The organism is Flavobacterium sp. SH_e (assembly GCF_025717045.1).
In the GTDB taxonomy this organism is placed as follows: Bacteria; Bacteroidota; Bacteroidia; order Flavobacteriales; family Flavobacteriaceae; genus Flavobacterium.
This window is the reverse complement of the sequence record NZ_JAOVZN010000006.1, coordinates 57,672-288,357: the sequence shown is the minus strand read 5'-3', so window position 1 is coordinate 288,357 and position 230,686 is coordinate 57,672. Positions and strand designations below refer to the sequence as shown.

The 230,686-nt window shown below is 33.3% G+C and carries 196 protein-coding genes, 1 tRNA gene and 1 pseudogene; 90 read left to right on the top strand and 108 right to left on the bottom strand.

Annotated elements, in window-relative coordinates; translation table 11 throughout:
- Window positions 1-106 precede the first annotated feature (106 nt).
- A complete protein-coding gene (locus OD917_RS12135) occupies window positions 107-526 on the top strand; it encodes a CBS domain-containing protein (protein WP_263523773.1) in 420 nt (139 codons plus the stop codon).
- Between the two features lie 44 nt (window positions 527-570).
- Here OD917_RS12135 and OD917_RS12130 read toward each other — a convergent pair whose 3' ends face one another.
- The 19 genes from OD917_RS12130 to OD917_RS12040 all read right to left on the bottom strand — a co-directional run bounded on the left by OD917_RS12130 (window position 571) and on the right by OD917_RS12040 (window position 19,387).
- Window positions 571-1,824: a murein hydrolase activator EnvC family protein gene (locus OD917_RS12130; RefSeq protein ID WP_263523772.1), complete on the bottom strand. Its 1,254-nt coding sequence runs from the start codon at window positions 1,822-1,824 to the stop codon at window positions 571-573.
- 24 nt (window positions 1,825-1,848) lie between these two features.
- A complete protein-coding gene (locus tag OD917_RS12125; RefSeq protein WP_263523771.1) occupies window positions 1,849-2,628 on the bottom strand; it encodes a DUF4292 domain-containing protein in 780 nt (259 codons plus the stop codon).
- 12 nt (window positions 2,629-2,640) lie between these two features.
- Window positions 2,641-3,993 carry a tetratricopeptide repeat protein gene (locus OD917_RS12120; RefSeq protein ID WP_263523770.1) on the bottom strand — a complete coding sequence of 451 codons (1,353 nt, stop codon included), beginning with the start codon at window positions 3,991-3,993 and terminating at the stop codon, window positions 2,641-2,643.
- Between the two features lie 48 nt (window positions 3,994-4,041).
- On the bottom strand, window positions 4,042-5,058 hold the full coding sequence (locus OD917_RS12115; RefSeq protein ID WP_263523769.1) for a sugar phosphate nucleotidyltransferase: 1,017 nt from the start codon (window positions 5,056-5,058) through the stop codon (window positions 4,042-4,044).
- A gap of 84 nt (window positions 5,059-5,142) precedes the next feature.
- Window positions 5,143-5,577, bottom strand: a complete 435-nt coding sequence (dut, locus tag OD917_RS12110; RefSeq protein WP_263523768.1) for a dUTP diphosphatase — start codon at window positions 5,575-5,577, stop codon at window positions 5,143-5,145.
- A 28-nt stretch (window positions 5,578-5,605) separates the two neighbouring features.
- Window positions 5,606-7,066: a lipopolysaccharide biosynthesis protein gene (locus OD917_RS12105; protein WP_263523767.1), complete on the bottom strand. Its 1,461-nt coding sequence runs from the start codon at window positions 7,064-7,066 to the stop codon at window positions 5,606-5,608.
- Between the two features lie 95 nt (window positions 7,067-7,161).
- Window positions 7,162-7,608 (bottom strand): GNAT family N-acetyltransferase, encoded by a 447-nt coding sequence (locus tag OD917_RS12100; protein ID WP_263523766.1) that lies wholly within the window; start codon window positions 7,606-7,608, stop codon window positions 7,162-7,164.
- Between the two features lie 576 nt (window positions 7,609-8,184).
- Window positions 8,185-9,045, bottom strand: coding sequence for an ATP synthase F1 subunit gamma (gene atpG / locus OD917_RS12095; protein WP_263523765.1), 861 nt, complete (start codon window positions 9,043-9,045; stop codon window positions 8,185-8,187).
- 89 nt (window positions 9,046-9,134) lie between these two features.
- On the bottom strand, window positions 9,135-10,712 hold the full coding sequence (gene atpA / locus OD917_RS12090; RefSeq protein WP_111284374.1) for a F0F1 ATP synthase subunit alpha: 1,578 nt from the start codon (window positions 10,710-10,712) through the stop codon (window positions 9,135-9,137).
- A gap of 37 nt (window positions 10,713-10,749) precedes the next feature.
- Window positions 10,750-11,283 carry an ATP synthase F1 subunit delta gene (atpH, locus tag OD917_RS12085; protein WP_263523764.1) on the bottom strand — a complete coding sequence of 178 codons (534 nt, stop codon included), beginning with the start codon at window positions 11,281-11,283 and terminating at the stop codon, window positions 10,750-10,752.
- Between the two features lie 4 nt (window positions 11,284-11,287).
- Window positions 11,288-11,788, bottom strand: a complete 501-nt coding sequence (locus tag OD917_RS12080) for a F0F1 ATP synthase subunit B (protein WP_111284369.1) — start codon at window positions 11,786-11,788, stop codon at window positions 11,288-11,290.
- A gap of 88 nt (window positions 11,789-11,876) precedes the next feature.
- Window positions 11,877-12,077, bottom strand: a complete 201-nt coding sequence (gene atpE / locus OD917_RS12075) for an ATP synthase F0 subunit C (protein WP_026727281.1) — start codon at window positions 12,075-12,077, stop codon at window positions 11,877-11,879.
- 35 nt (window positions 12,078-12,112) lie between these two features.
- Window positions 12,113-13,288 (bottom strand): F0F1 ATP synthase subunit A, encoded by a 1,176-nt coding sequence (gene atpB, locus OD917_RS12070; RefSeq protein ID WP_263523763.1) that lies wholly within the window; start codon window positions 13,286-13,288, stop codon window positions 12,113-12,115.
- A gap of 118 nt (window positions 13,289-13,406) precedes the next feature.
- Entirely contained in the window at window positions 13,407-13,799 is a 393-nt protein-coding gene (locus OD917_RS12065) for a hypothetical protein (RefSeq protein ID WP_263523762.1), read from the bottom strand.
- A gap of 58 nt (window positions 13,800-13,857) precedes the next feature.
- The gene (locus tag OD917_RS12060; protein WP_263523761.1) at window positions 13,858-14,085 is read right to left on the bottom strand and encodes an AtpZ/AtpI family protein; all 228 of its coding nucleotides are present in this window, start codon (window positions 14,083-14,085) and stop codon (window positions 13,858-13,860) included.
- Window positions 14,066-14,464, bottom strand: a complete 399-nt coding sequence (locus tag OD917_RS12055) for a polymer-forming cytoskeletal protein (protein WP_263523760.1) — start codon at window positions 14,462-14,464, stop codon at window positions 14,066-14,068. The genes OD917_RS12060 and OD917_RS12055 overlap by 20 nt, the downstream gene beginning before the upstream one ends.
- Before the next feature lie 5 nt (window positions 14,465-14,469).
- Complete coding sequence (locus tag OD917_RS12050) at window positions 14,470-17,082, bottom strand: tetratricopeptide repeat protein (protein ID WP_263523759.1); 2,613 nt, start codon at window positions 17,080-17,082, stop codon at window positions 14,470-14,472.
- A gap of 87 nt (window positions 17,083-17,169) precedes the next feature.
- The gene (locus OD917_RS12045; protein WP_111284347.1) at window positions 17,170-17,865 is read right to left on the bottom strand and encodes an ABC transporter ATP-binding protein; all 696 of its coding nucleotides are present in this window, start codon (window positions 17,863-17,865) and stop codon (window positions 17,170-17,172) included.
- Window positions 17,866-17,926: 61 nt separating this feature from the next.
- Window positions 17,927-19,387 carry a DUF5687 family protein gene (locus tag OD917_RS12040; protein WP_263523758.1) on the bottom strand — a complete coding sequence of 487 codons (1,461 nt, stop codon included), beginning with the start codon at window positions 19,385-19,387 and terminating at the stop codon, window positions 17,927-17,929.
- A 128-nt stretch (window positions 19,388-19,515) separates the two neighbouring features.
- On the opposite strand from OD917_RS12040, the gene OD917_RS12035 reads away from it, so the two are divergent.
- Together OD917_RS12035 and OD917_RS12030 are read left to right on the top strand one after the other, a co-directional pair.
- On the top strand, window positions 19,516-20,568 hold the full coding sequence (locus OD917_RS12035; RefSeq protein WP_263523757.1) for a 2Fe-2S iron-sulfur cluster-binding protein: 1,053 nt from the start codon (window positions 19,516-19,518) through the stop codon (window positions 20,566-20,568).
- Between the two features lie 262 nt (window positions 20,569-20,830).
- Entirely contained in the window at window positions 20,831-21,265 is a 435-nt protein-coding gene (locus OD917_RS12030; RefSeq protein WP_263523756.1) for a hypothetical protein, read from the top strand.
- Between the two features lie 38 nt (window positions 21,266-21,303).
- On the opposite strand, the gene OD917_RS12025 is transcribed toward OD917_RS12030, so the two are convergent.
- Together OD917_RS12025 and OD917_RS12020 are read right to left on the bottom strand one after the other, a co-directional pair.
- On the bottom strand, window positions 21,304-22,314 hold the full coding sequence (locus tag OD917_RS12025; protein WP_263523755.1) for a glycosyltransferase family 9 protein: 1,011 nt from the start codon (window positions 22,312-22,314) through the stop codon (window positions 21,304-21,306).
- 44 nt (window positions 22,315-22,358) lie between these two features.
- Window positions 22,359-22,964 (bottom strand): DUF4254 domain-containing protein, encoded by a 606-nt coding sequence (locus OD917_RS12020; protein WP_263523754.1) that lies wholly within the window; start codon window positions 22,962-22,964, stop codon window positions 22,359-22,361.
- A gap of 111 nt (window positions 22,965-23,075) precedes the next feature.
- On the opposite strand from OD917_RS12020, the gene upp reads away from it, so the two are divergent.
- Entirely contained in the window at window positions 23,076-23,729 is a 654-nt protein-coding gene (upp, locus tag OD917_RS12015) for a uracil phosphoribosyltransferase (protein WP_111284335.1), read from the top strand.
- On the opposite strand, the gene OD917_RS12010 is transcribed toward upp, so the two are convergent.
- Window positions 23,724-24,653 carry a DUF6427 family protein gene (locus tag OD917_RS12010; RefSeq protein ID WP_263523753.1) on the bottom strand — a complete coding sequence of 310 codons (930 nt, stop codon included), beginning with the start codon at window positions 24,651-24,653 and terminating at the stop codon, window positions 23,724-23,726. The two genes, upp and OD917_RS12010, sit on opposite strands and share 6 nt — an antisense overlap.
- 141 nt (window positions 24,654-24,794) lie before the next feature.
- Between OD917_RS12010 and OD917_RS12005 the strand changes: the two genes are divergently transcribed.
- Window positions 24,795-25,025: a DUF6341 family protein gene (locus OD917_RS12005; RefSeq protein WP_029271378.1), complete on the top strand. Its 231-nt coding sequence runs from the start codon at window positions 24,795-24,797 to the stop codon at window positions 25,023-25,025.
- A 41-nt stretch (window positions 25,026-25,066) separates the two neighbouring features.
- Here the strand turns inward: OD917_RS12005 and purD are convergent, their stop codons facing one another.
- Window positions 25,067-26,341 carry a phosphoribosylamine--glycine ligase gene (gene purD, locus OD917_RS12000; protein WP_263523752.1) on the bottom strand — a complete coding sequence of 425 codons (1,275 nt, stop codon included), beginning with the start codon at window positions 26,339-26,341 and terminating at the stop codon, window positions 25,067-25,069.
- 133 nt (window positions 26,342-26,474) lie between these two features.
- On the opposite strand from purD, the gene OD917_RS11995 reads away from it, so the two are divergent.
- Both OD917_RS11995 and OD917_RS11990 read left to right on the top strand, forming a co-directional pair.
- Window positions 26,475-27,785 carry a phenylacetate--CoA ligase family protein gene (locus OD917_RS11995; protein WP_263523751.1) on the top strand — a complete coding sequence of 437 codons (1,311 nt, stop codon included), beginning with the start codon at window positions 26,475-26,477 and terminating at the stop codon, window positions 27,783-27,785.
- A 43-nt stretch (window positions 27,786-27,828) separates the two neighbouring features.
- Entirely contained in the window at window positions 27,829-28,359 is a 531-nt protein-coding gene (locus OD917_RS11990) for an ORF6N domain-containing protein (RefSeq protein WP_263523750.1), read from the top strand.
- Between the two features lie 160 nt (window positions 28,360-28,519).
- Here the strand turns inward: OD917_RS11990 and OD917_RS11985 are convergent, their stop codons facing one another.
- The 13 genes from OD917_RS11985 to OD917_RS11925 form a co-directional block, all read right to left on the bottom strand.
- Window positions 28,520-29,287 carry a glycosyltransferase family 2 protein gene (locus tag OD917_RS11985; RefSeq protein ID WP_263523749.1) on the bottom strand — a complete coding sequence of 256 codons (768 nt, stop codon included), beginning with the start codon at window positions 29,285-29,287 and terminating at the stop codon, window positions 28,520-28,522.
- Between the two features lie 30 nt (window positions 29,288-29,317).
- Window positions 29,318-30,301, bottom strand: a complete 984-nt coding sequence (locus OD917_RS11980; protein ID WP_263523748.1) for a UDP-glucuronic acid decarboxylase family protein — start codon at window positions 30,299-30,301, stop codon at window positions 29,318-29,320.
- A gap of 1 nt (window position 30,302) precedes the next feature.
- The gene (locus OD917_RS11975) at window positions 30,303-31,427 is read right to left on the bottom strand and encodes a glycosyltransferase (protein ID WP_263523747.1); all 1,125 of its coding nucleotides are present in this window, start codon (window positions 31,425-31,427) and stop codon (window positions 30,303-30,305) included.
- Window positions 31,414-32,610 carry an O-antigen ligase family protein gene (locus OD917_RS11970; protein ID WP_263523746.1) on the bottom strand — a complete coding sequence of 399 codons (1,197 nt, stop codon included), beginning with the start codon at window positions 32,608-32,610 and terminating at the stop codon, window positions 31,414-31,416. The genes OD917_RS11975 and OD917_RS11970 overlap by 14 nt, the downstream gene beginning before the upstream one ends.
- Window positions 32,603-33,400 carry a glycosyltransferase gene (locus OD917_RS11965; protein ID WP_263523745.1) on the bottom strand — a complete coding sequence of 266 codons (798 nt, stop codon included), beginning with the start codon at window positions 33,398-33,400 and terminating at the stop codon, window positions 32,603-32,605. The genes OD917_RS11970 and OD917_RS11965 overlap by 8 nt, the downstream gene beginning before the upstream one ends.
- Complete coding sequence (locus OD917_RS11960) at window positions 33,393-34,784, bottom strand: O-antigen ligase family protein (RefSeq protein WP_263523744.1); 1,392 nt, start codon at window positions 34,782-34,784, stop codon at window positions 33,393-33,395. Before OD917_RS11960 ends, OD917_RS11965 begins: the two co-directional genes overlap by 8 nt.
- Window positions 34,785-35,951: a hypothetical protein gene (locus OD917_RS11955; RefSeq protein WP_263523743.1), complete on the bottom strand. Its 1,167-nt coding sequence runs from the start codon at window positions 35,949-35,951 to the stop codon at window positions 34,785-34,787.
- 136 nt (window positions 35,952-36,087) lie between these two features.
- On the bottom strand, window positions 36,088-36,624 hold the full coding sequence (locus OD917_RS11950) for a hypothetical protein (RefSeq protein ID WP_263523742.1): 537 nt from the start codon (window positions 36,622-36,624) through the stop codon (window positions 36,088-36,090).
- A gap of 54 nt (window positions 36,625-36,678) precedes the next feature.
- Window positions 36,679-37,662 (bottom strand): hypothetical protein, encoded by a 984-nt coding sequence (locus OD917_RS11945; protein ID WP_263523741.1) that lies wholly within the window; start codon window positions 37,660-37,662, stop codon window positions 36,679-36,681.
- A gap of 8 nt (window positions 37,663-37,670) precedes the next feature.
- Window positions 37,671-39,350, bottom strand: coding sequence for a DUF6909 family protein (locus OD917_RS11940; RefSeq protein WP_263523740.1), 1,680 nt, complete (start codon window positions 39,348-39,350; stop codon window positions 37,671-37,673).
- 44 nt (window positions 39,351-39,394) lie between these two features.
- Window positions 39,395-39,976 (bottom strand): transposase, encoded by a 582-nt coding sequence (locus OD917_RS11935; RefSeq protein ID WP_263523739.1) that lies wholly within the window; start codon window positions 39,974-39,976, stop codon window positions 39,395-39,397.
- Between the two features lie 69 nt (window positions 39,977-40,045).
- On the bottom strand, window positions 40,046-41,533 hold the full coding sequence (locus tag OD917_RS11930; protein WP_263523738.1) for a GH3 auxin-responsive promoter family protein: 1,488 nt from the start codon (window positions 41,531-41,533) through the stop codon (window positions 40,046-40,048).
- 11 nt (window positions 41,534-41,544) lie between these two features.
- Window positions 41,545-42,051, bottom strand: coding sequence for a peptidase (locus OD917_RS11925; RefSeq protein WP_263523737.1), 507 nt, complete (start codon window positions 42,049-42,051; stop codon window positions 41,545-41,547).
- Between the two features lie 213 nt (window positions 42,052-42,264).
- On the opposite strand from OD917_RS11925, the gene OD917_RS11920 reads away from it, so the two are divergent.
- Window positions 42,265-42,444, top strand: coding sequence for a twin-arginine translocase TatA/TatE family subunit (locus OD917_RS11920; protein ID WP_111284299.1), 180 nt, complete (start codon window positions 42,265-42,267; stop codon window positions 42,442-42,444).
- A gap of 210 nt (window positions 42,445-42,654) precedes the next feature.
- On the opposite strand, the gene OD917_RS11915 is transcribed toward OD917_RS11920, so the two are convergent.
- Window positions 42,655-44,778, bottom strand: a complete 2,124-nt coding sequence (locus OD917_RS11915; protein ID WP_263523736.1) for a Tex family protein — start codon at window positions 44,776-44,778, stop codon at window positions 42,655-42,657.
- Window positions 44,779-44,894: 116 nt separating this feature from the next.
- Between OD917_RS11915 and OD917_RS11910 the strand changes: the two genes are divergently transcribed.
- The gene (locus OD917_RS11910) at window positions 44,895-45,164 is read left to right on the top strand and encodes a DUF1294 domain-containing protein (RefSeq protein WP_263523735.1); all 270 of its coding nucleotides are present in this window, start codon (window positions 44,895-44,897) and stop codon (window positions 45,162-45,164) included.
- 139 nt (window positions 45,165-45,303) lie between these two features.
- Here OD917_RS11910 and rpiB read toward each other — a convergent pair whose 3' ends face one another.
- The gene (rpiB, locus tag OD917_RS11905) at window positions 45,304-45,735 is read right to left on the bottom strand and encodes a ribose 5-phosphate isomerase B (protein ID WP_008465784.1); all 432 of its coding nucleotides are present in this window, start codon (window positions 45,733-45,735) and stop codon (window positions 45,304-45,306) included.
- Between the two features lie 802 nt (window positions 45,736-46,537).
- Window positions 46,538-46,771: a DUF2007 domain-containing protein gene (locus OD917_RS11900; protein WP_263523734.1), complete on the bottom strand. Its 234-nt coding sequence runs from the start codon at window positions 46,769-46,771 to the stop codon at window positions 46,538-46,540.
- Window positions 46,772-46,881: 110 nt separating this feature from the next.
- On the opposite strand from OD917_RS11900, the gene rnr reads away from it, so the two are divergent.
- The 3 genes from rnr to OD917_RS11885 are packed head-to-tail and all read left to right on the top strand — an operon-like array spanning window position 46,882 to window position 50,450.
- Window positions 46,882-49,065: a ribonuclease R gene (rnr, locus tag OD917_RS11895; RefSeq protein ID WP_263523733.1), complete on the top strand. Its 2,184-nt coding sequence runs from the start codon at window positions 46,882-46,884 to the stop codon at window positions 49,063-49,065.
- 22 nt (window positions 49,066-49,087) lie between these two features.
- Window positions 49,088-49,756: a head GIN domain-containing protein gene (locus OD917_RS11890; RefSeq protein ID WP_263523732.1), complete on the top strand. Its 669-nt coding sequence runs from the start codon at window positions 49,088-49,090 to the stop codon at window positions 49,754-49,756.
- Between the two features lie 13 nt (window positions 49,757-49,769).
- A complete protein-coding gene (locus OD917_RS11885) occupies window positions 49,770-50,450 on the top strand; it encodes a LysE family translocator (RefSeq protein WP_111378732.1) in 681 nt (226 codons plus the stop codon).
- 442 nt (window positions 50,451-50,892) lie between these two features.
- On the opposite strand, the gene OD917_RS11880 is transcribed toward OD917_RS11885, so the two are convergent.
- Both OD917_RS11880 and folB read right to left on the bottom strand, forming a co-directional pair.
- Window positions 50,893-50,963 (bottom strand) — tRNA-Cys (locus OD917_RS11880).
- 94 nt (window positions 50,964-51,057) lie between these two features.
- On the bottom strand, window positions 51,058-51,417 hold the full coding sequence (folB, locus tag OD917_RS11875; protein WP_057115457.1) for a dihydroneopterin aldolase: 360 nt from the start codon (window positions 51,415-51,417) through the stop codon (window positions 51,058-51,060).
- A gap of 118 nt (window positions 51,418-51,535) precedes the next feature.
- Here folB and OD917_RS11870 point away from each other — a divergent pair, with 118 nt between their 5' ends.
- From OD917_RS11870 to OD917_RS11850, 5 genes are all read left to right on the top strand, one after another.
- On the top strand, window positions 51,536-53,653 hold the full coding sequence (locus OD917_RS11870) for a glutamine--tRNA ligase/YqeY domain fusion protein (protein WP_263523731.1): 2,118 nt from the start codon (window positions 51,536-51,538) through the stop codon (window positions 53,651-53,653).
- A 1,213-nt stretch (window positions 53,654-54,866) separates the two neighbouring features.
- Complete coding sequence (locus tag OD917_RS11865; protein WP_263523730.1) at window positions 54,867-55,343, top strand: hypothetical protein; 477 nt, start codon at window positions 54,867-54,869, stop codon at window positions 55,341-55,343.
- 93 nt (window positions 55,344-55,436) lie between these two features.
- Window positions 55,437-55,763, top strand: a complete 327-nt coding sequence (locus OD917_RS11860; protein ID WP_111284281.1) for a YtxH domain-containing protein — start codon at window positions 55,437-55,439, stop codon at window positions 55,761-55,763.
- 77 nt (window positions 55,764-55,840) lie between these two features.
- Window positions 55,841-56,191, top strand: coding sequence for a competence protein (locus tag OD917_RS11855; RefSeq protein WP_184158833.1), 351 nt, complete (start codon window positions 55,841-55,843; stop codon window positions 56,189-56,191).
- Between the two features lie 5 nt (window positions 56,192-56,196).
- Window positions 56,197-56,451 (top strand): DUF6327 family protein, encoded by a 255-nt coding sequence (locus tag OD917_RS11850; protein ID WP_263523729.1) that lies wholly within the window; start codon window positions 56,197-56,199, stop codon window positions 56,449-56,451.
- Between the two features lie 30 nt (window positions 56,452-56,481).
- On the opposite strand, the gene OD917_RS11845 is transcribed toward OD917_RS11850, so the two are convergent.
- Complete coding sequence (locus OD917_RS11845; protein WP_263523728.1) at window positions 56,482-57,465, bottom strand: SPFH domain-containing protein; 984 nt, start codon at window positions 57,463-57,465, stop codon at window positions 56,482-56,484.
- Window positions 57,466-57,597: 132 nt separating this feature from the next.
- On the bottom strand, window positions 57,598-59,103 hold the full coding sequence (gene gltX / locus OD917_RS11840; protein WP_263523727.1) for a glutamate--tRNA ligase: 1,506 nt from the start codon (window positions 59,101-59,103) through the stop codon (window positions 57,598-57,600).
- Between the two features lie 164 nt (window positions 59,104-59,267).
- Between gltX and OD917_RS11835 the strand changes: the two genes are divergently transcribed.
- The 7 genes from OD917_RS11835 to OD917_RS11805 all read left to right on the top strand — a co-directional run bounded on the left by OD917_RS11835 (window position 59,268) and on the right by OD917_RS11805 (window position 70,953).
- Window positions 59,268-62,669, top strand: a complete 3,402-nt coding sequence (locus OD917_RS11835; protein WP_263523726.1) for a DUF4175 family protein — start codon at window positions 59,268-59,270, stop codon at window positions 62,667-62,669.
- On the top strand, window positions 62,666-63,085 hold the full coding sequence (ybeY, locus tag OD917_RS11830; protein WP_263523725.1) for an rRNA maturation RNase YbeY: 420 nt from the start codon (window positions 62,666-62,668) through the stop codon (window positions 63,083-63,085). Before OD917_RS11835 ends, ybeY begins: the two co-directional genes overlap by 4 nt.
- A gap of 717 nt (window positions 63,086-63,802) precedes the next feature.
- On the top strand, window positions 63,803-65,674 hold the full coding sequence (gene mnmG / locus OD917_RS11825) for a tRNA uridine-5-carboxymethylaminomethyl(34) synthesis enzyme MnmG (RefSeq protein WP_263523724.1): 1,872 nt from the start codon (window positions 63,803-63,805) through the stop codon (window positions 65,672-65,674).
- A gap of 385 nt (window positions 65,675-66,059) precedes the next feature.
- Window positions 66,060-66,908, top strand: coding sequence for a class I SAM-dependent methyltransferase (locus tag OD917_RS11820; RefSeq protein WP_263523723.1), 849 nt, complete (start codon window positions 66,060-66,062; stop codon window positions 66,906-66,908).
- A gap of 237 nt (window positions 66,909-67,145) precedes the next feature.
- Entirely contained in the window at window positions 67,146-67,730 is a 585-nt protein-coding gene (locus OD917_RS11815; RefSeq protein WP_066033199.1) for an OmpH family outer membrane protein, read from the top strand.
- A 102-nt stretch (window positions 67,731-67,832) separates the two neighbouring features.
- Window positions 67,833-70,112 carry a helix-turn-helix domain-containing protein gene (locus OD917_RS11810; RefSeq protein ID WP_263523722.1) on the top strand — a complete coding sequence of 760 codons (2,280 nt, stop codon included), beginning with the start codon at window positions 67,833-67,835 and terminating at the stop codon, window positions 70,110-70,112.
- Between the two features lie 79 nt (window positions 70,113-70,191).
- Window positions 70,192-70,953, top strand: coding sequence for a hypothetical protein (locus tag OD917_RS11805; RefSeq protein WP_263523721.1), 762 nt, complete (start codon window positions 70,192-70,194; stop codon window positions 70,951-70,953).
- 44 nt (window positions 70,954-70,997) lie between these two features.
- Here the strand turns inward: OD917_RS11805 and OD917_RS11800 are convergent, their stop codons facing one another.
- The 3 genes from OD917_RS11800 to OD917_RS11790 all read right to left on the bottom strand — a co-directional run bounded on the left by OD917_RS11800 (window position 70,998) and on the right by OD917_RS11790 (window position 73,443).
- Window positions 70,998-71,318 carry a hypothetical protein gene (locus OD917_RS11800; RefSeq protein ID WP_263523720.1) on the bottom strand — a complete coding sequence of 107 codons (321 nt, stop codon included), beginning with the start codon at window positions 71,316-71,318 and terminating at the stop codon, window positions 70,998-71,000.
- 275 nt (window positions 71,319-71,593) lie between these two features.
- On the bottom strand, window positions 71,594-72,352 hold the full coding sequence (locus tag OD917_RS11795; protein ID WP_263523719.1) for a DUF2185 domain-containing protein: 759 nt from the start codon (window positions 72,350-72,352) through the stop codon (window positions 71,594-71,596).
- A gap of 119 nt (window positions 72,353-72,471) precedes the next feature.
- Window positions 72,472-73,443, bottom strand: coding sequence for an SPOR domain-containing protein (locus OD917_RS11790; protein ID WP_263523718.1), 972 nt, complete (start codon window positions 73,441-73,443; stop codon window positions 72,472-72,474).
- Window positions 73,444-73,680: 237 nt separating this feature from the next.
- On the opposite strand from OD917_RS11790, the gene dprA reads away from it, so the two are divergent.
- Window positions 73,681-74,781, top strand: coding sequence for a DNA-processing protein DprA (gene dprA, locus OD917_RS11785; RefSeq protein ID WP_263523717.1), 1,101 nt, complete (start codon window positions 73,681-73,683; stop codon window positions 74,779-74,781).
- A 249-nt stretch (window positions 74,782-75,030) separates the two neighbouring features.
- On the opposite strand, the gene trpS is transcribed toward dprA, so the two are convergent.
- A complete protein-coding gene (trpS, locus tag OD917_RS11780; protein ID WP_263523716.1) occupies window positions 75,031-76,005 on the bottom strand; it encodes a tryptophan--tRNA ligase in 975 nt (324 codons plus the stop codon).
- Between the two features lie 174 nt (window positions 76,006-76,179).
- On the opposite strand from trpS, the gene OD917_RS11775 reads away from it, so the two are divergent.
- The gene (locus tag OD917_RS11775; protein WP_263523715.1) at window positions 76,180-76,920 is read left to right on the top strand and encodes a lysophospholipid acyltransferase family protein; all 741 of its coding nucleotides are present in this window, start codon (window positions 76,180-76,182) and stop codon (window positions 76,918-76,920) included.
- Window positions 76,921-77,487: 567 nt separating this feature from the next.
- On the opposite strand, the gene recA is transcribed toward OD917_RS11775, so the two are convergent.
- The 4 genes from recA to OD917_RS11755 form a co-directional block, all read right to left on the bottom strand.
- On the bottom strand, window positions 77,488-78,495 hold the full coding sequence (recA, locus tag OD917_RS11770) for a recombinase RecA (RefSeq protein ID WP_111284245.1): 1,008 nt from the start codon (window positions 78,493-78,495) through the stop codon (window positions 77,488-77,490).
- Window positions 78,496-78,639: 144 nt separating this feature from the next.
- The gene (locus OD917_RS11765) at window positions 78,640-79,149 is read right to left on the bottom strand and encodes an acyl-CoA thioesterase (RefSeq protein WP_095930181.1); all 510 of its coding nucleotides are present in this window, start codon (window positions 79,147-79,149) and stop codon (window positions 78,640-78,642) included.
- Between the two features lie 33 nt (window positions 79,150-79,182).
- The gene (locus tag OD917_RS11760; RefSeq protein ID WP_184158858.1) at window positions 79,183-79,566 is read right to left on the bottom strand and encodes a DoxX family protein; all 384 of its coding nucleotides are present in this window, start codon (window positions 79,564-79,566) and stop codon (window positions 79,183-79,185) included.
- 7 nt (window positions 79,567-79,573) lie between these two features.
- Window positions 79,574-80,722: an ATP-binding protein gene (locus tag OD917_RS11755; protein WP_263523714.1), complete on the bottom strand. Its 1,149-nt coding sequence runs from the start codon at window positions 80,720-80,722 to the stop codon at window positions 79,574-79,576.
- 435 nt (window positions 80,723-81,157) lie between these two features.
- Between OD917_RS11755 and OD917_RS11750 the strand changes: the two genes are divergently transcribed.
- The 12 genes from OD917_RS11750 to OD917_RS11695 all read left to right on the top strand — a co-directional run bounded on the left by OD917_RS11750 (window position 81,158) and on the right by OD917_RS11695 (window position 117,698).
- Window positions 81,158-81,610 carry a hypothetical protein gene (locus OD917_RS11750; RefSeq protein WP_263523713.1) on the top strand — a complete coding sequence of 151 codons (453 nt, stop codon included), beginning with the start codon at window positions 81,158-81,160 and terminating at the stop codon, window positions 81,608-81,610.
- A 187-nt stretch (window positions 81,611-81,797) separates the two neighbouring features.
- Window positions 81,798-83,090, top strand: a complete 1,293-nt coding sequence (locus tag OD917_RS11745; RefSeq protein ID WP_263523712.1) for a hypothetical protein — start codon at window positions 81,798-81,800, stop codon at window positions 83,088-83,090.
- A 104-nt stretch (window positions 83,091-83,194) separates the two neighbouring features.
- The gene (locus OD917_RS11740; protein WP_263523711.1) at window positions 83,195-83,602 is read left to right on the top strand and encodes a hypothetical protein; all 408 of its coding nucleotides are present in this window, start codon (window positions 83,195-83,197) and stop codon (window positions 83,600-83,602) included.
- Window positions 83,599-85,032, top strand: a complete 1,434-nt coding sequence (sprC, locus tag OD917_RS11735; protein WP_263523710.1) for a gliding motility protein SprC — start codon at window positions 83,599-83,601, stop codon at window positions 85,030-85,032. The genes OD917_RS11740 and sprC overlap by 4 nt, the downstream gene beginning before the upstream one ends.
- Window position 85,033: 1 nt before the next feature.
- Entirely contained in the window at window positions 85,034-89,944 is a 4,911-nt protein-coding gene (locus tag OD917_RS11730; protein ID WP_263523709.1) for a type IX secretion system membrane protein PorP/SprF, read from the top strand.
- Between the two features lie 137 nt (window positions 89,945-90,081).
- Complete coding sequence (locus tag OD917_RS11725; protein WP_263523708.1) at window positions 90,082-111,075, top strand: T9SS type B sorting domain-containing protein; 20,994 nt, start codon at window positions 90,082-90,084, stop codon at window positions 111,073-111,075.
- Between the two features lie 43 nt (window positions 111,076-111,118).
- Entirely contained in the window at window positions 111,119-112,075 is a 957-nt protein-coding gene (locus tag OD917_RS11720) for a type IX secretion system membrane protein PorP/SprF (protein WP_263523707.1), read from the top strand.
- A gap of 157 nt (window positions 112,076-112,232) precedes the next feature.
- On the top strand, window positions 112,233-113,420 hold the full coding sequence (locus tag OD917_RS11715; protein WP_263523706.1) for a phosphoglycerate kinase: 1,188 nt from the start codon (window positions 112,233-112,235) through the stop codon (window positions 113,418-113,420).
- Between the two features lie 110 nt (window positions 113,421-113,530).
- Window positions 113,531-115,345: a LysM peptidoglycan-binding domain-containing protein gene (locus tag OD917_RS11710; RefSeq protein ID WP_263523705.1), complete on the top strand. Its 1,815-nt coding sequence runs from the start codon at window positions 113,531-113,533 to the stop codon at window positions 115,343-115,345.
- A gap of 46 nt (window positions 115,346-115,391) precedes the next feature.
- Window positions 115,392-116,360 carry a DUF4837 family protein gene (locus tag OD917_RS11705; protein WP_263523704.1) on the top strand — a complete coding sequence of 323 codons (969 nt, stop codon included), beginning with the start codon at window positions 115,392-115,394 and terminating at the stop codon, window positions 116,358-116,360.
- Window positions 116,361-116,456: 96 nt separating this feature from the next.
- Window positions 116,457-117,098: a DUF1579 domain-containing protein gene (locus OD917_RS11700; protein ID WP_263523703.1), complete on the top strand. Its 642-nt coding sequence runs from the start codon at window positions 116,457-116,459 to the stop codon at window positions 117,096-117,098.
- Window positions 117,099-117,251: 153 nt separating this feature from the next.
- Complete coding sequence (locus OD917_RS11695) at window positions 117,252-117,698, top strand: GNAT family N-acetyltransferase (RefSeq protein WP_263523702.1); 447 nt, start codon at window positions 117,252-117,254, stop codon at window positions 117,696-117,698.
- Here OD917_RS11695 and OD917_RS11690 read toward each other — a convergent pair whose 3' ends face one another.
- Complete coding sequence (locus tag OD917_RS11690) at window positions 117,699-117,998, bottom strand: helix-turn-helix domain-containing protein (protein WP_263524575.1); 300 nt, start codon at window positions 117,996-117,998, stop codon at window positions 117,699-117,701. It lies immediately after the preceding gene.
- Between the two features lie 122 nt (window positions 117,999-118,120).
- Here OD917_RS11690 and OD917_RS11685 point away from each other — a divergent pair, with 122 nt between their 5' ends.
- The 4 genes from OD917_RS11685 to OD917_RS11670 are packed head-to-tail and all read left to right on the top strand — an operon-like array spanning window position 118,121 to window position 120,623.
- Window positions 118,121-118,375, top strand: a complete 255-nt coding sequence (locus tag OD917_RS11685; RefSeq protein WP_263523701.1) for a hypothetical protein — start codon at window positions 118,121-118,123, stop codon at window positions 118,373-118,375.
- A gap of 53 nt (window positions 118,376-118,428) precedes the next feature.
- On the top strand, window positions 118,429-119,613 hold the full coding sequence (locus OD917_RS11680; protein ID WP_263523700.1) for a radical SAM protein: 1,185 nt from the start codon (window positions 118,429-118,431) through the stop codon (window positions 119,611-119,613).
- Window positions 119,579-120,181, top strand: a complete 603-nt coding sequence (locus tag OD917_RS11675; RefSeq protein WP_263523699.1) for a hypothetical protein — start codon at window positions 119,579-119,581, stop codon at window positions 120,179-120,181. The genes OD917_RS11680 and OD917_RS11675 overlap by 35 nt, the downstream gene beginning before the upstream one ends.
- Window positions 120,162-120,623 (top strand): hypothetical protein, encoded by a 462-nt coding sequence (locus OD917_RS11670; protein ID WP_263523698.1) that lies wholly within the window; start codon window positions 120,162-120,164, stop codon window positions 120,621-120,623. Before OD917_RS11675 ends, OD917_RS11670 begins: the two co-directional genes overlap by 20 nt.
- A gap of 5 nt (window positions 120,624-120,628) precedes the next feature.
- Here the strand turns inward: OD917_RS11670 and OD917_RS11665 are convergent, their stop codons facing one another.
- From OD917_RS11665 to rnpA, 4 genes are all read right to left on the bottom strand, one after another.
- Window positions 120,629-121,432 (bottom strand): OmpA family protein, encoded by an 804-nt coding sequence (locus OD917_RS11665; protein ID WP_263523697.1) that lies wholly within the window; start codon window positions 121,430-121,432, stop codon window positions 120,629-120,631.
- A gap of 3 nt (window positions 121,433-121,435) precedes the next feature.
- The gene (locus OD917_RS11660; RefSeq protein WP_263523696.1) at window positions 121,436-123,073 is read right to left on the bottom strand and encodes a S41 family peptidase; all 1,638 of its coding nucleotides are present in this window, start codon (window positions 123,071-123,073) and stop codon (window positions 121,436-121,438) included.
- Between the two features lie 2 nt (window positions 123,074-123,075).
- A complete protein-coding gene (locus tag OD917_RS11655; protein ID WP_129747776.1) occupies window positions 123,076-123,924 on the bottom strand; it encodes a DUF4349 domain-containing protein in 849 nt (282 codons plus the stop codon).
- 70 nt (window positions 123,925-123,994) lie between these two features.
- A complete protein-coding gene (gene rnpA, locus OD917_RS11650) occupies window positions 123,995-124,399 on the bottom strand; it encodes a ribonuclease P protein component (protein WP_263523695.1) in 405 nt (134 codons plus the stop codon).
- A gap of 125 nt (window positions 124,400-124,524) precedes the next feature.
- Here rnpA and OD917_RS11645 point away from each other — a divergent pair, with 125 nt between their 5' ends.
- The 3 genes from OD917_RS11645 (at window position 124,525) to OD917_RS11635 (ending at window position 127,166) form a co-directional block, all read left to right on the top strand.
- The gene (locus OD917_RS11645; protein WP_263523694.1) at window positions 124,525-125,271 is read left to right on the top strand and encodes a lysophospholipid acyltransferase family protein; all 747 of its coding nucleotides are present in this window, start codon (window positions 124,525-124,527) and stop codon (window positions 125,269-125,271) included.
- Between the two features lie 45 nt (window positions 125,272-125,316).
- The gene (locus OD917_RS11640; protein WP_263523693.1) at window positions 125,317-126,312 is read left to right on the top strand and encodes an acyl-ACP desaturase; all 996 of its coding nucleotides are present in this window, start codon (window positions 125,317-125,319) and stop codon (window positions 126,310-126,312) included.
- A gap of 200 nt (window positions 126,313-126,512) precedes the next feature.
- A complete protein-coding gene (locus OD917_RS11635; protein WP_263523692.1) occupies window positions 126,513-127,166 on the top strand; it encodes an HD domain-containing protein in 654 nt (217 codons plus the stop codon).
- A gap of 558 nt (window positions 127,167-127,724) precedes the next feature.
- Here OD917_RS11635 and feoB read toward each other — a convergent pair.
- The 3 genes from feoB to OD917_RS11615 all read right to left on the bottom strand — a co-directional run bounded on the left by feoB (window position 127,725) and on the right by OD917_RS11615 (window position 130,832).
- Window positions 127,725-129,824: a ferrous iron transport protein B gene (gene feoB / locus OD917_RS11625; RefSeq protein ID WP_263523690.1), complete on the bottom strand. Its 2,100-nt coding sequence runs from the start codon at window positions 129,822-129,824 to the stop codon at window positions 127,725-127,727.
- Window positions 129,824-130,063, bottom strand: a complete 240-nt coding sequence (locus OD917_RS11620) for a ferrous iron transport protein A (RefSeq protein ID WP_263523689.1) — start codon at window positions 130,061-130,063, stop codon at window positions 129,824-129,826. The genes feoB and OD917_RS11620 overlap by 1 nt, the downstream gene beginning before the upstream one ends.
- A gap of 103 nt (window positions 130,064-130,166) precedes the next feature.
- Window positions 130,167-130,832 (bottom strand): SCO family protein, encoded by a 666-nt coding sequence (locus OD917_RS11615; RefSeq protein WP_263523688.1) that lies wholly within the window; start codon window positions 130,830-130,832, stop codon window positions 130,167-130,169.
- 226 nt (window positions 130,833-131,058) lie between these two features.
- Between OD917_RS11615 and OD917_RS11610 the strand changes: the two genes are divergently transcribed.
- Window positions 131,059-133,116, top strand: coding sequence for a M13 family metallopeptidase (locus OD917_RS11610; RefSeq protein ID WP_263523687.1), 2,058 nt, complete (start codon window positions 131,059-131,061; stop codon window positions 133,114-133,116).
- A 57-nt stretch (window positions 133,117-133,173) separates the two neighbouring features.
- On the opposite strand, the gene OD917_RS11605 is transcribed toward OD917_RS11610, so the two are convergent.
- From OD917_RS11605 to hemB, 3 genes are all read right to left on the bottom strand, one after another.
- Window positions 133,174-133,620, bottom strand: a complete 447-nt coding sequence (locus tag OD917_RS11605) for a GyrI-like domain-containing protein (protein ID WP_263523686.1) — start codon at window positions 133,618-133,620, stop codon at window positions 133,174-133,176.
- A gap of 132 nt (window positions 133,621-133,752) precedes the next feature.
- Entirely contained in the window at window positions 133,753-134,151 is a 399-nt protein-coding gene (locus tag OD917_RS11600) for a c-type cytochrome (RefSeq protein ID WP_263523685.1), read from the bottom strand.
- Between the two features lies 1 nt (window position 134,152).
- Window positions 134,153-135,148, bottom strand: a complete 996-nt coding sequence (gene hemB, locus OD917_RS11595) for a porphobilinogen synthase (RefSeq protein ID WP_263523684.1) — start codon at window positions 135,146-135,148, stop codon at window positions 134,153-134,155.
- A gap of 364 nt (window positions 135,149-135,512) precedes the next feature.
- Here hemB and OD917_RS11590 point away from each other — a divergent pair.
- From OD917_RS11590 to OD917_RS11570, 5 genes and pseudogenes are all read left to right on the top strand, one after another.
- A pseudogene (locus OD917_RS11590) lies at window positions 135,513-135,911 on the top strand (Imm26 family immunity protein); the annotation flags it as partial.
- On the top strand, window positions 135,904-136,677 hold the full coding sequence (locus tag OD917_RS11585; protein ID WP_263523683.1) for a hypothetical protein: 774 nt from the start codon (window positions 135,904-135,906) through the stop codon (window positions 136,675-136,677). The pseudogene OD917_RS11590 and the gene OD917_RS11585, both read left to right, overlap by 8 nt.
- A gap of 341 nt (window positions 136,678-137,018) precedes the next feature.
- Window positions 137,019-137,405, top strand: a complete 387-nt coding sequence (locus OD917_RS11580) for a hypothetical protein (protein WP_263523682.1) — start codon at window positions 137,019-137,021, stop codon at window positions 137,403-137,405.
- Between the two features lie 70 nt (window positions 137,406-137,475).
- A complete protein-coding gene (locus tag OD917_RS11575; protein WP_263523681.1) occupies window positions 137,476-138,108 on the top strand; it encodes a hypothetical protein in 633 nt (210 codons plus the stop codon).
- A 4-nt stretch (window positions 138,109-138,112) separates the two neighbouring features.
- On the top strand, window positions 138,113-139,978 hold the full coding sequence (locus tag OD917_RS11570; protein WP_263523680.1) for a hypothetical protein: 1,866 nt from the start codon (window positions 138,113-138,115) through the stop codon (window positions 139,976-139,978).
- Window positions 139,979-140,022: 44 nt separating this feature from the next.
- Here OD917_RS11570 and OD917_RS11565 read toward each other — a convergent pair whose 3' ends face one another.
- The 10 genes from OD917_RS11565 to hemA form a co-directional block, all read right to left on the bottom strand.
- Window positions 140,023-140,919, bottom strand: a complete 897-nt coding sequence (locus OD917_RS11565; RefSeq protein WP_263523679.1) for a fructose bisphosphate aldolase — start codon at window positions 140,917-140,919, stop codon at window positions 140,023-140,025.
- Between the two features lie 80 nt (window positions 140,920-140,999).
- On the bottom strand, window positions 141,000-141,938 hold the full coding sequence (locus tag OD917_RS11560) for a DUF4421 domain-containing protein (RefSeq protein ID WP_263523678.1): 939 nt from the start codon (window positions 141,936-141,938) through the stop codon (window positions 141,000-141,002).
- A 143-nt stretch (window positions 141,939-142,081) separates the two neighbouring features.
- Window positions 142,082-142,987 (bottom strand): oxygen-dependent coproporphyrinogen oxidase, encoded by a 906-nt coding sequence (gene hemF / locus OD917_RS11555; RefSeq protein ID WP_263523677.1) that lies wholly within the window; start codon window positions 142,985-142,987, stop codon window positions 142,082-142,084.
- A 19-nt stretch (window positions 142,988-143,006) separates the two neighbouring features.
- Complete coding sequence (locus OD917_RS11550; RefSeq protein ID WP_263523675.1) at window positions 143,007-144,872, bottom strand: hypothetical protein; 1,866 nt, start codon at window positions 144,870-144,872, stop codon at window positions 143,007-143,009.
- Window positions 144,873-144,900: 28 nt separating this feature from the next.
- On the bottom strand, window positions 144,901-145,446 hold the full coding sequence (locus OD917_RS11545; protein WP_263523674.1) for a GNAT family N-acetyltransferase: 546 nt from the start codon (window positions 145,444-145,446) through the stop codon (window positions 144,901-144,903).
- A gap of 1 nt (window position 145,447) precedes the next feature.
- Window positions 145,448-145,825, bottom strand: a complete 378-nt coding sequence (locus OD917_RS11540; protein ID WP_263523673.1) for a hypothetical protein — start codon at window positions 145,823-145,825, stop codon at window positions 145,448-145,450.
- A gap of 71 nt (window positions 145,826-145,896) precedes the next feature.
- Complete coding sequence (gene hemE / locus OD917_RS11535; protein ID WP_263523671.1) at window positions 145,897-146,922, bottom strand: uroporphyrinogen decarboxylase; 1,026 nt, start codon at window positions 146,920-146,922, stop codon at window positions 145,897-145,899.
- Window positions 146,923-146,972: 50 nt separating this feature from the next.
- Window positions 146,973-147,650 carry a uroporphyrinogen-III synthase gene (locus OD917_RS11530; RefSeq protein WP_263523669.1) on the bottom strand — a complete coding sequence of 226 codons (678 nt, stop codon included), beginning with the start codon at window positions 147,648-147,650 and terminating at the stop codon, window positions 146,973-146,975.
- A complete protein-coding gene (gene hemC, locus OD917_RS11525; protein WP_263523668.1) occupies window positions 147,650-148,573 on the bottom strand; it encodes a hydroxymethylbilane synthase in 924 nt (307 codons plus the stop codon). Before hemC ends, OD917_RS11530 begins: the two co-directional genes overlap by 1 nt.
- A 100-nt stretch (window positions 148,574-148,673) precedes the next feature.
- Complete coding sequence (gene hemA, locus OD917_RS11520) at window positions 148,674-149,924, bottom strand: glutamyl-tRNA reductase (protein ID WP_111284859.1); 1,251 nt, start codon at window positions 149,922-149,924, stop codon at window positions 148,674-148,676.
- A 227-nt stretch (window positions 149,925-150,151) separates the two neighbouring features.
- Here hemA and OD917_RS11515 point away from each other — a divergent pair, with 227 nt between their 5' ends.
- The 9 genes from OD917_RS11515 (at window position 150,152) to OD917_RS11475 (ending at window position 157,043) form a co-directional block, all read left to right on the top strand.
- Entirely contained in the window at window positions 150,152-151,027 is an 876-nt protein-coding gene (locus tag OD917_RS11515; protein ID WP_111368228.1) for an AraC family transcriptional regulator, read from the top strand.
- 3 nt (window positions 151,028-151,030) lie between these two features.
- Window positions 151,031-151,393 carry a hypothetical protein gene (locus tag OD917_RS11510; RefSeq protein WP_263523667.1) on the top strand — a complete coding sequence of 121 codons (363 nt, stop codon included), beginning with the start codon at window positions 151,031-151,033 and terminating at the stop codon, window positions 151,391-151,393.
- Between the two features lie 137 nt (window positions 151,394-151,530).
- The gene (gene hemH / locus OD917_RS11505) at window positions 151,531-152,550 is read left to right on the top strand and encodes a ferrochelatase (RefSeq protein WP_263523666.1); all 1,020 of its coding nucleotides are present in this window, start codon (window positions 151,531-151,533) and stop codon (window positions 152,548-152,550) included.
- Window positions 152,551-152,557: 7 nt separating this feature from the next.
- Window positions 152,558-153,130, top strand: a complete 573-nt coding sequence (locus OD917_RS11500; RefSeq protein WP_263523665.1) for a hypothetical protein — start codon at window positions 152,558-152,560, stop codon at window positions 153,128-153,130.
- Window positions 153,130-153,678 carry a CopD family protein gene (locus OD917_RS11495; RefSeq protein WP_263523664.1) on the top strand — a complete coding sequence of 183 codons (549 nt, stop codon included), beginning with the start codon at window positions 153,130-153,132 and terminating at the stop codon, window positions 153,676-153,678. The genes OD917_RS11500 and OD917_RS11495 overlap by 1 nt, the downstream gene beginning before the upstream one ends.
- Window positions 153,679-153,822: 144 nt before the next feature.
- Complete coding sequence (locus tag OD917_RS11490; protein ID WP_263524573.1) at window positions 153,823-155,238, top strand: sensor histidine kinase; 1,416 nt, start codon at window positions 153,823-153,825, stop codon at window positions 155,236-155,238.
- 10 nt (window positions 155,239-155,248) lie between these two features.
- Window positions 155,249-156,031 (top strand): enoyl-CoA hydratase/isomerase family protein, encoded by a 783-nt coding sequence (locus tag OD917_RS11485; protein WP_263523663.1) that lies wholly within the window; start codon window positions 155,249-155,251, stop codon window positions 156,029-156,031.
- Between the two features lie 106 nt (window positions 156,032-156,137).
- Complete coding sequence (locus tag OD917_RS11480; protein ID WP_263523662.1) at window positions 156,138-156,536, top strand: hypothetical protein; 399 nt, start codon at window positions 156,138-156,140, stop codon at window positions 156,534-156,536.
- Between the two features lie 21 nt (window positions 156,537-156,557).
- Window positions 156,558-157,043, top strand: coding sequence for a DinB family protein (locus OD917_RS11475; protein WP_263523661.1), 486 nt, complete (start codon window positions 156,558-156,560; stop codon window positions 157,041-157,043).
- 8 nt (window positions 157,044-157,051) lie between these two features.
- Here OD917_RS11475 and OD917_RS11470 read toward each other — a convergent pair whose 3' ends face one another.
- The 3 genes from OD917_RS11470 to OD917_RS11460 form a co-directional block, all read right to left on the bottom strand.
- Window positions 157,052-157,705, bottom strand: a complete 654-nt coding sequence (locus tag OD917_RS11470; protein WP_263523660.1) for a metal-dependent transcriptional regulator — start codon at window positions 157,703-157,705, stop codon at window positions 157,052-157,054.
- A gap of 83 nt (window positions 157,706-157,788) precedes the next feature.
- Window positions 157,789-159,657, bottom strand: a complete 1,869-nt coding sequence (locus OD917_RS11465) for an Nramp family divalent metal transporter (RefSeq protein ID WP_263523659.1) — start codon at window positions 159,655-159,657, stop codon at window positions 157,789-157,791.
- Between the two features lie 74 nt (window positions 159,658-159,731).
- Window positions 159,732-160,124, bottom strand: coding sequence for a Fur family transcriptional regulator (locus OD917_RS11460; RefSeq protein WP_263523658.1), 393 nt, complete (start codon window positions 160,122-160,124; stop codon window positions 159,732-159,734).
- A 93-nt stretch (window positions 160,125-160,217) separates the two neighbouring features.
- Here OD917_RS11460 and OD917_RS11455 point away from each other — a divergent pair, with 93 nt between their 5' ends.
- From OD917_RS11455 to OD917_RS11430, 6 genes are all read left to right on the top strand, one after another.
- On the top strand, window positions 160,218-160,571 hold the full coding sequence (locus OD917_RS11455) for a MerC domain-containing protein (protein WP_263523657.1): 354 nt from the start codon (window positions 160,218-160,220) through the stop codon (window positions 160,569-160,571).
- Window positions 160,572-160,580: 9 nt separating this feature from the next.
- Window positions 160,581-161,486 carry an NAD(P)/FAD-dependent oxidoreductase gene (locus OD917_RS11450; RefSeq protein WP_263523656.1) on the top strand — a complete coding sequence of 302 codons (906 nt, stop codon included), beginning with the start codon at window positions 160,581-160,583 and terminating at the stop codon, window positions 161,484-161,486.
- A gap of 197 nt (window positions 161,487-161,683) precedes the next feature.
- Window positions 161,684-163,936, top strand: coding sequence for a TonB-dependent receptor (locus OD917_RS11445; protein ID WP_263523654.1), 2,253 nt, complete (start codon window positions 161,684-161,686; stop codon window positions 163,934-163,936).
- 154 nt (window positions 163,937-164,090) lie between these two features.
- Window positions 164,091-164,555 carry a thioredoxin family protein gene (locus OD917_RS11440; protein WP_263523653.1) on the top strand — a complete coding sequence of 155 codons (465 nt, stop codon included), beginning with the start codon at window positions 164,091-164,093 and terminating at the stop codon, window positions 164,553-164,555.
- Between the two features lie 18 nt (window positions 164,556-164,573).
- Window positions 164,574-165,737 (top strand): lycopene cyclase family protein, encoded by a 1,164-nt coding sequence (locus OD917_RS11435; protein ID WP_263523652.1) that lies wholly within the window; start codon window positions 164,574-164,576, stop codon window positions 165,735-165,737.
- A 152-nt stretch (window positions 165,738-165,889) separates the two neighbouring features.
- On the top strand, window positions 165,890-166,300 hold the full coding sequence (locus OD917_RS11430) for a BrxA/BrxB family bacilliredoxin (protein WP_111284876.1): 411 nt from the start codon (window positions 165,890-165,892) through the stop codon (window positions 166,298-166,300).
- Between the two features lie 142 nt (window positions 166,301-166,442).
- On the opposite strand, the gene OD917_RS11425 is transcribed toward OD917_RS11430, so the two are convergent.
- The 3 genes from OD917_RS11425 to OD917_RS11415 are packed head-to-tail and all read right to left on the bottom strand — an operon-like array spanning window position 166,443 to window position 172,137.
- Window positions 166,443-167,807 carry an efflux transporter outer membrane subunit gene (locus OD917_RS11425; RefSeq protein ID WP_263523651.1) on the bottom strand — a complete coding sequence of 455 codons (1,365 nt, stop codon included), beginning with the start codon at window positions 167,805-167,807 and terminating at the stop codon, window positions 166,443-166,445.
- Window positions 167,800-170,973 (bottom strand): efflux RND transporter permease subunit, encoded by a 3,174-nt coding sequence (locus tag OD917_RS11420; RefSeq protein ID WP_263523650.1) that lies wholly within the window; start codon window positions 170,971-170,973, stop codon window positions 167,800-167,802. Before OD917_RS11420 ends, OD917_RS11425 begins: the two co-directional genes overlap by 8 nt.
- Window positions 170,974-170,991: 18 nt before the next feature.
- On the bottom strand, window positions 170,992-172,137 hold the full coding sequence (locus OD917_RS11415) for an efflux RND transporter periplasmic adaptor subunit (RefSeq protein ID WP_263523649.1): 1,146 nt from the start codon (window positions 172,135-172,137) through the stop codon (window positions 170,992-170,994).
- A gap of 259 nt (window positions 172,138-172,396) precedes the next feature.
- Between OD917_RS11415 and OD917_RS11410 the strand changes: the two genes are divergently transcribed.
- From OD917_RS11410 to OD917_RS11390, 5 genes are all read left to right on the top strand, one after another.
- Window positions 172,397-173,359 carry a polyphosphate kinase 2 family protein gene (locus tag OD917_RS11410; protein ID WP_263523648.1) on the top strand — a complete coding sequence of 321 codons (963 nt, stop codon included), beginning with the start codon at window positions 172,397-172,399 and terminating at the stop codon, window positions 173,357-173,359.
- Between the two features lie 32 nt (window positions 173,360-173,391).
- The gene (locus OD917_RS11405) at window positions 173,392-175,077 is read left to right on the top strand and encodes a SulP family inorganic anion transporter (RefSeq protein ID WP_263523647.1); all 1,686 of its coding nucleotides are present in this window, start codon (window positions 173,392-173,394) and stop codon (window positions 175,075-175,077) included.
- 195 nt (window positions 175,078-175,272) lie between these two features.
- A complete protein-coding gene (locus tag OD917_RS11400) occupies window positions 175,273-176,631 on the top strand; it encodes a rhodanese-related sulfurtransferase (RefSeq protein ID WP_263523646.1) in 1,359 nt (452 codons plus the stop codon).
- A gap of 142 nt (window positions 176,632-176,773) precedes the next feature.
- On the top strand, window positions 176,774-178,015 hold the full coding sequence (locus tag OD917_RS11395) for a peptidase U32 family protein (protein ID WP_263523645.1): 1,242 nt from the start codon (window positions 176,774-176,776) through the stop codon (window positions 178,013-178,015).
- On the top strand, window positions 178,015-178,245 hold the full coding sequence (locus tag OD917_RS11390) for a ferredoxin (protein WP_111377683.1): 231 nt from the start codon (window positions 178,015-178,017) through the stop codon (window positions 178,243-178,245). Before OD917_RS11395 ends, OD917_RS11390 begins: the two co-directional genes overlap by 1 nt.
- Window positions 178,246-178,320: 75 nt before the next feature.
- Here the strand turns inward: OD917_RS11390 and OD917_RS11385 are convergent, their stop codons facing one another.
- The 5 genes from OD917_RS11385 to OD917_RS11365 all read right to left on the bottom strand — a co-directional run bounded on the left by OD917_RS11385 (window position 178,321) and on the right by OD917_RS11365 (window position 183,474).
- Window positions 178,321-178,863, bottom strand: a complete 543-nt coding sequence (locus OD917_RS11385) for a hypothetical protein (protein ID WP_263523644.1) — start codon at window positions 178,861-178,863, stop codon at window positions 178,321-178,323.
- A gap of 17 nt (window positions 178,864-178,880) precedes the next feature.
- Window positions 178,881-180,227, bottom strand: coding sequence for an ankyrin repeat domain-containing protein (locus OD917_RS11380; RefSeq protein WP_263523643.1), 1,347 nt, complete (start codon window positions 180,225-180,227; stop codon window positions 178,881-178,883).
- Between the two features lie 35 nt (window positions 180,228-180,262).
- Complete coding sequence (locus tag OD917_RS11375) at window positions 180,263-181,444, bottom strand: ankyrin repeat domain-containing protein (RefSeq protein WP_263523642.1); 1,182 nt, start codon at window positions 181,442-181,444, stop codon at window positions 180,263-180,265.
- A 194-nt stretch (window positions 181,445-181,638) separates the two neighbouring features.
- On the bottom strand, window positions 181,639-182,418 hold the full coding sequence (locus OD917_RS11370) for a DKNYY domain-containing protein (RefSeq protein ID WP_263523641.1): 780 nt from the start codon (window positions 182,416-182,418) through the stop codon (window positions 181,639-181,641).
- Between the two features lie 219 nt (window positions 182,419-182,637).
- Complete coding sequence (locus OD917_RS11365; RefSeq protein WP_263523640.1) at window positions 182,638-183,474, bottom strand: hypothetical protein; 837 nt, start codon at window positions 183,472-183,474, stop codon at window positions 182,638-182,640.
- Window positions 183,475-183,846: 372 nt separating this feature from the next.
- On the opposite strand from OD917_RS11365, the gene OD917_RS11360 reads away from it, so the two are divergent.
- The 6 genes from OD917_RS11360 to OD917_RS11335 all read left to right on the top strand — a co-directional run bounded on the left by OD917_RS11360 (window position 183,847) and on the right by OD917_RS11335 (window position 190,241).
- On the top strand, window positions 183,847-185,241 hold the full coding sequence (locus OD917_RS11360) for a stage 0 sporulation family protein (RefSeq protein ID WP_263523639.1): 1,395 nt from the start codon (window positions 183,847-183,849) through the stop codon (window positions 185,239-185,241).
- A complete protein-coding gene (locus tag OD917_RS11355) occupies window positions 185,225-185,704 on the top strand; it encodes a gliding motility lipoprotein GldH (RefSeq protein WP_263523638.1) in 480 nt (159 codons plus the stop codon). The genes OD917_RS11360 and OD917_RS11355 overlap by 17 nt, the downstream gene beginning before the upstream one ends.
- Window positions 185,705-185,713: 9 nt before the next feature.
- On the top strand, window positions 185,714-188,020 hold the full coding sequence (locus OD917_RS11350) for a penicillin-binding protein 1A (RefSeq protein ID WP_263523636.1): 2,307 nt from the start codon (window positions 185,714-185,716) through the stop codon (window positions 188,018-188,020).
- 166 nt (window positions 188,021-188,186) lie between these two features.
- Window positions 188,187-188,888, top strand: a complete 702-nt coding sequence (locus OD917_RS11345; RefSeq protein WP_263523635.1) for a CoA transferase subunit A — start codon at window positions 188,187-188,189, stop codon at window positions 188,886-188,888.
- 86 nt (window positions 188,889-188,974) lie between these two features.
- On the top strand, window positions 188,975-189,631 hold the full coding sequence (locus tag OD917_RS11340) for a 3-oxoacid CoA-transferase subunit B (RefSeq protein WP_263523633.1): 657 nt from the start codon (window positions 188,975-188,977) through the stop codon (window positions 189,629-189,631).
- Between the two features lie 169 nt (window positions 189,632-189,800).
- Window positions 189,801-190,241: a hypothetical protein gene (locus OD917_RS11335; protein ID WP_263523632.1), complete on the top strand. Its 441-nt coding sequence runs from the start codon at window positions 189,801-189,803 to the stop codon at window positions 190,239-190,241.
- Between the two features lie 132 nt (window positions 190,242-190,373).
- On the opposite strand, the gene OD917_RS11330 is transcribed toward OD917_RS11335, so the two are convergent.
- Window positions 190,374-190,892, bottom strand: coding sequence for a DUF6646 family protein (locus OD917_RS11330; RefSeq protein WP_263523631.1), 519 nt, complete (start codon window positions 190,890-190,892; stop codon window positions 190,374-190,376).
- Window positions 190,893-190,942: 50 nt separating this feature from the next.
- Window positions 190,943-191,677 carry a metallophosphoesterase family protein gene (locus tag OD917_RS11325; RefSeq protein WP_263523630.1) on the bottom strand — a complete coding sequence of 245 codons (735 nt, stop codon included), beginning with the start codon at window positions 191,675-191,677 and terminating at the stop codon, window positions 190,943-190,945.
- Between the two features lie 139 nt (window positions 191,678-191,816).
- Between OD917_RS11325 and dinB the strand changes: the two genes are divergently transcribed.
- Together dinB and OD917_RS11315 are read left to right on the top strand one after the other, a co-directional pair.
- Window positions 191,817-192,899, top strand: coding sequence for a DNA polymerase IV (gene dinB, locus OD917_RS11320; RefSeq protein WP_263523629.1), 1,083 nt, complete (start codon window positions 191,817-191,819; stop codon window positions 192,897-192,899).
- A 103-nt stretch (window positions 192,900-193,002) separates the two neighbouring features.
- Window positions 193,003-193,503 (top strand): PAS domain-containing protein, encoded by a 501-nt coding sequence (locus OD917_RS11315; protein ID WP_263523628.1) that lies wholly within the window; start codon window positions 193,003-193,005, stop codon window positions 193,501-193,503.
- Window positions 193,504-193,649: 146 nt separating this feature from the next.
- Here OD917_RS11315 and OD917_RS11310 read toward each other — a convergent pair whose 3' ends face one another.
- From OD917_RS11310 to OD917_RS11260, 11 genes are all read right to left on the bottom strand, one after another.
- On the bottom strand, window positions 193,650-195,254 hold the full coding sequence (locus OD917_RS11310) for a fumarate hydratase (RefSeq protein WP_263523626.1): 1,605 nt from the start codon (window positions 195,252-195,254) through the stop codon (window positions 193,650-193,652).
- Between the two features lie 80 nt (window positions 195,255-195,334).
- Window positions 195,335-196,078 carry a hypothetical protein gene (locus tag OD917_RS11305; protein ID WP_263523625.1) on the bottom strand — a complete coding sequence of 248 codons (744 nt, stop codon included), beginning with the start codon at window positions 196,076-196,078 and terminating at the stop codon, window positions 195,335-195,337.
- 21 nt (window positions 196,079-196,099) lie between these two features.
- Window positions 196,100-196,780 carry a hypothetical protein gene (locus OD917_RS11300; protein WP_263523624.1) on the bottom strand — a complete coding sequence of 227 codons (681 nt, stop codon included), beginning with the start codon at window positions 196,778-196,780 and terminating at the stop codon, window positions 196,100-196,102.
- 19 nt (window positions 196,781-196,799) lie between these two features.
- Entirely contained in the window at window positions 196,800-198,239 is a 1,440-nt protein-coding gene (locus OD917_RS11295) for a nucleoside recognition domain-containing protein (RefSeq protein ID WP_263523623.1), read from the bottom strand.
- A 110-nt stretch (window positions 198,240-198,349) separates the two neighbouring features.
- Window positions 198,350-199,423 (bottom strand): winged helix DNA-binding domain-containing protein, encoded by a 1,074-nt coding sequence (locus OD917_RS11290; RefSeq protein ID WP_263523622.1) that lies wholly within the window; start codon window positions 199,421-199,423, stop codon window positions 198,350-198,352.
- Between the two features lie 170 nt (window positions 199,424-199,593).
- Window positions 199,594-200,307 (bottom strand): 3'-5' exonuclease, encoded by a 714-nt coding sequence (locus OD917_RS11285; RefSeq protein ID WP_263523621.1) that lies wholly within the window; start codon window positions 200,305-200,307, stop codon window positions 199,594-199,596.
- Window positions 200,308-200,508: 201 nt separating this feature from the next.
- Window positions 200,509-200,985: a methylated-DNA--[protein]-cysteine S-methyltransferase gene (locus tag OD917_RS11280; protein WP_263524572.1), complete on the bottom strand. Its 477-nt coding sequence runs from the start codon at window positions 200,983-200,985 to the stop codon at window positions 200,509-200,511.
- Window positions 200,986-201,047: 62 nt separating this feature from the next.
- Window positions 201,048-201,863 carry an NAD-dependent epimerase/dehydratase family protein gene (locus OD917_RS11275; RefSeq protein ID WP_263523620.1) on the bottom strand — a complete coding sequence of 272 codons (816 nt, stop codon included), beginning with the start codon at window positions 201,861-201,863 and terminating at the stop codon, window positions 201,048-201,050.
- Window positions 201,864-201,957: 94 nt separating this feature from the next.
- Window positions 201,958-204,351, bottom strand: a complete 2,394-nt coding sequence (locus tag OD917_RS11270) for a M28 family peptidase (protein WP_263523619.1) — start codon at window positions 204,349-204,351, stop codon at window positions 201,958-201,960.
- A gap of 16 nt (window positions 204,352-204,367) precedes the next feature.
- Window positions 204,368-204,715, bottom strand: a complete 348-nt coding sequence (locus OD917_RS11265; protein ID WP_111284909.1) for a hypothetical protein — start codon at window positions 204,713-204,715, stop codon at window positions 204,368-204,370.
- Window positions 204,712-206,241 (bottom strand): bifunctional GNAT family N-acetyltransferase/carbon-nitrogen hydrolase family protein, encoded by a 1,530-nt coding sequence (locus OD917_RS11260; RefSeq protein WP_263523618.1) that lies wholly within the window; start codon window positions 206,239-206,241, stop codon window positions 204,712-204,714. Before OD917_RS11260 ends, OD917_RS11265 begins: the two co-directional genes overlap by 4 nt.
- A gap of 177 nt (window positions 206,242-206,418) precedes the next feature.
- On the opposite strand from OD917_RS11260, the gene OD917_RS11255 reads away from it, so the two are divergent.
- A complete protein-coding gene (locus OD917_RS11255) occupies window positions 206,419-206,751 on the top strand; it encodes a single-stranded DNA-binding protein (protein ID WP_177211631.1) in 333 nt (110 codons plus the stop codon).
- 66 nt (window positions 206,752-206,817) lie between these two features.
- On the opposite strand, the gene OD917_RS11250 is transcribed toward OD917_RS11255, so the two are convergent.
- The 9 genes from OD917_RS11250 to metG all read right to left on the bottom strand — a co-directional run bounded on the left by OD917_RS11250 (window position 206,818) and on the right by metG (window position 215,976).
- Complete coding sequence (locus tag OD917_RS11250) at window positions 206,818-207,510, bottom strand: DUF2461 domain-containing protein (protein ID WP_263523617.1); 693 nt, start codon at window positions 207,508-207,510, stop codon at window positions 206,818-206,820.
- Window positions 207,511-207,591: 81 nt separating this feature from the next.
- Window positions 207,592-207,777, bottom strand: coding sequence for a hypothetical protein (locus OD917_RS11245; RefSeq protein WP_263523616.1), 186 nt, complete (start codon window positions 207,775-207,777; stop codon window positions 207,592-207,594).
- Window positions 207,778-207,858: 81 nt separating this feature from the next.
- Window positions 207,859-208,377 carry a ferritin gene (locus OD917_RS11240; protein ID WP_263523615.1) on the bottom strand — a complete coding sequence of 173 codons (519 nt, stop codon included), beginning with the start codon at window positions 208,375-208,377 and terminating at the stop codon, window positions 207,859-207,861.
- A 190-nt stretch (window positions 208,378-208,567) separates the two neighbouring features.
- Window positions 208,568-209,704, bottom strand: coding sequence for an OmpA family protein (locus tag OD917_RS11235; RefSeq protein WP_263523614.1), 1,137 nt, complete (start codon window positions 209,702-209,704; stop codon window positions 208,568-208,570).
- 179 nt (window positions 209,705-209,883) lie between these two features.
- Window positions 209,884-211,278 (bottom strand): hypothetical protein, encoded by a 1,395-nt coding sequence (locus OD917_RS11230; protein ID WP_263523613.1) that lies wholly within the window; start codon window positions 211,276-211,278, stop codon window positions 209,884-209,886.
- Window positions 211,279-211,311: 33 nt separating this feature from the next.
- Window positions 211,312-211,941, bottom strand: coding sequence for a chloramphenicol acetyltransferase (locus OD917_RS11225; protein ID WP_263523612.1), 630 nt, complete (start codon window positions 211,939-211,941; stop codon window positions 211,312-211,314).
- Entirely contained in the window at window positions 211,941-212,648 is a 708-nt protein-coding gene (locus tag OD917_RS11220; protein WP_263523611.1) for an HAD family hydrolase, read from the bottom strand. Before OD917_RS11220 ends, OD917_RS11225 begins: the two co-directional genes overlap by 1 nt.
- A gap of 201 nt (window positions 212,649-212,849) precedes the next feature.
- Entirely contained in the window at window positions 212,850-213,734 is an 885-nt protein-coding gene (locus OD917_RS11215) for a DMT family transporter (protein ID WP_263523610.1), read from the bottom strand.
- Window positions 213,735-213,840: 106 nt separating this feature from the next.
- Window positions 213,841-215,976: a methionine--tRNA ligase gene (metG, locus tag OD917_RS11210; RefSeq protein WP_263523609.1), complete on the bottom strand. Its 2,136-nt coding sequence runs from the start codon at window positions 215,974-215,976 to the stop codon at window positions 213,841-213,843.
- 518 nt (window positions 215,977-216,494) lie between these two features.
- Between metG and OD917_RS11205 the strand changes: the two genes are divergently transcribed.
- From OD917_RS11205 to OD917_RS11195, 3 genes are all read left to right on the top strand, one after another.
- Window positions 216,495-217,997 carry a family 43 glycosylhydrolase gene (locus tag OD917_RS11205; RefSeq protein WP_263523608.1) on the top strand — a complete coding sequence of 501 codons (1,503 nt, stop codon included), beginning with the start codon at window positions 216,495-216,497 and terminating at the stop codon, window positions 217,995-217,997.
- 245 nt (window positions 217,998-218,242) lie between these two features.
- A complete protein-coding gene (locus OD917_RS11200) occupies window positions 218,243-218,470 on the top strand; it encodes a CDGSH iron-sulfur domain-containing protein (RefSeq protein ID WP_263523607.1) in 228 nt (75 codons plus the stop codon).
- A gap of 133 nt (window positions 218,471-218,603) precedes the next feature.
- On the top strand, window positions 218,604-219,734 hold the full coding sequence (locus tag OD917_RS11195; RefSeq protein ID WP_263523606.1) for a DinB family protein: 1,131 nt from the start codon (window positions 218,604-218,606) through the stop codon (window positions 219,732-219,734).
- Between the two features lie 48 nt (window positions 219,735-219,782).
- On the opposite strand, the gene OD917_RS11190 is transcribed toward OD917_RS11195, so the two are convergent.
- Together OD917_RS11190 and OD917_RS11185 are read right to left on the bottom strand one after the other, a co-directional pair.
- Window positions 219,783-220,415 carry a DUF4304 domain-containing protein gene (locus tag OD917_RS11190; RefSeq protein WP_263523605.1) on the bottom strand — a complete coding sequence of 211 codons (633 nt, stop codon included), beginning with the start codon at window positions 220,413-220,415 and terminating at the stop codon, window positions 219,783-219,785.
- A gap of 64 nt (window positions 220,416-220,479) precedes the next feature.
- Complete coding sequence (locus OD917_RS11185; protein WP_263523604.1) at window positions 220,480-221,382, bottom strand: PhzF family phenazine biosynthesis protein; 903 nt, start codon at window positions 221,380-221,382, stop codon at window positions 220,480-220,482.
- Between the two features lie 228 nt (window positions 221,383-221,610).
- Between OD917_RS11185 and OD917_RS11180 the strand changes: the two genes are divergently transcribed.
- Entirely contained in the window at window positions 221,611-223,164 is a 1,554-nt protein-coding gene (locus tag OD917_RS11180; RefSeq protein WP_263523603.1) for a patatin-like phospholipase family protein, read from the top strand.
- On the opposite strand, the gene OD917_RS11175 is transcribed toward OD917_RS11180, so the two are convergent.
- Complete coding sequence (locus OD917_RS11175; protein ID WP_111284930.1) at window positions 223,165-223,614, bottom strand: protease complex subunit PrcB family protein; 450 nt, start codon at window positions 223,612-223,614, stop codon at window positions 223,165-223,167. It abuts the gene before it with no gap.
- A 791-nt stretch (window positions 223,615-224,405) separates the two neighbouring features.
- Between OD917_RS11175 and OD917_RS11170 the strand changes: the two genes are divergently transcribed.
- The 6 genes from OD917_RS11170 to OD917_RS11145 all read left to right on the top strand — a co-directional run bounded on the left by OD917_RS11170 (window position 224,406) and on the right by OD917_RS11145 (window position 230,564).
- Window positions 224,406-224,945 carry a hypothetical protein gene (locus tag OD917_RS11170; RefSeq protein ID WP_263523602.1) on the top strand — a complete coding sequence of 180 codons (540 nt, stop codon included), beginning with the start codon at window positions 224,406-224,408 and terminating at the stop codon, window positions 224,943-224,945.
- A gap of 78 nt (window positions 224,946-225,023) precedes the next feature.
- Entirely contained in the window at window positions 225,024-225,941 is a 918-nt protein-coding gene (locus OD917_RS11165) for a hypothetical protein (RefSeq protein WP_263523601.1), read from the top strand.
- Between the two features lie 158 nt (window positions 225,942-226,099).
- Entirely contained in the window at window positions 226,100-227,371 is a 1,272-nt protein-coding gene (gene serS / locus OD917_RS11160) for a serine--tRNA ligase (RefSeq protein ID WP_263523600.1), read from the top strand.
- A gap of 79 nt (window positions 227,372-227,450) precedes the next feature.
- A complete protein-coding gene (lgt, locus tag OD917_RS11155; protein ID WP_263523599.1) occupies window positions 227,451-228,296 on the top strand; it encodes a prolipoprotein diacylglyceryl transferase in 846 nt (281 codons plus the stop codon).
- A gap of 47 nt (window positions 228,297-228,343) precedes the next feature.
- Window positions 228,344-230,125: a tetratricopeptide repeat protein gene (locus OD917_RS11150; RefSeq protein WP_263523598.1), complete on the top strand. Its 1,782-nt coding sequence runs from the start codon at window positions 228,344-228,346 to the stop codon at window positions 230,123-230,125.
- Window positions 230,126-230,252: 127 nt separating this feature from the next.
- The gene (locus tag OD917_RS11145; RefSeq protein WP_223706256.1) at window positions 230,253-230,564 is read left to right on the top strand and encodes a DUF4286 family protein; all 312 of its coding nucleotides are present in this window, start codon (window positions 230,253-230,255) and stop codon (window positions 230,562-230,564) included.
- The last annotated feature ends 122 nt before the right edge of the window (window positions 230,565-230,686 follow it).

Sequence of the window (230,686 nt, the reverse complement as noted above, 5' to 3'; positions counted from 1 at the left end):
TTCGTCCTTTTTAATTCTCTCTATTTCAATATTTAAAGATGATAAAAATCATATTTATTGTCTGAAATATTTTACACCTTTAATATAAAATAAAAGCCAAAATATTATGAAAAAAAGAGAACCAATCAGTCACATTATGACAAAAACTGTAGTGACAGCAAACGAAAAAGATGATCTTAAAACAGTAGTCGAAAAATTAAAAGCAAATACAATCCGTCACATTCCAATTGTAAAAGGTAAGGAAGTAATTGGAATAATCAGCCGAACAGATATTAACCGATTGACTTTTGGAGCTTTGTTTGAAGGTCAACAAAATGCCGATGAAGCGATACTAGAAATGCTAACCATCTCTCAAGTTATGACTTCGAAACCGAAAACAGTATCATCAGATACTATCATTCGAGATTTAGCAGAAATTTTTGTGAAAGAAGATTTTCATGCTCTTCCAGTTGTTGATAAGGGCGAACTAAAAGGAATTGTAACAACTACTGATGTTGTAAGATATTTTCTAGAACAATATGATTAAATTATAATTGAATAAAAAAGGGAGCTAAAATGCTCCCTTAAATTTTATCTGCTTTGAAGCCATCCTTCCGGATTATTGTTTGATGTATTTTGAAGAATCAGGAATTTGATAATTGTTTTTCCTGTATCTCCACTTGTTCTAACTCGTCCGATATTTTGCTTAGTTGTCACCTTATCTCCCTGACTTACCGAAACTGAGCTTAAGTTTTGATATACTGTAAAGTAATCTCCATGCTGAATCACAACTGCTTTATTCACTGGTGATAAAACGATTACTTTAGAAACTTCTCCTGCAAATACTGCTCTAGCGCTTGCTCCATCTTCTGTTGTAATTTCTACTCCCGAATTGTGTACTGTAATTGAAGGATGCAGCGGATGCGGCTGATCTCCGTAACCAAGCGAAATAAATCCTTTTTCTACTGGCCAAGGCAATCTTCCACGGTTTGCTTTAAAGTCAGCAGCAAGAATTTTATCTTCTGGTGTCAATGCGATTTTTGAAGAAGAAACTGGTGCTTTTGCTTCACTAGAACCTGGATTTGCTTTTGCTCTTTCTGCAGCTGCTTTTCTATTTGCTTCGGCAATGGCTTCACGAATTAAACGGTCAATTTGTTTGTCAATACGTTTTGATTCGTTTTGTTTTGATCGAATATCTGCGGCAATTTTATTTTTATCCTTTTTAAGAGCATTAACCAATTTTTGCTGTTCTTTTTTCTCTGCTTCTAGAGTAACTTTTTCTTTTTGGTTTTCAGCAATGATTTTCTTTTTTACTTGTCTTTGTCCATCCAGCTTTGTATTAAAATCAACTAACTGAGCTGTTTTTGATTGAATTTCAAGACCTTGATTTTTTCTGAATGCAGTATATTGCTTTAAATATTGTGCTCTTTTATAAGCTTGTAAAAAACTTTCAGACGATAAAATGAACATCGCACGGCTTTGCTCAGAACGACTTTTATATGATTTTAAAATCATCTCAGCATAATCTTCTTTTAAAACTTTTAGTTCCTTTTTAAGTTTATTTACCTGAACTTGATTAATATACATATCGTTACTAATCAGCCTTTCTTGCTTTGCCGTAGTATTAATTAATTTCTCTTTTAGTTTAATTTTGTTTGCCTGAATTAAATATTCATTCACAGCAGATTTCTCTTTTTTTCGAACAGACTGGAGCATCTTTTCGTTATCTCTGATTTCCTGCTGAATTTGAGCTTTACGTTGCTCCAGTTTTTCTTGCTGAGAATCCTGCGCCCATACAAACGTAGTGGCACAAATTAAAACTAGACTTAGGAGAAATTTTGGCATGTTTCTGTTTTTATTTTTGCAAATTTACTTAATTGTAACTTTTTTATAACCGCTTGGAACGCTATACGGAAAAGAAAGTTCTTCATTAAATGAAATATTGTTATAATTCAAATTTATATTTGTTTTTCCTTTTGGCTGTACTGCATTAATTTCGATACTTGTTGGAAGTGTTCCCTGATCAAAATTTTTACTGTCAGAATATGCAATTTGTAATGTTCTGTTTTCTGATGGCTGTGAAATTTCTTCTTTTTGAACTAAATATTTTTCACCATCTAAGAAGAAGGTTTTCTTCAAATTAGCATCTTTTTCTTCATCTAGTCTAAAAAGATTATCTACAATTGTTTGTGTATATTTTCCTTTTCTTAAATCATCAAAAGCTTCTCCAACCAAAAGATTCTGTACTTTACTATAATCTAAATCAGTTCCTAACCATTTACTCAAACTTGTAAAATCTCCTTCGTAGTAAGTACCGTTTATTTTTTCATAATAACTTACTGCAGAAGGTGTTATTAAGGCTTTAGCCATTGTAATTCCTAAGAAACGAACGCTAATTAGAATCTGTTTGTCTTTTTCAATTCTGATTTCAGCAGTAACGTTTTGACTTTGTTTTTCATCAACATATTTTGCACTCGCTTTTATGTATAAAGTAGAAAAATCTAACTTGTTGTCATAATATTTTTCGATTACTTTTTTGTCTTCTTTTGGTGCAACTGTCTGGCTTGTACTTCCTTGTACCGCTACTGCTTTCGACTTACATGAAATCACAGCAATAGACAATACTAGTATTGATATATATTTTTTCATCTGCATTTTTCTTTATTTTTTCTTTTTTAATACTTCATTTGCCTTCAAAAAGTATTCCTCTTTTTTCTTTGCGTCTCCTAATCCATTGTAAGCCTCTCCTAATTGAATATTAAAATTTGATTCTAATTTTACGTCATCCACCACATAATCAAGACCCATTTCTAAGACGGTTTTTGCATTTTTAAATTGCTTTTGCTGATTACTTCCTAAACCTGCAAAATAATAAAACTGAGCCTGACTCGGATAAACTTCAATCAGCATCATGGCTCTTTTTGTCATGGGCTCATATTGTTTTGCCTTCGCATACGCTTCTAGCAATAACATATTGGTTTCAAGATCAGTATCTGAATTTGCTTTTAAATCCGTTTCATAATATTTAATTGCATTTTCAAACTGACCTTTGCTGTGATAAAACTTTCCAATTTCTTTAGCAACATCAACATCTTTATCATTGTCAAAATAAGAAATAGCTTTTTCTAAATCGGCAGAATACTGTGGATTTTTATTTACATAAATCAAAAATTCATTCAAAGTTCTGTGTTTGATTTTTGAATCGATTTTTGAACTTGCCAAAATCACATTCATCGATTTTATAGCTTTATCTGCCTGATTGGCATCCAAATATCCTTTGAACAGACTCACTTGTGCCCATTCTGAATTTGGGATTTCTTTTGCCAACTGTTTTGCTACTTCAAGCGATTTCTCATTTTCATTGTTTTTTGAATACAATAAAATAAGATTCAAATAATTGGATTCTTCTTTCGGATCTTTTTTAATCTGCTGAATTAGATTGTCAATTTCAGCATTCTGATATTTCCCTTGCGATAAAATCTGAGCTTTATAAATTTCTCGGTCAGAAGATTTTCCGAACTTATCGTTCATTTCGTTAATCGCGATCAATGCCTTATCGTACTGATTGGTAATCATGTACAGCGAAATCAAGTCGTCTTTATATTCTTCGTCAAAAACAATTATTTTCTGAATAATTTCAATTGCCAAAGGATAATTTTTTGTCTCGTAACTTACATCATAAATTCCAAGCCAAAACCATTTGTTTTTAGGATTAAGCTGTGTTGCTTTTTCAAAAGCATCTTGTGCATTTTGATATTGTTTAAGTAACAGATAATTTTTCCCTAATTCGAAATAAGCAACTGCGTCATTGGGTTTTAGCTTAATACATTTCTCCAATGACACAATAGCTTTATCATAATTTTCAATTCCTTTTTGTTTTAATGATTCATAAAATGAGTCTTGATATTCGTCTGTTGCCATAGCAATATCCTCGGGTTCTGTCTGAGCAAAAACCGAAAATGATGAGCTAAATAAAGCAAAAACCAATAATGTGAAAACTCTTTTTTTAATCATTTCTAAAAATTACATTTTAAACAAAACGAAACTTTTCTAATTTTTATTTTATTCTAAAACAGCGTAATCTCCAATGCTGATACTTGTAAACTTACCATCGTAACTTACATGATTTCCGATCATTGCATTATCTAAAGCAGCATTTTTAATCTGAGAATAAGTCTGAATCAAACTGTTTTTGATTGTACTGTCTGTTACATGACAACCATTTCCAAGAGAAACATTTGGTCCAATTGTCGTATTTTTCAAGATTACATTTTGTCCAATATAGCACGGAGGAATAATCGTAGAATTTTCTAACGTAACTCCGTAATCAACTAAATGTTCTCCGTCATTGTGAAGAAAACCTAACATTCTTGTATTGGTTTCAACAGTCACATCTTTGTTACCGCAATCCATCCATTCGTCAACGCTTCCTGTTTTGAAAACTTTTCCGTTTGCCATCATTGCTTTAATACCATCATTAATCTGGTATTCGCCGCCATTCTGAATATTATTATCCAAAACATTTTGAAGTTCATTTCTTAGAATTCCAACTTCTTTAAAATAATAAATTCCGATTACAGCTAAGTCGCTCACGAATTCTTTTGGTTTTTCAACCAATTCTATAATTTCATTATTCTGGTTCAGTTTTACCACACCAAAAGCTTCTGGTTGCTCTACTTGTTTTACCCAAATCACAGCATCAGCTTCTGGATCTAACTCAAAATCAGCTCTAATTAAAGTATCTGCATAAGCAATTACAGCTGGTCCAGAAAGAGAATCTTTTGCACACATAATTGCATGCCCAGTTCCCAAAGGCTGATCCTGACGGTATATAGAAGCTTTTGCCCCTAATCCTTTTGCTAAATCTTCTAAACTTGCTACAACATCATCTCCAAAGAAAGCTTCATCTCCTAAGATAAACGCAACTTCTTCAATTGGTTCTTTTAATATTTTGGCAATATCTTCAACTAAACGATGTACAATCGATTTTCCTGCAACTGGAATTAATGGTTTTGGAACCGTTAATGTATGGGGCCTCAATCTCGATCCACGGCCTGCCATTGGCACAATTATCTTCATTTCTTTATTTGATTTTATGGGAAGATTTTAAAAATCTTCATTGGGTTTGGTCTTTTCTTTTTTAATTATTTCTTTTACAGAAATTTATTTTACTCCAGTACTTCCAAAGCCTCCTTCACCTCTTGATGTTTCAGAAAGTGTTTCAACTTCAATCCATTCTGCTCTTTCATGTTTTGCAATAATCAGCTGTGCGATTCTTTCTCCATTTTCAATTACAAAATCATCATTAGATAAATTTACTAAAATTACTCCTATTTCTCCTCTATAATCTGCATCAACAGTTCCTGGCGCATTCAAAACAGTTACGCCTTTTTTTGCAGCTAGACCGCTTCTTGGCCTTACTTGCGCTTCGTAACCAATTGGCAATTCGATAAAAAGTCCTGTTTTTACAATAGTTCTTTCTAAAGGTTTTAACGTAATTGGTTCCGTAATATTGGCACGCAAATCCATTCCTGCAGATGCAATAGTTTCGTAATTTGGTAAATCGTGTTGTGATTTATTGATTATTTGAATTTTCATTTTTGAATTATAATTTTTTTAAAACGTCTTATTTTCTTTTCATTATTCCTTTAATAGTATCTTTTTCAAAATGGTAAACCATATACATAAAGATTAAAAGAAGCGGAATTCCAACATAATATTTTTCTCTAAATCCGTAAAATGAGATAATTGAAAATACTATTGAAACGCCTAAATAAGCACCAATTTTGTTCATGTCATAAGGAATTGGATAATATTTATTTCCTAAAATATACGAAATAAGCATCATACTTCCGTAAGCCGAAATAGTTGCAATAGCAGAACCATAGTAACTGTATTTCGGAATTAAAAGATAATTTAAAATTAAAGTAACAATTGCACCTACAATAGAAATGTAAGCTCCAATTTTAGTTTTGTCTGTAAGTTTATACCAAACAGACAAATTGTTGTAAATTCCTAAAAAGAAATTTGCCAAAATAATTAATGGCACGACTTTCATGGCTTCCCAATACGATTTGTTATCTAATAATAAGTATTTTAGAATGTCTGCAAAAACAATAACACCTAATAAAATAAGTGATCCAAGAATCACAAAGTATTTAGTGATAACGGCGTAAGTCTGTGGTGCATTTTCATTTTTTGCATGGCTAAAAAAGAAAGGCTCGATTCCTAATCTGAAAGCTGTTGCAAAAAGAACCATAAACAATCCTAATTTGTAACAAGCAGAATATGCTCCAACTTCAGATTTTGCTAAATTTTCAGGGAGTAAATATCCTAAAAGAATTTTATCGAAATGCTCATTTACAGCAAAAGCTAAACCGGCAACCAAAATAGGAAGTCCGTATTTCATCATTTTTTTCCAAAGAATTGGATCGAATTTTCGTCCAAGCGAAAGATAATTTGGTGAAAGCACAATGAATGTAGCCAAACTTGCCAAAAGATTTGCAATGAAAATATAAGCGATTTGGAAATTCTCTACATATAAATTATCCCAAACAGAATTCGGGTTTGATGCTGCCACTTTTGGAAGATACATCAAGAAAAATATATTCAGTAATAAGTTTATAACAACGTTTCCAATTTTAATCGCCGCATAAACCATAGGTCTTTGATTAGCTCTAAGTTTAGAAAATGGTATTAAAACCAATGCATCTAAAACTAAAATCCATACCGAATAAGTAATATATTGTACATCGACTTCTGCTAAATTTGCCAATGTATTTCTAAAAATTAAACCTGCAAAAAGAAATAGAATTGAAGTCCAAAATATTGAAATTGTAGAGGTTGCAATTACATTTTTCTTATCTTCTTCTGCACTGTAAAATCTAAAAAATGCGGTTTCCATTCCGTACGAAAGAACTACGTTAAAGAAAACCATCCAAGACAATACAATTGAAACTTCACCATACTCGGCAGTAGGTAAAATTCCTGTATATAATCTCACTAATAAAAAACTCAGCATTCTTGGTAAAACTGTCGCCAGTCCGTAAATTGCCGTTTGCTTGAATAGATTTTTATATAATCCCAAAATATAATTCTAATAATGTTTGTAAGACAAAAATAACCATTTCTTTTGTTTAATGGTGCTTTTGTTGATGCAATAAAGAAAACTTATGTTTGTTTTTAAACAGTCATTTTCTTTTCATCTAAAATTTTGACAAAATGAAATCCTCTTGGCGCATATCCTTGGTTGTAATAAAATCGGTGAGCGGCAAAATTTCCTGTAAAAGCATCGAGAACAATACTGCTACAGTTTAATTCATTAGCTTTTTTCTCCACATAATCGGTAAGAATTTTTCCAATGCCTCGTGATCGATAATCAGGATTTACAACAAAATTATCAATCTCAAGATATTTTCCAGTCCACAATTTTGTAGCCGACCAACACCCTGTTAATCCTACACAACAATTATTTTCAAAAACTGCAATTTGAGTGTAATTATGCGGTATCATTTCTAAAAGATAAGATTCATATTTTTCTAAACTCAAATTAGGATAAAGAAATTTTATAGTCTCGATTTCAGCCAACATTTCAGAAATTGTAGATAGTTCTTTTATATATAGATTCATAAATTTTGCTATTTATTATAATCAAAATTACTTAACAATTTAGTTAACAGTTACATAATTAACACACAACAACATGTGAAATATATAAAATATGACAGAAAATTATGTAACATTTTTTTAAGAGTTCTGCATAAATTTGTTTCACAGGGATTGAGAAAGCTAGATACAACCCTTATAAAAAAGGAAGCACTGGGACTAATAAAGCTTGTTTGTTCCCACAAAAGACAAAGCATAAGGGATTGATTCAGCTGTATGTAACCCTAATAAAAACAGAGCACTGGGACTAATAAAGCTTGTTTGTTCCCATAAAAGACAAAGCAAAAGGGATTGATTCTGCTGAAATGTAACCCTCAAAAAAACAGAGCATTGGGATTAATAAAGCTAGTTTGTTCCCATGAAAGACAAAGCACACAGAGTTATCTGTCAATTTTTTATAAAATGGTAGTGATTCTCAACTTAACGATAATTTGAGAATCACCATTTTATAAAAAATTATTTTTAAAAAAGAATAAAACTTCCAATAAAAGAAAAAGCCAGCAAATGCTGGCTTTTTCTTTTATTATATTACGGAATAAATTATCCGTTTAAAGCTTCTGCTCCACCAACAATTTCCAAAATTTCACTTGTAATAGCAGCTTGACGTGCTTTATTGTAAGTTAATTTTAATTGGTTTCTTAATGTAGTTGCGTTATCTGTTGCTTTGTGCATTGCAGTCATACGTGCTCCATGCTCTGACGCAAATGAATCACGAATACTCTTATACAATTGCGTTTTTAAAGACTTAGGAATTAACGTCAAAACGATTTCTTCTTTTGATGGTTCAAAAATATAATCTCCAGTAGAAGTCGCTGCATCAGTATTGATAGGTGCTAACGGTAAAAATTGTTCTGTTTGAACAATTTGAGTTGCAGCATTTTTAAACTGATTGTAAACTAACTCAATTCTGTCGTATTCTCCAGATAAAAATTTCTCAGTCAAATTATTTGCAATTCCAGCAACATTTTCAAAAGTTAAGTTATCGAAAATTGCATTATGGTGACCGTGAACGTTATGAGTTTTGCTTAAAGAATCGTTTCCTTTTTTACCAATTGCAAAAACATCAACTTGTTTTCCAGCATAAAAATCAGTACGATTTTTAATCTCTTTAATAATATTTGAATTGAAAGCACCACATAAACCTCTATTAGAAGTTATCGCAACTAGCAATACTTTTTTTACTTCACGTTGTGTAGTGTAATCTCCTCCTACTTCACCTTCAAGTGTAGCAGAAAGATCTTGCAATAACTCCGTTAATTTCTCGGCATAAGGACGCATTGCAGTGATTGCATCTTGTGCTTTCTTCAGCTTTGCAGCAGAAACCATTTTCATAGCCGATGTAATCTGCATCGTCGATGAAACGGAAGTAATTCTATTACGGATTTCCTTTAAATTTGCCATCTATTATTTAGAAAATGTGACAATTTGAAAATTAGATAATTAGAAGAATGTTAACCATTTTCCAATTATCTAATTAACGAATTATCTAATTAGTTATATTTTGCTGAAACTTCTTTTGCTGCTTTTTCGATAACATCAGTGATGCTATCATCAAATTTACCAGCTTTTAAAGCATTAAGCGTATCTTTATGTTTACTGTTTAAGTAAGCTAAGAAATCAGCTTCAAATTCTTTTACTTTATTTACAGGAACGTTTCTTAATAAGTTTTTAGAACCAGCGTAGATAATAGCTACTTGGTTTTCAACTGTATAAGGATCATTCAAACCTTGTTTCAAGATCTCAACGTTTCTTTTACCTTTTTCAATTACGTTTAAAGTAACAGAATCTAAGTCAGAACCAAATTTAGCGAAAGCTTCTAATTCACGGAATTGAGCTTGGTCTAATTTTAAAGTTCCAGAAACTTTTTTCATTGATTTAATTTGAGCATTACCTCCTACACGAGATACAGAGATACCTACGTTAATTGCAGGACGAACCCCAGAGTTGAACAAATCTCCATCAAGGAAAATCTGACCATCTGTAATAGAGATTACGTTTGTTGGAATATATGCAGAAACGTCACCAGCTTGAGTTTCGATAATTGGCAATGCAGTTAATGAACCACCACCTTTTACGATAGATTTGATAGAATCTGGTAAATCGTTCATGTTTTTAGCGATACCGTCATCAGCGATTACTTTACAAGCACGCTCTAATAAACGAGAGTGTAAGTAGAAAACGTCTCCAGGATACGCCTCACGTCCCGGTGGTCTTCTTAATAAAAGAGAAACCTCACGGTAAGCAACAGCTTGTTTAGATAAATCATCATAAACAATAAGAGCTGGACGACCAGAATCTCTGAAGTATTCTCCAATTGCAGCACCAGCGAATGGAGCGTAAACTTGCATTGGAGCTGGATCAGAAGCATTTGCAGCAACGATAACTGTATAAGCCATTGCTCCTTTTTCTTCTAACATTTTTGCGATTCCTGCTACAGTTGAAGCTTTTTGTCCAATTGCAACATATATACAGAATACAGGTTTTCCTGCATCGTAAAATTCTTTTTGATTTAAGATTGTATCGATACAAACAGTTGATTTACCTGTTTGACGGTCACCAATAACAAGCTCACGTTGTCCACGACCAACTGGGATCATAGCATCAACTGCTTTTACACCTGTTTGTAATGGCTCAGTTACTGGTTGACGGAAGATAACGCCAGGTGCTTTTCTTTCCAAAGGCATTTCGTATAAATCTCCACCAATTGGTCCTTTTCCATCAATTGGAAAACCAAGAGTATTAACAACACGTCCTACCATTTGCTCACCAACTTTAAGAGAAGCAATACGTTGAGTTCTTTTTGCTGTAGATCCTTCTTTAATACCTGTTGAAGGTCCTAATAATACAACACCCACATTATCCTCGTCAAGATTCAATACGATACCTTCCATACCGTTATCAAATTCTACTAACTCTCCATATTGTACATTAGATAGCCCGTAAACACGAGCAATACCGTCTCCAACTTGAAGTACTGATCCTACTTCCTCTAGCGTAGCGCCAGATTCAAAACCTTCTACTTGCTTTCTTAATATCGCTGAAATTTCAGCAGGTTTGATTTCCGCCATCTTAATTTATAATTTAGACACTTTTTGTGTTATAAAACTAATTACTTAACTCTCTTTTTAATACTTGTAATCTGTTAGCAACTGAAGCGTTGTACTGATTATCTCCTATTCTCAAAATAAATCCACCAATAATTGAAGGATCTACTATATTTTCAATTGTAATTTTTTTATCTGATAAAGTTGCAACTTTTGCTAAAACCTTAGCTTCTAAAGCAGCATCCATCGGAATTGCTGTAGTAACTTTTGCTACTTCAACACCTTGATTTTCATCAAATAATTTATTGTATCCTAATGCAATTGCATCAAGAATTTCAAATCTTTTGTTTTCGAATAATAAACGGAATAATCCTTTTGTCACTCCATTTGCATTTGAAAAAACTTCTAAAAGAGCACCTTCCTTAACTTCAGCTTTTGTAGTTGGGTTTAGGATAAATGTTCTTAATTCTTCATTTGTCTCAATTGCAGAAACAATTGATTTCATATCGTTATTGACAGCTTCGGCAACACCTTTAGAGTTTGCTAAGTCTAGAATTGCTTTTGCATAACGAATTGCTGCTCTTGTACTTGCCATAATCTTAGTTTAACTTTACGTCACCTAACATTTTCTCAACTAATTTAGTTTGAGATTCTTTGTTAGATAATTCTTCTTTCAATAATTTTTCAGCAATACTCAATGAAAGAGTTGAAACTTGAGATTTCAATTCCGCCATTGCAGCATTTTTTTCGCTTTCGATAGCAGCTTTAGCTTGCTCGATCATTTTTTGACCAGCTTCTTGCGCTTCGATTTTAGAATCAGCAATCATTTTCTCTTTCATTTCGCGAGCTTCTTTCAACATCGCGTCACGTTCAGCACGAGCTTCATTCAAAATTCTTTGATTGTCAGCTTGTAAGTTTTCCATTTCTCTCTTAGCATTTTCAGCAGAAAGCAATGCGTTTTTAATACCTTCTTCTCTTGCAGTAATAGATTCCATAATTGGTTTCCAAGCAAATTTTACTAAAAGCAAAATTAGTATTACCAAGATTAAAGCTTGCCAGAAGAATAATCCGAATGAAAAATCGTTAATTAACTTATCCATTTTATAACTATATTAAATATTTAATTTCTTTTTTAAAAGTAACAACATCTTTAACCAACCGTTAAAGATGCTGTTATTTCTCTCTTTATTAGTTTTTTCCTAAGATCAAAGCAGCGAATGCTAAACCTTCTAATAAAGCCGCGATAATAATCATCGCAGTTTGAATTTTACCTGCAGCTTCTGGCTGACGAGCAATAGCGTCCATAGCAGATCCACCGATTTTACCTAAACCTAAACCTGCACCGATTACTACTAAACCAGCACCTACTAAAGTTGGAATTGTTCCCATAACTATTTATATATATAAAATTAAACTTCTAAAAATTAAATAATCGCTGTTTCGTCTTCGTGGTGGTGAGCGTGATCATGATCTTGAACAGCCATACCAATAAACAATGATGATAACATTGTGAAGATAAACGCTTGTAAAAATGCAACTAAGATTTCAATAACAGAGATAAATAATGTTAATCCTAATGAGATTGGTAAATCTGCTGCTAAATTTTTTCCAACAAAGATCATTGCAATCAAACTCATAATTACTACGTGACCTGCAGTAATGTTTGCGTACAAACGGATTAATAATGCGAATGGTTTTGTTAATGTTCCTAAAACCTCAATTGGAGCTAAGATGATTTTCATTGGAACTGGTACTCCTGGCATCCAGAAGATGTGTCCCCAATAATCTTTGTTTGCACTAAATTGAGTAATGATAAATGTAAAGGCTGCCAAACAAACTGTAATAGCAATGTTTCCTGTTACGTTGATTCCTAGCGGAGTCATTCCTAATAAGTTTAAGATCCAAACAAAGAAAAATACAGTTAATAGGTAACCCATATATTTACGGTATTTTTTCTCTCCAATATTTGGAACTGCAATTTCATCTCTGATGAAAATTACTAATGGCTCTAAAACTCTACCAAATCCTGTTGGGATTGGTCCTTTTTTATATGATCTTGCTAATCCAGTAAACATTAACAATAATAATACTGATACGAAAAGCATTGAAACAACATTTTTTGTAATTGAAAAATCTAATGGCTTTTCATTTTCTGGATGACCGTGCTCATTAAAAGTAATTGTTCCGGCTGCATCTGTTTTGTAAATTTTACCGTGAACTAATTTGTAAAAACTTCCGTCAACTTCTGCAACTGTTTCTCCAAAGTGGAATTTTGAAGAAGAGAAAACTTTTAATCCTCCATCAATAAGAATAACTGGTAATGGAAAACCGTAGTGTTTGTTTTCTTTTTCATCTTGAAAGAAAACAAAGTCATGAGAATCTTGTAAGTGGTGATCAATAAAAGCATCTACTTTAGCCTTAGGATCTAGAGCAACATGCTCTCCTTCTTCGTGAGCAGTATGTGAAACTACTTTCTCTTCGTGAGTCGTTTCAGTTTGAACATGCGTCGAATCATTCTCTTGATTTGCAAAACCCATAATAGGTAGAGAAGCTACAAAAGCTGCAAGAATAAAGCTGAGTGGTTTGTTTGAAATCACCATATCGTGGAAAATCTTATTTTTTTACGTTTCTAAAATTTGGTGCAAAGGTACATTTTTTATTAATATTCAAAAGGATATGAAAAATTATTTTTAAACCTTGTTTTAAAGAATTGTTATTTTATGGCTTTTCATTTAATAATCGGACAGTTAAAAGCGTCTGAAATAACAAAAACAGCACAAATGTTAAAAAAAAACTCATTTTTTCAACATCGCTCTCTCCTGTTTTGATTTTTAAAATTGGCTGCAAAACTAAATAGGCTAATAACATTTGTGTAAAAGTTCCAAATAAAAATGTCATTCCGACAATTTCAAAATTCTTCTTTTTTACTACTAATAATATAAGGTATAATAAAGACGAAATCGCGAAGAAAGAAAAATACAGTAATTCTAAACTGTAATGAAAATTTTCTGTACTAATTTCACTAAAGAAAAAAATTGCTTTATGAATAATATAAGTTCCTAAAGCAAGGCCGAACAAATAAAAAAACGGTTTGTAATTTTTTGAAAGCATTTGAAATAATTTTGATGCAAAGATGCAACTTTTATCTCAAGCGGTTTTTATTTACAAACTACTTTGTTTTATTGATATCATTAACCTGTCGGATTACATTATATAATGCAATACCGACACCGATTAATACAAAAATGGTATTATAATATACTTTAGGGCTTGGATGGTTTTCGTCTAGCCAAGTTCCAAAATAAGAGAATAAAAAAATAATAACCCCCATTTGAAAAGGGATATTAATAAATGCAAGCCATTTGTTTCTCCTATTATTATTCGGCTCCTTTTCCATCTTCTAGCATTATTACCTGATTTGAATGTGCAAGCATCGTGCAAGTAGCTGTGAAGTCGGCGCCTGGTTCTATAGAAAGTTTCCCTACAGCTACTTCTCCGTGAATTTGAGCAGTCGATTTAATATTTAGGGTTTCGAGAACTTTTATTTTTCCGTGAAATTCTCCTTCTATATCAGCATTATTACAAATAATTTCTCCTTTAACAACTCCTTTGGCCCCAATAACAATTTTGCCTTGCGAAGTAAAATTTCCAATTAATTCGCCGTCTAATCTAAAATCGGCTTTAGAGACTATGTCTCCTACTATTGATGTTCCTTCTACAATTCTATTCGTTTTTCCTAATTGTTCAGTTCCGTTTTTTTTTACTTTTTCAAACATGGCGGTTAAGGGGTTTTTGGGGTCAAGTATGCGTCTAAATTCTTTTTAATCTGCACAATTTTGTAATTATCAGCTGATATAATTATTGCCTGATCAGGAATTTTATATTTTTTATCATCTCTGAAGACTCCAGCAATATCATTCGCGTAAGCTTCAGATTTTAAACCATGAATAACTACAAAACTTTCCGTTTTATTGTATTTATCCAAAGATGTTGTCAATCTTTCGTAATTTTCAACTAACAAAAATACTCTGATTGCTTCTTCAATTCTTTTAACCGTTTTAGCATCGTTATTAGCAACACGGTATAATATTTTCCAATTTTTGTTATCGACAGTTGTAAAATTAAGTCTCTCTAAAACCGGAACTTGTTTTTCGAGAATTTCTCTAGCGTTTTTGCCTTCTTCACTATTCGGGTAATTGTCTGCTACATTTTCAAGACCTTTTTTATAAGCCTCCAAACCATTTACTTTTCCTAAAGTATTGGCTTTTAATAATTCATATTTAGAAACAATATCTTCACCAGAATATTGGTTAATTAAATTATCAATATTGGCTAAGACTTCATCAAAGTGTTCTTCTTCAAAGAGTTTAAACCACTTTTTATATTCTACATCGGGATTAGAATTTGGATCGTCTGATTTATTATTTAAAATCTGAGCATATCGCGAAGTTGGATATTTTGTCGAAATTTCGTTTTTTATTGCTTCCGCTTTTTCTGGATTTGTAATTTGATAAATTTTATACAAATTATACATTGATGGCAATACCAGTTTTTCTTCAGGGTTATTGTGTAGCAATTGTTCTAGCTTATCACTTGCTAAATTATATTCTTTAAACTTCTCCTTATATATAAGTCCTAACTGATAATATGCAAAGTTGCGTTCTTTACCAATACTATCCATCGCAACTTCTGAAGTTGGAAGCTGTTTAACATAATATGCTACAGTATATTTTTCTGGTACAATGGTATCTTTCAATACATTAGCAACTTCTTTTGTGTTTATGCTATCATTGATTGCATCACTGGCAGATTTTGTTCCTCCTAATCTCCAATTTCCACCAAGAGATCTACTACCCCACATTTTTTTAAACTGCAGTTTTCCGTAGGCAACCGTTGTTGGATTGTAGAAATAAAAAGTACTTGCATTGTCATTATTACTTCCTGGAGGCATTCCGATTCCATCAGATTCTGCTGGTTTACCCAAAGATTGTGGATTGACAGCTCCATTTACAGGTCCTTGTGCTTGCGAATTTCGATCGATGTTTGCTAATCGTTCTTTTTCTTTTTCCTCAAACAGTCTTTTTTCTTCGTCTTTCTTTTTAAGCTCCGCAATATAATTTTCGAAGAAAGATTTCTTTTCAGTCGGCGGCATATTGTAAACCGTAATAATACTATCATTACGTTTTGCAACTGCTTCGTACTTAATTACGTTATCTAGATTTTTTCTATTTTTTTCTATAAAAGCATACTCTCTAGTTTTTGGGTCTAATTTCGTCAAAGTACTATCATAATACTTCGCAGCCATTGTATAGTCAGTATTTTTAAAATACATGTTTCCAATGTTGCGGTATGCCGATGCCATTAAATAAGGATCTTTGGATTTTCTTCCTAAAGATTTATTGTAAAATACTAAAGCATTTTCTTGATCTTTCTTTTTATCATAGTAAACTCCCATTTCATAAAAAAGAAAATCATAATAAGGACGGTTTTCACGATCTGTAACCAGCTTATTGAATGTTTTTAAAAAGATGGTATCGTTATCTTTTCCATAATCAAACATTTGCGCTTTTTTCGCGTAAGCGTGCATCATGTATTTACGATCTGCTTTTCTGTTTAAATCAATTACAGCATCATAAAAATAAATTGCGCTATCTCGTTTTTCTTCAGCCTGATACATTTGTCCAAGAATAAAACGGTATCTTGCTCGCTCTTCGTTTTTTCTAGTAAACTGCTCTGCAATTCTAAGTCTAGAAACAGCACTGTCTTTTTGTTCCAAATTCAGAAAAGCTTCTGCAAGAAGAGCATTTGCATCGGCGTAAGTTTGTTTGTCTAAATCTGTATTTCTAAGTAAAAGTTTGATGTTTTTTAATGCGATGGCATCATTACCTAAGCGCATATTGGTTTTTTCGCGCCAGATTTTTGCAATATAAATATTATTGCTTTCAGGATATTTGTATAAAATATAATTGAACGCCTCAATTGCTGGAATAAAACGCTGATCATAATATCTCGCTTTTCCCAACATTAAGTAAGCTTCATCTATCTGTGTATTTTTCTCTCTACCCCCAATATTCATTGAGTGCTTCTGAATCGCTTTGGTAGCTTTCGTTTCTGCTCTTTCAAAATCAGGGTTTTTAGCCTTCTCTCCTTCAGAAAAATTTTCGTCAAACTGCATTTTTTCTATTGGCAGTAATTTCCAAAAATTATCTTCATTATTAGCCTGAATAGAAAGCAAACCTTTATCTAAACTAATCCCTCCATTGTACAAAATATTATATTTAGTACCAACAGAGTGAGAAGTTCTAGACAAAAAAGTATTTTTTTTGGTAGAACAAGCTATCAAAAAGAATAAAAAAATGAGAATAAAACTATATTTAAGAGTATTCTTTTTCAATAGAAAGAGTTTAAATCAGATAACTACTAAAAATTGTATTTAGTATATTGACTTGTAAAAATACGCTTCTTTTTTAAATATTGAAATTTATACTGCAAAAAACAATTCTAGTTCTTGTAAGGTTTCTTTTGAAGTTTGAATATCTTTTACAACCTCACCTTTATTAAGAGCAACTATTCGGTCACAAACCTCTACTGTATGTTGCAAATCGTGACTTGAAACTAAAACCGTTACATTTGGATCATCTGCCAATTCTTTAATGATTTTTTTCAATCTGCTAACCGTCGTTGGATCTAGATTTGCAAAAGGTTCGTCTAAAATTACAACTTCAGGATTTCCAATAAGTGTTGCTATGATTCCCACTTTTTTCTGGTTTCCTTTTGATAGATCGCGAAGGTATTTTTTGTTCTTTAAAATTTCTCCGTTAAAAAACTCCTCATATTTTGCCAATAACGCATCGATATCTGCTTTATTCTGATTACGCAAATCACCAATAAAATAAAAATATTCTTCAGGAGTTAAATATCCGATAAGGAAGTTTTCATCTAAAAAAGATCCCGTAAAAGATTTCCAGTTTTCACTTGTATTTACCTGAATATCATGACTTTTTATATATCCTGTTGAAGGTTGAATAAGGTCTAAAAGCAAACTGAAAAAAGTTGTTTTTCCTGCTCCGTTATTTCCAACTAATCCGAAACTTTGCCCTTTTGGAATTTCAAGATTACTGATATTTAAAACTGTTGTTCCGTTATATGTTTTTGAAAGTTGACTTACTTGTATCATGGTAATTGTAAATTTTAGATTGTTGATTTTAGATTAATTATCTAATTGACTCGTTTTCTAATTAATTCTTTTGTTTGTATGCGCTAATCGTACTGTATTTCTCAATTTTGTATCTTTTTTCGATAAGAGAAAATACTTTTTCTTTGAAGATAAAACCTAAAATTCCAGCTCCAGCTACTAAGCTTAACGCCACGGTTTTATCTGCAAAATGTAATCCAAGCCAATACAATAATAAAGGCAGAAATATTTTTGGTAAAGACAAAAGCATTGAATTAACGTTAAAAGCTTTTTTATCTCCAAAAGCTCCGCCGGCGTTACTCAAATCAATTGGCGTTTTGGTAAAAGCTCCACCTAAAAGTACTAAATGAGAATTGACTCCAATATTATAAATCGCTCCAACTACAATAGTTAAATAAACTTCCCATCCATAAAAAAGATAAAATGATGCCAAAATGGTAGAAATGAAAGTAACAATAACGATAAGCCACCATTTCGCAGTAATATAACCTCGATACGGAATATTCTGTGTCATCATTAATTGATAATACGAACTATCCCAGCTTGGTACAAATTGTCCAAAAACAAAAAGAAATCCGCCCGATACAAATATTCCAGCAAAAATGTGCATTGCCGGAGGTTGATGCGGATTAGCGAAAAAAATCAATCCATAAAATAAGAAGATCACACTCATTACAATAGTTGTTTTTGACCTTTTATTTCTTTTGATGAGTTTGATATCGTTTTTAAGGAATGTTCCCAAAGTTCCAAATTGGTTCAGCCAAGTTAGATTTTCTGTTGATGCAACATCGTGTTTTACCGAAAGACCTGCGTCTAAGTATAAATTCTTTTCAAAGTACTTAAAAGTAAAAACATAAAGTCCAATTAATACTAAAATCGGAATTAAAAATACTCCATCAATATCGTAGAAGTTCTGAAAAAATGGAGTTGTAAACGTCGTGATATCAAATAACTTATAATATTGCGCGCCTCCAAAAACTACAATCAATACCACAAATACAGCAAACAATTTGTCAATATTACTCAAGATAATATTCAGGAAATTATTGATGTATATCATTGCCATTATTCCTAAATGCCAGAAAACAATTTCGACAACATCGTAACCATTTAAAATTAACACAACCGAAAATGGAATAAAAAATAAAGCATGTACCCAATTAAAAAAGGACAAAGCCGTTTTACCTAAAGAAAAATGCACAATTGTTGGCTTCTTAAAAGGAAGAACCAATAATGGCTTAATATTTAAAACAGGAATTGATTGTAGCAACAATCGAATTATTAAATCTAAAAGGAAATAATAAATCAGAAATTTATTGACTGTTACTAATGGCTCCAATTTCATCTCCTTAAGGACATAAAATGCTCCAACTCCCATACCAATAAAAATTAGGGAAAAGTAGATCATTAAAAAACCTATTAAAATTTTCATTGCCAGGTTTTTACCGAAAGATGCCGATCTACTGAAAGCCTTCCATTCGAGGTAAAGAAACTTCTTAATCATTGTTTTTGGTTTTAGTATTTTTGTAGTAAGAGATCAAATGTAGGAAAACGTTACAAAAAAAGTTAAAAAAAATAATTTAGTGGCAATCTTTTAAGAGTGGTTTGCTACTTTTGCATAAAAATTCTATCATGCCTTCATTCTTAAAACTAATAATTAAAGAGGTTAAACGTGAAACCGCAAATGCTGTTTCTGTACTTTTTAATGTTCCCGAAGAACTAAAACCTGACTATAAATTTATTGCGGGTCAATATATAAATTTAAAACTAACACTTGATAATCAAGAAATTAGACGTGCTTATTCTATTTGCTCTGCACCAGACAGCGGCGAATTACGAATTGCTGTAAAAGCAGTAAAAAATGGTCTTTTTTCTCAGTTTGCTAACACAACTTTAAAAGCAGGTGATGTTCTTGAAGTGGGCCAGCCAGAAGGAAAGTTTACTTTTGAGCCAGATGCTGAAAGACAAAAAAACTATGCGGCTTTTGTTGCAGGAAGCGGAATTACGCCTGTTCTTTCAATCATAAAATCGGTTTTAAAAAATGAGCCAAAAAGTTCATTTGTATTAGTTTACGGAAATAAAACTCCTGAAGAAACAATCTTTCATCAAGAACTTCACGATTTACAGTTACAATATGTAGGCAGATTTTTTGTGCACTACGTTTACAGTCAAGCAAAAGCTGAAAATGCTTTATTTGGAAGAATTGAAAAATCTTCTGTGAATTTTGTTTTAAACAACAAACACAAAGAACTTCAGTTTGATAAATTTTTCTTGTGCGGACCAGAAGACATGATCAATACTGTTTCAAATGTTTTAAAAGAGAAAAATGTAAAAGAGTCTGCTATTAAATTTGAGTTATTTACGTCTTCTTCTGAAGAGCACGCCATCGAAGGTTCTCAAGAAGGACACACAAAAATTACTGTTTTGGTAGATGATGAAGAGACTACTTTTGAAATGTCTAAAAAACAAACGATTCTTGATGCTGCTCTAAAACAAGGTGTTGACGCGCCATATTCTTGCCAAGGAGGAATCTGTAGCAGCTGTTTAGGACGTGTGACAAAAGGAAGTGCAGAAATGACGAAAAATTCTATTTTAACAGACAGCGAAATTGCCGAAGGTTTGATTTTAACTTGTCAAGCGCATCCAACTTCAGAAACTATTTATGTTGATTACGACGACGTATAATATTTGAAAATTCCAATCCCGAAGCTTCGGGATAAAAATCCAAATTCCAAACTAAACCGGAATTTGGATTTTTTTTATTTCTATATTCACAATTCTTATCAGAATATGAAGATTTGGCTCTAATTGAAATAAAAGCAAAATTTTATTAAAATATTGCCAAATTTTCATTAAATTAGAGGTATAATTATGGCAATCTCAATCTCGCCTTTTGAGAATTTGTAGAGCTAAATCAAATTTGTCAAACATTTAAACATTAAATATCATGACAGCTCACGTTCAACACTTTCATTTATATCTATTTATTATGCTGGTTGTAACTGCTTCGCTATGCGTTCTGGCAGTTATTATAAAAATGAAAAACAAAAAAGGTCCAAAGATGCTTGAAAGGGAAAAATACAATTCAACGTTGACCGAGAAAATGGTAGAAGTTAAAAAGACCGATTCGAATATTTTTAATATCTGGCCTTATGTAAGCAAACTTAAATCGGCTAAGGTTTTATCTAAAAAAATTAAAGATCATGACTTAATTTATAAAATTTACAGAGATTCATCTGATAAATTCGAACACATTTTATTGTCAACGGAAGACAAAAACAACTTTGTCAGCATTATAGTAAACAAAAAAAGAAAAAAAACTATCGGATATTCTTTTCTCGATTCTAATGAAAGATATGATCTAAACAAAAATATTGCTTAAGATTAAAAAAAAACTTCTCTTTATGGAGAAGTTTTTTTTTATAAAAGCTGCTCTACAACTTTGTCAACAACCTGTTGTGGTAAAATTGTCCTCATCGCATCTTCATAACCTTCAACAATTTTATTTCCGTAAACCGAAGTCGGTAATTTTGGATATTGATTTCGGTCTGAAGTTAGTGTGTTTTCTAAACTTTGATTGAATGGCAAAAATCCAGCGTATGGATGCGTCGCGCCCCAAAGCGTAACAACTTTTACTCCCAGCATTGCTGCAATATGAGCATTTCCAGAATCCATAGAAAGCATTACGTCTAGATTGCTTATCAATTTTAATTCTTGCTGAAACTTAATTTTTCCAGCAACATTTATTACATTTTTAAAAGGTTCTGAAAGCGAATTTAAAATATCAATTTCTTTCGTTCCGCCACCAAAAAGCAAAACAGTTTGATCTTTATTTTCGGCCAATTTTTCAATTACATCTTTCATTAAATCTAAAGGATAAACCTTTGAATCGTATTGAGCAAAGGGAGCAATTCCAATTAATTTTTGGTAATTCTCTCCTATTAATTCTGTAATTTCTGCACCTAAAATTGCTTTTTTAGGAAATTCAGGATGAGATAGATCTAAAGGAAAACCAAGTTCTTCAAATACTTTTGCATGTCTTTCAAACATTGTTGGCAGTTGTTTGAAAATCTTATTTTCAGCACGGGTTAATTCTTTTTTTCCTTCTCTTCCTTTATCAACTGTTGCTCTTTTTTTTCCGCTTAAAGCGAAAAGTAAACTCACAACCTTAGATCTCAAAACGTTATGAAGATCTGCAAAAGCATCTATTTTTAGTTTTTTTACATCTTGAAATAAACATAAAAGTCCAAGAAATCCTTTGTGCCTTTCTTTTTCATCAAAAGGGAAAAATTCTAAATTCGGAATTCCTTCAAAGAAAGGTTTAAAAAATGGACGAGAAATAACGGTCAGTTTTACCGTTGGATATTGTTTTACAAAAGCTCGTAAAACAGGAACCGTCATGGCGACATCTCCCATAGCGGATAGTCTCATGACGGCTATATGCTTAATTTTGCTAGACAAGTCTGCCAAATTATTTATTTTTTATTTTGGTATAAAACAGGATTCAATTCGTCGTCGTTGTACATTTTCATTTGTTTGTACACTTTCATGAATTTATCACCGTTTTCAATATCTGTCAATAATTCTTCAATTGCTGTAGATAAATCTGTTCTTTGTTCTAAAAGTATATTTAGTTTTTCCTGACATTTATCTCTGTGCTCTTGAGAAGCCTCTACACGAGTAGCTTCTTCATGCATGTGATAAATTTTTAAAGCCAAAATTGACAATCTATCAAAAGCCCAAGCTGGACTTTCAGAATTAATTTTTGCTCCATCTTTTACTTTTACACTACTGTATTTTTGTAAAAAGTAACTATCAATATATTCCACCATATCAGTACGTTCCTGATTTGATGCGTCAATTCTTCTTTTTAAAGTCAATGCCGCTACTGGATCAATCTGCGGATCACGAATAATATCTTCAAAATGCCATTGAACGGTGTCAATCCAATTTTTTAGATATAACAAATGCTCGAACTTATCTTTTGGATAAGGATTATTAATCGGCTGATCTACATTATCAAACTGATGATAATCTTTGATGCTCTGCTCGAAAACAGAATAAGCTAATTTTGAAAACATGTTTTTTATTTTTTATGAAACAAAGATACTTTTTATACTTTTATAGTTTGAAAAAAAACATTAATTTTTCAATTATTCTTATAAATACAATTGATCTTCTAAAAAAGTCTTATGAAAATCCACTATATATCTGAGAACAACAGTGTATTAAATCATTTTTTGGGTCAAATCCGAAATGTAAATGTTCAAAACGACAGTATGCGTTTTCGTAGAAATATTGAACGCATTGGCGAAATTATGGCTTATGAATTAAGTAAAATTTTACCTTATAAAGAAGTTGAAATCCAAACACCGCTTGGAATCAAAAAAACAACAGAAATTGAAACCGATTTGGTTTTATGTCCAATTCTAAGAGCTGGATTGCCACTTCATAACGGATTTTTAAATTATTTTGATCATGCAGAAAACAGCTTTGTTTCTGCCTGCAGGCATCATCCAAATAATGATGATGAGTTTGAAATCTTAGTTGAATATCAGGCAATTTCAAATTTAAACAATAAAACCGTTCTACTTCTTGATCCAATGCTTGCTACTGGACAATCTATTGTAGCTGTTCATAAAAGATTAATTGAAAATGCTTCTCCAACAGAATTTCATATTGTTGTAGTTATTGCTGCTCCAGAAGGAATTGCTCATCTAGAAAAAAATCTTCCTGAAAACTGCCACTTATGGGTTGCGTCTTTGGATGAAAAACTAAATGAGAAAAACTACATTGTTCCAGGACTTGGTGACGCAGGGGATCTTGCTTATGGAAGTAAATTATAATTGAGAGAAAAACAGAATTAAACTACACACTATCAAGGTATAGTAAACAATTTCGTTGTTTAGTTTTTGCTGCATATATTCAACATGGCTTGTTGCCATAACTGTTAAAGGCGCAATGCTGAACAATAACAAATCGTTGCTTTTATCTGGCGAAACGATGTAAACAAAAGCTGCAATAAAAAAGCAGGCCACAATTTTCTTGTATGAAGAGTGTACTATTTGTGGTCTGTTTGATAATGTCATTAACATTGAAGTTACAAAAAACAAAGCTACAGCAGTGTATATTGAAAGCGCTGCGTTTTCGTAATTGTTCTTAAAGTAATCTATTTTAAAATCGATTACGGCTCTTTCCTGAAAAAAAGCTATGGCATCAATTTTTAAAATTAGAGATGTCATATAAAACAAAATTGTCACTGCTAAAAGTGCAATAAATGGCAAAACCCAGTTTCTATAATCTCTCGAAACGTGAAAAATAATGGATATAAAAACCAATATTAAGAAAAGTACACTCCAAAATTGAAATAAAGAAGCTACAAAAATCCAAAATGAAGCGTCAAATATTTTTTCTTTTGACGATTTAAGAGATTGCAGCGAAATTAATCTTCGAAGAGCCAATAATATAAAGAAATTGGCATAAATAACATTTGTGTTGTTAAATATCGTTGGGAAAAATAAAACAAATAATAAGTAGAAAAGTATCGCATAACCATTGTCTTTACTGAGTCCGTTCTTTTTTACAATAAAATTAATCATAAAAAAAGAAGCCAAAATAAAGCATAATAAGCTCACTTTTTGGAACGCCAAAAAATAAGAACTAACCCAAGTTGGGTCTTTAATTTGGAACATAAAAAAGAAAACCAGTATCAAAATTACAACCAACGAATAATTTAATGGCGTAGATTTTTTAAAAACACTTGTTATCATAAGGATATTTTATACTTTTGTGATTGTAAAGATACTACTTGTTTAAAAGGAAAAACCTAACAAGTTGAAAAAAGATTTGGTTCGCTGAATTTTATCTTCAAGACATTACACAACAATAAATAACATATAATTTTTAAAATTATGACAGCTTTTTTCGAAGGAATTCAATACCTATTCGTTAACATTTTGTTTGCTCCTCTTGACTTTTTACGTCGTTTGGAATTAATTACATGGTTTGGTGCAAACACTATTAACTGGATTTTCATGATCATCTGTGCATGCGCAATCGTTTATTGGATTAAACAATTACGTATTTTTGATGACGCTGGAACAGAAAACCAAGATACAACAGCTCATTCATTTTTAAAATAAAAACCAAACCCTTAATTAAAAGGGTTGGTCAAATTTATTTTTTAAATTAAATCAAAGCCGATATCTTTTCTAAAATACATCTTATCAAAGCTTAGTTTATCTATGTTTTGGTAAGATTTTTTTATAGCCTCTTGGAAATTATCTCCGTAAGATGTTACAGCAATTACACGTCCTCCATTAGTAACGACATTTCCGTTATCTAATTTTGTTCCCGCATGAAAAACTATAGAATCCTCAATGTTTTCTAAACCAGAAATAACTTTTCCTTTTTCGAAATCTTCAGGATATCCGCCAGAAACCACCATAACAGTTGTAGCGCTTCTTGGATCGATTTCTAAATTGAAATCTCCTAATTTCTGATCTGCAACAGACAAAAATAATTCTACTAAATCTGATTTCAATCTTGGAACTACAACTTCAGTTTCAGGATCTCCCATTCTTACGTTGTACTCAATAACGATTGGTTCATTTTTAACATTAATTAAACCAATGAAAACAAATCCTTTATATTCAATTCCATCTTTTTGGAAACCTTCGATTGTTGGTTTTACAATACGAGTTTCAATTTTTTCCATTAAAACTGAATCTACGTAAGGAACTGGAGAAACCGCTCCCATACCACCTGTGTTTAAACCTGTATCTCCTTCACCAATTCTTTTGTAATCTTTTGCCGTTGGAAGAATTTTATAGTTTTTTCCATCCGTTAAAACGAAACAGCTTAATTCGATTCCGTCCAAGAATTCTTCAATAACAACTTTTGAACTCGCTGTACCGAATTTTGCATGAACCAACATGTTTCTTAATTCCGTTTTTGCTTCTTCAAGATCTTGAATAATCAAAACTCCTTTTCCAGCTGCCAATCCATCTGCTTTTAAAACGTAAGGAGGCTGTAAAGTTTCTAGAAATTGGCATCCTTCTTCAACTGTTTCGGCAGTAAAACTGTCGTAAGCTGCAGTTGGAATATTATGTTTCATCAAGAATTCTTTTGCAAATTCTTTACTTCCTTCTAATTGTGCTCCAACTTTTGATGGTCCAATAACCGGAATATGTTTTAAACTTTCGTCATTTTTAAAATAATCGTACACACCTTTTACTAAAGGATCTTCAGGTCCTACGACTACTAAACTTATATTTTCTTTTAGCACTAATGCTTTTACTGCTTCAAAATCGGTTGCAGAAATCGCAACGTTTTCAGCAATTGCAGCAGTTCCCGCATTTCCAGGTACTACAAAAAGTTTTTCGCAAAGTGGACTCTGAACCATTTTCCACGCAAATGCATGCTCTCTTCCGCCTGATCCCAATAATAAAATTGTCATGTGTTGTTGTATTTTAGTTGTGGTGCAAAAATAATTGCTTTTGAACTTAAAAAATAATTTAATCTTAAAAAGTTGCTCATTCTTCCATGTTAGTAACTGGATAATATTATTTTTGACGAAAAATTAGTCCCTAATGATTTCTATATTTGACATTACGCTTCGTTTAAATGGTTTTCCGATAAAGAAAGCTAAAGCCGAATTGCAAAAAATTGTCAATTTATCTGAACAAGAATATGCTGTTTTTCTTGAAAAAAAGAAAAAAGAAATTGTCGATTTTCATTTGGAAAATAATCCTTTTTATAGTCAATTAGCTGGAAATTCAACTGCTAAAAGTTGGGAAGAACTTCCAATTTTAAATAAGCAAAATTTGCAAAAACCTCTGGAAGAAAGACTTTCAAAAGGTTATTCAAAAAAAACTGTTTACCTCAACAAAACATCTGGATCTAGCGGAACTCCTTTTGTTTTTGCAAAAGACAAGTATTCGCACGCTTTAACTTGGGCTTCCAACATTATGCGTTTTGGCTGGTTTGGCATTGATTTTAACCATTCGTATCAGGCACGTTTTTATGGAATTCCAATGGATTTTATTGGATATCAAAAAGAGCGATTTAAGGATTTTTTGAGTGGACGTTTTCGTTTTCCGGTTTTTGATTTATCTGATGCTATTTTAGAGAAATTCCTAAAAAAATTCAGAACGAAAAAATTCGATTACATTAATGGTTATACCAGTTCTATTGTATTATTTGCCAAATATTTAGAAAAGAAAAATATTGTTTTAAAAGATATTTGTCCAACTTTAAAAGCTTGTTTCGTAACTTCAGAAATGCTTTTTGAATCGGATAAAAAGCTTTTAGAAAAACAATTCGGAATTCCGATTATCAATGAATATGGCGCTTCTGAATTAGATTTAATTGCTTTTGAAAACCCTAAAGGCGAATGGCAGGTAAATGCTGAAACTCTTTTTGTGGAAATTTTAGATGAAAACAATAACCCTGTTCCACATGGAACGGAAGGAAAAATTGTGATTACATCTTTGTTCAACAAAGCAAATCCTTTCATTCGATATGAAATTGGCGACATCGGAATTTTGGATGAAAATAGTACACCTAAAAAACCAATTCTTAAAAAATTAATTGGAAGAACCAATGATGTTGCCGTTTTACCAAGTGGTAAAAAATCTCCAGGTTTGACATTTTATTATGTAACCAAAAGCATCATTGAAGATGATGGAAACGTGAAAGAATTCATTATCAAACAAACTAAATTAGACACTTTTGAAATTGAATATGTTTCTGAAAATGAATTAGTTTCAGAACAAATTCAAAAAATAAAAGAAGCTATAGATTTGTATTTAGAACCTAATTTAAACTTCACTTTTACAAGAAAAACGGTTTTAGAAAGAACCAATCGCGGGAAACTAAAACAGTTTAAATCTTATTTATAAAACATAAATAAAATCTTACATTTGTTTTTCTAATTAAAAACTTATGGAAGATCAATCTTTACTTTCTGAAGAAACAATTTCTAATAAAATATATTTTATCCGTGGTCAAAAAGTGATGCTGGATAGCGATTTAGCCATGCTTTATGATGTCGAAACTAAAAGATTAAATGAACAAGTAAAAAGAAATTTATCACGGTTTCCTGAAGATTTCATGTTTCAGCTAACTGAAAATGAATACAATTCTTCAAGGTCGCAAATTGCGACCTTGAAGAATGGAAGAGGTTCAAACTTAAAATATCTCCCTTATGCCTTTACTGAACATGGAATTTTGATGCTTTCAAGCGTCTTAAAAAGTGACAAAGCAATTCAGACCAATATTCAAATTATGCGGATTTTCACCAAAGTGAGACAAATGCTTTTAGATACAACTGAAATTAAGGTTGATATTCTACAGATTCAAAAAAAGTTAGAAAATCACGATAAAAATATTGAATTGGTTTTTTCTTATTTAGATGAATTGACTGAAAAGAAAGAAAATGAATCTGAAAGAGTAAAGATTGGTTATAAAAAATAATTCTTTAAGGTCGCAAATTGCGACCTTAGAAATCGAAACGTATTATTAAAAAAAAACTGGAGGTCACAAATTGTGACTTCGAATTCTAAGCGAAATTCTTCATGGTCAAAAATTGTGACCTTGAAACTTGAAGTCGCAAATTGCGACATCAAGTTGAATTTTAAATCTTCTTTATATATTTTGGTTTGATTATCAATTGAGTAAATAAAAACCTCATCATCAATAAAACAGAAAACGCAAAATTATATCCGTGAAATTCTCTGTAAACACCAAAATTATGTTTAATCAATTTAAATTTTGAAGAGGAAACAGAATCTTTTCTAATTCTGTAAAAAGCTAAAGATTCTGGAACTGGTTTTGCTATTTTAATTTGTTTTAAAATCGTAAGCCATATTCTCCAATCTTGTCTTTTTTGAGAGGTCTCCAAGATAATTTTCCCAAAATAATCTGCATCATAAATGGCTGTCAAATTACCTACATAATTACAAAAAAACAATTGTTTATAAGTTAACGGATTTGGTGATTCTACTTTTCTATTCAAATCATTTCCGTCCTCATCAATAGAATCGTAAAAGCTGAAAGTAAAGTGTAAATTATTTGCTTTTAAAAACTGAATTTGCTTTTCTAATTTCTCAGGAAACCATAAATCATCAGCGTCTAAATAAGCTATATATTTTCCTGTTGCTTTTTCTAAAGCGGCGTTTCTGGCAAAACCATTTCCGCGATTTTCTGGTAATTTGAAAAGCTTTATTCGGCTGTCATTTTTAACAAATTCCTCAATTATAGCAACCGTATTATCTGTAGAAGCATCATCAACCAAAATCATTTCCCAATTTGTATAGGTTTGATTTTGAGCCGATTCTATTGTTAATCTAATGAACTTTTCAGTATTAAATGTTGGTGTTAAAATAGATACTAAATCGTTCATTAGAATTTATTTTCTTAAAAAGTGGAATTTTTATTTAATATAGCTTGAAAAATCTTTGTGCTCTTCTTTCGAAAGTTCCTCTGGAGACAACGATCTGAAATAATCATAAGTAATTTTCATTCCTTCGGCACGACTCACTTTTGCTTCCCAACCTAACAATTCTTTTGCTTTTGTTGTATCTGGCTGACGCTGCAACGGATCGTTTACTGGCAACGGATGATAAACCACTTTTTGGTTTGTTCCAGTCAATTTTATAATTTCTTCCGCAAAATCTTTGATCGTGATTTCGTCTGGATTTCCAATGTTAACTGGATACACATAATCAGAATGCAGTAATCTGAAAATACCTTCTACTTGGTCATCAACATAACAGAAAGAACGCGTTTGCATTCCGTCACCAAAAATGGTTAGATCTTCACCGCGTAATGCCTGACCAATAAATGCTGGAATTACACGTCCGTCGTTTAATCGCATTCTTGGTCCGTAAGTATTAAAAATACGAACAATTCTGGTTTCTACTCCGTGAAAAGTATGGTACGCCATTGTGATAGATTCCTGAAAACGTTTTGCTTCATCATAAACACCACGCGGACCAATTGTATTTACATTTCCGTAATATTCTTCAGTCTGAGGATGAACTAATGGATCTCCATAAACTTCTGAAGTCGAAGCAATCAAAATTCTTGCTTTTTTAACTCGAGCTAATCCCAATAAATTATGCGTTCCTAAAGAACCTACTTTTAAAGTCTGAATTGGAATTTTTAAATAATCGATCGGACTTGCTGGTGATGCAAAATGCAGTATATAATCTAAATCACCAGGAACGTGAACAAACTTGGTAATATCATGATGATAAAACTCAAAGTTTTCTAGTTTGAATAAATGCTCAATATTTTTAAGATCACCAGTAATCAAATTATCCATTCCAATCACAAAGTAACCTTCTTTGATAAATCTGTCACATAAATGCGATCCTAAAAAACCTGCCGCTCCAGTAATAAGTATTCTTTTCATGTTATTTTAATTGTGCGTTGTAAATACTTTCGAGATCATCTATTTTTTGATAAATATTATGATTCTTTTCAAAAGTTTCCTTCGCATTTTTTGAGAACTCTAAATATTTATTTTCGTTTTGAAGTAATTCAATTATTTTTTGACTGAATTCTTCTGTATTGTTTTCTTTAATGCAGTAACCGTTAAATCCATTTATAATTAGATCTCGGTTGCCGTCACAGTCAGAGACTACGCCTGGAATTGATAATGCCAAACTTTCAATTACAGAATAAGGCAATCCCTCATAACGTGCAGTAGAAAGATATAGTTTTGATTTACTAATAATGTTTAAAACATCTTCTCTCGAAGTCCAACTTAATAATGTTACTTTTTCTTTTAAATTTAGTTTCACTATTAAATCTTCCACTTGTTTAATATGATCTGCATGATGTCCTAAACCTAAAATAACCAAATGTACATCTACTGATTTATTGAGTTCATATAAAACTTCAATTAATTCTTCAATGTTTTTTTGATAACAAGGTCTTCCAACTGTACAAAGATATTGGTCTGGCCATGTTTTAGGTATTGATAAATCAAAAATATTTTCGATTGGTTCTATCGCATTATTAAACAGATTCGTTTTTGATTTTGGAAAACCAACTTCATTTATCGCTCTATTTAGCTCAGATTGTGACGAAGCTAATAAAATCGTTTTTCCTTTAGAAAGCATTTTTTCAATTATTAAAAAAAATACTTTTTTAATTTTACTCTCCGCACTCAAAAAAGAAAATGCTTGTGGCGTGTGTAAAACTTTTATTCCTGTCAAAAAACCAACTATTCTACCAATAACACCACCCTTTGTACTATGTGAATGTATCAAGTCTGGTTTTTCTTTACGAATGATTTTCCAGGTCTTTAAAATTGCCTGAAAATCACTTTTAAAAGATATTTCTCTGTAAATTGGAAGCTTATAATCTACAATTGGTTTAGCATCTTTATCTACAAACCCATTTATAGTGTCCGAATCCCCATGAATTACAATATTCTCAAAAGTCTTAGTATCCAAATTGTGAAGTATCTGCCTCAAAGAGACATCAACTCCTCCAACTGAATGTAGAATATGAGCAATTTTAATTTTCTTCATTTATTTTATTATGGGCCAAAATTAGTATAAATATACCAAACAAATAACATCCAAATTGTCGATAAAATATATTTTCTACTATAAAAAAAAGTAAGAACGAAACTGCGATCGCTACTTTGAAAAAATCAGATTTAGATTCAGATATTAATTTTACAAAGAAAGCGACAAACAATAAAAAAGCTGTAATTCCTCCAATTAAATAGAAATCGATAAACTGGTTATGCGAATTAAATTTCTCTGATAAAAAATATTCTCGTTTTGATTCATTTTCAATCTTTGAGGAATAACAATTCAAAAAAAGTTCTCTTATTCTTTGGTAACCTTCAAATCCAATTAAAATTTTAAAATCATTTTCTTTTGTCATTTGATAGGCACAATCCCAAATCACGATTCTTGGTTCATAATCTGATGCTGTTTTCAAAGACTCTGAAAAATTGCTTTTTATAAAAAAACGCTCAGATATATTTTTATTAGTAAAAATTAAAAGCACAAATCCAATGGCTAAACTTATTAAAATAACAGCCTTTTTCAATCTACTAATTTTAAAATAAAACATTAGATAAACTGCTGCTAATATGAATATTGTTATTATGGAAATTCTTGCTGAAATTAAAACTATAAACAGAAATAATATTAATCCATTAATAATCCATATCTTTTTTAAAGGTGGATCTGAAATTGCTTTTTCAATAGCAAGAAAAATTCCCAAAACAGCAATAAATCCAATATAAGGGCGCTCCAATAACAACAATTGATTAACCTCAGCTGTATTTGAAAAAGGAAGATTTTTGTTTTTAAAATAATACAAAGCAATTAAAAAAAGTGAGCTTACAACGACAAGAGTTATTGCACATAAAATAACTGTCTTTAACTTATCTGTAGATTTAATTCTCTGAAAAACTATTGAAAGCCAAAAGATTAATAATAATCCTTTATAAACTTTCAAATCATAAATTATTGTTCCGAAGAGAAGCGACTTAAAACTTAAAAAAATTAATATTGCTAATAAAAAATTGCTAGAAGAAAACCTGAATTTTGGTTTTTGAATTGATCTAAAATCAATAATTGTCCATAAAGATAAAACCGCTAAAATAATATTAGGAATCGCTTTTGAAAAAAAAAGCGATAATATTAAACCATAAGCAAGGTATTCAAAACCGTTCTTTTTTAATGTATTAAGCATTTTTCTTCATTTTTTTAATCGCTAAAATTATATTATATGGCAAAATAAGGAGTATATAATTTCTAAAAAGACCATAGATTGGATACCATCCGAAATAAAAATTGTCTTTTATGATTTGAATTCTGCTTTTTACCTGCTGCTGTCTTTTTTGCAAAGAAATCCCTTTTTCATTAATTTCAATTTGGGTCAAGTACTCTTTTATATTTGCCATTTTGTACTTTTTTAAAATAGCAAAAAAGAAAGCATAATCTTCAGCAGATTTATAATGAGTAGGATAATATCCAATTGTTTCAATTATTGACGTGTAAAACATTACAGCAGGATGTATGAGCATCGAATTGAAGTACATTTTTTTTTCTATCTCTTCATGATGTAATGGAAGATTAATTGAATATAAAAATTTATCATTGCAATCAACAGCCAATACATTTGAACCAACAATTTTAATTTCGGGATTTTCTTTTAAAAATTGGTGTTGAATCTGAAATCTTTTTCCTAAACAAATATCACCACAATCTAATCTTGCAATATATTCATATTTTTTAGCTTGAGCTATTTCTAACCCTTGGTTTAATGCTGATTCTATTCCTCCATTTTTTTCTAAAATCTTAAAAAAAACTTTTCCTTTTGCTTTAAAACTTTCATAAACTAAATCTTCATTTAGTTTAATTGCACTTCCATCATCAACAATTAGCACATCTGATTCTTCATCAGGATCTATTGACCTTAAAGACTTTAACAATCCTTCTATATTATTGTAATATGGAATTAAAATAAGAATTTTATTCATCTTTAAATTTTAATGGTTTGTATCTCATTCTTATCAAAATAGCCAGACTTAACCAAACACCATACATTCTGAAAGTATCTATTTGCAGCCAGTTTACATATAACCCAGAAAGAGATATTAAAATGATTATTAATAGAATTTTATCCTCATCTTTGGCTGTTTTCATTAGTTTTCTAACCTCAACCAAAGAGAAAAAAATAAGCATTAAAAATAAACCAAAGCCAATTAATCCTGTCTCTGCGAGCAATCTGGTGTAAATATTGTAACCTGGCGGAAATGATTTTTCGTTTTTATTTTTATACAGTAATTCAAATTCATAATTATTTCTTGTTGCCCAGCTCGGATAATGTGTTCGAACGTGATACCCTTGCTGTCCAAATCCAACACCAACAATGGGGTTTTCACTAAAAACCTGTAAAGCAGCATACTGCATTCCAAACCGAGATTGATTGGATACGTTTTTAGTTAGATTTTTTCTAAAATCCAGCGAATCTATTTTATCTCCTATGGCGTTAACAATTTTAGTTCCATTTAAAAGAAGCAAAAAACAAAATACAATAGTAAACGCAAGGAATGATTTTAAAAGATAAGATTTAAAACGCTGATCTCGATATAAGAAAACACAAAATATACATACTTGAAAAAGAACAACTATAAGTCCTGTTCGTGATCCTGAAAAATAAGTCAGAAATAAAACAGCAAAAGCTGGTAAAAATTTTACTAGGCCTTTTTCTGTAAGTATATAACTAAACATCCAACCAGAAATAGTAATAAGGTAAATAGCTAAAAATGGAGGTTCATAAGCAATGGACGAAATCCTTCCTCCTGTTTGAAGAGACACTTCTAGAAAGGGGAAAAAATCGAATAGTTTTAAAACTGAATATAGTTTTCTGAAACCAAAAACTACAACCAAGACTTCAAGAAATCCGTATGTAAAAGCTATAATTAATGAAAGTAGAAATACCTTTCTTATTTTTAAAAGAATATCAATGGTCTTCATTTTATAGATTACATTCCAATAAAATAAAAAGAAAACAACGCAGGATAATATCATTGAAAAATATTGTCTCACAAAACGGTTAATTCCGCTAGTATGTTTAAAATAATTTGAGACAACGGTATTTGCATTTAAAATAGTGGTTATGAAACACCATATTAAAAAAAAGACAAGTATTTGGAAGATAGTACTTTTATAAGGAATTGAAATTTTGCCTTTTGCAATAGATTCAATACCTAATAGTAAAAAACCTAAAAGAAAAAAAAGTGCTCCAGATTCTGTTTTAAATTCTCCCAAAAAAGAAAGCCCTTGATATTCATTAAATGAAAAAAAGAAAAGTCCTAGAAAGAAAAAAAACAGATATATTTTTGATAATGGTATTTTCATTTACTCATCATTTTTTATTTGATTAAGTAATAGCTTTTTACAAATAATACTTCTTAACAACCAGATAAGGGTCATATTAAAAATTATTATTTCTATAGCATTAACGAAAATAAAAGTAAACAATAAAATTACTATTGTTATCAAAACTATTATCAAGTTTGATTTCCTTAAAGTTTCTATCGATGTTTTTGCCTCAAAGGCAGAACTTATTGACGAAGAGTATAATCTTGTTATGCCCGAAATTAAAAACATCGCTATTACGCTTAAATATTGGTCGAAAGGAAAACTTAACCATTTGAAATAGCTCAGAAAAAAAGTAACACAGGACAATGCTAAAGCCATTAAAAATCCCAATAAAATGACTTTCTTTCTAAATTTTAAAAAATAAGATATCGTGAAATTGTTTTTGAAAAAAATTAATTGTTTAAAGCCAATATAATTCTGTAAAATTGAAAAAGGTGACAAAAAAAAGCTTGTTAAATAAAAGAAATTACCAAACTGCTCAAAACTATATTTATGTTCTACAATAAAGCGATCTGCAAAAACAATAAGAGAAAAAGATGAAATTGAAACAAAAAAATGAAAAGAAGATTCTAACATTCTATTGTTTGATATTATCGAATTAAACTCAAATTTTATTTTTTTTAAAATATATAAAAGAAAGAAAAAAAAGCAGGATATAGTAATAAGAGAAACTAAAAGTAAAAATAAAGAAAGATCTGAGTATTTGTATATCAAAAAAAAGATTGCCAGCAAAAACATTGCAATCTTCCAAACATTTGATAATAACTGTGATAACACAAAATTTGAATTTAATCGAAATGTTGATACCAAAAAAGTAGAACCAATTATACTTAAACTTACTAAAATTAAAACAACGAAATTAAGCTGTATTTCTGGATATAGATGTCTAAATAAAACTGTCCCCGTTACCGAAGAAAAAAGAGCAAAAAATAGAATTAAATAAAGTATTGATTTTTGAGTCAAAATCTCATTTTTGTTTTCGACTCTTGAAAAACGAATAAAAACTTGCTCGGTTCCAAAAATTCCAAAAACATATATAAATGAAAAATAAGTAACAAAAACAGATAAATATCCGTACGTTTCAGCGCTCAGAATTTCCTTCATAATAATATTTGAAGCAAAAAAACTTAAAGCTCCAAACATTAGCACTATTAAAGAGGCATGCTGAAAAAAATATTTTCGTAAAATAAATATCAATACTTTCTTTATATTAAAAAGGTTAATTCATAAAAAAATGAATTAACCTCTATATTTTGATTTATAATTATCTATCAAGAAATTACAACTGTTTCCCTTCAAGTTTTTCAAGCTCAACATATATTGCTGGCTTTGTATTAAAAATTGGATCATAATTACCTTCTTTTTCTGTAAAAGAAGCTGTTCCAGTTGCAGCATCAAAATTTATAAATTCATTTGGAGTAAAATATTTTAATAAATCTTGCTGTTCTACTTTAAAAATTTTACCATTATAACTTAAGGCAATTGAGTTAATTTTGATTGGCTGTTGTTCTTTTTTTGAACTAATATCAAAACGAATATCATTTGGCAAAATTCCTTCGGGTATACTAAAAGTAATTGTTTGCGCTTCTGCTTTTCCTTTTACACCATTATACACTGTGTTTTTTGCATCAAAATAAGCAATAGACGCATCTTTGTAAAAAAGAATCAATTCGTCATCTTTTTGAATATTCAAATCAACAATAACATCAAAAGTATTTGCTTTAACTTCCTCAATAGGCTCCTGCACATCCTTATTTTTGCAAGAAATAAAACATACAATTGCAAGTAAATTTATTAAAATGTTTTTCTTGTTCATTATTTTAAAATTTTGACAAATGTAATTTTTTTTGATTTAAATAATGGTAAAAAATTAATTTCCAAAAAGACTGTTTTGCCTTCTATAAAATTTAATAAAAGATCTATAGAATATAAAGAGTAAAACAAATAAAACTGGTAAGATAAATTTCAAATACTTCTCTGTAATTTTTTCATACTCTATATTAGTTGTAATACTGCTTTCTTTAATTATTTTGTCATAAGCTATCAATTCTATCTTATGAATTGCCTGCTCATTAATTAATGTTTCTTTTGTTTTAATAATATCATTTAATTGAGTATTTTCATTGTAATACACCAATTTATCATTTTTAGCACCGCTATTTGTTGATTTAGAAAAGTTATCTAAAAGACCATCAATTTGTTTAATAATCGTATCATTTTTTCTCATTTTTAGCTGAATATTTTCATACGACTCTTTTTGAATTTTACTATAATAATCAGATGAATTAAAATATTTCAAAAATGGTTTAACCAGCTTTTCTTCAGATGTTTTGTTTTTTGTTGTTAAAACTATAGTCTGATACGTATAATTTTTACTTGTTATATTTTCCTGAAGCACTTTTTTAATGTCCCCGTCTTCGGCCATTAATTTTATCAATTCAAAATTTTCTGGTTTATTGTTGATAAAATTGTAAACATCTGCAATTGGTTCAATTTCGATCTTTTTCAGGTTATCAGGATTTTGGATTCCTATTATATTTTTTAAAAATAAAGTGTCTCCTTCCTTAATCTTAGCATCAATCAACTCTATTTTAGAATACAGATAATCTGTACTCCCAAAATTTGGTGCCACAATAATTTGATGCTGATAGCTTTTCTTAAAGTTTTCCAATAAAAATCCTGTCCCAAAACCTACAACAATTAAAATAAGGACAGTAACCCAATTCTTCACAAAAAATTGAATACTTTTAAAAATAGAAGTACTAACTCGGTCAAAAAAATTGCCGATTTTTTTTGAAATCTGAGCCAAATCAATCTCTTGATCTTCTGTATTCTGAGGTACTTTTGTACTCATTTAAAGTGTTATTTTATATTGAAAATCTGCTCTAAAATTTTAATTGTAATCAAATAAGTTGGTTTTACACCAGTTGTTCCCAATCCGCCAGAAGCCAAAGTGCTTCCTGTTTCCAAAGGATTATCTGAAGCATAATATGCATAACGAACTTTAATATCGTGCGGTACACTTTTTCTAATTTTTGATGCAGACTGAATTGCTTTTTGGTAATAAGATCCTTCCATTTCAAGACCAATTACTCCCCAAGTCGATTCGTGGAAAAACTTCAATAAATCTCTGTTTTGCAACGAAGTTCCTAAAACGGTAACCATCGCGCCTTCATAAATATCAATTTCATTTCCTTCGAACATTGCGCCCGTAAGTTCATTTTCGAAGAAATAATTATCCGCTGTTCCTTCATTTATATGCGCTGTTGGAATCATGATATCTCCTTTTCCGCCTTCCAAAATTCCAGCTTTACCCATAATCGAAACCGATTTTACATTTAGTAAAGTTTCCTTTTTATAAGGTTTTAAAAGTTCATCGATTGTTTCATACGCCTGCTCGCCAAAAGCATAATCCATTACGATAATAACAGGTTTATCTTCACCTACATTAGCATGAGAAAAGGCTGTTTTTGACCAGTCAATTTTGGCTGTATCAAAAATCTGAACATCGATATTTGTTCCTGAACAATCCGGCAACGAAATCATTCCATTTTTTAAAGCCAAATCTTCAACTTGAGATCTAATTTCTTTTGAACCTGAACCACTTAATTCTTCATAAATAAAGAAATCTGTTTTTCCTTTATATTTTGTTTTCAGCAAAGGCGTTGCAAAAATAGAATTCATCACACTGTGCATATTGGCACTTATTATATGAATTGGTCTTTTCAACAAATCATTTGCTTTTAGAACTTCTTTTATATTCGTTGCCCAAATTTCTCCGTGAATATGATGTCCAAGACGCTCACGTAAAACTGGACTAAAAGTAATTGTACGTTTGTTGTTTTCAACAATTTCTTCGATTGCTAATTTTCCTAACCAATAAATAACGTGCAAGAAACGATCTGGTGCAGTTTCTGAACCAAATGAATCGTAAATATCTAAAACTTCTTCGAAAGTTCTAGCTAAAATATTTGCAACATGAGAAATAGCTTTTTCTTTTTCTACCAAAGAAAGCTTTTTAGTCTGCATTACGGCTTGTTCCAATTTCTGCCAATCGCGAGAAACCTCTCCCCCATCGTCTATCAAAACTCTATTTTTGATTTTATGAGATTCAATGAAAATGAAAGTCAAATGTGTCAGAATATCATAAATGTCCGAACGTCCGCGCGTGATTTCGACATTCATTTGTTCTTCGTCAATTCTATAACAATTTCTTCTTCTTTTTGGAGGAACAATCGGTTGGAAATGTGATTTAGAATATCCTTCATCTGAAGTTAAATTGATAAAGCGGCATTGTTCAATTCCTATCGGAAGACGTTCTATAACATATAAAAGTCCGTTTAACTCTACTTTTTCTTCAGCAATATTCCCGTAGATTTCAGGGCGTAAAGCCAATAATGATTCGCGTAAGCTATCGCCAGAAACTCCCATTGGTTTGTAAAAACCACGGTTGAATAAATGGCGCATTGTAATGTACATTTTTTCTATAGCCGCAGAAGATTCCTGCGCTCTAGATCTTGATATATGTTTGGTTTCTTTCATGCTTTTTACTTTAAAAAATCAAATGTAAGAATTTTGATTTTTAACTATGTTTCTTCTGTTTTAAATTTATCCTTTACCCAATTTTCAGGATTTGAAACAATGTAATCAGAAATTCTTTGATATTGATTATTATCTCTAATTATATTATCATAAAATAATTTTTGCCATTGATGTGGATATCCCAATCTATTGGCATGTTTGGTTACCGCAGATTTATAGGATCCAACAATAGACGAAATCGTATTTTTTCCAATGTTTTGAAAACGATTCGAACCCAATTTTTGAAATATTTCTGATGGTGGTACAGACAGGGCATGCCCTGTCTCTACAATATTCGTATTATTCAATTTTTTATCGATAATCAAAATTCCATGAATATGATTTGGCATGACAACAAAATCACCCAATTCGACATTTTTATGGTGTATGGGTATTTGATGCCACAATATATCGGCAATAATACCAACCTCTGATAAAACCATTTTATCATTTTGAATTTCTCCAAAATAATGTTTTCTGTCTTGTGTACAAATTGTTATAAAATAAGCTCCATTCCAACCATAATCCCACCATTGCGCTCTTATTGAAGAAATACGGTATTTATTTTGAAACTTTCCTTGACTCATTTAATTTTCATTTACTTATCCATCCTAATTCATATGAATAAATAACTGCTTAATCTTGGAAATATTATTTTATTTTGTAAGATTATCCGCAATATCTCTGTTGTTCGATAATCTCGGAATTTTGTTCTGTCCACCTAGTTTTCCTTGTGATTTCATGTAATCTTGAAATCCGTTTTTAGAAACTTTCGTGACAACTACTTTTCTTAAAACATTTCCGGTAATTAAATCGTCGTAATAAATATTTTGTTTTCGCATTGAATTATCAATCGTTTCAGCAAAAACTTCCATGTTTTCAGGCTCTTTTTCAAATTCGATCAGCCATTCGTGATACGGAAGTCCGTTTGACGGATTTATTTGCGGTGCCACTGTAAATTCGTTGATTACAATATTAGTAGAATTTACCGCTTCTTTCATCGCATTTTCAACTTCATTAGCAATAACGTGTTCTCCAAAAGCCGAAATATAATGTTTAATACGTCCAGAAACTATAACACGATGAGGAGCCAAAGAGGTAAACTGAATCGTGTCACCAATATTATAACGCCAAAGTCCTGCATTGGTCGAAATAATTAAAACGTAGTTTACTCCAACCTCAACTTCGCCTATTGTCAGGGCTTTTGGGTTTTCGCTAAAAAATTCGTCCGCTTTTATAAACTCGTAGAAAATTCCAGAATTCAGTAACAAAAGCATTCCTTTTTCTTTCTGCGAATCTTGATATGCAAAAAATCCTTCAGAAGCTGGAAATAATTCAATACTGTCTACTTTTCGGCCAATCATATTTTCAAATTTGGCACGATAAGGCTCATAATTAACGCCTCCGTAAATAAACAGATTGAAGTTTTTGAATATCTCGCCAATCTTTTTTCCTCCGCTTTTCTTTTCCAAACGTTCAAAATACATTTGAACCCAAGACGGAATTCCAGAAATAACAGACATATCTTCTTTTATTGTCTCATCTACAATTGCATCTACTTTCGTTTCCCAATCGTCAATACAATTGGTTTCCCAAGATGGCATTCTATTTTTCTGAAGATATTTTGGAACAAAATGCGCTACAATTCCCGAAAGTCTGCCAAATTTAATTCCGTATTTCTCGGTTAAAATGGGACTTCCTTGTAAAAAGATCATTTTTCCGTCAACAAAATCTGCATTTCCAGTTTCATTAATATAATGTAGGATAGCATTTCGAGCCGCTTCTATATGATAAGGCATCGATTCTTTGGTCAGCGGAATAAATTTTGCTCCAGACGTTGTTCCAGAAGTTTTAGCAAAATACAATGGTTTTCCTTTCCATAAAATATCTGATTCGCCTTTTACAACCTTTTCTATATAAGATTTTAAATCTTCGTAATCTCTTATAGGAACAAGTCTCTGAAAATCCTCAAAAGTCTTTATCTGATCGAAATGATGGTCTTTTCCAAATTCGGTATTTTGAGCATTTTCAATCAAACTTTTAAAAACCCTTTGTTGGGTTTCAATAGGTTTTTCAGCCCATCTAAACGTTTGTTTATATATTTTTCGGGCAAAAATTTTCGCCGCAATTGACTTAATTGACATTTTCAGTGGTATTATTTTTTGTCACTTTTCTTTTTGTCTTGAGATTTTGCTTTCAATTCCTTTTCAGTTTGAGCAACATCTTCTCTTAATTTTATTTCAGCTTCTGAGGCTTTCATATTTAAATCTGAAGCATCTTCAACTGATTCTGCTTTTATTGAATCTTTATTGAATTTTGAATATTCTAATTCTCCCTTTAAAACTTTCTGAATTCCTTTTATATAAGCTTCATTTTGTTTCAAGGCCGTTTCTAAAGAATCTGATTTAATTGCCAGTTTTGTGGCATTTCGCTTCAATTCTGTCGAAGAATATCCAGGAATAAATTCACGAAGCGGAGTAAATGCAATAATGAAAGTAGTAACCAAAATTAGAAATATTCCTCCTAAAGTAAACGTTACAAAGACATTCATTAAAGTAAGCCTAAAAGAAAATATCTCTTCAAAAGTGTCTTCATTTAAAATTACCAATCGGTTTTTAATGAACAGTTTTTTCCTAAAATTCTTTTTCTTTTTATTAGTCATTATGCTTCTTTATGCTAGCAAATATAGTAATTAATCATCATGATTTTTGTTCGAAAAATTTCATGAAGAGCTATAATTTACGATTTTATAAAATATTTAACGCGGTCAGATCGAAATATTTTAAACTAAAAATACTTCTATTTCGTATATTTCTATATACCTTTGCGGAATAATTAAGAAAAACAATTTGCTTCGGCATTAAATATATTAGTCATGGGAAGATTAGGTCTTACAGAAATCCTTGTTATCGTAGGTATTGTGATATTACTTTTTGGAGGTAAAAAAATTCCAGAATTAATGAAAGGTTTAGGAAGTGGAATTAAGGAATTTAAAAACGCTGCTAAAGACGATCAACCTGCTGCTCCTAAAAAACAGGAAGAAGAAACAAAATAAGAAATTCGAAAAACTTATTAAATCCCAAATTACAGATGTAGTTTGGGATTTTTTTATGGCTTATAATGAAACTACTCAATAGTTTTGTCATTTCGACCGAAGGGAGAAATCGCACAAGTATTTCCGCACAGAGAATTTTAATCTTTGTCGAGTTTCTAGTGTGATTTCTCCCTTCGGTCGAAATGACAAGATTGTGAAAAATTAGCATTTTTACAAAACCATCGTCAGCTGAATTCTCTTTCTATCCTCATCAACTTCAGTCACTTTCACATCAACATGCTGATGCAATTTCACAACTTCGTTCACATCACTTACAAACCCAGCTTTTAACTGAGAAATATGCACTAATCCGCTTTCTTTGATTCCGATGTCAACAAAACAGCCAAAGTTGGTGATGTTATTAACAATTCCCGGAAGAATCATTCCTGTTTTCAAATCTTTGATCGATTTTACGTTTGCGTCAAACTCAAAAACCTTAGCCGACTTTCTTGGGTCTAATCCGGGCTTTTCAAGCTCTTTTATGATGTCTTTTAGCGTTAATAAACCAATTTCTGGTGTTACATACTTTTCTGGCTTAATAAGCGCTGTTTTCTCTTTATTTGCAATTAATTCGTTTAAAGAAATATTCAAGTCCTTCGCCATCTTTTCAACAACAGGATAAGCCTCTGGATGCACTGCCGAATTATCCAGCGGATTTTTAGCATTTGTAATTCTAATAAACGCTGCTCCTTGCTGATACGCTTTATCTCCTAAACGAGGCACTTTTTTCAGCTGTTTTCTATCTTCAAAAGGGCCGTTTTCAGAACGATATTGTACAATGTTTTCCGCCAGCTTCTCCCCAATTCCACTCACATAACTTAATAAGTGTTTACTTGCCGTGTTGATGTTAATTCCAACCGAGTTTACGCAACGAATAACCGTATTATCTAATTCTTCTTTTAATTTAGTTTGGTCAACATCGTGCTGATATTGTCCTACTCCAATTGCTTTTGGATCGATTTTTACCAATTCGGCCAAAGGATCTGAAAGTCTTCTTCCAATAGAAACCGAACCACGAACAGTTACATCATAATTTGGGAATTCTTCTCTCGCAATTTTTGATGCCGAATAAACCGAAGCACCAGCTTCTGAAACAATAAAAACCTGTACCGGTTTGTCAAACGCAATTTTTTTGATGAAAAATTCCGTTTCACGAGAAGCTGTTCCGTTTCCAATAGAAATTGCATCGATTTGATACGCATTTACCATCGAACGGATTTTTTTTATCGCCATCGATTCCTCATTTTGAGGCGCGTGCGGATAAATGGTTTCATTGTATAACAAATCTCCTTTTTCGTCCAGACAAACGACTTTACAACCGCTTCTAAATCCAGGATCGATTGCCAAAATACGTTTTTCTCCCAACGGCGGAGCCAATAATAACTGACCTAAATTGTTAGCAAAAACCTGAATTGAATTCGCATCGGCTTTTGCTTTTGCTTCCTGCAACGTTTCGTTTCCAATTGCCGGATTTAGTAAACGTTTATAACTATCTTCAATTGCTAATTGTAAGTGAGCTGTTGTATTATTTTGTTTTTTAATGATGATTTCGTCAATTACATCATATGCATCGTCAATATCAACATCAATTTTCATTTTGATAAAACCTTCATTTTCTGCACGTAACATTGCCAATAAACGGTGTGCTGGCGCTTTTGTCAAAGGTTCTTCCCAATCAAAATATTGGTTGAATTTCTGCGCTCCTTCTTCTTCAGCTTTCTTTTTAACCACTTTTGTAGCAATAGTCGCTTTTCGCTGAAACAATCTTCTTAATTGTTTACGAACATAAATATTTTCGTTAATCCATTCGGCTACAATATCTCGTGCGCCTTGAATAGCGGCTTCTTCGTTAATAACATTTTCATTAATATACTGAGTCGAAATAAAATCGATATCAGCATCACTTTCAGATATAATGAGTCTCGCCAAAGGTTCAAGACCAAATTCGCGCGCCACATCAGCTTTTGTTTTTTTCTTCTTTTTATAAGGAAGGTAGAAATCTTCTATCTCTTGTAAATCAAAACTGTCTTCAATCTTTTTCTTCAATTCTGGTGTAAGCGCTTTTTGCTCTTCAATAGATTTTAAAACGGCTTCTTTACGTTTTATAAGTGTATCATAATCTTTTTGAAGCTTTGCAATCTGCTCAATTACAGTTTCATCAAGATTTCCGGTTGCGTCTTTTCGGTAACGCGAAATAAACGGAATCGTACAGTCTTCTTCTAATAATTTAACTGTGTTTTGAATACTGACTGCGGGTGCCTGAACAGACTTGGCAATAAATTGAATATTAGTCATACTTTTAATGAAATGATTTTCTTACTTAAAAATGATATAATTTACTTGTTAAAGCGTTTCTGCAAAATAGTAAATCATTCGGCTAAAATAATATCTTTGTTTTTAATTTTAAGCTAATGGAAGTTTTATTACTATATTTTTTATTTATAAACATTCTCGTTTTTATTTTCGCGGGATATGACAAATCTCAAGCCCGAAAAAATAACCGACGTATTTCCGAAAAAACCTTGTTTCTCATGGCTTTAACTGGTGGATCGCCAGGATTATTAACAGCGATGTTATTATTTAGACATAAAACGAGTAAAACTTCTTTTATTGTGAAGTTTGCCGTGATTTTAGTAATTCAAGTGGCTTTTATAATTACGTATTTAAATTATAAAAAGTAGATATTAACATTGTTGATAACTCAAAAATTACATTTTAAAATACTGAATAATAAATACTTAAAATAAAAAACCGAGCAAATTAAAAATCGGCCCGGTGTGTTTATGAATAGGTGCGAAGCACCGAATTTTTTTTGACTTTTTATGCGCAAGCAATTTTGTTCACTCTATTTTGGTGTCTGCCGCCTTCGAAAGCTGTATCAAGAAAAGTTTCAACGATTTCAACAGCTTGATGAATAGAAGTGAATCTCGCTGGAATACTCACAATATTGGCATCATTGTGTAAACGCGTCAAATACGCGATTTCTTTAGTCCAGCATAAACCAGCTCTTACTTTCGGGTGTTTATTAACAGTCATCGCGATTCCGTTTCCGCTTCCGCAGATAACGATTCCAAAATCTGCTTTTCCTTCAGATACATCGTTGGCAACTGGATGTCCAAAATCTGGATAATCTACAGAAGCATCAGTATCTGTACCGTAGTTAGTTACTTCATATCCTCTAGCTTTAAGCATTTCAACAATTGCTTTTTTATATTCTGGTCCTGCGTGGTCGTTTCCTATCGAAATTTTCATTTTTCTATACTATTTAGTTGTGTCATGCAAATTTACTTAATAAATAGATGTTTGCCACGAATTACTCCAATTTTCACAAATTTTTTTCTTTTTAAATACTATATAAACATTCTAATATAAACTCTTGTACATTCGTCCAATTCTTGGCAAAACACTCCATTTTACAACTATCTTATAGTCAAAACCTTATCAGTTATTAACAATTTTGATAACTCCATAAGTATCTCACAATCAATAAATAATAAGCAGAAAATTTGTTAAAATTTTGAGGTGTTAATAGGAGTTTGTAATTGCTTGATATTCAATTAACTTTAAGTTAACAGAAAATGTTAATAAGTTCGAAAAGAAAATTAGAAGTTTTTTTTGGTTGTTTAAGAAAAATGCTTAATCCAAAACGTGATTTAAATATGCAAGAAAAGTTTCGTGAATTTTTGGAAAAGTTATCAATATCAAAAATACCATTTTCAACAGTAATCAACATATCAACTTATCTACAAAATCAATTCAATTTTGGTTGTCAACCGTTGTTAATTAAAATACAAAAAGTCTTATAAATAAGTAATTTAACTAAAAATAACTATGTTGATAACTCAGAATAAATAAGTAAAACGAGATTTCAATGACTTCAAAAAAAAATTTATTCGACATATTAACACACTATAATAACCATCAAATTTTTTTAAATTTTTAAAAATCTTTTTTGTTGTATTTAATATATGTTGAAAACTAAAAAAGTTGAAAAGGAAAAAATTTTTTTTGAGATTGAATTTTATTCTGTTTTGAATTCGTTTGAATTTTTGTTTCAGACAATTTTAAGCGGATTATTGAGATTGTCCAAGATTTCTTGAACTTGTTCGAAATCGTTTGGATGAACTTTGAGTTTGATTCCGCCCAGTGCATTGGAGTAAAATGGCATTACAGAGAGTGTCATTTCGTTTTCGAAAAAATAAGGAATTCCTTCTTGCTCTAGTAAGTGTTTGAGAACTACGGTTTCGTGCAGATAATTGAATACGGCGATCGTTTTAAAGCTTTCCATTTTAGGTCTTTTTGTAAATGTACGAAAAGTTATAATTTTAATAATTCTATTTGTTAAAATCTGTAATCTGATTTCTTATTCGTAATTTTAAACCTTATTAGAAAAGATATATGAGTAAGAAAATTAGAAAGCCGATAAAAAAAGAGAAAGATTTCTCTGGGAAAATCCTGAAGATTTTATCGCAAAACGCTAATAAGGCATTCAATTACAAACAGATAGGAGCAAAGCTAGAACTTGATGATACAAAAAGCAGAAATCAGATTATAAAAGATCTAAAGATTCTGGCAGCTCAGAAGAAAATAGTAGAAACAGAACCTGGAAAATACTTAGTAAAAGCCGTAAGCCAGGATTACTACGAAGGAACAATAGATATGACGAGCAGAAAAACGGCATATTTTATTTGTGACGAATTTGAAGAAGATGTTTTTATTCCGACCAATAATTTGAATCGTGCTTTAGATAAAGACAAAGTAAAGGTTTACGTTTATAACAGAAGAAAAGGAAAAAGACCTGAGGGTGAAGTAATTGAAGTTATAGAAAGAGATAAAACAGAGTTTGTAGGGGTAATTGATATGCAGCCAAATTTTGCTTTTGTTTCTACTGCAAATCCTAAAATGTATACCGATATTTTTATCCCTAAAGATAAAATTGGTGAAGCAGAAAACGGTGACGTTGTTTTAGTTAAGATTGAAGATTGGCCAAAAAGAGCTGATAGTCCGTTTGGATCTGTAATTCGAGTTTTAGGAAAACCTGGAGAACATAATACTGAGATTCATGCTATTTTAGCAGAATATGGTTTGCCAGCAGATTTTCCGGTAGAAGTAGAGGTGTATGCACAAAAACTGGATACTTCTATTCAGGAATCTGAGATTGAAAAGCGTCGTGATATGCGCGATACGCTTACGTTTACGATAGATCCAAAAGATGCAAAAGATTTTGATGATGCGTTGTCTTTCAAAAAGTTAGAAAACGGAAACTTCGAAATCGGAATTCATATTGCGGACGTTTCGTATTATTTGGAAGAAGGAACAATCCTTGATGATGAAGCGTATCAAAGAGCAACTTCGGTTTATTTAGTGGATAGAGTAGTGCCAATGCTTCCAGAAGTGTTGTCTAACTTTGCTTGTTCGCTTCGTCCGAATGAAGAGAAATATACTTTCTCTGCAATATTTGAAGTTTCTCCAGCAGCTCAGGTTATCAACCAATGGTTTGGAAGAACTGTAATTTATTCAGATCAACGTTTTGCTTACGAAGAGGCTCAGCATATTATTGAAACAAAAGGAAATAATACGATTCCAGTTGATATTTCTATTACTGGAGAATCTTATGTGGTTTCAGATGAAATTGTTGAAGCAACTTTGAAACTAGATGAATTAGCTAAGATTTTAAGAAAGAAAAGAATGCAGCAAGGTGCTATTTCTTTTGATAAAGTTGAAGTGAAATTTAATCTTAATGAAGAAGGTGAACCAGAAGGAGTTTATTTCAAAATCTCAAAAGATGCGAATCATTTGATTGAAGAATTTATGCTTTTGGCTAACAGAAAAGTAGCAGAATACATTGGAAAACAGAAGAAAACCTTTGTTTACCGTATTCACGATGAACCAAATGAAGATAAACTGATTGCAATGCAAACTGTAATTGCTAAGTTTGGTTATAAAATTGATTTTAGAACAAAAGGCGATATAGCAAAATCAATAAACGCTTTGATGGAAGAAGTAAACGGTAAGAAAGAACAAAATCTTATTGATACTCTTGCCATTAGAAGTATGAGTAAAGCCAAATATTCGACAGATAATATTGGACATTATGGTTTAGCTTTTGATTATTATAGCCATTTTACATCGCCAATTCGTCGTTATCCAGACGTAATGGTACATCGTTTGCTGCAATATTATTTGGATGGAGGAGCTTCTGTAGATGAAGAAACTTATGAAACCAAATGTCTGCATTGTTCAAACATGGAAAACTTAGCAACAAATGCTGAGCGCGACAGTATCAAATACATGCAGGTTAAATACATGCAGGATCATCAGGACGAAGAATTCCTTGGAGTTATTTCTGGTGTTACCGAATGGGGAATTTATGTTGAAATTGTTTCTAACAAATGCGAAGGAATGGTAAGAATCAGAGAAATAAAAGAGGATTACTATACTTTTGACGAAAGACAATATGCATTGGTTGGAGCAACTTCAAACCGTTTACTGCAATTAGGAGACGAAATTTATGTGAAAGTAAAAAATGCCGACTTAGTGAAAAAACAACTTGATTTTCATTTTTTAAGACGAGCAGAATAAATATTAATTTAAAAATAAAAGTATGAAAAAGCTAATTATAGGAGCAGCAATTTTATTTGTACAAATGTCTTTTGGTCAAGTTACCAAAGAGTTAGGTGATTTTGATACCGTAAAAGTATTTGATAAATTAAGTGTAAAATTAGTTCAAGGATCTGAAAATAAAATTGTTATAAAAGGTACTAGAGAAGCAGAATTAGAAGCTGTGAACAAAAACGGTATTTTGAAACTAAGAATGCCTTTTCCAAAATTGCTGTCAGGAAATGATCTTGAAGTAACTTTGTATTACAAACATTTAGAATTGATTGATGTTAATGAAGGAGCAGAGGTAAAAAGCAGTGAAGCTATCAAAGCTACTTCTTTTAAAGTTAGTGCTCAGGAAGGTGGTATTATTAACGTTGATTTGGATGTTGATAAACTAAAAGTAAGCTCAGTTTCAGGTGGCAAAATTACATTAACTGGAAAAGCTGCCAACCAAGATGCAAGTTTAGGAGCTGGTGGATATTTACTAGCGAGTAAATTAGAAACGTCTCAGACCACTGTAAGCGTTTCTGCGGGCGGAAAAGCAGATGTTAATGCTTCTACCCTTGTCGATGCAAAAGTGAGCGCAGGAGGCTCTATTTACATTTATGGAAAACCAAAGCAAATAAACCAAAAAACAGTTTTTGGCGGTAAAATCGAAGAAGTAAAATAACAAGTAGTAATTGATGATTAACGATATTCTAGCGGGACTTCCTTGGGGACTTGTTCTTAGTTTTATGGTAGGTCCTGTATTTTTTGTTTTATTAGAAACCAGTATTACAAAAGGATTTAGAGCTGCAATTGTTTTTGATTTAGGAGTAGTATTAGGTGATATTTTCTTTATTGCTATTGCTTATCTTGGAAGTTATAGGCTGATTTCTAGTTTAAAAGATGATCCAGCACTTTTTATTTTTGGCGGAATAATTATGCTTTCTTATGGTATCATTTCGTTTGTGAAACTAAAGAAAGAAGAAAAAATAAACGATGAAGAAATTGATCGTGATATTCTGAAAAGAAACTATGGTAGTTTGTTTGTAAAAGGATTTTTACTGAATGTTATTAACATTGGTGTTCTTGGTTTCTGGCTTGCCGTTATTATTTCTGTAGGTCCAAAATTAGATATGCAGACTCCTAGAATGATGACATTTTTTACTGCTGTAATTATCACTTATTTGTTAATTGATTGTGCTAAAATTTTATTAGCCAAACAGTTAAAATCAAAAATGACTCCAACTAATATCCTTAAAATTAAAAAGGGAATTAGCGTGGTTTTAATGGTTTTTGGATTTGCTTTAGTAATCCAAGGCTGGTTTCCGAAAGAGAAAGAAATGGTTAAAAATGCTTTCGAAAGAATAGAGAAGAAGTAGTTGTTAATAACCCAACTTATAAATTAAAAACCTCTGAATTTCAGAGGTTTTTTTGTGTTTATAAGTCATTGAGAGGAACGAAGTAATTTCATTAGAACTTTGAAAAAGTTGACTTTGTTTGTCATTTCGACGAAGGAGAAATCTCCGCAAGTAACTCCGCAACAATTATCCAATCTTTGTAGAGCTTCTAGTGGAGATTTCTCCTTCGTCGAAATGACATAATTGTGTATAATTACGTTAAATAGAAAACCCGACAGATTTTTAAAACCTGTCGGGTTTATTTACAAGCTTTAATAATTAATTTTTCCTAAAAATTGGACATAAAAAAAACTTCAAATTGCTTTGAGGGTTTTGAGTTTCGTCAGGATTCGAACGTATATTCTAATTAATTTTCTAAAAATTAACCATAAAAAAAACCTTCAAATTGCTTTGAAGGTTTTAGAGGCATCGTCCGGATTCGAACCGGAGTAGGAGCTTTTGCAGAGCCCAGCCTAGCCGCTCGGCCACGACGCCATTACTTGAACGGTTGGCAAAAGTAACTAAAATCTTTAAATTTCAAAAGTTTCATAGTAACTATTTTAAAATTTTAGGATTTTAATTTTGAATATTACTTTCTAATTTCCGTCATTTTTATAGTAACTGACTCAACATCACCACCAATAGGCGGATTAATTTTAGAAACCCAAACTGTTGTTTTTTCTACAGTTTCTATCTCTGCCAGCACACGAATATTGATTCTTTTGGCTACATGTTCTAATAAATGCGAACGAATTGCCATTTCTTCCGTCACAATTTTGTTCAAATGAACATAGTCAACAGTGTCTAAAAGATGATCTGTTTCTGCTGATTTCTGTAAATTGGTTTTAATTTTTAGATCTACTGTGTAATCAGATCCAATTTTTCCTTCTTCAATTAAACATCCGTGGTAAGAAAAAGTACGGATATTTTTCAGTTTAATAACTCCCATTTCTAAATTTAGTTTCAAGTTTTAAGTTTCAAGTTTAGAGTAAGTTTCCAAAGAAAACCATAAACCATAAACTATAAACTATAAACTTTTTTATCTTTGCTAAAATTACTATAAAATAATGGCATCAGAAGAGAAATCACTCAATTTTATTGAACAAATCATAGAGGAAGACGTAAAATCAGGTCTTTCAAATACTAAACTTCGCTTTCGTTTTCCACCAGAACCTAATGGTTATTTACACATTGGGCACGCGAGTTCTATTGCGCTAAATTTTGGTTTAGGAATTGATTATCAATCTCCTGTGAACTTACGTTTTGATGATACAAACCCTGAAAAAGAAGAACAGGAATTTGTTGATGCTATTAAAAAAGATGTAGAATGGCTGGGTTACAAATGGGCAGAAGAATGTTATGCATCAGATTATTTCCAACAATTGTACGATTGGGCAGTTTTATTAATTAAAAAAGATAAAGCGTATGTTGACAGTCAATCTTCTGAAGAAATGGCGATCCAGAAAGGAACTCCAACAACTCCAGGAACAGACAGCCCGTACAGAAATCGTTCTGTTGAAGAAAATTTAGATTTATTCGAAAGAATGAAAAACGGTGAATTTGAGGCTGGTACACATATTCTTCGTGCTAAAATTGACATGAAATCAACCAATATGTTGATGCGTGATCCTATCATGTACAGAATTTTACACAAACACCACCATAGAACTGGAGATGCGTGGAAAATCTATCCAATGTATGATTGGGCACACGGACAAAGTGATTATTTAGAGCAAATTTCTCACTCATTTTGTACACTAGAATTCTTGCCTCACCGTGAATTATACGATTGGTTTTTAGATCAGATTTTTGATGATAATAAGCTTCGTCCAAAACAAAGAGAATTTGCCAGACGTAACTTATCACATACTGTTGTTAGTAAAAGAAAATTACAGCAACTAGTTAAAGAAAAGCATGTTAATGGTTGGGATGATCCTAGAATGTCAACAATTTCAGGATTAAGAAGACGCGGTTATACAGCTGCTTCTCTACGTAATTTTGCGAATACAATTGGTATTGCAAAACGTGATAACTTGATCAATGTATCGGTTTTAGAATTCTGTATTCGTGAAGATTTGAATAAAATTGCACCTCGTGTAATGGCTGTTTTAGATCCTGTAAAACTGGTAATTACAAATTATCCAGAAGGAAAAGAAGAGTGGTTGGAAGCTGAAAATAATCAGGAAGATGAAAGTGCAGGTTTCAGAAAAGTGCCTTTTTCACGTGAATTATATATTGAAAGAGAAGACTTTTTAGAAGAAGCTCCAGCTAAATTTTTCCGTTTGACTTTAGGAAAAGAAGTTCGTCTTAAAAATGCTTATATCATTAAAGGTGAATCTGTTATAAAAGATGAAAATGGAAATATTACAGAAATTCATGTTACTTATGATACCGATTCTTTGAGCGGAAGCGGAACAGAAGCAAGCCAAAGAAAAGTATCTGGAACTTTACATTGGGTTTCTATCAAACATGCTTTGGAAGCAGAAGTTCGTTTATACGATCGTTTGTTTACAGATGAAGCTCCGGACAGTTATAAAGAGAAAAATTTCTTAGATTTTGTGAATCCAAATTCGTTAGAAATTGTAACTGGATATGTTGAACCAAGTTTATCAACAGCTCAAAATGAAGATAAATTTCAATTTCAACGTTTAGGATATTTTACTGTTGATAAAGACTCAACTCCTTCAAAATTAGTATTTAACAAAACAGTTGGATTGAAAGATGCTTGGGAAGAAAAAGGTAAAAAAGAAGAAAATAGCATCAATAATTCTTTGAAAGATATCAACAAATATTTTAAAGTTGAGACTAAACCAGAAAGAATTGCAATTGAAAGTGCAATAGGGGAGAACATCAAAAATATTTCTACTTTTTCACTTTTACAGAATTCTTTGAAGAAGAATATCAACAATAATAAGGCTTCGCTGTTGTTTTCTCAGTTTATTTTAAAATATTCAAACTGGAAATCTACAGATTTTGAAGAAGAAGATATTAAGAAATTATATTCAATGTCTTTAAAAAGTGAATCGACTTATGTAAGATCAAAAGCACTTTTAAATTTAAGAGATATTGAAAGTGAAAGTTTCAAAAATCAATTTGATGATGAAATTTTGAAATTATATTCAAATCCACCAAAAAATGCTTCAGAAAGAGAAATTGAAATTCTTTCTGAAATGGTGAAGAAGTAATATCAGCTAAATTTATGAAAAGCGCTTTTATAAGCGCTTTTTTTTATTATATAGAATAACTATTAAAATTGATAATTTTATAATTTTTATAAATTAAAAGTGACTTTCATAAATTGATTTTAATAGAAAATAAAAAAATGTTGGATAAGGAATTCATTTTTTTAATTTTAGTCTATTTAGAGGCTTTATTTTAATTTTGGTCTTTTTTAGCTACTAATTTCTCCTATCAAACTGTATTATATAGTTTTAATTGATATAATTAACATGTTTAATTATATGTATTTATTATTTATAAAATCTATTAGTTTTATAATTTTAATTTATTTTATAGATTAAAATTGACTTTTATAAATTATCTTTAAGCTAACATAAAAAAGAGTCTAATAGAGAAGACCTTTTTTTGTTTTTCATTCCTTAGAATTCTTTATTTCAATTTTTCTCTTTTTTAGTTCAAGTTTTCTTCTCAAAAAACTAAAATTAAAGTTTTTTCTTATTTTTTTATTTTTTACTTTAATTTTTGTAATTATAATTTTTGATGATTATTATAACTTAAAATTTAGATTTTAATTATTATTTATAAAACTGACTGTAAAATCTAAAACTATAGTTTTTTATTATTTTTTTAAGTCTTTGATTTCAATTTTATGATTATAATTTTTAATTATAAGTTTTTTAAAATTTTAGTTTTTATTTATTATTTATAAAAATGATTTAAAATATAAAAATTATAGTTTTTTTATATTGATTTTAACCTTCATAAATTGATTTTAAGACGTTTTTTAAAGTTGGTTGATGGATAACTCATTTTTTAAATAATTGTTTATTTAAGGTCTTTATTTAACTTTTTGCTGTTATTTTTGTCAGTTTAACGGCTTGTTAACACACAATTGTTTATAAAACTTCTATTTTTAACTCAATATCAAAAGTCAGCAATGATTTTTGTAAAAATTAAAATTTGCCGTAAAGAATCTAAGCTGAAATTTATTGTTTTTAAAAACTCGTAATTTTTATAATAATAGATTTTCAAAACTGATTTCCCAAAAAGACAATTTTATGTTCTCATTTTTATTATGATGTAATTTTGATAATATTTCGCGTAAAAGATATTTTTCAATTTGTATTGTAATGTACAAAATTCCATAATGTTGAATTTGTGTGAAAGTTTAGTTTTTAAATTTCAAGTCTGACAATTTTTAATTTAAATCTAATTATCATGAAAATTTTATATTTTACGCTAGCGTTATTATTTGCAAATGTTGCAATTTCTCAAACACATCAAATTACAAAACATAATGGAGAACAACTTGATGTAAATTTTATTAAAAATGAAAATGGTTTAATTTATTATTCTGTAAACGGAAGTTCTGAAGAAATTAAAATTAGCAAACATGCCGTTTCATCTATCACAAATAAACAAACAAAACAAACTCAAAAAATTTCTGATAGAATAATTGTAGATTCAAAAGATGATTACAAGATGGTTACAGTTTTGCCACAAGAAAAAACAATTGGACTGAAGCAGACTGGAACTTTTACAGGAGTCTCGACCAAGACAAAAGGTGAACCGCCTATTGCAAATCAAAACCAAACTGCCATGAGAATTAAAAGTAAGTCAGCTTCAAATGGTTCTCCGTTTGTAAGCATAACTGAAAAAGATGGTAAATATGAAGCTACAACTTATGTGTATTAATTAGATTGTTAATTTTTTGTAAATTACAATTAATCAGAAATTTATAAGTTCAAAAAAGAGTATCTTTAAGTAATAATTTAAAATTGTAATATCATGTCTAAGAACTTAAATACAGCCGCAGCAATTTTGGCTGCAGCAGCTGCAGGAGCGGCAATCGGAATTTTATTTGCTCCAGATAAAGGATCTAAAACTCGAGCAAAAATCAAAGAAGGTTTAGATGATGCTAAACATAATATCAAAGATTCTTTTGATGCTAGCTCTGAAGTTCTTCGCGAGAGATTTACAAGTGCTACTCAAAATCTTGATGGAACTTTGAATGATTTACTTTCAAATGTAAGCCATAAAACAGAAGAAGTAATTACTTTTTTAGAAACTAAGTTGGCTGAATTGAAAGCACAGAACGCTAAACTTCAGAAATAATAATTTTTTAAAAGCACAGAACTTGCTTATTTTTATAGTAAAGTTTTGTGCTTTTTTTTTATTTTAAATTTATAATTATGGCTTTTGAAGAGTTAAAAGAAAACACTGAAAATATTCAAGATCAAGCTAAAGTGTATATTGATAGTCATTTGGCTTACTATAAACTTTGGGGATTTAAAGTGGCAATGAAATCTACAACTTTAATTTTCAAATTCACTTTGATATTGTTGTGTTTCACGATGGTTTTAATTTTCGGATCTTTTGCTGCAGCTTATGCTTTTGGTTCTTTGTTCGGAAGTAATGCTTTAGGATTTTTAACAGTAGGAGGGATCTATCTTTTGTTTACCATTTTACTTTTCTTTGTAAAAGATAAAGTGGTTGAAGGTCCAATTTTAGAGAAGTTTTCAGAAATATTTTTTAATGATTAAGACTTATGGAAAAGAAAAAATACTCGTCTTATGGTGAAATCGACAGAGATCTGGAAATTTTAAAATTGGAAAAAGAAATCAATTATCAGAAATTGGTTTTGAGTTTTCAGAGAACTAAAGAAAGCATTACACCACAAAAAATAGTTAATGGATTTGTTTCCTCTTACACAGGTTATATCAAAAAATCATTTCCAGAAATTTTGCAATCCGTTTTACCATTTATCATCAGTTGGTTTATAAATAGAAAAAGAGGCGATTAAGCCTCTTTTTTATTTTAATTAGTTTGTCAATTATTGTTGAACATCTGGTTGAATGTCATCTTCATAACCAGATTGTCTTGGTGTTTGTTTTGGTTTTTCAATTTTTTTAGTGTTCTTTTTCATCATTTCTCCAACTTGATTTGAAGCTGAGAACGATGCAACCATATTGTTTAACATGTCACTTCCAGCTTGTGGCGAGTTTGGTAAAAGAATTAGGTTTGAATTTGTATCAGATCCAATAGATTGTAAAGTATCATAATGTTGTGTAACTACAATTAGGGCAGAAGCTTCTTGAGAATTAATTCCAACTTGGTTCAAAACTTCAACACTTTCTACAAGACCTCTTGCAATTTCACGACGCTGATCTGCAATACCTTGTCCTTGTAAACGTTTGCTTTCTGCTTCCGCTTTTGCTTTTGCAACGATTCTAATTCTTGAACTTTCTGCTTCAAATTCAGCAGCGGTTTTTTCTCTATCGGCAGCGTTAATTCTGTTCATTGCATTTTTTACCTGAATATCTGGATCAATATCGGTAACCAAAGTATTGATGATATCGTATCCGTAAGTAGACATTGCTTCATTTAATTCACGTTTTACTGCAACTGCAATATCATCTTTTCTTTCAAAAACATCATCCAGTTTTAGTTTCGGAACTTCTGCACGAACTACATCAAAAACATAAGAAGTAATTTGATCGTGTGGATATTCTAGTTTATAAAAAGCTTCATATACTTTTTCTTGAATAACTTTAAACTGAACAGAAACTTTCATTTTGATAAAAACGTTGTCTCTAGTTTTGGTTTCGATGATAACATCTAGCTGTTGGATTTTAAGATTTACACGTCCGGCCAATCTATCAACCAACGGAATTTTAAGTTGTAATCCTGAATTTCTAACACTCTGAAATTTTCCAAATCGTTCGATAATTACAGATGATTGTTGTTTTACAGTAAAGAAAGACGACATGAAAATGAAGAATGCTAATACTAAGAAGATAATAAATGCTGTACTCATGGTTATATAGTTTATATTATGATTCTGGTAAATTACGAAAATTCTTCTAAAATAAAATTATTAGACATTAAAAAAACGCTAAGAACATTTGTTAGATGTTTCCTAGCGTTTCTATTTTAATTTGAATTCTAGTTATAAACTTGAAATTGCTTTCTGAATTCTAGAAATAGTTTCTTCTTTTCCAATGATTTCAACAATGTCAAATAGGTGAGGACCTTTAAGTGCTCCAACTAAACTTAGACGGAAAGGTTGCATTACTTTACCCATTCCGATTTCGTTTTTAGTTAACCAATCTTTTACAATTGTTTCAATATTTACAGAAGTAAAATCTTCGATATTTTCTAAAACAGAAATCAATTCTTGCATTAAAGCTGGTGTTTCTTCCTTCCAATTTTTACTTGCTTTTTCATCGTAAGATGTTGGAGCTTGGAAAAAGTATGTAGAAAGTTCTGTGAAATCAGAAATAAAATAAGCGTCTTTTTTTATTAAACCTACTACTTTAGAAACATCTATATTAGAAAAGTCAGTTCCATTTTCTTTTAGAATAGAAGTAAATGCTTCCGCTAATTCATCATTATTTTTAGTGATTAAGTACTGGCGATTGAACCATTTGTTTTTCTCAGGATCAAATTTTGCTCCTGCTTTATGAACTCGGTTTAAGTCGAAAGCTTCTGCTAATTCTTCTAAAGAAAACAATTCTTTTTCAGTTCCGTCATTCCAACCAAGTAAAGCTAAAAAGTTTACAACTGCTTCTGGGAAAAATCCTTTTTCTCTGTAACCAGATGAAACTCCTTCTTCAGTTTTCCATTCTAAAGGAAATACTGGAAATCCCATTTTGTCTCCATCTCTTTTTGATAATTTTCCATTTCCAACTGGTTTTAAAATCAAAGGTAAATGTGCAAATTCTGGTGCTTCCCAACCAAATGCTTTGTATAATAAAACGTGAAGGGGCATCGATGGCAACCATTCTTCACCACGAATTACATGTGAAGTCTCCATCAAATGATCATCCACAATATTGGCTAAATGGTAGGTTGGCATTCCGTCACTTTTGAACAAAACTTTATCATCCAAAAGATTAGTTTCAAACTTCACATCTCCACGAATGATATCTTTTAAATGTAAAGTTTCATCAACCGGAGTTTTAAAACGGATTACATAATGTTCTCCATTTGCAATTCTTTTAGCAGTTTCTTCTGCAGAAATCACTAACGAAGTATCTAACTTTTCACGATTATGATGATTGTAAATAAATGTTTTTCCTTCAGCTTCGTGTTGTTTTCTATGTGCATCCAAAGCTTCTGGAGTATCAAAAGCATAATAGGCCCAACCAGAATTGATCAACTGATCTGCATATTGCTGGTACAAATCTTTACGTTCGCTTTGTCTGTACGGACCAAATTTTTCATTTTTTCCAACTGTTTCTTCAGGAGCAATTCCTAACCATTCAAGAGCTTCCATAATGTAAGCCTCTGCACCTGGAACAAAACGAGTTTGATCTGTATCTTCAATTCTTAGATAAAAAACACCGTTATGTTTTTTTGCAAATAAATAATTAAATAGGGCAGTACGAACTCCGCCAATATGTAACGGTCCAGTCGGACTTGGTGCAAAACGCACACGAACTTGCTTTGACATTTGTTTAAAATTTTGTTGCAAAGATACGATATTAGTCAAAAGCCAAAAGTCGAAAGTCTGAAAGGTTTTGTGCTGTGTGCTAAACTTTTGACTTTCGACTTTTGACTTTCAGACTTATTGTTATAATTACTACTTTTATAGGTTATAATTAAAACAGATTTATTTTGAAAACATCATCTGCTATATATCAAAAGTTAGAAGCTTTTATTAAGAAATATTATACCAACGAATTGATAAAAGGGATATTACTTTTTACCGGTTTTGGTTTATTGTATTTTCTATTTACGCTTTTTGTAGAGTATTTTCTTTGGCTAAAACCTATAGGAAGAACTTTTCTATTTTGGTTATTTATTGGAGTTGAAGTTTTCCTTTTAGTCCGTCTAATTCTGTTTCCATTATTCAAGTTATTCAAACTTCAAAAAGGAATTGATTATACTCAGGCTTCAAAAATTATTGGAAATCATTTCACAGAAGTGAGTGATAAACTGACTAACTTTTTACAATTGTCTTCTGAAAATAATGCTGAAAGTTCGGAGTTAGTTTTAGCTTCTATAGAACAAAAAGCAAATTCTTTACAACCAATTCCATTTGGTAATGCTATCAATTTTAAAGCGAATAAAAAATATTTACCATTAGCTTTAGTACCAATTTTGCTTTTTGCTGTGTTTTATATTTCTGGAAATAGCAATGTAATTTCTCAAAGTTTGAATAGAGTAGTGCATTTCAATTCTGCATTCTTGCCACCAGCTCCTTTCAAATTTGTGGTTTTGAATTCGAATTTGCAAGCAGAACAAAACAAAGATTTTGTGATTAAAATGGAATCTGTTGGAAACGTTGTTCCAGAAAATGTTATGATTCATATTGGTGATGAAAGCTATTTTATGGAATCTTCTCAACCTGGAAAGTTTGAATTTAAAGTGGAGAAACCTTCTGAAAATATTCAATTTTCTTTTGAAGGAAATTCGGTTGTTTCTGAAGAATATGAATTGAAAGTGATCACAGTTCCATCGATTGCAAACTTCGAAATGGTTTTAAATTTTCCTTCTTATCTAAAGAAAAAATCAGAGACAATTGAAGGAACTGGTAATGCAATTGTACCTGAAGGAACTACTGTAACTTGGAAAATGAACACCAAATCTACACAAGAAGTTGTATGGAAAAGAGATAATGAAGTATTTAAGTTCAATAAGGCCGAGAATGAGTTTAAATTGGCTAAAAATATAAGTCAAAATACCGAATATCAAATACTTACGTCAAATGATAAGGTTAAAAACTACGAAAAACTAGATTATCAGCTGTCTGTGATCAAAGATCAGTTTCCAACCATCAATGTAGGTCCTGCGCCAGACAGTTTGAAGCTTGATAAAAACTATATTCTAGGAAGATTGGGTGATGATTACGGACTTTCGAAATTACAAATTGTATACTACGAACGTAACAAACCTCAATCTGCTAAGCGTGGAAACATTCCTGTGAAAGCTGGAGTATTTGATCAGTTTGTTTTTAATTTTCCTAGCAATCTTCCAGTAGAAGAAGGAGTTTCATACGAGTACTATTTTGAAGTTTTTGATAACGATGCACCACACGGATTTAAGTCTACAAAGTCTTCTACATTTTCAGATCGTGTAGCAACTACAGATGAAATTCAAGATCAGGAATTGCAACAGCAAAATCAAAATATTAATAGTTTATCTAAATCTTTGAAGAACCAAACGAAGCAGATTTCAGAAATGGATAAGCTTCAAAATACGGGAAAAGAAAAAGATAATTTAGAGTTTAAAGATCAGCAGAAGATCAACGATTTTATCAAACGTCAGAAACAGCAAGACGAAATGATGAAACAGTTTTCTGAGAAAATGAATCAGAATCTTGACAAGTTTAAAGATGATAAGAAAGATAAAACAGCAGAAGATTTACAAAAGCGTTTGGATAATGCTCAGAAAGATTTAGAAAAGAATCAGAAATTATTAGACGAATTGAAGAACTTAAATGATAAATTAAACAGCGAAGAACTGTTTGATAAGATGGAAAAGTTCAAACAAATCAGTAAAAATCAATCTCGTAATTTAGAACAATTGGTGGAGTTAACCAAACGTTTTTATGTTTCAAAGAAAGCAGAACAGGTTGCTGAGAAACTAAACAAACTGTCAGAACAACAGGAACAGTTATCTAATAAAGAGAAAGAAAATACGAAAGAGAAGCAGGATGAAATCAATAAATCTTTTGATAAGATTCAGGAAGATTTAAAAGATTTGAAAGACGAAAATAAGACTTTAAAGAAACCTTTAGACATTCCGTCTGATGCTTCAAAAGAGAAAGATGTAGATAATGATTTGAATAAAGCTTCTGAAGAATTGAGTAAAAAGAATACATCTGGAGCTAAACCAAAACAGAAAAGTGCTGCAAAGAAAATGAAGTCTATGGCTCAGGAAATGCAGAGTGAAATGGAAGGTGGAGAACAGGAACAATTAGAAGAAGATGTAGCAATGCTTCGTCAGATTCTAGATAACCTTTTGGCTTATTCTTTATCACAAGAAGATGTGATGAAACAGTTCAAAGCAATGAAATTAGGTTCTTCTGCATTTACAAAAAATATCAAGATTCAACAGAATTTGAAACAGCAGTTTAGACATGTAGATGATAGTTTGTTTGCACTTTCATTACGTAATCCAAAGGTAGCAGAAGACGTTACTAAAGAAATTGGAAACGTACAATACAATATGGATAAGGCTATAGAAACCTTAACCGACGTTCAGATTCCTAGAGGTGTTTCACACCAGCAATATGCCGTTTCATCTGCAAATAAGTTAGCCGATTTTTTAAGTGATTTATTGAACAACATGCAGATGTCTATGCCTAAACCGGGAGCAGGAAAACCTAAACAGGGAGACGGACAAGGAATGCAGTTACCAGATATTATTCAGAAACAAAAAGGTCTTGCTGATAAAATGAAAGAAGGAATGAAACCTGGACAACAACCGGGAGACAAACCTGGAGAAGGTAAAGATGGAAAGTCTGGACAAGGACAAAGCGCTCAGGGTAAAGACGGACAAGGAAAGGAAGGACAAGGTAACAAAAGTGGAGATAAAGGTTCTTCTGGTAAAGATGGAAAGAGTGGAAAAGGAGAGAAGAATGGTAATGAAGGAGAAGATGGAGAAGGCGACGCAGAAGCTATTATGGAGATTTACAAAGAGCAAGTTAAGCTTCGTGAAGCGCTTCAAAAAGAATTAGCAAAGAAAGGTTTAGATGCTCAAGGCAGATCTATTATAGATCAGATGAAACAATCTGAAAAGCAGATTTTGAATAAAGGTTTTAAGAATGAGAACCTGCAACGTATTCTAAATATTCAGCAAGAATTGTGGAAATTAAACAATGCAGTTCAGCAACAAGGTCAGGATACACAAAGACAATCTGAAACAAATAAGGCAGAATTTACGAATCGTTCGAATGCTTTACCAAGTTCACTATTGGAATATTTAAACAGTGTGGAGATATTAAACAGACAATCACTACCTTTGCGCTCGAATTTTAATCAAAAAGTTCAAGAATACTTTAATACAAAATGATAAATTTTAATTACGAAACAGATTTTAGTTTAGGAGACGAGCAGGCTTTTAGTGACTGGTTAAGTGCTGTAATTGTTTCTGAAGGAAAGAATGAAGGCGAGATAAACTACATATTTTGTGACGATGAATATCTTCATAAAATAAACGTTGAATATTTAGATCATGATACTCTTACTGATATTATCAGTTTTGATTATACAGTTGGTAACGAGTTAAATGGCGATATTTTTGTTTCTGTAGAACGTGTTGCAGACAATGCAAAAGACTTCAATGTTTCATTTGCTGAAGAACTCAAAAGAGTGTTGTCTCATGGTATACTACATTACTGTGGATACAAAGACAAGACAGATAAAGATGCTCAATTAATGAGGGCTAAGGAAGAGGAGAAGATGAAGATGTTTCACGTGGAACAGTAGTTAAACATCTTTTTAATGTATATGTTCCACGTGAAACGTTTTTATTTTTTTTATAAAATTTTTATAACGTTCCACGTGAAACATATTAGAAGAAAGTAAAAGAATTTATAACGTTCCACGTGGAACGTTAAAGTAAAGAATTTGAATAAAAGATTAAATCGTTCCACGTGGAACGATTTTTTAAGTTTGAATTTAAAAGAAAAAGAAAAGGATGTTTCACGTGGAACATGATTTTAAAATGGTCTTTGAAGTTTAGAATAGAAGTTTAGAATGGAAGTTTAGAATGGAAGTTTAGAATGGAAGTTTAGAATGGAAGTTTAGAATGGAAGTTTAGAATGGAAGTTTAGAATGGAAGTTTGGAATGGAAGTTTGGAATGGAAGTTTAGAAATGTTTCACGTGAAATATTTATTGTGAAGATTCTGTTTCGGAGTTCTGATTTGAAAGTTCTGATTTGAAAGTTCTGATTTGAAAGTTCTGATTTGAAAGTTCTGATTTGAAAGTTCTGATTTGAATGAAGTAAAAAATGTTTCACGTGAAACATTTTTATTGATTTCTAGAATTTAAAGATTCTAGTTTACACGTTTCGGTTTGAACTTGAAACTTGAAACTTCAAACTTCAAACCTGAAGCAAAATAAAAAGTTCCACGTGGAACAAGACAAATATAAAAGTAATTCTAGAAACCGCGTTAGCGGTTTTTGGAGAATAATAAAACAAAATGTTTTTAGAAGAATACGATGTTATTGTGGTTGGTGCTGGCCATGCTGGTTCTGAAGCTGCAGCTGCGGCTGCAAATTTGGGATCGAAAACTTTATTGGTTACAATGAGTTTACAAAACATAGCACAGATGTCTTGCAATCCTGCGATGGGAGGAATTGCAAAAGGACAGATCGTTCGCGAAATTGATGCGCTTGGAGGATATTCAGGAATTGTTTCAGATCGTACGGCAATTCAATTCAAGATGCTGAACAAATCAAAAGGACCTGCAATGTGGTCGCCGAGAGTTCAAAGTGACAGAATGCGTTTTGCAGAAGAATGGAGAATGATGTTGGAGGTAACTCCAAATCTTGATTTTTATCAAGAGATGGTAAAAGGTTTGATAATCGAAGATGGAAAGATAAAAGGAATTAGAACTTCACTTGGTGTGGAGATTCGTTCCAAATCTGTTGTTTTGACAAATGGTACTTTTTTGAATGGTTTAATTCATATCGGAGAAAAACAATTTGGAGGTGGAAGAGCAGGAGAAAGTGCTGCAACCGGAATTACCGAAGATTTGATCAAAGCAGGTTTTGAAGCTGGAAGAATGAAAACAGGAACGCCACCTCGAGTAGATGGACGTTCTTTAGATTATTCTAAAATGAACGAAGAAAAAGGAGATGCAAAGCCAGATAAGTTTTCTTATTCAGATGTGACTTCTCCGCTAACGCATCAGCGTTCTTGTTACATGACGTACACTTCGTTGAACGTTCATGATATTTTGAGAGAAGGTTTTGATCGTTCTCCAATGTTCAACGGAAGAATCAAAAGTTTAGGACCAAGATACTGTCCATCGATTGAAGATAAAATAAATCGTTTTGCAGATAAAGAGCGTCACCAATTATTTGTTGAGCCAGAAGGATGGAATACTTGTGAAGTTTACGTAAACGGATTTTCAACTTCTCTTCCTGAAGATATTCAATTCAAAGCGCTTCGTTCTGTAGCAGGTTTTGAAAATGTAAAATTTTTTAGACCAGGTTATGCTATCGAGTATGATTTCTTTCCTCCAACGCAATTGAAACATACTTTAGAAACTAAGTTAGTTGAAGGTTTGTATTTCGCTGGACAAATCAACGGAACGACGGGTTACGAAGAAGCTGCTTCTCAAGGTTTGATGGCTGGGATAAATGCTCACTTGAAAGTACACGAAAAAGATCCTTTGATTTTAAAACGTGATGAAGCGTACATCGGAGTTCTAATTGATGACTTGATTACGAAAGGAACTGAAGAGCCATATCGTATGTTTACATCGAGAGCGGAGTATAGAACTTTGTTACGTCAAGATAATGCCGATTTCAGATTGACTCCAATGTCATATGAAATTGGTTTAGCTTCTGAAGATCGTTTACGAAGAATGGAAAAGAAATTAAACGAATCTGAAAAGATGGTTCAATTCTTCAAAGAAACTAGTGTAACGATTGCAGAAACAAATCCGATTTTGGAAGCAAAAGAATCTGCGCCGATTTCTCAAGGAGATAAAATGTTTAAGATTTTCTCTCGTCCGCAGATTGAATTAGAAGATATGTTGAAATTTGAAAAAGTTTCTGCTTACATCGAAGAGAATGATTTGGATGAAGAAATTGTTGAGCAAGCCGTAATTCAAGTTAAATATTCGGGTTATATCGAAAAAGAGAGAAATAATGCGGATAAACTAAATCGTTTGGAAGAAGTAAAAATTCCAGACAATTTTGATTATAACAAAATCAAATCAATGTCGATTGAAGCAAAACAGAAATTAAGCAAGATTCGTCCTGTAACTATTTCTCAAGCTTCGAGAATTAGCGGAGTATCACCAAGTGATATTTCCGTGCTTTTGATTTATATGGGAAGATAGATTTGTAGTAATCAGTGTTCAGTTTTAAAGTATTCAGTATAACTGCCAACTAAAAAACTGAACACTGATCACTAAACAAATGTTCCACGTGAAACGATTTTTGGGTTTTTATTTTCGAAATGCATTATAAATTAAAATCTAAATTCAGAAATTTAAATTGATTCTGTTCCACGTGAAACCTTTTGTTAAAATTGAAATGATTTTTACACTTTTCAAATATCAAAACTTGATAAAAGAAGAGTTTTGCAATCATGTTGAATTATCAAATTTTGCAAAGATCAAATAGAAATAAAAGAAGAATAAAAAAAAACAAAAATCCTAAAAGCGATAAAATTCGTTTTTAGGATTTGCTATAAATTAAACCCAATATCTATAAAATTAAAAAATGAACGTTTTAAACAAAAAACACTTTCTTACGGTAAAAGACCATTCTGTTTCAAAAGAAATTTTTGATTTGTATTACGATGAAGAATTAGATATGCTAATTACTTCTCCACAACCTGAACTTCAAAATTTGGGTAAATATTACGAAAGCGAAGATTATATTTCGCATACAGACAACAAACGTTCGTTATTTGAAAAAGCCTATCATTTCGTAAAAAATATTGCGCTTAAGAATAAATTGAATTTAATTAATAGCCAGCAACCGAAAAAAGGAAAACTTTTGGATATTGGAGCTGGAACTGGAGATTTCCTTTTAACAGCAAAAAATGACGGTTGGGAAACAATTGGAGTAGAACCGAGCGATCGTGCTAAAAATATTGCTAAAGAAAAAGGAATTTCATTTGTAGAAGAAATTAGCGCTTTAGAAAGTAATTCTTTGGATGTAATTACCATGTGGCACGTTTTAGAACACGTTCCAAATCTAGAACATCAGATCCAAGAATTAAAGCGTTTATTAAAACCAACTGGAACATTAATTGTTGCGGTTCCAAACTACAAATCATTCGATGCTGGTCATTATGAAACTTTTTGGGCTGCATACGATGTGCCAATCCATTTTTGGCATTTTTCGAAAAAATCAATCCAATTGCTTTTTGAAAGAGTAGACATGAAATTAGAAAAAATACTTCCAATGAAGTTCGATTCGTTTTATGTGAGCCTTTTATCTGAAAAATACAAAACAGGAAAAATGAATTACATCAAAGCATTTTTCATTGGTTTAAAATCAAATTGGAAAGCAAAAAGCTCAAAGGAATATTCATCGCATATTTACGTTTTAAAAAACAAATAAAAATCAAAAAATCATTTTAAAGTCGTTTTGCCTCTAAAAGGCAAGATGACTTTTTTAGCTAACCCAAACGAGACAAAAAATACCCAAAATATGGCAATAAAGTTGGTTTATAGCTATGTTTTTTACTATAAATAAAAACAATATCATAAAATTTACGCATTTTTTAAACTTTATGTTGATGCTATTGATTTTTTTATATTTTTGTCTTCAATACTTAAAAAAATAGAATTTAAAAAAATGAAAAAAGCATTAGTTATTATCGCACTTTCAGTTTTCGCAGTTTCTTGTAACAAAACAGCAGAGGTAAAGGAAGTAAAAACAGCTTACGTGGATACTTCGGTTTTGATGAAAGAATACACTGAGGCAAAAGATTTAGAGGCAAAGTACAAAGCTCAAGCGGAAGAAAAAGGTAGACAATTACAAGCTGAGATTTCACGTTTTAAACAAGACGCTGCTAATTTTCAAAGTCAAGCACAAGCAAACGGTCAAGCTTGGGCACAGCAAAGAGGTGCTGAATTGCAAAAAAGAGAGCAGCAATTAGGTTATGCACAACAAGCATTAGCTCAACAGTTACAACAAGAAAGTGGTGTTGAAATGGATTCTCTTGTTAGTGGAGTTAAAAAATTCATTAAAGATTACGGAAAGAAAAACGGTTACTCTTACATCTACGGAACAGGAGATGCTGCAACAATTTTGTATGCTGAAGAGAAATACGATATCACAAAAGAGATTATCAAAGCTTTAAATGATAAATACAAAGCAGAGCCAAAAGCAGATGCAAAACCAGCAGCTGAAACAAAAGAAGGCGAAGCAAAAAAATAAAAACTACCAAACTAACTAAATTACTGAAAACCTAAATCCACTACGATTTAGGTTTTTTCTTTTTATAAAATGCGGTAATTTTATTTCTTTAATACAAGCCCAATGCAGAACGTTTCAGAAGCGGCAGCTTACACTTTACAATTCATCAATCAGACTCAAAAATCTATTTTCCTTACGGGAAAAGCAGGTACGGGAAAAACTACGCTTTTACGCGAAATTATCGCGACAACTCATAAAAATACTGTGGTCGTTGCACCAACGGGAATCGCGGCTTTGAACGCTGGAGGTGTAACCATTCATTCCATGTTTCAGCTTCCGTTTTCTGCGTTTATTCCGTCGTACGAAGCGAGCGCACAATTTACGGAAACGGTAAAGTTTGAAAACAAAGAATCGCTTAGACGTCATTTCAAAATGAATAACGTCAAGCGAAATGTAATCAAAAACATGGAGCTTCTGGTGATTGATGAAGTGAGTATGATGCGTGCTGATTTATTGGACGCTGTCGATTTCATGATGCAAACCGTTCGAAGAAACACGCAGCCTTTTGGAGGAGTCCAGGTTTTGTTTATTGGAGACTTGTTGCAATTGCCACCGGTAATTCGTGATGAAGAGTGGCGAACGCTGAAAAACTATTACCGCGGAAAATTCTTTTTCCATTCCCATGTTCTTCAAACGTATCCGCCGATTTATATTGAGTTATCAAAAATCTACCGCCAGACCGATGATGCTTTTATTTCGGTTTTGAATAATCTGCGAAATAATCAGATCACTCCAGAGGACATAGCTATTCTAAATCAGTATGTTAAGCCTGATTTTGACTTCAAAGAGAACAAAGGATACATCACGCTGACGACGCATAATGCCAAAGCAGATTCTATCAACTCGCAGTCAATCAATGATTTAGATGGAAAAGAGTACATTTATACGCCATTTGTGGTGGGCGATTTTCCAGAAAAGATATTTCCTGTTGAAGAAGAATTGAAATTGAAAGTCGGCGCGCAAATCATGTTCGTCAAAAACGACTTGTCTTTTGAAAAAAGATATTTCAACGGAAAGATGGGCGTAATCAAATCGCTTTCTGATGAAGAAATCTTTGTTCACTTTCCAGAAGAGAACATGACGCTAGAAGTTGAAAAGTACGAATGGAAAAATATCCGTTACAAAGTCAACGAACAAACCAAAGATATCGAAGAAGAAGTTTTAGGGACTTTTGCGCATTATCCGATCAAGCTGGCGTGGGCGATTACGGTCCACAAAAGCCAAGGCTTAACTTTTGACAAAGCAGCGCTCGATGTATCGCAAGTTTTTCTGCCCGGACAAGCCTATGTAGCACTTTCGCGTTTACGTTCCTTAAATGGGCTTATTTTGCTTTCTCCGATGCAGATGAATGGCATTTCCAACGATCAAGATGTGATGGATTACGCTTTAAACAGAGCAACGGAAGAAACTTTGGAGAAGGCGCTTCACTTCGAAACAAAAAATTTTATTCACAACTATTTGATAAACAGTTTTAATTGGGGAGAATTGGCGCAAGAATGGCGAAATCATCGTTTTAGTTATAACGAAAATGCAGCTGGCTCCGAAAAAACGAAACATGCGGTTTGGGCTCACAAACGGATGGAAATTATGGAACAGCTTTTAGATCCTTCGCAGAAATTCATCGCGCAACTCAATAAAATTTTCATCAAAGAAACAGTCGATCTGTTTTTTGTGAAAGAGAGGGTAGATGCAGCCTATGATTATTTTTTCAAACAAATGGATAAGTTGGTCGATGATCTAATTTACAAAATGGCTGAAATTCAAAAATTTAAAAAAGTTAAAGAGTTCTATGAAGAGCTTAATTTTTTAGAAGATCTTCAGACTAAAGCGGTTTTGCGACTGATGAAAGCCAAGTTATTGATTGAAGTTGTTGTGGCCGGTGAAGAAATCAGTAAAGAAAAGCTTTCGTCGCCAAACATTAAAAATTACAAAACGAACAAAGCGGAAAGGATTAGGGAAGAGCTTAAAACGACAAATACAGACATTTTCAGGACAGAAGAACCCATTGTTCGATACAAATCAGCTAAAGCAGAAAAAAGTGAGCTTAAAACGGCTAAAAAAACGACAGTCGAAGAAACGTACGATTTGTGGATGGATAAAAATTCGGTTGAAGATATTGCAAGAATGCGTAAATTGAATGTTCAAACTATCGAAGGGCATTTGGTAAGACTTATTCAAGCGAAGAAAATTGAAATAACTGATGTTTTGCCTTATGATAAAATTCTGGCTTTGAGAGAAGCTTTTCAGTTTTATCAGGAAGAATCTTTGAGTCCTTTGAAAGAAAAATATGGAGATGAATTTACCTGGGACGAATTGAAAATGTTCAAAGCGAGCATAAATTGATTTTTTGGAACGTCCTACGTGAAACAGTGTTTTCTGCTTTTCAAAATTCTAATTACTAATGCATTAAATTATTTCTGACATGAAAATATTTAAATTATTGCTAACAATTTTGGTGTTTAATTCTTCGTTTTTGATTGCCCAAGATTTGAAACCAGAATATCAAAAGTTCATTTCGAAATTTATTTTTGAAGTAAAAAACAACGATAAAGAAGCAGTTGCAAAGCGAATAAAATTTCCGTTCAAACGTGAATATCCAATTCCGTCGGTGAAAGACAAGGCAGATTTTATAAAAAGATATAATCAGATTTTTGATAAAGTTTTGATTGAAAAAATTGTAAAATCAAATCCAGCAAAAGATTGGTCTGAAATGGGTTGGCGAGGAATTATGCTCAATCAAGGTGATTTGTGGATCGATACTGATGGAAGAATCATCAGTATAAATTATCAGTCTGAGGAAGAATTGAAATTGAAAAATTCGCTGATTGCATCACAGAAAAAAAGTGTAAACAGTTCGCTTTCAAATTTTAAAGAACCCGTTGCTATTCTCGAAACCTCAAAATTCAGAATTCGAATTGATGATTTGGGAAATGATAACTATCGATATGCTTCATGGTCTCTGAACCAGAAGATGACTGACAAACCAGATTTAGTAATTGAAAAAGGAACTTTTCATGCTGATGGAACTGGTGGAAATCATCATTACGAATTTAAAAAAGGTAATTTCAGATATGAATGTCATTTCGTTGTTTTGGGTGAAAAAGGTTCAGCTCCTGCGATGTTGATTGTTTATCAGTCAGAAAAAGAAATTTTATCTCAGGATGCGAAAATTGTTTCACGATAAACATTTAAAAAAGGCCTAATTCATTTTGAAATAGGCCTTTTTATTTATATGGCTGACATTGCTTTTTCTAGCTCTTTTTCCTGTGTAATCTGATTAAGTTTCAGTTTCTGAATATTGACTTCATTTTCTTTGGTTTTAATTCTCTGTTTTTGAATTTCTTCTTCAGAAATCGAAGTTGTCGTTATTTTGTTTTCAATTTTCTGATTAGCAAGTTGGAGCTTTTCAATTTTCTCTTTTGTAGCTTTCAAATTGCTATCAGACTTAGAAAGATTCTTCTTTTTAGTTTCCAAATCTTTTTGTTCTTTTTTCAGCTGATAGATTCTGTCTTCCAACATTTTATAATTGTCCTTCAAATTTTTTTGCATTTGAAGTTCAGTTTGTTGTCGCTCCAATTCTTGAAATGTGTTTGTAGTTTGCTGGGCAAAAAAAGATTGGGAACTTAGTAATAGTAAGAACACTAGTGTTGTAAAAAGTTTATCCATAATGTTTTAAATTTTTGAGGCTAATTTATTTGAAGGAATGATCAAAGATTGCCATTGAAATTTTTTAAAATAACAGAATAGGACAAAAAAAATTATTTGCTGAAAGAAGTTGATTCATATTAAAAAGTTTTATGTGGAACATTTTTATTTACAATATTTTAGATCTTGAAACTAATATTTTTCCAAGTAGAAATTGCCCAATCTAAATCACTTTCTTCGTCAAAATAAAATGCTGTTTGTATTACTTCTTGATCTACTATAGAAAAACTCATAATCAAATTGTAGATTTTGTCATCATTGTTTTCTTCAATTAAATACCCAATTCTAAATACTTCAGAATCAGAAAATTCAAACTGTTGTAATGTTTTAGATTTTGATTGATCTCTATTTTCAACGTTTTTTTTATATTTTTCAAAAAGCATTTCTCTATTTAAATCAGAATTCCAAATTGAAATTCTAATAGACTTATCCCCAGTTGTATAATATAAAGTTCCATCTTCTTCTATAGTTCTTTCGAAAAGATTATTAATCTTAAATGACCATTCTTTTGTCAAACGGTTAGTTATCATATAATCATCTTCCAAATCAAAATCGGTGACTTTGTACCAATCGGAATTGTCTTCGGTTCTTTCGTAGACAGAACCAACTCCTTTCAATAAAATATTTTCTAGCGAAGGATCAATTTTTAGAATTGTGGACGGATTATATATTCCAATATTATTTGGATCTTCAGTATATTCCTCAGATTCAAAACCTGTAAAAATTCTCCAGCCACTATCTTCAGGACGAGTTCTTTTTTCTCTATATAGAAAACAAGGTTTAATGTTTTGATCCACAATCATTTTGGAAACCATAAGCCCCCCAATCGATGAAAATTTTTCGAAATTATTTTCGCTAGACTTTTTAATGTAATTCATTGTTTGTTATAAATTGCAAAACTAGATGCTAATAATTTATTTACGAGGAAGTTTAAGCTTTAAAAATAACAGAATAGGACAAAAAAAATCCCGTTCGATAAGAACAGGATTTTTTGATTTTATAGATTTTCGACCAGAATCCAAGCATCAGGATTTTCGCCTTTTTGTATTTCTTTTTGAGCTTTTTCTGCTTCTTGCATTGTAGCGTAACTTCCGTATAAAACAGGGAATAAGCCATGTTTGTTTTCTTTTAACATTCTGGCTTTGAAACCATCTTTGATAAGTTGATCATAAGCTTTTCTTGCATTTTGTTCACTTCTAAAAGCACCCGCCATAATGTGATACGGCATTGTTACTTCGGCAGTTTCTACTTTAGCAGAATCGACAGAAAGTGTTACAGCTGGAAGTGGACTTTTGATAAAGAAAGTAGCTTCTTGGATTTTGTTTTGTACTTTTTTCTGAACGGCCTGTTCTACAACAAGTGTTTGATTATCAATTTGATTTTGGTATAAAGGATAGCCAATACTTCCTGTAATTCCAAGACCTAAGACTAAAATTGCGGCATATCTCAAGAATGGATTTGAAGATTTTGTTTCTTCTTCATTTTCATATAACAAAACAGCATCTTTTTCTTTTGCTGCGATTTTTTCGATTTTTTTCTCGAAAGCTTCTTTTTTCACAATCGGCGAAACAAAAGGACTTAATCCAAAAGAAGTTGATAGATAATTTGTCTGATCGTTTGGCTTGAAAATAATATTGCTTTCAGAGTTTAAACGCAATTCTCCAATGTTCTTTAAAAGAATTACACCTTCCTCTTCCAATGTTTTTTTCCAGTTCAAAACCTCAAAAGCAATTGCACTTACAGCAAAACCGTAAGATGTTTTTTCAGCCTGTGCAATATGATTTGCCAACAATCCGTCGTTATTTTTGATACGGCTGTTGAAAGAGATGGTTTTTTTTGGAGGAAAAAACGAATTAGTGCTTTCATTCAACTGTGCTGAATGAGTTTCGGTTAAAAATGCACCAAATCCTGGAACCGTTACACATTGATAACGGTACAATAACTGTGAGATATATTCTTCGATTTTCATGATAACAAAGTTAGGCAACGGCTATAGTTATCAAAATTTTATTCACAATTTTTATTAACAATTCAGAATTATTTTTAGACAATTAGTTTTCAGTTAATTACAATTCAATTTTATTGAGGTCTTTGATGAAGTACAATTTTATTCTTTAATTTTATTAAGAATTTACTTTGTTTTATTGATATTTGCGCTTCGAAAAAGGAAAATTATTTTTTCTATTTTACATAATGTTAAAAAGATATGAACGATCAGGATTTGTTTAGTTTACTTGCCTTGCTAAAAGTTGATGGAGTGGGAGATATTTTGGGTAAAAAATTACTCAGTTCTTTTGGATCTGCAACGGAGATTTTTAAAGCTAAAAATACACAATTAGCAGCTGTTGACGGGATTGGATCTATTTTATTAAAAAATCTGAAAGACAAAACCATTTTTGAAAAGGCTGATAAAGAGCTTTCTTTTATAAAAAATAACAATATCCAAGTTTCTTTTTTTCAGGATGAAAGTTATCCTGAACGGCTCAAACATTGTTTCGATGCGCCAATTTTGATTTTTACTGCTGGAAATCTTGATTTCAAAAAAAAGAAAATGATTAGCATTGTTGGTACGCGCCAGATTACTTCTTACGGAACTGATTTCTGTAGAAAACTGATTGAAGATCTTGCTCCACTAGATCCCGTAATCGTCAGCGGATTTGCGTATGGAGTTGATATCGTTGCGCATCAAGCTGCAATGGATCATAACTTGCAGACTGTAGGTGTTTTGGCTCATGGATTAAATCAGATTTATCCGCGTACTCACAAAAAGCACATGGCAAAAATGGAAGAAAACGGCGGATTTATAACGGAGTTTTGGAGCGATTCGAATCCTGATAAAGAGAAGTTTGTGCGTCGAAATAGAATTGTTGCCGGAATGACTGAAGCTACTATTGTGATTGAATCTGCTGATAAAGGAGGTTCGTTGATCACAGCAAATATGGCTAACGAATATAATCGTGATGTTTTTGCAGTGCCCGGAAGAGTGTCAGATAAGTATAGTCAGGGTTGTAATAATTTGATTAAAACGCAGAAGGCAAATTTGTTGACAAGTGCTGCTGATCTGGTTTATATGTTGAATTGGGATATTAAAGAAAAACCAAAGAATGTTCAGAAGCAGCTTTTCGTGGAACTTGATTCTGACGAACAAAAGATCTACGATTTTCTGCAAAAGAATGGAAAAGAATTACTCGATATCATTGCAATTGAATGTGAAATTCCTATTTTCAAACTTTCTGCTTTTTTGATAAATATGGAATTGAAAGGTATAATTAGGCCACTTCCAGGAAAACTTTTTGAGTCAATTTAACGCAGAAAATCTTATATTATTTTCTTGTGAAATGCTTATACAATCGGTACAAAATATAAATAAGCAAGAGCCCGAAAACTATGTTTAGGATTTGAAATAGGTATGGTGGAATATTATAATCTTCAATATACTTGTCCATCTTTTTATGTTTAAAAGATTAATATACTTGAAGTTACAAAAAAGAATTGTAAAAGAAAAACGCTGACCAATTTTACAAATGATCAGCGTTTTTAAATATCGGTTTTAAAATTATTTTTGAAATCCTAACACTTCTCTAACTTTTGCTAAAACACCATCAGCAATAATAGAAGCTTTTACCGCGCCTTTTTTCAACAAAGCGTCAACTTCTTCAAGGTTGTTGATGTAGTAGTTATATTTTTCTCTTTCTGTTTTAAATTTTTCTATAATCAATTCAAACAAAGCTTGTTTAGCGTGACCGTAACCATAATTTCCGCCTAAATAATTAGCTCTCATTTGTGCAATTTGCTCTTCGTTTGCCAACAAAGAATAAATAGCAAAAGCATTGCAAGTATCTGGATTTTTAGGAGCTTCAAGGGGAGTACTGTCTGTTTCAATACTCATTACTTGTTTGCGTAAGGTCTTGTCATCCAAGAATATATTGATGATATTATTAGCAGATTTACTCATTTTTCCTCCGTTTGTTCCAGGAATCAACATAATGTTTTCCTGAATTTTAGCTTCAGGAAGAACAAAAGTTTCTCCCATTTGGTGATTGAAACGTGCCGCAACATCGCGAGTGATTTCTAAATGCTGTAACTGATCTTTTCCAACAGGAACAAATTCAGCATCGTACAATAAAATGTCTGCAGCCATTAACATCGGATAAGTAAAAAGTCCAGCGTTAACATCGTCTAAGCGATCAGCTTTATCTTTGAAAGAATGTGCCAAAGTCAATCTTTGAAATGGAAAAAAACAGCTTAAATACCAAGTCAATTCAGTAGTTTGAACCACATCAGACTGTCTGTAAAAGGTCACTTTTTCAGGATTTAAACCGCAAGCAAGCCAAGCTGCAGCAGTACTATAAGTGTTTTCTCTTAAAGTTTTTCCGTCTTTAATCTGAGTAATTGAATGCAAATCGGCAATAAACAAATAAGATTCATTTGTTGGATCGTTTGATAATTCGATTGCCGGAATAATTGCGCCTAATAAATTTCCTAAATGTGGTGTTCCTGTACTTTGAACACCAGTAAGTATTTTTGCCATTCTCTTTTTTTCTGAAATGCAAATGTCGTAATGTTTTTTTTAACTACAAAGTTTGTAGTTTTTTAACGCAAAGAGCACAAAGGGNNCCCTTTGTGCTCTTTGCGTTAGAAAAACCTTGCACTTAGAAAAAAAATCTTGATTAAAATTTATTTCTGTTTTCTTACTTTTGAAACTATGAAAATATTTAAAATTGCTTTTTGGATTCTTTGGCGCGTTTGGTTTTACGTCTTAATGGCGATTCCGATAATTATTATGCTGCCATTTTTATTGATTTCTATTCTTTCAGAAAAAGGTTATCCCTATTTTTTTAAAATGGCTCGCATTTGGGCTAAATTTATCCTTTTCGGAATGGGCTTTTATTATAGCGTAAAACGCGAACAGAAGCTCATTAAAGGCAAAAGTTATATGATCGTGGCCAATCATACCTCAATGACCGATATTATGCTTATGCTGGCTTTAATTAAAAACCCTTTTGTATTTGTTGGAAAGAAGGAGCTAGTGAAGATTCCGCTATTTGGATTTTTTTATAAGAGAACTTGTATTTTGGTTGACAGAAGTTCATCAAAAAGCAAAAATGAAGTTTTTAAACGAGCCCAAAGTCGTTTAAATCAAGGTTTAAGTATTTGCATTTTTCCTGAAGGCGGAGTTCCAGATGACGAAAGTATTTTGCTGGACGAATTTAAAGATGGCGCTTTTAGATTAGCAATAGATCATCAGATTCCCATTGTTCCGATTATTTTTCCTGATAACAAAGAACGTTTTTCATACACATTCATGAGTGGAAGTCCTGGGAAAATGCGCGCTAGAATTTTGCCTTTTATAGAAACGAAAGGCTTGACGATTGACCATAGAAAAGAGCTAAGAGATCAAGTTAGAGATATAATTTACAAAGGTTTAATTGACTTTCAAAATTAAACAGTAAAACATTATGTAAAATACAAAAGCCGGTAGATTTAATCAATCTACCGGCTTTTCTTTGAATTAAAAACCCCCTATTTTTATTCAAAATATTATCTGTGAATTATCTTTTCTGAAATAAAACGCAATACTTTTTTAAATCTTAATTTGGTTTTTCTTCGGTTTTTATTGTACAACAATTCTATTTTTTCTTTCATGGTTAAAAATATTAATGGTTGATAATAAAGAGTTTAGGTAATAACTCAAGTTAACGTCATAATATTATGGATGAAGAAAAGTAAAAAAGGTTGCGTCAAAAAATGAAAAAAATGAAAAATTTGATAAAAAACCCGCTAGATAAATGATCTAGCGGATTTCTAATGTTTAAATAACCAACCAATGTAAATTCTAAAAAAAACCTGCAAATTGATATTGGCATGTATCAATTATAAAACCGCTTTTTTTAATAGATGAACCTTTTTAGAAAAGGTTGCGTCATAATTTCATTTTTATTTTTAGAGCCAAAAAAAGCCGAGGATTACAAAAATCAATCGGCTTTTTAATAGTCTTTTTTTGACTTATTTCTTAAGCATTCGCTAATTCTTTCATGTGTTCTTTAATTTTAATTTCCAGTTCTTCAGCTAGTTCTGGATTATCTTTAATTAAAGCTTTAACAGCATCACGTCCTTGACCTAATTTTGTATCGCCATAGCTAAACCAAGATCCTGCCTTTTTAACGATGTCAAATTCAACAGCTAAATCTAAAATTTCACCCGTTTTAGAAACTCCTTCTCCGTACATAATGTCGAATTCTGCAGTTTTAAATGGCGGTGCAACTTTGTTTTTAACGATTTTTACTTTAGTTCTGTTTCCGATTACGTTCTCACCGTCTTTAATTTGAGCAGAACGACGAATATCTAAACGTACAGAAGCGTAAAATTTAAGTGCATTACCCCCAGTTGTAGTTTCTGGATTTCCGAACATAACACCAATTTTTTCACGAAGCTGGTTGATAAAGAAAACCGTACAATTTGTCTTGCTGATAGTTCCAGTAAGTTTTCTCAACGCTTGAGACATTAAACGCGCGTGAAGACCCATTTTAGAATCTCCCATTTCACCTTCGATTTCACTTTTTGGAGTTAAAGCAGCAACAGAGTCAATTACAACGATGTCTATAGCTCCAGAACGAATTAAGTTTTCGGCAATTTCTAAAGCTTGTTCTCCGTTGTCTGGTTGAGAGATAATTAAGTTTTCAATATCAACATTTAATTTCTCAGCATAGTTTCTATCAAATGCATGCTCCGCATCTATAAAAGCGGCGATACCACCAGCTTTTTGCGCTTCAGCAATAGCGTGAAGTGTTAAGGTAGTTTTTCCAGAAGATTCTGGACCATATATTTCAATAATTCTTCCTTTTGGATATCCATTTACCCCAAGAGCTAAGTCAACACCTAGTGAGCCAGAAGAAATCGTTTCTACTTCTACAATGGCTCTATCGCCCATTTTCATTACGGTTCCTTTTCCGTAGGTTTTGTCAAGTTTATCAAGCGTTAGTTGTAGCGCTTTTAATTTGGCTTCTTTGTCTGAACTCATTTTTTTCTAAATATCTAAATTATTATTTTGTCTTTCTGGATAAAAATAAGAAAATTCTTCCATATTTTAATAGTATATATTTTCAATTTGTAAAATTACTTCTTTTTCTGAAGTTTGATTGTTCCAAATTGTCACAAATTTGATCTATAAAAATAATGCCTTTAATTCTGTTGCATCAGAAGGTTTTATTTTACCAGCAAGCAGTAAACTCAATTGTTTACGACGTAGCGCAGCATCAAATCGCTGGATTTCTAGTTCTGTTTCTGGAATAATTGCCGGAACTTCAACTGGTCTCCCCGTGTCATCAACAGCAACGAAAGTATAAATCGCTTCATTAGCTTTTGTTCTGTTTCCAGATTCGCGGTCTTCTACCCAAACGTCAATAAAAACTTCCATCGAACTTTTGAAAGATCTTGAAACTTTTGCTTCTACGGTTACAACGCTTCCAAGCGAAATTGCTCTGTTAAAAGCAACGTGATTTACAGAAGCCGTCACTACAATTCGGCGCGAATGTCTACGGGCTGCAATACTTGCCGCGCGATCCATTCTGGCTAATAACTCACCGCCAAAAAGATTGTTTAAAGGATTTGTTTCGCTCGGTAAAACTAAATCAGTTAAAATAGTTAAGGATTCTGAAGGATGTTTTGGATTCATTTTTTTTATCTAAAAATTTAAATTTTGTATTGGTTAATTTAACCAATAAACAGCCATTACGGCTGGTATGAAATATATAACAATGGTTCTCGCACCATCATAATCTTTTGCAAGTCTTTGCCCGAAAAGCATCATTAACAAACAGATACAAGAAAATATTGCTCCGTAAAAACCAAATTCTCTCCCGTTATTTGTTAAAAGCTGAATGCCTCCGACAACACATAAAATTCCTGAAATTAATTCTAAAATCAACAAATGTAAGAGAGCAAGTGGAACTTGATTTTTTAAAGGCGTTTTTGCAAAATGTTCTTTTAGCCAAGCTACATTATCTTTCCAATAAAAAATTTTTTCGTAACCTGATTGTAAGAAGGTTAAAGCTAAAAAAGCCAAAAGCAAAATGGAGGCAACATTGTTCATTTGAAATTTATTTTTTATGAATTAAACGAGTTAATTTGATGGATAAATCGGTTAAAATTATTTTTGCATTTCCGTTTCTTTCAATGTGATACATAGCATCTGAAAGTTCTTTGAAAATTTCATGAATGTTATTTCCATTTACAAACGGAGCAAAATTTTCCAGTTTGAATTTATCCACTTTTGGTTCAATGTAAACTAAACTTGGGGCTTGATAATTTAGCATCAAAGCTTGACGGAACATTTCGATGCAATACTGAATAAATTTTTTCTGGCTTTCGCGTCCCAGCGCAGCAATTTGCTCACTCCAGGAAATTAAATCTTGAATAGCAGCGGCGTTTCCTTTTGCTCTAAAAGCGGCGCGAACCCAATTGACAAACCATTGCTCAAAAGGAAATTCATCATCGTCTTCTTTTAACAAATGCAAGGCTTTATTAAAATTTCCTTGCGCTTGATGCGCTATCTTTTTAGCTAAATTCAAATCGATATTTTCTTTGGCAACTAATGTTTCTGCGATTACTTTTTCTGGAAGTCCGTTAAAGTGAATTACCTGACATCGTGAACGTATGGTTTGAATAATATCTTCTTCATTTTCAGAAATCAAAATAAACATAGTTTTTTCTGAAGGTTCTTCTAAAAGTTTCAAAAGTTTATTGGATGCAGCGATATTCATTTTATCGGCCATCCATATAATCATAATTTTGTAACCACCTTCGTAAGATTTCAGCGCAAGCGATTTTAAGACTTCCTGCGCATCTTCAACACGAATTTCTCCTTGCTTGTTTTGCACACCGAGAATTTTGTACCAATCGAATAATCCTCCGTAAGGCATTTCCTGAATAAAACTCCGCCAGTCCTGAATAAAATCTAGACTTTTCGGTTTTGTTTTTACATCTTCGGTTGTAACGGTTGGATAAATAAAATGCAGATCGGGATGTGAGATATTATCAAACTTTAGATTGCAAGAATCATTTCCGTTTGAATTTTCGTCGCCAGTATTGCTACATAAAATATATTGGGCATAGGCAATGGCGGTAATTAATGTGCCGCTTCCTTCCGGACCAACGAATAATTGTGCGTGAGGAATTCTACCAGAAGCAGCACTTTTTATCAAGTGGCTTTTGATGTAATCTTGACCTAAAATTTGAGAAAATTGCATGGAACAAAGATAGAAGAAAATGATATAGTCAAAAATTTTCCAGATAAGATTATTTCGCAGGTATATTTTTGAAATTTAGAAACTGATTTCTGAAAATTTTTAAGATGATTTTCGACAGAATTTTGTTAATAAATATCGTCAAGTGAGTAAATATCAAGATGTTTTTGTTAATATTTTTTTTCAAAAATCGACAAACGTAAGTTTTTTTTTATTATTTACAGTTAGAAATTTTCTTTTTTTATGGCGAATATCCTACGTTTAAGACGTTAACATTTTTAACAAAAAGCACGTTAAAACGCACATTTTCTCGACATAACGCTGGTTTTTAAGGTTTTTTTAAGAAAATATTTTGAAAAAAAAATCCATTAGAGTTGTTAATTAAGTTAATTTCTATATTTTTGTTTTTATCAACAACCAATTATAAAATAAGAATCTATGAAAGGGAAAATTATTCTATTTAGTGCTTTTTTTATCTTAACTACAGCGGCTGTTTCAGCACAAGCTAAAAACGCACCAAGAAGTATTATTAGTACAACTGCGCTTATCCGAAAATACCATGATCAAAAAGAATTGAGTGGTATGCAAAAAGGAGAACTTTTGGAATTATACATTGAGCGTATTAAAGTTTTGGTAAAAACTCTCCCTTACATCGCTTTGGTTACTAAACCGGGTGTTACTATGGCAGACTTAGGTATTCCAGACGATAGTGAACACAAAAAAGTTTTAGATGCTCAAGCAATCGGTACAACGACATTCTTAGATACGACAGTAGAGTTTCAGAGAAAGATGATGCCTTATTCTGATAAAGGAAATCTAATCGCTGCAATTTTGTTCTACGAAAGTACATTGAAATCATTACACGAGTTCAACGACTTGAACGAAATGTAATAAAGCCAAATTTTTTAAAATCTTTTTTAAAGGGTTCGCGCAAGCAGATAAGGTTTGCGTAGTTTTTTAAAAAACAAAATAAAAAAATAACTCATTCTCGAAGGTTCTGAAAATTTCGGAAAATTCGAGAGGAGTTTTTTCGTTTACGCATACCCAAATTTATTATTAACCGTAATACCCCCTTATCATGAAAAAAATTACTCAATTAATCTGCGTTCTTTTGACAGTTACGAGTATGAGTGCTCAACAAGAGAAAGGAATTATGGGCTACACCAATTGGTTAAACAACTGGACTGAGTTTAAGCCTAACAAAGTTGACTATGGAGAAGCAAACCAAATTTTGGCAGGAAACATTTCTGTTAATACTAAATTGCTTAAAAGAAATATTTACGTTTTACAAGGAAACGTTTATGTTACAAACAATGCTGTTTTAACTATCGAACCTGGAACAGTAATTATTGGTGACTTCGAAACTAAAGGAGCGTTGGTAGTTACTAAAGGTGCACAATTAATCGCTGACGGTTTAGAAACAGATCCAATTGTATTTACTTCAAACCGAAGCATGAAAAAAGCTGGAGATTGGGGTGGAATCGTAATCCTTGGAGATGCACCTATTAATAAATTTGGAAATGTAGGTTCTTATAACCTAGATCTTGATCCAACTATGACTACTTACGGTGGAGACAACGTAGCTTCAAACTCTGGAATCTTAAGATTCGTGAGAATCGAGTTTGCTGGTAAAAAAGTAAAAGGATCAGATACTTTCAATGGTTTAACTCTTGCAGGTGTTGGAAACAAAACAGTTTTGGAAAACATTATGGTTAGCTACGCTGGAGGAGATTCTTTCGGAATGTTAGGTGGTGACATAAATGCTACAAAATTCGTTTCTTATAAATCAGTTAACGACGACTTTAAATTTAATCAAGGAGTTCAATGTCGTTTCTTTAACTCTTTAGCAGTTAGATCTTCTTATTTCTCAAGTACTAAAGACGGATCTCGTTGTATGGAGGTTAGATCTTTTGACAAGAAAAGTGAAACAGATTTCACTAAAAAACAAACTTTAGTTGTTGCAAGTAATATTACAATGGTTAATGACAGCGAAAACATTAATGCTGACATTCAAGCAGGTTTAGTAAAAGAGGCTGTGTATGTAGCTGAAAATGCTTCTCTTGAAATGAAAAGAAGTGTGATCTCTGGATTCAACCCTGCAGTATTATTAGACAGCAAAACTGAAATCAATGATGCCAACCTTAAAAAAATCAAATTTGAGGAAATGTATTTCAACTTATGTAAAGGAAACATCTTTACTGAATACAATTCTAACAACGAAGATTTAGAAAGCTGGTATGGAAACAGTGTTTTCTTTAACGTTTACTCACAAAGTGATAACAAAGAAACATTCATTGATATCTTCAATCCAAAAAAACCAGATTTTAGATTACAATTAGGAAAAATCACGGCTTCAAGCGGTAATAGATAAATAGTTTCGATTTTTATTTCCCACGGCGTAAATTTTATTAATAAAGTCCCCAGACACAATTTATGTATCGTCTATAAAGGACCCCAAATAAAGATCAAGACATAATGGTATCTACGAAAAAATATTTTTTATATATAATATTTTTGGTTTCGCCTGTATCGTTAACTCTATATGCACAGGACACAGCAGAAAATCCTACTAAGGCTGCTGTTTCTGAGTGTGGTTTAACTTTGGCTAATATTAACCAAAATGATAATAGTGCTGTTGTTGAAAACAATGGCAAGACAAGTAATTTAAATCAGTTTATAGTAGGGATGTCCAACCCCAAGGACAGCCTTACTATAGCAGCTGAGTCAAATGCTGTATCTAACTGTGAAGAGAATTCATCATTTGCTGCAACTTCAATTCTTGCAAAAGACATAATTGAAAATTACAAATATGATTTTTCTGAAACTTTCATAGATATCTTGTTTTTTGAGCGTATAGATCTAGCAAGAAAACGCACTATATGATTCAAAAAATTACTTTATCTTTTACCAAATTATTACTTTTATTTAGCATTTTATTCTTTGCTAAATCGAGTACCTATGCCCAAACGATAGTTCCTCAAACATTTGATGGCCTAGAAAAACTTTGTGCTGGTAACTCGTTCAATGAATTCTATGCGACCTTTAGTTATATAGATTTTCCCGCAGGTACGACGTTCGTAGTTGAGCTTTCAGATGCTGCGGGAAATTTTACTTCTCCTGTTGCTACAACGTTACTTCAAACAATAGACGTTTCTGCAACCCAACAAACAATTAAATATGCGGTTCCAACAGATTTAGTTGGTTCAGATATTTATAGTCTAAGAGTTAAGAGTTCTACTGGAGTTTCTAGTACGAGATTTAAAAACTCTTTAGGAAACACTTCTTTCCCTGCATATTTTAAACAATTTGAAGGCTCATTTTTTATTAATAACAAAAGTGATGTTGCTATGCTTTGTTCTGGTGGCAGTTTAACGCTTAGTATTAGTACTGAAGATCCTTCGCCAGCATCTATCGCAAGTATTAAATACAAATGGTACAAAGATGATGTTCTAATTGCGGGACAAAGCTCTAAAGAGTTAGTAGTAAATAGTACAGGAAAGTATTATGCAGAAATCGATTATGGCCAATGTTCTGATGTGAACTTTAGTTCTAATCGTGTTAACGTTACTTCGTCAAGCAGTGGGTCGGCGGTCACAATAGACTCAAGTTTAGGAAACCCATTTTGCGCAAGCGGAACGGGAACGGTTTTAACTGCAACTTCAGGAAATAGTTATGTTTGGAAAAAAGATGGTGTAATAATTACTGGCGCTACAACTCGTACTTATTCTACTAATGAATCTGGAGTTTATTCTGTAGAAGTAGATTTTGGAGGATGTAAAGCTATAGGAAGTATTGATCTTCAAAGCAACAGTTTTGAGGCTACAATAGATGCTCAAGATGGATATAAATTGAGCGAAGGCGAGACTATTACTGTTACTGTTACAACAGATGCTACCGGTGCTACTTATGAGTGGTATTTGAATAATAATTTGATTTCTGGACAAACAGCAAATTCTTATGTTATTTCTGTAAAAGGGAATTATAAAGTAATAATTTCTCAAGCATCTGGCTGTATAGCTAGTAAAGAGTTTTCATTTAGAATTAATGGTGATTCTACTCCTTCAGGAGTTATTCCAAACATTATTAAATTAAGCGGGATGAATCCATATTGGAATATTCCTGACGAATATAAAAATGCAACTACAAAAGTAATTATCATTAGTTCAAACGGTGACAAGGTCTTAGATGTAGTAAATTATCAAGGCGATTGGCCTCAAAACAATATAGATTTTAAAAATGTAAATCCAGTTTATTACTATGTCATTCAATCGGATACAGGTGAAAAAAAAGGATCAATAACTGTGATAAAATAATATGAAGAAACTTTTACTATTCATCACTTTATTTTACGGTTTTTCAAGTTTACTCTATTCTCAAAATGCAGCTGAGGATGGAGTTGTTTCGTTTTCATTACCAATAAGAAATTCGTTAAAGTTTAATAGATATTTAATTAACCCAACTTTTAGTTTTGTTAGAGAATCAAACCCTTATGTTAGTTTTTATAATAAAAGACAATGGGTTCAGTTTGAAAATGCTCCACAAACTTATTTAGCAAACTATTCTGGTCGTTTCAGAGAGAATGAAGCTTTTGCAGTTGGCCTATTTCAACAAAATTATGGATTAATGACTGTTTTTGGTGGAGTTGCCAATTTCGCTCATAACATCGTTATCCAAGATGACAGTAATTTAACTTTCGGTTTAAACTTTGGCGTTTATCAAAGTGGTTTGAATAAAGGGAAAATTATCTCTGAGGATTCAGATATCTTAACAGGAGATTATCCTTCAAGTACATTACTAACAGTTAATCCAGGTATTAACTACGGTACAGATTTCCTTGATTTCGGATTATCGATTAACAACTTAGTACTTTATAATTTCGGATCAGGAATGGTAAAAGATGATCCAGAAAGAGCAATTCAATTGCATGCAATGTACACTGGATATATTGATAGCTACGGTTTTTTTGACAGAAGTAAATTTTCTGGAATCGTTAGAACAGAGATTAAAAAAGGGAATACAGTTATTTCAGGACTTGGAATGCTAGCACTTCAGCAAGGAGTTTGGGCGCAAGTTGGTTATAACACTTTATATGGAGTTTCAGCGGGACTTGGGGTTAATCTTTCTCCAAGCATTGCTATTGAATATAATTACGAAAGAGGAATGGGCAATTTCTCTAATCTAGGCGGTTCTCATGAATTTGCTATTGCCTACAAATTCAAAAATAGAAATTATTATTACGGAGATGACGATGAAGGTTCGATAATCGATCCAGCTAAGCCAAAATCAGTTCCAGCCAAACCAAAATCTGAGGCAACTCAGGTTAACAGAGCTGAAATCGCTGAAAAGAACAGATTGGCTGCAGAAGCAAAAGCACAAGCCGATGCTGAAGCAAAACAAGCAAGACTAGTAGCCGCTGAAAAAGTTAAGGCAGATGCCGAAGCAAAAGCGAAAGCTAAACTGGAAGCAGATAACAAAGCGAAGGCAGACGCTGAAGCAAAAGCGAAAGCCAAATTAGAAGCAGATAATAAAGCGAAGGCAGATGCTGAAGCTATAAAAATAAAACTTGCTGCAGATGCAAAAGCAAAAGCCGATGCAGCAGCTGCCGCTAGAGCACAGACTGCAGCAGCAAATAAAGCGGTAGCAGAAACTAAAAAAACACAAGCGCAATTGGCTGCTGATAAAGCAAGAGCTGATGCAGAAGAGCGCAGACTAAAATTAGCTGCAGATAATAAAGCTAGAGTAGATGCTGCGGCAGCTGCGAGAGCACAAGCGGCAGCAAATAAATCTGAAGCAGCAGCACAAAAAACACAAGAAGAGTTAGCAGCAGACAAAGCTCAAGCTGATGCTGAAGCAATGAAACTGAAATTAGCTGCTGACGCTAAAGCTAAGGCAGACGCAGAAGCATTACAAGCTAAACTAGCTTCAGCAGATAAGGCAAAAGCTGATGCAGAGGCTGCAAAAGCTAAAGCGGCAGCAGTGAGTGCAGCAGCACCAACACAACAAAAAACAGCTGCACAGTTAGCTGTAGAAAAAGCAAGAGCAAATTCTGAAGCAGCAGCAAAAATGAGATTAGCTGCAGCAGAGAAAGCAAAAGCCGATGCAGAAGCTGCAAGACAAGCAAGATTGGCAGCAGCAGAAAAAGCTAAAGCAGATGCAGAAGAACGAAGATTAAAATTAATAGCTGATAATAAAGCGAAAGTAGAAGCTGCAGAAGAAAAACGTAAAGCAGATGCAAAAGCAAAAGCCGAGGCTGCCGATATGCAGTCAATTTTAGCTGCAGATGCAAAAGCGAAAGCAGATTCAGATGCTTTACAAGCAAGATTAGCTGCTGAAGCAAAAGCAAAAGCCGCTGCAGAAGCTAAGACAAAAACATCTATTGATGCTGCAAACAGAGCTAAACTGACAGCAGATCAAAAAGCAAAAGTTGCAGAAGAAGCTGCGCTTAAAGAAAAATTAGCTGCCGATGCAAAAGCAAAAGCAGATGCAGAAGCGAGACAAGCACTTATAGCTGCTGAAGCAAAAGCGAAAGCTGACGCAGAAGCATTAAAAATAAAACAAGCTGAAGAAGCGAAAGCAAAAGCGGATGAAGAAGTTCGTCAGGCACAGTTAGCTGCTGAAGCAAAAGCGAAGGCTGATGCAGAGGCATTACAAGCGAAATTAGTTGCTGAAGCAAAAGCAAAAACAGACGCAGAAGCTGCGGCGAAAGCAAAACTAGATGCCGATGCAAAAGCAAAAGCAGATGCTGAAGCAGAAAAAGCAAGATTAGCATCAGAAGCAAAAGCAAAAGCGGATGCTGAAGCAGAACAAGCAAGATTGGCTGCAGATGCAAAAGCAAAAGCAGATATGGAAGCTTTACAAGCTAAATTAATTGCTGATGCCAGAGTAAAAGCCGATGCAGAAGCTACTGCTAAAGCAAAAGCGGAAGCAGAAGCTAAAAAATTACAAGAAGCAGAAGAAGCTCGCCAAGCGAAACTTGCAGCAGATGCTAAAGCGAAAGCTGATGCAGAAGCAGAAAAGGCAAGATTAGCATCAGAAGCAAAAGCAAAAGCCGATGCTGAGGCATTAAAAGTTAAGCAAGCTGCTGAAGAAAAAGCTAGAGTTGCAGAAGAAGCTCGTCAAGCAAAACTTGCGGCAGAAGCAAAAGCGAAAGCTGATGCAGAAGCAGAAAAAGCAAGATTAGCGGCAGAAGCAAAAGCAAAAGCCGATGCTGAGGCATTACAAGCTAAACAAGCTGCTGAAGAAAAAGTTAGAGTTGCAGAAGAAGCTCGTCAAGCAAAACTTGCGGCAGAAGCAAAAGCGAAAGCTGATGCAGAAGCAGAAAAAGCAAGATTAGCATCAGAAGCAAAAGCAAAAGCCGATGCAGAGGCATTACAAGCTAAGCAAGCTGCAGAAGAAAAAGCAAGAGTTGCAGAAGAGGCTCGTCAGGCAAAATTAGCTGCTGAAGCTAAGGCAAAAGCAGACGCCGAAGCATTACAAGCAAAACAAGCAGCAGATGAAAAAGCTAGAGTTGAAGAAGAAGCTCGCCAAGCGAAATTAGCTGCAGATGCAAAAGCAAAAGCAGACGCCGAAGCATTACAGGCAAAACTAGCAGCCGATGCAAAAGCAAAAGCTGATATGGAGGCTTTACAGGCAAAATTATTAGCAGATGCAAAAGTGAAAGCCGATGCTGAAGCAACAGCAAAAGCAAAAGCGGAAGCAGAAGCTAAAAAATTACAAGAGGAAGAAGCTCGTCAAGCGAAATTGGAAGCAGAAGCAAAAGCGAAAGCTGATGCAGAAGCAGAAAAAACAAGATTAGCGGCAGAAGCAAAAGCTAAGGCAGATGCACAAGCATTACAAGCTAAGCAAGCTGCTGAAGAGAAAGCAAGATTAGATGAAGAAGCTCGCCAAGCGAAACTTGCAGCCGATGCAAAAGCAAAAGCAGACGCTGAAGCAGAAAAAGCGAGATTAGCGGCAGAAGCAAAAGCTAAGGCAGATGCACAAGCATTACAAGCTAAGCAAGCTGCTGAAGAGAAAGCGAGATTAGATGAAGAAGCTCGTCAGGCGAAATTGGCAGCCGATGCAAAAGCAAAAGCAGACGCTGAAGCAGAAAAAGCGAGATTAGCGGCAGAAGCAAAAGCAAAAGCCGATGCAGAAGCACTTCAAGCAAAATTAGCTGCGGATGCAAAAGCGAAAGCAGATATGGAAGCTCTTCAAGCTAAACTTTTAGCAGATGCAAAAGCAAAAGCTGATGCAGAAGCTACTGAGAGATTAAAAGCAGAAGAAGAGACTAGACGATTGAAAGAAGAAGAAGATCGCCAAGCCAAATTAGCAGCAGAAAAAGCTAAGGCAGATGCGGAAGCAGCAGCTGCGGCAAAAGCGAAAGATGATACTGGAAAGGCTATCGAAAACTTAACTAAATCAGTTGAAGGCACTAGTCAAATACAGAATGATTTATTAGATCAGTTTAAAGCTACTGTTGCGAATAAGCAAAAAGACTTGAATGATTTAAAAGAGGAGAATGATTTAAGTGAAAAAGGAATTTATAAAGAGCCAAAACCATTCAAGAGTGTGGCGGCAGAGAATAGTCAAATTGAGTCATTAAAAGTTCAGATTGCAGATGCTAATAATAGCATGAAAAATGAAATTGCGAAGTTGACTAATCTTTATAATGACAGGCTTAAAAAATTCCCTAAAGATGATCCTTTGAATAAAGCTTATCTTGAAAAGATAAACGAATTGAAAGCGGCTCAATTAAAAATGGAAAGAGAAGGAGCTGCTTTAATTGCCGATTTGGAGCGTATTAAAACAGAAACAGAAATTGAGCGTAAACGTAGAATTAAACGTGCAGCTTATGAGAATGATGAAGGAAGATATAGTCAAGATTTAGCAGCTTTAAAACGTATAAAGGAGACAACGAAATTAAGCAGTACACCATTGACCGCAAATGATTTTGATTTTGGAGAAGAGCAGTCAAATATGCAGATTATTAAGAATATTAAAAATTCTGATAGCGGTTACTATTTAATTCTTGCAGTTCATAACAGTGTAGAAAAACGTGATGAATTCTTAACAAAAGCTGTCGCATCAGGACGTTCGGATGTTAATTTCTTCTACAATGTAGCAACAAGTAAATATTATATCTATTATGAAAAGTTTGATGGTTTACAAGAGGCAACCAAGGCACTAGAGGCCAAAGGAAATAAACCATATAATGGCAAAATGGCTATAGTAAAAGTTGAAAATTAGAAGAATAATTAATTGAGATATAAATGCTCTTCTTTGAAAAGAGGAGAGCAGGATAAAAATAAAATTTAAATAAAGAGCAGAGACTGTTTTTTAAATGCCCCTTTAAAGAGCAGCAGTTAAATTGAAACCATAGAAACATGAAGAAACCTACTACTTTAAAATTAGTTTTAGCTGTATTACTTTGTATTCAAAGTTTTGTTATTTACTCGCAAAAGAATTTCACCCCTCGTTTTGATACGAGTTTAAAAGGAGACATGCTTTTGATTGGTAACAACATTTTGAATAGAGATAATAATAAAAATGGTGAGAGACCAAATGATGCTTTTAATGCTACAAATCAAAACAACAATGACCTTACAATGGGATATATTGACGTCGATAATGACGCCAGTACATTCAGCTCAAGTTCGGCTACGTTAGCAGTTCCAAGTTCAAGCAGGGAATGTTATAAAATTGTTTATGCTGGGCTTTATTGGTCAGGTATTTATAGTAAAGCATCTGTAGATGATAAAACGGTTACTAGAAGTAATCTAGGATCAATTAAAGTTAAATTGCCTAGTCAGACTGCTTATACAGATATTACCGGTCAGCTTATCTATGATTATTATCCTTCTACTTCAAATGGTAGCCAAATGCCATATGCATATTATTATGACTTGACATCATTAGTGCAAGGTTTAGCAAATCCAGAAGGTGAATATACGGTTGCTAATATTATTTCGGCTAGAGGTAAAATTAATGGGGGTTTCTCTGCAGGATGGAATTTATTTGTTGTTTACGAAGATCCTAAATCTTCAGCAAAATATATTACAACATTCGATGGTTTGAGATGGATTGAGGCAAATAGTACTGCTGTAACATATACTATTTCTGGTTTTAAAACGATTCCTACTGGTACAGTAAAAGCAAAATTAGCTTTTGCGGCGCTAGAAGGTGACGTTAACTTAACTGGAGATAAATATTCTATTAATAATACAGATATTTCTACTACGGAGCGTTTAGTAAATAACTTCTTCAATAGTACAATCAATGATACTAATGGACCTTTTACAAATCGAAATCCCGCGAGTGGAAATACGCTAGGTTTTGAGGCAGGTATTTTAAATGTACCTAACCCGGCAACGACTGCAAATCCAGGGGGTAGTGTCATTAAAAATAATGATACTTCGGCTACGTTAAAACTTACCACAAGTGGTGATGGTTACGGATTGTTTTTTAATGCTTTTAACGTTGAGATTATTGAACCAAAAATTGTCTTAACTAAAATTGTAAAGGATGCGCTAGGAAATAATATTGGTGGACAAAATGTAACATTAGGCCAACAATTAAATTATGAAATTGGTTTTAAAAATACGGGTAATGATAATGCTACTTCATTTACCATTAGAGATGAACTTCCTATAAACATTATTTTTAATTATCCTGCAGATATTGTTTCTCTGCCAAGTGGAGTTACTGTTCAAAGTTATAATGCGACTACAAGAAATATTGTTTTTAAGGTAGATAATAGTGTTGTTAAAGTTGGTGATCCTGAAAAAGTAATCAGCTTTAAAGTTCAGGTTGTTCCAGATTGTAAAAGTTTGAGTGAGGCTTGTTCTAACAGTATCGACAACTCTGCGTATGCAACTTACAAAGGAACACAAAATACGGCTTTCACAATTTCTGATGACCCGAGTGTTAACACAAATACTGGATGTATCTTAGTTCCAAAAGCAACTAACTTTTTAGTAGGAGTTGACGGATGTAAGTATACAGACAATGTTACGCTTTGTGGCGATAGTATTAATTTGACTGCCGCAAGTGGTTATTCTGATTATACTTGGTTTAGTGATGAAGCACAAACACAACAGATAGGAAAAGGACAAACATTAAATGTAAAAGATCCTGGTACTTATTATGTGTACAATTTGGCAGCTGCTCCATGTAGATCTATTTATCAATCATTTGTTGTAACTCGTTTTGGTACTACGGTAGAAAATCCTATAATACCTTTTGCAGATCAGGTTGTAACTTGTTCTAATGATGGAAAAAAATTACCAAACATTTTCTTATGTGGTGGTAATGCATCTAAACAAATTACATTAAGTATCTCGGATGCCACTAGTATAGTTTGGGAGAAATTAACTGAAGGAGGAGCTTGTCTTCCTGTTACAAACCAAAATTGTGCTAATGACAGTGATGCTTGTAAAAATAATTGGTCAAGCGTAGGAAGTGGCTCTAATTATTCAGCAAATCAGGCAGGACAATTTAGAGTAACATTAAATTATGCGGGAGGATGTTTCACCCGTTTCTACTTTAATGTATACAGCAACTCTTTAACACCAACAGAAACTCATAAAGATATTATTTGTGGTGCGCCAGGAAGTATTACTATTGGAGGAGTTCCTGCTGGATACGAATATGCTATAAGTACAGATCCTAATGGAACACTTAGTGCTTATCAAACTAGCAATGTATTTCCTATTACTTCTCCAAACTCGTACACGGTTCATATTAGACAAGTTGGTGTAACAACTAATCCTTGTATTTTTACTGTTCCAAGTATTTTAATTAGAACTAGAGAATTAAACATTAGTACTTCGGTAACCCAACCAACATGTAGTACTGATAAAGGAAGCATTAAAGTTGGAGCTGAAAATATTGAACCTCAGTATTACTATTATATTTATAATAGTGGAGGAACTTTAGTAAATAGTTTTGGCCCATCACAAAATTCAGATTATACTTTTGCAAATTTATCTTCAGGCGTTTATAGCGTAAGAGTAACGAATGGTCCTGTAGGATCTACTCCTGCGCCGGCTTGTGATAAAACTGTACAAGTAACAGTAAATCCAGTTCCAGCGGGCTTGAATGTAACGGCAGCACTAACTGTTCCGTTGACAGCTTGTTCTAACGGAAAAATTGTTGTAACACCAACAGGAGGAACTGCACCTTATTATTATTTCATAAACGGATCTACATCATTCCAAACAACAAATGAAATTGATGTAACAGCAGCTGGCAAATATGATATTAGAGTTGTTGATGCTAACAACTGTAGCGGTACAACATCTATTACAGTTACTGCAAATCCGAAACCAACTTATACTGTTACGGCTTCAGAAATTTATTGTAGTGGAGGTACTTCTCAAATTACAGTAAATGTAACAAATGCTAATGGCTATACTTTAGAATATAGTAAAGACAATGGCGTAACATTTAGCAGTAATCCAGTATTCTCTAACGTAGCAGCAGGTACTTATAATGTTGTAGTGAGATATACTATGGCAGGTACAACATGTACAGATCCAGCTACTTCAATAACAATTGCAGCTCCAGCAAATTCTCTATCAGCATCAGCAGGTGTTGCTGAATTAGCAGGTTGTGATCCTTCTGGTAACGGATATGGTAAAGTACGTATTACTAATCCTCAAGGTGGAACTGCACCTTATACTTATAGCTTCGATGGAGGTAATACTTACATTACGTCAAATGAGGCTTATGTTGCACCTGGAACATATACTCTTTATATTAAAGATGCTAAAGGCTGTATCTACAGTATGCCAGGTGTTATTTTAGATCCAAGACCAGCAGATCCAACAATATCTGTTGGCGCTCCAGTTTATAATTGTAATGGTACTGCAACAAGTACGGTAACAGTTACAAGCGGTGGAGGTACAAATTATTCTTATGAGTATTATTTAGATAATGTATTAAATACAAATACACCTTCTAATGTTTTTGTGAATGTTCCTTCAGGATCTCATACTGTTTCAGTAAAATATAATTTAGTTTCTGTTCCAACTTATAGTAATTTATTACTTGAAGATTTTGGTTCTGGTGGAACTACAACTACTCCTGGTATTGCAGCTGCATATTGCTTCAATGACCAAAGAGTTAACCCTCCTTATACTTGTTCTTTAAACGGAACTCCAACTCGTTCTGTAGAGGATAACCAATATTCTGTTACAAGTTTCTTCTGGAGAAATGATAATGCATGGTACCACTTTACAGACCATACTACTAATGGAGCTGATCCAAACGGAAGATATTTATTAGTAAATATTGGAGCAGCAGCTGGAAATTATGGAGTTTTATATAGTAAACCAATTGTTGATGTTATACCAAATCAGCCTGTAATGGTTGATTTATATGTTGCCAATTTATTAAATGCGGGTGTTACTGGTGCAGCTCCTATAGTTCGATTTGAATTAGTGAATTCTGCTGGACAGGTTGTAGCTACTCAAGATACAGGAAAAATTGCCGAAGCGGCAAATGATCCAAACAGAACTAAATGGGTTCCAATTAACATTTCGTTAAATCCAGGAAATAATACTAATCTAACATTTAGAATTCGTTCTGGAAGTATTGAATATGGTGGAAATGATATCGTTATTGATGATATCTGGGTTCGTCAAATTCCTAAATCATGTATTAGTCAAAAAGATTTCCCAATTGTAATTGATAGCAACAAAGCTTTCAGCGCTTCAATTACAGGATTTAAAAACCTTACTTGTGCTGGATCTAATAATGGAGAAATCACAATAGCAGCTCAGAATTTTAATCTTCCTTACGGTTTCGACTATTCATTAGATAATGGCGCTACATGGGTAAATTCTAAAGTTTCTCCAGTTACTGCTACTGGATTAACTAATAAAACATACTCAATTAGAGTTCGTTTTGATTCATCAGCTTCAAGCTGTACTTTCCCATTCTCTCAAGTAATTACTGCTCCTGCAGCATTGGCTGTTACAGCTCGTGTTACAGCTCAGCCTACTTGTTCGAATGGTGCTTCTATTACAGCTACTGTAACAGGAGGAACACCTAGTTACCAATATGAATTAAGAGGATCAAACGGAACAACAGTTGTAGTTCCATTCCAGACATCAAATGTCTTTACAAATGTTGCAACGGGAACATACACAGTTGTAGTAAAAGATACAAATGCTTGTACTTCTCCAGCTTCAGCAACTGTTAACATTTCGTCTCCAACTGTACCAACGGCTACATTGGCGGCAAGCTCTGATTTATGTTACGATTCAACTAATCAGTCAACTCTTGTTGTTACAGCTACAGGTACTGGAACATTAACTTATAGTTTAGATGGTGGTGCAGCTCAAACTTCTAATACATTTACAAATGTTGGTCCTGGTACACACAATGTTTTAGTAACAGACAGCAATAACTGTACTGCTACGATAAGCAATATCGTTATTGCACCAGAATTGCAAGCTACTGCAGCAGTTACTAAAGTAATAGATTGTACAAGTTCTCCAAATGCTCAAATTACGGTTACTATTACAGGAGGAACTAGTGCTTTCACTTATAAAGTGAAAAGAAATGGCAATTATGGTTCATCAAATAATGTAACAGGTAATTCATTTGTTTATACAGCAAACAATACAGGTACATATACTTTTGAAATTACAGATGCTAAAGGATGTGTTACTACTACAAGTGCAACAATTAACGCTCGTACAAACCCTACTGTAACAGCAACTAAAGTTGATGCTACATGTAATGGTGCTTCAACAGGTTCAGTAGAATTAACTGCTGCTGGTGGATCAGGTACTTATACATACTTGTTCTACAATAGTACAACTACACCTGTTCCAACTACATATACGACTCAAACAAGTTACACAGGTTTAGCAGCTGGAACTTACAATTATAGAGTTATGGACAGCGGTACATGTACTTCTGCAGTTGGAAGTATAACTATTAACCAACCAACAACATTAACAGCAACAGCATCTGCAACAGCATTTTCTTGTAACACATCAAATGTTAAGCAGTCTGCTACTGTAACAATTGCAGTTCCTACGACAGGAACATCTCCATATCAATATAGTTTTGACGGTGGTACAACTTTTACAAGTACACGTACATTAACTGTTACTGATAATGGAACAAATCAGACAATTTCTTATGTAGTTAGTGATGCTCAGGGTTGTAAAACTCCTGTTCAAACTATTACAATAAATAGATTAAACCCTCCTACTGATATTACATTTAGTGCAAATGCAGTAACATGTACAGCTACAACAACTACTGTTACAGCAACTGCTACAAATGGAGTAGGAACATTAACATACGCAATTACATCTCCAACCGCTTCTATAGCTTCTAATACTACTGGAGTATTTTCAGGATTAGCTGCTGGAACTTATAATTTCAGAGTTACAGATGCTAACGGATGTTATTTCGAAAAACCATATACAATTAATGCAGTAACTCCTATTGCAGTAGTTGGAAATAAAACAAGCGATGCTCTTTGTAAAGGAGGAGCAACTGGATCTGGTACTTATACAGTATCTGGAAATGCTACTGCAGGTGCTTACACATTTACGTTAACTGCAGGAACTTTAGGATCAGGTACACTTACTAAATCAGGAAACACATTAACATTATCTAATGTTGTTGCTGGTACATATACTGTTAGAATAACAGATTCTGCAACAGGTTGTACTGCTACTGCAAGTATTGTTATTGGAGAGCCTGCAAATGCTGTAACATTTACAGCTGTTGCAAGCAATGTTAACTGTAACAATGATAATTCACAAATTACGGTTACTGCAACTGGTGGTACACCAAATTACACATACGCAGCAGTAAAATCTGGAGCAACAGCTCCAACAGTTTACGATGCAAGTAATGTTGTTACTGTAGATACTAATTCTGGTGCAGATTTAGTTTGGGATGTTTATGTAAAAGACACTAACGGATGTATTGCTAAAAATGCCGTTACTGTTGCTAAAGATAATCTTCCAACGGTTACAGCTACAAACGGAAATCAATGTTCGGCTTCTGGTAATTCATTTACTATTACAGCAACAGGAACAGGTTTAGCTCCTTTAATGTATAGTATTGATGGAACTTCTTTCCAGACTTCAAATGTATTTAATGTTCCAGCTGGAACTTATACAGTAACAGTAAGAGACAAAAATAACTGTACAGCTACTACAGCTACAGCACTTACTATTTACCCACAGTTAACTACTGTAGGTAGTGTTACAAAAGAATTAGATTGTACTACTACTCCAAATGCAACTATTACAGTTACAATTACAGGAGGTAGATCACCTTATACTTATACAACGAAAAAAGGATCTGGTACTGCAAGTGCTCCAAGTGCTTCAATTACTGGTCCGACATTTACTTATTCAGTTACTCCTGCAAATGCAGATACTTATACTTTCGTAGTTACAGATGCTAACGGATGTCAAAGTACAGCAGTAACAAAAGTAGATCCAATTACAAATCCAACTGTTACAGCAGTTCAAACAAATGCTAGCTGTAATGGCGCTTCAGACGGATCTGTTACTTTAACAGGTGCAGGTGGATCTGGCGGATTTACTTATAGCAACAATGCTACAACAGGATTTACAGCTAGTCCAACATTCGCAGGATTAGCAGCTGGTAATTATACTTTCTATGTTAAAGATAGCAAAGGATGTACAGGTTCAGTAGCTGTGACAATCACTCAACCAGCTACTTTAGCGGCTACAATTGCTACAGTGCCATTCTCTTGTAACACTTCAAACGGAAAAGTGGCAGGAACAGTTACAATTAATGTTACTGCAGGAACAGGTACTGCACCATATCAATACAGCTTCAACGGAAGCGGTTATAGCTCAAATAATGTATTAACATTAAATGACAACGGAACGGATCAAGCATTTACATACGCAGTTAGAGATGCAAAAGGATGTCCTGTAACAGGTTCAGGAACTCTATTGAGATTGAACCCTCCAACAGATTTAACTTTTGCTGCTCCAGCGGTAACTTGTACTGCGACTACAACAACTGTTACTTTAACAGCTGTAAACGGAGTAGGTGCGTTACAATATGAAACAATTGCTCCATCTACTGTAATTATTGCAAAACAAACATCTAATTCATTTGCAAATCTTGCTCCTGGATCTTACACTTTCAGAGTAACAGATGCAAACGGATGTTATTATACAGAACCTTATGTTGTAAGTCCTGTAACACCTATTACCGTTGTTGGAAACAAAACAAGCGATGTTCTTTGTAAAGGAGGAGCAACTGGATCTGGTACTTACACAGTATCAGGAAATGCTACGGTGGGTGTTTATACATTCACTTTAACAGCAGGAACATTAGGTTCAGGAACACTTACAAAATCAGGAAATACATTAACATTATCTAATGTTGCTGTAGGGACATATACAGTTCAAGTAACAGATACTGCAACAGGTTGTACAAACACAGCAAGTATCACTATTGATGAGCCAGCTGTAGCTTTATCTGCAACAGCAGTTTCTACAAATGTGAATTGTAATAATGATAATGCACAAATCACGGTTACTGCTTCAGGTGGTACACCAAATTATACTTACGCTTACGCGCAAAGCCCATCGACTGTTCCTACATCTGCATATGTAAATAGTAACGTATTGACAGTTGATACAAATTCTGGAGCTAATTTAGGTTGGGATGTTTATGTAAAAGATGCAAATGGCTGTACAACGAAAACTCCAGTTACTGTAGTTGTAGATGCATTACCAGCAATTACTAACGTAACAGTAAACAATCAATGTGCAGGTTCAGGAAGTACATTTACAATTACAGCAACAGCTACTGGTCTTGCTCCATTATCTTATGGAATTAATGGCCCAACTGGTGCTTTCCAATCAACTGGAACATTTACAGTTGCTGCAGGAACTTATACAGTATATGTAAAAGATAAAAATAACTGTGTTGTGGCTGCTACAACCACTACAACAGTTTATCCTCAGTTAACAGCTGCGGGTGCAGTTACTAAAGAATTAGATTGTACTGCTACTCCAAACGCTACTATTACAGTAACAATTGGTGGAGGAAGATCTCAATACACATATACAGTACAAAAAGGATCAGGTACTCCAAGTGCTCCAAGTGCTTCAATTACTGGTCCAACATTTACTTATTCAGTTACTCCTGCTAATGCAGATACTTATACATTTGTAATTACAGATGCTAATGGATGTCAAAAAACAGCTGTAGTTACAGTGGATCCAATTACAAATCCAACTGTTACTGCGGTTCAAACAAACGCTAGCTGTAATGGCGCTTCAGACGGATCTGTTACTTTAACAGGTGCAGGTGGATCTGGCGGATTTTCTTATAGCAACAATGCTACAACAGGATTTACAGCTAGTCCAACATTTGCAGGATTAGCAGCTGGTTCTTATACTTTCTATGTTAAAGATAGCAAAGGATGTACAGGTTCAGTAGCTGTGACAATTACTCAGCCAGCTACTTTAGCGGCTACAATTGCTACAGTACCATTCTCTTGTAACACTTCAAACGGAAAAGTGGCAGGAACAGTTACTATTAATGTAACTGTAGGAACTGGTACTGCACCATATCAATACAGCTTCAACGGAAGCGGTTATAGCTCAAATAATGTATTAACATTAAATGACAACGGAACGGATCAAGCATTTACATACGCAGTTAGAGATGCAAAAGGATGTCCTGTAACAGGTTCAGGAACTCTATTGAGATTAAACCCTCCAACAGATTTAACTTTTGCTGCTCCAGCGGTAACTTGTACTGCGACTACAACAACTGTTACTTTAACAGCTGTAAACGGAGTAGGTGCGTTACAATATGAAACAATTGCTCCGTCTCCAGTAATTATTGCAAAACAAACATCAAATGCTTTCGCAAATCTTGCTCCTGGAACTTACATGTTTAAAGTTACAGACGCAAACGGATGTTATTATACAGAATCATACACAGTTAAGCCAGTAACGCCAATTACTCTTACAGCTAATAAATTAAGCGATGTATTATGTAACGGTGGTAACACAGGATCTATCAGATTAAATGTTGCTGGTTTTGGTTCTACTTATTCTTATACAGTTAACGGTGGAACAGCGGTAACAGGTGTTAATACTGCTACAGTTACTTTACCTAACTTAACTGCTGGTACTTATGCAATTGTAGTAACTGACGAAGTTACAGGTTGTACTGCTCCAGCTTCAATTACAATCAACGAGCCAGCAGCGGCTCTAGCTGCAACATATGCTACAGTAAATGCTAACTGTTTTGTTGGTACTTCTGAAGTTACAGTTACTGCAACTGGAGGAACACCAGTTTACAGATATTCATTTGTACAAGATGGTGCTGCAGTTGGAACATATTCAAACAATAATAAAGCAAACTTAGATCCAGCGGTTAATTTAAACTGGGATGTTTATATTATTGATGCAAATAATTGTACATTCAAATTAGATGTTACAATTGCAAGAGATGCTGTTCCTACAGTTACAGCTTCTGCTACAGGTCAATGTTTTGGTGTAGGAAGCTACACAATTACTGCAACACCAGGAGCAGGTCTTGTTGCGCCTTTATCTTATAGTATAAATAATGGTGCATCTTATCAGGCAGGTAATACTTTTGTAATTACTACACCTGGAAATTACACGGTAAAAATTAAAGATGGTAACGGATGTACTGCAAATAGTAATGTAGTTATCGTTGATACTAAATTGACACTTTCAGCAGTGTTGAATAAAGATATAACTTGTAGTGCGCCAACTGCTGCTCAAGTTACTCTTACTGCTGGTGGCGGAAATGGAACTTATACTTATACTAGTTCTCCAAATACAGGAACTTTCGCAGGAAATGTATTTACAACAAATACAGCAGGAACTTATACATTCACCGTTACTGACGGAAATGGATGTCCAGCAACTGCTAGCGTTGTTATAACAGCTCCAGTGTTTCCTGATATTACAGGTGTAACACAAACTCAAGTTATTAGCTGTAACGGAGATAATTCGGGAGCTATTTCTATTACTATTGACAATTCAAAAGGACAAGCTCCATTTGTATACAATGTTTTAAATACAACTACAGGCGTTGATTACGGACAACAAACTTCTGGATTGGCAGCAGGTGATTATGTAATTACAGTTACTGATGCTAAAGGATGTACAGATACATTCCCAATAACAATCACCCAGCCAGATCCTATTTTAATTGATTACTCAACAACACCTTTAAGATGTAATGGTTCTGGAATTACTCAAGGAACAATTACTATTAATTCAGTAGTAGGAGGAACACCTCTTTATGATTATTATGTAACAGGAATCAACAATTATAATAAATCAATTACAGGACAATCAGGAGGAAGTGCTGTTTTTGAAGTAGTTGATTTCGGTTTATACCAAATTAGAGTTGTAGATCAAAATGGATGTACAGCACAAATTTCAAATGTATTGATTGCCGCTCCAGTTAATGAACTTGATATTCAAGTTGATGTAACTGCAAATTGTGCAGGTGGTCAAGCAACAGTTCGTATTCTATCTGCTTTCGCAGGAAATGGTCCATTCCATTTTAACATCTATAATGGTCCAGGTCAAGTTTGGACTGCTGATGGTGTTGGTGGATGGCAAGGAGAAATTCCAGCAAACAGTAAAACAACTACTTTTACAGGACTTACTCCTGGTAAAACATATTCATTCATTGTTTATGATGAGGATACACGTTGTTATTATTTCCAATCATCTAATGGACCAATTCCAACTAGTTCAACTTTAGTACTTGATACTTTTGTTCCTAGAAACATTACATGTACAGGCGCAAATGATGGAAACGTAAGTTTTACAGTTAGAAATAATTATGCAACACCAGTAGATATTTCTTATGATATTATTAATGCATTTACAAACGTTTCAACTGGAAATACAGGTACAAGAACAATAGCAGCTGGAGCATCTGCAGTTATTAATTTAGCTGCTGCTACACCACTACCTGTTGGAAGTTACTATGTATTGGTAAGTGAAACTTCTGGAAGTAATGTAGGATGCGGAATTTCTTCTGCAAACTTTAATATTGAAGAATCTCCAGTAGAATTGTCAGTTACCGCTTCAGTTTCTAAAACTGCAAACTGTAATGCTAATTCAGGAATTATTACAGCTGTTGCAAAAGACGGAACAGGGCCATACACTTATTTATTGTTATTAGATACAGATCCTACACCTACAGCAACTACTGCTGGATGGGCATCTGCTAATACATTTAACAGAAATGCAGGAAACTATATTGCTTATGCAAAAGATGCTTACGGTTGTATTAAGTCTGCTGCTGTTACATTGGATAAATATACAGACCCAACAATTACTGCTCCAGCAGAAATTTGTTACGATGGTAATCCATTTATAATAACAGTTGGTGGAAATGTAGATCCTGCTATCGCTGGAGCTGCTACTTATAGTGTAAATGGAAGTACTTTCCAAACAAGCCCTGACTTTACGTATAATGCTCCAGGTACTTATACTTTAGTTATTAAAGATGGAAATGGCTGTACTGCAACCACTACTTACGAAGTTAAACCACAGTTACAATTAAGTGTGGAATTAACAAAAGAATTGGATTGTACAGTAAGTCCAGCTGCACAAATTACTTTAACGGCTACAGGAGGTTACAATACAAATTATACTTATGAGTATTCTACAAATGGTGGAGGAAGTTATATTACTATGACATCAAATGTGCTTACAACAAGTGTATTAGGAAATTATATTTTCAGAGTAAGCGATGATAAATTGCCAACGGCTTGTCAAGCTACTGCGACATTTACATTAGACCCTCTTCCAAATACTGTGTTTACAACTGCTCAGACAGATGTAAGCTGTAATGGAGGTACAGACGGAACAATTACAGTAAATGTAACTTCAGGAGTTGGTCCTTACCAATACCAATTAGATAGTGGATCATTCCAAACATCAAATGTATTTACTGGATTATCTGCGGGTACATCATACATTATTACTGTTAGAGATGCTAAATCTTGTGTTTTCCCAAGTGCAGCAATTACGATAAATGAACCAGCAGATTTATCTGCTAGTTCTACGATTACAACAGCATTAGTTTGTAATACAGGAAATGTTCCAAGTAAAGCGGTTGTTACTGTAACAGGTATAGATGGAACTTCTCCATACTTATATAGTTTTGATAATGGAACGACTTACACAAGTGAAAATACATTTGAAACTTACGTAGGTACAACATTTGATGTTTTAGTGAAAGATGCTAAAGGATGTATCTATACTTTAGTAAATGGAGTTAATGTTCCAGCATTAAACCCACCTACAATAACAACTATCACTGGAACACCAGTTTATTGTGCACCTATTGCTAATACAACAAGTACAGTTACTGTTACCGCTACTAACGGAGTTGGTTCATTAGCTTACGCGATCTTATCTCCTGCAAGTTCTACTGGAAATGTTTCAGGCGCTGCTTCAGGTGTATTTACAACATTAGCTCCTGGTACTTATTTATTCGAAGTAACAGACTCTAACGGATGTAAAGATCAAAAATCATATACTGTTGATCCAGTAACAAACATTACAATTGCAGGACAATTAGTTAGGAATGTTGTTTGTAACGGAGAATCAAATGGTGCTGTGAAATTCACAGTTGCTAATTATGGGACAAGCTATACAGCTGCCTTAACAGCAGGTGTAGGTACACTTGTTCAAACAGGAAATACGGTTGATGTTACAGGTCTTGTTCCTGGAACTTATACTGTAACAGTTACAGATGATACTACAGGATGTACAGCATTTACTTCTGTAACAATTACGCAACCAACAGCGTTAGTTCTTAATCCAGTAACTAACATAAATGCAAATTGTAATTTTGGTGCAAAAGTTTCAGTTGCTGCTGCAGGAGGAACTCCAAATTACAAATATCAATTTGTTGAAGATGGAGTTACACCAAATCCATTAGATTACGATACTATGGCAAATGCAGTATTAGATCCAACAGTAAATACTCAATGGGATGCTTATGTAATCGATGCTAACGGATGTGAGACTAAATTGGATATCACAATTGATACTGATCCGCTTCCTGCTATTGATTTGACAGCATCAGTTTATTGCTACACAGGTGGACCAGTTCCAATCACTATTTCAGGATCAGGTGTTGCACCTCTAATGTATAGTATTGGTAACGGATATCAATCTAGCCCTAACTTTGTATTGAATGCGCCAGGGAACTATAAATTCTATGTTAAAGATGCAAACGGATGTATCGTTGAAGCTCCTTATACATTAAACCAAGAGTTGTTATTACAAGCTACTTTGACACAAGATTTAACTTGTGCAGGATCAGCTACTATTACATTCTTAGCAACTCAAGGAACAAACTCTTACACGGGAGGATATGAAGTTGACTATAACGGTGGAGGATATAATCCTGTAACATCTCCTTACACTGCAACTGCAGCTGGAACTTATACTTTCAGAGTAACAGACAGTCAAGGATGTCAGGCAGTATCTGTTCCAGTAGTAGTTACACCAACAACAACTCCAACAGCAACATTCACACAAACAAATGTGAGCTGTATTGGAGGAAGTGATGGAAGCATTATTGTTACTGCTGCAGACGGTATTTTACCATACCGATACAGAATTAACGGAGGAACTTTCCAAAGCTCAAACATATTTACAGACTTAGCAGCTGGAACTTATAATATTGAAGTTCAAGATGCTAAACAATGTACATCAATAATTGTAACGGCTACAATTACTCAACCAACAGCTCTTGCAGCGACAGGTACATTGACACAAAGCTTAACATGCGGAACAGGAAATGCTACTCAACCAGCAATTGTTACAATAAATGTAACTGCTGGAACAGGAACAGCTCCTTACCAATATAGCTTCAATGGAGGAACAAATTACAGTGGAACAAATACATTCACTACTTATAACTCAGGAACAGTTACAGCATACGTAAAAGATGCTAATAACTGTATCATTGCGGTGCCAGTTGATGTAATTGTACCTGCATTGAACCCTCCAACAGATATGGACATTACTGGTACACCAGTTTATTGTTCGCCTGTTGCTAGAACAACAAGTACTGTAACTATTAATAGTGTAACAAATGGAATTGGAACACTTCAATATGAGATTCTTTCTCCAGTTGCAGTGGCTAAACAAAATTCTAATGTGTTTGTAGGTTTAGCACCAGATACTTACTTGTTCCAAGTAACAGATGCAAATGGATGTACTTATAAAGAATCTTATACTGTTCTTCCAGTAACAAACATTACAATTGCAGGACAATTAGTAAGCAATGTTGTTTGTAACGGAGAATCAAATGGTGCTGTGAAATTTACAGTTGCTAATTACGGAACAAGCTATACAGCTTCATTAACTGCAGGTACAGGTACACTTGTTCAGACAGGAAATACGGTTGACGTTACAGGTCTTGTTCCTGGAACTTATACAGTAAGGGTAGTAGACAATACAACGGGATGTTTAGCAACTGCTTCTGTAACAGTTACGCAACCAACAGCATTAGTTCTTAATCCAGTAACTAACATAAATGCAAATTGTAATTTTGGTGCAAAAGTTTCAGTTGCTGCTGCAGGTGGAACGCCAGTTTACAAATATCAGTTCGTTGAGGATGGAGTTACACCAAACCCATTAGATTACGATACTGTTGCAAATGCGGTATTAGATCCAAATACAAATACTGAGTGGGATGCTTATGTAATTGATGCTAACGGATGTGTTGCTAAATTGGATATCACAATTGATACTGATCCGCTTCCAACAATCAATTCATCTGCTGGATTGTATTGCTATGCAGGAAGCCCAGTTCCAATCACTATTACAGGAACAGGTGTTACGCCTTTCACTTACAGTATAGGTAACGGATACCAATCTAGCCCTAACTTTGTATTGAATGCGCCAGGAAACTATAAATTCTATATTAAAGACGCAAACGGATGTATTGTTGAGTCTCCTTACACTTTACGTCAAGAATTGTTATTGCAAGCTACTTTAACACAAGATTTAACTTGTGCGGGATCAGCTACGATTACATTATTGGCAACTCAAGGAACTTTAACTTACGCTGGTTTCGAGGTTGATTATAACGGAGGAGGATATTTCCCTGCAACATCACCTTACACTGCTACTGCAGCTGGAACTTATACTTTCAGAGTAACAGACAGTCAAGGATGTCAGGCAGTATCTATTCCAGTAATAGTTACACCAACAACAACTCCATCAGCAACATTCACACAGACAAATGTGAGCTGTATTGGAGGAAACAACGGAAGCATTATCGTTACTGCTGCTAATGGTATTTTACCATACCAATACAGAATTAACGGAGGTACTTACCAAAGTTCAAATATCTTTACAGGCTTAACAGCAGGAACTTATAACATTGAAGTTCGCGATGCGAAACAATGTACATCAGTAATTGTAACAGCTACGATTACTCAACCATTAGCTCTTGCAGCAACAGCTGTTTTGACACAAAGCTTAACATGTGGAACAGGAAATGCTACTCAACCAGCAATTGTTACAGTAAATGTAACTGCAGGAACAGGAACAGCTCCTTACCAATATAGCTTCAACGGAGGAGCAAATTACAGTGCAACAAATACGTTCACTACTTACAATTCAGGAACAGTTACAGCTTACATAAAAGATGCTAATAACTGTATCATTGCAGCACCAGTTGATGTAGTTATCCCTGCATTGAACCCTCCAACGATTAGTACAATTAACGGAACCGATATTTATTGTGCTCCGACAGCTAATACAACTAGTACAGTAACTGTAAATGTTACAAACGGAGTTGGTCCATTGCATTTCGAGATTCTTTCTCCAGCAAGTGCAACAACAAATACTTCGGGAGCTACTAGTGGTGTGTTTACATTACTTGATGCAGGTACTTACTTATTCCAAGTAACAGATGCTAACGGATGTAAAGACCAAGAATATTACACTGTTAAACCATTGGTTAACATTACAATTGCGGGTCAATTAGTTAATGATGTTAGCTGTAATGGTGGTGCAAATGGTTCTGTGAAATTTGACGTGAATAATTTCGGTACGACATATACTGCTGCATTAATCGGTGGTCCAACAACTGGAACTATTACACAAGTAGGTAAAGTTGTAACTTTAACTAATTTACCAATCGGTAATTATACAATTGAAGTTACAGATCAAGTAACAAACTGTAAAGCTAGTGCATCAGTAACTGTTGGTCAACCATCAGTATTGACATTAACTGAAACAGTAAATGTTCATGCAAATTGTAATTCAGGTGCAAAAGTAAGTGTAACCGCTGCAGGTGGAACTCCAAACTACAGATATGCATTTATCGCTGGAACTGGAACTCCAACAGCGGCTGATTATTCTAATAACAATAATGCGGTATTAGATCCAGCAGTAAATACAGCTTGGAGAGCTTATGTTATCGATTCTAATAATTGTGAAACATTTATTCCAATTACAATTGTGATGGATCCATTGCCAAGTGCAATTACTGCTAACGTGACAAGCCAATGTCCAACAGCAGCAGGTGAATATACATTTACTGTTAGCGTTGGTTCAGGTGTTGCACCTTATGAGTATAGCATTGGAAGCGGATTCCAATCTAGTCCAACATTTACAGTAAATAAAGCAGGTACTTACGATATTACTGTAAGAGATGCGAATGCATGTACAGCAACTGCGACAGCAGCGGTGACTATTTCACCAGCATTACAACTTAATACTGTTGTAAATGCGCTTCCAAGCTGTACATTAAATAATGGTAGAATTACAGCAACTGCTTCAGGTGGTTCTGCAACAGCAAATTATAGATATACTTTAGATGGTGGTGTTATTGTAAATACTACACCAGCAGTATTCAATAATGTTGCGCCAGGTACACACATTGTAAGAGTAAGAGACGTTGTTACAGGATGTGCATTCCAAGTAACAGTTGAAATTGCTCCAGCAACAGTGATAACAGGATTTGCATTGCAAGGAACAAATGTTTCTTGTAAAGGCGGATCAGATGCGTCAATCACTGCTACATTAGATCCAAGCAGTGCAGGTGTAAATGATAATCCAGTTTATACTTATACATTAACAGGTACGACTGCTTTAGGTGTTGCGGTAAATAGACCAGCTCAAACACTTAATGTATTCGAAAACCTTCAAGCGGGAGATTATACAGTGACTGTAACATCTGGAAGAGGTTGTCAAGATTCTGAAGATATTAGAATTATCGAAAACCCTGTAATTACAGTAGCTGCTCCAATTATTGCACAATACGGTTGTGCAACTGGAACAAATACATCAGCTTATGCTACGATTACTGTTGCTACAGTAACGGGTGGTTCAGGAAACTATGTAACATACGAGTTCTTGAAAAACGGTGTAGTAGTTCAAAAAGGTGCAGAAAACGTATATACTGAAGCTGATTTCTTAGGGGGAAGCTATACTGTAAACGTTTACGATGACAATGGATGTATGGGAACTACTGCTGCAACATCAGTTATTACTCCATTTATTAGCTTAGATGCTGTAAATGTGAATGTAGATACAGCTGTAACTTGTACTTCTAACGAAGACATCACAGTTACTGTTACATCAACAGGTGGTACTCCAGTACTTCTTAACTATACAGTTACTGGTACAAACGGAAATACATTCAGTCAAACAAATACAAGTGGTGTATTCACAGGATTAACAATAGGTGAGTATCTAATTACAGTTAATAACCCAGCGACAGGTTGTTCAATTCAATCAGTACATTATGTTAATAATCCTAATACTTTCGATATTAAAGCAGTAACAGTAAACGGACAAATTTGTTATGGTGCTGCTAACGGAAGCGTTGATTTAACTTTTGTTGATAATCAATTGAACCCAACAAATGATGCTGGTGCATTCAACTATGTAATTACTGGTCCAGTTCCAAGCAACGGAACAACAACAAATGCAGGTCCACTTAGAATTTCTAATTTAACTGCAGGTCAGTATACAGTTACTGCGACATTGGTTAACAATCCATTCTGTACTGTAAGTACTCTGTTTACAATAGAGCAGCCAGCAGTAGAGTTAGAATTGACAACTACTAAATCAGATATTACTTGTGCTGCAGGTAATAATGACGGTGAAATCTCGGCATCTGCTGCAGGTGGTTGGGATAATAAATATGAATATCAATTGGTATTGAACGGAACAATCTTAGTAGATTACTCTCAACAATCTGTATTCCCTGGATTATCTGCAGGTACTTATACAATCAATGTTAGAGATAATGTAGGATGTATTGATACAGCAACAGAAGTATTAGTTGTTCCTGCTCCAATTGTGATTAATGCAACAGCAAGTGCGACAATGTTAACTTGCTACGGAGACAAATCTGCTGTAATTACTGTAGATCCTCCAACAGGCGGACAAGGAAGTAACTACATGTATACTTTAAATATTGAATCAGCTAATCCAGTAATTTCTTCTGGACCACAAACTAGTCCAATTTTCACAGGATTAGGAGCTGGAACATATAGTATAACAGTTACAGACGGATTCAGCTGTTCAGCAACATCAACAAATATTGTAATCAGTGAACCAACTGAGGTAGTTCCAAGTTTAGTTGAAGCAACTTCACAAACTTGTTTAACTCAAGCAACCTTAACATTAAGTGCAGTAGGTGGAACAGCTCCATATACTTATAGCACAGATGCTAATTTTGCAACAACAATAGGTTCATTCGCTTCATCAGTTACATTCCCAGTTGCTGTTGGTAAATACAGCTACTATGTAAAAGATGCTGCTGGATGTGTTGGAATTGTTTCAAATGAAATCGCGATCGACGCATTAGAGCCACTTGATATTGATGTGGATGTTACAAATGCAGTTGTGAAATGTACAGGAGAAGCAACAGGAGTTATCGTAGCTGAAGCTAAAGGTGGATTAGGAAACTATGTTTATACTTTAGAAAATACAGCAGGTGTTATCGTTCAAGGCCCACAAGCAAGCGGTACATTCGATAACTTAGTAATTGGAGATTACGTTGTAAAAGTAGTAAGTGGAGATTGTAACGATGCATCAGCAACAATTACAATTAATGAACCGCCAGTTGCTTTACAAGCTAGTTTCGATGCAACAAATGTTTCATGTTTCGGAGAAAACAATGGTAAAATTGTAATCACTGCAACAGGAGGAACAGGAGTTATTAAGTATGCAATCTCACCAGACTTAAATCAGTTTGATTCTAAATCAACATACGATAGACTTTCTCCAGGAACTTATATCGTGATTGCTCAAGATGAAAACGGTTGTTATGTAAGAGCAGATATTGAAATTACACAGCCTAATCCAGTTATTATAACTGAAGTTCCAAACTCTATGATTCCAGAAGTTTGTGACGGAGACAAAGACGGTGCATTCAGTATTGAAGTTAAAGGCGGTACATTACCATATAGCGTAAGTTTAGATAATGAAAACGGACCATTTACAGTAGGTGGAGCTACTCAGACAACATTTGATTTCACAAATCTTGCTGGAGGAACACATACAGTTTATGTGAAAGATGCAGAAGGATGTACAGTTCAGTTTGTAGAAAACATGCCAAGTGCAGTAATTCTAAACCCAACTGCTGAAGTAACTTACGATTGTGTGAATAATGCTCAAGCTAATATGGTTGTAGTAACAATTGATGATTCAATTACAAACCCAGCTGATGTTGATTACTCACTTGATAATAATGGAACATTCCAGCCAAGTAATGTCTTTACAAATGTTGCTCCAGGAAGCCACTTCATTGTAGCAAGACATACTAACGGATGTGAAGTGCCAACTGCAATTTTTGATGTGAACGCAGTTGACCCAGTAAGTTTAATTGATGTAACAAATCAAAGTAAAGACATCAACATGATCGTAGTGAAAGCTTCTGGTGGTGTTGCTCCTTACGAGTATAGTTTCAACGGAGAACCATTCTCTTCATCTAATAGTTATAGAATCTATAAAACAGGCATTTATAAAGTTATTGTGAGAGACAAAAATGGTTGTGAGGCAACAATCGATGTTAATGGAACATTCTATGACTTCTGCTTGCCAAACTTCTTTACACCAAATGGTGACGGACAAAATGATACAGTTGGTCCAGATTGTGGTGCATTGGCTTACAAAGAACTAACGTTCGATATTTATGACAGATATGGTAGAGTAGTAGCGAAATACCATGTAGGTGAAAAATGGGACGGTAGATACCATGGAGACGAATTGCCAACAGGTGATTACTGGTACGTTCTTAAACTAAATGATCCGAAAGATCCTAGAGAGTTTGTTGGACATTTCACATTATACAGATAACAAAATTATAGCCCCAATGATGTTATCTAAAAAATTTAATACAATGAAAAAGTTTATTTTATCCTTAGTACTCATGGCTGTAACAACAAGTTACAGCCAAGAGTTAAACCTACCAGTGTTTACCCAGTATTTAGCTGATAACCCTTTCATTATTTCCCCTGCGTATGCCGGTATTGGAGACAACCTCCGTATTAGAGCCAACGGTTTGACACAGTGGGTCGGAATTAAAGATGCACCAGATAACCAATCAGTGTATGCAGATTTTCGAGTTTTAGATCGTTCGGGAGTAGGTATTTCATTGTATAATGATAGTAATGGTAATACAAAACAAACAGGTGCTAAGGTTTCGTTTGCGCATCACCTTATATTAGATTATTATTCACAACAGTATCTTTCATTTGGTATTTCGTATAACATAAATACTTTCCGTTTAGAAACTGGTAATTTTACTGGTACAGATGGAGGGGTAACAGATGATCGTCGTACATCGAACAACAACTTTGACCTTAGTGCTTTATATCGTAATAAAGGTTTCTATGTGAGTTTTAATGCGAATAACGTTTTAAAGAAAAATTTGACTTCAGAGAGAACAAACGAACCAGATTTACTTTCTAACTTTCAGTTATATACTGGATTCACTTTTAAAGATGGAGAAAACAGACGTATCGAATACGAACCATCGGTTTTCCTTCAATACTTTGCGAGTGACCAGCGTTCTACAACCGATTTCAACTTCAAATACAGACGTTACAATCGTTACGAAGACTACTATTGGATTGGAGTTTCTTACCGTTTCTTAAATGACCAATTCCCAAAACCTTTGGCGATGGGACCAATGGCTGGTTTTATGAAATCAAAATTCTATTTTGCATATTCATACCAGTTGATGTTTAACGGTCTTAGCGGTTATAATTCAGGAACGCATTCAATCACAATCGGATTTGATTTCTTACAATCTATCAGTAACTGTCCTTGTACACAAGGTCCTGTTCACGATTAAACAAGTAATTTTATCATTTTTAAGAATTAATTTGTTTATTTTCATAATTTACAACGTTTTCGTTTTTATTAATGGATTATTTTTGCTTTTTTGAAATTTAGAGTACAGTAAAAGTCCTATATTTGTTATTCTTTCAAAAAATTAAAAAAATTAGCAGATGAAAACTTTAAATGATTTCGATTTTAAAAATAAAAAAGCAATAATCCGTGTTGACTTCAACGTGCCATTAGATGAGAATTTTAATGTAACAGATACTACACGTATTGAAGCAGCAAAGCCAACAATTGATGCTATTTTAGCACAAGGTGGAAGTGTGATTTTAATGTCACATCTTGGAAGACCAAAAGGAGCAGAAGAGAAATACTCTTTAAAACATATCTTAAAAACAGCTTCTGAAATTTTAGGAGTTCAAGTAAAATTTGCTGAAAACTGCGTTGGAGAACCAGCTCAGACTGCAGCAAAAGATTTAAAACCAGGCGAAGTTCTTTTATTAGAAAATTTACGTTTTCATTCTGAAGAAGAAGCTGGAGATGTAGCTTTCGCTAAAGAATTAGCTTCTCTTGGAGATATTTATGTAAACGATGCATTTGGTACAGCTCACAGAGCACACGCATCGACTACAATTATTGCACAATTTTTTCCAAACGATAAAACCTTTGGAACATTATTGGCAAAAGAAATTGACAGTTTAAATAAAGTTCTTAAAAACAGTGAAAAGCCTGTAACTGCTGTTCTTGGTGGTTCTAAAGTTTCTTCTAAAATTACGGTTATCGAAAATATCTTAGATAAAGTAGATCACATGATTATTGGTGGAGGAATGACTTTTACTTTCATTAAAGCTCAAGGCGGAAAAATCGGTGAGTCTATCTGCGAAGATGATAAATTAGATCTAGCTCTTGAAATTTTAAAATTAGCAAAAGAAAAAGGCGTTCAGGTTCACATTCCTGTTGATGTTATTGCAGCAGACGATTTCTCAAACAATGCAAATACTCAGGTTGTAGACGTAACTGCAATTCCTGACGGATGGCAAGGTTTAGATGCAGGTCCAAAATCTCTAGAAAACTTCAAAAAAGTAATTTTAGAGTCAAAAACAATTCTTTGGAATGGTCCATTAGGAGTTTTTGAAATGGAAACTTTCTCTAAAGGAACAATTGCATTAGGAGATTATATCGCTGAAGCTACAGCAAATGGAGCATTTTCATTAGTTGGTGGTGGAGATTCTGTTGCAGCAGTAAAACAGTTCGGATTTGAAGACAAAATGAGCTATGTTTCTACTGGTGGTGGAGCAATGCTAGAAATGTTAGAAGGAAGAATTTTACCTGGAATCGCAGCGATTTTAGACTAAAATATCACAATTAACATTTTTTTAAACAGTTTTCTTCAATAAAGAGCTTAGATTTGCAAAAATACAACTCTTGTAATTGTTTGAATTACAGAATTTTAAAATAATGTTATATGATTGTAAAGAAATTATCACTTGTGGTTTCGGCTTTCTTTTCGTTAGCTGTCTGTGCACAGGAAACGGCAAAGACAGATTTAGAGATTAAGCCTGAGGTTAAACTATCATATTTAGATTCTATTAAAAGCACATTCAAAAGAGACCATTTAGCTTCAAAAGTTGATAGTCTTTGGATGAACGAATTAGTAAGTCTAGATATTTATGATGATTTAACCAAAGACATTCAAACCATCAACAAAGATGTTACTGTCGATGAAGAACTTCCAACCGAATTGCTGAAAGAGCGTTTAGTTGCGATGAATCAGAAATCACCTTTTGAAATCGAATACAATCAAGGTTTAGAAAATATAATAAAGTCATTTCTTAAGAACCGTAAAAAATCGTTTTCTCGATTAATGGCTTTATCAGAATATTATTTCCCAATCTTCGAGGATGCTTTTGCAAAACAAAACGTTCCTTTGGAAATAAAATATTTAGCCGTTGTAGAATCTGCTTTAAATCCTAAAGCAGTTTCTAAAATGGGCGCTACGGGACTTTGGCAGTTTATGTACGGAACCGGAAAACAATACGCTTTAAAAATAGATTCTTATATAGACGAAAGAAGCGATCCTCTTAAAGCTACAGCCGCATGTTCAGAATACATGACCAAAATGTTCAATATTTTTGGTGACTGGGAACTGGTTTTAGCTTCTTACAATTCTGGTCCAGGAAACGTTACCAAAGCAATTCGTCGCTCTGGCGGAAAAACAAAATACTGGGACATTCGTAATTATCTTCCAAAAGAAACTCAAGGTTACGTTCCTGCTTTCTTAGCAACAATGTATCTTTTTGAATATCACAAAGAACACGGAATTAACCCTGAAAGAGCTGTGGTTAAAAACTTTGAAACCGATACTGTAGCAATCAAAAATCAAATGTCTTTCAAACAGATTGCTGATTTATTAGATATGCCACAATCACAAATTCAGCTTTTAAATCCATCTTATAAAATGGGAATTGTTCCTTTTTATCAAGGAGAACAGCATTTCATTCGTCTTCCAAAAGATAAAATAGCAACATTTGTATCTAACGAACCTCAGATTTATGCTTATGTGAAGTATGATTCTGAAATGAAATCAACAAATTCTAGATTGGCGGTAAAATATGCTCCAAAAGTTAGACCAGCTGTGGCAAAACCAGCTGTGATTGAAAATAGAGATTTCGAATTCTATAAAGTAAGAAAAGGAGATAATTTGGGAGCAATTGCTTCAAAATACAATGTTAGCATCAGTGAGTTAAAAAAATGGAATAATTTAAAATCGAATTCAGTTGCCATTGGTAGAAATATCAAGATTAAATCTGAAGAGGAAGCTCCAGTTAAAACTGCTCCAATTGTAGATAAGAAAGAAGAAGCTATTGCTTCTGCCGATGAAAAAGATAAGCCATCAGCTGTAGATATGGACTATGTTGTCGTTGCTGGGGACAATTTAGGTAGCATTGCAAAAAAATTCGGTACGACTATTGCGGAGTTAAAAGAACTTAACAATTTAACTTCAAATAACATTGGTTTAGGAAAAACATTAATTATTTCTAAAGCAGCGATAGTTATAGAAGAGCCAGTTTCAACAGCAATTGCATCAAACTCGGTTGATACATTCAAGAAAAAAGCACCTTCTAAAAACGTTAGTGAAGATTATTACGTTAAAAAAGGAGATTCTTTATACAGCATTTCTAAAAAATATCCTGGAGTTACAATTTCAGATATTAAAAAATGGAATGACATTAAAGATGAAGATATTAAACCGGGAATGAAACTTAAAATAAACGGATAATAGAAAAATCTTATTAAATTTGGGTTTTATTTCATAAATTAAAAAAATGAATAAAACCCATTTTTTATTGCTATTGCTTCCGTTTTTACTGACATCATGTTTCAAAAGTGAAAAACAAAATGAAACAGTTTCAGGAAAAACCAATACTATTTCAGTCATTATTGACGATCAATTATGGTATGGAGAAGTAGGAGACAGTATCAGAAATAAATTTGCTTCGCCAGTTCTTGGACTTACTCAAGAAGAACCGCTTTTTACCATCAATCAATATCCTGCAAGATTATTGGAAGGCTTTGTTACTGACAGCCGAAGCATTATTGTGGTAAAAAAAACAGCCGCAGAAAAATTCGAAATTATTCGAAGTAAAACTTTACCTCACAACACTTTTCGCATTTACGGAAAATCGGTCGATGACATTATTTGCAGTCTTGAATTGAATTCACCGCAAATAATCAAGATTATTCACGATGCCGAAATTCAAAAAATTCAGGAAGATAACAGCGCTTCTTTGCTGAATAAAGCTATCATAAAAAATAAATTCCATATCAATATTCAAATTCCAACAGGATATGAATACATGTTGCACAAAAAGAAATTTATCTGGCTAAAGAAAGAAATCATTAGTGGGAATACAAGTTTATTGATTTATCAGATTCCGTTGAATAATTTCAAAAAGAAAAAAGACGTCGTAAGTGCTATTGTAAAAATGCGAGACTCAATTGGTAAATATATCCAAGGACGTGAACCCAATACACAAATGATTACCAGCGAAGCCTACGCGCCTTATTTTTCAAAAATTACTTTAGACAACAGAGATGCTTTTGAAACAAAGGGAACTTGGGAATTAAAGAATGATTTTATGAGTGGTCCTTTTATCAATTATGCAATTTTAGATAAAACTTTTAATAGAGTTTTAGTGATTGAAGGATTCTGCTATTCGCCATCTCATCAAGAACGTGATTTAATGCTCGAGTTAGAAGCAATCATAAAAACAGTCAGAATTGACAAAAGGTAGTTTTGTTTTGCGATTAAAAAGTCAAAGCATATCCAACGTTAAACCTGAAACAATTTTTCGTAATTTTATTCATAACAAACATAAAAACAAATAGTTATGAAAAAATTAACCACAACCTTAGCAATAATAACTTTATGTTTTATTTCTTGTAAAAAAGAAGTAAAAGCAGAAGAGTCAACCCCAAAACTGGCCGACAGTGTTAAAACGGAAGAGCCAGTTGTTGAAGAACCGCTTGATTCTGCAGCACAGATGAAAGCTTGGGCAGCTTATGCAACTCCGAGTGATGCACATAAAATACTGGCTGATGAAGTTGGAACATGGAATTGCGATATGACATTTTGGTCTGATGCTAATGCAAAACCTGAAAAAGAAACTTCTGTAGCAGAAATCAAAATGATTTTAGGCGGTCGTTTTCAAGAAGCAATTTATAAAGGAACTATGATGGGACAGCCATTTGAGGGTAAAGGCATAGTAGGCTATAATAACGCTACTAAAGAATACATTTCCACATTTATCGATAATATGGGAACTGGAATGATGACTAGCACCGGAAAGTATAACGAAAGCACCAAGAGTATAGAATATTTTGGAGAAATGGCCGATCCAGTAACAGCAAAAAGCACCAAGTATAGAGAGGTTTATACTATAGTAGACGCCCAAACCAGAAAAATGGAAATGTATGATACAAAAAATGGGACTGAATATAAAAGTATGGAAATCGTAATGACAAAGAAATAATTTTTTATTTAGTTGCAAAGACACAAAGACACAAGGTTTATTTCTACATGATATAACTTTGTGTCTTTGTGATTTCTATAAGAAACTTTAGCGCAGCCTAAAAAAATATATAACTTAGCGCCTTAGTGCCTTCGCGGCAAAAAATAAGGAAGAATGGAACTAAAATGGAAAATAAAGCCTTTTGAGGCATTAACTGTAGATGAGTTATATGATTTGCTCAGATTGCGAAGTGAAATCTTTGTAGTCGAACAAAATTGCGTTTATTTGGACCTTGATAGCAAAGACAAGAAAGCATTGCATCTAATTGGAGAGTTTGAAGGCAAAATTGTTGCGTATTCACGATTATTTGATGTAGGAATAAGCTTTGATAATGCTTCGATTGGAAGAGTAGTTGTTGACCAAAACTATCGCGATAGAAAATGGGGACATGCATTAATGAAAGAAGCAATAGCTGGAATTAAATCCAATTTCGGAAAAGATCAAATCACTATTGGTGCTCAATTGTACCTAAAGAAATTTTACGAAAGCCACGGTTTTGTCCAAACTAGCGAAATGTATTTGGAAGATGATATTCCGCATATTGAGATGATACGTGAATAGCTAGTTTTTTTTTAATCGACTTAATTCATTTTTTAATATTTTATTTTCCTTTTTTAATAATTCAATATGTTCTATAATGAAAGAAGGGATACTAAATGATTGTGATAATGCATAGTTTTTATTTTCTTCCAATTCACAAATTTCTTCTATTTTAACATCTAATACTTTAGCAATTCTCTTCCACTCGTTATCGGTTATTTTTATACTTCCATTTTCTCGTCTACTGTAAGCAGATTGACTCATCCCAATTAAATCGGCTAATTTTTCTTGAGAATAACCTTTTTCAAGTCTCGCTAAGATTAATTTTTTTTCATTATTGTATTTTTTTTCTTACAATTATATCATTTTTTTTAAACTTTTGAATATTTAATCTTGCATTTTGTTTTTTTTAATTAATCAATTCGCATGAAAACTGCATAATTTTGAATAATGTTTTTGAAGAAGAGCCTATAAATTTGAATCTAGTTATTAATTATGATTTAAAATTTAATTTTTTTATTTTGAAGAAACAAAAAGTAAAGTTTTTTTTAAACAAGGCTAGTAATGTTGAAAAAAAGGATGATTCATTAAGACCTTTATTAAGAACGGAAATGCAAAAGATATTAGGAGGTATTATGGAAGATCGTGATCCGCCAGCTGGTAGAACATATACTGAAAGTACTTATGTAAGACGTTAAAAAAAAGTATTAATTATTGGGCGAGTGATCGCCCATTTTAATTGAATAATTTTATGGTAACTAACAATCTTGTAGTTAAAGTTGCAAGTAGATGTAATTTGAATTGTAGTTATTGTTACGTATACAATATGTGTGATACAAGTTATAAATTGCAACCTAAATTTATGGCTCAGAATGTTATCGAATCATTACTATTGCGAATAAAAGATAATTGTATTGAAAATAATCTTAGCGAATTTTTGGTAGTTTTTCATGGAGGTGAACCTCTATTGGCAGGCATTGGATTTTATGAGAACTTTATTAAAACTCAAAAAAGAATAATACCCAAAGAAATTTGCATTGAATATGGCATGCAATCTAACGGTACATTATTAAACGAAAAAATAGCTTTGCGTCTTAAAGAATTAAATATTCAAGTCGGAATTAGCATTGATGGAACGCCAAAATCTAATAGTATAAATAGAGTAGGCCATAAAGGGGAGAATATGTATCTTCAAATTGTTAGTGGATTTAATTCGATTAAAAATGTATTTGGAGATGATTTTTCTAATTGTTTATGCGTAATTGATGTAAGTGATGATCCAAAAGAAGTTTATCAGCATTTTAAAAAATTGGAAGTAAATAATGTTCATTTTTTATTTCAAGATTATAATTATATAAATTCTGATAGTAATAAAGTGCCTAAAATTGGTAATTGGCTTGTAGAAATGTTTGATTTGTGGATAAATGATAAGGAATCAAAAAAACCAAATGTCAGACCATTTTCTGATCTTATAAATCTGATTCTTGGATCTGGTGGTGAATCAGAAATTTTTGGTTGTGGAATAAACAAAACTTTAGTTATAGAAACTGACGGTAGTATTGAAACAGTTGATACATTGAAAACTTGTGGAGATGGTTTTACTAAAACAAGCTTTAATGTACTCAACGATGACTTGAATAAAATTTACAAGCATTCCGAATTAGCAAGATTATATTATTATAGTCATGATAAATTGTGTGAAACTTGTGAGAGTTGTTTGTTCAAGCCAATATGCGGAGGAGGATTTATAGGACACAGATATTCGTTGGAAAAAAATTTTAACAATCCTTCTATCTATTGCAAAGAAATCATTCAAATTATCTGTCATATCCAGAATGAACTATTGCATCGGTTATCGCAAGAAGTTTTGCAGAAGATAAAATTACAAAAGTTAAATTACGATGAAATTATTAAAGATAAATTCTCAGATGAGTAAAAGGATATTGATATTAAAAGTGTTCTTTTTCGTTTTTATAAATAATATTTATTCTCAACAAGATGAAAAATTTTATTTAGAGCAAGCTGGTTTTTGTAAAACTATTTTGAGAACAAAAAATGACACTATTATTTATCTTACTTCAAAAGAAAAAATATCAATTTCTAAACCAACAATAGTTTTTGTACAAGGATCATTACCCTTGCCAATTCTTTTTTATGATGAAATTAGCACAGGTTCAATAATTCCTTTTAAAATTGATGATTATCTCTCAACTTTTAATTTTGTTATTATAGGAAGAAAAGGAATTCCTTTAATTGGAAGTTATGATAGAGATTCCCGAGGATATGTAAATGATAAAGGAGAAGTTCCTAAGAATTTTATCGACAATGATAATTTGGAATATCGTGTAAAACAAGTTGTTTCGGTTGTTAATGATCTTAGTAAAAATAGACAGTTTAAAAATGGACCATTATTTTTAATTGGGCATTCTGAGGGATATCGTGTAGTTGCTAAAGTGGCAGAGAACAATAAAAAAAATTGCAAAGATGGTTTGCCTATCAGCTAATCCATTCAACAGGATTTCTGAAAGTATTTTAAAAGAAAGATTTTATAGTAGTGATAAAGAAAATGATGATCAATCTCAAAAGAATGTAGAAGAAGATTTGAAAGATTATCTAACTATTAAATATGATAAAAATAATTATAGCAATAATAGCAAGTATAAGAATTGGTTAAGCTACAATCAAAACCTGAGTTTTGAAAGTTTTAAATATTATAAAAACCCGCTATTAATTGTTTATGGGACTAAAGATATTGGTTCTTTGCAGAATGATTTGTTGCCTTTTTTACTAAATAAGAAAAACTTAAAACTAAAAAGCTATCCAAATTATGGACATAATTTTGAATTTAGAAAGATTAATGCCAATGGAGAGGAATTAGAAACTACTTATCATTGGGATGATGTCTTTAAAGATATTGTCGAATGGCTTTTGGCAAAAGACGTCTAAATTTATCAAATCTGTGTAATCAAAAACTCCACTCGTCGATCGTATTTATCACCCTTTCCTAACGGATATTGATTGCCGCATCCCAGATAAGTCATGCGACTTTTTGATATTTTTTTGGAAATTAAATAATGAAAAACAGTTTTAGCGCGATTCCAGGAAAGTCTCCTTTCTTTCGTGTCTCTGTCAATTCCGTCACTATAGATTTCGGGCGTACAGCAAACATGTCCGCGTATTTCAAATTTTAGGTTTCGGTGTTTTTGAAGCGTTACGGCAACTTTATCTAATTCTTTTTTTGCAATTGGAGTCAATTTTGCGCTTCCAATTTCAAATAGAATAGATTCCAGATAAACTCTATCACCAACCTTTAATTTGTCTTTGAAGGAGTTATGAATGCCTTTTCCAAAGCTATTCTTTTTAACGACAATTAAATCAACCCGCCGATTTCGAAGACGGGTTTCGTATAAATTTTCAACCGTATCTGCTTTAACGACTATTCGGCCTTTTCCCTCGAGAATAACAATTTTACTTTGATTGAATCCTTTGCTTACTAGTAAGTTTTGAATTGTATTTGCACGATTAATAGATAATCTGTAATTATATTGATCGGTACCTCTATCATCACAATAGCCATAAATCTGTATCGACTCCACTTTTGATGTGTCAATGTTTTTTATAAAATCAGAAACAACATTGATTTGTTTGCTTGTTAAATCATATCTGTCAAATTCAAAATAAATCGTTTCAACAGGTTTTTGCTGCGCCGTGACTGTATAAAAAGAGAACAGAAATAAGGCCAGAGTCAGCTTCATTTACTACATTTTTAAAATCGTTTTATATTCTGTTTGGTTATTTAATACACTAACTGCTCTTTTAATTTCCGAATTGTTTTTAAGGTAATACTGGTACAAACCTTCTTGATATTGGTATCTCTTAATCAGCTCTTCCAAAATCATGTTTTTGATTTCTTTTTGGTTTTTATCCAGTAATGTGCTTTCGCTTTTCTCCAAAGCTGCTAATAACTGCTGATATTCAGGAGCAATTGTTTCGTCTATTTTTTCATTTTTAGCTGCTGCTAAAGTATTTCTCAAAGCCACTTCGGTTTCGGTGTCAAAGGAGATTTTATTTGTTTTCAAATATTGTTTGAAAGCCGCATAATCTGCATCTGAAATAGTTGGAATCTTATCTCCCAAATTCGGATTTTTATAATAATAGCTTGTAGCATAATCAAAAACACCATCGTTTTTAATTAAAGCAGTCGCAATCGGACTTATTTTAGCTTCTTCTAATTCGATATCTGGCAAAACTCCTCCACCATCATAAACAGTTCTTCCTTTTCTAGTTTTGAAAGCATTGAAATTTTTAGCATCTGTTTTTTGCGCGACACCATTTTTGTCCTTATGTGCATAATCCAAAGCTTGAATGCATCGGCCTGATGGCGTATAATATCTCGAAATAGTTACTTTCAATTGAGTTCCATAAGTAAGATCTACAGAACGTTGTACCAAACCTTTTCCGAAACTTCTACTTCCCAAAACTACCGCGCGATCCAAATCTTGCAAAGCACCCGAAACAATTTCAGAAGCTGAAGCACTTCTTCCGTTTACTAAAATCGCCAATGGAATTTCAGTGTCAACTGGCTCTTTTTGAGTTTTATAAGTATTATTGTGTTTTTCAATTCGAGATTTAGTAGTTACAATTACTTCATTTTTTGGAACAAACAAATTACAGATATCAATTGCTTCATTCAACAGACCTCCAGGATTTCCTCTTAAATCCAAAACAATTTGTTTAGCACCGTCAGCTTTTAGTTTTTCAAGAGCTTCTTTTACCTCATTTGAAGCTTTTCTGCTAAAATGAGATAAAACAATATAGCCCGTTTTATCATCAATTTTTCCGTAAAAAGGAACCGATTTAATATCGACTTCATCCAAAACTAAAACAGTAGTACTTGGCTTTCCTTGACGAAGATATTTAATGTTGATTTTAGTATTTTTTGTTCCCTTCAATAATTGCGAAGCATCGTCTTTAAAATCGGCGATAAGAACATCTCCAATCTGAATGATTTCGTCGCCGGCTTTAAGTCCGGCTTTATCTGCCGGATAATTTTTATAAGGTTCGCGAACAATTAGGCGATCTTTCTTTCTAGAAATCAAAGCGCCGATTCCCGTATATTCTCCCGTATTATTGATTTTAAAATTGACAACATCTTGCTCGTTAAAATAAACCGTGTACGGATCTAAACTTGCCAACATGCTTTTAATGGCTTTATCCATCAAATCGCCAGGATTGGTTTCGTCAACATAATTGGTATTTACGGCTTTAAACAAAGTTGTAAAAATTTCGATTTGTTTGGCAATTTCAAAAAAGTCTTCTTTAAAACTGGTTCCAACAAACAACATTCCCGCCGCAGCGACTGGTATAATAAATTTCTTTTTGAAATACGGATACATGATTATTCTTTTTTTCTTCTTTTTAATCTTTTTCTAATAAAATAGGCAAATACAACAAACAAAATTACAAAAGGCCAAGCACTTAATAGTGAAATCAATAAATCGGATAAAGTATAGAATCCAGATTCAATTGCGCTCCAAAGTTTTGAACCGTAAGATATTTTCACGCCCTCTTTTTCAGGGATTGTTTTATAAAATTCAATAGTAACTGTGCTTTCAGAAACTCGGCTTTCCAAATATTTCAGCTGACCTTCTTTGGCTTCTATTTCTTCGCGAATAGCTGAAATTTGTTCTTCAATTTCTAAAATTTCGCTGACTTTGTTCGCTTTCTTTAAAATTTCAAGATAACGCTCTTCAAGCTTTTTCTTGGTTTTTAATCTCGAAGTAAGATCAATATATTGTTCGGTAACATCTTGAGCAGAAATAGTTTTTACTTCAAAATAAGAAACACCTTTAGAAATATCACTTATAAAACGGTCAAAATTCTGACTTGGTACTTTTATAGTAAGATTTCTAAAAAGAGTTGCAAAATCTTTTCCTTCAGAATCGTTTATAATTCGTGCTTTACTAGTCGAAGCCGCTTTTTTAATTTGACTGAAAGAGTTTTCTAAATTATCAGTTTCAAATTTTAAAGTCGCTTCTTTTATGATTTTTTGCTCGATTTTTTCTTTGACTGGAGGCGGCGGTGGCGGTGGAGCATTGTTCGGATCTGGCTCTCTGTCATAAGCGACATTTTCTGCATTTGCAGGCATTTTTACAGATGAAATAACAATGTTTTCAGCTGAAGCATCAGCTTTATTGCAGCCTGAAAGAATTAAAAACAAAAAAGATAAAAAGAAAATATGTCGCATAAAATTTCGATTTAGATCTAAAACTACGATTTTTTTGTCTAATTTGATTATTAATCTTACGTTTTGAAATTTACGATTCGGTTTTCTGCTCAGAATCTGGAGTTTTGTTTATTTGAAGTGAGAATTTCTCAAACAACTGAATCATTTTCGTGTTGATTTCTTGGTAAGATAATCGGTCTTTTGTCTGATAAAAAAGCATTATAGAATACGGCTGATTCAAATTATCCAGAAGCAAATGTTTGTTTAAACGATAGGTTTCTCTTAAAACTCTTTTAAAGTAATTTCGATCAACGGCTTTCTTGAAATATTTCTTAGAAACCGAAACGCCAATCTTGGTTTGTTCTTCTGAATTTACTTCCGCTTGACGGTAAACCAAACGAAGCGGATATTTGGACACCGATTTTCCTTCAGAAAACAGTAAACCAATTGTCGTTTTGCTTTTTAAACGCTCATTTTTAGGGTAAGTAAAGTTCATTTAATTCAGAAAAAATTTGCAAATTCTAGTGCAAAGGTACAATTAAACCATAAAAACAGTTATTGTTTTCAATTTTAATAAGTCTAAAAATTTATTTACTACTTTTGCGCATTAATTTTTGAAGCATGGAAAAAATTATTTCTTATCCAATATCGGTAATTTATTATTTATTATTTGGTTTATGTTTGGCTGTTTTTCATCCAATTCAGTGGATTTGTTTAAATGTTTTTGGTTACCAGGCTCACAAAAAAAGTGTTGATTATTTAAATTTCTGCCTTTTAAAATGTACGAATCTTGTGGGAACAAGATACACAATTGAAGGCGTAGACACGGTTCCGAAGGGTGCGCCAATCATTTTTGTGGCAAATCACCAAAGTATGTACGATATCGTGGCAATGATTTGGTATTTTAGACGTTTTCATTGTAAATTTGTAAGTAAGAAGGAGTTAGGAAGCGGAATTCCGAGTGTTTCTTATAATTTGAAATACGGAGGATCTGTCCTAATTGACCGAAAAGACCCTAAACAAGCGATACCAGTTATCAAAGGCTTGTCTGAATATATCGAAAAAAACACAAGATCTGCCGTTATTTTCCCAGAAGGAACAAGAAGTAAGACAGGAGTACCAAAAGAATTTGCGCAAAGCGGTTTAAAAATTTTATGCAAATATGCACCATCTGCATACGTTGTACCCGTGAGTATCAATAATTCTTGGAAAATGGTAAAATTTGGTTTTTTTCCTGTTGGTTTAGGAAATCATCTGAAGTTTACAGCTCATAAAGCTTTGGCTGTCAAAGATTATAAATTTGAAGAGCTGATGGAGATTACTGAAAAAGCAGTTAAAGAAGGAATAAATGAGTATAAACAGGTTTAAGTTTTAGTCCGAGCTAAAATGTAAAACCCAAATCTATAATAAGTAATGTCTATAAAAAACATTAGATTAGAAGTAATGCAGTTTTTGGAAAAAAACGTGGATAGCTTCGTTGAACAGTATTTAATTCCAGTGGAAAAAATTTGGCAGCCGTCGGATTTCTTACCAAATTCTCAAGGAGAAAACTTCTTTGAAGAGGTAAAAGAATTGCGCGAAATTGCTAAAGAACTTCCTTACGATTTCTGGGTTACGCTTGTTGGTGATACCATCACAGAAGAGGCTTTGCCTACATATGAGTCATGGTTAATGGATGTAGAAGGAATAGATCAGCAAGAAGGAAGTCAAGGAAACGGCTGGGCTAAGTGGGTAAAACAATGGACTGGTGAAGAAAACCGTCACGGTGATCTTTTAAATAAATACTTGTATTTGTCTGGTCGTGTAAACATGCGTGAAATCGAAATGACAACACAGCATTTGATCAACGACGGTTTTGATATTGGAACTGGAACTGACCCATACAAAAACTTTGTATATACTAGTTTTCAGGAATTAGCAACTTATGTTTCGCACAATAGGGTGGCTCAGATAGCTAAGAAATTTGGCGATAACAAATTGTCTAAAATGTGTAAAATGATTGCAGGTGATGAAATGCGTCACCATCATGCATATAGCGAATTTGTAACTAGAATTTTCCAAGTAGACCCAAGCGAAATGATGTTGGCGTTTCAATACATGATGAAACAGAAAATCGTTATGCCGGCTCACTTCTTGAGAGAATCTGGTCAAAAAATTAGCACAGCTTTCGAACAGTTCTCAGATTCAGCACAACGTATTGGAGTTTACACAGCAAACGATTATGTTGAAATCATGCAGAAACTGATCAACAAATGGGAAATTGATAAAATTTCTAATCTAAGTGATGAAGCTGAAAAAGCGCGTGACTATTTAATGAAATTGCCAGCTCGTATGGCGAAAATCTCTGAAAGAATTGTGATACCAAAAGAATCGCATATCTTCAAATGGGTTGAACCAGCGAGACTTTAAAATTTTAGAATGTAGATTTCAGATTTCAGATTTCAGATTTCAGATTTCAGATTGGAATTTGGAATTTGGAATTTGGAATTTGGAATTTTTAGATTGAAATTTAAAAAAGCAACATTGTTGCTTTAAAAAATATTTGTTGATTGTTGAAGATTTTGTTTCTTCAACAATCAACATTTTTTATAAACTGTAAAAACCTCTATATGAGCGATTCACAACTGATTATTAAAACCATTGCTTTTGTTAAAGAAAAATTAAACGATGCCGAAGGCGGACATGATTGGTTTCATATTGAGCGCGTTTATAAGAATGCAATTTTGATTGCGAAAGAAACAAAGTGCGATCTTACGGTTGTGCAATTAGGGGCTTTATTGCATGATATTGCCGATAGTAAATTTCATAATGGTGATGAAACTATCGGGCCAAAAACAGCAAGAACGTTTTTAGAAGCAGAAAATGTTTCTGAGGACATAATTACTTCTGTTGTTAATATCATTGAAAATATCTCTTATAAAGGAGGAAATTTCGAAAGAAAGTTCTCTTCAGTCGAATTAGATATTGTACAAGATGCCGATCGTTTAGATGCCATTGGTGCCATAGGTGTTGCCAGAGCTTTTAATTACGGAGGATTTAAGAACAGAGCTTTATACAATCCCGAAATTGCTCCAGTTACAAATATGACAAAAGAGGAATATAAAAAGAACAATGCTCCGACCATTAATCATTTCTACGAAAAGCTTTTACTGCTTAAAGATAAAATGAATACAGAGAAGGGAAAAGAAATCGCGGCTGAAAGACATCGTTTTATGGAATCTTTCCTTGCTCAGTTTTATGCGGAATGGGAAGGGTTGAAATAGTATCCAGTCGCAGTCGCAGTTTTTAGTATCGCCCCGCTGGGGCTTTTTTATTGGCATCTACTATGTTTCTATAAATATTTCATCCCTACGGGATTTGATATTTGAGGAATATTTCATTATTAAAAACTGCAATGGATTAATGAATACCTTTCATTGCTAGGTAAGTGATAGCAGTTGCGCAGAAAAAACCTAACGTAAACCACAGTAATCGGGCAACTCGATTATCCCGAATTATTTCCATTTTATCTTCTGGTGTCATTTTAAATGAATTTTAAAAGACAAAGCTAACCTTAGAAAATATACAAATAAGCTATTTTGGGTTTTAAAAATAACACAATAAGACATTTTTTCTCATAAAAAAAAGCTGTTCATTTTGAACAGCTTTTTTACTTTATATCTATATACCTTTACTCCTTTGTTCCTGCTTTATGAACATCCACAATCAGTTCCATTGCCGCAATCTTTTTTCTTTTTCGATTTAAAAAAGAACTTTTTAATCAAAAAAGCGACAGCTAATCCTAATATTGAAAAGGCTATAATTTCTTGAAACATAAGTTTTTATTTTAAAAGTTGATACGCAATTAATGCGGTAAAATAAGCGAGACCGCTCATGAAAACCAACTGCATTGCTGGCCATTTCCATGAATTGGTTTCTTTTTTTGTAATCGCCAATGTACTGGCGCATTGCATGGCAAAAGCATAAAATAACAGTAGAGAGATTCCTGTTGCAAAGTCAAATACTTTCTTTCCGGTATCTGGACGAACCTCTGCTTGCATTTTACTTTTTATGGTCGATTCGTTATCAGTATCTCCAACGCTGTAAATGGTTGCAAGAGTTCCAACGAAAACTTCACGGGCAGCAAATGAACTGATTAAAGCAATTCCGATTTTCCAATCGTAACCTAAAGGCTGAATTGCTGGCTCAATAGCTCTTCCCATTAATCCGATATATGAATTTTCTAACTTTTGAGAATTGACTTCATTTTCAAATTGGGTTTCATCCAAAGTTGTATTGGCAAATCTTTCTTTTACAATAGTTTCAGCTTCGTTGAATTCTTTTCCAGGCCCGTAAGAAGCTAAAAACCATAAAATAACAGATATTGCTAAGATGATTTTACCCGCCCCAACAATAAATGCTTTTGTTTTCTCTACCACATTAATTCCAACATTTTTGAAAAGTGGCATTTTATAACTTGGCATTTCAACTACGAAATACGTTTTAGACTCTAGTTTTAAAACTTTATTTAAAATATAAGCCGATAAAATAGCGGTAAAAAATCCTAAAACATAAAGTGCCATAAGCGTTAATCCTTGAAGATTCAAAACTCCAAAAATGCGTTGGCTTGGTATTACAAGTGAAATAATAATGGCATAAACGGGTAATCTTGCAGAACAAGTTGTAAAAGGCGTTACTAAAATCGTAATTAAACGTTCTTTCCAGTTTTCGATATTTCGAGTTGCCATAATTGCTGGAATCGCACAAGCTGTTCCAGAAATCAATGGCACAACGCTTTTTCCTGAAAGCCCGAATTTACGCATGATTTTATCCATTAAAAAAACCACACGGCTCATATAACCGCTTTCTTCCAAAATCGAAATAAATAAAAACAAGAAAGCAATTTGCGGAATGAAAATAATAACTCCGCCAATACCTGGAATAATTCCCTGCGAAAGCAAATCTGTTAAAATTCCGCTTGGCAATTCTTCTGCAACCCAACTGCTTAAAGAAGCAAATGTACTATCAATAAAATCCATAGGAATTGTTGACCAGCTGAAAATCGATTGGAAAATCAAAAATAAAATGGCAAAGAAAATAACGTAACCAAAAATCTTATGCGTTAGAACTCGATCAATTTTGGCACGGATGTCTTTCGCCATCGAAGCGTCAATTTTTAAACCTTCTTTTAAAATATCATTGATAAACTGATATCTTTTGATGGTTTCTTTCTGCTGTAAACGCTTTAATTCAGAATGTGATTTGGTAAAAGTGCTTCTGATTTCATTTCGATCTAAATTCGAAAAATTAACATCTTGAGTAATAACAAGCCACAATTTGTACATCAATTGGTTTGGAAAAGCATGCTGTAATTTTTGAAAATATTCAGGATCAATTACTGATGCATTTAAGCATGGTTCGTGTGTAATGGTTTTATAAGAGACAATTAGTTCTTTTAATTCTTCAATTCCTAAACCTTTTCTTGAACTTACTAAAGCAATTTTCGTTTTTAACTTTTCTTCTAAATACGGAATATCCAAAGAAATCCCCTTGCGCTCCATACGATCAGACATATTGATAACCAAAATCGTCGGAATTTCAAGATCTTTGATTTGTGTATAAATCAGTAAGTTTCTTTTTAGATTTTCGACATCTGTTACCACTACCGCTACATCTGGATATAATTTATCGTTTTTATTTAATAGAAGTTCAATAACCACACTTTCGTCCATGGAACTAGCGTTCAAACTGTATGTTCCAGGCAAATCCAGAATGTTGGCTTTTATATTGTGGGTTAATTTGCAAAAACCCATTTTCTTTTCAACCGTAATTCCAGGGTAATTTCCGACTTGCTGGTTAAGACCTGTTAATTGATTAAAAACTGAAGTTTTTCCGGTATTTGGATTTCCGATAAGGGCAACATTGATATTCTGAACACTCATTACAAATTGGTTTTGATAATTTCTACTTCAATTTCACGAGCTGTTTCAATTCGGATTGCAACATGAGAACCATTAATGTCTAAATATAAAGGATCACCAAAAGGAGCAACTTGTAGCAATTCAACTAAGCTGCCAGGCAGACAACCCATTTCTAATAATTTAAGTGGAATAAGTTCGATATCAAAATCTTTGATAATGGCTTTTTCGCCTTTTTTCAGAGTGTGTATTGTATTTTGCAAGCTTATTTAGATTGAATTTAGATTGCAAAAATAGGTAATTATTATATATATACGGGCATTTAATGCTTACACAAATGCTAAATGTTTCTAAAAATAAGGGTTTTTATTCTTGAGAAAGGAATTCGATGTCTTCTAAAAGACGTTTTATATCTTCTTTATTTGTTCCATCATAAAAACCTCTAACGCGACGTTTTTGATCAACCAAAACAAAATTCTCTGTATGAACCATATCATAAAGCTGATCTGGTCTGCCTAATTTAACAGCCAAATACGATTTTCTGGCTATAGTGTAGATTTCTTTTTTATCGCCAGTAACCAAATTCCATTTGCTGTCAACAACTCCATATTTAATTGCATAAGCTTTTAAAACAGAAACACTGTCAACTTCTGGAAAAACGGTATGCGAAAGCAACATTACTTTTGGATTATTTAAAACTGCTTTTTGTACATCAACCAAATTTGTTGACATTTTTGGGCAAATCGATCCGCAAGTCGTAAAAAAGAAATCGGCAACATAGATTTTCCCTTCGTAATTTTTCTGGGTAATGGTATCTCCGTTTTGATTGATGAAAGAGAAATCGGCAATTGTGTGGTATTTGCTTTTATATTGAATCGTACTGTCAACCAATTCAGGATTTACATCAGACGGATTGTAAATTGGAAGTGTCTTTTTTGGTTTTAAAGCCGAGTAAAACAAAGATATCGTAACCACCGAAAATACTATTAAAACAATAAAGAATTTGCGGTATTTATATAAAAGCGATTTCATAAAAATAATTTGGCGCAAAAATACAAAAAGCAGATTTTAAAAACTTTACTGAATTATTTTTTTAACAGCCTTTTGTAACTTTTATGAGTATCTGTATACATATATTCCAGTGCTCAAATTCTATTTGTGAAATTTATCTGTCTTTTTGATTTTACAGTTAGAATTTTAACACAATTTTTGAAATAATAACAATATGTTTGTATTTTCCCTTAAACTATAATTTTTTATGAAAAAACAATTTGCTAAACCTGTGTTTGGTGCAATATCTGCAATGTTTGCAATAACTGCAGCTCAAGCTCAAACAGCGCCAAAAGAGCCAGGTATTAATGTATCTTATATGGATACGAAAATAAGCCCAAGTCAGGATTTTTTCAAATATGTAAACGGAACTTGGTTAGAAAAAACAGAAATTCCAAGTGATCGCACGACATGGGGAAGTTTTAATGAGCTGATTAAAAAAACTGACAAAGATGTAATGGCAGTTTTAAAAGATGCTTCAAAAAATCCAAAGTATAAATCAAATACAGATCAAGGAAAAGCGGTTAACCTATTTAATACTTATCTCGATTCTATCGGAAGAAATAAAAGAGGAATCGAACCATTAAAACCATATCTGAAAAAAATTGACGCAATTAAAAACATTGCGGATGTTCAGAAATATTTGGTTGAAATGGAACAAGAAGGAAACGCTGGCTTTTTTGGAATTTACATTGGAGCTGATGATAAAGACAGTTCTAAAAACTCTGTAAATTTAGGACCAAGCCAATTAGGACTTTCAGATAAAGATTATTACACTTCTGATGATAAAGATTCTAAAGAAAAACGTGCAAAATACGAATTGCATGTTGCGAGAATGCTTCAGTTTATTGGAGAATCTCCAGAAAAAGCGAAACAAAGTGCTGCTGAAATTTTAGCTTTAGAAACAGAATTGTCTAAACCAAGATTAAACAGAGTTGAAAGAAGAGACAGCCGTTTGCAATACAATCCAATGACAATTGCTGAACTTCAAAAATTAACTCCAGCGATCAAATGGAACGAATATTTTGCGGGTTTAGGAATCACTAAATTAGAAACTGTAATCGTTTCTGAGCCTAAATATATGACAGCTTTAGAAACTGTTTTCAAAGAAAACAAAGTTGCACAATGGAAAGAATACCTAAAATGGGATCTATTAAACAATGCAGCAAGTAAATTGACAACAGCAATTGATCAAGCTAATTTTGATTTTTACAGCAAAACATTAAGAGGTGCAATTAAACAGCTTCCTGCTGAAGAAAGAGCGCTAAATGTAGTGAACGGAACAGTTGGTGAGGCTCTTGGAAAACTTTATGTGGAGAAAGTTTTTCCTGCTGAAGCTAAAACAAAAGCGGTTGACATGATTCACAATGTAATTACGGCTTATCAAAATCGTATTAACAATTTAACTTGGATGTCTAAAGACACAAAGGCAAAAGCAATTGAGAAACTGAATAAAATCACGATTAAAGTTGGATATCCTGATAAATGGAAAGATTATTCAGCGCTTGAGATTAAAAGTGTTGCAGAAGGAGGAAGCTACTATGAAAACACTAAAAACGTATCTAGATGGAACTTTAAGAAAAGCATCGATAAATTGTCTAAACCTGTTGATAAAACAGAATGGCATATGTCTCCTCAAACGGTAAATGCGTATTACAACCCATCTTATAACGAAATTGTATTTCCAGCAGCAATTTTACAGCCGCCTTTCTACAATTACCAAGCTGACGAAGCGGTTAATTATGGTGGAATTGGAGCGGTAATTGGTCACGAGATTTCTCACGGTTTTGATGATTCTGGTGCACGTTATAATGCAGAAGGAAATTTAGTGGACTGGTGGACAGAAGATGATTTGAAACAATTCACTGCTCTTGGAACAGATTTAGCAAATCAATACAGTGCTCTTGAGCCTCTACCAGGAATTCACGTTGATGGTAATTTTACTTTGGGTGAAAACATCGGAGATTTAGGTGGAATCAATGCTGCTTTTGATGGATTACAATTGTATTTGAAAGCTCATGGAAATCCAGGATTAATTGACGGATTTACACCGGAACAGCGTTTCTTTATTTCTTGGGCTACAGTTTGGAGAACAAAAACGAGAGACGAAGCAATCAAAAATCAAGTGAAAACAGATCCGCACTCTCCAGGAATGTACAGAGCCTATGTGCCAATTCAGAATGTGGATGCTTTCTACAAAGCTTTCGATATTAAGAAAGGAGATAAAATGTATGTTGAACCAGAGAAACGAGTTAAAATCTGGTAATCAGAGATTTATAATACTAAAAAAGGCGCTTGATAAAAGCGCCTTTTTTTATTGCAACTAAATTGCGATATAAATTTCTACTTCTGCATCATTCGGATTTTGTGCTTTTTCTCCGTAAACTTCAAAATCAGCTGTAAAAGTTCTATTCAAATCAGACTTCCAAATCTTTAACCATTCGTTAAAAACAATTCCTTCTGCAAGATTTCCTTTGGCAATAAATTTTTCATAATGATTTCCATCGATTGTTTTTCCAATCATTCCGTTCGGAATTTCATTTAGATTTACTACTGCACAACCTAAAATTGTTGTGTAAGGTCTAGTATGGTCTTTTTCGTAATCGGTATAAATGCAGTAAATATCGTTACTTATTTTGTTTGGAATTTTTGTGCTAATTTCTTCTGCTAAAAATTGATTCCAAAGTTCAGGAATGTCTTTTCCAGATTGCCCATTTTCATTTGTCGTTCTTATCGAAATACCAATTACATTGAATTTTTGAATATTCATTTTAATAAAATATTTATTGTTAAAATTCAAATTTACAAAAATGAAATGACAACAGTATGTCAGTAGTTTGGAAAAGGAGTAAAAAAAAAAACGACACTAATTTTGTGTCGTTTTTGTATTAATTAAAGTCAATTATTTTAAATGACTGTAAATGTAAGTTTCAATTGCTTTTAATTCTTCGTCAGACATTGCCTGAGTAATAGCAAAATTGGTTTTCATAACCTCAAACTGACTCGGATCTACAATTGGCTCTGCGTTTCCCTTTAAGAAAGTAACTATATTGCCATTTTTATCTTTGTAGATTTTGGCAATTTCTTTAATGCTCGGTCCAACTACTTTTTGATCTGGCTGATGGCAAGCAAAACAATTTCCAGCTCCTTCAAAAAGCTGTTTTCCTAGTTCTTCTGGACTTTTGGCTTTCGCCGATTCTCCTTCAGAAACAGATTCGGTTGCTGCGTTTGTTGGCTCGGAAGTTTCTTTTTTGCAAGATGCGAAAGCTAAAACAGCAACTAAAAATAAAATCTTTTTCATCTTATTTCTTTAAAAGTATCGCCGCTTCTTTTGCGAAGTATGTTGAAATAAGATTAGCGCCAGAACGTTTGATGCACATTAACTGTTCCATCATAATTTTATCGTGATCTAGCCAGCCTCTTTCAGATGCCGCTTTAATCATGGCATATTCTCCAGAAACCTGATAAACAGTTACAGGAACATGTACTGTATTTTTAATTTCGCGAACAATATCCAAATAAGCAATTCCTGGTTTTACCATAACCATATCTGCACCTTCTTCAACGTCAGACAACGCTTCTTTAATAGCTTCGATACGATTAGCATAATCCATTTGATATGTTTTTTTGTCTTTAGGAACAACAACATCAGCTTCTTTTGGTGCAGAATCTAAAGCATCTCTAAAAGGACCATAAAAAGCTGAAGCATATTTAGCAGAATAACTCATGATTCCAACATTTTGAAATCCAGCAGCATCCAAACCTTCGCGAAGGCGTAAAACACGTCCGTCCATCATATCACTTGGTGCAACAAAATCGGCACCAGCTTCTGCGTGAGAAACGGCCATTTTTACTAAAGCATCAACTGTGCTGTCGTTTTCTACATCGCCATTTGTTATAATTCCGTCATGACCGTAAATTGAATACGGGTCTAAAGCCACATCTGGCATAACGATCATTTCTGGACAAGCCGTTTTTATGGCACGAATAGCCTGCTGCATTAACCCGTTAGCATTCCAAGCTTCTTTTCCAGTATTGTCTTTTAGGTTTTCGCTAACTTTTACATAAATGTTAACGGCACGAATTCCTAAATCAAAAAGTTCTTTTACTTCTTCAACCGTTAAATCTATAGATCTTCTGAAAATTCCAGGCATTGACGGAATTTCGACTTTTACATTTTCTCCTTCAGCAATAAACATTGGAAACATAAAATCCGATGGACTTAAACTGGTTTCACGTACTAAAGAACGAATCGATTCATTTACTCTTAATCTTCTGCCTCTTTGTAATGGGAACATATAAATTTAGATTTTAGATTTTAGATTTCAGATTTTAACCTGAATTTGAAAAACAGATTGATAAATCCTTATTCTAAAATTGAAGTTGTTTTTTATTTTTTTTGAAGTTTATCTCACTTTTTAATGAGTGGCGCAAAGTTAAAGAAAAAGGAACAGAATAAGGCGTTTAGCTAGCTGTAGAATCCGTTAATATTATCTAAAAGTTTGATTGAATTTTAATTATTGGAGTACATTTGCAAAAATTAGGAAAAATCTTATGTTTGTAAATGTAAAACTAGGAACTATTTTTTGCATTCCATTGTTTATGGAAAGAAGATTGGAAGCTTACAACAAAATTATCTGAAATGATTTAGATAAGGATTTTGCTTTTGGAAGAGTCGTAGATACAAACTCTTCTGTATTAGTTGAAATTTTTAAAAAGGTCTGCTCTGCTAAAAGCGATTTAAATGAAATTATAAATTCGGGTGTTATGTTTTCTCCTGTTCAAATATTTTGGGACGGAATTATAAAAGGAAGATGGAGAATTATAGGTCAAACCGAAAATTATGAAAAGATTAAAGATTCTAATTATGATAACTTCAAAATGGTATTTGGAATGGATGATGATTTCAGGTTAAGAGAACTTAATACAGGTAAAGAAATAAATATTTCTAGAGATGAAGTCGAAAATTATGAATTCTCGACAGTATGGTTTCCAATTGATTCAGAAAATCGAATTTTAAACAGAATAAATGCGTCCGATGGCGAAATATATAATGAATAAAATTTTCATCCTGTCTTCTTTTTTGCTCCTAATAAGCTGTTTTGCAAAAAAGGAACAGACAGCAAATCAAGACAATAAAGCAGTATTTTTAAAAGAATTAAAAATACCAAAAGGAGAACAGTTAAAAAAAATATTCCCGCAGCCATATAATTTTACACTTGCCGCTGAAAAAGGAATCTGCAATAATAAAGAGATTTGTTTAAATTACTTATATCTTCAGGCGTTATATAGAAAAGGTTTAGATCAATATTTGCTCAATGAATTGAATTTAAAAAAGTACGATGATATTCTAGCAAATAGCAATTTGAGATTTATTAAGAGAAATAACGAAAATCAAAATCTTTATCAGCAAACCTCTTCGCTTTCATTGTCTTATATTTATCTGCACAACAACATTTATATTGAAAAGTTAGATAGAAACACATTGTATTTTTTGCAAGGCAGAATAAACAATCACAACCTTGATGTAGATGAAAAATTGATTCAAGTAGTAAAAGAAACTTATCCAGATGTAATTAAAGTTTTTCTTGACAATAAAGAGCCAACAAAAGGTTTGTACAGTGTTGATGGAAGAAAGATAGCATGGAATAATGCCGTAATATTTGAAATTGGGCATCAATCAGAATTTGATGAAAAAGGGAACTACGTAAGCCGTGAAAATGAAATGTTGAAAGATAATTATCTGAAAGAAGAACTTATTCCGCAGATGGAAAAGGAGTTTTCAGAAAAATTGGATTGTCCGGTTACTATTTTTATTGAAAGATGAAATACATGAAAAAGTTTATTTACATAGAAAACACAGAAATTGTTAATCATCATTGGGAAAATTGTGTGAACAATAAAATTCCATAAATAACCATTAAAAGGAAAAACAAGTATTTTTTTGAAGTGTTTTATGATGTGACAAATGCAAAATGTGATTTGAAGATGATCTCAAAAGAGATAAGAGAGATATATTTGAGTTACACCAAATTTTTTCTGATTCCCTTCTTTGAATATGAGTCATATTTAGATCAGGATTATTTTTTTTCTATGTTGATAAATGAAGGATATGAACAGTTTTTTCGGAAACCCTTTTTGATTATTTGTTGAATAAAATAAGATAAAGTGAAAGCGAAAAAGATAAGTGAAGGTTATGTTTGGAGATTCTGGGCTTTTATGGGTGAAGGATATGAAATTCCTGCTGAAATATTGGGATTAAATTTAAATAATCATACTAGTATTGAAAAAGTAGTGAATAGTTTTTTGAAACCAGAATTGAAACTTGAAGATATTTCTTGGCAATTTAGATTTAAAGAGAGTTTAAGGTTTGCCATTAATTTCTGGACAGAGGATCAACTTAAAAGATGCTACGAACAAACTTTGGCACAATTGCAACTTCCCACACAAATTTCAATTAGAGATTTCTATGTTTTAGTTTGGAATTTATTGTTTGATTATGAATCATATCTTATTGAAGATAGATCTATTTATGAAGATATTGGACCTTTTTAATTATTGAAACTAAAGATTAAGAATTTAGACATATCATGGTTTTTAAAATAATTCCATCTAAATTTGTCTAATGAAGAAAATTCTCGCTTTATTATGCTGTTTCCTCTTAACGAGTTGTTTTGAGATTACAGAAAGAATCAAACATCACGACGACCAAAGTGGCGAATATACTCTTATAATCGACTTTTCGCGATCATGGTTTAAAACAAAATCGGCTATTTGGCTTGAAGAAGTTGATGGCGTAAAAATTCCAAACGAGCAGGAAATTACCGCGAAACTCAATGATTTTAAAGAAAAAGCTTTAAAGATAAACGGAATTTCCAACGTAAGTACCAAAACAGATTTTGACAATTATATCTTTATCATCAAACTGAACTACGCCAATCTGAAAGCACTCAACGCTGTTGTAAATACCATCAACAATCAGCGCGATCAGATTCACTTTAGCGGAAGCGGCAAAACTTTTGAAAGAATTGCCTCGTATCCCGTTCCAGAAAAAGTCATAAACGACCCGAAGAAAAAGAAGGATCTCGAAGAAGCCAGCATTATTTCTATTTACACTTTCGATAAAGATATTCTGTCTGCGGACAATATCAACAGTAAAATTTCCAAAAACAAAAAGACCGTTTTTTTAAAACAAAGTATGTACAGCGTTTTTAAAAAATCGACACTAATGAACAATACCATCCAATTAACGCCTTGATTTTATGAAGCATTTTTACACACTAATTTTTCTATTTGCCACTTATTTTACTTTTGGGCAAACCAATCCAGATAAATACGACTATTTTGTACAGTTTAACGGAAACCAACTTTCTAAAAAAGTCAGTATTGACGAAGTTTTGAATCATCCGATTATCACAAAATACATCAGCAAAAAACCTGATTTTGATCTTCGAAAGTATGCGTCAATCATTAAATTAAATGAAAAAATTACGATTCATGGCAATTTCTTAGACAGTGTTCCATTTTACCAAGTTACTATTCCTGTAAAAAGTAAAGAAGCCGTTAAACAATATCTGGTTGAAAAATTGGGAGCTGGCGAAAAAAGCGATTCGTTAGGAAAAGGAGGAATTCAAGATTTTGGTAAATATGCTGTTTTTACGCCAAGCGGAGTAAAAAGATCTTTTGTGTGGAATGACAATTATTTGGTTGTATTTGAATTGACAAAAAGACTTCCGTCTAAATTTTATGATGTAGCAGAAACTACTGTTCCAAGTGATTCTATTGAAGTTTCAGATGCGTATTCAGAAACGGTTATAGAAGCTCCTGTTCCAATGGTTGTGGATACACCAAAAATTGCGGAACCATCTGTAATGCATGATGAACCAATAATTGAAGAAACCACAGTAGCTGATACTGAAAAAGATTATTTATATGACGGAAATCCGTATGAAGAATACACCGTGGAACAAGCAGAATTTGATAGAAAATTGGCTGAGAAGCAAAGTCAGATCATAAAAGCGCTTTTCGAAAATGGTTTTATAGCACCAACTTCTCCAAAAATAAATGTTGCAGCTGATATTTCGTCTTGGGTAAATTACGGCGGCGTGATGTCGAGTTTTTATTCGTTGTATAATTATCCGTTAGGATTATTTGGCAGTTATGATAAATATCTGCCAATGCAAAAGAACTTCGGGAATTTTATAAAAGGAATAAATATCGATTTTTATTTTGATAATGATAATGCGCGAATCGAGGAAGTTGTAGAATATTCAACTGAGATTGCTAAAGTTGTAAGCCAAATTAGTAATCGAAAAATTAATAAAAATATCTTCAATTATTTTCCTGCCGAAAAACCTTTAGGATATGTTTCGTATCATTTCGATACAAAAGCAGCACTTGAAAACTTTCCATCTTTAACGACAGAATTATTTCAAAATCCGAAATTCGGAAAAGAAGATATTAGTATCGTCACCGATTTGATTTCTACCATTGTTGACGAAGAAGCCACAGCGAAACTTTTTGACGGGGATTTAAGCGCTTTTTTATATGATGTGAAAGATGTTGAGGTTCTGACCAAAAAATACGATTATGACGAAAATTTTGAAGAAAAAATAACCGAAGAGAAAGTCAAAAAATCTATTCCGTTGTTTTCTGTGATTTTTACGTCTACGCATCCCACATTTGGAGACAAATTGCTGCAACTTGGAATTCGTAAAAAATTACTAGTTCAAAACGGAAATGTGTACACTATTGTTGGAACAAAGGATTATGGCGATATTTTTATTCTGAAAGACAAAGATGTTATAATTGTTGCCAATACAAGAGATTATTTTGGAACAGGAAAAGGATCTTTTGCTAAAGATACCAAGAAAGATTTGAGCAAAAATTACATTTCTGGAAAGATGAATATTGCGCAAACAATCAAAACATTTGGGAAAAACGCTAAAGATTCAGAATTGGATCGAATGACAAAAATTTCTTCTCAGTTTTCAGATGTTTCGATTGAATCGCCTAAAAAGCTAGTTGATAATAAATTGAAATTCGTTTTTAAACTGAACTCTTTTAAGTCTGATAAAAACATCATTTTGCAGACATTAGATTTAGCGGATGAAATGACTTCGAAATAATTAAAAGCAAAAATCCCTGAAACGTCAGGGATTTTTTTATGTTTTTATTGAATAGAAGCTTCGTAAATTTCTTTAATCGAATTGCCTAATTGAGAATTAAATTCAGCATCAGATTGTCCTGCACTAAGTCCTTCTGACAATGCTCTTGAGAAACTTGCGATCAATCCCTGATTTTCAGCTAGTTTCTGATTGGCTTCTTCTCGAGAATATCCGCCCGAAAGCGCCACAACGCGAACCACATGCGGATCGGACATTAAATCGCTGTAGAAATTCTTTGCCGTTGGAATGGAAAGCTTCAGCATTACTTTTACATCTTTATCCAGTAAATTCAGCTGTTTCTTGATTTCGTCTTTTAAAATCTGCTCTGCTTTTTCTTTATCCGAAATATAAATATCAACTTCAGGTTCAATTATCGGTACAAGCCCTTTTTTAAATATCTGCAGACCAACTTCAAATTGCTGTTTTACCACTTCTTGAATTCCAGTTTGATTTGCTTTTTTAATAACAGAACGCATCTTGGTTCCAAAAATCTTTCGATCTACAGCGCGATCAAGCAAATCGTCTAAGTTAGAAATCGGTTTCATTAACTGAACGCCATTGGCAAGATCAGCAAGACCTTTATCTACTTTCAAAAATGGAATGATGTGTTTTTTCTCCCATAAATATTCTGCAGTCCATTGTCCGTCAATTTTTCGATCCATTGTGTTTTCAAACAAAATGGCTCCAAGAATATATTGGCTGTCAAAAGCGGGACTTTTAATAATTCTGGTTCTCATTTCATGTACAAGAGTGTACATTTCTTCGTCGTTCGAATATTGATTTTCTTCAACGCCATATTGCGATAATGCTTTTGGTGTGCTACCGCCGCTTTGGTCTAGTGCTGCGATAAATCCTTTTCCGGAATGCATGAGATTTAATTGTTCTTTGTTCCTATTTTCCATAATAATGAATTTTAGTTTACATAAATCACTGTAATTTAAGCATTTTTTCGGGCTTATCGTTTATTTCAGATTAAGATTTCTTAAAGGCCAATCTTTTCATTGACTTTATCGTAAACTTCTTTTACCTTTTTTGGAGGATCAAATCGGTAGCCAACAGAAAGTTTTACAGTCGCAATATTATCATTCAATCTTGGATCTACTTTGTCATCTTGTGCAAAGCTTACGGTGTTAAGACTTGCAAATCCAAAAAAACGATCTTTATTATAAGCCAGTTTTAAATTGAAATCGGCTTGATATAAAGCTGAGGTGTCGCCGTCAATATCATTGATTCCGGCTCCCAAAGCGAGTCCAGCGCCAATCAAAACCCGATTACTAATTACGAAATTGTAAAAATAGGCGGGAGCCAAAGTGAAAACATAAATATCACCAGGCGAAGAATCGGGAGTATTTAAATCAAGATTGGTATAATAAAAAGAAAATGACGGAATAAAACTTCCAGAGCTTTTAGTTTGCCATTCGTTTTGACTTACCAATGTTTTGAAAGAGAATTTATCATTGAAAACATAAGAAGTCGATCCGCCAATTTTGGTAGTGCGCATATGAGGCAATTGTGCAGTTATGTTGTCATCGCTGATGTAAAATCCTTTTTGATTAATGAAAGTAAAAGACTGCATCCATTTTTTGTAATAAAAACGGGTGTTGAAATTAAAATGTTTAGAATTAGAATCACCTTTATTTCCGCCAAGAAATTTAGGAGCAAAACCAATTGTAACGTCAATGATTTTATAGTTTAAATTGAAACCAATCTGCTCTCGTCGATTAGGAATTAGGCTTACATATATTTTAGGATCCTGATTATCTGAAGCAATTTCGAAACTATTAGAAGTGTCTAAATAATAAATGCTGGTGGTTATTTTATCGCTATAAGATTTAAAATACGGATTTTGTAATGTGTCGTTTTGGGCAAAACATCCAAAAATGCTGGTGAAGAATGTGGTGTAAATTAGTTTTAAACACATAGAAACATAGTTTTTAGATAGCTTGAAAAGACGTTTCACTCAAATAATTCACATAGACTATGTGAAAAAATGCTGATTTTCTAAAATCACCTCTAAGATATGTCTTTAAATCTATGTTTCTATGTGTTAAATAAATTTTTAGATTACGAAATCCACTCGCGCGGACTTGCTAAAACGTTGATCAATTTTTCTTCTTCGCTTCCTGCTTCTGGATGATGATCGTAAACCCATTGTACATGCGGAGGCAAACTCATCAAAATACTTTCAATTCTTCCGTTGGTTTTTAATCCGAACAATGTTCCTTTGTCGTGAACTAAATTGAATTCAACATAACGGCCACGACGGATTTCTTGCCAAGTTCTTTGTTCTGGAGTATAAGAAAGGTTCTTTCTTTTTTCTACAATTGGCACATATGCTTCAAGGAAACTATTTCCAACTTCGGTTACGAAATTGTACCAATTTTCCATTGACATCGATTCATTTGCTTTGCAATAATCAAAGAACAAACCGCCAAGTCCACGGGCTTCATTTCTATGTGCATTCCAGAAATATGAATCACATTGTTTTTTATATTTTGGATAAAACTCTGGATTGTGTTTATCGCAAGCTGTTTTACAAGTCTGATGAAAATGTTTTGCATCTTCCTCGAACAAATAATAAGGCGTTAAATCTTGTCCGCCACCAAACCATTGTTCGATCACATTTCCGTTTTCATCATACATTTCGAAATATCGCCAATTGGCGTGCACAGTAGGAACCATCGGGCTTTTCGGGTGAATAACCAAACTTAATCCGCAGGCAAAGAAATCAGCTTCACCAACGCCAAACATTTTTTGCATCGTTTCAGGAAGTTTTCCGTGAACGGCTGAAATGTTTACACCGCCTTTTTCAAAAACAGTTCCGTTTTCAATAACACGTGTTCTTCCGCCTCCGCCTTCAGGACGTTTCCATAAGTCTTCACGGAATTTTGTCGTTCCGTCAACAGCTTCTAATCCAGTGCAGATTTGGTCTTGTAAATTTTGTATGTATGCGTAAAATTTGTCTTTCATTTTGATTGTATTCTATATCCTATTCTGTGAAATTATATTTACTTAATATCTCTTTTGCTATTACTGGATTTCCAAAAATAAAATAACGGGAGCTTTTTTCATTAAAAAGATTAACCTCTAAAAATCTATTTGAGCTCCCTGTCTTCTTTAATAGTATTTCTGAAATGTCATTAAATATTAATTGTGAATCATTGGTACTATCGTTTATTTTTGCAATACATGCAATATCATTAAGAAAGATAAAGCAGTTTAACTCAAATTTATCGCTTTCGAGAGAAGTATAATTTGAGCTTTTATGAATATAATTATAATCAATAAAAATACTCATATCATTTAACTCATTGTGTGATTGAGCTTTTAAAGTGTTGAGTTTATCTCTCGCATAACTTGGTTCTTCTGTGCCAAAATTAAGAAAGTCGCCATCAGTAAAGACTTTGTAACCTTTACTTTCTAAGTCTGTTCTTGCTAAATCGCATAATTTTTTAACTCTTTTAGGAAGCGCTAAACTATCTAAATTGTAATAATCAAATGGTGTCATCCAGCTGTTTGGCATTCCTTTCCTCCAATTTTCTCTGCCAGTTAATCTGGTAAGTATATTGCCTTGTCTATGACCATTATATGCTTCGATTAATTTCTGTTTATAAGAGTTATCTTTGACTGCCTTATTTACAATTCTATTGAAGTCTTTCTTTTCTAATGGATTAAAAATGGTTTCGATGCCAAATCTTAAACAATCTGACCACTCATTTACATAATGCATACTTGGAAGCGGTTTCTCAATTTTAGCAAAAACATCTACAAAGTTTTGGTCATTATTCTCGGTTAATAATCCTTTAAGAAATAATTCATTCACCGTATAGTTATAAAATTTACAATCATTCAAAAGAGCATTGAAAGTTTCTTTTCTTTGATCAATGCCTAATTTCCAATTTAAAAACTTAAACGTTAGATTGTCTTTAAATCCTACTTCTTTTAAATCTTCAATAATTGGAAGAACTGCTGCGTCACCGGTTGATAATAAAAAAGCAATAAGATCAAATTGGTTATTGTAGTCCAGCGAACCTGCAGGAATCCAGTCTGGAGCTCCATAATGAGGCTGAATTAATGACGAATCGACCGGAAATTTTTTCAGCAATGCAGCACAATATATTATCAGTTTTTTTCGGGTTGCCTCATCAATGTTTGTATTATCAAAATAACTTTCTCTTAATGAATAGGCAAGATGATTTTTTTTGAAGACATCTACAGATGTATATTTTTTATTATTCAGTAAGGAATTAAAAAAATAATCAATAACATCTCCATAATTGGCATATTTAAGTGCGCAAAATAATTGAATTTCATTACTTGACTGTCCAGATAATAATAATTCTTTTATTGGTTGTTCATACCCTTCAATTTGCATTGAACACAACATTTGTGCAGTTTGACTTTCTATTTGAGGGTTTTTCAAACATTTAAAAAATAAGGACTTTAATTCTAAATTGATTATTTTTCTTCGATCTGGTTCTATACTTCCATCATATATACTATTGAAAACAATATCTGCAAATAAATTTTTAATAGAGTCATTATTGCCTTCATTTATAATAGAAATAATTTCTTTTTCGGCTGTTTTGTCATCGTAATTAAATCGTTCAGCAACTGACTTTTTTTTCAAACCATCAGAAATTCTATCCTCTTTAATTTTTTCTTTCGACTTTGAATAGCTTTTCATTAAATCAACCCACTTCTTGTCTTCAATTACCAATATTTTTGGATTTTTCTTTAAAATATTTTGTTCTTTGATAAAGCCAGCTATAGAAACGCTATCTTTTTTTAAAGAACTTTGAGCATAATTTTTAAAACTAAAAAACAGGCATAAAAACAAGAATAATTTTCTCATTGGTTTTCTGATTTGGGATAAATTTCGCTTAAAGACTATTATATTCTGATTTAAGAAGTCCGAAGTAAACAGAGTTTTGCAAAGTGCCGTCTCCATTTCTAAATTCGTCTCTTAAAATTCCTTCTTGTTTAAAATTATGTTTTAATGCAATTCGCTGACTGGCCAAATTAACTTCTGATGTGCAGATAAAAACCTTATTCAGCATTAATTCCTTAAAGCAAAATTCAAGTGCATCTGAAACCATTTTTGAGGTAATTCCTTTTCCTTGGTAATCTTCATCAATAAAATATCCAAATTCACATTTCGAGATGCGGTAATCGATAGTTTTTACACATAAATAACCAATTAAATTGTTGGTTTTAATATCTCGGGCATAAAAATGAAAACCTTCTTTGTTTTTCTCTTTTTCAAGACTAATAGAAATGAAATTTTGAGCTTTTTCTAGAGAATCTGAATTGGCAAGTGTTACAGGAAATGTTTTGCCGATATGAGTTTTATTTTTATCAATCAGTTTGTAGAATTCTTCGGGAAGAATATTTTCAATTCGGTCTGTTTTCCAATCTGCAAAACTCATTTTATTTGTTTTTAATAGATGAAATTTTCGAATTTATTCCAAAAGAAAAAACTTTGCTTTCGGCTTGAACATATTCGTAAATAGCCAAAGCCTTATTTTCAAAATTATAATTTTCAGCTTTAGAAAATTCTATTAAAATATCGGCAAATTGCTCTAATTGTTCCCAATCAAAATGAAGACGCATTAATAATGTAATTAAATCTTCATTCGAATAATCGATTAAAGTTTCAATGTTTAATGCAAATTCTTTCAGCTGATTTTCGATATCAGTTATTTGCAGGTTACTCAAAGGATAAGGCACAAAAATAAGAGTTCGCAACGTTTTCAGGACATTGTCAATTCTTATTTTTTCTTCGTCACGTAAACCTTTGTTGAGCATGTTTTTAGTTTTCAGTCACAGTTTTCAGTCGCAGCGAAATCTGAAAACTGCGACTGAAAACTGAACACTAATTAATTCCCGTATTCCTTCACCGCGTCAATAAACGCTTTGGCGTGATCTACAGGGATATTTGGTAAAATTCCGTGACCTAAATTTACAATATATTTGTCTTTTCCGAATTCGTCGATCATTTCGTGAACCATTTTCTTGATAGTTGGAATTGGAGAAAGTAATCTTGACGGATCAAAGTTTCCTTGTAAAGTAATATTTCCACCAGACAAGTAACGTGCATTTCTTGCTGTACAAGTCCAGTCAACTCCAAGAGCTGAAGCTTTACTTTTACCCATTTCGCCAAGAGCAAACCAGCATCCTTTTCCAAAAACGATAACAGGCGTAATATCTGCTAAAGCATCAACAATCTGGTTAATATATTTCCAAGAAAATTCCTGATAGTCAACAGGAGAAAGCATTCCTCCCCAAGAATCAAAAATCTGAACGGCATTTACTCCAGATTTCACTTTTTCTTTTAAATATAAAATAGTCGTATCGGTGATTTTTTGTAATAAAGTATGTGCTGCGACTGGGTTTGAAAAACAGAATCCTTTTGCAGTATCAAAACTTTTAGAACCTTTTCCTTCAACAGCATAACAGAAAATTGTCCAAGGCGAGCCAGCGAAACCAATTAATGGAACTTCATCATTCAGCATTTCTTTAGTCAATTTCACCGCATCAAAAACGTAACCTAAAGTTTCATTTACATCTGGGACAAAAACTTGATTTACTTGTTCCATCGTGCGAATTGGATCTGGAATTATCGGACCTAAATTGTCTTTCAATTCTACATGAATTCCCATTGCGCGTGGCACAACCAAGATGTCTGAGAATAAAATAGCAGCATCTGGAGCAATTCTACGAATTGGCTGAACCGTAATTTCAGCAGCTAATTCTGGAGTTTCGCAACGCGTAAAAAAATCATATTTATCACGAAGTTCTCTAAATTCTGGCAAATATCTTCCCGCTTGACGCATCATCCATACTGGCGGACGCTGTACTGTTTCTCCTTTTAATGCTTTTAAAAATAGGTCGTTTTTTAACATGTTTTTTATTTTAGTTGCAAAATCTCAAAGTGACAAAGTTGCAAAGGTTCTTATTTATATTCGTGAATTACATCTTCGATCACGTCTTCAATTGTGGGCTGATCTGCGATGATGATATTTTTTGTTACTTTCAATAAAGCTTCTGCGGTTGTATCGCCAATGCAGAAACAGATTTGTTTGTTTATAGTATTGTCTTTCAGATAACTTTTAACTCCAGACGGACTAAAAAACAAAATCGCTTCTGGATTTGCTTTTATTTTCTGAGGTTGCAACGTAGTTTCGTAAACCTGAATTTCGTTGAATTTAATTCCGTTTTCTTTTAAAGCTTCGGGCAAAGTATCTCTTCTCAGGTTTCCGCTGAAAAAAGTATAACTTTCATTTCCATAAATCAAAGTGATAATTTCAGCCAAATCAGTAGCATAACCGGTGTAAGCTACAACGTTGAATCCGTTTTCTTCTAAAAGATTTTTGGTTTTAATTCCAACGCAATACACGTTTTTCTCCCGAAGCTTCGGGATTAATTCTTCTGATTTTGGATTTGATAAAACGCTGTGAACGGCGTTTTGACTTGTAAAAATCAGACTTTCGTTGAGGTCCTTTAATTCGAAAGGTTTGTTTTCGGTTTTAATGAAATCGGCTTCGATTAATTCAACGCCATATTTCATTAGCTCTTGCTTATGAAAAGGAGATAATATTTTTGTAGAGAGTATTTGAACTGGGTTTGCCATTATTTCTTCAGGGATTCTTTGATTTTCTGCATTAATTCCGTTCCACCATTATTCAAAATCTCCTGGGCTGAATTGAAACCTAGTTTTTTCCATTGTGAAATGTCAACCGTTTTATTGATTTCCAGTTTTTGTTTTCCATCAATAGAAAGTAAAACACCTTGAAAATGTAAAGTGTCTTCATCTTCGTTATAAGTTACTAAAGCTCCAATTGGGGCAGTACATCCACCTTCAAGAGTTCTTAAAAACTGACGCTCTATATAAGTACAAATTTCAGTTTCGATATCATTTAATTGAGAAAGTGCATCCAAAGTGTAGTTGTCATTTTCCATTCCAACAACCAGCATTGCACCTTGAGCTGGCGCAGGAATCATCCAATCTAAATTGATGTAATTTTCGGGTTTCAGATTAATTCTTTCCAAACCAGCAGCAGCAAAAACAGCTCCGTCCCATTCGTTATCTTGTAACTTCTGCATACGCGTATTTACGTTTCCGCGTAAATCTACTACAGTATGATTTGGGTATTTATTGAACCATTGCGCCTGACGACGCAAACTTCCAGTTGCAATGGTACTTGGATTTGCAAAATCAGGATTTCCTTTATGAACTAAAATGTCTAAAACATTGGCTCTTGGCAAAACCGCACCTTGAACGATACCTTTTGGTAAAGCTGTTGGTACATCTTTCATAGAATGCACAGCAATATCAATATCGCCATTAATCATGGCAATGTCTAAGGTTTTAGTGAAAATTCCAGTGATTCCTAATTCGTAAAGAGGTTTGTCCAGAATAATATCACCTTGAGATTTAACCGCAACAATTGAGGTTTTATAACCTAAATCGTTTAGTTTTTTCTCGACAGTATGTGCTTGCCAAAGTGCTAATTCGCTATCGCGTGTTCCAATTCTGATTGTTTTTTCAGCCATGTTTTGTTTCTTGAACCATATAAGTTATAAAAGTAAATTTAAGCAGTTTGGGTAAAACACAGTTTTTAAATGAACTTATATGGTTTAAAATTTGATTTTGTTAAGATGCTTTTATTTTGAAGACTTTTTCGATCCATTCGATGCTTTCATCGACCATGGTATCGTCGTCTTTTAAATGATTGGCAAAATGTGTAGTGATTTTTTGAATGATTCGGTTACTGATAATTTCAGCTTGTTCCTCATTAAAATCGGCGATTTTTTTACTTTGAAAATCTAGTTCAGAAGCTTTAATAGCGTTTAATTTTTCTTTTAAAGCATTGATCGTCGGAGCAAATTTTCTTCCTTTCATCCAAGTAACAAATTCTTCTTTGATTTCTTCGATAATTGCTTCTGCAGCCGGAATGTGTAATTTTCTGTTTTCCAAAGTTTCATCTGTCAATTGAGACAAATAATCCATATGAATTAAAGTTACGCCTTCTAATTCCTCTACGTTTTCATTTACGTTTTTCGGAATTGATAAATCCAGAATCAATAAAGGTTTTTTAAGATTCAAAATTGCTTTATCAACCGTTGGATTTTGCGCGCCAGTTGCAACAACTACAACATCAGCTTTTTGAAGTTCTAAATGCAATTCAGAGTAATCTTTAACAATCAAATTTAGTTTTCCAGCCAATTTTTCAGCTTTGTCTTTAGTTCGGTTGATTAAAGTGATATGTTCGTTTTTAGTATGTTTTACTAAATTCTCACAAGTATTTCTTCCGATTTTTCCAGTTCCAAAAAGTAGAATATTTTTGTTGCTGATGTCTTCAACATTTTTCAAAATATATTGTACAGAGGCAAAAGAAACCGAAGTTGCACCAGAACTGATTTCTGTTTCAGTTTTGATTCTTTTACTTGCTTGAATAACGGCATTTACCAATCTTTCCATAAAAGCATTGGCCAATCCCATTGATTTTGAATGAATAAAAGAAGTTTTGATTTGAGATATAATTTCGAAATCACCTAAAATCTGACTGTCTAAACCAGTTCCTACACGAAATAAGTGATTGATCGCTTCTTGATTTTTGTAAACGAAACCTACTTTTTGAAAAGCATCTACAGAGCCGTTACTATTATCGCAGATAAGTTTTATTAATTGAAATGGATGTTCAGCAAAACCGTAAATTTCGGTTCTGTTGCAAGTTGAAGTAACTATTAAACTTTCTATTCCCTCGTTTTTAGCTTGTTCCAGCAATCGCGTTTTCGCAACGGCATCCAAACTAAATTGACCTCTGACCTCAGCATCAGCTTTTTTATAACTCAGACCAACTGAGTAAAAATAAAGGTGTTTCGGTACGTTATTGTTTTCCATAAATTCACTTTCATAAAAGTGCAACAAAATTATTACTATAGTGTTTATAAAAGTAACGCTAAAAGTACTTTTTATGTCGCTGTATGTTTTTTTGAACCTAAATAGGTGTTTTTGAGTAAAAAAGGCTACTTTTGTAGCAAAATCAGCTCCTTTGAAGTGATTAGTTTAGAGCGATTCTAAATAACATTTTGAGTTTGTTTTGATTTTCGTTTCAAAAAAATATCGCTATGAGTTCTCAAGAAGTTATAAAAATTGAAGACGACTTTACGCTGATTCGTTTTCAAAATGATGGTTCAGAACCTTTCTATGCACAGCACGAAATAATAGGTACTGGCCTGATACAGTTTCACTTCGGGATAAAAGGCAATGCAAAATTCTTATTCAATCAAGGCAATTATGCTTTAGAATTGAAAGAAGAAAAATCGCTGCTTTTATACAATCCACAGAAAGAATTGCCCCTAAATTTAGAGCTGGCTCCAAACTCGTGGGCAATTTCAGTAATTGTATCAATCAAGAAATTTCACGCATTATTTTCTGCCGAAGCTGATTATATTACTTTTTTAAGTCCTGACAATAAGGATAAAAAGTATTATAACGAAGGAAATATCAGTCCATCAATGGCAATTGTTTTGAGTCAGTTGTTCCATTACAATCTTCATCCATCTATTAAAAACCTTTATTATAAAGGAAAAGGATACGAATTATTGAGTTTATATTTCAATAGAACTGAAGATCCGAATGCAGAACAATGTCCGTTTTTGATTGACGAAGATAATGTCCTAAAAATCAGAAAAGCCAAAGAAATTGTAATTGCAAATATGGCCGAACCGCCAGGATTGCAAGAACTAGCAGATGAAATCGGTTTGAATTTGAAAAAGCTAAAAATGGGTTTCAAGCAAATTTACGGCGATACAGTTTATGGCTTCTTATTTGATTACAAAATGGATTTCGCGAGAAAACTTTTAGACAGCGGTTCTTATAATGTAAACGAAGTTGGTTTGAAAATTGGTTACAGCACAGGGAGTCACTTCATAGCCGCATTCAAAAAGAAATTCGGAACAACACCCAAAAAATATTTAATGTCGATTAATGCGAATGTTTAATAAATGAAGAAAGTTATTTTCCCTATTTTAATTGTTTTTTTGAGCTGTAAATCTGAAGAAAGTCCGCTTGTCATTGAATATAGAAATATGGCATTTCATGATATTGAAGCCGATAGTGTAAAGACATTTGGTTTTGGTTTGCCACTTCCGCCAAGAGACTCATTAGAATTATTGAGGAATAATAGAAAAACGACTATCTATAATAAATATGGATTATACAGTAAGAATCTCGGATGCATTGTTGGTGATAAAGAGTTAGATGCTGCCGCAAATGAATATCGAAAAATAACCGATGTTTATCTTGAGAAGCGAAATGGAAAAGGCTGGGAAGAAAAAATGCATATAGAAGTTAATAATATAAAATGAGTTTTTAAATTAGGAATCAATTTTATAAATAAGAACATAATTAAAAAGTAATAATTATCATATTTCGAAAAAGTTGCAAGTTCTACTTTTGTCGAAATTTTTAAAAACAAATAAAAAGCTTAAAGCAAAAAATAATAATGAAAGGCGCACTATTAATAAACTTAGGATCTCCGGATAGTCCAACTCCAAAAGATGTAAAACCTTATTTAGATGAATTTTTAATGGATAAATACGTCATCGATGTTCCGTATTTATTGAGAGCATTATTAGTTCGCGGAATTATTCTAAGAAAAAGACCTGAAGAATCTGCACACGCTTATGCGAAAATCTGGTGGGAAGAAGGTTCTCCGTTAATCGTTCTTTCTGAAAGAATGCACAAAAAAGTACAGCCATTATCTAACATTCCTGTTTCACTTGCAATGCGTTATGGGTCAATGACAATCGAAAAAGGTTTGCAGGAATTGAGCGATCAAGGTGTTACTGAAGTATTGCTTTTTCCATTGTATCCTCAATATGCAATGGCTTCTACTTTGACAATTTTAGTTTTAGCAGAAGAAATTCGTAAGAACAAATTCCCGCACATGAGGTTTAGTGATGTTCCCGCATTTTATAATAAACCAGATTATATTAAAAATGTGGCAGATTCCATTCAAAAACATTTGAGAGGATTTGAATACGATCAACTAGTATTTTCATATCACGGAATTCCTGAGCGTCACGTTCGCAAAACGGATAAAACAAAGTCGCATAAAAAATTCGTAACCAATGAAATGTGCTGCGAAGTAGGAACTCCAGAAGCAGAATTCTGTTATAGAACACATTGTTACGAAACAACGCGTTTGGTTGTAGAACAATTAGGCATTCCAAAAGATAAATATTGTGTTACTTTCCAGTCAAGATTGGCAGGCGACAAATGGCTTGAACCATATACTGATGTTGAAATTGACAATATGCCGTCAAAAGGAATTAAGAAAATTGCGGTTGTAACTCCAGCTTTCGTAACGGATTGTTTAGAAACTTTGGAAGAAATCGCTATGCGCGCTAAAGAAGATTTTGAAGCAAATGGAGGAGAAGAATTCTTGGCAATTCCTTGTTTAAATGACGAAGACGAATGGTGTCAAACTGTTTCTAATTGGATTAACGATTGGGCTAAATAAATATTAGATGAATAAATTAAAAAGTATTTCCGTTTTATTTCTTGTTTTAGTAACTCTTTCAGGTTGCAAAAAAAACAATTCTCTTGCAGATAATAATTTTTACGATAAAACATTCAATTGGCAGATTTCTGTTCCAGATGATTATGAAAAAGTAAATTTAAAGGAAAAAGCCGATATTAAAGGTGATACTGCTTTAGCTAAAAAGAAGCACTCGATTGTTGTTTTTAAGAAAGACGAAGCCAATTATTTTTCAGTGAATTACGAAGATTTCTTTGGAAATGATGTTCGAGCGCTTGATCTAAATATGAAATTAAAAGATTTTCTTCTTTTAAAGGATGTTGGTAAAATTTATCCGAAAGGTAAAATGGGAGATTACTCAGTAACTACTGAAAATATTTCGGGTTTGCCATTTAGAAGAGCTAAAATAGAAATAACTGAGGATGGGAAAAAAGTCGTAACACTAGTTATTTTTTCTAGAGGTTTTAATGATAAGATCTTTGTCAATTCAATCGTTTATGAAGATGAAGATGATGGTAAAGAAATGATTGATCTTTTTAAAAAATCTACATTTAAGAAGTAATGGAATATTATAATTATCTAAAATCGCTTCATCTTATTTTTGTAATAACTTGGTTTGCAGGATTGTTTTACATTGTGCGTTTGTTTGTTTACCAAATTGAAGCCAATGAAAAGCCTTCGCCAGAAAAAGAAATTCTTCAGGCACAATACAAAATAATGGCCTACCGTTTGTGGTATATTATTACATGGCCGTCGGCGGTTTTGGCGAGTATTTTTGCTTTTTGGATGCTGTTTTTTACAGATGCAGGTCACGTTTGGATAACCATGCCTTGGATGCACGTAAAATTATGCTTCGTTTTCCTTTTATATTTATACCACGGAAAATGCCATCAGATTTTTAAACAATTACAAAGAGATGAAGTAAAATATTCCAATAATTTTATGCGTTTATGGAACGAAGGCGCTACGATTATTCTATTTGCTGTTGTCTTTTTAGTAGTTTTAAAAAGTGCCATCAACTGGATTTTCGGCGTAATCGGAATTATTTTATTCTCGGTCTTAATTATGCTGGGATTCCGTTTTTATAAAAGAATTAGAGAGAGAAAATAGTTTTTTTAGTTTCAGGTTTCAAGTTTCAAGTTGTCAAACGCAACGTAACCTGAACTTGAAACTTGAAACCTGAAACAAATAAAACAAATGTTTAACAACTTCAAAATGACAATGCTTTCGCTTCGAACCAGGATTTTTCTGTCGATGATTGTATTGATTGTTGTGGCATCTTTTTTATTGGCTTCGATTTCGATTATTCAGTTTAAAACAGAGGCCAAAGAATATCATCAAGAACGTTTAGAACGAAAAGAAAATGCCGTAAAAGAACACATCAATTATGTTCTGGCTACGACTACTTATCCGCTGAAAACTCAAAACCTGGATTTAATTTTTAAAGATAAAATCCACGAGTTAGCGCAGATTCACAAAATCGAAATCAATATTTATGGTCTTGACGGAAAACTGCTAAAATCTTCAAAAGAATCTTTTGCCGTTGATAAAATTGCACCACCAATTCCAGAATACATTTTAAAACTGGTTCGTTCTTCTATCGAAAAGCGATTTGTAGATATTAAAACGATAGACGGAGTTAAAAACCGATCTTCATACAGTTTAATTAAAGATGAAAAATTCAAGCCGCTCGGAATCCTTAATCTGCCATATTTGGAAGACGATGGCTATTATGATAATGAATTGAATACTTTCTTGATTCGTTTAAGTCAGGTTTATTCTTTTATGTTAATTGTCGCTTTCGGATTGGCGTATTTCCTATCAACATATATTACAAAATCGTTGAAAACCATTTCTGAACGTTTGGAAGAAACAAATCTGGATCAGAAAAATGAGAAAATTGTTCTAGAAGCAAATAGCAAAGAAGTTAATTTCTTGATTAGAGCTTACAACGGAATGGTGGACAAATTGGAAACGAGTGCAATTAAATTAGCGCAAAGCGAACGTGAAGAAGCTTGGCGCGAAATGGCAAAACAGGTAGCGCACGAAATTAAAAATCCGCTTACGCCAATGCGTTTGACGGTTCAGAGTTTCCAGCGAAAATTTGATCCTTCTGCTCCAGATGTAAAACAAAAGATGAACGATTATTCCGAGACTTTAATTCAGCAGATTGATACCATGACGGCGGTAGCTTCGGCATTTTCGAACTTTGCTTCGATGCCAGCACAGCAAAACGAAACGCTGAATGTTGTTGAGGTTGTCGAATTGGCTTTGGATATTTTCAACGAAGATTATATCTCTTTTGAAAAAGAAGAAGAAGAAATCATTTCCAAAATGGATCGTACGCAATTAATCCGTGTGATTACCAATTTGGTTAAAAATGCTACTCAGGCCATTCCAGAAAGTCAGTTTCAAAAATCTATTGAAGTTTCAGTAAAAAGAAGAAATAACAATGTTGAAATTGCCGTAAAAGACAACGGAATTGGAATTCAGAAACAAGATATTGGCAGAATTTTCGAACCAAAGTTTACTACCAAAACTAGCGGTATGGGACTTGGTTTAGGAATTATCAAAAACATTATCGAAAATTACAAAGGAACAATTACCTTTGAGTCAACTTACGGAAAAGGAACTACGTTTAGAGTTTCTCTTCCTATCACAAACTCATAAAAAAAGCGTCATGAACTACGAAAATCTTTTAATTTCTATTGAAGAAAATATCGCGACAATTACTATAAACAGACCGACAAAATTGAATGCTTTAAACAAAGCAACAATTAGCGATCTTAGTAAAGCGATTAAATTATTGGGTAAAAATGATGATATCCGCGTTATTATATTGACTGGAAGCGGCGAAAAAGCATTTGTTGCTGGAGCTGATATTTCTGAATTTGCCAATTATACGATTGTTGAAGGCGCACAATTGGCTGCTGAAGGACAGGAATTGCTATTTGATATGATCGAAGGTCTTAAAAAACCGGTTATTGCAGCAATCAACGGATTTGCATTAGGAGGCGGATTAGAATTGGCAATGGCTTGTCATTTTAGAATTGCTTCTGATAATGCTAAAATGGGACTTCCAGAAGTTACTTTAGGATTAATTCCAGGTTACGGAGGAACACAGCGTTTACCACAATTAGTTGGAAAAGGCCGTGCAATGGAAATGATTATGACCGCTGCGATGATTACTGCCGAACAAGCAAAAGATTACGGTTTAGTAAACCATGTTATACCACAAGAAGAATTACTGTCGTTTACAAACGTGATTGCACAAAAAATCATCAAAAATGCTCCTTTCGCTATCGGAAAAGCCATAAAGGCAATCAATGCTAATTTTACAGATGGTAAAAACGGTTTTGATGTTGAAATAAAATCATTCGGAAAATGCTTTGGAACTGCCGACTTCAAAGAAGGAACAACAGCATTCTTAGAAAAACGTAAAGCTGAATTTACAGGAAAATAATAATTATATTATGGAGATTGTCTTAGATTCATAAAGAATAAAACTTAGAATCTATTAAAAAAAACTTAGAAACTTAGTATCTCAGAACCTTAGCAACTTAAAAAAAATGTACGAACCAATATTTGCCCTTTTTTGTGAACGAGTTAAAGAAAGCATCCGAAGCGGAACTTTCGCAAAACTCACTTTGGCCAAAACGATGGGCGATACCGAACTTAAAAACGTGTATTTCCGATTGGTTCTCAATGAAGATAATACATTCTCAATTTCGCTTACTTTCAGATATAAAACAGAAGAAATTGAAAGTATTCATTCTTTAGATGAAGCCTTATTGATTTTAGGCACTCACATTAAAAATCCTTTTTTAACAGCACTTTTATTTACAACCGATGAAGATGTTACTTTCAAAGTAAATAAAAAGAATGCAGGCAGTATTATCGAGCAAGCACCAACTTTTAAAAATGCTTCTCCGGTTATGTTGGAAATGATTGAGAAGGGGATTGTTTAAAGTCCAAATTAAATTCAGAAAATGGAAGAGCTAAAGGAGATATTATGGCGACAATTCGGCGCTGTTATAGATATGCTGGAAAGTTCGATTTTAGTTTGTCCTGATCGTTTTTGGGACAAAAAGGACTTTTGGTATTCTGTTTATCATACCATTTTTTGGCTTGATTATTATTCATCTGTAGAACCAGATGCGTTTTCTCCGCTACAACCATTTTCTTTGTCGGAGCTTGATCCGGATGGCATTTTACCTGAAAGAGTTTACTCGAAACAAGAATTATTGGTCTATTTAGAATATTCGCGTAAAAAATGTTACTTCTTAATCGATAATTTGACCGATGAAACTTCTAAAGAACGATTTATCACTAAATATAAAAATTACAGCAGAATAGAGATAATTTTATACAATATGAGGCATGTTCAGCATCATGTTGGTCAATTGAATTTAGTGCTGAGGCAAAATGAAGATGTAGCTGGAGAATGGGTTTCTCAAACAGATAAAAAATATTAAAATATTGACTAAACCAGCTTCACAAACAAATTAGAAGCAATTTTATTAGAAATCGATAATTCTCTATCATTAACTTTAATTCGTACCGATAAATCGAAAGATTCTTTAGACAGAAACTCAATTTTAGAACCTAAAGCAATTCCTTGTTTGTCCAGATATTTCAAAAACTCCGAAGAAGTATCTTTTACCCCAACGCAAACTCCTGTTTGATTTTCTGATAGCTCAGAAAGTAAATGTTTTTCAATTTTAATAATTCTTCCATTCGCATCAGGAATTGGATCGCCGTGCGGATCTTCAGTTGGATTTCCAAGAAAATCATCCAAACGGTTTATCAATTGTTCCGATTTAATGTGTTCTAATTGTTCTGCTATATCGTGAACCTCATCCCAGCTAAAGTTTAGCTTTTCAACCAAAAACACTTCCCAAAGGCGGTGTTTTCTCACGATCATTTTCGCAGCCAATTTTCCATTTTCAGTCAAGGAAACACCTTGGTATTTTTTGTAATTAACCAAATCTTTCTCTGCCAGCTTTTTAAGCATATCGGTCACAGAAGAAGCTTTCGTTTCCATAATTTCCGCAATAGCATTTGTGCTAACTTCGGTCTCCGAAGCAGCAGTCAGGTGATAGATCGATTTTAAGTAGTTTTCTTCTGAAAAAGTCATTTCTTTTAAGGTTCATAGTTACAAAGGTTCAGAGGTTCAGAGGGAAAACTTTGTCCCTTTGTTCCTCTGAGCCTTTGCCCCTTTTATTTAACAATCAACAAAGGTATCGAAATTTTATGTCTCAATTTATCTACGGTTGTGCCAAAGAGAATATCTTTCAAACCAGTGTGGCCGTGAGTTCCCATTACTAGAATATCGAAGAAACCACTGTTTATGATTTCTGGGATTATTTTGAATGGTTTTCCAAAACCAAGTTCTATTTCGATATTGAATCCTTTTTCTGAGAGCATTTCTTTGTATTGCAATAGCAATTTTTCGTCAATACTAGTTTCGTGATCGTGAATGTGAATTCCGTACATTAAAGCTCCAACAGTTTCAACGATATGGATAAGCGTATATTTAGCATCCATTCCGCCTAATTCGAAAGCATGATTAAGTGCGACTTCATCAGCATTAGAAAAATCTACTGACACGGCAATATTTTTCACTTCTTGTGATTTCTTTTGAGCAAAGTGAAGTTTTAAATTATGTGGTGAATGATTTACGGTTTTTGATTTCGCTTTAGCAATAAAAGGTTTGAAAATGATATAAAGCAATAAAGCCGAGAATCCAAAAGCTAATGGAACAACTGTTAGCCAAAGAATTATCGGATTATCTGAGTTTTCTAGCCAAGATGTGATTTCGTCATAAACTAATTTTGCATTTAGAGAAACAATGATAGAAGCAATAATCCAAGAAACAACTTGTGTGGTTCTGGAAATATGAAATCCTTTCATTTTTGATTTATCACTGACAAAATGGATCAACGGAATAATCGCAAAACCAAGCTGTAAACTCAAAATAACCTGACTTAGAATTAAGAGTTTTCCTGTCACACTTTCGCCATAAATCAATATTACAATTACAGCAGGAATAATAGCAATTAAACGTGTTATAATTCTACGAACCCAAGGCTGAATTCTGAAATGCAGATAACCTTCCATTACAATTTGTCCGGCAAGTGTTCCTGTAACGGTCGAACTTTGTCCAGCGGCGATTAAAGCGACGGCAAATAATATTGGTGCCCATTTAGTTCCTAAAAGAGGTTCAAGAAATTGATGTGCATCTTGAATTTCGGCAACTTCAAACATTCCGTTTTTATGAAAAGTAGCTGCTGCGAGAATTAAAATGGCCGCATTTACAAAGAAAGCAAGATTCAAAGCAATCGTAGAATCAATCAAATTGTACTTTAAAGCTTGTTTTATTCCCGCAGGTGTTCTGTCAAATTTTCTGGTTTGAACCAAAGAGGAATGCAAGTACAAGTTGTGCGGCATTACAGTTGCTCCGATAATTCCGATTGCGATATACAAAGCAGCTGAGTTTGGAATCGAAGGAATAAGTCCCGCTAAAACCTTATGAACTTCTGGTTCTGCAAAAATCATTTCGAAAATGAAAGAAAATCCAATTATCGCTACTAAAGCAATTATGAAGGCTTCCATCTTGCGAATTCCTTTATTGATCAGAAAAAGCAACAAAAAAGTATCTAAAACAGTAATTAGAACCGCTTCGAGTAACGGAATTCCAAAAAGTAGATTAATTCCGATTGCCATTCCAAGAACTTCGGCAAGATCACACGCTGCGATTGCAATTTCGGCAAGAAAATATAAAATATAGTTTATGTATTTGGAATAGGTTTCTCTCGAAGCCTGCGCAAGGTCACGCTGTGTTACAATTCCGAGGCGGGCACTCAAACTCTGCAAAAGCAAAGCCATTAAATTACTCATCAATAAAACCCATACTAGAGTGTAACCAAATTGGCTTCCGCCAGCAATATCTGTCGCCCAGTTTCCAGGGTCCATGTAGCCAACGCTTACTAAATATGCAGGGCCTAAGAAGGCTAAAATTTTTCTAAAACCTTTTTTTTTGTTTTCGGTCGAAACCGATTCGTGGACTTCTTCTAAAGATTTAGTCATTGTAAAAGTATTGTTTTCACAAATATATAGAAAAATCAAATTCGAGAAACAATATTTTTAGACAAGTCTAAAAGTTAAATGTTAGAATTTAAACAATTCGGGCACAATCCTGATAAAGTAAAATTGATCTCATTAACTTTATAATTATGCGGCATAATGTAACTCGGTTTTACAGTTTCCAGGCAGGTAATTTCATGGCAATTCTCGCAGCTAAAATGAGCATGATTGTGAATGTGTACACGCTGATGCGAATGATTGCATTTTGCATACTTTACCGTTCCATCCAAATTCGAAATTTTATGAATAACATCTTCATTAATTAATCGGTCTAGAATTCTGTAAATGGTAACGCGATCGCACAAATCATTTAATTGTTTGTGAATTTCGGTGTGCGAAAGAGCGGTTTTAGATTTCTCAAATATCTCTAAAACAGCTGTCTTTGCTGTTGTATTACGTGTAGTTTTCATTTTTTAAGAAGTTAAAAATTAAACGCAACAATGTTGCAATTGATAAAATTGTGTATATTTGCAACAAAATTGCATTAAGCAAAAGTACACATAATGAAGAAAATAAGCACACCTTTTTATGATATTTTAGGAATTTCAAGCGCAACCATTTGTCTGGTTCACTGTTTAATTTTTCCTCTTTTAACGATCCTGCCTTTAGGGCTGAGTCACAATCCTTTTATAGATTTACTATTTGCTTCGATAGGTCTATTTGCAATTCTCAAAATTATAAAAAAATCATCTCTTTTGATATCGTCAATTTTGGTTGTTTCAATGGCGTTGATTTGGATTAGTATTTTGACAGAACTCTTTTTCGAAATTCATATCGATCTGATTTATTTTGGAGGAATTGGAATGATCATCGGACATTTAATAAATTATAAATTACACAGAAAACAAAATCATTAAAATTGAAATATGGAACAGAAGCATTTTGAAGTGATTATCGTTGGCGGAAGCTATAGCGGATTATCTGCGGCAATGAGTTTGGGGCGTTCTTTGCGTCAGGTTTTGGTTATCGACAGTGGTTCGCCTTGTAATAGACAAACGCCGTATTCTCATAATTTTATTACGCAAGATGGAGAAAAGCCAGCAGTCATTTCGGCGAAAGCCAAACTTCAAGTTGACATTTATAAAACCGTTCAATTTTATAACGGACTTGCCGTTAAAGCAATTAAAACAGAAAATGGTTTCGAAATCATAACCGAATCTGGAGAAGCTTTTACAGCAAGAAAAGTATTATTCGCAACGGGCGTTAAAGATTTACTTCCTAAAATTGAAGGTTTTGCGAATTGCTGGGGAATTTCGGTTTTACATTGCCCGTATTGTCATGGTTATGAAGTCAAAAATGAAAAAACAGCTATCATTGCCAATGGAGAAATGGGATTTGAATATGCTAAATTAATCTTTAATTGGACAAAAGACTTGAGATTGTGCACCAACGGAAAGTCAGAGTTAAGTCTAGAAAAAACGCAAATTCTTAAAAATCATAGAGTTCAGATTTTCGAAGAAGAAATAGATTCTTTTGAACATAGTGAAGGTTATATTAAAAATATCATTTTTAAGAACGGAGAAAGAGTTGAGGTAAAAGCGATTTACGCAAGACCGCCTTTTGAGCAGCATTGTCCAATTCCTGATACTTTAGGTTGTGAGATCAATGAACAAGGTTTATTAAAAGTTGATGCCATGCAGAAAACAAACATTTCAGGCGTTTTTGCTAGTGGCGATTGCACAACTCCAATGCGATCTGTGGCGATTGCGGTTTCTACAGGTTCTTTTGCTGGTGCTGTAATAAATAAAGAACTTATTGACGAAGATTTTTAGTCAATAGAAAAGCGTAGTTAAACCATATAAGTTATATGTGTTCATTTTAGCACAAACTTAAATTATCTTAAATAGCTTATATGGTTTTTTAAAAAAAATATAACATCTTGATTTAAATCAGTTTGAAAATTTTTGTTTCAAGAATAAATATTTGCCAAATTTAATTTTTAGTTTTGTCTAAATTTAATTTTATAATAATGAAATATTTATTTTTGGCAACATTAATACTTTCAACTAAAAACTTTTATTCTCAAAATATCTCAGGAAAAGTAGAGTCATCAGCTTCTGTTGTTCAAGAAATTAAGGTACGTTTATTAAATACAAACTTTAAAACTCAAACTGATTCTTTGGGTTTTTATATACTCGAAAAGATTCCGAATGGAACTTATAAAATACAAGTAACCTCGACTGGATTCAAACCCATAACCCAAAAAATTTCAGTTTTAGAAAATGAAAATTTGAACTTGGATTTTGAATTAGAAGAAGATCAAAACGAATTGAACGAAGTGGTAGTTTCTGGAACTTTAAAACCTGTAAAACGATTAGAAAGTGCCGTTCCTGTTGAGGTTTATTCACCAGTTTTCTTCAAGAAAAATCCAACTCCTAGTATTTACGATGCACTTCAGAATATAAATGGAGTTCGCCCGCAGCTCAATTGTGGAGTTTGTAATACGGGAGATATTCACATAAACGGATTGGAAGGTCCGTACACTTTAGTAATGATTGACGGAATGCCAATTGTGAGCAGTCTTTCTACAGTTTATGGTTTGTCGGGAATTCCTAATTCTCTGGTGGAACGAATTGAGATCGTAAAAGGTCCAGCTTCGTCTCTTTACGGAAGTGAAGCAGTTGGAGGTTTGATTAATATTATCACTAAAAATCCAAGTAATGCTCCGACATTTTCTGCCGATTATTTTACGACTTCTTATTTTGAAAGCAATCTCGATTTAGGAACGAAGTTTAATGTTGGTAAAAAAGCGACTTCACTTATCGGAATTAATTACTTTAACTACGATCAGGTTATTGATAAAGACAACGACAATTTTACCGATGTTACGCTTTCTGAACGAATTTCAGTTTTTAATAAATGGAGTTTTAAGCGAAATCAAAACCGCCTTTTTACCATTGCAGCGCGTGGAATGTATGAAGATCGTTGGGGTGGAGACATTCGTTGGGAGAAAAAATACCGTGGCGGAGATGAAATTTATGGAGAAAGTATTTATACCAAAAGAGCCGAATTAATTGGAAGTTATCAATTGCCTTTTGAAGAAAAATTGATGCTTTCGTTCTCTGGAAATGTTCATTATCAAGACAGTCGTTACGGAACAACATCTTATATCGCCAATCAGAAAATTGGATTCTTGCAGTTGACTTGGGATAAAAAAAATGGAAGAAACGATTTGTTGGCAGGAATTGCAAGCCGATATACCTATTATGACGATAATACAACGGCAACTAAAGAAGCTGAAAATACTTGGCTTCCTGGAATTTTTGTTCAGGATGAAATTACCTTTTCTGCAAAAAGTCAGGTTTTGCTAGGAATGCGTTATGATTATAACTCCATTCACGGCTCTATTTTTACACCGCGATTCGCTTACAGATTTAAGGCAAACGAAAACACCATTTTTAGATTAAATGCTGGAACTGGATTTCGTGTTGTGAATTTATTTACCGAAGATCACGCGGCATTAACGGGTTCAAGAGATGTTATTATCAAAAATGATTTAAAACCAGAACAATCTATAAATGTCAATTTGAATTATATCCAGAAAATCAATTTCGGAAACGGAACCTTTATGGGAATTGAAACCACAGCTTTTTATACCAGATTCAGCAATAAAATCATTTCAGATTACGAAACCAATCCAAACGAAATTATTTACGACAATATTGATGGTTATGCTATAAGTCAAGGAATTAGCACAAATATTGATCTTAATTTTCCATCAGGATTAAAATTTATTGTTGGAGCAACGGTTTTAGATAACAAAAATGTTGAAAACGGAATTTCAGAAAGACCTTTTTTGACTGAGAATTTCACAGGAACTTGGAGCGTTTCATACAAAATCCAGCCTTGGAATTTATCAATGGATTATACAGGAAATGTTTACAGTCCGATGAAATTGCCATTGTTGAGCGAAACCGATCCTAGAAGCCCAAAATCGCCTTGGTATAGTATTCAGAACATTCAGTTTACTTATTCAGGATGGAAAGATTTTGAAGTTTACGGTGGAATCAAAAATCTGTTGAATTTTACACCAATGCAAAATAATCCGTTTTTGATTTCGAGAACGAATGATCCATTTGATAAAAATGTACAATATGATTCAGCTGGAAAAGTATTGGTAACGCCAGACAATCCGTACGGATTGACATTTGATACGACTTATGTTTATGGACAGAACCAAACAATTCGCGGATTTTTGGGATTGCGATATACTTTTAGGTAAATTTATAGACCACAGATTAAAAGGATTATTCTTTTTGTCAGGCTGAGCGAAGTCGAAACCCGTTCCAATTGAAGCGCCCTTCGACTTCGCTCAGGGAGACCAAATAAAATCTTTTTTGATCCTTTTAATCAGTGGCTAAAAAAAACAAATAATAATGAAAAAGCTGTTTCTACTTATTCTCTTCTTCGGAATAACTTCAACAGGATTCTGCCAATTAAAAAGCAGAACTTTTGAAGAAATAGACAGCTTACAACAGATTCAAAAACGAAAAATCATTGTTTTCATCCATGCCGATTGGTGTCAGTTTTGCCAAAGGATGAAAGCGACAACTTTTAAAAATCAGGAAATTGTAGAGAAATTAAACTCCGATTTCTATTTTATCAGTTTCAATGCAGAAGAAAAACGAGATATTACATTTGCTAATCATACTTTCAAATACCAGCCTTCGGGAAATAATATTGGTGTTCATGAATTGGCTTTGGAGCTTGGAACTATAAACAATCAAATTGCTTATCCCATTTTATGTGTTTTGAATGATAAAAATGAAATTATCTTTCAATATAACAATTATTTGGCGCTCAAAGATTTTAAAGCCCTTTTAGAAAATCTGGAAAAGTAAATTTTCTTATTTTTGAGAATGAATTCTTCGCAAATCCCACATTTCGACTACATTTTTACAGGAACTGGACTAGCATCTTTGATGACGGTTTATAAAATGATTTTGTCTGAGAAATTCTCAAATAAATCTGTTTTGCTTCTAGATAAGGATTCGAAGAAAATCAATGACAGAACTTGGTGTTTTTGGGAAAAAGAAGAAAGTGTTTGGAATTCGGTTATTTCAAAAAAATGGGATTCGGCTTTGTTTGCCAATGAAAATTTCAAACGTGATTTGGACTTAAAACCATATTCATATAATAAAATTAAGGGTTTAGATTTTTATGATTTCGTTTTTGAAGTTATTTCACAACAACCGAATATTACTTTTTTAAACGAAAAAGTAACTGATATCAACGAGTTGGAAACTCACGTTTTCGTTGGAACAGAGGAAAATCGATTTACTTGCAACTATCTTTTCAATAGTATTTATACTAAAGCTTTCGCCGAAAGACAAAACAAATATCCCGTTTTGCAACAGCATTTTATGGGCTGGTTTGTGAAAACTCGAGAAGAAGTTTTCAATCTGGAAGAAGTTACTTTCATGGATTTTTCGGTGGAACAAAAAGGAAATACAAGATTTATGTATGTTTTGCCAACTTCAAAAACAGAAGCTTTGGTTGAATATACTTTGTTTTCTGAAAAACTTCTTCTGAAAGAAGAATATGAAAATGAGATTAAAATTTATCTAAAAAAGATCGGAATCGAACAATATGAAATTCTGGAAAAGGAGCAGGGAAGCATCCCAATGACTTGTTATCCTTTCTGGGAAAAAAATACCAAACGGGTGCTGAATATTGGTACTGCTGGCGGTTGGACAAAAGCGAGTACGGGTTATACTTTTAAAAATTCAGATAAAAAATCTTCAAAACTTGTCGAATTTCTTCAAAATGATACTTCATTAAATTTAAAAAGCTTTCATCAAAAAAGCAGATTTTGGTTTTACGATTTATTGCTTTTGGATATCCTCGATCGTCATAATGAATTGGGAAGTTCTATTTTTTCTTCTTTGTTTAAAAAAGGAAATCCAGAATTGATTTTTAAGTTTTTGGACGAAGAAACGAATTTGTTTGAAGATTTTCAAGTGATTTTAAAATGCCCGAAACTGCCTTTTATAGAAGCTTTGTTTAGAGCAGTTTTTAAATAAAAGAAGACAGAATTTAGATTTTCAACTTTATGACTTTCCAACTTTCGACTTTTTCAATCGAACTATAACAAAACTTTATACTTCAAATTAACTAGTTGCGAGTAAACTTTGTAACTTTGCAGTTCAAAAGTAAAATTTTAAAAGACAAGAATATGTATCCACTAGACATGGTAAAACCAATGGAAGCTGAATTAACAGCTGCAGGTTTTCAAGATTTACATAGTGCTGAGGCTGTAGAGAATGCTATCAAAGCTGAAGGTACCACTTTAGTTGTTGTAAACTCTGTTTGCGGTTGTGCTGCCAGAAACGCACGTCCAGGAGCAAAAATGAGTTTAGATAATGCTAAAAAACCAGATCATTTAATCACTGTTTTTGCAGGTGTAGACAAAGAAGCTGTTGATGCTGCAAGACAGCATATGTTCCCTTTTCCTCCATCTTCGCCATCTATGGCTTTGTTTAAAAACGGAGAATTGGTTCATATGTTAGAGCGTCACCACATCGAAGGACGCCCAGCTGAATTAATTGCTGAGAATTTACAGGACGCGTTTAATGAGTTTTGTTAATTCGTAAGGTTCAAAGAAGCAAAGGTACAGAGGTACAAAGATTAAAAAACAAAAAGCACCATATTTGGTGCTTTTTGTTTTTTTAAATATGCTAGGAAACTTTTGAACCTTTGCAACTCTGAGCCTTTGAACCTCAAAAGAACTAATTCCATCCCCCGCCAAGTGCTTTGTACAATTCGATCATTGAACTTAATTGTCTTTCTGATAATTGCGAAAGACTTAATTGAGCATTAAAAAGATTGGTTTCTACATCTAAAACTTCTAGGTATGAAACGTAACCGCTGTCATATCTTTCGTAAGATAGTTTGTAATTGATTAAAGCAGCTTGAACTTGTCTGTTACGTGCTTTCCATTCTTCTTGATAAGTTCTGACATTTTGTATGGATTGTTCTACTTCAGAAACAGCACCAATGTACGTTTTTTGATAAAGAAATTTGAATTGTTCTGCTTGTTGTCTGTTTATTTCAACTCTTCTTTTATTTTTTCCGAATGCAAAAATAGGACCTGCAATTCCGCCGGAAGCATTTTGCATATAAGAACTTCCTAAGAACAGATTGCTTAAATCAGCACTGGCAAATCCGGCAATGGCAGCTAGATTAATAGAAGGAAAACGCATGGCTTGAGCAACACCAATTCTTTCATTTGCCGCTGCATATCTTAATTCAGCAGCTTTTACATCTGGTCTGTTTTCTAATAAAGCAGAAGGAATCGATAATGGAATTTTACTGACGATCTGCAACTCGGTATTACTTTTCCCTCTAGGAATTTCAGTAGGAAGCTGACCAGTAAGTAGCGCAATTGTATTTTCGTAATAAGTTATTTGTCTTTGAATGTTAGGAATTGCGGCCTCGGCAATCGCAACCTGCTGTTCGATTTGTACTTTATCAACTTCAGAAATGTACCCTTTTGTAAATCTCTCGTTTATAATTGCATAGTATTTCTCTCTAGTTTCAAGGGTTTGCTTGGTGATTTCTAATTGATCATCAAAATTTCGCATTTGAAAATAAGCTATGGCAATGTTCGCAACAATTTCTGATAAGACTACTTTTCGAGCTTCTTCAGTCGCTAGAAGTTCATTTTTGACAGCATTGTTTTCATGACGAAATTTTCCCCAAAAATCAAGTTCCCAAGACATACTGGCTCCTGCAGTCGATGGGGTAATGTATTTTTCATTACTGTTTATCGTTGCTCCATATTGAAAAGCGGGAAATAAATCTGCTTTGGCATATCCCAATTCTGCACGAAGCTGTTCTATTCTTGAAACAGCAATTTTTAGATCATAATTATTCTGAAGGCCTTTGGTTATCAGATCCTTTAAAACATCATCATTAAATAGATCAAACCATTTTAAATTGGTTACCGAAGCGATGCTGTCTAAATTTCTTTCGTTTTTATAAGACTCTGATTTTAATTGTTCAGGCTTTTTATATTTTGGTCCAACCATACATCCCACAGGAAATAAGGATAAGACTAAAATAATGACGATTATTTTATACTTCTTACTCATGATCTGTAGTATTTGATTCTACATTATTTTCTGACGTTACGATTGTTTCATCTTTCTTTTTCCCGATTCTTTCAATCATTACAAATAGACCAGGTACAATTAATACCCCTAAAATGGTGGCGATTAACATACCGCTAAATACCGCCATTCCCATTACGATACGAGCTTGAGAACCTGCACCTGTAGCGGTTAGTAACGGAACTACTCCGAGAATGAAAGCAAAAGCAGTCATCAGAATCGGTCGAAAACGAAGTCTGGCCGCATACATTGCCGATTCATAGAGTGGCTTTCCTTTTTCATATTCTTCTTTAGCAAACTCTACAATAAGAATGGCATTTTTAGCCACTAATCCGATGAGGAGAACGAGTCCGATTTGTGCAAAAACGTTGTTCACGTATGCATCGCTTCCAAATCTTGCTAAAAGAAGCCCTAAAAATGCTCCAAATACCGCAAAAGGAGCTCCAAGCAATACACTAAAAGGCAACTTCCAGCTTTCGTATTGCGCTGCAAGAATTAAGAATACAAATACCAATGCCATAATAAATACCGATGATCCTCCAGGTGAATGCTTTTCTTGATAAGATAAGTTGATATAATCGTAACTCATATCTGCGGGTAAAGTCTGTTTGGCTACCTCTTCCAAAGCAGTTAAGGCTTGAGCACTACTGTAACCATCGTTTGGACTACCTCCAATTTCTGCCGATCGGAATAAATTCAGACGATTCGTAAAGTCGGGACCAGTAACTTTTGTTGCGGTGACTAATGTTGATACTGGGAGCATATCGCCTTTGTTGTTTTTGACGTAAATCAGGTTTAAGTCTTCTGGTCTCACACGATTAATGGCTTCACCTTGTACATAAACTTTATATTGACGTCCGAAACGGTTAAAATCATTTACATAACTTCCTCCTAAAAATGCCCCGAGTGCTTCGGTGACTTTAGAAACGGGTATTCCTAATTTCATTGCTTTATCATTGTCGATATCCAATTTAATTTGAGGCGTACCAGCATTAAAAGTTGTGTAAATTCGTTTTATTTCAGGACGCTGCTGTGCGGCAGCTATAAAGTTTTGCGTTTGTTCGGCCAAATATTGAGGCGGATTCCCTCCTCGGTCTTGGAGCATTAAACTAAATCCAGCCGAAGCTCCCAAACCTTGAATCGCTGGCGGACCAAATGAGAAACAGGTCGCAGTAGTAATTTGAGTCGCTAGTTTTTTATTGAATCTATCTACAAACTGTTTAGCGGTTTCTGCTCGATCTTCCCAAGGTTTAAGTGAGATGAAAATAAAAGCATTATTTGGCTGATAGGAGTTTGTAAGCATACTAAATCCATTTATTGTGGTGTATGATAAAATAGATTCTTCTTCTTTTAAGAAACTGTCCACCTTTTTAGAAATTTCATCTGTACGCTGTAATGATGAAGCAGGCGGCAAGGCAATATTCACTAAAACATATCCTTGATCTTCTTCAGGAATGAATCCAAGCGGAATCTTTTTTCCTAAGAAAACAATCGAAACAAGTATAACAGCCAATAAAATAACAATACGAATGGCTTTTTTGGCAAAAAATGTGGCTCCACCAATATATTTTCCAGTTACATTTTCGAAAACTCTGTTGAACCAAGAGAAGAATTTAGCAAGCCATCCTTTTTGCTGGTCAATTGGTTTGGTCGGTTTTAATAACATAGCACAGAGCGCGGGACTTAGAGATAGCGCACTAAATGCCGAAAAGGCGACCGAGACAGCAATCGTTATGGCAAACTGCTGGTAGAAACGTCCTGTAATACCAGGTGTCATCGCCACTGGAATGAAAACGGCACACAGAATTAATGCAATCGCAATTACAGGTCCAGAAACTTCTTTCATAGCCTGAACTGTTGCTTCTCGTGGATTTTTCCCATGCTCGATATGGTGAATTACGGCTTCTACAACCACAATGGCATCATCGACCACAATTCCAATTGCTAATACTAATCCTAAAAGGGAAAGTGTATTAATTGAAAAACCCAACATTGGGAAAACCGCAATGGTACCAACTAACGAAACAGGAACCGTAATTAACGGAATTAAAGTTGCACGCCAATTTTGAAGGAAAATAAATACTACAAGAATAACTAATATAATGGCTTCAAAAAGGGTATGAACAATATCATCGACCCCAGCAGTAATGGCAAGTGTTGTATCTAAAGATTCTTGATAAACAATATCCTGCGGAAACTTTTCGGCTAATTGCTTCATAGTGTTTTTCGCATTTTCGGCTACTTCGAGAGCATTACTTCCTGGCATTTGGTATATCGCGACAACAGCACTTGGCGAACTATTTCGTCTTGCACTTGAGCTGTAGTTTTCTGTTCCCAATTCGATTCGGGAAATATCAGCCAATAGAATTTGTGCTCCATCCTCTTTACTTCGAACAACAATATTTCCGAATTCTTTTTCAGTAACCAATCGGTCTTGAAGAGTTACCCCATAGGTAAATTCAGTATTAGGTGGTGCAGGTTCTGCTCCAAATTTTCCTCCTGGGCTAATCATGTTTTGTGCATTTAGAGCATTTTTGACGTCATCGACAGTTACGCCGAGTTTGCTCATCATATCTGCTTTTAACCAAATACGCATCGAATAATCGCTACCTCCAAAAAGAGTTACTTCTCCAACTCCCTTTATACGAGCCAATTGATCTACGATATTAATACTTGCGTAGTTATTTAAAAACTTAGCATCGTATTTTGGATTCGTAGACGTAACGGTGAACAACATCATCGGGAATGACAAAGATTTTTTTACTACAACCCCTTGTTGTTTTACACTCGAAGGCATAAAAGGAGCTGATTGGTTTTGTCTGTTTTGGGTAAGCATATTGGCATTATCCAGATTTGTTCCTACGTCAAAAGTAACTTCAATGGTACAAGCACCGTCAGAAGTGTTGATAGATTTCATGTATAACATGTTTTCGACACCATTTACTTTTTGCTCAATAGGAGTGGCAACAGCTTGCTCAACATTCAGTGCATTTGCTCCAGTAAAAGATGTAGTGATTTTTACAACAGGCGGATTGATATCCGGATATTGCGAAATAGGTGTTTTTTGCAATGCCAGTAATCCAAGTATCACAATTATAATACTGATTACGATCGCAACGATTGGTCTTCGTACGAAAAATTCTCCCATAATAGTATGTGATTTAGATTACTTTGCAGTTACAGTTTCAGGATCGCCCAATTGCCATTGAATGATTTTGGGAGTAATAACACTTCCATTTTTCAATAAAGAAGTACCTCCCATAGCTATCTTATCGCCGGGTTTTAATCCTTCTTCAATAATATATCCGTTTTTAATTGCTGGGCCAGGTTTTACAATTTGCATTTGTACTTTATTATCATTTCCTACTACGTAAACTTGATAAATACCTTGCACTTCTATAACGGCGCGCTGCGGAATTACAATTGCTTCTTTGCGAATGTCTGTTAGCAGTGCAACTTTTACATATTGACCAGGACGAAGTAATTTGTCTGGGTTTGGAAAAGCGGCTTCAAATGTAATCGCACCAGTTGATGGGTCAATTTGTCTGTCGGCAAAACTTACTTTTCCTGTTTGAGGATAAATAGAACCGTCTGATAATTTTATGGAAACAGTTGCTCCAGATCCTTTTAAATCTGAATTGGGTTTGTTGAACTCTCTGTATAGACGAAGAAATTCCTGTTCGCTTATAGTGAAACGAACTCTTACATCTCCAAGATCAGAAATTGTATTTAAAATGGATGCTGGCCCAGGTCTTACATAATCGCCAACCCTTACCTTGGATAAGCCAATTAGTCCTGAAATTGGTGCAGTAATTTTGCAATAGCCCAATTCAATTCTTGCATTTTGCAGAGAACCTTCAGAAGCTTTTATTTGCGCTACCGAAGCACTGTAAGCTGATTTTGCAGAGACTAATTCTCTTTGGCTGACCGCATTCGATTTCGCTAATGGAGTTATCATATCCAAATCTGATTTGGTTTTAGACAAACGCGCTTGTGATTCTGCTGCAACTCCTTCGGCTTCACTAAGTTTGGCTTTATATGGCAAAGGATCAATAGTGTAAAGTAATTGTCCCTTTTTAACAAAACTTCCTTCTTTGAAGTTCATGCTTTCTATAATACCATCAACTCTGGGGTTGATTTGTATATCAGATTGACCAAATGTCTGCCCCGTATACTCAGATTCTAATTTTACATCTTGTTGTAAAACGGTTGTAACTGAAATTTCTAGTGGTTTGGGGCTTGGAGGTGTTTCTTTTTTGCAAGAAAACATCAAAAGACTTAGTAAGATTGCTGAGGAGTAGATTTTGTTCATTGTTAAATTCTTTTTAGATAAAATTTATTAAATACAACTAATTAAAAACCAGTAAAGTGCAAGAGCTAAGTTAGCGATTTTTTGGTTAGATGATTAAATATTGTGCGAATTTTGTTAATTTTAGTTGAAATTTTAGTTATCTGGTTTTCAATAAGTAGTGAGAATATAGATAAAGAGATATCTTATACCGATGAACTGCATTTTTGTAAGAAGAATTTATTCAAAAAGGCAAGAATATTAATTCAAAATTTTTCTAACTATGTCAAAGAATAACAAGAAAAAAAGCAAAGATTTAGAGTCAGATTCTAATGATTTAAAAAAAATAACTAAAAAAGAACTGTTGCATCGGGCAAAAAAATTCTCAGAGCAATATTGTGTAGGCGACGATAAAGATTTTACTCTAAAAGGTAAACCTACGTCTCATGATGGTAATGAAGATAAATCGGTAGTAAAAGAAACATTAAAAATGGGAGTTAAAGCCCTGGCCGCTATGCAGGATACTCTGTATGCACAGGATAAATGGTCGGTACTTCTTATTTTTCAAGCGATGGATGCCGCTGGAAAAGACGGTGCGATTAAGCATGTCATGTCGGGTATAAATCCGCAGGGTTGTCAAGTTTCTTCTTTTAAAGGACCAAGTTCTGAAGAATTAGACCATGATTATTTGTGGCGTTGCCAGAAACATCTTCCAGAAAGAGGTCGCATTGGTATTTTCAATCGTTCTTATTATGAAGAAGTTTTAGTAGTTCGTGTTCACGAACAAATATTAAGAGGACAGAAAATCCCTGAAAAATTAATAACTAAAGATATTTGGGAAAATCGTTTTGAGGATATTCGAAACTTTGAAAGATATCTCAATAGAAACGGAACGATTGTGATCAAATTCTTTTTGAATATTTCAAAAGAAGAACAAAAGAAAAGATTTATTGAAAGAGTTGATAATCCTGATAAAAACTGGAAATTTAGCGCAGCCGATGCTAAAGAACGTGGTTTTTGGGATGATTATATGCACGCTTATGAGGAATTGATTAAAAATACATCAACCAAAAAATCTCCTTGGTATGTTATTCCTGCCGACAATAAATATTATGCACGAATTGTAATTGCTTCTGCAATAATTCATGCTTTGGATGAAATGGATTTAGAATATCCGAAAGTTAGCCCCGAAAAAATTGCAGAACTAAATGAAGTAAAAAAAGCATTGCTCAACGAGAAAGATTAACTTTTTACAGCTATGTTTAGCCATTTTTAATTATGACTTCTAAGTTTTTACCCGCTGGAGACTGGATTAAAGAGTACAAAAAGAAAGACCTAAAAAAGGATTTTGTTGCAGGAATAACACTTGCGGCTTACGGAATTCCTGTGTCTTTGGCTTATGCTACATTAGCAGGATTACCTCCACAATACGGAATTTATGGTTATCTTCTTGGCGGAATATTTTATGCTTTTTTTGGAACAAGTAGACAACTTGCAATCGGTCCGACCTCTGCAATTTCATTATTAATTGGAACTACTATTTCAAGTATGGCAAATGGAGATATAGCGCGATGGTCGGAAATTGCATCTCTAACAGCATTGGTCTTTGCTGGAATGGCTATAATAGCTTACTTTTTGAGATTGAGTGGCATTATTAATTTTATTAGCGAAACAGTTTTAGTTGGATTCAAAGCTGGAGCGGCAATAACAATTGGTTTAACACAGTTGCCCAAATTATTTGGTGTACATGGCGGAGGAGATAATTTTGTAGAACGGATTATAATTCTCTTCCAGCAGATTCCAGATATGAATACGACCGTTTTTATTTTTGGAATAATTGCGATTTTAGTATTAATTGCTGGCGAAAAAATCGCTCCTCAATTGCCGGTTGCTATTCTAATTGTGGTTTTGTCGATTATTCTCATTTCTGCAACATCATTAAAAGATGCTGGATTTAAAATAGTTGGAGTTATTCCAACCGGACTTCCAGAGTTTCATTTGCCAGCTCTTCGAGTTCGAGATGGCGAAGAGGTTTTGCCACTTGCAATGGCTTGTTTTTTATTATCATATATCGAAAGTGTTTCTGCTGGTCGAACATTGGCACAAAAAAATGGATATGTAATAAATCCGCGTCAAGAGCTTTTGGCACTTGGAGTTGCCAATGCCGCTGTAGCACTTGGACAAGGCTATCCTGTCGCAGGAGGTTTGTCTCAATCTGCAGTAAATAATTCCGCAGGAGCTAAAACACCATTATCTCTTTTGTTTGCTTCGGCGACAATTGCCTGCTGTCTTTTGTTTTTAACAGGATATCTTCAAAATTTGCCAACGGTAATTCTGGCATCAATTGTTCTTGTGGCTATAAGAGGTCTTTTTGATTTCAAAGAAATGCAACATCTTTATAAAATAGACAAACAAGAATTTGCAGTTGTTATGATTGCGCTTGCGGGCGTGCTTATTTGGGGAATTCTTGCGGGAGTATTACTTGCTACTTTAGTAACTTTATTGTTGTTGTTAAAAGCTGCATCAAAACCGAATGTTGCGTTTTTAGGAAGAGTTGCTGGAACGAGACAGTATACAGATCTGAAAAGACATCCCGATAATGAAAAGATTGAAAACGTCTTGATTGTCAGAGTAGAATCTTCCATTTTTTATTTTAATGTTGAGCACATCAAAGAACAGATTTGGGGAAAAGTCTATAGCGAATCGAGTTCTTTAAAAACGGTAATATTAGATCTTAATTCTTCTCCCAGAATTGATATTGCCGGAGTTCGTTTTTTAAAAAATTTGTTTCTTGATTTACGTGAAAAGAACATTGACTTAAAAATTACCGAAGCACGTTCTGATGTTCGTGATAGCCTTCGCAAAGAGGATATTGAATCACTTGTTGGACACATAAGCCGTTCGGTTTCTGTAGATGATGTAGTTTTAAGTGTTACACAAAACAAGTCGATTGATTATAAGTAATGAATGTTAAAGTATTTCGCTAGTCAGATTTCTTTAATTGAAAGCAAAAGGCACTATTTAATATCTGATAGATGTTAAAAAAATCAGATAATTGAGGAAATAGAATTTTTAATCTCAAAATAAACCCTAAATTTGCCGCAGATTTTAAAGAAAATCTAAAAAATCATATATTCTTAACTTAAAACTGTTTATAGCATGCAACTGTATAACACTTTGAGCGCAGAAGAAAGAGCAATCATGATCGATGATGCAGGTAAACAACGTCTTACGTTGTCTTTCTATGCGTATGCCAAAATTCAAGATCCACAAAAATTTCGTAATGATTTATTCGTAGCCTGGAATGCCCTTGATGCATTAGGTCGAATTTATGTTGCCAGCGAAGGAATAAATGCTCAAATGAGTGTTCCTGCCGAAAATTTTGAAGCTTTCAGAGAAACTCTTGAAGTTTACGATTTCATGAAAGGTATACGATTGAATGTTGCTGTAGAACAAGACGATCATTCCTTTTTAAAATTGACTATCAAAGTGCGTCATAAAATCGTTGCTGACGGTTTAAATGATGATACTTTTGATGTAACTAATATTGGCGTTCACTTGAAAGCCAAAGAATTCAACGAAATCCTTGATGATCCAAACACAATTGTAGTAGATTTCAGAAATCACTACGAAAGTGAAGTTGGACATTTCAAAGGCGCGATTACTCCAGATGTTGAAACTTTCAGAGAGAGTTTGCCAATTATCAATGAACAGCTTAAAGATCACAAAGACGATAAAAATCTGGTAATGTATTGTACCGGAGGAATTCGTTGTGAAAAAGCAAGTGCTTATTTTAAACACCAAGGCTTCAAAAATGTTTATCAATTAGAAGGCGGAATTATCAACTATGCTAAACAATTGAAAGAAGAAGGTCTAGAAAGTAAATTCATTGGTAAAAATTTCGTTTTTGATAATCGTCTAGGCGAAAGAATTACAGATGATATTATTTCGCAATGCCACCAATGCGGAAAACCTTGCGACAATCACACGAATTGCGAAAATGACGGTTGCCATTTATTATTTATTCAGTGTGATGATTGTAAAGCGGCAATGGAAAACTGCTGTTCTACAGAATGTTTAGAAATTATTCATATGCCTTTGGTAGATCAGGTTCGCTTAAGAACTGGAAAACAAGTTGGAAATAAGGTTTTCAGAAAAGGAAAATCTGAAAATCTAAAATTCAAACATTCAGGTGAACTGCCAGAAACTGCTTTAGGTACAGCTCAAAAACCAGCCGACATTCGTCAGAAAATAAAAGTAAAAAAAGTACTTCTTGGAAAAGCTGAGCATTATTACGTAAAAGCTCAAGTTGGACAATTTACTGTAGAAAATCACGAATTAAACAGCGGTGATAGAATCCTTATTTCTGGTCCTACAACTGGTGAACAGGAATTGGTTTTAGACAAAATCATTGTTGACGGGACAGAAACTCAAACTGCTAAAGTTGGTGATAAAGTTACTTTTGAGGTTCCTTTCAGAATTAGATTGTCTGATAAAGTATACAAGATTTTAGATTGAATTAAATAGGAGTGCTGCGGCGTTTACGTTAAATTTTGTTAATAATATACTGCGGATAATTTTTAAAATATAGACTATGATATATATCATAGTAATCTAATTATACCCACATTATTTTTGTCATTTGAATATTAAATCAAAAATGACACTTACCAATAAAATTGAACTTATGTCTCCGGCTGGAGATTTTGAGTCGCTTCAGGCTGCTTTAGATAATGGCTGTGATTCAGTATATTTTGGTGTTGAACAGCTTAATATGCGTGCGCGTTCAACGGTGAATTTTACGATTGATGATTTAAAAGAAATCGCCAATCGATGTGGAGCCAAAAACGTTCGAAGCTATCTTACTTTAAACACGATTATTTACGATCACGATTTATCAGTCGTAAAAACATTATTGACAAAAGCCAAAGAGGCAAATATTACAGCTGTAATTGCATCAGATCAAGCCGTAATTGCTATGGCAAGATCGATTGGAATGGAAGTCCATATTTCAACACAATTGAATGTGACGAATATAGAAACCATAAAATTCTACAGTTTATTTGCCGATACAATGGTTTTAAGTCGCGAACTGAGTTTACGCCAAATAAAAAATATCACCGACCAAATTGAGAAAGAACAAATTAAAGGACCAAACGGAAATTTAGTTGAAATCGAGATTTTTGGTCACGGTGCTTTATGTATGGCGGTTTCAGGAAAATGTTATTTGAGCTTGCATTCGCATAATTCATCAGCGAATCGTGGCGCTTGCAAACAAAACTGCCGAAAAAAATATACAGTTATCGATCAGGAAACTGGTTTTGAGATCGAATTAGATAGCGAATACATGATGTCGCCAAAAGATTTATGTACAATCGACTTCTTGGATCAAGTAATTGATTCTGGAATTAAAGTTTTAAAAATCGAAGGCCGTGGACGCGCGCCAGAATACGTTGCAACAGTAACTAAAATGTATCGCGAAGCGATTGATGCGTATTACAAAGGCACTTTCTCAAAAGAAAAAACGGCAGTTTGGATGAAAGCTTTAGAAACAGTTTACAATCGGGGATTCTGGTCAGGATATTATCTAGGTCAGGAATTAGGCGAGTGGAGCGATATTCCAGGATCAGCTGCAACGCAAAAAAAGGTTTATGTTGGAAAAGGAACGCATTATTTCCCAAAAGCAGAAGTTGGACAGTTTAAAATTGAAGCTTATGATATAAAAATTGGAGATAAAATTTTGGTGACTGGACCAAGTACAGGAGCTCAGGAAATGATTATCGATGAAATGTTTGTGAATGATATTACGGTAGAAAAAGCAACAAAAGGAGACGATTGTACTTTTAAACTTCCATTCAGAATCAGAATGTCGGACAAATTATATAAAATTGTTGAGGCATAATGGTTATTATAACATTACAACGAGATAAATGTATTGGCTGTAATTACTGTGTCGAAATGGATCCAGTTCATTTTCAGATGTCTAAAAAAGATGGAAAATCGGTTCTCATTCATTCGCAGAATGCAAAAGGATTTTTTACATTAAAATCTCCCAATCATGCAATTGTTGAAAGCTGTGAATTGGCAGCAAAAGCTTGTCCAGTGAAAATTATTACGGTTAAAGAGACTTAAAATCTATAAATTAAAACAACAAACCCTATTTTGTAACATTACAAAATAGGGTTTGTTGTTTATAATAAGAGAAATTTAAATTCCAATTTTAGCATTGATATTATGCTTATCCACATAAGTTTGTGCCACATTCATCAATTTGGTAAACTTTGCATCTATATCTTTTTGGGTTAAAGCATCGAAATCAGCAATTGCTTTTTCTATTTGTTCTGGAGAAGCTTTTTCATCTTTCAGTTTGGCAATTGGCAAATAGCCTTCTTTTTGTTTCGCAATTGCATAGGTAAATAAATCTTTTGACGCTTGAAGAAGTTCTTTATTGTCTTCGTCTTCTGGTATGTCCTGAATTGTTTTTAATCGCGCTTCTAAATTGCTAATATCATATTTAAAAGAATCTTGATAAGTAGACGGAATCATCTTTTTTTGAGTTTCATCATAAACTTGTGCTTCAGATTGCAGCTTTTCGTTGATTTCTTTACTTCCAAAACGAGATAATAAATTCGAATTTAAAGCAGCAATTTCAAAGGTTTTTTCTGGTGAAAGGTTGGTACAAGAGGTAGAAACTAAGCTTCCGGCAATTAATACTAAAAATAGAGTTGTGGCATTTAAGATTTTTTTCATTTTGTGTTTATTTATATTTATCCTTTTAAAATTTTACTTTTCTCGACATCAAATTCTTCTGATGTTAAAATTCCGGCGTCTAGAAGTTCTTTCAAATCTAATAAGGCCTTTTTCTTTGCTTCCATCGAATTTGAAACTTCGGCTTTTGGTGCTTCGGGTTGTTGTGGAGTATTTATTGGATTTACAACAGTTCCTGACGGAGCGTATTTCAGAATCAGTTCTGTAATTTCATTAAAGCCTTTTACATTCGAATAATCTATCGCTTTTTGTTCTTTCACGTTTACGATTGATGCATCGGCTTTATTGTCCAATAAATATTTTACAACATCTTTCTTTCCGTTTGCGGCGCTGTAATGAAGTGGCGTATTTCCAGATTCGTCTTGAATATTGATGTTTGCTCCAGCTTCGATAAGCAATTTAACCATGCTTAAGTTCCCTTTTTTGGTTGCGACATGCAGCAGACTTTCTCCTCCATACGTGTATGAACTGTTCAAAGTAAAACTCGATTCGTTTGAAATATTTGTGGCGCTTACAATCCAATCCAAATAATCATTCATAGATGAAGTATCGTTGGCAACAGGTTTGCTGTAGTTCACATCAACTCCATTTTCAAGGAACAAGGCGACAATTTCTTTTTGATTATTCGCGCAAGCGTACCAAATAGGAGAATATCCAGTATTGCTTGAAGTAAATACATCTGCACCTCTTTCAATCAATAATTTAGCTAACATTCTGTTGGTTTCATAACAAGCAATTAAAAGTGCATTTTCGCCAGAATGATTCGCGTGGTTTATATCGGTACCATTATCTAAAAGCAATGTCACCATTGGAATAGATTTGGTATAACAAGCGTAAATAAGTGGTGTATTTCCCTGTTTATCCGTAACGTTAATATCTGCTCCATTGTCTAAAAGCAATTGGATAATTTCTCTATTTAATTTTGCAGAAGCCAATAATAGTGGAGTTTCTCCATTGTTATTCAGTAAATTAACATCTACTCCGGCTTGAAGCAACTTTGTTGCAATTTCGATTTGAGCCGTCTGAACAACTAAATGCAGCAGACTATTTCCGTATTTATCATTCTTCGTGATTTCTGCTCCGTTTTCTAAAAGATGCAGTGCCGTTTGTTTTTGTTTTTGAAGACAGGCAAAATACAAAGGCGTTTCTCCTTGATGATCTTCGTAGTTAATATCGGCACCTTCCTCGATTAGAATTTTCACAATATCGAGATAACCACGGTGTGCGGCATAATGAAGAGCGGTTCTGCCTTGTTCGTCAGTATATTTTACATCTACTTCTTTATTTTGAAGCAGCAATTCGGCTATTTTTCGGTTCCCGTTCTCGCAGGCAACTATAAATGACATTGACATGTTTGGGTAATTTTAAGTAAATGATCGTTTTATTGTTTCATTAAAAGTTCTACGGTTTTAATCTTCAGGTTGTCTTCAGAAGCAAGCATCAAAGCAGTTTCGTCTTTATCGTTTGTAATCGAAATGTCAGCTCCTTGATCTAATAGCAGCTTTACTTTTCTATAAGTTTCTTTTGCCATTTCAGCATCGTAATTAACATTAAAGGCGCAAACTTTATGCAAAATGGTGTTTCCTTGATTGTCTTGTTCATTAACGTCAACTGATCCACTGTCAAGTACCGATTTTAAAATACCCGATTTTTTCTCAACAATGTAATCTATACCCGATTTCGGATTTCCGTAATATTGAGCGCTGTGATTTAAATCGGCTCCATCTGACAATAATCTTTGAAGTGAATTCAGATCATGTTCAGAATCAGACATCATTCGGATAAATTCGGTCAGTAAAGTTCTTCCGTCTTTGTTGATGCTATTGAAGTCAGCTGAAGAAGATTCTGCAAGAAGTTCATACATCGGAATAGAAAATTGCTCACCAACAGCATAATAAAAAGAACTGTTTTCCTGATTGTCTTTTTCATTGGGATCTGCTCCGTTTTCTAATAAAGTTGGAATATATTCTTTTTTGTTTCTTTTGACAGCATACATCAACGGAGTAGTGCCAACCACATTTTTCTCATTGATGTCTACACCGTTTTCTAGAAGTATTTTAATATATTCTTTGCCTTTTTCGGCGTTTAGGGAATAATTATTTACGATTTTATGAATTAGATTTTCCTGCGCATTGTTTTTGTATTGTGCATTGCAAGCGAAATCTTCTATTAGAATTTTAATCAATTCTGGAACTGCTTCTTTTTCGATAGCGTATCCCAATAAAGTCTGATCGCTGATTTCGTCGTTAAAATTGTCCACTTTCCCCATTATTTCTTTGAAAAAAGAAAGGGATTCATCGTCATTTTTTATATTTCGGAAAAGAGAATTGAATATAGATTTGTCAAAACTGTCCAATTCGTAAATATCAGTTTCGATAAAACCCGCTTTTATTAGTCTTTCAATGAAATCAATTTCTTTGGCTTCTATAATTTTGGCAGATATTTGAGAAAAATTGTTTTTAAGATATTGATCGTTAAAGTTTTCTCCGTTATTTAGGCATTCTCTGGCCTCGTCAAATTTTCCCTGAAAAAGGAAATTTTCAATCTGGTTTTGTGTTTGCATTTGAAATATATTTAAAAATGATGATAAGTTTTAATTGCAATTTGGCTTGTAATTGTTGGCTTCGCAAACCATGCTGTAAGATAAAACATAAAAATCGTAAATATATTTTAGGATTAAAATTAAAAAGGGGTTTTTGTGTTAAGAAATAGAGAGAATGAGTATTTTATATTTAGATTTAAGTGTTGAACAAAAGCTTACCAAAGGCCTTCTTTAATAATTTGCTCCAATTCTTCGTGAGATATTACACTACCAGTCATATAACCCCAATTTTTATCTTTGGCATAAGAAAACAATCCTGTGTTTATTGGAATTGACAGTACTTCGAATGTATCTACATCGGCTTGTTTTAGTAAGTTTTTAGTAAAATAAATTCTATTTAGGTCTTGGGAGTAATAGGTGTTTTCATGCAATCTTTTCCATGTTAAGGGATTTGCTTTTGGTAGGCGTGTGCCACCGAAATAAATATGTTTATCATCTTTAGAAAAACATTCATCTATTCGTTTGAAGGTACTTTTGTTTGTACCTTTTATTAAAACCGGTTTGTATGAATAATAATCCATCCACCAGATACCAGATTTATCGCTGCTAAATGATAATTTTGAATTCCTTATTTCGTCACTGCTCGATATATATTCGCAATCTAATATTTCAAAGGTTTGATAATCTAGGTTCTTCACGATACCACCTAGTGAATAAATATTGTTTTTATCTTTAGCAAAGTGATAATTTAATACTATAAAAGTTTTTGGATCCGCGTCTTTGTATATAGAATCAGCTCTGTAACATTTGTTTTTATCTTTTGCAAAACTAAAGCAATATTCAAAGGTTTCGAAGTCTGCATCTTTTATGATATATCCGTTATATAAAATAGTTTTTCCATCTAGTGAATAGTATGTTTCGTCTTTTTCTATGATGCCGACATTTCCAGGTTTTGGTAATGTTACAGTTCTTACTTTTTTCCAGATACTATTCATAATTTGTTTCGTTAAAAAGTTTTTCCCGATTGCGCAGATTTATCTCAGCAAGGATAGCGCGGATTTGCAATCCGTGCCCGCAAAGATTGGTTTATTCTCTTTGTAAATTTAAAAGTACATTAATTTGTGTAACTTTTATTTTAATGATTTGTTTTGCGTCTTACTGTTGCGGGCACGGATTGCAAATCCGCGCTATCGGGTTTTACTATGGGGGTTTTATCAATCAATATATCCTAACTTTTTGCAAGCAGATAAAAAATCCTGTCGAAATGCAGTTGCATTAAATCCATCAAGTTTTTTTTGCTTATTGACTAAAACTTGAGTCGATTCATATAATAACTCAAATATATATGAGCAAATTGATGTTTCAGATGAAAGCTTTCTTAGCTTTTCAAAATCTGGTTTAACACTATAATGACCTACGTTGTAGGAGTATAATTCGGTATGAGATTCTGGATTATCAACTCTTTTTTGAAAACGAAAAGGCCAAGAATCCCTACTTTTTAAATGACTTTCAACTAATTCTAAATCAATCCAAAGATGTTCCAAAATGCCGCCATAATCTCTGTGTAATTCCTCTTCAAGATTAGAGAAATGATCTTCAATGGCATCCGCAACTTTCTTGGTGCTTGAATCCAAAATGTTTGCGTGAAATGTTACTTTTAAAGGTGTTCCAGCGGTTTTTAAACGGCTTTTAGGAAAATCTCTAATTATTCCACTACTAAAGACTCCGTAGGTAGTAAAATGGATAATTTTTGTGCATGATTTATTCATTACACCGATTTCTTTTTTATGCAACATTTTGCCGATTTCTTCGACAACAATTGATTTTGAAACCAATGAACTTTTATTTGATGAAATAAAGAGATAAATTTCATCTTCTTCAAAAGTATTGTTTATTGCTTCATTAACTATTTCAGGATTAAAATCTTGATTAATTCCACAATAGAACCATTTTACTTCACCGTCATTTTGAGCCAATTCGCCATTTTCATTCAACCAGTTTGCCTTGAAAAATTTACTATTGTATAATCTGAATAATTGTTTTGATTCCATTTTTAATTAAAATTTATTTTTTTGGATTTTTCTTTTGAAAGATTATCCTGTTTGTTGACATCTTTTAAATAAATTAAACGCCAATTGCAATTTTCTTTTTGATTTTTAAATTTATCTGCAAAAGTAATTTTAGAAAAAATTAAAAACGACCTTAAGAAGCCATAAAACAAACACAATAAGTCTTTTATTTACAGAAGAATAAATTATTTTCACCAAACAATTTTAAAACGATTATTTTTTAAAATAGCAACATTTTTTATTTAACAACCCTTTAGAACTAATCTATAAATAGCCAAATAAAAAAAATACTATCTTTACCGATCAAACGTTTATGAACTTAAGCTGCGTTTTGGCAGCACTACATATATACTTATGGCATGTACAAGTTGTTCAACCTCAGATGGTGGCGCACCAAAAGGTTGTAAAAATAATGGGACTTGCGGCACCGATAGCTGCAATAAATTGACGGTTTTTGACTGGCTTTCAAACATGAGTCCGTCTAATGGAGAGGCGATTTTTGATTGTGTTGAGGTTCGTTTTAAAAACGGACGTAAGGAATTTTTTAGAAATTCGGAGAAATTAACTTTAAGTATTGGCGATATTGTAGCAACTGTTGCTTCGCCTGGACATGATATTGGAATTGTAACTCTTACAGGAGAATTGGTAAAGATTCAAATGAAGAAAAAAGGGGTGAATTACGAAAGTAACGAGGTTCCAAAAATTTACAGAAAAGCATCTCAAAAAGACATCGATATCTGGTCTGTAGCACGTGATCGTGAAGAACCAATGAAAGTTCGTGCGCGTGAATTGGCAATTCAGCATAAATTGGAAATGAAAATTTCTGATATTGAGTTCCAAGGAGACGGATCAAAAGCGACTTTTTACTACACAGCAAATGATCGTGTCGATTTTAGAATGCTGATTAAAGATTTTGCTAAAGAATTCAGTACGAGAGTAGAAATGAAACAAGTTGGTTTCCGTCAGGAAGCGGCTCGTTTAGGTGGAGTTGGTTCTTGCGGACGTGAACTTTGCTGTTCGACTTGGCTGACCGATTTTAGAAGTGTAAATACTTCTGCGGCACGTTATCAGCAATTATCATTGAATCCGCAGAAATTAGCGGGACAATGCGGAAAATTAAAATGCTGTCTAAACTATGAATTAGACACTTACATGGACGCGTTGAAAGATTTTCCTGATTACGATACAAAACTGATCACTGAAAAAGGAGATGCTGTCTGCCAAAAGCAAGATATTTTTAAAGGATTAATGTGGTTTGCTTACACAAATAATTTCGCAAATTGGCATGTTTTAAAAATTGATCAGGTAAAAGAAATTATTGCTGAGAACAAGCAGAAAAATAAAGTTTCTTCTTTAGAAGATTTCGCTGTTGAGGTTACATCAGAGCCTGAAAAAGACTTCAATAATGCAATGGGTCAAGAGAGTTTAACTCGTTTTGATCAGCCAAAAAGAAAGAAAAAACCAAATCGCAAACGTAAGCAAAATGCAGAGGCGGCTGGTGTTGCGGCTCCAGTGAAGCCACAACAAGAAAAAAATGCCAATAACGCTAAACCAGCAGGAAATAATAATCCGAATAATGGTAATGCGAACAACGGAAATGTGGTTAAACCAAACAATCCAAACAAGCCAAATCATAAGAAAAAGCATAATTCGAACAAAAACAATCCGAATAAGCAAAATTCAAATGAAAATAAACCTGCTGAACCTAGAAAACCAATAACGAATACTAAAAATGAGAATAAAAAATAGCGGAATTCTTCTTTTGGCAGCGATACTTCTTTTTTCTTGCGATAAAAAAAGAGTATTCGATGAGTACAAATCTGTTGGAAGTGCTTGGCACAAAGACAGTATTGTAACTTTTAATCTGCCGGTTTTAGATTCTACAAAAAAATACAATCTGTTTGTAAACATACGAGACAATAACAATTATCCGTTTAATAATTTGTTTTTGATTGTTTCAATGGAATTGCCAAACGGATTTACAAAAGTGGATACCTTAGAATACCAAATGGCTGAGCCAGACGGAACTTTATTAGGTAACGGATTTTCAGATATTAAAGAAAGTAAACTTTATTACAAAGAAGATGTAAAGTTTAGAGGAAATTATAAGGTCCATATCAAACAAGCTGTAAGACAATCAGGTAAAATTCCTGGCGTTGAAGCTTTAGAAGGAATTACAGACGTTGGTTTTAGAATAGAACAAAAAGATTAGATAAATAATATGGCTGCTAAAAAAAACAATCAATCCAATACCGTTAAGGATATTAATTATTACAAAAAGAAATTTTGGCGAATTTTTGCCTACTCTTTACTTGGAGTTTTAGCTTTCTTTTTATTTGCTTCTTGGGGATTATTTGGTTCTATGCCTTCCTTTGAAGATTTAGAAAATCCAGATTCAAATCTTGCTACAGAAATTATCTCTTCTGATGGAGTTGTAATTGGTAAGTATTTCAAAACAAATAGATCTCAGCTTAAATATTCAGATTTGCCTAAAAATTTAGTTGAAGCGCTTGTTGCAACTGAAGACGCACGTTTCTACGAACATTCAGGAATTGACGGACGCGGAACTTTAAGAGCAGTTTTTAGTTTAGGAACAAATGGGGGAGCAAGTACTTTGACGCAACAGCTTGCAAAACAATTATTTCATGGTGAAGGATCTAAGTTTTTACCGTTTAGAATTGTTCAAAAAATTAAAGAATGGATTATTGCTATTCGTCTAGAAAGACAATATACGAAGAATGAAATCTTGGCGATGTATTGTAACGTTTATGATTTCGGAAATTATTCTGTAGGAGTAAGTTCTGCGGCGCAGACTTATTTTTCTAAAGATCCAAAAGACTTGACAGTAGACGAATCAGCTATTTTGGTTGGAATGTTCAAAAACTCAGGTTTATACAATCCAGTTCGTAATCCGCAAGGAGTAAAAAACCGTCGTAATGTGGTTTTGTCTCAAATGGCAAAAGCAAAAATGATTTCAGAATCTGAAAAAGAAAGACTTCAAGCTTTACCAATTACTCTGAAATTTAAATTAGAAAGCCACCGTGAAGGTATGGCAACTTATTTTAGAGAGTATCTTCGTGATTACATGAAAAAATGGGTTACTGAAAACAAAAAACCTGACGGATCGGAATATGATATTTACAAAGACGGTCTTAAAATCTATACTACAATAGATTCTAGAATGCAAACTTATGCTGAAGAAGCTGTTGCGGCACATATGAAAAATTTGCAGGAACAATTTTTTATTGACATGAAAAACAATAAAAATGCTCCTTTCGTGAATATTACGCAAGCAGAAACGGAACGAATCATGATGCAAGCAATGAAGAATTCTGTTCGTTGGGCTCAGATGAAAGATATGGATAAAAGCGAAGATGATATCATTGCTTCGTTCAAAGTAAAAACAAAAATGCGTGTTTTTACATGGAAAGGAGAACGCGATACAATTATGACACCGCTTGATTCTATTCGTTATTACAAACACTTTTTGCAATCTGGTTTAATGGCAATGGAACCTCAAACTGGAGCAATTAAAGCTTGGGTTGGAGGAATCAATTACAAATATTTCCAATACGATCACGTAGGACAAGGAGCAAGACAAGTTGGTTCGACTTTCAAGCCTTTCGTTTATGCAACGGCTATCGAAGAATTAAATATGTCTCCATGTGATTCTATTTTGGATGGGCCTTTCATGATTCATAAAGGACGTCACCACGTTACTGAAGATTGGGAACCAAGAAACTCTGATTACAGATATAGAGGAATGGTTACTTTAAAGCAAGCTTTGGCAGCTTCTATCAATACCGTTTCAGCTAAATTAATTGATAGAACAAGTCCAGAAGCTGTTGTAGAATTGACTAAGAAGCTAGGAGTAAAAACAGAAATTCCAGTTCAGCCTTCAATCGCATTGGGAGCTGTAGATATTACAGTTGAAGACATGGTTGCTGCATATAGTACATTTGCGAACCAAGGAGTTTATGTAAAACCACAGTTTTTAAGCCGAATTGAAAACAAAAGCGGAGAGGTTATTTATGAACCAATTCCAGAGTCTCACGACGTTTTAAATAAAGATATTGCCTTTGCAGTAATCAAATTACTTCAAGGGGTAACTGAAAGTGGTTCTGGTGTGCGTTTACGTACGCAAGGTGGCGGAAGCGGAGACAACCGTTGGACAGGATATCCATACATGTTTACAAACCCAATTGCGGGTAAAACAGGTACAACTCAAAATCAATCTGATGGTTGGTTTATGGGAATGGTTCCGAACTTGGTAACTGGAGTTTGGGTTGGATGCGAAGACCGTTCAGCACGTTTCAAAAGTTTAACTTATGGACAAGGAGCAACTGCCGCTTTACCTGTTTGGGGGTATTTCATGAAAAAGTGTTATGCGGATAAAAACCTTCAGATTTCTAAAGGAGAATTTGAGCGTCCAGCAAACCTTTCAATAAAAGTAGATTGTTATGCTAGGCCAGCCGTAGTAAAAGACACTACACAAACGGAGCAAAATACGGATGAATTCGAATTGTAACAATGTTGCAATAAAACGTATCTAATTATATTTCAATCCCTTTACAACTCTTTTTGAAAGATTAGTAAAGGGATTTTTCTTTTGGTTTTATTTTTACGAAATCGTTATAATTCAATCTAAAAATCTTATTTTTATCAAAAATATTCAGCAATAAAGATAGTTTGTTATGATAACAAAAAAAGTAAATAGCGTTCAGGATGCTATTGACGGAATTAAAAGCGGTATGACCATTATGTTTGGAGGTTTCGGGTTATGTGGTATTCCTGAAAATACAATTGCAGCTTTAGTAAATACTTCGATTTCAGATTTAACTTGTATTTCTAACAACGCAGGAGTCGATGATTTTGGATTGGGATTATTGTTGCAGAAAAAGCAGATCAAAAAGATGATTTCTTCTTATGTGGGCGAAAATGCCGAATTCGAACGTCAGATGCTTTCTGGAGAATTAGAAGTTGAATTAACTCCTCAAGGAACTTTGGCAGAACGCTGTCGTGCGGCTCAAGCTGGAATTCCAGCGTTCTTTACACCAGCAGGTTACGGAACTGAAGTTGCGGAAGGAAAAGAAGCAAGAGAATTCAATGGAAAAATGCATATCATGGAAGAAGCTTTCAAAGCTGACTTTGCCATTGTAAAAGCATGGAAAGGCGATGAAGCGGGAAATCTTATTTTTAAAGGAACTGCTAGAAACTTCAATGCTTGTATGGCAGGTGCTGGAAAAATCACAATTGCAGAAGTCGAAGAATTGGTTCCAGTTGGTTCTTTAGATCCAAATCAGATTCATATTCCGGGAATTATGGTGCAGCGAATTTTTCAAGGAGAAAAATTTGAGAAGAGAATTGAACAACGCACAGTGAGAACTAGAAATTAGATAATGAGAAAATGTGACAATTAGGTAATTAAACACATTGCGTAAAGAATTATCTAATTATCAAATTCTCTAATTGACACATTATTATGGCACTTAATAAAGAAGATATAGCAAAACGAATTGCAAAAGAAGTAAAAGACCGTTATTTCGTAAACCTTGGAATCGGGATTCCGACCTTGGTTGCAAATTATGTTAGGGAAGATATTGCGGTAGAATTCCAAAGCGAAAATGGTGTTCTAGGAATGGGTCCTTTTCCTTTTGAAGGTGAAGAAGATGCCGATATTATCAATGCTGGAAAACAAACCATTACGACACTTCCGGGTGCAAGTTTCTTTGATTCGGCTTTTAGTTTCGGAATGATTCGCAGCCAAAAAGTAGATTTGACCATTCTTGGAGCAATGGAAGTTTCTGAAAATGGAGATATTGCAAACTGGAAAATTCCTGGTAAAATGGTAAAAGGAATGGGAGGCGCAATGGATTTGGTGGCTTCCGCGGAAAATATCATTGTGGCAATGATGCACGTGAACAAAGCAGGAGAGTCAAAAATCTTAAAAAGATGCACTTTGCCATTAACGGGCGTAGGATGCGTTAAAAAGGTTGTAACTGAGCTTGCAGTTCTCGAAGTAACAGAAAAAGGTTTTAAACTCTTAGAACGAGCGCCAGGCATCTCAGTCGAGCACATCATCGCATCAACCGAAGCTGATTTGATTATTGAAGGTGAAATTCCTGAGATGGTGATTTAATTTTAGGTACAAAGGTTCAGAGAGGCAAAGGTTCAAAGTGCAAAGCTGTAAAGTGATTTAAATAGGGAGAACTTCATTAATGGAGTTCTCTTTTTTGTTTTCTGCTAGAGCGTACAATGAAAGCGTAATCTTTTTCTGTACATTTGCTGTGATTTAAAAAAATACGCCTTTGGAAAAGTTTGAAATAGATATTAAATGGGGAAGTTATTTGTTTATAGCAAATGCAGCAATTTCAATCGTAATATCGCTTTTAATGTTGTTGGTTGACTATCAAAGTTTAAGATATTTGTCAAATATTCTTATACTAGTTTTTATCGTTCAATTAATATATTTTACTATTAAATCGATATCGGAAAACAATAAGAATGGTTTAAGTAAAGGTTATAGAAAGTTTTTTGTTTTTGTTAGGCTTTTAATGTTCTTTTACCTTCTGACGTCATTTTTGAATGGGAGTGCAATTACAAGTACAGGTAGCTGGTATTTATCTTTATTTGTACCCTACAGAGAAAAAGATATTTCAGAATTATTAGTAGAAGATGATCCAAAAGAAAATAATGGGATTACACTTAATGAGTTTATTGTCGCATTAAAAAGAAAGTTCAGCAGATAATAAATTCCACATAAAAAATAAAAAAACCGCCTAATTGGCGGTTTTCTATTTATAAAAACTTTGCGACTCTGAGTCTTTGCGAGATTAAAAAACCTTGCAAACTTAGCGTGCTTTGCGGTTAAATACGAATTGTTATAAACTAAATGAAGCTCCTAAACTAAAAGTAGCTTGATTGTTTAAATGATAAAAAGGATCATTTTCTGAACCGTATTTTGCAATTGGAAATCCGATTTCTGTGAAAACACCAAATCCGTCAGTAAAGAAATAACGACCACCAACGTGACCTCCAAAATTATGTAAACCTAAACTTAATCCAGGGTAAACATCTAATTGCTCAACACCAATTACACTAGATAAGTTAGCATTCATTCTTGCTTTTGCATCAAAACGATCTGAGAAATCTGCATCTCCAACGTAATTGCTTCCATGATAATGACCGTTGAAGTTATCAACTCCTAATAAGTAATTTGCAACAAAACCAACAGAGAAATTTTCTCCTAAACCAAAATCAATAGAACCTTGAATTCCAGAACCACCATCTTGTAAATTAGCACCTACGTTTACTCTCGTATCACCTTTTCCTGTAAAAGCGCTTTGTGCATTAATAAATCCGAATGAAACTAAAAATAAAAATGTAATAACCTTTTTCATAAAATTTTTAATATTAATATTTTGCAGGGCAAATGTAAATTTTAAATAAATTAATTCCTACCCTTTTCGTTAAAATACAGTTCATTTAACGGTTCGCTTTGCCAATATTCCTTGGTGTCAACATCAAGAATAGTAAGCGGACCTCTAAATGCTGCGCCCGTATCTACATTCCAAACGCAGGCTTTGTTTATGGGAACAGTTTTTCCTATTCTCGTTACAGGCGTGTGGCCAATATAAACTTCTTTGTAAACGGTAAAACGTTTCGGATAGTGTAAATCATCTTCCTTTAAATTTGGGTCTAATGCAAGAGCTGATTCCCAAAGTGTTCTATCCCAATAAAATAGTTTTGAAAAGTATTCCCATTTCACGCCATTCAAATTGGTGAAACCGGCATGAACAAATAAGCGGTTTTGATCGTCAAGATAATAATCTTGTAGATTTTCTAGAAATTCGATATGAGTTCTTTTTTTCTCTTCAGAGATTTTAGCGTATCCTTCAACAGTTGCTTTTCCGCCATGTTTGTACCACATTTCTTCATCAAAATCATCATGTCTGTTTTCTAGCCAGTCTAATGCCAGCTGATCGTGATTTCCTCTTATGAAGATGCAGTTTTGTTTGCTTTTTAAATCAATCAAATAGTCGATTACTTCAACTGACTGACTCCAGCCGTCAACATAATCGCCCAAAAAAATTAGAGTATCTTCTGTAGTAACTTCGGCTCTTTGTATCACTTGTTCAAGTGCAAGTAATCCGCCATGAATGTCACCTATAACAAATGTTCGCATTATTTAATTTTTCGAGTAGAAGAACAAAAATAGAAAGAATAATTGGTTTGAACTCATCGAATTTCTATTCTTTAAAAATTGATATGATTTATAACTATTTACGGCGCTTTTTTATTGCTTTCCTTTTTAAATTTGCAGCATGTCTGAAACACAAACATATCGAAAAATTATTCATATTGATATGGATGCTTTTTATGCATCGGTAGAGCAGATGGACAATCCAGAGTTAAGAGGGAAACCTGTTGCAGTTGGAGGTTCAGAAAATCGAGGAGTGGTTTCGGCGGCAAGTTACGAGGCTAGAAAATTTGGTGTTCGAAGTGCGATCAGTGGAGTTTTAGCCAAGAAATATTGTCCCGACATTATTTTTGTCCGGCCGAGATTTGATCGGTACAAAGAGATTTCATCCAAAATACATAAAATTTTTCACGATTATACTGATTTGGTTGAGCCTCTTTCGCTTGACGAAGCTTATTTGGATGTTACCAAAAACAAAAAAGGAAATCCAAGCGCTAGTCTTTTGGCCCAGGAAATTCGAGCAAGGATTTTTAATGAAGTAGGTTTAACCGCTTCAGCAGGGATTTCGATAAATAAATTTGTGGCTAAAATTGCCAGCGACTACAACAAACCAAACGGACAGAAAACGGTAAATCCAGATGAAGTTGAAGCTTTTTTGGAAGATTTGCCAATTCGTAAATTCTATGGAGTTGGAAAAGTAACAACCGAAAAAATGTATCAGCTCGGGATTTTTACAGGAACCGACTTGAAAAGTAGATCTTTAGAGTTTTTAGAAAAGCACTTTGGAAAATCTGGTGCGTTTTATTATAACGTAGTTCGAGGTATTCACAACAGCGAAGTAAAATCGTCTAGAATTACAAAATCAGTTGCAGCAGAACATACTTTTGATGTGAATTTGTCTTCTGAAATTTTTATGATGGAACAATTGGAACAAATTGCCGCATCTTTAGAAAAGAGGCTTCAAAGACATAATCTTTCTGGAAAAACAATTACACTGAAAATCAAATACAGTGATTTCTCTCAACAAACAAGAAGTAAAACGCTGCCGTATTTTATTTCAGATAAAAAACTAATTATGGAAAATATAGAAGAGTTATTATATCAAGAAAAAATGAAAGATTCTGTGCGGCTCCTTGGTATTTCATTGAGTAACTTGAATAATGAAGTAAAAAAAGCAGTTGTAGTTCAATTAAAGTTTACATTTTGATAACATTTTCGATATTAAAAATGACAGTCTTCGGGACTAATAGCAAGATTTTTCTTCTATCTTTGAGTAAAAAGATTTATTGATCATTTAAAGTGCCTTTTATATGAAAAATAAAAATGTCGACGATTTCTTAGAGCGAAATACAGTTCCAATCTTAGCATGGGATTTTCACTATGAATATATGAATGAGCTAAAAGGTTTAAGTGCTGATATAAAAAAAGTAAACCAAATTTCGACTGAATTTACTTGGGATGAAAAAAAGCTCAATATCCAGGAAAGAATTAAAAATGAAGTGGTTTTAGTTACAGATTTAGATTTGAGGATCGTTTTCGCGTCAAGCGGAATAAAGAAAATGACAGGTTACAAGGAAGAAGAAATCTTAGGAAAAACACCAAAGATGTTTCAAGGTCCAGCAACTTCACAAAAAGACTTAAAAGAAATCAGAGATGCTGTAAAAAAGAAAATTCCTTTTGCCAAAACCCTCGAAAATTATAGAAAAAACGGCCAAACGTATAAATGCAAAATTGAAGCTTCACCAGTTTATAATCTAAAAGGCGAACTATCTCATTTTATAGCCTTCGAAAAGCAAGACATAAGCGCTTGATGAATTTAACCGCAAAGAACGCAAGGATTTGCGCAAGGTACACTAAGAATAAAAAAACCGTCCTATTTGGACGGTTTTTCGTTTTTATATAAATTTTTCTTTGCGAACTTCGCGTAAACCCTTGCGTTCTTTGCGGTTAAGAAAAATTATAAATTTGCAAAGAAATCATTTCCTTTATCATCTGTAATAATGAAAGCAGGGAAATCTTTAACCGTAATTTTACGAACAGCTTCCATTCCTAATTCTTCAAAATCAACAACTTCTACTTTAAGAATATTGTCTTGAGCCAAAATAGCAGCAGGACCTCCGATAGAACCTAAATAGAATCCGCCATATTTGTTGCAAGCGTCCGTAACTTGTTTAGTACGGTTTCCTTTTGCCAGCATAATCATGCTTCCGCCATTTTTCTGGAATTCATCTACATAAACATCCATACGTCCAGCAGTTGTTGGTCCGAAACTTCCAGAAGCCATTCCGTCTGGAGTTTTTGCAGGACCAGCATAATATACTGGGTGATTTTTGAAATAGTCAGGCATTGGTTTTCCAGCGTCTAACAATTCTTTGATTTTTGCATGAGCAATATCTCTTGCAACAATTACAGTTCCGTTTAATTTTAGACGAGTTTTAACTGGATATTGAGACAGTTTTGCTAGAATATCTGCCATTGGCTGATCCAAATCAATTTCTACAGGAGCTTCTAAATGAGGAGCTGTTTCTGGTAAAAACTGTTTTGGATTTACTTCTAATTGCTCAACGAAGATTCCGTCTTTTGTGATTTTTCCTTTAATATTTCTATCTGCCGAACAAGAAACTCCAAGTCCAACCGGACAAGAAGCCGCGTGACGAGGCAAACGGATTACGCGAACGTCATGTGTGAAATATTTTCCTCCAAATTGCGCTCCAATAGCACTTTCCTGACAGATTTTCTGAACTCTTTCTTCCCATTCAAAATCACGGAAAGCTTGACCAGCCATGTTTCCAGAAGTTGGAAGATGATCATAATATCCTGCAGAAGCTTTTTTAACAGCGCTTAAGTTTGCTTCCGCAGAAGTTCCGCCAATTACCAACGCTAAATGATACGGAGGACAAGCAGAAGTTCCTAAATCTTTGATTTTTGTGCGAATGAATTCGTCAAGCGATTTTTCATTCAATAAAGATTTAGTCTGCTGATATAAATAAGTTTTGTTTGCAGATCCTCCACCTTTTGCCATGAACAAAAAGTCGTAAGAAGTTCCTTTTTTAGCATAAATATCAATTTGCGCCGGAAGATTTGATCCTGAATTTTTCTCTTCAAACATCGAAATTGGAACAATCTGCGAATAACGTAAGTTTCTTTTTTGATAAGTATTAAAAATACCTCGGCTTAACCATTCTGCATCATCAACACCTGTAAAAATGCTTTCGCCTTTTTTAGCCATTACGATCGCAGTTCCAGTATCTTGACAACTTGGAAGTTGACCTTCAGCAGCTACAGATGCATTTTGAAGCAAATTGTAAGCCACGAAACGATCATTATCTGTTGCTTCTGGATCGTCAAGAATTTTTCTTAGTTTTTGTAAATGGCTAGTTCTTAGCATAAATGAAACATCTGTCAATGCTTCTTCGGCTAATAATTCCAAACCTTTTGGGTCAACGGTTAAAACTTCGCGTTCTCCAAATTTTTCAACTTTCACAAAATCAGAAGTGATTTTGCGATACTGCGTATCATCCTTTAAGATCGGGTAAGGATCTTGGTATATAAAATCGATCATTGTTTTGTTTTTTTACAAATTTAGAAATTATTTACCTAAGAAAGAATTTGAATAAGAACTCTTAAACAGTTTTATGCATTTTATTCTGTACTGTTGAATTGATCAAAAGTCATCTTTTTTTCGAAGTAAGGTTTGTCCTTTGCAGATAACAAAATCTTTTTCCATTTACTGTCTTTTAATTCGAAAGATATTGAATCTGAGTGAGAAAGAATTCCCATGTCAAGGTTCTCATCTTCATCCGCAGGTACAAATGCAACAGTCTTGCAATAAAAAGATTTTGGCTCAGATTTGGTTGTAGGATTTACAATTTCGACCCAGCTTCCCCAGCCGCTGTCAGACATTGTGCTCCATTGGTGAACCTTTTGCAATTCTTTGTTTTTTAAATAATACAAGTAATTATCATGCGTATAACCGCAAGCAGGATAACCAACCGAGATTTGTATAAAAGGAGAGTTTTTAGAAGTTTCAGATGTTAACCCATAAGAGGCGATCCATTCAGAACCTTTTTGAAAACCTTTAATTGCAATTCCAGAAGATGCTGTTTTGGTTTTATTCTGATAAAAATCTAATCTGTATTTTACAGTTACAATACTGTCTTTATCTGCCTGCTGGTCTATTAAATTCGCAAGAATATAATCTGTTGTAGATTCTGTGCCGTCAGTGTAAATGGCTACAGTGTCAGTTTTAATGATTTTTTCATCATTTGTAACAGCTACTGTTTCTTGTGGTTCAATAATTTCTGCAATTGGTGGAGCAGCGTCTGTAGGTTTTGTTTTTTGACATCCGATCAAAAGCAATACGAAGAAGAGGGGGGCTAGTTTCATATTTGTAGTGGTTAAGATTATTTATTTTAAAGATATTACGAAAAGCTTCTTTTTTTGGTAAAGTTCGGCTAAAGAAATACTTTCTCCATTGAGGTAGAAAAGCTGGTTTTCGAATTTAACTTCATTAGGATTTATTAGAAAATGATAATTATCTCGATCGTTCAAAACACTTAAATTTTCATAATTTAACTCGATAATTTCAATATAATTTATAATGTCCAATTTATGAGCTTCTTCTAAAGTTATTGAGCTGTCTTCATATCGAAGAGAAAGTTTGTCTCCTCCGCCAGGCATTCCAAACCACGGAATAACTTTTGCAGACATGAGGGAAATATAGTCAGGAAATTTATTAAAGACAAATGGTTTCTTCTCGAAATTTTCAAAAAAATCAGGAAGAGACTTTCTTTCAAACGTTTCATTGTAATCCCAGAAATAAATGCCCTGATTTTGCCAAGAAGGATCTTGCAGGTTTTTTTCGGTATTGTTGTCCCAATAATGCATGAATAATTCACGAGGCAAAAAAGTCAAAATAGAATCATTTATAAGCCAATCAATTTTGTTTGGTTCGAATTGCTTTTCTTCCGATTTTACTTCTTCAACGGGCTTTTTTTCTTCAATAAATGGAGTTTGTTCTAAAATTTGATCTTCTTCTTTGTTTTCGACTTGTTTTTCTTTAGTAAAAATTTTCTTGAATAAATTCATATTTCGTTTTGGGTTTAAATTAAAAAAACCAAGTCGCTACAAAAATCGCAGTAATAACGCAGATCAAATCAACCAAAAGCATTGTGCCTAGTGCATAACGCGTGTTTTTGATATTTACAGATCCAAAATAAACTGCAATTACATAAAAAGTACTTTCTGCACTACATTGGAAAATACTGCTCAGTCTTGCTGTTAAAGAATCTGCTCCAAAAGTATTCATTGAATCAATTAAGAAACCTCTTGATCCAGCAGAACTAAACGGACGAAGCATGGCAACTGGCAATGCATTGGTAATTTCTTTGCTTACACCTAAGTTTGAAAAGATAAATCCGATTCCGTCGCTTATAATTTCAAATAAACCACTATTTCTAAATAGCGAAATTGCAACTAACATCCCTAAAACATAAGGAAAAATAGTTACTCCGGTTTTTACTCCGTTATTGGCTCCAACTACAAAAGTGTCAAATACTGTTGTATTGGCATCTTTGAATTTTTTCTCATGTTTGAATGAGAAGATCAAAGTGAAAACAATAATCGAAAGTAAAATTAATCCCGAAAGGTTAGAAGTAAAGTAGTTTTTTCCAATTAAATCTAAGTGATTCACATACATCAGCAAACCAACAATAGCCGCAATCAAAACCATTAAACCAATAAGAAGCGAAGCACTTTTGAAATTGATTTTTTGTTTGATACCAACAATTAAGAAAGCCGCAATAGTTCCAATAAACGAAGTTATGATACATGGAAGCATTACATCGGCAGGATTACTTGCATTTGCCGCGGCGCGATATCCAATAATCGAAGTTGCAATTAAAGTTAATCCAGAAGCATGAAGACACATAAACATGATTTGCGCATCACTCGCTTTATCTTTTTCTGGGTTTATTTCCTGTAAACTTTCCATTGCTTTCAACCCGAATGGCGTTGCAGCCGAGTCCAATCCGAGGAAATTGGCAGCGAAGTTCAAAGTCATATAGGAAATCGAAGGATGATTTTTAGGAATACTCGGAAAAACTTTCACAAAAACAGGACTCAAAGCTTTTGCCAAGTTTCCAGAAGCTCCAGAAACGATTAAAAGTTCCATTAATCCGCAGAAAAAAGCTAAATAGGCAATAAGCGGCAAAATTAAATCGACCAAAGTGCTTTTGCAAGTTGGCAACAAACCATCCGATTTTTGAAGACCGCTGTAAATTTTAACCGTTTTACTTTTAAAAACGTAAGTCGTGTCGGCATTTAGCGTATCACGATTAATAATCATGGTTTGATCTGGTGCTTTCTTTATGCTGTCTTTGATAAAAGCAGGAAGTTCTTCAACGTATTTTTCAGAAACCAAAACAGGATCGTCTTTCTTTCCATTCAAAACAGAATCAATGGTATAAGTATTGGCAGTAAACAAACTGACTACAATAAAAACAATCGAAGAAATAAAAATCGTTAACCAAAATCTGCTTAATACCATAATTCTAATTTTTTGTAAATGTAATTATTTAGCAATAATAAGCATAAAGATTTTAGTAACGAAACAAGTGGAAATAGATATTAACGGTAAATTTTTAATTAAAAATCAATCTATTCAATAATAATTTTGGTTTCCAAATACGTTTCGAAAGATTTAATTCCTTCAAACAGAATTTCTTTTTTCGAACTTTCAGTTTCTTTGAAAAAATCCGTTTCAATTTTAACATGATCTTTTTTGACGGTTCTTTTCCAGATTCCTATTACTTTTCCGTTTTCTAAAATTATGGGCTTAAAAATGCCATTGTTGGTAAAAACTTTTGATTGATGTTCTGTATTAAAAGACGCTTCACGTGTTTTATACGAAATCAAAATCTCATCAAAAGCAGGAAGAAAATGTACGCTTTCGCGAAAACTATCCGCGTCAAAACTATCTTTTTTAAACCAATATTGCTGATTATCAATGGTAATACGGCTTAATTGCAACTCTATTGCGTTAATTGTTTTTTGACAAATTGTAGGCGGAAACCCTGACCACCACGAAAAATCAGAGACCGTTGCTGGTCCATGACTTTCAAAATAACGTTGAGCAAGTTTTGCTAATGCTTCTTCTTTGTTCAATTTGGTTTTCGGTTTCGGAACTCTTTCTTCGAGCAAAGCATAAGTGATTTGCTTGCCTTTCATTTTTCCATTACAGACCAAACCATCCAATTCTGCGTTCATCATAATAGCCGAGCTCAAAAAATCGTCACTTGCAGTTTTGGTAATTCCAAGTTTCTGCATGATTTCATTTCGAGTTAAATGATTGTTTCCTGTTAATAGTTTCTCAATCGAATTATTGGTTTGATTTAGCTTTTTGTCATCGTAACCAAATTTTTTCGCTGCAGAAGCTGTAAAACGTTTCACTTGAGGTGAAGAAAGATCCATCATCCAATAAATATCTTCTGCTGAAACAAAATGCCAAGTTGGGCGCAAAATATGGGTTCGAATAATTTTGCCTGAATTAATAGCTTCTTCAATTTCTTTCTCCGAAAAATCACAGCGAGAGCCAATAGCCCATTTCGCCATTGCATAATCTTGAGCCTGCATAGCACCGAAATGTTTTACAACTTCTTGTGGTAAACAAGAACTTGTTTTATAAAGCTTTTGGGCAACCAAACGATGATGTGAAATTTCAGAATGTGTCATTTAGAAATTTTTTTGTTAAACCAAATAATTATATAAGTTTATGTAAAACTTTGTATATCTGTACTGTTTACTTTTTAATTATTAAAGTAATATAGGCATAAGTTTATTTAAACCTTCAGTTTTTCAAACTTAGCAGCTCAGCATCTTAGAACCTTAGCAACTTAAAAAAGCTATACATGAATAATTTCATCCTCAATCAGCAAATCTTCTCGGCGTAAGCGCAAGAAAATTTGGGCAACAGCAATAGTATCTTTTTCGCAATAGGTAATAATTCGGTCAATATCTTTTTCAACATAATAGACATGAGCAACCTGACTTCCGTCAATATCTCCTTTTGGAGATGGAATTCCAAGAATCTTAGTCAGCAATTTTAAAGAAGTAAAATGCTTATAATCGCCAAATTTCCATAATTCTAAAGTATCTAAATGCGGAATTTCCCAAGGCTTTTTTCCAAAAAGATTTAGTTTGTCAGGAATTGGCATTTGATTGATGATCATTCTTCGAGCAATAAAAGGAATATCAAACTCTTTAGAATTATGTCCGCACAATAAATGCTGTGGCTTTTTGAAATGATTATTGATCAGATTTGAAAAGTCTTTTAGGATTTTCTTTTCTTCGCCAAAAAAAGAAGTCACTCTAAAATTGCGAACATCGCCTTTGATAGTAAAAAAGCCAACTGAAATGCAAATAATCTTTCCAAATTCGGCCCAAATTCCTGCACGTTCATAAAATTCTTCTGGTGTAAAATCGTCTTTTCGCTGATATTGCGTTTTTAAATCCCAAAGCGACTGCATTTCCGCGTCAAGCGAATTGAAATTTTCTTCTTCAGGAACAGTTTCTATATCAAGAAAGAGAATGTTGTTAAGGTTTATCTTTTCAATCATATTTTTTGCTTGTGGTTTTTTGCCACGAATTTCACGAATTATACTAATTCTTTGCCGATATAAATGTACACAAATTTGATTTTTTATAGATCATGAAATATGTAATTGAATGAATTTTCTTATTCAAACATAGAAATGTGAAAAATAAAGAAATTAAAGGGAAGAAGAATTAGTGATAATTTTTGCAATTAGTGGCAAATACTAAAACAAACTTTGCTGTGCAGACGGACTTTCGTGTTCTAAAAGCCATTTTTTACGAGATAATCCGCCGGCGTATCCAGTTAAAGATCCATTTGTGCCGATAACGCGATGACAAGGAACAACAATCCAAAGTGGATTTTTACCATTTGCTGATGCTACGGCACGAATTGCCTTTACATCTCCAAGCTTTTTGGTTTGATCCATATAACTCACCGTTTTCCCGTATGGAATCTCTAGCAATGCTTTCCAGACTTTTTGCTGAAATTCGGTTCCCTGCGGATTTAGTTTTAAGTCAAAATTGGTTCTTTTGCCTTCGAAATATTCATTTAGCTGTGAAACGGCATCTTGTAAAACCTTTGGAATTTTCTTAGAAACTTCATTTGTACCAACATCAGAAACAGAAATTACTGCAATGCCGTTTTCATCTCCAATGATTTTGGTGATTCCTAGAGGGGAGTTGATATAAACTGTTTCCATCATTTACCAAATTTTTTACCGCAAAGGTGCTAAGGTTTATCGCAAAGTTCGCAAAGTTTTTTTTAATAATTCTCCAACTTGAATTGATAGCTTAGAGTTTTTTCAATTTTTTCACTAGAAATTACCTTTTTGATATTTGATTTTTCAGAACTGAATTTAGGTTTCTCCAAGCTCATTTCAATCGCTTTATTCGTATAATATTCTTCTCTTGTTGGATGAAAAGGTGCAACGGCATTAAAAACTTCATTCCATTTAGATTGGATTATTATTTCTTCAATAATTTTAATGCAATCGTTTTGGTGAATTAAATTGATTGGTGCATCTGGATTTTCAAGATTTTCTTTTCCAGCTAAAAACTTTACAGGATGACGATCTTCGCCAATTAATCCGCCAAAGCGCAGAATTGTGGTTTCGAAGTTTTGATTTTCTTGAAGAAGATTTTCTGCTAAAACCAATTGTTTACCGCTCTCAGTCTCTGGATTCGGAATTGTTTCTTCGTTTATAAAACTATTATTATCGCCATAAACAGAAGTTGAACTCACAAAAAGCACTTTTTTAACGGTTGATTTTTCTATAAAAGGAATTAAAGTTTGGATTTTTTCGACAAAAATCTTCTTTTCAGAATTTGGATCGGCAGCTCTTAATTTTGGCGGAATATCAATAATTAGAATTTCGCTTTTCGCTAAAAAAGTATTGATGTTTTCAGAAACACTTTCGCTTTCAAGTTTCACTAAAAAAGAATGTACTCCTAAATCTTTTAAAATAGAGAGTTTGTTTTCTGAAGTTGTTGATCCGTTTACTGAATTTCCTTTTTCAATTAATGCTTTTGCTAAAGGAAGACCAAGCCAACCACAGCCTAATATGCTTATTTGTTTCATTTTTCATTTTTGAGGCACAAAGATACAAAGGTTCAGAAGGGCAGAGGATTTAATTAAAATAAAAAAGGCAGATTTAAATCTGCCTCTGTGTTTTTTATTCTGGTTTTACAGCTGGTGCTGTTATGCTATCTTTTGCAACCGTCAAACTATCTTTAACCACAACTGGTTCGATCGGTTTTACTGGAGGTGTATATCTTTTGATTTTCTGTTGTATTAAAACCGCATCATTTAAAACGAAAGGAGTTGGCATCATCCAGTTTTCTCTTGGTTTAACATTTAATAACGGATTAGTCATTAAATCAAACGAACTTTCGATTAAATCCATATCAAAAATAGACGATTTGTTGATGTAGAATTCCATTTCAAGCGGTTCATTTCCTACAACATAATAGCATAAAATTTTGCTGTCTTCTCTTTCAAGACGATTTCCTTTTTCTCCTGAAGTAGCTACGCCATTTGCTTTAAAGTTATAAAACGTCATTTTTGGATTAGCGTAAATGTCGTAACGATTTACTTTTCTATTTGGAGTAATCCTGATTTTCAAATATCTATTGTTTCCAATAACACTATCTCTCAAAAATTGAATTGTTGGTTTTGGAACCTCTACAACTGGCGCTATAGCGCTGAAAGTAAATGTTGAATTGTATTTGCTTGAAAGAGGCAGTGTATTCAAACCAATTGCTTTCTGATTCGTTTGTCCTAAATAAGATTTAGTCCATTCGTCTAAATTAGTATCATAAGTTGTCCATACAGCAGAATTATTATCTGCATTATAAACATATAATAGACTGTTTGATTTGGCTTTGCCCTGTTCGTATCCTGAATTATATCCTGCGTAAACGAAAAATGAGATCGAAGCGATAAAGAAAATGACAATCCAAGCGCCTTTTTTAGCGAATGCTCCAAAAACTGGAAGTAGCAATCCGAATAGTAAAACAGTTAAAATAGCACTTCCATATAAAATTTTAAGCCCTAAACCAATTGGAAACATTACGATAAAAGGAGCAATGATTGCTAAAGCCGGAATGCTGAAAAGTAAATTCATTCCTAAACTGTAATGCTGTGTAAAGACAAATATTCCGAATAAAAGGATTCCGAAATAAACGGGAATGATTAAGAAACCGGCGCCAGTTAAGCTATTTGCTAAAAAACCGTTAATGATAATCCAAAGCAATAAAGGAGCCACGAAATGATTCATGGTAATTTTAGCTTCAGAGAAATGGTGGTAGAAAGCAAAACAAATTGCAATACTCAAGGTAACAAATGCGCCAATGTAAGCATGTCCGTTATAAGTAAATCCGTTCAAGAGATCAGAATATTGCGGATAAATTTCAAGCATTAATTTCCATCCTAAAAATGTTACCAATCCTGAAATTATAATTGAACCAAGAAAAGGAACAAAACCTTTGAAAATTTCTGTAAAAGTGATGATTCTTTTTACTTTTCCAACGAAAATAAAGAAAACTAATAAGCCAAAAGCAATTAGTGTCATTGGCATTACCCAAGAAAACGGATAACTGATGAAAGAAAATGGAGCACTGAAATAAACATTATCTTGAGTAGATTCTGTTTGGTTTAAGTCAATGTTTGCGAAGTATTTTATCAAAGGCATGATGTAAGTACCTTGATGCGCAAGTGTTGTTTTGTTTAAATGCTGTACATCATCCTGCTGTGTATGATAATTGAAATGACCATCGATAAAAGCAAAATTGAAACCCTGGATATTTCCTTGTTCCCTAAAAACAGTTAGATCAGTATCATTTGGAAGCATTTTGTAAATGCTATACATGAGAGAGTTTGAAACTGGATGAGAAGGTTTTGCATTTGAAAATTCTCTAACCAAAGCCTCATTTCCTTTGTTGGTTTCCATTAACATATAACTTGGCCCAGAAGTTCCTCGTGCTTCGAAATTTAAAACCAAACCAACGTCTTTTGCCCAAGGATGCTTATTCACAAACAATGCAGCTCCGTTTAAACCTAATTCCTCAGCATCAGAGAATAATATGATAATATCATTTTTTTGAGGATGTTTAGAATATAAAAAGGCACGTACACCTTCTAAAATTGTTGCAACACCAGAAGCGTCGTCGCTTGCGCCTTTTGAGAAAGAATGTGGTGCACTATCGTAATGAGAGAGAAGTAAAAGTGCTTTTGTATTGTCGGTTCCTTTAATTCGAGCCAAAATATTCTTTGACTTTACTAAAAGACCTTTATCATTTAGAGTAAAACCTTCCTGAATACTCGTTTCTAAGCCTATTCTGTTTAATTCGAGTTTTAGATAATTGGCAACTAATTCGTGATTTGTCGATCCGACGTAGTGCGGTTTCTGCGCAATAATCTCAACCTGATTTAAGGCTCTTTCGGTCGAGAATTCAGCAAGCGCTTCGTCATCTTTAGAGATTCCTTGCGGCATCATCGTGGCATATATAATGCCGAGTAAAGCTAAAACGCAGGCTATGGCTAGAATTGAGGTTTGGTTTTTTCTCATGGTGAATAAATACTAACTATATTTCTTTTTTAACAAGCATAAAATAATCATTGTCCAAGGAACGATAGCCTTGATCGTACAAGAAATAATATGTATTTCCTGTCTTGGTTTGTAAAATGTTTGTAAAGAACTCAAAATCAAAGCCTTTGTTCAGCATTTTGTCTCTTGAAGCTTTCGATTTTCCGTCTACATTTAACTCTGCCAAAATACGGTAATTTTTGCGTAACTTGTTGTTTATATTTCGCATGAAATTCGTACTATCTTTATTTATTTTGTTATTGTAGGCATTTCGGCAGCTATCTGAACAGAATTTCTTGTCTTCGCGACCAAAAATTTTGGCTGAGCATTCGAGGCATGTTTTCATGAATTCAATTTTTTAATTTCGTAAAGATCTGTTCTTCGGTCTTTTAATGTTTTTACGCTTCCGTGTTCGTGAAGTTCTTTCAATAAATTAAGATCCACATCTACAATTAAAGTCATTTCTGTATTTGGAGTAGCTTCAGCTTTGATTCCGTTACTTGGAAAAGCAAAATCAGAAGGAGTAAATACGGATGACTGTGCATATTGAATGTCCATATTATTTACTTTCGGAAGATTTCCAACGCAGCCCGCTATTGCAACATAACATTCGTTTTCGATTGCACGTGCTTGCGAACAATGTTTTACGCGTGTATAACCGTTTTGGGTATCTGTCAAAAAGGGTACAAATAAGATATCCATTCCTTCATCTGCCAAAAGTCTAGAAAGTTCAGGGAATTCAACGTCGTAGCAGATTAAAATTCCGATTTTACCACAATCTGTATCGAAGGTTTTAAATTGTGATCCGCCTTTCATACCCCAATGAATCACTTCGTTTGGTGTGATATGAATTTTGGTATACATTTCTGAAGTTCCGTCTCTTTTGCATAAAAAACCAACATTGTAAAGATTTCCGCTTTCTACATACGGCATACTTCCAGTTATGATATTGATATTGTATGAAATGGCGAATTCTTGAAAACGCTTTCTGATTGGATCAGTATGACGTGCCAGTTCACGAATAGCTTCTGCCTCAGATAAATGATTATAATCGGCCATTAATGGAGCCGTAAATAATTCTGGAAACAAAGCAAAATCAGATCCATAACCCGAAACGGCATCAATGAAAAATTCAGCTTGTTCAAAAAGTGCTTCGACATTATTCAACGGACGCATCTGCCACTGAATTAATCCTAAACGAATAATGTTTTTCTTCAGATTAATCAGTTTCGGACTATCATCGTAGTAAATATTATTCCATTCCAGTAAAACTGCAAATTCTTTCGATTCTTCATCGCCTTCCAAATAATTTTTAATGACTCTCAAAACGTGAAAATCGTTGCTTAACTGAAAAGAAAGAACTGGATCGTATAATTCTTTGGTTCGTACTTTTTCAATATACGTTTTGGGAGACATTTTTTTTGCGTGTTCTCTATAGTTCGGAATTCTTCCTGCAAAAACAATCGCTTTTAAGTTCAATTGTTCGCAAAGTTCCTTCCTTGCATCATATAATCGACGGCCAAGACGCAGGCCTCTATAGTTTGGATGAATAAAAACATCAATTCCGTATAAAATTTCAGCATTATCATTATGAGTTGAGAAAGTGTAGTCACCGCTAATTTGTTGATAATTGTGTCTTTTTTCAACTAATTTTTCATCGACAATTAGAGATAGGGCAGAGCCAACAACTTTTCCGTCAACTAAAATCACCAGCTGTCCTTCTGGAAAAATAGAAAGCAGTCTTTCTATATCGTCAGAGCCCCAATACGAATCGGCCATTTCTGGATACGATTCGATCATTGATTTTTTTAATTGTTTATAGTCTTCAATTTCAAGATTTCGTAATTCGACTTTTTTAATTTTTGTCTGCATATCGTAAGATTTATCTCAAATATACAAAAAACAATTTCCATTTACAAACGTTTACAAATACTTACAGTCGATAGTAAATAGTTAGCAACCGACTGTCAGTACTTGGGTTTTGCATCTTTGCCGTGTTGAATTTGATGAACGATTCAATTTAATAGTAACATAAAAATAGTATACGCCATGAGTGCAATTAGAAACAAAGTACAATTAATCGGGAATGTTGGTAATGATCCAGAAATTAAAACATTAGAAAGCGGTAGAAAGCTAGCACATTTGACAATCGCAACAAATGAGATTTACAGAAATGATAAAGGCGAGAAAGTAGAGCAAACAGAGTGGCATCGCATAACAGCTTGGGGGAAAACAGCAGAAATTATCGAAAAATATGTTGTAAAAGGAAAAGAAATAGCTGTTGAAGGAAAACTAACACACAGAAGCTATGATGATAAAAATGGTGAAAAGAGATATATAACTGAGGTTGTGGTAAATGAAATTTTACTGTTGAGCAAATAACGCTTTTGCAAAATAACTAAACCCGACAGGTTTCAAAAAACCTGTCGGGTCTATATTTTTACATTTTTATAAAATTGATACACCATTAGCATCAGTTGTCAGGACTTCGCTCATATAATCAAAAAAAGGCCTCATGTTTTTAAAGGCGTCTAAAGCCAGTTCTAAAAATTGCGGACTTAATACTTCGTCATCAGTAAAACGTTTTATGACCAAGAACTGTTTGAAGCGAAGTAAATCGATCGCAGGATGATCTGAATCAAAACCTTTTGGAGCTGTTTTTAATTGTTCGCCTTGAAGAGTTCCGAAATTGCTTTTGAAAGAATCTGAATTCAATATTTTTTGAAAAGTTTCTGGATCGCGAGCAAATTCGGTTCTTATTCGTTTTAAATCTGCTGTATTTGGACCCCAAAAGCCACCTGCAAAAAAGCTATTTCCTTTTTCGAGATGAAAATAATAACCACCGCGTCTCGCAGCAGTGGCACGAGTATAGCTTCCGCCCCAGAATGTTTTAAAAGGAGTTTTATCTTTAGAAAAACGAATGTCACGATAGATTCGATAAACGCTTTTTTTGCCTGAAGCATTTTCTAAGACATCAGTTTTGGAAAGTTCTTTCAATAATGCGCCTGCAAAATTCTCAATATGATTTAACTCAATTAAATATTCAGATTTGTGCTCATCAAACCAAGGTCTATTATTGTTTTCTTTAAGCTGGACTAAAAAATCCAAGCTCGATTTTGGGATTGTATTGGTGTTTTCCATAATGCAGTTTAAAAATAGGAAGATAATTATTCTCTAAATTAAAAAACCCACCGAGAATTCTGGTGGGTTTTGTATATTTTGTTAAGCCGTTTTTTTGAATAAATCAAACATAGGACAACGTGAGCAACGTTTCTTTTCACTTTTCTTATATTTCTCACAGCAAGAAGATTTACAGTTTTCAATCTTCTTAATTTTGTCAAGGATAACTTTGTTCTTTTTGTCTTTTTTATCCTTTTTTTTGTCCTTGTCTTTTTCTTTCTTACCCAATTTTCCTCTGTATTATAAAAACATAGGCAAATATAAACCAAAAAAGTTATTTTTAAATATTCTAAATAAACTTTAACTTTTTTATTTAGGATTGATAGCGATTGAACTAGTAACTGTTAATTGCTGAATATCACGATCGAACAAGTAAAGTCCACCTTTGTCATCTCCAATTAAGTTGATTTTATCTAAGATAGATTTAGCAGTAGCTTCTTCTTCAATTTGTTCAGATACGTACCATTGTAAGAAATTGTGAGTTGCATAATCTCTTTCTTCAAAAGTAATATGCACTAATTCGTTGATAGATTTCGAAACAAAAAGCTCGTGATTGTAAAGCTCTTCAAACATTTCTTTGAAAGTAGAATACGTTGTTTTTGGCGCTTTAAGATCTGTAACCTGAGCGTGACCTCCGCGTTCGTTTACATACTTAACTAGTTTAAGCATATGTGCACGCTCTTCGTCTGACTGTGTGTACATAAATTGGGCAATTCCCTCTAATCCTTGCACTTCAGCCCAACAAGCCATAGAAAGATAAGTTTGCGAAGATTCTGCTTCTATGCGGATTTGCTTGTTCAAAGCCGATTCAATATTTTTTGCTAACATAATAAGTGTCTTTTCTGTAAAATTAAGAAAAATTATTCATTACACTTTTGAGAAACCTCTAAAACATTAGACTTTTGAATTAACACTCAATAAAAATCTGGCAGGTACATCATTTCTAGAATTGTTTTTTAAATCAAAAAAATCCTTAAGAAAAAATCTTAAGGACTTTCAATCAAGTCTTAAAAAGAAATTATTTTACAATAAAAGTAACTCTTCTTGCTAATCTTCTAGCTTCGTCAGAGTCTTTTTGGATTGATGTATCTGCACCATTTGCAACAACATTTAAACGAGAAGAAGCAATTCCAGCTTTTTCAAAAATAGTTTTTACGTTTGTTGCTCTAGTCTTAGATAGTTTTTCATTGTACTCAGCTTTTCCAACTTGATCAGCATAGCCTACTAGGTCTAGAGATGCAGAAGGATTTTTTCTTAAGTAATTTAAAACAACATCGATTGCTGCAGTTGAGTTTTCGATTGGAGTTGTTTTATTAAAGTCAAAATACACACTGTAATATTTATCATTGATCATTCTTTTGATCAAATCATTATCAGTTAGCTGTGCATTGTTAACTTGTTTTTCAACAACAACCTCTTTTTGAACTGGTTTGTTTTTAATTTGAGATTCAAGATCTGCTACTTTATTTTCTAAAGCAGTAAGATCGGCATAATTGTTATTACCTTCAGTAACAACCCAGTCAGCGTGTTTTGTGTTTTTTCCTAAATACACATTTAAACCAACAGTTCCATTAAACAAGATTCCTGAAAAACCTCTATTGTCTTGAACATAAGCTCCGTCAAAAGTACGATCTTGAGATGCGTTTAAGATAGTTGAGAAATCTCCAGTTAAAGCCACTCTATTTGATAATCTTATTTGTCCAGTTACACCAGCAATAAAGTTGCCCACTTCATCTGCTCCTTTAAAATTATCATTTCTTAATTGGCCATAACCAAAACCAGCATGTCCTAATAAACCAATGGTGTTAGTCCAAGTTTCAAAATTCATGATGCGGCCTAAGTTGGCAACGGCTTGTAAATCTACTCTATAGTATTTTGAATCAAAATCGATAGAGCTGCCTTTTGCAGTTAAACTATTGTACCCAAAATCTGCCTTCAAACCAAACTTGTTATTAAACATGTAGCGAACACCTAGATCTCCAGTCCATGGACTTACAGTATTAGTAGAATATCCATTGCTAAAAGGTCTTTGTGGTTTATTAAAACCAGCACCTAATTCTACAGACCACTTATTAAAACTAGTATTGTTTTCTGTTTGAGCATGTACACCAGTTAATGCTAGGGCAAATGCAAGGGTCATTACAACTTTTTTCATTGTTATTTGAGATTTTAAATTTGGGTCAAAACAACAATAATTTGTAAGTAAATACTTCCCCTAAAAGACAAAAAGGTATTAAAATAAGCTTATTGCTTGATTGTGAAATAGTTGAAAAAGAAGTTGTAAATAACTATAATGCCCGTGTTTAGGGGTAAGTTGCTGATAACTAATTTGTCTTAATTAAATCCGTCTGTGAATTTACGCAAGACAAGCTGTTTGGTAACAATGTCGTAATAACTTAAAAGGGTGTAATTACTTAGTTTCAGAGTATTGGAAAGGAGAGCTTCTTTATGAGAATCTAAAAAATAATAAATCTTATCACTTGCAAATGGCTCGTGAGTTTCTTGCGTCAATTCTAGTTTTTTGGTCCAAATACTTTCAATAAAGACAGAATAGTTGGTTTCTAAATTATAATAGCTGCGAGAAGGAAAATCTCCAAAAAAATCATCAAAATTGAAACCACTCATGGAAACTGTTTTTAAATCGCTGCCCGTTCCTCCTAAAGTTATAAAGAGATTTTTTTTGTTTTTAAATACAGAAAGCCCAGCATCAAGATTGGATAATTCTTTTAAAAACTTACCTGTGTTTTTTAATTGTCTGGGCGCGCGATCTTCAATTTGCATTAACAAAGGCGAATTACTAAAACGGATCGTATCTTTTTTTGAAACGGCAAATGTTTTTATTGATTCGCCAGATGTGTAATCTTTGATATCAAATAGTAACTCATCAGCATTAACATTGATCTGATACAGTTTGTTTTCATGATAAAAAGAATTGGAGGTTTTTGGATTTTTTTCTCCGATAGGCTTCATAAAAGTCTTTTCTGTAATCTCCAAACTATCTAAATTGATGTCAAATAGCTGTGTTTTTCTAAAACTTTGATCCAATGTTAGAATCAAACGATTAGGCAACGTGTAAATTTTAGTTTTTGAAGTAGCTTTATATAACGGATTATTTTCTCCAGAATCCATTTTCTCAATAGGATTTTCATTCAGAATCTGATTGAATGTTCTTTGCTGGGTTTTGCGATCTCGAAAGACAAAAGGGCTGAAATCAAGAAGCCTTTCTTCGGCTATTCCATTTTTAAAAACAAACGCAGTTAAGGATTGTTTTGTTTTGCTCTGCATCAATAAATAGAAATGATTGTCTCTCTGATATTGTGTTACAATAAACTGTTCGTCGAGAGGAACAGGAAATTTTAAAGCCCTAAACGTCTTGGTTTCCATGAAATATTTAACCAAAATGATGTTTTTTTCTTCTCCAGAAAACCAATATAAGGTTGGATTTCCGTCTTCGCTAAAACTGCACCCCATTAATGATCTGTTTTCAACATATTTTCGAGAAGTTATAAACTGATCATTTAGAAATAAAGCACTGTTGTATTTTAATATTGAAACACTATCTGGAGTTGCGACGAAAGCAAAAACATCGTGAGTTGTTGTATTTTCGGCATTTAAAACTTGGGACTGTCCTATTTTGTTTTTTAAATCTATGGGATAAGAATGAATTACTGTTTGACTCAACAAAACAGTACTTGAGATTAAAGACAAAAAAAGGAAGATTTGTTTCATATGTTTTTACGCTCAAAAATCATTCCGCTTATTTTATTGATTCATAAGCTCTTGGAAAGTATCTATAAATTGGCCAACATGTATTCCGTCCATTAAACCGTGATGTACATAAACAGCCATTGACATGGTTCTTTTGCCAGTTTCATTGACCATCATTTTTCCAAATGAAATTTTCGGACAGCTGTCTGGGTATGTAAAACTGCGAGCGTGGGTAATCGAACTAAAATTTATCCACGGAATTGCCGAGAAATGTATCAGATTATCATTATCGAAAGACCTTGTAAAAAGTCCACTTGTATTTTGAATGCGTTCAATTTCAGTTAATGCAATTTGTTCAAATGTTTTAAAATCTGAATGATATTCGATTAAAGAAAACCCGAAAGTACCATCTTCACGACCAATAGTAGCAGAAGCATCTATTTGGTCATTAATGTAAATCTGGTTTTCTGAAATGCGATATCTAAAATTTTCGATTGCATTTACAGCAGCCAAAGTTTTATGTAAATAGAAAATGAAAAAAGAAGCATTTAAACTTTTTGCAGTTTGATACGCTTGTGTACAGTCGATTTCTACTGTTACTCCAAAAAAGGGTTCTTCCATTTGTTTAAAATGGGCAAAATGCTCTTTTCTATTCCAATTTTCTAGGTCAAAAAGTGTTTTCATTATAATAAATTCGGAACCACTTCCGCAATAGTTTCAAATGAACTAAAATGCTCGTGTTCTATAGTGTGATTAATTTTTTCGTGTTCCCAAGTCGTGTGAAACGGAATATGAACGGCATAACCGCCAATTCCCAAAACAGGCAAAACATCTGATTTTAATGAGTTTCCGATCATCAAAAACTCATGCGCCTGAATGTCCAAACGTCCAAGTAATTTTTGATAATCAATTTCTTGTTTGTCTGACATTACTTCGATGTGGTGAAAATAATGTCCTAATCCAGAACGGTGCAATTTACTTTGCTGATCTTTTAAATCGCCTTTTGTAGCAACAACCAATTTGTATTTTCCGTGCAAAGACTGAAGTGTTTCTTCAACTCCGTCTAATAATTCGATTGGTTTTTCAAGTAATTCTTTTCCGTATTGAATGATTTTTTCAATCACTTCAACCGGAATTGTTTTGTTCGAAATATTCATTGCGGCTTCAATCATTGAAAGAATATAACCTTTAATTCCGTAACCATACAAAGGCAGATTGGCAATTTCAATTTTAAATAATTCTTGCGAAATGCCTTGATGCGAAAGATAATCTTCCATTAAAGCACAAAATTTATGTTCGGTTTCCTGAAAATAAGGTTCGTTTACAAACAAAGTATCATCGGCATCAAATGCGATTACTTTTAAGTTTGGTATTTTAGTTTTATGTAACATAGTATTTTGTTTCAAGTTTAAGTTTTTCTTTGTTTAAGGTTTTCCTGCCACGAATTAAATTAATTTTTTTGCCACAGATTATTGGGATTAAAATGATTTTTTATTTGCTTAATCTGCCGAATCTGCGTGAGAACTTTTTTTTAAAATTAATTAATAATCTGTGTTAATTCTTTAAATCTGTGAAAATCTGTGAGCTGTTCTTTATTTAGAAAAAAGCCCTTTCAAAGAGATGGTTTTATCGTAAAAAGTAATTCGGATTCCGAAAAGCAGAATGATTCCGCCGAAAACCATTTGTAAAGTTATTTGTTCTTCCAAAAACAACCAAGCTAAAATTGAGGTAATTACAGCTTGACTCAATAAACTTAGCGAAACTCTTGTTGCACGCATGTGCTGAGTGGCATAACTAATGGAAAGCCAAGCGCACAATTGACAAATAACGGCTTGAAGCACGAGTACAAACCAGCCAGTATTTGAAAACCCTGTAAAAGGTTCGCCTAATGCGTAACATAAAATTCCTAAATAGATGCTTGAAGCAAATAAACTGATGGTCATAAACGAAAGAACATCGACTTCTGAAAGCACATTTTTGCTGACCAAAAGATAAATGGAATACAAAATGCCGGACAAAACAGCAAATAGAAATGCTTTATCAAAGTTTAAATCGATAAAAAACTCAAAACCAACCAAAGTTACCATTCCGAATAAAGCGACCAAGGTTCCGATCCAGAAATTCGTTGCAGGTTTCGCTTTCAGAAAAAAGAAAGAACCAACTCCAACCCAAACCGGAGATAAATTGGTCAGCAACGAAGCCTGAGTCGCGCTCGATTCCTGAATGGCGATATTCCAAACAGCAACATCCGACGAAAATAAAACGCCGCAAAGCACCGCCAAAAGTGCAAATTTTAGTTTTGGGAATTTAAAGTTTCCACTGAAAATGACATAAGGCAAAAGCAACACCACAGCAAAAAACATTCGGTAAAAAGCCGAAATTAATCCTGGTGTTAAACGTAATTTTACCAATATCGGAAAAATCGATATGCAAAGTATACCGCAGATTAGAGCTAATCTTGGTTTGGTGAGTTTCATTTTTAGTTTATTTTTTTCAAGTTTTTTGGTGTATAGTTTAAAAAAGAAAATTGCGTGAATCAATTAAATTTTAATCGACTCACGCAATTTATAAATATATAAATAATTAGTTTACAGTCGATCCATTAGGCGCATCAGCATCTGGATTTACAAAAACCAGTTTTCCTTCTGCATTTGTTGTCATTAAGATCATTCCTTGACTTTCAACACCGCGTAAAGCTCTTGGAGCAAGGTTTGCTAATACAGAAACACGTTTTCCGATGATTTCTTCTGGAGAAAAACTTTCAGCAATTCCTGAAACAATCGTACGAACATCAATTCCTGTATCTACTTTAAGAACCAAAAGTTTGTTTGCTTTTGGCATTTTTTCAGCTTCCAAAATAGTTCCGATACGAATATCCATTTTCGCAAAATCCTCAAACTGAATTAAATCTTTTTGCGGTTCTGCTTGTTTGTTTTCGGCAAGATTAGCTGTTTTTGTTGCTTCCAATTTATCTATTTGTTTTTGTATTTCTTCGTCTTCAATTTTAGCGAAAAGCAATTCTGCCTCGCCAATTTTGTGTCCAGCCGGAAGTAAATCTGAGTTTTCAGAAATGTCATTCCAACCTAATGTTTTGTCGATAATGATGTCTTTTGCATCGCGATCTTTCTCTTTCAAGAATTTGCTGAAACCTGCAAAGTGTTCTTTAAGATCTCCTAAATTCAAGATTTTAGAAAGTTTCGCAGCCGTGAAAGGTAAAAACGGTTCAGCCAAAACGCTCAACGCAGCAGCAATTTGCAACGCTACATACATTTGAGTTTTTACACGCTCTGGATTGTCTTTCATCACTTTCCAAGGTTCTTCGTCTGCTAGATATTTATTTCCTAAACGAGCTACATTCATCAACTCACCCAAAGCTTCACGGAATCTGTAACGCTCCACAGAACTTGAAATTACAGCTGGATAGGCTTTTAATTCTGCTAAAGTTTGTTCGTCAACGTCTGTAAATTCATTTGGCGCTGGAATAACTCCTTCGTAATATTTGTTGGTTAAAACCACAACACGGTTCACGAAGTTGCCGAAAACAGCAACCAATTCGTTGTTATTTCTAGCTTGGAAATCTTTCCAAGTAAAATCGTTATCTTTTGTTTCAGGAGCGTTCGATGTTAAAGCATAACGTAAAACATCTTGCTTATCTGGAAATTCTTCTAAATATTCGTGTAACCAAACTGCCCAGTTTTTAGAAGTCGAAAGTTTGTTTCCTTCCAAATTCAAAAACTCATTTGCCGGAACGTTGTCTGGTAAAATATAACTTCCTTCAGCTTTTAACATTGCTGGGAAAATAATACAGTGAAAAACAATATTGTCTTTCCCAATAAAGTGAACCAATTTGGTGTCTTGATCTTTCCAATATGGTTCCCAATCTTTTCCTTCGCGCGCTGCCCATTCTTTTGTAGAAGAAATATAACCGATCGGCGCATCAAACCAAACGTATAATTTTTTTCCTTCAGCTCCTTCAACAGGAACGTCAATTCCCCAATCAAGGTCACGCGTTACTGCACGAGGTTCTAAACCTGCGTCGATCCAAGATTTTACTTGTCCGTAAACGTTTGTTTTCCAGTCGTTTTTGTGGCCTTCTAAAATCCATTCGCGTAAAAAAGCATCGTAACGATCCAAAGGTAAAAACCAGTGTTTAGTTGATTTTAAAACAGGAGTTTCGCCAGTAATTGTCGATTTCGGATTGATCAAATCAGTTGCGTTCAAAGTAGAACCGCAATTTTCGCACTGATCTCCGTAAGCACCATCATTTCCACATTTTGGACAAGTTCCAACCACAAAACGGTCTGCTAAAAACTGATTTGCTTTTGCATCGTACAATTGTTCGGTAACTTCTTCAATAAAATCGCCTTTATCATACAAAATTCTAAAGAATTCTGAAGCCGTATCATGATGAATTTTAGCAGAAGTTCTAGAATAATTGTTGAATGAAATTCCGAAATCTGAAAACGATTTACGGATAATTCCATCATATTTATCAATAACTTCCTGCGGTGTAATTCCTTCTTTTTTGGCTTTCATAGAAATTGCAACGCCGTGTTCATCGCTTCCGCAGATAAATGCTACATCTTTTCCTTGCAATCTTAAATATCTAGAATATATATCTGCAGGCACGTAAACCCCTGCCAAGTGACCAATATGAATAGGTCCGTTGGTGTAAGGTAATGCCGCCGTAATGGTATATCTCTTTGGATCTTGTATCATAATTCAATTTTATTGAGTGCAAAAATAAGCAATAGAATTGAGATTTTAATATTACGTGGAGATTCGCTGCTATTTTCACAGAGTTGCACGAAGAAAAAACGCAGAGATTCCTAAGGTTTTTTTGAATTTGGTTCTCGCAAAGTCGCAGAGACGCAAAGTTTTTTTATTGCCACAGATTAAAGGATTGAAAAAGATTTTTAATGTGAATTGCCTCCAGCTTTAGCTGGAGGTTATGTAATATGAAATGGTACGGCTTTAGCCAAACACACGTATATTTGGCTAAAGCCATTTTGTAGAATTCGTATTATTGCATCCAGCTAAAGCTGGACGCAATTCAAAAAAAACTTTGCGACTCTGCGTCTTTGCGAGATTATTTCACTCCAATAAATAAAGTGCTTTGAAAGGATTCGACTTCGTTCAGTCTAACAAACGCTTTAAAAATCATTTTTAATCCTTTTAATCTGTGGCATATTTTACTTATGGTCTTTTTGACTATATTTGAAAAAAATATCAAAAACATGAATAAAATATATCTAACCATTTTAGTATTATTTACTTATTGCGGTTATTCTCAGTCACAACCGGAAAAAATTTTAAAACAAAACCAATATTCAAACCCAATTTTTGCGGGAGATTATCCTGATCCGAGTTTATTGCGCGACGGAAAAGATTATTATATTGTGCATTCTTCTTTCGATTATTATCCTGGACTTTTAATCTGGCATTCGACCGATTTGATGAATTGGGAACCAGTAGCCAATGCGCTTCATAAATATGTTGGAGCGGTTTGGGCGCCAGATTTAATTAAATACAACAACAAATATTATATCTATTTTCCTGCGAATAATACCAATTTTGTAGTAACTGCCGATTCTATAAATGGTCCTTGGAGTGAACCTGTAGATTTGAAAATTGGGAATATCGATCCTGGACATGTTACTGATGATAAAGGAAATCGATTTTTATATTTTAGTAACGGAGGGTATGTGGCTTTATCAAAAGATGGACTTTCGGTAACAAGCGAATTGAAACATGTTTACGATGGCTGGAAAATTCCGCGCGAATGGAGCATTGAATGTTTTTGTATGGAAGGGCCAAAACTTTTCAAAAAAGGAGAATATTATTATTTAACCGTTGCCGAAGGCGGAACAGCTGGCCCAGCGACAAGTCATATGGTTATTTCGGCAAGATCAAAATCGCCTTTTGGACCTTGGGAAAACTCGCCTCATAATCCGATTGTGAGAACCAACAGCAGTTCTGAAACTTGGTGGTCAAAAGGACACAGTACTATTTTTGAAGATGCCAACGGAAAATGGTGGATGATTTTTCACGGTTACGAAAAAGATTATTACAACTTAGGACGTCAAACGTTACTTCAGCCAGTAGAATGGACAAAAGATGGCTGGTATAAAATTCCAGATAATATCGAGACCGATAAACCAATTGAAAAACCAGAAGGCAAAACGCTTCCTGAATTTTCATTGAGTGATAATTTTGAAGGTTCGGCTCTTAAACCGCAATGGAAATTTTATAGCGGAGTAGAAGCTTCAAGATTTAAAGTTGCTAATAACACTTTGACTATTGAAGGAAAAGGCGATGGAGTAGGAAACAGTTCCCCTCTTGTAATTGTTCCGGGCGGACATTCTTATTCGGCCGAAGTTGAAATGGAAATCGAAGGCAATGCAGTTGGCGGATTAACGCTTTTTTACGATAATAAATATTACTCTGGAATATTAGCCGATCAAAATAATATCTTAGCGAATTTAAGAGGTTGGCAGTTTCCAACAGAGAAAAACACCCATACGCGAAAAGTCTTTCTTAAACTAAAAAACATCAAGAATACAGTTGATATGTTTTACAGCATTGATGGAAAAGATTGGAAGAAAATCGAAAATTCAGTTGAAGTTTCAGGATATAATCATAATGTCTTAAGCGGATTTTTAGGATTAAGAATTGGTCTTTGTTCCATCGGAAAAGGAAGTGTGAAGTTTAAGAATTTTGTTTACAAGACATTAGAATAATAGTGTAGTTTGTCATCCTGAGGAACGAAGGATTACACTAGAAATTCGACAAAGATTGGTGAATATTCTTTGCGGAGTTACGCATGAGATCCTTCGTTCCTCAGGATGACAAGATTGGGATAAAACTTTGTGCCTTCCCGTCTTCGTAGCAAAACCCACATAAAATAGAACCAGTTTAAACTACGTTTCGCGCTTATAAATGAGAATATATTTCGCAATCTTTGCAGTCGAAAAAAACAAAATTTATGAGCAAGGCTAAATTAATCATCAATAAAAATGGTTCAATTAAAATCGAAGGAGATTTCGAAATTATGGATCCAGAAGGAACACTTTACGGCTTACAAGGAAGAACTGCATTAGGTCTTTGCCGTTGTGGACATTCTGCAAACAAACCATTTTGCGATGGAGCACACCGAAACAGCTTCGAACACGATTCAAAGGCATTTGATTTACCGCCAATGAAAACGAACTAAGAAGTTTTTCTAGTTTTAAATATTTTAAACCGCATCCTGCCTGATGCGGTTTTTTTATGAAGTTTTTTTTTGAAAAGTAAGTTATTACTTAGGAAAACAATATTACATTTACAGCAACATTAATTTTCCAAAAATGAAAAAACTAATAATACCACTGCTGTTTTTATTTTTTAGTATGAGTCAGGCTCAAACGGTAAAAACAGTTTCTACAGATTGGACATCTATAAGCCAGACCATTGCTATTCAGACTTCTGTAAAGAAAAAATTTAAAGTAACTGCTTATGTAAAAGTCGAAACTACAGAACCAAAATCATGGGCGGGAGTTTGGGCTCGTGTTGACACCAAAAACGATGAAGATGGTTTTTTTGATAATATGAGAGACAGACCGATAAAATCTAAAGAATGGAATTCATACACTGTTGAAGGAACTGTCGATAAGAATAGTAAATCATTAAGTTTTGGAGGTTTATGTCTATTTGACGGGAAGTTTTACTTTGACAAATTTGAACTTTTTATTGAAAATGATAAAGGGGTTTACGAACCTGTGACTGTTTTAAATTCAAGTTTTGAAAGTCCGATAAGTAATGGAGATATTCCTAAATGGATTCAAGGAATAAGTAACGATGCTATTGTTAAAGTAAAAGAATATAAAATTACTTCGGACAAATCTAGTGTTGATGGAAAAAACAGTTTGCTTATAGAAGGAAAAGGTATAAAACCAAGATTAGAAGCTAAAATTGGAAATGTTGAAGGAGCATCTCCAAAAATTGCAGATATGATTTCTATGCTTGAAGATTTAAAAGCTCGTGTTGAGAGAACAGTAAAAAACATGAGCCAATATGAAATTGATTATCTTCATGATGCAGAAGCAAACCGAATTGGGGCTTTGGTAATGCATTTGGCTGCAGCCGAAAAATATTATCAGGTCTTTACTTTTGAAAATAGAGATTTTAATGAAGAAGAAAAGAAAAAGTGGGGAAATGCTTTAGATTTGGATCAAGGTGGGAGAGATGAATTTAAAGGTCACGATATTCAATATTATTTGGATATCTACAATGAAGTAAGAGCAAAAACAATTGAAGAATTAAAGAAAAGAGACGATGCTTGGTTTGCAGAAGTGCAAACAAGATACGATTGGACAAACCAATATTGCTGGTTTCATGTTATGGAACATCAATCGAGTCATTTAGGTCAGATTTTGTTTCTGAAAAAGCGAATTCCGCCAGAACAGAAAAAAACGTTACCACAGGAAATTAAGAAATAAAACAAAGAAAGCTGCACTTTTTTAGATGCAGCTTTTTTAATTAGGTAATTATCCAAAATACTTGTCTAATCGAATTTGAATTTTCTCTTTATGGTCTGGAAAAGATGCTTTAGGATTTTTATTCCAATAATCAATTCCTTCTTGTAATAACGAAAATGCTTTTTCATTATTTCTAGCAATCAGAAAAAAATCACAAGCTTTGTAATGAAACCATTTTTCTTCAACCAATTTATTTGCAGCATTTTCCCAATTTGAGAGATTATCTAAAAATGGAACTCCTATATTTAAAACATTATTCTTTAGTGTTTGAAGTACATTCTCTCTTTCTTTTTCATTTATGATTTGAAAATGAGATTCTTTTTTACTGTTGATGACTGGAAATTCCCAACCTTTAATATTCCAATTCATTGCTCCTCCTAAACTGTCATTTATAGCATTTTCTCCAAATTCATTTAGATGCCATTTTAAATATTTCTTCGACGAAACTCCAAAAAAGATCCAAAACTCTGCAGACACATTTTCTTGGTTATGTCTGTTTGACTGAAAATGAATCGTTTGGACAAATTCATCAACCTTTCTTTTAAAAGTTAAAGTACTTTTTGAAAAAGTAAATCCAATTTGAGTTAAAGGCTCGAGTAAAGTTTTTTCGATACTTGTAGTTATGAGATCTTTCGGATTCATGATATAAAATATTCTAAAAAATACAAAAGTAGTAAAAAGATTACGTTTAGTGTTTTTTAAATAATTATATATAAAGTTCTCCTTTCATAGTTATAATTGAAGAACCGCCCACCAAAATATCTTCTTCACGATTCATAACTTCAATCATTGAGGACTGTTTTAATTTTACGCCTTGAAGAATTTTATATTCTTTTTCAGATTTAGTGAATTTCTTTTGCGTTAAAAAACCAATTAACGGACCTGCGGCGGTTCCTGTTGCGGGATCTTCGTTTATTCCGATTATGGGATTAAAAAATCTTGTTTCTACTATGTGGTCTAGACCTTCTTCAGCTGGAGTGAAACAATAAAACCCTTCAAAATCATATTCTTTTGAGATTTCAATTAAAAGCTGGTTGTCAGGAATAAAGCTGTTAAGTATCTGACTATTTTTTATAGGAACCATTGTATGTGCAACCTCTGTTTTAACGATTGTTGGCACAAAAGCATTTACATCCAAATCTTCAATCTTTAAGCCCAAAGCAACTGCAATTTTATACGTTGGGATCTCTTGTTTAATGACCGCCGATTTTTGATGCATTTGAACCATTGGCGAAAAAGTATCAGAATCAAAACTTACCGTTACTGGAATTGCTGAATGTTTCATAATTACAAAAGGCTCACTTTCATTTTGTTCATCAAAAATAGGAATGCCTTTTAGCAGGGCGCCACAAACTGCACCTAATAAATTATGGCCTGCGCCATCTATTTCAATTCCAGTTGGAGTAAACGAACGAACTACAAGTGCTTTTTCTCTTGTAGAATAATAGACAAATGAGGTTTCAGAATAACGAAATTCTCTAGAAATATCCTGATAGGTTTCTAGTTTTAGATTTCCATCTGTAAAAACTACAGAAAGTGGATTTCCTTTGTAGCTCTCGTTTGAGAATACGTCTAAAACGTAATATTCTAATGCTTTTCTTTCCTTCATATCTTCTATTTTGTAGCCGAGCCAATTCTAGATGGAATAAAATTACGCTTTATTCTTGTATTTCATTTATAGGTTTTACATTTCACGGTTATTTTAATATTACTTTTTGATTAAAAGTTTGTTTTCAAATCAAAAATTAAAATCAGAAAAAGTTAAAAATCAATAGACAAAGATTTCATTTTGAATTATTTCAATTAATTTTAAATGCTTTAAATAATTTTTGGGTTTATGCTATTTAAAAGACTTTCTACGATATTCTTTTTTCTTGTTTTGATGAATAAAGGAATCGCTCAAAACAAGATAAATCTCTTTTCAGAAATCAATTATAATTCAATTCCTGAAGTGGCATTAAATGAATATAAATCGGTTCAGGATCGCGATAACCGACTCCAGAATCCGAATATTGCTTTAGGAGTTGGTATTTCTGGCGGAGGATCGCGAGCGCAGTTTTTTAGTATGGGAGTTCTTTTAGGTTTAGAAGATATCCAGGAAGACAATTCGAGTCGTAATTTTCTAAATGAAGTTGATTATTTTTCTACCGTTTCAGGAGGCTGTTATTCGGCGGGATATTATTTGACGATTTTGAAAAATAAACTGCAATATGACAATTGCACCTTCAACGAATTCTATTTTTCTAAAGCCGATGCCTTCAAATCGGATGTCAGTAAATCGGCGAATCTTTTCTCGCTTTTGAATAATAGCAGAAACGAAAAAGGAGAAAAAATCTCTATGGCACAACGTTTAGATTTGGAGGTTTTACAATATGACAGCGCTAATCCAGAGAATCAGAATAAGTTTAAAACACAAATGCTTTTGTCTGATTTCTTTATTCCGAAAGACAGTAAACAGAATCCGCAATTGCCAATTTTGGTTGCCAACGGAACGGCTTATAACAACGGCGAACGTTTTCCGTTTATGCCGCATATTATTCGGGCTCTGAAAATCAATTCGTCTTTGGCTCCAAATAAAGCGCCACTTTCGCTTGACGAAAATTATATTAACAATGGTTATGATTTTCCTTTGACTTATGCTATTACAGCAAGTTCTGCTTTTCCTGGTGTTCTTCCAAAAACTAAATTCGGAATCAAAAATCAAGATAAAATTTTATGTGTAATTGATGGAGGTGCGTCTGATAATATGGGTTACGAAACCTTGATCGAACTACTTCATAATGATACAAAAGTCAAAGACAAAAATAAAAAAGCGCTATTTATCGATTGTTTGGGACAAGGAAAAAAAGCTCCTTTTATAAATGATGGAAAAATCGGATTGCTTTCTTTGTTAGAGACGGCTTCATTATATACGGTTCAAACGCGATATATTACTTTTGAAAAAGATGTAGAAAGTGATCTTGAGAGATATAAAATTCCAACTTCAAATTATGAGATAATTGGTTTTACAACTTTACGGAATTATTTGTCAAAACTTAATAAAAATCAGAAATATGAAGATTTGGTTACGCAATTAAAAAACACAGATGACGAAGCGGCAAGCTGGCTGAAACTTCATGATGATTTTAGAACAGAATTGATTGCAAAGTTTGGAGCGGACAGTTTTAAAAAAGACAAAAATGGAGAGTTGCAACTTGCCAGTTTAGACAAAGAAAAGTTTAAAGATTTTGGCGCTGCCGAACTTTTGATGTTATATGAATATTCGTCTCATGTAGAAACCAAGCTAAAAATAACACCTGAAGAAAAAGAAATGCTACTCTTGGCTGGACGTTTTGCAACTTATTTAAAAACGAATGAATTGAAAGAGTTATTGGTTGAGAATAGAGGATAACTACTGTTCAAAAATAACCTTTTTATCTGTTTTGTCTGTTTTTACAATATCGTAAGGTCTAGATAATTTGGAAGTATTATTACCGTTTTGTAGTTTTTCGACTTTTACAATTATGGTATTTCGATTTTCACTAATTTCAACAATATCTATAGAATGTCCGCCGCTGGTTTGCGTTTTGTCTATAACAGCAATGATTTGATATTTGCTAAAATCAATAGTATTTTCTTTAAAATATTTGGAAAGATTAGTTGAAGCATTCATTTCCTTAACTAGTTTATCCCAGTTTTTTTGGTCTTTAATAATTAAATGTCTTGGCGCAAGACTTTGATCATTTGGAAAAGAATCTCCTTTTGCAACTAACGAAAATTGCACATCAGAGTTTGGTAAATCTTCACTTTCGCAACTAGTTAATGCAAGCAGAATACTAACAATTAATATAATTTGTTTCATGGTTTTGGTTTTGGTTTTGAAACTTTAGTATAAAGCTTTATCTATAATAGATGCATTTGTTCTTAAATAGTTGCGTAAAAAAGTGTTTAGGTTTTTTAAAACTAATTTAACCATAACGTAAGTTTTGATTAAAAATTGTGTGTTGTTTAAGAAAAATGAAAAACAATCATAATACTAGAAAAGTTTTTAAAATTTGTCAAAGATTTACATTGTTTAATTTCCATTTCGTTCTAATTTCTTTTTGATAATAAGGAGAATTATAATTGGAATAAGAAAATTACAGATTAAGTATAAGTTAATAATACAGTAATCGAAATTTATAATCCCCAAAAAAGCTGTTAGAATAAGAAGTATTGAAAAAAACAAATTAAGGAAACCATTTATTGAAAGAAGAAAAATTTTTTTTTGGTTTGATTTCCAAATTCTTACGAATGAAAGTGTAATAGATAAAATTCCAATGCCAGCAGTTATCCAGCAACTCATTAGAAAAAAAGAAAATGTATCAAATCCTCTAAATAATCCGGGGCTCTCAAAATAATAAATGAAAAATGTTATGATGCTCCAGATATTAGTTAAGACTAAAGATGAAATTAAACTTTTGTAAATGATGTTTTCCATGATTTTAGCTGATTTTAAGGATTATTATGGGAATATTTCAATTTGGTAAAATTTTAAACTACAAAAACTTATCCAAAAATTAATTGCTATTTTTATTTGGAGTAAAATTTAAAAAAGGTTATCTCAAAAATTTCCCTCAACTTTGCAAAATAATCCTCTAAATATATACGTAAATGGAATTCGGTAAAATCATTATTTCAGAAACGGCAGCAAAAAGTGAAAATCCACAAGATATTGTAAATTCGAATATTTCGGTAATCAATTTAATGCGTGAAGAAAAAATAGACGACGATTTGATTCATGAAGATGCTTTAATGAGTTATTATCTGGATTTTTATGCGTCTAAATATGCCGAGGGAAATTTTTCAAAATTCGTTCATGATTCGGGATGGAATAAAGAATTGAATGAATTAATAGAAGAAGGTTTGGCTTTAATTGGCGCCGAAAAACACTTAGAATTATTTAAAGAACAATCCCGAAAACTTCGTTTGCAAAGCAATATCAAATTAGGAAAATTTTTAAAAGAGAAATTCGATGCGCCAAACGCTTTCAAGGATTTGCTAAACAATAACGCTTATTTTGAATTGGATGAAAATCTGGCCGAATTGAATGCGGCGTTTTTAAAATCGCATCCTGATACAGAAGTGCTTTCGGTTGAAGAAATGTTTAAAACACTGGAAGAGTTTGTTGGACACGAAATTAAGAGAGATTAAATTTCTGTTTTTTTGTTATGGTTTGTAAGAAAATTATATATTTGGAACGCCCTAAAATTTTCTAATAAACCAAAACCTATGAAAAAAACTGCCCTTTTAAACGGAATTTTGGTGCTTTTACTTTCCTGCGGGAAAAGTGATAAGATCAAAGACGAAACGCAAATTCAGAATCAAGAACTACTTTCTCAGACTGAAATAGATTCAGATTTAAATAAAAAGGAGATTAAGAAACTCATTTTTAAAAACACAGATGAAATTGAAGATTCAACAGAATTGGATCTTCCCTTGCTTTCGAAAGTCGCGACAAATCTCAAAATCAAATATTCTGCTATCAAGATTAGCGAAACGAGTTCGATTAACTACGATGATAAAACCGCTTTTTTTGTCTTGACAATTGTCGAACATAATAAAAAAGCGATAAAGAATGATGAGGCAGAATTAGGCAATTATTTTCAGCGTAAGTATTTATTTGTAAATCGGGAAAATGGAAGTGTAATTGCCGAAGAATTTGATGATAATTTAGGTTATTACGATAATGAAGCCATTCGATTTTCGAAATCTCATATTTTAAAAGATCTCGTTTTTTTAAACGGAAAAACTCCTGCAGTTGCTTTTTACACTGAAGCCAGTGCAAGCAGTAGAATTGTGTTGTATTCGGAGCAAAAATTCACTTTGGTAACTTTGGCTAATAAAGAAATCAGAAAAGTATTATACGAATATCCTATTCGCTTGACGAATGGAGATTCTAACGGGAGCGGTACTTTTCAGATCGAAACTCTAGAAACCGGAATGAGTTTTTCTGACGAAAAAACAAATGGTTACTTTGATTTAATGATCACCAAAAACTTTTCTTATGAAGAAGCAGTTGAAGATGATTCAGAAAATGGAGTACAAGAAAAAAGCGATCTGAAAACGAAAAAAGAATTTGAAAAGCTCAAGTTTAACGGAAAAGAATATGCTTTCAACAGAGATGACAGGTATCGTTTTCTGGAATAAATTTGGAAAAAATCAAAAAACAACAAGAGCACTTTTAAGGTGCTTTTGCTGTTTATAGGAGATTTCAGTTTTCCTGCAAAACTTTGACCTATTGTTAACAAACATTTCCTTAAATTTGCTTCCGTTATAAAAAATACAATAGTTATAAAAATCAAGCTATGTTACAAATTGCATTTATTAGAGAAAATCAAGAGAAAGTAATCAAAGCTTTAGCAAAACGAAATATCGATGCTAAAAGCGTTGTTGAAGAGGTGGTTCAATTAGACGAAAATCGTCGTGCTGCACAGGTGGAATTAGACAATACTTTATCAGAATCTAATAAATTGTCCAAAGATATTGGTGAATTGATGAAAGCTGGTGAGAAAGCTAAAGCAGCAATCTTAAAAGAAAAAACTGTTTCACTAAAAGAAAAAAGTAAAGAACTTAGCGAAAAAGCAGAAGCTTTGGCTGTTGAGTTAACCAATAAATTATACACTTTACCAAATCTTCCTGCGGATATTGTTCCTGAAGGAAAAACTCCAGATGACAATTTGAATGTTTTCCAAGAAGGTGATATTCCTGCTTTGCATGAAGGTGCGCAGCCACACTGGGAATTGGTAAAGAAATATGATATTATCGATTTTGAATTGGGTGTAAAAATCACTGGAGCTGGATTTCCTGTTTATAAAGGAAAAGGAGCAAAGCTTCAACGTGCTTTGATCAACTATTTCTTAGATAAAAATACAGCTGCAGGATATAATGAAGTTCAGGTGCCACATTTAGTAAACGAAGCTTCTGGCTATGGAACAGGTCAATTGCCAGATAAAGAAGGGCAGATGTACCACGCTGGAATTGACGATTTATATTTGATTCCAACGGCTGAGGTTCCAGTTACGAATTTATTCCGTGATGTTATTTTGAACGAAAGCGAATTGCCTGTTTTACAAACAGCTTATACGCCATGTTTCCGTCGTGAAGCAGGTTCTTATGGAGCGCACGTTCGTGGATTAAACCGTTTGCACCAATTTGATAAAGTAGAAATTGTTCGTGTAGAGCATCCTGATAATTCTTATGCGGCGCTTGACGGAATGGTTGAACATGTAAAAGAGATTTTAAAAGAATTAAAATTGCCTTACAGAGTTTTACGTCTTTGCGGTGGCGATATGGGATTCACTTCTGCTTTGACTTACGATTTTGAAGTATTTTCAACTGCACAAGACCGTTGGTTAGAAATCAGTTCTGTTTCTAACTTTGAAACTTTCCAGGCAAACCGCTTGAAATTACGTTTTAAAGACAAAGACGGAAAAAACCAATTGGCTCATACACTTAACGGAAGTTCATTAGCACTTCCACGTGTTTTAGCTGGAATTATTGAAAATTACCAAACTCCGGAGGGAATCGTAATACCAGAAGTTTTACGTCCTTACTGTGGATTTGATATTATAAACTAATTTAGTTGACAGTCTCAGTCTCAGTTTTCAGTTTCGACTGTGAACTGTGACTGAAAACTGCGACTAAAAATTACCACTTATGAAAAACGGAATATTAAATTGGAACGTAGATCCTGTCATTTTCTGGATTACGGATAGTTTTCCGTTAAAATATTACGGGGCTCTTTTTGCCTGCGGGCTTCTTTTAGGTTTTTATATTGTTAGAAATATTTACAAAAAAGAAAACCTTTCTTTAGACAATCTTGATTCCTTATTGATTTATGTTATTGTCGGAACTGTTTTAGGAGCCCGACTCGGACATTGTTTCTTTTACGAACCTGATTATTTCTTCAAACATCCTATAGAAATTCTTTTGCCAATTCAAAAAATAAAAGGAGTATATCAATTTGTGGGATATCAAGGTTTGGCAAGTCACGGAGGTTCGATTGGAGTTCTTACGGCAATGATTTTATACTGCCGAAAATACAAAGTAAAATTCTTAGGACTTTTAGATAAAATGGCGGTTGCAGTTCCTGTAACGGGCGCTTTTATCAGAATGGGAAATTTTATGAATTCTGAAATCTACGGAAAACCAACCAATGGAAATTGGGGAGTAGTTTTTGAAAGAGACGATTTGATTCCGAGACATCCAACGCAATTATATGAAGCATTTGCTTATTTGTTGATTTTTGGAATTCTGTTTTATATGTACAAATCAGAAAAAATCAGAAATGCACAAGGATTAATCTTTGGAAGTTTCTTAACTTTATTATTTACAGCTCGTTTTATAATTGAATTTTTCAAAGAAAATCAAGAAGCTTTCGAGGATAGTATGCTGATTAATATGGGACAGATTTTGAGTGTTCCGTTTATTTTAATTGGCTTAGGTTTGATTTTCTGGAAAACCAAGAAAGTCTCAGGGGACAGTAAAAGTTTGCAGTTTTAACAAGACTGAAAACCGTGATTGTGACTGCGACTGAAAACTTAAAAAATATGAGAAACATATTGATTTGTATCGTTTTGTTATGTTCTGGTTTTGCATTTGGTCAAAACGAGCAATTGGCTCAATATTACTACGATAAAGGCGATTTCGAAAAAGCTAAAATTAGTTATGAAGAGCTTTTAAGAAGTGCGCCATCCAATACCCAATATTTTTTAAGAACAGTCGATTGTTATCAGCAATTGCAGCAATACGCAAATGCTGAAAAAGCGATTCAAGATCGTTTCAATCGTTACAAACAAGGAGTTTTCTTAGTTGAATTGGGATACAATTTTCAATTGCAGAAAAATGATTCAAAAGCCAAAAACTATTACGAACAAGCAATCGAAAAAATTAAAACAAATCCTAATGATGTTTACGGAATTGCAAGTTCATTCGAGAAAAAAGTATTGTTGGAGTATGCTCTAAAATCGTATCAAACGGCAATGCAGGTTCAGCCCAATTTCAATTTCAATTTCCAAATCGGAATGCTTTACGGTCAGTTGGGTAAAACCGATTTAATGATCGATTTGTTGCTGACAGAATCTTTTACAAATCCGCAGAATACCAATTTGATTCAGACACAATTGTCTCGATTCATGAATGGTGAAACCGATAATACTGCTTTTAAAGATGCGATGCGTAAAGCATTAATCTTAAAAACTCAGAAAGATCAAGATGTTTTCTGGAATCATTATTTGAGTTGGTTTTATGTACAACAGAAAGAATTTGGAAAAGCGTTTATTCAAGAAAAAGCGATTTACAAACGCGAACCAGAATCGCTATTAAGTATTGTTAATTTGAGTCAGTTTGCATTGACTGAAGGCGATACAGATACAGCAGAAGAAATTTTGAATTTCATTCTTCAAAACACAAAAGATTTAGATTTATTGATTCAGTCGAATGCGTATTTGATGCAGATTAAGATCGATAAAGCCCAGGAAAAAGATTACCCAGCCATCGATCAAGAATTGCAGCAATTGCTGGCAACTTACCAAATCAATCCTTTTACCTTATCTTTGCAAATCATTCAAGCGCATTTTCTAGCTTTTAATTTGAAAAAAACAGAAGAAGGAAAGGCTGTAATCAAAAAGGCTTTAGAATTGAATTTAAACGAATATCAAAAAGCCGATGCTAAAATGGAACTGGCCGATATTTTGCTTTTGGAAGAAAAATACAATCAGGCACTAATTTACTATTCGCAGATTCAATTGGATTTAAAGAATGATGTAATGGCACACGAAGCAAGTTTGAAAGCAGCGAAAACAAGTTATTACAAAGGCGATTTTGAATGGGCAAATAAACAATTTAAAGAATTAAAAGCAGCAAACACACAGTTAATTGCGAATGATGCTTTAGAATATTTTCTTTTAATTAATGATAATACCGCGGCAGATTCAACTCAAGTAGCATTGAAACAATTTGCAAAAGGAGATTTTTTAATCTATCAGAATAAAAAACAAGAAGCAATTGTGCAGTTTCAGAATATTCTAAAAAACTTTAAAGGTCAAGAAATTGAAGCGGTAACGTTATTGCGTTTAGGAAAAGTTTACGAAAGTCAGAAGGATTTTGCTTCGGCTTTAAGCCAATATCAGCAAATCATTGATAATCACAGCGACGGAATTTATGTTGACGAAGCACTATTTTTCTCAGCCGAAATTTACAACGACGAACTAAAAGATCCAGAAAAGGCAAAGCCTTTATATGAAAAGGTAATTTTTAACCATCAAGACAGTATTTACTTTGTTGATGCCAGAAAAAAATACCGCGAGTTAAGAGGAGATAAGAATTTGTAGAATTAAATTCCAAAAAGCAAATTCTAAAGAATGAAAAATTAGTAAAATGATGATTTGAAAAGATTTAAGAGTCGAGAGAAAAAAACTTAGAACCTTAGCATCTTAGCATCTCAGAACCTTAGAAAAAATGATTATTTACAACGTTACCACAAACATACACGAAAGCGTCCACGAAAAATGGTTAAAATGGATGCAAGAAAAACACATACCAGAAATTCTAGCAACTCAGAAATTTTCTTCGGCACGAATTGTAAAAGTTCTAGTTGAAGAAGAAATGGGCGGAATTACTTATTCAGTGCAATATGTAACGGATAGCAAAGAAACTTTGGACAAGTTTTATATCGAAGACGAACCGGAATTCCACAGAGAAGCGTTAAGTTTATTTGCTGATAAAATGCTTTCTTTTAGAACAGAATTAGAGGTTATTTCAGAGCATTAATTTTATAGTGTTCAGTTTTCAGTAATTAGTATTCAGTCAAAAGAAATTAAATCTTTGTGTCTTTGTCCCGATAGCTGTCGGGATTGTGGCAAAAAAAGAATACTTTTGCAGCCTCGTGGCAA

Coding starts and splice junctions, on each gene's coding strand:
- OD917_RS11290 (WP_263523622.1), bottom strand. CDS start 199,423: ATGACACATTCTGAAATTTCACATCATCGTTTGGTTGCCCAAAAGCTT.
- OD917_RS11180 (WP_263523603.1), top strand. CDS start 221,611: ATGCTATTTAAAAGACTTTCTACGATATTCTTTTTTCTTGTTTTGATG.
- OD917_RS11490 (WP_263524573.1), top strand. CDS start 153,823: ATGATTGTATTGATTGTTGTGGCATCTTTTTTATTGGCTTCGATTTCG.
- OD917_RS12065 (WP_263523762.1), bottom strand. CDS start 13,799: ATGCTTTCAAAAAATTACAAACCGTTTTTTTATTTGTTCGGCCTTGCT.
- OD917_RS11515 (WP_111368228.1), top strand. CDS start 150,152: ATGAGTTCTCAAGAAGTTATAAAAATTGAAGACGACTTTACGCTGATT.
- OD917_RS12080 (WP_111284369.1), bottom strand. CDS start 11,788: ATGGATAAGTTAATTAACGATTTTTCATTCGGATTATTCTTCTGGCAA.
- OD917_RS12035 (WP_263523757.1), top strand. CDS start 19,516: ATGCCTTCATTCTTAAAACTAATAATTAAAGAGGTTAAACGTGAAACC.
- OD917_RS11540 (WP_263523673.1), bottom strand. CDS start 145,825: ATGCTCAACAAAGGTTTACGTGACGAAGAAAAAATAAGAATTGACAAT.
- OD917_RS11635 (WP_263523692.1), top strand. CDS start 126,513: ATGAGCGATTCACAACTGATTATTAAAACCATTGCTTTTGTTAAAGAA.
- OD917_RS11990 (WP_263523750.1), top strand. CDS start 27,829: ATGGAAGATCAATCTTTACTTTCTGAAGAAACAATTTCTAATAAAATA.
- OD917_RS11565 (WP_263523679.1), bottom strand. CDS start 140,919: ATGGAAAATAGGAACAAAGAACAATTAAATCTCATGCATTCCGGAAAA.
- OD917_RS11480 (WP_263523662.1), top strand. CDS start 156,138: ATGTACGAACCAATATTTGCCCTTTTTTGTGAACGAGTTAAAGAAAGC.
- OD917_RS11165 (WP_263523601.1), top strand. CDS start 225,024: ATGAAAAAAACTGCCCTTTTAAACGGAATTTTGGTGCTTTTACTTTCC.
- OD917_RS12135 (WP_263523773.1), top strand. CDS start 107: ATGAAAAAAAGAGAACCAATCAGTCACATTATGACAAAAACTGTAGTG.
- OD917_RS11385 (WP_263523644.1), bottom strand. CDS start 178,863: ATGAAAAAAATCTTAAATGCCACAACTCTATTTTTAGTATTAATTGCC.
- atpH (WP_263523764.1), bottom strand. CDS start 11,283: ATGGCAAGTACAAGAGCAGCAATTCGTTATGCAAAAGCAATTCTAGAC.
- dut (WP_263523768.1), bottom strand. CDS start 5,577: ATGAAAATTCAAATAATCAATAAATCACAACACGATTTACCAAATTAC.
- OD917_RS11645 (WP_263523694.1), top strand. CDS start 124,525: ATGGAAAAAATTATTTCTTATCCAATATCGGTAATTTATTATTTATTA.
- OD917_RS11940 (WP_263523740.1), bottom strand. CDS start 39,350: ATGAAAGAAACCAAACATATATCAAGATCTAGAGCGCAGGAATCTTCT.
- atpB (WP_263523763.1), bottom strand. CDS start 13,288: ATGGTGATTTCAAACAAACCACTCAGCTTTATTCTTGCAGCTTTTGTA.
- OD917_RS12120 (WP_263523770.1), bottom strand. CDS start 3,993: ATGATTAAAAAAAGAGTTTTCACATTATTGGTTTTTGCTTTATTTAGC.
- OD917_RS11390 (WP_111377683.1), top strand. CDS start 178,015: ATGGTTATTATAACATTACAACGAGATAAATGTATTGGCTGTAATTAC.
- OD917_RS11225 (WP_263523612.1), bottom strand. CDS start 211,941: ATGAAAACACTTTTTGACCTAGAAAATTGGAATAGAAAAGAGCATTTT.
- OD917_RS11275 (WP_263523620.1), bottom strand. CDS start 201,863: ATGAAACAAATAAGCATATTAGGCTGTGGTTGGCTTGGTCTTCCTTTA.
- OD917_RS11265 (WP_111284909.1), bottom strand. CDS start 204,715: ATGAAAACATGCCTCGAATGCTCAGCCAAAATTTTTGGTCGCGAAGAC.
- hemE (WP_263523671.1), bottom strand. CDS start 146,922: ATGTTAAAAAACGACCTATTTTTAAAAGCATTAAAAGGAGAAACAGTA.
- OD917_RS11460 (WP_263523658.1), bottom strand. CDS start 160,124: ATGAAAACTACACGTAATACAACAGCAAAGACAGCTGTTTTAGAGATA.
- OD917_RS11510 (WP_263523667.1), top strand. CDS start 151,031: ATGAAGAAAGTTATTTTCCCTATTTTAATTGTTTTTTTGAGCTGTAAA.
- OD917_RS11700 (WP_263523703.1), top strand. CDS start 116,457: ATGAAAAAATTAACCACAACCTTAGCAATAATAACTTTATGTTTTATT.
- OD917_RS12125 (WP_263523771.1), bottom strand. CDS start 2,628: ATGAAAAAATATATATCAATACTAGTATTGTCTATTGCTGTGATTTCA.
- OD917_RS11195 (WP_263523606.1), top strand. CDS start 218,604: ATGAAAAAACTAATAATACCACTGCTGTTTTTATTTTTTAGTATGAGT.
- OD917_RS11795 (WP_263523719.1), bottom strand. CDS start 72,352: ATGAATTACATTAAAAAGTCTAGCGAAAATAATTTCGAAAAATTTTCA.
- OD917_RS11920 (WP_111284299.1), top strand. CDS start 42,265: ATGGGAAGATTAGGTCTTACAGAAATCCTTGTTATCGTAGGTATTGTG.
- OD917_RS11765 (WP_095930181.1), bottom strand. CDS start 79,149: ATGAATCCAAAACATCCTTCAGAATCCTTAACTATTTTAACTGATTTA.
- OD917_RS11355 (WP_263523638.1), top strand. CDS start 185,225: ATGAGAATAAAAAATAGCGGAATTCTTCTTTTGGCAGCGATACTTCTT.
- OD917_RS11295 (WP_263523623.1), bottom strand. CDS start 198,239: ATGGTATTAAGCAGATTTTGGTTAACGATTTTTATTTCTTCGATTGTT.
- OD917_RS11305 (WP_263523625.1), bottom strand. CDS start 196,078: ATGAAACTAGCCCCCCTCTTCTTCGTATTGCTTTTGATCGGATGTCAA.
- OD917_RS11375 (WP_263523642.1), bottom strand. CDS start 181,444: ATGCAAACACAAAACCAGATTGAAAATTTCCTTTTTCAGGGAAAATTT.
- OD917_RS11655 (WP_129747776.1), bottom strand. CDS start 123,924: ATGCGACATATTTTCTTTTTATCTTTTTTGTTTTTAATTCTTTCAGGC.
- hemF (WP_263523677.1), bottom strand. CDS start 142,987: ATGAAAGACAAATTTTACGCATACATACAAAATTTACAAGACCAAATC.
- recA (WP_111284245.1), bottom strand. CDS start 78,495: ATGAGTTCAGACAAAGAAGCCAAATTAAAAGCGCTACAACTAACGCTT.
- OD917_RS11750 (WP_263523713.1), top strand. CDS start 81,158: ATGAAAGGGAAAATTATTCTATTTAGTGCTTTTTTTATCTTAACTACA.
- OD917_RS11610 (WP_263523687.1), top strand. CDS start 131,059: ATGAAAAAACAATTTGCTAAACCTGTGTTTGGTGCAATATCTGCAATG.
- dprA (WP_263523717.1), top strand. CDS start 73,681: ATGAACGATCAGGATTTGTTTAGTTTACTTGCCTTGCTAAAAGTTGAT.
- OD917_RS11220 (WP_263523611.1), bottom strand. CDS start 212,648: ATGTTACATAAAACTAAAATACCAAACTTAAAAGTAATCGCATTTGAT.
- OD917_RS12130 (WP_263523772.1), bottom strand. CDS start 1,824: ATGCCAAAATTTCTCCTAAGTCTAGTTTTAATTTGTGCCACTACGTTT.
- OD917_RS11855 (WP_184158833.1), top strand. CDS start 55,841: ATGGCTTTTGAAGAGTTAAAAGAAAACACTGAAAATATTCAAGATCAA.
- OD917_RS11400 (WP_263523646.1), top strand. CDS start 175,273: ATGCAACTGTATAACACTTTGAGCGCAGAAGAAAGAGCAATCATGATC.
- OD917_RS11955 (WP_263523743.1), bottom strand. CDS start 35,951: ATGTTTGGAGCTTTAAGTTTTTTTGCTTCAAATATTATTATGAAGGAA.
- OD917_RS11730 (WP_263523709.1), top strand. CDS start 85,034: ATGAAGAAACTTTTACTATTCATCACTTTATTTTACGGTTTTTCAAGT.
- OD917_RS11585 (WP_263523683.1), top strand. CDS start 135,904: ATGAATAAAATTTTCATCCTGTCTTCTTTTTTGCTCCTAATAAGCTGT.
- OD917_RS12025 (WP_263523755.1), bottom strand. CDS start 22,314: ATGAGACTATCCGCTATGGGAGATGTCGCCATGACGGTTCCTGTTTTA.
- OD917_RS11740 (WP_263523711.1), top strand. CDS start 83,195: ATGGTATCTACGAAAAAATATTTTTTATATATAATATTTTTGGTTTCG.
- OD917_RS11885 (WP_111378732.1), top strand. CDS start 49,770: ATGATTAACGATATTCTAGCGGGACTTCCTTGGGGACTTGTTCTTAGT.
- OD917_RS12005 (WP_029271378.1), top strand. CDS start 24,795: ATGACAGCTTTTTTCGAAGGAATTCAATACCTATTCGTTAACATTTTG.
- OD917_RS11255 (WP_177211631.1), top strand. CDS start 206,419: ATGAGTGCAATTAGAAACAAAGTACAATTAATCGGGAATGTTGGTAAT.
- OD917_RS11605 (WP_263523686.1), bottom strand. CDS start 133,620: ATGAATATTCAAAAATTCAATGTAATTGGTATTTCGATAAGAACGACA.
- OD917_RS11870 (WP_263523731.1), top strand. CDS start 51,536: ATGGCATCAGAAGAGAAATCACTCAATTTTATTGAACAAATCATAGAG.
- OD917_RS11865 (WP_263523730.1), top strand. CDS start 54,867: ATGAAAATTTTATATTTTACGCTAGCGTTATTATTTGCAAATGTTGCA.
- OD917_RS11365 (WP_263523640.1), bottom strand. CDS start 183,474: ATGGAATCAAAACAATTATTCAGATTATACAATAGTAAATTTTTCAAG.
- OD917_RS11570 (WP_263523680.1), top strand. CDS start 138,113: ATGAAGCATTTTTACACACTAATTTTTCTATTTGCCACTTATTTTACT.
- OD917_RS12060 (WP_263523761.1), bottom strand. CDS start 14,085: ATGGAAAAGGAGCCGAATAATAATAGGAGAAACAAATGGCTTGCATTT.
- OD917_RS12100 (WP_263523766.1), bottom strand. CDS start 7,608: ATGAATCTATATATAAAAGAACTATCTACAATTTCTGAAATGTTGGCT.
- OD917_RS11680 (WP_263523700.1), top strand. CDS start 118,429: ATGGTAACTAACAATCTTGTAGTTAAAGTTGCAAGTAGATGTAATTTG.
- OD917_RS11805 (WP_263523721.1), top strand. CDS start 70,192: ATGAAAATATTTAAATTATTGCTAACAATTTTGGTGTTTAATTCTTCG.
- OD917_RS11910 (WP_263523735.1), top strand. CDS start 44,895: ATGGAAGTTTTATTACTATATTTTTTATTTATAAACATTCTCGTTTTT.
- OD917_RS11850 (WP_263523729.1), top strand. CDS start 56,197: ATGGAAAAGAAAAAATACTCGTCTTATGGTGAAATCGACAGAGATCTG.
- hemA (WP_111284859.1), bottom strand. CDS start 149,924: ATGGAAAACAATAACGTACCGAAACACCTTTATTTTTACTCAGTTGGT.
- OD917_RS11640 (WP_263523693.1), top strand. CDS start 125,317: ATGTCTATAAAAAACATTAGATTAGAAGTAATGCAGTTTTTGGAAAAA.
- OD917_RS11790 (WP_263523718.1), bottom strand. CDS start 73,443: ATGAAAATCGAAGAATATATCTCACAGTTATTGTACCGTTATCAATGT.
- OD917_RS11950 (WP_263523742.1), bottom strand. CDS start 36,624: ATGAACAAGAAAAACATTTTAATAAATTTACTTGCAATTGTATGTTTT.
- dinB (WP_263523629.1), top strand. CDS start 191,817: ATGTCTGAAACACAAACATATCGAAAAATTATTCATATTGATATGGAT.
- OD917_RS11815 (WP_066033199.1), top strand. CDS start 67,146: ATGAAAAAAGCATTAGTTATTATCGCACTTTCAGTTTTCGCAGTTTCT.
- OD917_RS11420 (WP_263523650.1), bottom strand. CDS start 170,973: ATGGGAGAATTTTTCGTACGAAGACCAATCGTTGCGATCGTAATCAGT.
- lgt (WP_263523599.1), top strand. CDS start 227,451: ATGAAAAACGGAATATTAAATTGGAACGTAGATCCTGTCATTTTCTGG.
- OD917_RS11410 (WP_263523648.1), top strand. CDS start 172,397: ATGTCAAAGAATAACAAGAAAAAAAGCAAAGATTTAGAGTCAGATTCT.
- OD917_RS11240 (WP_263523615.1), bottom strand. CDS start 208,377: ATGTTAGCAAAAAATATTGAATCGGCTTTGAACAAGCAAATCCGCATA.
- OD917_RS11300 (WP_263523624.1), bottom strand. CDS start 196,780: ATGAATTTATTCAAGAAAATTTTTACTAAAGAAAAACAAGTCGAAAAC.
- OD917_RS11285 (WP_263523621.1), bottom strand. CDS start 200,307: ATGATTGAAAAGATAAACCTTAACAACATTCTCTTTCTTGATATAGAA.
- OD917_RS11745 (WP_263523712.1), top strand. CDS start 81,798: ATGAAAAAAATTACTCAATTAATCTGCGTTCTTTTGACAGTTACGAGT.
- OD917_RS11280 (WP_263524572.1), bottom strand. CDS start 200,985: ATGGAAACAGTTTATATCAACTCCCCTCTAGGAATCACCAAAATCATT.
- OD917_RS11145 (WP_223706256.1), top strand. CDS start 230,253: ATGATTATTTACAACGTTACCACAAACATACACGAAAGCGTCCACGAA.
- OD917_RS11380 (WP_263523643.1), bottom strand. CDS start 180,227: ATGTCATTTATAGTTGCCTGCGAGAACGGGAACCGAAAAATAGCCGAA.
- OD917_RS11760 (WP_184158858.1), bottom strand. CDS start 79,566: ATGAACAATGTTGCCTCCATTTTGCTTTTGGCTTTTTTAGCTTTAACC.
- OD917_RS11340 (WP_263523633.1), top strand. CDS start 188,975: ATGGCACTTAATAAAGAAGATATAGCAAAACGAATTGCAAAAGAAGTA.
- OD917_RS11890 (WP_263523732.1), top strand. CDS start 49,088: ATGAAAAAGCTAATTATAGGAGCAGCAATTTTATTTGTACAAATGTCT.
- OD917_RS11405 (WP_263523647.1), top strand. CDS start 173,392: ATGACTTCTAAGTTTTTACCCGCTGGAGACTGGATTAAAGAGTACAAA.
- OD917_RS11900 (WP_263523734.1), bottom strand. CDS start 46,771: ATGGAAAGCTTTAAAACGATCGCCGTATTCAATTATCTGCACGAAACC.
- OD917_RS11980 (WP_263523748.1), bottom strand. CDS start 30,301: ATGAAAAGAATACTTATTACTGGAGCGGCAGGTTTTTTAGGATCGCAT.
- OD917_RS11755 (WP_263523714.1), bottom strand. CDS start 80,722: ATGCAATTTTCTCAAATTTTAGGTCAAGATTACATCAAAAGCCACTTG.
- OD917_RS11205 (WP_263523608.1), top strand. CDS start 216,495: ATGAATAAAATATATCTAACCATTTTAGTATTATTTACTTATTGCGGT.
- OD917_RS11820 (WP_263523723.1), top strand. CDS start 66,060: ATGAACGTTTTAAACAAAAAACACTTTCTTACGGTAAAAGACCATTCT.
- OD917_RS11445 (WP_263523654.1), top strand. CDS start 161,684: ATGAAATATTTATTTTTGGCAACATTAATACTTTCAACTAAAAACTTT.
- OD917_RS11670 (WP_263523698.1), top strand. CDS start 120,162: ATGGTTTGCCTATCAGCTAATCCATTCAACAGGATTTCTGAAAGTATT.
- OD917_RS11965 (WP_263523745.1), bottom strand. CDS start 33,400: ATGAATAAAATTCTTATTTTAATTCCATATTACAATAATATAGAAGGA.
- OD917_RS11915 (WP_263523736.1), bottom strand. CDS start 44,778: ATGACTAATATTCAATTTATTGCCAAGTCTGTTCAGGCACCCGCAGTC.
- OD917_RS11415 (WP_263523649.1), bottom strand. CDS start 172,137: ATGAACAAAATCTACTCCTCAGCAATCTTACTAAGTCTTTTGATGTTT.
- OD917_RS11395 (WP_263523645.1), top strand. CDS start 176,774: ATGACACTTACCAATAAAATTGAACTTATGTCTCCGGCTGGAGATTTT.
- OD917_RS11720 (WP_263523707.1), top strand. CDS start 111,119: ATGAAAAAGTTTATTTTATCCTTAGTACTCATGGCTGTAACAACAAGT.
- OD917_RS11350 (WP_263523636.1), top strand. CDS start 185,714: ATGGCTGCTAAAAAAAACAATCAATCCAATACCGTTAAGGATATTAAT.
- OD917_RS11440 (WP_263523653.1), top strand. CDS start 164,091: ATGAAAAAGCTGTTTCTACTTATTCTCTTCTTCGGAATAACTTCAACA.
- OD917_RS11325 (WP_263523630.1), bottom strand. CDS start 191,677: ATGCGAACATTTGTTATAGGTGACATTCATGGCGGATTACTTGCACTT.
- OD917_RS11250 (WP_263523617.1), bottom strand. CDS start 207,510: ATGGAAAACACCAATACAATCCCAAAATCGAGCTTGGATTTTTTAGTC.
- OD917_RS11345 (WP_263523635.1), top strand. CDS start 188,187: ATGATAACAAAAAAAGTAAATAGCGTTCAGGATGCTATTGACGGAATT.
- OD917_RS11975 (WP_263523747.1), bottom strand. CDS start 31,427: ATGAAGAAAATTAAAATTGCTCATATTCTACATTCAGTTGGAGGAGTT.
- OD917_RS11170 (WP_263523602.1), top strand. CDS start 224,406: ATGGAATTCGGTAAAATCATTATTTCAGAAACGGCAGCAAAAAGTGAA.
- OD917_RS11935 (WP_263523739.1), bottom strand. CDS start 39,976: ATGAGTCAAGGAAAGTTTCAAAATAAATACCGTATTTCTTCAATAAGA.
- OD917_RS11475 (WP_263523661.1), top strand. CDS start 156,558: ATGGAAGAGCTAAAGGAGATATTATGGCGACAATTCGGCGCTGTTATA.
- OD917_RS11665 (WP_263523697.1), bottom strand. CDS start 121,432: ATGAAGCTGACTCTGGCCTTATTTCTGTTCTCTTTTTATACAGTCACG.
- upp (WP_111284335.1), top strand. CDS start 23,076: ATGAAAATCCACTATATATCTGAGAACAACAGTGTATTAAATCATTTT.
- OD917_RS11465 (WP_263523659.1), bottom strand. CDS start 159,657: ATGACTAAATCTTTAGAAGAAGTCCACGAATCGGTTTCGACCGAAAAC.
- OD917_RS11330 (WP_263523631.1), bottom strand. CDS start 190,892: ATGAAAAAGGTTATTACATTTTTATTTTTAGTTTCATTCGGATTTATT.
- OD917_RS11190 (WP_263523605.1), bottom strand. CDS start 220,415: ATGAATCCGAAAGATCTCATAACTACAAGTATCGAAAAAACTTTACTC.
- folB (WP_057115457.1), bottom strand. CDS start 51,417: ATGGGAGTTATTAAACTGAAAAATATCCGTACTTTTTCTTACCACGGA.
- trpS (WP_263523716.1), bottom strand. CDS start 76,005: ATGGCAAAAATACTTACTGGTGTTCAAAGTACAGGAACACCACATTTA.
- sprC (WP_263523710.1), top strand. CDS start 83,599: ATGATTCAAAAAATTACTTTATCTTTTACCAAATTATTACTTTTATTT.
- OD917_RS11945 (WP_263523741.1), bottom strand. CDS start 37,662: ATGAGTACAAAAGTACCTCAGAATACAGAAGATCAAGAGATTGATTTG.
- OD917_RS11235 (WP_263523614.1), bottom strand. CDS start 209,704: ATGAAAAAAGTTGTAATGACCCTTGCATTTGCCCTAGCATTAACTGGT.
- OD917_RS11560 (WP_263523678.1), bottom strand. CDS start 141,938: ATGTGTTTAAAACTAATTTACACCACATTCTTCACCAGCATTTTTGGA.
- OD917_RS11530 (WP_263523669.1), bottom strand. CDS start 147,650: ATGGCAAACCCAGTTCAAATACTCTCTACAAAAATATTATCTCCTTTT.
- OD917_RS11715 (WP_263523706.1), top strand. CDS start 112,233: ATGAAAACTTTAAATGATTTCGATTTTAAAAATAAAAAAGCAATAATC.
- OD917_RS11430 (WP_111284876.1), top strand. CDS start 165,890: ATGTATCCACTAGACATGGTAAAACCAATGGAAGCTGAATTAACAGCT.
- rnpA (WP_263523695.1), bottom strand. CDS start 124,399: ATGAACTTTACTTACCCTAAAAATGAGCGTTTAAAAAGCAAAACGACA.
- hemC (WP_263523668.1), bottom strand. CDS start 148,573: ATGGCTGAAAAAACAATCAGAATTGGAACACGCGATAGCGAATTAGCA.
- OD917_RS11435 (WP_263523652.1), top strand. CDS start 164,574: ATGAATTCTTCGCAAATCCCACATTTCGACTACATTTTTACAGGAACT.
- OD917_RS11310 (WP_263523626.1), bottom strand. CDS start 195,254: ATGATCGATTTTATATACCAAGATCCTTACCCGATCTTAAAGGATGAT.
- OD917_RS12040 (WP_263523758.1), bottom strand. CDS start 19,387: ATGATTAAGAAGTTTCTTTACCTCGAATGGAAGGCTTTCAGTAGATCG.
- OD917_RS12030 (WP_263523756.1), top strand. CDS start 20,831: ATGACAGCTCACGTTCAACACTTTCATTTATATCTATTTATTATGCTG.
- hemH (WP_263523666.1), top strand. CDS start 151,531: ATGAAAGGCGCACTATTAATAAACTTAGGATCTCCGGATAGTCCAACT.
- OD917_RS11485 (WP_263523663.1), top strand. CDS start 155,249: ATGAACTACGAAAATCTTTTAATTTCTATTGAAGAAAATATCGCGACA.
- OD917_RS11370 (WP_263523641.1), bottom strand. CDS start 182,418: ATGAATAGTATCTGGAAAAAAGTAAGAACTGTAACATTACCAAAACCT.
- OD917_RS12115 (WP_263523769.1), bottom strand. CDS start 5,058: ATGAAGATAATTGTGCCAATGGCAGGCCGTGGATCGAGATTGAGGCCC.
- OD917_RS11200 (WP_263523607.1), top strand. CDS start 218,243: ATGAGCAAGGCTAAATTAATCATCAATAAAAATGGTTCAATTAAAATC.
- OD917_RS11500 (WP_263523665.1), top strand. CDS start 152,558: ATGAATAAATTAAAAAGTATTTCCGTTTTATTTCTTGTTTTAGTAACT.
- OD917_RS11495 (WP_263523664.1), top strand. CDS start 153,130: ATGGAATATTATAATTATCTAAAATCGCTTCATCTTATTTTTGTAATA.
- feoB (WP_263523690.1), bottom strand. CDS start 129,824: ATGAGTGTTCAGAATATCAATGTTGCCCTTATCGGAAATCCAAATACC.
- atpG (WP_263523765.1), bottom strand. CDS start 9,045: ATGGCAAATTTAAAGGAAATCCGTAATAGAATTACTTCCGTTTCATCG.
- OD917_RS11775 (WP_263523715.1), top strand. CDS start 76,180: ATGAAAATATTTAAAATTGCTTTTTGGATTCTTTGGCGCGTTTGGTTT.
- OD917_RS11845 (WP_263523728.1), bottom strand. CDS start 57,465: ATGAGTACAGCATTTATTATCTTCTTAGTATTAGCATTCTTCATTTTC.
- OD917_RS11725 (WP_263523708.1), top strand. CDS start 90,082: ATGAAGAAACCTACTACTTTAAAATTAGTTTTAGCTGTATTACTTTGT.
- atpE (WP_026727281.1), bottom strand. CDS start 12,077: ATGGGAACAATTCCAACTTTAGTAGGTGCTGGTTTAGTAGTAATCGGT.
- OD917_RS12055 (WP_263523760.1), bottom strand. CDS start 14,464: ATGTTTGAAAAAGTAAAAAAAAACGGAACTGAACAATTAGGAAAAACG.
- OD917_RS12045 (WP_111284347.1), bottom strand. CDS start 17,865: ATGATACAAGTAAGTCAACTTTCAAAAACATATAACGGAACAACAGTT.
- OD917_RS11960 (WP_263523744.1), bottom strand. CDS start 34,784: ATGAAAATACCATTATCAAAAATATATCTGTTTTTTTTCTTTCTAGGA.
- OD917_RS11695 (WP_263523702.1), top strand. CDS start 117,252: ATGGAACTAAAATGGAAAATAAAGCCTTTTGAGGCATTAACTGTAGAT.
- serS (WP_263523600.1), top strand. CDS start 226,100: ATGTTACAAATTGCATTTATTAGAGAAAATCAAGAGAAAGTAATCAAA.
- metG (WP_263523609.1), bottom strand. CDS start 215,976: ATGATACAAGATCCAAAGAGATATACCATTACGGCGGCATTACCTTAC.
- OD917_RS11710 (WP_263523705.1), top strand. CDS start 113,531: ATGATTGTAAAGAAATTATCACTTGTGGTTTCGGCTTTCTTTTCGTTA.
- OD917_RS11545 (WP_263523674.1), bottom strand. CDS start 145,446: ATGAGTTTTGCAGATTGGAAAACAGACCGAATTGAAAATATTCTTCCC.
- hemB (WP_263523684.1), bottom strand. CDS start 135,148: ATGTTCCCATTACAAAGAGGCAGAAGATTAAGAGTAAATGAATCGATT.
- OD917_RS11995 (WP_263523751.1), top strand. CDS start 26,475: ATGATTTCTATATTTGACATTACGCTTCGTTTAAATGGTTTTCCGATA.
- rnr (WP_263523733.1), top strand. CDS start 46,882: ATGAGTAAGAAAATTAGAAAGCCGATAAAAAAAGAGAAAGATTTCTCT.
- OD917_RS11985 (WP_263523749.1), bottom strand. CDS start 29,287: ATGAACGATTTAGTATCTATTTTAACACCAACATTTAATACTGAAAAG.
- OD917_RS11185 (WP_263523604.1), bottom strand. CDS start 221,382: ATGAAGGAAAGAAAAGCATTAGAATATTACGTTTTAGACGTATTCTCA.
- OD917_RS11705 (WP_263523704.1), top strand. CDS start 115,392: ATGAATAAAACCCATTTTTTATTGCTATTGCTTCCGTTTTTACTGACA.
- OD917_RS11230 (WP_263523613.1), bottom strand. CDS start 211,278: ATGAAACAAATCTTCCTTTTTTTGTCTTTAATCTCAAGTACTGTTTTG.
- OD917_RS11550 (WP_263523675.1), bottom strand. CDS start 144,872: ATGAGAAAATTATTCTTGTTTTTATGCCTGTTTTTTAGTTTTAAAAAT.
- OD917_RS11175 (WP_111284930.1), bottom strand. CDS start 223,614: ATGAAACAAATTATATTAATTGTTAGTATTCTGCTTGCATTAACTAGT.
- OD917_RS11925 (WP_263523737.1), bottom strand. CDS start 42,051: ATGACTAATAAAAAGAAAAAGAATTTTAGGAAAAAACTGTTCATTAAA.
- OD917_RS11470 (WP_263523660.1), bottom strand. CDS start 157,705: ATGACTTTTTCAGAAGAAAACTACTTAAAATCGATCTATCACCTGACT.
- OD917_RS11455 (WP_263523657.1), top strand. CDS start 160,218: ATGAAGAAAATAAGCACACCTTTTTATGATATTTTAGGAATTTCAAGC.
- OD917_RS11810 (WP_263523722.1), top strand. CDS start 67,833: ATGCAGAACGTTTCAGAAGCGGCAGCTTACACTTTACAATTCATCAAT.
- OD917_RS11615 (WP_263523688.1), bottom strand. CDS start 130,832: ATGAAATCGCTTTTATATAAATACCGCAAATTCTTTATTGTTTTAATA.
- OD917_RS11660 (WP_263523696.1), bottom strand. CDS start 123,073: ATGTATCCGTATTTCAAAAAGAAATTTATTATACCAGTCGCTGCGGCG.
- OD917_RS12010 (WP_263523753.1), bottom strand. CDS start 24,653: ATGATAACAAGTGTTTTTAAAAAATCTACGCCATTAAATTATTCGTTG.
- OD917_RS11600 (WP_263523685.1), bottom strand. CDS start 134,151: ATGAAAAAGATTTTATTTTTAGTTGCTGTTTTAGCTTTCGCATCTTGC.
- OD917_RS11860 (WP_111284281.1), top strand. CDS start 55,437: ATGTCTAAGAACTTAAATACAGCCGCAGCAATTTTGGCTGCAGCAGCT.
- OD917_RS11260 (WP_263523618.1), bottom strand. CDS start 206,241: ATGCAGACAAAAATTAAAAAAGTCGAATTACGAAATCTTGAAATTGAA.
- OD917_RS11800 (WP_263523720.1), bottom strand. CDS start 71,318: ATGCAAAAAAATTTGAAGGACAATTATAAAATGTTGGAAGACAGAATC.
- OD917_RS11270 (WP_263523619.1), bottom strand. CDS start 204,351: ATGAGAAAAAACCAAACCTCAATTCTAGCCATAGCCTGCGTTTTAGCT.
- OD917_RS11970 (WP_263523746.1), bottom strand. CDS start 32,610: ATGCTTAATACATTAAAAAAGAACGGTTTTGAATACCTTGCTTATGGT.
- OD917_RS11315 (WP_263523628.1), top strand. CDS start 193,003: ATGAAAAATAAAAATGTCGACGATTTCTTAGAGCGAAATACAGTTCCA.
- rpiB (WP_008465784.1), bottom strand. CDS start 45,735: ATGAAAATTTCGATAGGAAACGACCACGCAGGACCAGAATATAAAAAA.
- OD917_RS11360 (WP_263523639.1), top strand. CDS start 183,847: ATGGCATGTACAAGTTGTTCAACCTCAGATGGTGGCGCACCAAAAGGT.
- purD (WP_263523752.1), bottom strand. CDS start 26,341: ATGACAATTTTATTATTGGGATCAGGCGGAAGAGAGCATGCATTTGCG.
- OD917_RS11575 (WP_263523681.1), top strand. CDS start 137,476: ATGAAGAAAATTCTCGCTTTATTATGCTGTTTCCTCTTAACGAGTTGT.
- OD917_RS11150 (WP_263523598.1), top strand. CDS start 228,344: ATGAGAAACATATTGATTTGTATCGTTTTGTTATGTTCTGGTTTTGCA.
- ybeY (WP_263523725.1), top strand. CDS start 62,666: ATGATAAATTTTAATTACGAAACAGATTTTAGTTTAGGAGACGAGCAG.
- mnmG (WP_263523724.1), top strand. CDS start 63,803: ATGTTTTTAGAAGAATACGATGTTATTGTGGTTGGTGCTGGCCATGCT.
- atpA (WP_111284374.1), bottom strand. CDS start 10,712: ATGGCGGAAATCAAACCTGCTGAAATTTCAGCGATATTAAGAAAGCAA.
- OD917_RS12020 (WP_263523754.1), bottom strand. CDS start 22,964: ATGTTTTCAAAATTAGCTTATTCTGTTTTCGAGCAGAGCATCAAAGAT.
- OD917_RS11675 (WP_263523699.1), top strand. CDS start 119,579: ATGAAATTATTAAAGATAAATTCTCAGATGAGTAAAAGGATATTGATA.
- OD917_RS11930 (WP_263523738.1), bottom strand. CDS start 41,533: ATGTCAATTAAGTCAATTGCGGCGAAAATTTTTGCCCGAAAAATATAT.
- OD917_RS11450 (WP_263523656.1), top strand. CDS start 160,581: ATGGAACAGAAGCATTTTGAAGTGATTATCGTTGGCGGAAGCTATAGC.
- OD917_RS11215 (WP_263523610.1), bottom strand. CDS start 213,734: ATGAAACTCACCAAACCAAGATTAGCTCTAATCTGCGGTATACTTTGC.
- gltX (WP_263523727.1), bottom strand. CDS start 59,103: ATGTCAAAGCAAGTTCGTGTGCGTTTTGCACCAAGTCCGACTGGACCG.
- OD917_RS11425 (WP_263523651.1), bottom strand. CDS start 167,807: ATGAGTAAGAAGTATAAAATAATCGTCATTATTTTAGTCTTATCCTTA.